General features: G+C 65.9%; 161 protein-coding genes, 3 tRNA genes, 1 rRNA gene, 1 pseudogene and 2 riboswitches (1 of these 168 only partly in view). Of the genes and pseudogenes, 43 read left to right on the top strand and 123 right to left on the bottom strand.

What is annotated here, in order from left to right:
- The 4 genes from G6R19_RS10650 to G6R19_RS10635 form a co-directional block, all read right to left on the bottom strand.
- Positions 1 to 319, bottom strand: a 16S ribosomal RNA gene (locus G6R19_RS10650); the annotation flags it as partial.
- Between the two features lie 511 nt (positions 320 to 830).
- Positions 831 to 2,144: a tyrosine--tRNA ligase gene (gene tyrS, locus G6R19_RS10645; protein WP_163164620.1), complete on the bottom strand. Its 1,314-nt coding sequence runs from the start codon at positions 2,142 to 2,144 to the stop codon at positions 831 to 833.
- 91 nt (positions 2,145 to 2,235) lie between these two features.
- Positions 2,236 to 4,464 (bottom strand): AAA family ATPase, encoded by a 2,229-nt coding sequence (locus G6R19_RS10640; RefSeq protein WP_163164618.1) that lies wholly within the window; start codon positions 4,462 to 4,464, stop codon positions 2,236 to 2,238.
- A 52-nt stretch (positions 4,465 to 4,516) separates the two neighbouring features.
- Positions 4,517 to 5,179, bottom strand: a complete 663-nt coding sequence (locus G6R19_RS10635; protein WP_163164616.1) for a DNA-3-methyladenine glycosylase — start codon at positions 5,177 to 5,179, stop codon at positions 4,517 to 4,519.
- Positions 5,180 to 5,293: 114 nt separating this feature from the next.
- Here G6R19_RS10635 and G6R19_RS10630 point away from each other — a divergent pair, with 114 nt between their 5' ends.
- Both G6R19_RS10630 and G6R19_RS10625 read left to right on the top strand, forming a co-directional pair.
- Entirely contained in the window at positions 5,294 to 6,841 is a 1,548-nt protein-coding gene (locus G6R19_RS10630; protein ID WP_163164614.1) for an AlkA N-terminal domain-containing protein, read from the top strand.
- On the top strand, positions 6,838 to 7,332 hold the full coding sequence (locus tag G6R19_RS10625; RefSeq protein ID WP_163164612.1) for a methylated-DNA--[protein]-cysteine S-methyltransferase: 495 nt from the start codon (positions 6,838 to 6,840) through the stop codon (positions 7,330 to 7,332). Before G6R19_RS10630 ends, G6R19_RS10625 begins: the two co-directional genes overlap by 4 nt.
- Positions 7,333 to 7,349: 17 nt before the next feature.
- Here the strand turns inward: G6R19_RS10625 and G6R19_RS10620 are convergent, their stop codons facing one another.
- From G6R19_RS10620 to argC, 10 genes are all read right to left on the bottom strand, one after another.
- Positions 7,350 to 8,117 carry a maleylpyruvate isomerase family mycothiol-dependent enzyme gene (locus G6R19_RS10620; RefSeq protein ID WP_163164610.1) on the bottom strand — a complete coding sequence of 256 codons (768 nt, stop codon included), beginning with the start codon at positions 8,115 to 8,117 and terminating at the stop codon, positions 7,350 to 7,352.
- 10 nt (positions 8,118 to 8,127) lie between these two features.
- Complete coding sequence (locus tag G6R19_RS10615; protein ID WP_163164608.1) at positions 8,128 to 8,664, bottom strand: pyridoxamine 5'-phosphate oxidase family protein; 537 nt, start codon at positions 8,662 to 8,664, stop codon at positions 8,128 to 8,130.
- Positions 8,665 to 8,805: 141 nt separating this feature from the next.
- The gene (argH, locus tag G6R19_RS10610; protein ID WP_163164606.1) at positions 8,806 to 10,245 is read right to left on the bottom strand and encodes an argininosuccinate lyase; all 1,440 of its coding nucleotides are present in this window, start codon (positions 10,243 to 10,245) and stop codon (positions 8,806 to 8,808) included.
- Between the two features lie 5 nt (positions 10,246 to 10,250).
- Positions 10,251 to 11,456 carry an argininosuccinate synthase gene (locus G6R19_RS10605; RefSeq protein ID WP_163164604.1) on the bottom strand — a complete coding sequence of 402 codons (1,206 nt, stop codon included), beginning with the start codon at positions 11,454 to 11,456 and terminating at the stop codon, positions 10,251 to 10,253.
- A gap of 45 nt (positions 11,457 to 11,501) precedes the next feature.
- Positions 11,502 to 12,032: an arginine repressor gene (locus tag G6R19_RS10600; protein ID WP_163164602.1), complete on the bottom strand. Its 531-nt coding sequence runs from the start codon at positions 12,030 to 12,032 to the stop codon at positions 11,502 to 11,504.
- A complete protein-coding gene (gene argF / locus G6R19_RS10595; RefSeq protein WP_163164600.1) occupies positions 12,032 to 13,066 on the bottom strand; it encodes an ornithine carbamoyltransferase in 1,035 nt (344 codons plus the stop codon). Before argF ends, G6R19_RS10600 begins: the two co-directional genes overlap by 1 nt.
- Positions 13,063 to 14,316 carry an acetylornithine transaminase gene (locus G6R19_RS10590; RefSeq protein ID WP_163164599.1) on the bottom strand — a complete coding sequence of 418 codons (1,254 nt, stop codon included), beginning with the start codon at positions 14,314 to 14,316 and terminating at the stop codon, positions 13,063 to 13,065. Before G6R19_RS10590 ends, argF begins: the two co-directional genes overlap by 4 nt.
- On the bottom strand, positions 14,313 to 15,275 hold the full coding sequence (gene argB / locus G6R19_RS10585; RefSeq protein ID WP_163164597.1) for an acetylglutamate kinase: 963 nt from the start codon (positions 15,273 to 15,275) through the stop codon (positions 14,313 to 14,315). The genes G6R19_RS10590 and argB overlap by 4 nt, the downstream gene beginning before the upstream one ends.
- Positions 15,276 to 15,319: 44 nt before the next feature.
- Complete coding sequence (argJ, locus tag G6R19_RS10580) at positions 15,320 to 16,486, bottom strand: bifunctional glutamate N-acetyltransferase/amino-acid acetyltransferase ArgJ (RefSeq protein ID WP_163164595.1); 1,167 nt, start codon at positions 16,484 to 16,486, stop codon at positions 15,320 to 15,322.
- A complete protein-coding gene (gene argC, locus G6R19_RS10575; RefSeq protein WP_163164593.1) occupies positions 16,483 to 17,514 on the bottom strand; it encodes an N-acetyl-gamma-glutamyl-phosphate reductase in 1,032 nt (343 codons plus the stop codon). Before argC ends, argJ begins: the two co-directional genes overlap by 4 nt.
- 168 nt (positions 17,515 to 17,682) lie before the next feature.
- On the opposite strand from argC, the gene G6R19_RS10570 reads away from it, so the two are divergent.
- The 3 genes from G6R19_RS10570 (at position 17,683) to G6R19_RS10560 (ending at position 24,151) form a co-directional block, all read left to right on the top strand.
- Entirely contained in the window at positions 17,683 to 18,648 is a 966-nt protein-coding gene (locus G6R19_RS10570) for a quinone oxidoreductase (RefSeq protein ID WP_163164591.1), read from the top strand.
- Positions 18,649 to 18,767: 119 nt separating this feature from the next.
- On the top strand, positions 18,768 to 22,724 hold the full coding sequence (locus tag G6R19_RS10565; protein ID WP_163164589.1) for a Pls/PosA family non-ribosomal peptide synthetase: 3,957 nt from the start codon (positions 18,768 to 18,770) through the stop codon (positions 22,722 to 22,724).
- A 71-nt stretch (positions 22,725 to 22,795) separates the two neighbouring features.
- Positions 22,796 to 24,151 carry a M1 family metallopeptidase gene (locus tag G6R19_RS10560; RefSeq protein WP_163164587.1) on the top strand — a complete coding sequence of 452 codons (1,356 nt, stop codon included), beginning with the start codon at positions 22,796 to 22,798 and terminating at the stop codon, positions 24,149 to 24,151.
- Positions 24,152 to 24,178: 27 nt separating this feature from the next.
- On the opposite strand, the gene G6R19_RS10555 is transcribed toward G6R19_RS10560, so the two are convergent.
- Genes G6R19_RS10555 through pheS form a run of 3 tightly spaced genes read right to left on the bottom strand, consistent with a single transcriptional unit; the run spans position 24,179 to position 28,475 of the window.
- A complete protein-coding gene (locus G6R19_RS10555; RefSeq protein ID WP_240341826.1) occupies positions 24,179 to 24,847 on the bottom strand; it encodes a 4'-phosphopantetheinyl transferase superfamily protein in 669 nt (222 codons plus the stop codon).
- Between the two features lie 20 nt (positions 24,848 to 24,867).
- Entirely contained in the window at positions 24,868 to 27,411 is a 2,544-nt protein-coding gene (gene pheT, locus G6R19_RS10550) for a phenylalanine--tRNA ligase subunit beta (RefSeq protein ID WP_163164585.1), read from the bottom strand.
- Positions 27,412 to 27,413: 2 nt separating this feature from the next.
- Complete coding sequence (gene pheS, locus G6R19_RS10545; protein WP_163164583.1) at positions 27,414 to 28,475, bottom strand: phenylalanine--tRNA ligase subunit alpha; 1,062 nt, start codon at positions 28,473 to 28,475, stop codon at positions 27,414 to 27,416.
- A 209-nt stretch (positions 28,476 to 28,684) separates the two neighbouring features.
- Here pheS and G6R19_RS10540 point away from each other — a divergent pair, with 209 nt between their 5' ends.
- From G6R19_RS10540 to G6R19_RS10530, 3 genes are all read left to right on the top strand, one after another.
- Positions 28,685 to 29,170, top strand: coding sequence for a hypothetical protein (locus G6R19_RS10540; RefSeq protein WP_205484363.1), 486 nt, complete (start codon positions 28,685 to 28,687; stop codon positions 29,168 to 29,170).
- A gap of 3 nt (positions 29,171 to 29,173) precedes the next feature.
- Positions 29,174 to 29,974 carry an SIMPL domain-containing protein gene (locus tag G6R19_RS10535; RefSeq protein WP_163164581.1) on the top strand — a complete coding sequence of 267 codons (801 nt, stop codon included), beginning with the start codon at positions 29,174 to 29,176 and terminating at the stop codon, positions 29,972 to 29,974.
- A 71-nt stretch (positions 29,975 to 30,045) separates the two neighbouring features.
- Positions 30,046 to 31,221 carry an Rv2578c family radical SAM protein gene (locus G6R19_RS10530; RefSeq protein ID WP_163164693.1) on the top strand — a complete coding sequence of 392 codons (1,176 nt, stop codon included), beginning with the start codon at positions 30,046 to 30,048 and terminating at the stop codon, positions 31,219 to 31,221.
- Here the strand turns inward: G6R19_RS10530 and G6R19_RS10525 are convergent.
- Entirely contained in the window at positions 31,218 to 31,667 is a 450-nt protein-coding gene (locus G6R19_RS10525) for a (deoxy)nucleoside triphosphate pyrophosphohydrolase (protein WP_163164579.1), read from the bottom strand. The genes G6R19_RS10530 and G6R19_RS10525 overlap by 4 nt on opposite strands.
- Positions 31,668 to 31,833: 166 nt before the next feature.
- Here G6R19_RS10525 and G6R19_RS10520 point away from each other — a divergent pair, with 166 nt between their 5' ends.
- Both G6R19_RS10520 and G6R19_RS10515 read left to right on the top strand, forming a co-directional pair.
- Complete coding sequence (locus G6R19_RS10520) at positions 31,834 to 33,042, top strand: MFS transporter (protein WP_163164577.1); 1,209 nt, start codon at positions 31,834 to 31,836, stop codon at positions 33,040 to 33,042.
- 119 nt (positions 33,043 to 33,161) lie between these two features.
- Complete coding sequence (locus tag G6R19_RS10515) at positions 33,162 to 33,437, top strand: GlsB/YeaQ/YmgE family stress response membrane protein (RefSeq protein WP_163164575.1); 276 nt, start codon at positions 33,162 to 33,164, stop codon at positions 33,435 to 33,437.
- A gap of 153 nt (positions 33,438 to 33,590) precedes the next feature.
- Here the strand turns inward: G6R19_RS10515 and G6R19_RS10510 are convergent, their stop codons facing one another.
- The 4 genes from G6R19_RS10510 to infC form a co-directional block, all read right to left on the bottom strand.
- On the bottom strand, positions 33,591 to 34,502 hold the full coding sequence (locus G6R19_RS10510) for an RNA methyltransferase (protein ID WP_163164573.1): 912 nt from the start codon (positions 34,500 to 34,502) through the stop codon (positions 33,591 to 33,593).
- 66 nt (positions 34,503 to 34,568) lie between these two features.
- Positions 34,569 to 34,961: a 50S ribosomal protein L20 gene (rplT, locus tag G6R19_RS10505; protein ID WP_163164571.1), complete on the bottom strand. Its 393-nt coding sequence runs from the start codon at positions 34,959 to 34,961 to the stop codon at positions 34,569 to 34,571.
- Positions 34,962 to 35,081: 120 nt separating this feature from the next.
- Positions 35,082 to 35,276 (bottom strand): 50S ribosomal protein L35, encoded by a 195-nt coding sequence (gene rpmI / locus G6R19_RS10500; protein WP_009358635.1) that lies wholly within the window; start codon positions 35,274 to 35,276, stop codon positions 35,082 to 35,084.
- A 116-nt stretch (positions 35,277 to 35,392) separates the two neighbouring features.
- Positions 35,393 to 36,448: a translation initiation factor IF-3 gene (gene infC / locus G6R19_RS20535; protein ID WP_275898062.1), complete on the bottom strand. Its 1,056-nt coding sequence runs from the start codon at positions 36,446 to 36,448 to the stop codon at positions 35,393 to 35,395.
- A 363-nt stretch (positions 36,449 to 36,811) separates the two neighbouring features.
- Here infC and G6R19_RS10490 point away from each other — a divergent pair, with 363 nt between their 5' ends.
- On the top strand, positions 36,812 to 37,198 hold the full coding sequence (locus G6R19_RS10490) for a DUF1844 domain-containing protein (RefSeq protein WP_163164569.1): 387 nt from the start codon (positions 36,812 to 36,814) through the stop codon (positions 37,196 to 37,198).
- 149 nt (positions 37,199 to 37,347) lie between these two features.
- Here G6R19_RS10490 and G6R19_RS10485 read toward each other — a convergent pair whose 3' ends face one another.
- The 8 genes from G6R19_RS10485 to G6R19_RS10450 all read right to left on the bottom strand — a co-directional run bounded on the left by G6R19_RS10485 (position 37,348) and on the right by G6R19_RS10450 (position 43,681).
- A complete protein-coding gene (locus G6R19_RS10485) occupies positions 37,348 to 38,646 on the bottom strand; it encodes an MFS transporter (RefSeq protein ID WP_163164567.1) in 1,299 nt (432 codons plus the stop codon).
- Positions 38,647 to 38,700: 54 nt separating this feature from the next.
- Positions 38,701 to 39,582: an SseB family protein gene (locus tag G6R19_RS10480; protein WP_163164565.1), complete on the bottom strand. Its 882-nt coding sequence runs from the start codon at positions 39,580 to 39,582 to the stop codon at positions 38,701 to 38,703.
- A gap of 29 nt (positions 39,583 to 39,611) precedes the next feature.
- Positions 39,612 to 40,358, bottom strand: a complete 747-nt coding sequence (gene priA, locus G6R19_RS10475; RefSeq protein ID WP_050055650.1) for a bifunctional 1-(5-phosphoribosyl)-5-((5-phosphoribosylamino)methylideneamino)imidazole-4-carboxamide isomerase/phosphoribosylanthranilate isomerase PriA — start codon at positions 40,356 to 40,358, stop codon at positions 39,612 to 39,614.
- 67 nt (positions 40,359 to 40,425) lie between these two features.
- Positions 40,426 to 40,575: a hypothetical protein gene (locus G6R19_RS10470; RefSeq protein ID WP_163164170.1), complete on the bottom strand. Its 150-nt coding sequence runs from the start codon at positions 40,573 to 40,575 to the stop codon at positions 40,426 to 40,428.
- A 9-nt stretch (positions 40,576 to 40,584) separates the two neighbouring features.
- Positions 40,585 to 41,352, bottom strand: a complete 768-nt coding sequence (gene hisH, locus G6R19_RS10465) for an imidazole glycerol phosphate synthase subunit HisH (RefSeq protein ID WP_163164563.1) — start codon at positions 41,350 to 41,352, stop codon at positions 40,585 to 40,587.
- The gene (gene hisB, locus G6R19_RS10460) at positions 41,349 to 41,975 is read right to left on the bottom strand and encodes an imidazoleglycerol-phosphate dehydratase HisB (protein ID WP_163164561.1); all 627 of its coding nucleotides are present in this window, start codon (positions 41,973 to 41,975) and stop codon (positions 41,349 to 41,351) included. The genes hisH and hisB overlap by 4 nt, the downstream gene beginning before the upstream one ends.
- Positions 41,976 to 42,035: 60 nt before the next feature.
- Positions 42,036 to 43,154, bottom strand: a complete 1,119-nt coding sequence (locus G6R19_RS10455) for a histidinol-phosphate transaminase (RefSeq protein WP_163164559.1) — start codon at positions 43,152 to 43,154, stop codon at positions 42,036 to 42,038.
- Positions 43,155 to 43,324: 170 nt separating this feature from the next.
- Positions 43,325 to 43,681: a LysM peptidoglycan-binding domain-containing protein gene (locus tag G6R19_RS10450; protein WP_163164689.1), complete on the bottom strand. Its 357-nt coding sequence runs from the start codon at positions 43,679 to 43,681 to the stop codon at positions 43,325 to 43,327.
- A 371-nt stretch (positions 43,682 to 44,052) separates the two neighbouring features.
- On the opposite strand from G6R19_RS10450, the gene lexA reads away from it, so the two are divergent.
- A complete protein-coding gene (lexA, locus tag G6R19_RS10445) occupies positions 44,053 to 44,787 on the top strand; it encodes a transcriptional repressor LexA (protein ID WP_163164557.1) in 735 nt (244 codons plus the stop codon).
- A 4-nt stretch (positions 44,788 to 44,791) separates the two neighbouring features.
- On the opposite strand, the gene G6R19_RS10440 is transcribed toward lexA, so the two are convergent.
- A complete protein-coding gene (locus G6R19_RS10440) occupies positions 44,792 to 46,849 on the bottom strand; it encodes an ATP-dependent DNA helicase (RefSeq protein ID WP_163164555.1) in 2,058 nt (685 codons plus the stop codon).
- A complete protein-coding gene (gene hflX, locus G6R19_RS10435) occupies positions 46,842 to 48,422 on the bottom strand; it encodes a GTPase HflX (protein ID WP_163164553.1) in 1,581 nt (526 codons plus the stop codon). Before hflX ends, G6R19_RS10440 begins: the two co-directional genes overlap by 8 nt.
- Positions 48,423 to 48,851: 429 nt before the next feature.
- Here hflX and G6R19_RS10430 point away from each other — a divergent pair, with 429 nt between their 5' ends.
- Positions 48,852 to 49,475, top strand: a complete 624-nt coding sequence (locus tag G6R19_RS10430) for a methyltransferase (RefSeq protein ID WP_163164551.1) — start codon at positions 48,852 to 48,854, stop codon at positions 49,473 to 49,475.
- Here G6R19_RS10430 and dapF read toward each other — a convergent pair.
- The 6 genes from dapF to G6R19_RS10400 form a co-directional block, all read right to left on the bottom strand.
- Positions 49,447 to 50,391, bottom strand: a complete 945-nt coding sequence (dapF, locus tag G6R19_RS10425) for a diaminopimelate epimerase (RefSeq protein WP_163164549.1) — start codon at positions 50,389 to 50,391, stop codon at positions 49,447 to 49,449. The two genes, G6R19_RS10430 and dapF, sit on opposite strands and share 29 nt — an antisense overlap.
- Positions 50,392 to 50,522: 131 nt before the next feature.
- Entirely contained in the window at positions 50,523 to 51,419 is an 897-nt protein-coding gene (gene miaA / locus G6R19_RS10420; RefSeq protein ID WP_163164547.1) for a tRNA (adenosine(37)-N6)-dimethylallyltransferase MiaA, read from the bottom strand.
- Between the two features lie 3 nt (positions 51,420 to 51,422).
- Positions 51,423 to 53,000 (bottom strand): tRNA (N6-isopentenyl adenosine(37)-C2)-methylthiotransferase MiaB, encoded by a 1,578-nt coding sequence (gene miaB, locus G6R19_RS10415; RefSeq protein WP_163164545.1) that lies wholly within the window; start codon positions 52,998 to 53,000, stop codon positions 51,423 to 51,425.
- A 3-nt stretch (positions 53,001 to 53,003) separates the two neighbouring features.
- Positions 53,004 to 53,492 (bottom strand): regulatory protein RecX, encoded by a 489-nt coding sequence (locus G6R19_RS10410; RefSeq protein WP_240341836.1) that lies wholly within the window; start codon positions 53,490 to 53,492, stop codon positions 53,004 to 53,006.
- 153 nt (positions 53,493 to 53,645) lie between these two features.
- A complete protein-coding gene (gene recA / locus G6R19_RS10405; protein WP_066274884.1) occupies positions 53,646 to 54,701 on the bottom strand; it encodes a recombinase RecA in 1,056 nt (351 codons plus the stop codon).
- Between the two features lie 190 nt (positions 54,702 to 54,891).
- On the bottom strand, positions 54,892 to 55,116 hold the full coding sequence (locus G6R19_RS10400) for a DUF3046 domain-containing protein (RefSeq protein WP_163164541.1): 225 nt from the start codon (positions 55,114 to 55,116) through the stop codon (positions 54,892 to 54,894).
- Positions 55,117 to 55,156: 40 nt separating this feature from the next.
- Here G6R19_RS10400 and G6R19_RS10395 point away from each other — a divergent pair, with 40 nt between their 5' ends.
- Positions 55,157 to 55,690, top strand: coding sequence for a MarR family transcriptional regulator (locus G6R19_RS10395; RefSeq protein ID WP_163164539.1), 534 nt, complete (start codon positions 55,157 to 55,159; stop codon positions 55,688 to 55,690).
- Positions 55,691 to 55,859: 169 nt separating this feature from the next.
- Here the strand turns inward: G6R19_RS10395 and G6R19_RS10390 are convergent, their stop codons facing one another.
- The 8 genes from G6R19_RS10390 to G6R19_RS10355 form a co-directional block, all read right to left on the bottom strand.
- Positions 55,860 to 56,312, bottom strand: coding sequence for a helix-turn-helix transcriptional regulator (locus tag G6R19_RS10390; RefSeq protein ID WP_163164537.1), 453 nt, complete (start codon positions 56,310 to 56,312; stop codon positions 55,860 to 55,862).
- A 150-nt stretch (positions 56,313 to 56,462) separates the two neighbouring features.
- Complete coding sequence (locus G6R19_RS10385) at positions 56,463 to 56,942, bottom strand: CinA family protein (RefSeq protein WP_163164534.1); 480 nt, start codon at positions 56,940 to 56,942, stop codon at positions 56,463 to 56,465.
- Entirely contained in the window at positions 56,939 to 57,580 is a 642-nt protein-coding gene (gene pgsA / locus G6R19_RS10380) for a CDP-diacylglycerol--glycerol-3-phosphate 3-phosphatidyltransferase (RefSeq protein ID WP_163164532.1), read from the bottom strand. Before pgsA ends, G6R19_RS10385 begins: the two co-directional genes overlap by 4 nt.
- A 23-nt stretch (positions 57,581 to 57,603) precedes the next feature.
- Entirely contained in the window at positions 57,604 to 60,510 is a 2,907-nt protein-coding gene (locus G6R19_RS10375) for a DNA translocase FtsK (protein WP_163164530.1), read from the bottom strand.
- 139 nt (positions 60,511 to 60,649) lie between these two features.
- Positions 60,650 to 62,341, bottom strand: a complete 1,692-nt coding sequence (locus G6R19_RS10370) for a ribonuclease J (protein WP_163164528.1) — start codon at positions 62,339 to 62,341, stop codon at positions 60,650 to 60,652.
- A gap of 41 nt (positions 62,342 to 62,382) precedes the next feature.
- Entirely contained in the window at positions 62,383 to 63,291 is a 909-nt protein-coding gene (gene dapA / locus G6R19_RS10365; protein WP_163164526.1) for a 4-hydroxy-tetrahydrodipicolinate synthase, read from the bottom strand.
- 58 nt (positions 63,292 to 63,349) lie between these two features.
- Positions 63,350 to 64,132, bottom strand: a complete 783-nt coding sequence (locus tag G6R19_RS10360; RefSeq protein WP_163164524.1) for a carbon-nitrogen hydrolase family protein — start codon at positions 64,130 to 64,132, stop codon at positions 63,350 to 63,352.
- Between the two features lie 34 nt (positions 64,133 to 64,166).
- On the bottom strand, positions 64,167 to 64,463 hold the full coding sequence (locus G6R19_RS10355; protein ID WP_163164687.1) for a hypothetical protein: 297 nt from the start codon (positions 64,461 to 64,463) through the stop codon (positions 64,167 to 64,169).
- 149 nt (positions 64,464 to 64,612) lie between these two features.
- Between G6R19_RS10355 and G6R19_RS10350 the strand changes: the two genes are divergently transcribed.
- Entirely contained in the window at positions 64,613 to 65,848 is a 1,236-nt protein-coding gene (locus G6R19_RS10350; protein ID WP_163164522.1) for a heparan-alpha-glucosaminide N-acetyltransferase domain-containing protein, read from the top strand.
- A gap of 126 nt (positions 65,849 to 65,974) precedes the next feature.
- On the opposite strand, the gene G6R19_RS10345 is transcribed toward G6R19_RS10350, so the two are convergent.
- The 7 genes from G6R19_RS10345 to G6R19_RS10315 form a co-directional block, all read right to left on the bottom strand.
- The gene (locus G6R19_RS10345; protein WP_163164520.1) at positions 65,975 to 66,454 is read right to left on the bottom strand and encodes a hypothetical protein; all 480 of its coding nucleotides are present in this window, start codon (positions 66,452 to 66,454) and stop codon (positions 65,975 to 65,977) included.
- Between the two features lie 2 nt (positions 66,455 to 66,456).
- Positions 66,457 to 67,227: a 4-hydroxy-tetrahydrodipicolinate reductase gene (dapB, locus tag G6R19_RS10340; protein WP_163164518.1), complete on the bottom strand. Its 771-nt coding sequence runs from the start codon at positions 67,225 to 67,227 to the stop codon at positions 66,457 to 66,459.
- 109 nt (positions 67,228 to 67,336) lie between these two features.
- Positions 67,337 to 67,813 (bottom strand): molybdenum cofactor biosynthesis protein MoaE, encoded by a 477-nt coding sequence (locus G6R19_RS10335; protein WP_163164516.1) that lies wholly within the window; start codon positions 67,811 to 67,813, stop codon positions 67,337 to 67,339.
- Entirely contained in the window at positions 67,803 to 68,333 is a 531-nt protein-coding gene (locus G6R19_RS10330; protein WP_163164514.1) for a MogA/MoaB family molybdenum cofactor biosynthesis protein, read from the bottom strand. The genes G6R19_RS10335 and G6R19_RS10330 overlap by 11 nt, the downstream gene beginning before the upstream one ends.
- Complete coding sequence (moaC, locus tag G6R19_RS10325) at positions 68,330 to 68,824, bottom strand: cyclic pyranopterin monophosphate synthase MoaC (protein ID WP_163164512.1); 495 nt, start codon at positions 68,822 to 68,824, stop codon at positions 68,330 to 68,332. Before moaC ends, G6R19_RS10330 begins: the two co-directional genes overlap by 4 nt.
- Positions 68,812 to 70,122: a gephyrin-like molybdotransferase Glp gene (gene glp, locus G6R19_RS10320; RefSeq protein WP_163164510.1), complete on the bottom strand. Its 1,311-nt coding sequence runs from the start codon at positions 70,120 to 70,122 to the stop codon at positions 68,812 to 68,814. The genes moaC and glp overlap by 13 nt, the downstream gene beginning before the upstream one ends.
- Positions 70,123 to 70,142: 20 nt before the next feature.
- Positions 70,143 to 71,624 carry a molybdopterin-dependent oxidoreductase gene (locus tag G6R19_RS10315; RefSeq protein WP_163164685.1) on the bottom strand — a complete coding sequence of 494 codons (1,482 nt, stop codon included), beginning with the start codon at positions 71,622 to 71,624 and terminating at the stop codon, positions 70,143 to 70,145.
- A gap of 275 nt (positions 71,625 to 71,899) precedes the next feature.
- On the opposite strand from G6R19_RS10315, the gene moaA reads away from it, so the two are divergent.
- From moaA to G6R19_RS10295, 3 genes are all read left to right on the top strand, one after another.
- Entirely contained in the window at positions 71,900 to 73,027 is a 1,128-nt protein-coding gene (moaA, locus tag G6R19_RS10310) for a GTP 3',8-cyclase MoaA (RefSeq protein WP_205484362.1), read from the top strand.
- A 5-nt stretch (positions 73,028 to 73,032) separates the two neighbouring features.
- Complete coding sequence (locus G6R19_RS10305) at positions 73,033 to 73,299, top strand: MoaD/ThiS family protein (protein ID WP_163164508.1); 267 nt, start codon at positions 73,033 to 73,035, stop codon at positions 73,297 to 73,299.
- Between the two features lie 450 nt (positions 73,300 to 73,749).
- Positions 73,750 to 75,498 carry a DUF222 domain-containing protein gene (locus G6R19_RS10295; protein WP_346010080.1) on the top strand — a complete coding sequence of 583 codons (1,749 nt, stop codon included), beginning with the start codon at positions 73,750 to 73,752 and terminating at the stop codon, positions 75,496 to 75,498.
- Positions 75,499 to 75,534: 36 nt separating this feature from the next.
- On the opposite strand, the gene G6R19_RS10290 is transcribed toward G6R19_RS10295, so the two are convergent.
- The 10 genes from G6R19_RS10290 to truB all read right to left on the bottom strand — a co-directional run bounded on the left by G6R19_RS10290 (position 75,535) and on the right by truB (position 85,576).
- Positions 75,535 to 76,041 (bottom strand): DUF1579 family protein, encoded by a 507-nt coding sequence (locus G6R19_RS10290; RefSeq protein ID WP_163164506.1) that lies wholly within the window; start codon positions 76,039 to 76,041, stop codon positions 75,535 to 75,537.
- 40 nt (positions 76,042 to 76,081) lie between these two features.
- Positions 76,082 to 77,425, bottom strand: coding sequence for a pitrilysin family protein (locus G6R19_RS10285; RefSeq protein WP_163164504.1), 1,344 nt, complete (start codon positions 77,423 to 77,425; stop codon positions 76,082 to 76,084).
- A gap of 115 nt (positions 77,426 to 77,540) precedes the next feature.
- The gene (locus G6R19_RS10280) at positions 77,541 to 79,802 is read right to left on the bottom strand and encodes a polyribonucleotide nucleotidyltransferase (RefSeq protein WP_163164679.1); all 2,262 of its coding nucleotides are present in this window, start codon (positions 79,800 to 79,802) and stop codon (positions 77,541 to 77,543) included.
- A 243-nt stretch (positions 79,803 to 80,045) separates the two neighbouring features.
- A complete protein-coding gene (gene rpsO / locus G6R19_RS10275; protein WP_163164502.1) occupies positions 80,046 to 80,315 on the bottom strand; it encodes a 30S ribosomal protein S15 in 270 nt (89 codons plus the stop codon).
- A 220-nt stretch (positions 80,316 to 80,535) separates the two neighbouring features.
- Positions 80,536 to 81,804, bottom strand: coding sequence for an aminotransferase class V-fold PLP-dependent enzyme (locus G6R19_RS10270; RefSeq protein ID WP_163164500.1), 1,269 nt, complete (start codon positions 81,802 to 81,804; stop codon positions 80,536 to 80,538).
- Positions 81,801 to 82,655 carry a tryptophan 2,3-dioxygenase gene (gene kynA / locus G6R19_RS10265; protein ID WP_163164498.1) on the bottom strand — a complete coding sequence of 285 codons (855 nt, stop codon included), beginning with the start codon at positions 82,653 to 82,655 and terminating at the stop codon, positions 81,801 to 81,803. The genes G6R19_RS10270 and kynA overlap by 4 nt, the downstream gene beginning before the upstream one ends.
- Before the next feature lie 25 nt (positions 82,656 to 82,680).
- Positions 82,681 to 83,664: a bifunctional riboflavin kinase/FAD synthetase gene (locus G6R19_RS10260; protein WP_163164496.1), complete on the bottom strand. Its 984-nt coding sequence runs from the start codon at positions 83,662 to 83,664 to the stop codon at positions 82,681 to 82,683.
- A 136-nt stretch (positions 83,665 to 83,800) separates the two neighbouring features.
- A complete protein-coding gene (locus G6R19_RS10255; RefSeq protein WP_163164494.1) occupies positions 83,801 to 84,265 on the bottom strand; it encodes a hypothetical protein in 465 nt (154 codons plus the stop codon).
- A 19-nt stretch (positions 84,266 to 84,284) separates the two neighbouring features.
- Positions 84,285 to 84,638: a hypothetical protein gene (locus G6R19_RS10250; protein ID WP_163164492.1), complete on the bottom strand. Its 354-nt coding sequence runs from the start codon at positions 84,636 to 84,638 to the stop codon at positions 84,285 to 84,287.
- Between the two features lie 2 nt (positions 84,639 to 84,640).
- Positions 84,641 to 85,576 carry a tRNA pseudouridine(55) synthase TruB gene (truB, locus tag G6R19_RS10245; protein WP_163164490.1) on the bottom strand — a complete coding sequence of 312 codons (936 nt, stop codon included), beginning with the start codon at positions 85,574 to 85,576 and terminating at the stop codon, positions 84,641 to 84,643.
- A gap of 103 nt (positions 85,577 to 85,679) precedes the next feature.
- Here truB and G6R19_RS10240 point away from each other — a divergent pair, with 103 nt between their 5' ends.
- Positions 85,680 to 86,834: a pyridoxal phosphate-dependent aminotransferase gene (locus G6R19_RS10240; RefSeq protein ID WP_205484360.1), complete on the top strand. Its 1,155-nt coding sequence runs from the start codon at positions 85,680 to 85,682 to the stop codon at positions 86,832 to 86,834.
- A 27-nt stretch (positions 86,835 to 86,861) separates the two neighbouring features.
- Here G6R19_RS10240 and trxA read toward each other — a convergent pair whose 3' ends face one another.
- Both trxA and G6R19_RS10230 read right to left on the bottom strand, forming a co-directional pair.
- On the bottom strand, positions 86,862 to 87,299 hold the full coding sequence (trxA, locus tag G6R19_RS10235; protein ID WP_163164486.1) for a thioredoxin: 438 nt from the start codon (positions 87,297 to 87,299) through the stop codon (positions 86,862 to 86,864).
- 2 nt (positions 87,300 to 87,301) lie between these two features.
- A complete protein-coding gene (locus G6R19_RS10230; RefSeq protein ID WP_163164484.1) occupies positions 87,302 to 87,790 on the bottom strand; it encodes a nucleoside deaminase in 489 nt (162 codons plus the stop codon).
- Positions 87,791 to 87,984: 194 nt separating this feature from the next.
- Here G6R19_RS10230 and G6R19_RS10225 point away from each other — a divergent pair, with 194 nt between their 5' ends.
- Positions 87,985 to 89,676, top strand: coding sequence for a S8 family serine peptidase (locus tag G6R19_RS10225; RefSeq protein ID WP_205484358.1), 1,692 nt, complete (start codon positions 87,985 to 87,987; stop codon positions 89,674 to 89,676).
- A gap of 160 nt (positions 89,677 to 89,836) precedes the next feature.
- Complete coding sequence (locus G6R19_RS10220) at positions 89,837 to 90,982, top strand: ScyD/ScyE family protein (RefSeq protein WP_163164480.1); 1,146 nt, start codon at positions 89,837 to 89,839, stop codon at positions 90,980 to 90,982.
- 76 nt (positions 90,983 to 91,058) lie between these two features.
- On the opposite strand, the gene rbfA is transcribed toward G6R19_RS10220, so the two are convergent.
- From rbfA to rimP, 5 genes are all read right to left on the bottom strand, one after another.
- Positions 91,059 to 91,568: a 30S ribosome-binding factor RbfA gene (gene rbfA / locus G6R19_RS10215; protein WP_163164478.1), complete on the bottom strand. Its 510-nt coding sequence runs from the start codon at positions 91,566 to 91,568 to the stop codon at positions 91,059 to 91,061.
- A gap of 239 nt (positions 91,569 to 91,807) precedes the next feature.
- Entirely contained in the window at positions 91,808 to 94,732 is a 2,925-nt protein-coding gene (gene infB / locus G6R19_RS10210; RefSeq protein WP_163164476.1) for a translation initiation factor IF-2, read from the bottom strand.
- A gap of 152 nt (positions 94,733 to 94,884) precedes the next feature.
- Positions 94,885 to 95,226: a YlxR family protein gene (locus G6R19_RS10205; protein WP_346010079.1), complete on the bottom strand. Its 342-nt coding sequence runs from the start codon at positions 95,224 to 95,226 to the stop codon at positions 94,885 to 94,887.
- Between the two features lie 205 nt (positions 95,227 to 95,431).
- Entirely contained in the window at positions 95,432 to 96,412 is a 981-nt protein-coding gene (nusA, locus tag G6R19_RS10200) for a transcription termination factor NusA (RefSeq protein ID WP_163164472.1), read from the bottom strand.
- Positions 96,412 to 97,020 carry a ribosome maturation factor RimP gene (rimP, locus tag G6R19_RS10195; protein WP_163164470.1) on the bottom strand — a complete coding sequence of 203 codons (609 nt, stop codon included), beginning with the start codon at positions 97,018 to 97,020 and terminating at the stop codon, positions 96,412 to 96,414. Before rimP ends, nusA begins: the two co-directional genes overlap by 1 nt.
- A 289-nt stretch (positions 97,021 to 97,309) precedes the next feature.
- On the opposite strand from rimP, the gene G6R19_RS10190 reads away from it, so the two are divergent.
- Entirely contained in the window at positions 97,310 to 98,257 is a 948-nt protein-coding gene (locus G6R19_RS10190; RefSeq protein ID WP_240341825.1) for a DUF4439 domain-containing protein, read from the top strand.
- Between the two features lie 214 nt (positions 98,258 to 98,471).
- Positions 98,472 to 99,515, top strand: coding sequence for an aminoglycoside phosphotransferase family protein (locus G6R19_RS10185; RefSeq protein WP_163164468.1), 1,044 nt, complete (start codon positions 98,472 to 98,474; stop codon positions 99,513 to 99,515).
- A gap of 40 nt (positions 99,516 to 99,555) precedes the next feature.
- Here G6R19_RS10185 and G6R19_RS10180 read toward each other — a convergent pair.
- From G6R19_RS10180 to G6R19_RS10130, 11 genes and pseudogenes are all read right to left on the bottom strand, one after another.
- A pseudogene (locus tag G6R19_RS10180) lies at positions 99,556 to 100,943 on the bottom strand (aminotransferase class V-fold PLP-dependent enzyme).
- A 44-nt stretch (positions 100,944 to 100,987) separates the two neighbouring features.
- Positions 100,988 to 101,791: a TSUP family transporter gene (locus tag G6R19_RS10175; protein ID WP_163164466.1), complete on the bottom strand. Its 804-nt coding sequence runs from the start codon at positions 101,789 to 101,791 to the stop codon at positions 100,988 to 100,990.
- 10 nt (positions 101,792 to 101,801) lie between these two features.
- The gene (locus G6R19_RS10170; protein ID WP_163164464.1) at positions 101,802 to 103,613 is read right to left on the bottom strand and encodes a proline--tRNA ligase; all 1,812 of its coding nucleotides are present in this window, start codon (positions 103,611 to 103,613) and stop codon (positions 101,802 to 101,804) included.
- Between the two features lie 294 nt (positions 103,614 to 103,907).
- Positions 103,908 to 104,798: a DUF4081 domain-containing GNAT family N-acetyltransferase gene (locus G6R19_RS10165; protein ID WP_163164675.1), complete on the bottom strand. Its 891-nt coding sequence runs from the start codon at positions 104,796 to 104,798 to the stop codon at positions 103,908 to 103,910.
- Positions 104,761 to 105,927: a flavodoxin-dependent (E)-4-hydroxy-3-methylbut-2-enyl-diphosphate synthase gene (gene ispG, locus G6R19_RS10160; RefSeq protein WP_163164462.1), complete on the bottom strand. Its 1,167-nt coding sequence runs from the start codon at positions 105,925 to 105,927 to the stop codon at positions 104,761 to 104,763. The genes G6R19_RS10165 and ispG overlap by 38 nt, the downstream gene beginning before the upstream one ends.
- Before the next feature lie 34 nt (positions 105,928 to 105,961).
- Positions 105,962 to 106,255, bottom strand: coding sequence for a YciI family protein (locus G6R19_RS10155; RefSeq protein WP_163164460.1), 294 nt, complete (start codon positions 106,253 to 106,255; stop codon positions 105,962 to 105,964).
- A 90-nt stretch (positions 106,256 to 106,345) separates the two neighbouring features.
- Positions 106,346 to 106,855: a hypothetical protein gene (locus G6R19_RS10150; RefSeq protein WP_163164458.1), complete on the bottom strand. Its 510-nt coding sequence runs from the start codon at positions 106,853 to 106,855 to the stop codon at positions 106,346 to 106,348.
- Positions 106,852 to 107,532: a MarR family transcriptional regulator gene (locus G6R19_RS10145; protein ID WP_163164456.1), complete on the bottom strand. Its 681-nt coding sequence runs from the start codon at positions 107,530 to 107,532 to the stop codon at positions 106,852 to 106,854. The genes G6R19_RS10150 and G6R19_RS10145 overlap by 4 nt, the downstream gene beginning before the upstream one ends.
- 167 nt (positions 107,533 to 107,699) lie before the next feature.
- A complete protein-coding gene (locus G6R19_RS10140) occupies positions 107,700 to 109,031 on the bottom strand; it encodes a site-2 protease family protein (protein WP_163164454.1) in 1,332 nt (443 codons plus the stop codon).
- An 18-nt stretch (positions 109,032 to 109,049) separates the two neighbouring features.
- Entirely contained in the window at positions 109,050 to 110,234 is a 1,185-nt protein-coding gene (dxr, locus tag G6R19_RS10135) for a 1-deoxy-D-xylulose-5-phosphate reductoisomerase (protein WP_163164452.1), read from the bottom strand.
- Positions 110,235 to 110,290: 56 nt separating this feature from the next.
- A complete protein-coding gene (locus G6R19_RS10130; RefSeq protein ID WP_163164450.1) occupies positions 110,291 to 111,034 on the bottom strand; it encodes a TSUP family transporter in 744 nt (247 codons plus the stop codon).
- A gap of 50 nt (positions 111,035 to 111,084) precedes the next feature.
- Here G6R19_RS10130 and G6R19_RS10125 point away from each other — a divergent pair, with 50 nt between their 5' ends.
- Complete coding sequence (locus G6R19_RS10125) at positions 111,085 to 112,554, top strand: lipase maturation factor family protein (protein ID WP_163164448.1); 1,470 nt, start codon at positions 111,085 to 111,087, stop codon at positions 112,552 to 112,554.
- Here G6R19_RS10125 and G6R19_RS10120 read toward each other — a convergent pair.
- The 7 genes from G6R19_RS10120 to G6R19_RS10090 are packed head-to-tail and all read right to left on the bottom strand — an operon-like array spanning position 112,551 to position 120,721.
- Positions 112,551 to 113,390: a CoA ester lyase gene (locus G6R19_RS10120; protein ID WP_163164446.1), complete on the bottom strand. Its 840-nt coding sequence runs from the start codon at positions 113,388 to 113,390 to the stop codon at positions 112,551 to 112,553. The two genes, G6R19_RS10125 and G6R19_RS10120, sit on opposite strands and share 4 nt — an antisense overlap.
- Positions 113,387 to 113,941 (bottom strand): MaoC family dehydratase, encoded by a 555-nt coding sequence (locus tag G6R19_RS10115; protein WP_163164444.1) that lies wholly within the window; start codon positions 113,939 to 113,941, stop codon positions 113,387 to 113,389. The genes G6R19_RS10120 and G6R19_RS10115 overlap by 4 nt, the downstream gene beginning before the upstream one ends.
- Positions 113,938 to 114,702: a CoA transferase subunit B gene (locus tag G6R19_RS10110; protein ID WP_163164442.1), complete on the bottom strand. Its 765-nt coding sequence runs from the start codon at positions 114,700 to 114,702 to the stop codon at positions 113,938 to 113,940. The genes G6R19_RS10115 and G6R19_RS10110 overlap by 4 nt, the downstream gene beginning before the upstream one ends.
- A gap of 2 nt (positions 114,703 to 114,704) precedes the next feature.
- Positions 114,705 to 115,511: a CoA transferase subunit A gene (locus G6R19_RS10105; RefSeq protein WP_163164440.1), complete on the bottom strand. Its 807-nt coding sequence runs from the start codon at positions 115,509 to 115,511 to the stop codon at positions 114,705 to 114,707.
- A gap of 35 nt (positions 115,512 to 115,546) precedes the next feature.
- Positions 115,547 to 116,710: an acyl-CoA dehydrogenase family protein gene (locus G6R19_RS10100; RefSeq protein WP_163164438.1), complete on the bottom strand. Its 1,164-nt coding sequence runs from the start codon at positions 116,708 to 116,710 to the stop codon at positions 115,547 to 115,549.
- Between the two features lie 2 nt (positions 116,711 to 116,712).
- A complete protein-coding gene (locus G6R19_RS10095) occupies positions 116,713 to 119,106 on the bottom strand; it encodes a biotin carboxylase N-terminal domain-containing protein (RefSeq protein ID WP_163164436.1) in 2,394 nt (797 codons plus the stop codon).
- Between the two features lie 7 nt (positions 119,107 to 119,113).
- Positions 119,114 to 120,721, bottom strand: a complete 1,608-nt coding sequence (locus G6R19_RS10090; protein WP_163164434.1) for a carboxyl transferase domain-containing protein — start codon at positions 120,719 to 120,721, stop codon at positions 119,114 to 119,116.
- Positions 120,722 to 120,863: 142 nt separating this feature from the next.
- Between G6R19_RS10090 and G6R19_RS10085 the strand changes: the two genes are divergently transcribed.
- A complete protein-coding gene (locus G6R19_RS10085) occupies positions 120,864 to 121,637 on the top strand; it encodes a TetR/AcrR family transcriptional regulator (protein ID WP_275898060.1) in 774 nt (257 codons plus the stop codon).
- 73 nt (positions 121,638 to 121,710) lie between these two features.
- Here G6R19_RS10085 and G6R19_RS10080 read toward each other — a convergent pair whose 3' ends face one another.
- From G6R19_RS10080 to pdhA, 3 genes are read right to left on the bottom strand one after another with little or no spacing between them, the layout of a single operon-like run.
- On the bottom strand, positions 121,711 to 123,180 hold the full coding sequence (locus tag G6R19_RS10080) for a dihydrolipoamide acetyltransferase family protein (RefSeq protein ID WP_240341824.1): 1,470 nt from the start codon (positions 123,178 to 123,180) through the stop codon (positions 121,711 to 121,713).
- Entirely contained in the window at positions 123,177 to 124,187 is a 1,011-nt protein-coding gene (locus tag G6R19_RS10075; RefSeq protein WP_163164432.1) for an alpha-ketoacid dehydrogenase subunit beta, read from the bottom strand. Before G6R19_RS10075 ends, G6R19_RS10080 begins: the two co-directional genes overlap by 4 nt.
- Positions 124,187 to 125,299, bottom strand: coding sequence for a pyruvate dehydrogenase (acetyl-transferring) E1 component subunit alpha (gene pdhA, locus G6R19_RS10070; RefSeq protein ID WP_240341833.1), 1,113 nt, complete (start codon positions 125,297 to 125,299; stop codon positions 124,187 to 124,189). The genes G6R19_RS10075 and pdhA overlap by 1 nt, the downstream gene beginning before the upstream one ends.
- A gap of 270 nt (positions 125,300 to 125,569) precedes the next feature.
- Between pdhA and G6R19_RS10065 the strand changes: the two genes are divergently transcribed.
- A complete protein-coding gene (locus tag G6R19_RS10065; protein ID WP_163164428.1) occupies positions 125,570 to 126,043 on the top strand; it encodes an Lrp/AsnC family transcriptional regulator in 474 nt (157 codons plus the stop codon).
- A 109-nt stretch (positions 126,044 to 126,152) separates the two neighbouring features.
- Positions 126,153 to 126,752, top strand: a complete 600-nt coding sequence (locus G6R19_RS10060) for a hypothetical protein (RefSeq protein ID WP_240341823.1) — start codon at positions 126,153 to 126,155, stop codon at positions 126,750 to 126,752.
- Between the two features lie 133 nt (positions 126,753 to 126,885).
- Here the strand turns inward: G6R19_RS10060 and G6R19_RS10055 are convergent, their stop codons facing one another.
- Both G6R19_RS10055 and G6R19_RS10050 read right to left on the bottom strand, forming a co-directional pair.
- Positions 126,886 to 128,502, bottom strand: coding sequence for a sodium/solute symporter (locus G6R19_RS10055; protein ID WP_163164426.1), 1,617 nt, complete (start codon positions 128,500 to 128,502; stop codon positions 126,886 to 126,888).
- Positions 128,499 to 128,879 (bottom strand): DUF485 domain-containing protein, encoded by a 381-nt coding sequence (locus G6R19_RS10050; RefSeq protein ID WP_163164424.1) that lies wholly within the window; start codon positions 128,877 to 128,879, stop codon positions 128,499 to 128,501. The genes G6R19_RS10055 and G6R19_RS10050 overlap by 4 nt, the downstream gene beginning before the upstream one ends.
- A 184-nt stretch (positions 128,880 to 129,063) precedes the next feature.
- On the opposite strand from G6R19_RS10050, the gene G6R19_RS10045 reads away from it, so the two are divergent.
- The 4 genes from G6R19_RS10045 (at position 129,064) to G6R19_RS10030 (ending at position 132,882) form a co-directional block, all read left to right on the top strand.
- Positions 129,064 to 130,272, top strand: coding sequence for a histidine kinase (locus tag G6R19_RS10045; RefSeq protein WP_163164422.1), 1,209 nt, complete (start codon positions 129,064 to 129,066; stop codon positions 130,270 to 130,272).
- Between the two features lie 72 nt (positions 130,273 to 130,344).
- Positions 130,345 to 131,061: a LytTR family DNA-binding domain-containing protein gene (locus G6R19_RS10040; protein WP_163164420.1), complete on the top strand. Its 717-nt coding sequence runs from the start codon at positions 130,345 to 130,347 to the stop codon at positions 131,059 to 131,061.
- Positions 131,058 to 131,408: a DUF485 domain-containing protein gene (locus G6R19_RS10035; protein WP_163164418.1), complete on the top strand. Its 351-nt coding sequence runs from the start codon at positions 131,058 to 131,060 to the stop codon at positions 131,406 to 131,408. Before G6R19_RS10040 ends, G6R19_RS10035 begins: the two co-directional genes overlap by 4 nt.
- A gap of 7 nt (positions 131,409 to 131,415) precedes the next feature.
- Positions 131,416 to 132,882, top strand: coding sequence for a cation acetate symporter (locus G6R19_RS10030; protein ID WP_163164416.1), 1,467 nt, complete (start codon positions 131,416 to 131,418; stop codon positions 132,880 to 132,882).
- Between the two features lie 46 nt (positions 132,883 to 132,928).
- Here G6R19_RS10030 and G6R19_RS10025 read toward each other — a convergent pair whose 3' ends face one another.
- From G6R19_RS10025 to rpsB, 6 genes are all read right to left on the bottom strand, one after another.
- Entirely contained in the window at positions 132,929 to 133,513 is a 585-nt protein-coding gene (locus tag G6R19_RS10025; RefSeq protein ID WP_163164414.1) for a DivIVA domain-containing protein, read from the bottom strand.
- Between the two features lie 77 nt (positions 133,514 to 133,590).
- Positions 133,591 to 134,514 (bottom strand): phosphatidate cytidylyltransferase, encoded by a 924-nt coding sequence (locus G6R19_RS10020; protein ID WP_163164412.1) that lies wholly within the window; start codon positions 134,512 to 134,514, stop codon positions 133,591 to 133,593.
- Positions 134,514 to 135,071 (bottom strand): ribosome recycling factor, encoded by a 558-nt coding sequence (frr, locus tag G6R19_RS10015; RefSeq protein WP_163164410.1) that lies wholly within the window; start codon positions 135,069 to 135,071, stop codon positions 134,514 to 134,516. Before frr ends, G6R19_RS10020 begins: the two co-directional genes overlap by 1 nt.
- Before the next feature lie 129 nt (positions 135,072 to 135,200).
- Entirely contained in the window at positions 135,201 to 135,938 is a 738-nt protein-coding gene (gene pyrH / locus G6R19_RS10010; RefSeq protein WP_163164408.1) for a UMP kinase, read from the bottom strand.
- A 118-nt stretch (positions 135,939 to 136,056) separates the two neighbouring features.
- Positions 136,057 to 136,893 carry a translation elongation factor Ts gene (gene tsf, locus G6R19_RS10005; RefSeq protein WP_163164406.1) on the bottom strand — a complete coding sequence of 279 codons (837 nt, stop codon included), beginning with the start codon at positions 136,891 to 136,893 and terminating at the stop codon, positions 136,057 to 136,059.
- 129 nt (positions 136,894 to 137,022) lie between these two features.
- Positions 137,023 to 137,898, bottom strand: coding sequence for a 30S ribosomal protein S2 (rpsB, locus tag G6R19_RS10000; RefSeq protein WP_163164404.1), 876 nt, complete (start codon positions 137,896 to 137,898; stop codon positions 137,023 to 137,025).
- A 433-nt stretch (positions 137,899 to 138,331) separates the two neighbouring features.
- On the opposite strand from rpsB, the gene G6R19_RS09995 reads away from it, so the two are divergent.
- On the top strand, positions 138,332 to 138,859 hold the full coding sequence (locus G6R19_RS09995; RefSeq protein WP_163164402.1) for a M23 family metallopeptidase: 528 nt from the start codon (positions 138,332 to 138,334) through the stop codon (positions 138,857 to 138,859).
- Positions 138,860 to 138,897: 38 nt separating this feature from the next.
- Here G6R19_RS09995 and G6R19_RS09990 read toward each other — a convergent pair whose 3' ends face one another.
- The 8 genes from G6R19_RS09990 to G6R19_RS09955 form a co-directional block, all read right to left on the bottom strand.
- Positions 138,898 to 140,088 carry an acyl-CoA dehydrogenase family protein gene (locus tag G6R19_RS09990; protein WP_163164400.1) on the bottom strand — a complete coding sequence of 397 codons (1,191 nt, stop codon included), beginning with the start codon at positions 140,086 to 140,088 and terminating at the stop codon, positions 138,898 to 138,900.
- Positions 140,089 to 140,309: 221 nt separating this feature from the next.
- Complete coding sequence (locus G6R19_RS09985) at positions 140,310 to 140,561, bottom strand: helix-turn-helix domain-containing protein (RefSeq protein ID WP_163164398.1); 252 nt, start codon at positions 140,559 to 140,561, stop codon at positions 140,310 to 140,312.
- Positions 140,562 to 140,596: 35 nt separating this feature from the next.
- On the bottom strand, positions 140,597 to 140,803 hold the full coding sequence (locus G6R19_RS09980; protein WP_163164397.1) for a hypothetical protein: 207 nt from the start codon (positions 140,801 to 140,803) through the stop codon (positions 140,597 to 140,599).
- Between the two features lie 182 nt (positions 140,804 to 140,985).
- A tRNA-Ile gene (locus G6R19_RS09975) sits at positions 140,986 to 141,059 on the bottom strand.
- A gap of 75 nt (positions 141,060 to 141,134) precedes the next feature.
- Positions 141,135 to 142,331: a glycosyltransferase gene (locus G6R19_RS09970; RefSeq protein WP_163164396.1), complete on the bottom strand. Its 1,197-nt coding sequence runs from the start codon at positions 142,329 to 142,331 to the stop codon at positions 141,135 to 141,137.
- 99 nt (positions 142,332 to 142,430) lie between these two features.
- Positions 142,431 to 143,339 (bottom strand): DMT family transporter, encoded by a 909-nt coding sequence (locus G6R19_RS09965; protein WP_163164395.1) that lies wholly within the window; start codon positions 143,337 to 143,339, stop codon positions 142,431 to 142,433.
- Positions 143,339 to 143,962, bottom strand: coding sequence for a CDP-alcohol phosphatidyltransferase family protein (locus G6R19_RS09960; RefSeq protein WP_163164394.1), 624 nt, complete (start codon positions 143,960 to 143,962; stop codon positions 143,339 to 143,341). The genes G6R19_RS09965 and G6R19_RS09960 overlap by 1 nt, the downstream gene beginning before the upstream one ends.
- A gap of 105 nt (positions 143,963 to 144,067) precedes the next feature.
- Positions 144,068 to 144,922 carry a phage holin family protein gene (locus G6R19_RS09955; protein WP_163164393.1) on the bottom strand — a complete coding sequence of 285 codons (855 nt, stop codon included), beginning with the start codon at positions 144,920 to 144,922 and terminating at the stop codon, positions 144,068 to 144,070.
- 179 nt (positions 144,923 to 145,101) lie between these two features.
- On the opposite strand from G6R19_RS09955, the gene G6R19_RS09950 reads away from it, so the two are divergent.
- From G6R19_RS09950 to G6R19_RS09940, 3 genes are all read left to right on the top strand, one after another.
- Complete coding sequence (locus tag G6R19_RS09950; protein ID WP_205484356.1) at positions 145,102 to 146,325, top strand: multidrug effflux MFS transporter; 1,224 nt, start codon at positions 145,102 to 145,104, stop codon at positions 146,323 to 146,325.
- A 21-nt stretch (positions 146,326 to 146,346) separates the two neighbouring features.
- Complete coding sequence (locus G6R19_RS09945) at positions 146,347 to 146,535, top strand: hypothetical protein (RefSeq protein WP_163164392.1); 189 nt, start codon at positions 146,347 to 146,349, stop codon at positions 146,533 to 146,535.
- Positions 146,536 to 146,635: 100 nt separating this feature from the next.
- Complete coding sequence (locus tag G6R19_RS09940) at positions 146,636 to 147,043, top strand: hypothetical protein (protein ID WP_163164391.1); 408 nt, start codon at positions 146,636 to 146,638, stop codon at positions 147,041 to 147,043.
- A gap of 49 nt (positions 147,044 to 147,092) precedes the next feature.
- Here the strand turns inward: G6R19_RS09940 and G6R19_RS09935 are convergent.
- The 6 genes from G6R19_RS09935 to G6R19_RS09910 all read right to left on the bottom strand — a co-directional run bounded on the left by G6R19_RS09935 (position 147,093) and on the right by G6R19_RS09910 (position 153,449).
- Positions 147,093 to 147,168 (bottom strand) — tRNA-Asn (locus G6R19_RS09935).
- Between the two features lie 124 nt (positions 147,169 to 147,292).
- Positions 147,293 to 147,365 (bottom strand) — tRNA-Asn (locus tag G6R19_RS09930).
- A 67-nt stretch (positions 147,366 to 147,432) separates the two neighbouring features.
- The gene (dnaG, locus tag G6R19_RS09925; protein ID WP_163164390.1) at positions 147,433 to 149,361 is read right to left on the bottom strand and encodes a DNA primase; all 1,929 of its coding nucleotides are present in this window, start codon (positions 149,359 to 149,361) and stop codon (positions 147,433 to 147,435) included.
- Between the two features lie 52 nt (positions 149,362 to 149,413).
- Complete coding sequence (locus G6R19_RS09920; protein WP_163164389.1) at positions 149,414 to 150,703, bottom strand: deoxyguanosinetriphosphate triphosphohydrolase; 1,290 nt, start codon at positions 150,701 to 150,703, stop codon at positions 149,414 to 149,416.
- Positions 150,696 to 151,874 carry a tRNA dihydrouridine synthase DusB gene (gene dusB / locus G6R19_RS09915; RefSeq protein ID WP_163164388.1) on the bottom strand — a complete coding sequence of 393 codons (1,179 nt, stop codon included), beginning with the start codon at positions 151,872 to 151,874 and terminating at the stop codon, positions 150,696 to 150,698. Before dusB ends, G6R19_RS09920 begins: the two co-directional genes overlap by 8 nt.
- A 108-nt stretch (positions 151,875 to 151,982) precedes the next feature.
- Positions 151,983 to 153,449, bottom strand: coding sequence for a YibE/F family protein (locus tag G6R19_RS09910; RefSeq protein WP_163164387.1), 1,467 nt, complete (start codon positions 153,447 to 153,449; stop codon positions 151,983 to 151,985).
- A gap of 111 nt (positions 153,450 to 153,560) precedes the next feature.
- Here G6R19_RS09910 and G6R19_RS09905 point away from each other — a divergent pair, with 111 nt between their 5' ends.
- Positions 153,561 to 154,349: an alpha/beta fold hydrolase gene (locus G6R19_RS09905; RefSeq protein WP_240341822.1), complete on the top strand. Its 789-nt coding sequence runs from the start codon at positions 153,561 to 153,563 to the stop codon at positions 154,347 to 154,349.
- Positions 154,346 to 155,146, top strand: a complete 801-nt coding sequence (locus tag G6R19_RS09900; RefSeq protein ID WP_163164386.1) for a DUF1295 domain-containing protein — start codon at positions 154,346 to 154,348, stop codon at positions 155,144 to 155,146. Before G6R19_RS09905 ends, G6R19_RS09900 begins: the two co-directional genes overlap by 4 nt.
- Positions 155,147 to 155,221: 75 nt before the next feature.
- Here G6R19_RS09900 and G6R19_RS09895 read toward each other — a convergent pair whose 3' ends face one another.
- From G6R19_RS09895 to G6R19_RS09885, 3 genes are all read right to left on the bottom strand, one after another.
- On the bottom strand, positions 155,222 to 156,256 hold the full coding sequence (locus G6R19_RS09895) for a GNAT family N-acetyltransferase (protein ID WP_163164385.1): 1,035 nt from the start codon (positions 156,254 to 156,256) through the stop codon (positions 155,222 to 155,224).
- 2 nt (positions 156,257 to 156,258) lie between these two features.
- Positions 156,259 to 157,644, bottom strand: coding sequence for a glycine--tRNA ligase (locus G6R19_RS09890; protein WP_163164384.1), 1,386 nt, complete (start codon positions 157,642 to 157,644; stop codon positions 156,259 to 156,261).
- A 145-nt stretch (positions 157,645 to 157,789) separates the two neighbouring features.
- Positions 157,790 to 158,779 carry a DMT family transporter gene (locus G6R19_RS09885; RefSeq protein ID WP_163164383.1) on the bottom strand — a complete coding sequence of 330 codons (990 nt, stop codon included), beginning with the start codon at positions 158,777 to 158,779 and terminating at the stop codon, positions 157,790 to 157,792.
- A gap of 32 nt (positions 158,780 to 158,811) precedes the next feature.
- Between G6R19_RS09885 and G6R19_RS09880 the strand changes: the two genes are divergently transcribed.
- Complete coding sequence (locus G6R19_RS09880; RefSeq protein WP_163164382.1) at positions 158,812 to 159,045, top strand: RNA-binding S4 domain-containing protein; 234 nt, start codon at positions 158,812 to 158,814, stop codon at positions 159,043 to 159,045.
- A 31-nt stretch (positions 159,046 to 159,076) separates the two neighbouring features.
- On the opposite strand, the gene G6R19_RS09875 is transcribed toward G6R19_RS09880, so the two are convergent.
- Positions 159,077 to 159,727, bottom strand: coding sequence for a phospholipase (locus G6R19_RS09875; RefSeq protein ID WP_163164381.1), 651 nt, complete (start codon positions 159,725 to 159,727; stop codon positions 159,077 to 159,079).
- Between the two features lie 77 nt (positions 159,728 to 159,804).
- On the opposite strand from G6R19_RS09875, the gene G6R19_RS09870 reads away from it, so the two are divergent.
- From G6R19_RS09870 to G6R19_RS09860, 3 genes are all read left to right on the top strand, one after another.
- On the top strand, positions 159,805 to 160,674 hold the full coding sequence (locus tag G6R19_RS09870) for an SGNH/GDSL hydrolase family protein (protein WP_163164380.1): 870 nt from the start codon (positions 159,805 to 159,807) through the stop codon (positions 160,672 to 160,674).
- Positions 160,675 to 160,746: 72 nt separating this feature from the next.
- Positions 160,747 to 161,928 carry a winged helix DNA-binding domain-containing protein gene (locus tag G6R19_RS09865; protein ID WP_346010078.1) on the top strand — a complete coding sequence of 394 codons (1,182 nt, stop codon included), beginning with the start codon at positions 160,747 to 160,749 and terminating at the stop codon, positions 161,926 to 161,928.
- Positions 161,929 to 161,941: 13 nt separating this feature from the next.
- Entirely contained in the window at positions 161,942 to 162,472 is a 531-nt protein-coding gene (locus G6R19_RS09860) for a hypothetical protein (protein ID WP_163164379.1), read from the top strand.
- A 20-nt stretch (positions 162,473 to 162,492) separates the two neighbouring features.
- Here the strand turns inward: G6R19_RS09860 and G6R19_RS09855 are convergent, their stop codons facing one another.
- Both G6R19_RS09855 and mmsB read right to left on the bottom strand, forming a co-directional pair.
- Positions 162,493 to 163,977 carry a CoA-acylating methylmalonate-semialdehyde dehydrogenase gene (locus G6R19_RS09855; RefSeq protein ID WP_163164378.1) on the bottom strand — a complete coding sequence of 495 codons (1,485 nt, stop codon included), beginning with the start codon at positions 163,975 to 163,977 and terminating at the stop codon, positions 162,493 to 162,495.
- A 13-nt stretch (positions 163,978 to 163,990) separates the two neighbouring features.
- Positions 163,991 to 164,893, bottom strand: a complete 903-nt coding sequence (gene mmsB, locus G6R19_RS09850; RefSeq protein WP_163164377.1) for a 3-hydroxyisobutyrate dehydrogenase — start codon at positions 164,891 to 164,893, stop codon at positions 163,991 to 163,993.
- Positions 164,894 to 165,032: 139 nt separating this feature from the next.
- On the opposite strand from mmsB, the gene G6R19_RS09845 reads away from it, so the two are divergent.
- Positions 165,033 to 165,932, top strand: coding sequence for a LysR family transcriptional regulator (locus tag G6R19_RS09845; protein WP_163164376.1), 900 nt, complete (start codon positions 165,033 to 165,035; stop codon positions 165,930 to 165,932).
- Between the two features lie 24 nt (positions 165,933 to 165,956).
- On the opposite strand, the gene G6R19_RS09840 is transcribed toward G6R19_RS09845, so the two are convergent.
- From G6R19_RS09840 to G6R19_RS09825, 4 genes are all read right to left on the bottom strand, one after another.
- Positions 165,957 to 167,075: a zinc-dependent alcohol dehydrogenase family protein gene (locus G6R19_RS09840; RefSeq protein WP_163164375.1), complete on the bottom strand. Its 1,119-nt coding sequence runs from the start codon at positions 167,073 to 167,075 to the stop codon at positions 165,957 to 165,959.
- A 103-nt stretch (positions 167,076 to 167,178) separates the two neighbouring features.
- The gene (locus G6R19_RS09835; protein WP_163164374.1) at positions 167,179 to 168,561 is read right to left on the bottom strand and encodes an MFS transporter; all 1,383 of its coding nucleotides are present in this window, start codon (positions 168,559 to 168,561) and stop codon (positions 167,179 to 167,181) included.
- A 182-nt stretch (positions 168,562 to 168,743) separates the two neighbouring features.
- Positions 168,744 to 169,859, bottom strand: coding sequence for a homoserine O-acetyltransferase (locus tag G6R19_RS09830; protein WP_163164373.1), 1,116 nt, complete (start codon positions 169,857 to 169,859; stop codon positions 168,744 to 168,746).
- A 12-nt stretch (positions 169,860 to 169,871) separates the two neighbouring features.
- Positions 169,872 to 169,987: riboswitch (SAM riboswitch) on the bottom strand.
- A gap of 94 nt (positions 169,988 to 170,081) precedes the next feature.
- Entirely contained in the window at positions 170,082 to 171,425 is a 1,344-nt protein-coding gene (locus G6R19_RS09825) for a bifunctional o-acetylhomoserine/o-acetylserine sulfhydrylase (protein ID WP_275898059.1), read from the bottom strand.
- A 25-nt stretch (positions 171,426 to 171,450) separates the two neighbouring features.
- A riboswitch (SAM riboswitch) is annotated at positions 171,451 to 171,566 on the bottom strand.
- Positions 171,567 to 171,816: 250 nt separating this feature from the next.
- Here G6R19_RS09825 and G6R19_RS09820 point away from each other — a divergent pair.
- Positions 171,817 to 172,592: the 5' end (the start) of a S8 family serine peptidase gene (locus G6R19_RS09820; protein ID WP_163164371.1), read on the top strand. 1,051 nt of this gene lie beyond the right edge of the window; 776 of the gene's 1,827 nt are visible here — the first part of the coding sequence; the start codon lies at positions 171,817 to 171,819; the stop codon falls past the right edge of the window.

Raw genomic sequence — 172,592 nt, 5'->3', positions numbered from 1 at the left:
GTCCCAGTGTGGCCGGTCACCCTCTCAGGCCGGCTACCCGTCGTCGCCTTGGTAAGCCATTACCTCACCAACAAGCTGATAGGCCGCGAGTCCATCCAAAACCACAAAAAGCTTTCCACCCCCCACCATGCGATGAGGAGTCATATCCGGTATTAGACCCAGTTTCCCAGGCTTATCCCAGAGTTAAGGGCAGGTTACTCACGTGTTACTCACCCGTTCGCCACTAATCCCCGGCGCAAGCACCGGATCATCGTTCGACTTGCATGTGTTAAGCACGCCGCCAGCGTTCATCCTGAGCCAGGATCAAACTCTCCGTTGAAGTAAAACAAAAACAGAAACCACCAGGAAACCACGGGAAAACGCGGCAACCAGACAGCAAAAATTTGAAACCAGCTGTAAAAACCAGACCACCCACAGGGGCGGGCAGCCCGGCAAATTCAACCAATTCATAAAACAAATCGGTATCAACAAACTTGGCACACTATTGAGTTCTCAAACAACAGACACATTCGAATATTCCCGAAACAATTCACTCAGTGAATTTCTATTTCGTATTTCTTCGCTGCGATGTTTCAATGCTATTTCATTCATTTTCACTTTGCAAATCCGGTTGTTTTCCCGGAATTCACTCGGTGGAATCAATCCGCCCATCATAAAGTGAAGCATTTCTTCAGGCCGGCGCTTTCGCACACAGTGAAGTTGCTTCACTTTTTGTTGGGGGTCGGTCGCTATTTTTCCGCTTCAGCGGCGGCGACTCAAATGACATTACACGCTCCCCCGCGGCCGTGCAAATCGGCTGCGGAAGAGCGTGCAAAGTGTCCCGCGATGGGCTAGGGAACCAGTACTTCCACCGTGGCGAGGTTCTTCTTTCCGCGGCGCAGGAGCAGGTACTGCCCGTGCAACAGCTCCGATTCCGGGATCACCGCTTCAGGATCGGATACCTTCTCGTTGTTAACGTATGCCCCGCCTTCGCCAACAGTGCGGCGGGCGGCGGATTTGCTTTCCGAAAGTCCGGAGGCAACCAACAGGTCAACAATTCCCATGGCATCCACCTGCACGGTGGCAGAAGGAAGTTCGGATGTGGCCGCTTGCAGCGTCGGCTTGTCCAGCGCCGCCAGGTCACCGTTGCCGAAGAGCGCAGCCGAAGCCGCGATGACCTTCTCGGTGGCCTCCACTCCATGGACAAGGGACGTCACTTCGAAGGCAAGCTTCCGCTGGCCCTCGCGGGCAAACGGGCGTTCGGCAACTGCCGTTGCGATCTCCTCAATTTCGGCCCGGCTAAGGAAGGTAAACACCTTCAACCGGTCCACCACATCGGCATCGGCTGTGTTGAGCCAGAACTGGTAGAAGGCGTACGGGCTGCACATGCCGGCGTCGAGCCAGATGGCGTTGCCCTCGCTCTTCCCGAACTTGGTCCCGTCCGAGTTGGTGATCAAGGGCGTACCCAGGGCGTGGACGCTCTTGCCCTCCACCTTGCGGATCAGTTCGGTCCCACTGGTGAGGTTGCCCCACTGGTCCGAACCGCCGGTCTGGAGCATGCAGCCGTAATCACGGCACAGCTGGAGGTAGTCCATGCCCTGCAGGATCTGGTAGCTGAACTCCGTGTAGCTGATGCCCTCGTCCGAGTTCAGCCGGGAAGCCACAGCGTCCTTGCGCAGCATGGTGCCAACACGGAAGTGCTTGCCCACCTCACGCAGGAAGTCGATGGCACTTAATGGTGCAGTCCAGTCAAGGTTGTTGACCATCTGCGCTGCATTGTCGCCCTCAAAGCTGAGGAACCGGCGGACCTGGGCCTGAAGGTATCCCACCCATTCCGCAACGGTGTCCTTGGTGTTCAAGGTGCGCTCGGCTGTGGGTCGGGGGTCACCGATCATGCCGGTGGAACCACCCACCAGTCCGAGGGGCTTGTGACCGGCAAGCTGCAGCCGCCGCATCACGAGCAGCTGGACCAGGTTGCCCAGGTGCAGGCTCGGCGCGGTGGGATCGAAGCCGCAATAGTACGTGACCGGCCCGCCGGCGAGGAGCTTTTCCAGCTCTGCTTCGTCCGTGGAGACGTGGACCAGTCCACGCCACTTCAGTTCCTGCCAGATATTGGCGAAAGTGGGGTCGTTCTGCTGCGATTCGAGGCTGTTGAGTTCTGACACGCCTTCTAAGTTAGCAGTATTACCCCGCACCGGCGCCGGGTGGACGGAACCGGCGCCGGCCCCTGAACGGGCCGGCACCAATCGAGGAAGCTCAGCGCTTGATGCCTGCCGGCACGGGATCCGAAGCAATGAGCCGCAGGCGCTGGGTGGCGCGCGTCATGGCAACGTACAGATCCCCCACCTTGCCGTGCTCATGGTTCAGCATGGTGGCGGGCTCCAGCACCACCACGCCGTCGAACTCCAGGCCCTTGGCCTCGCGCGGGCTGATGACCACGATGTCCTGCTCATAGCTGCCGGCACCGTTGCCAATGCGGCGGCCGTACTCGGCGCGCAGGGCGGCGGCAGCCTCCGGCAACAGGGGGCCATCCGCGATAACGGCCAGCAGGCCGCCGTCGAGCGCTTCCAACTCCTCCGGCAGAACTTCCACCAGGCGGCTGACCACCTGTCCCGGATCCACCTCGTCGATGACGGGCGACCAGCGCCCCTCCCGCACGGCCTTGGGTGCGGAGACTACGAGTCCGGCCGCGTTGGCCATCCGCACAGCCGCTTCTGCAATCTGTGACGGGGTGCGGTAGTTGACTGTCAACTCCTCCAGCTGCCAGCGGTCGCCGAACATCGGGGCAAGCGCGCCCTGCCATGAATTGGCACCCGCCACCGAGCTCGTCTGCGCGATGTCACCAACAATCGTGAAGGACTTCAGGGGGCAACGGCGGACCAGCAGGCGCCACTGCATGGGCGAGAGCTCCTGCGCCTCGTCCACCACAATGTGGCCAAAGGCCCAGGTGCGGTCGCTGGTGGCACGCTCGGCAGCGGTCAGCCGCGCTTCCTGTTCCTGGTTTTGCTCGGCCAGCTCCTCGGCGGACATCAGGGGATCCACGCCGGCAGCCTCCATGTTCACCAGGGTCTGCTTGGCGTTGGCAAGGTCGCGGGCCCTGTCGTGCTCCTGCTGCGCGAGGCCGCGCCCGGCTGCCGGGTCCAGCTCACCGAGCAGTTCGGCAGCTTCGTCCAGCAGGGGCACATCGGACTCGGTCCAGGGGGCGTCGGCGGGACGCTGCAGCAGTGCCCGCTCAGCCGCAGACAGGTGGGGGGTGCAGAATTCAAGCACCGCCGGCTTGCTGAACAGCTCCGAGATCAGCTTTTCGGGCGTCATGGGCATCCAGCAGAGGTTGAGGGCGATCCGCACATCACGGGCGGTGCGGACATCCTCGGCAAGGTAGGAGCGGTCAGCGTTGTTGCCGATGTTCCCGGCTTCCACCAGCTCGGTCATCTGTTCTGTGAGTTCGCGCAGCAGGATCTTGACGAATGTCACCCGGGCCTCGTTGTGCGGCTTGCCGGTGGAACGGGCACGCTCGCGGGCACGCCGGACTTGGCGCGGCGTCAGCACGAGCTTGCGGCCGTCCACTTCCAGGATCCGGTCTTCAGCGGGAATCCGTTGCCGGTTGGCCACGGCGTTGGCCACCACGGCAGCCATGTCCAGGCGGCCTTTGATGGCGGCAACGTCGGCGTCGGGTTCCGGCACGGCGTTGATGCCGGGCATCAGCCGGCCCACGCTGGCCATCACGACGCCGGTCTCCCCCAGGGAGGGCAGCACCCGTTCGATGTACTTCATAAAGGACGACGACGGGCCCACCAGCAGCACGCCCGCGGACTTGAGCCGGTCCCGGTGGGTGTAGAGCAGGTAGGCGGCCCGGTGCAGTGCCACGGCCGTCTTGCCGGTGCCGGGCCCGCCCTGCACCACCACGGCGCCCGAGATGGAGGACCGGATGATTCGGTCCTGTTCGGACTGGATGGTGCTGACGATGTCCGACATCCGGCCCGTGCGCCGGGAATTCAGCGCGGCCAGCAGGGCGCCCTCGCCCTGCAGCGATTCGTTGTCCGCCAGCATGTCCGCGTCCAGGACATCGTCCTCGATGGCCTTGACCTCCCGGCCCTGCAGGATCAGGTGGCGGCGGCGGCGGACGCCCTGCCGGTCGAAGGCCGTTGCCTGGTAGAAGTGCCCGGCTTCGGGCGCGCGCCAGTCAACCATCAGCCGCTGCAGGTCCTCAGTGGTGAGGCCGATGCGTCCGATGTACTGCGCTTCCCCGGAGTCAAGGTCCAGGCGGCCAAAGACCAGCCGGTCATCCACGGCATCCAGCTGAGCCAGGCGGTCCTCGTACAGAGCCGCGAAAGCGTCGCGCTCGGAAACGTTCTGCATGGTGCCCACAGCCCCTGCCCTGCGGACCTGCGCAAGCTGCTTGCGCTTTTCCTCGCGGAGCTCCTCCAGCCGGGCATACAGGCCGGCAACATAGTCCCGTTCGTGGGCCAAATCGGCGTCGAGCATTTAACGTTCCCCTATCGCAAAAGACAGACCGTCCATTCTACAACCATTTCCGTTAACGCTGGCGAAACGGTGCCGGCCTCGGCTTGGCCGCCTTGTACTTGGAGACAGTAGGGTCCCCGGTGATCCAGAAACGCCAGGCGTATTGCTCGGATCCGCCAACACCGGAAACCCCCACCCGCGGACCGGAACTGACCTCCGTAACCGGCCTATCGGGGAGCGACAGCGCAAAAGGGGGCGTCAAAGCGTCGCGGCCGCTGTACGCGGTTGTCAGGCCCAGGGCCTTGGCCAGCCGGGCCGGGCCGCTTGCCAAGTCGGCAGGATTTTTCGATGTGGGCCGGCGGTGCTGTGCGAGCTCCAGGCCCTCCACGATCTCCCCCGCACGCAGCAGCAAAGCGGAAGCCACACCGGCCGGGCCGCACACGATGTTCGTGCAGTGGTGCATCCCATAGGTGAAGTAAACGTACAGGTGCCCGGCGGGGCCGAACATCGGGGCGTTCCGTGGCGTGGGGCCGCGGTATGTGTGTGAGCCGGGATCGGGGTGCAGGGAATCCTCGGGCCCCAGGTAGGCCTCCACTTCGGTGAGCCTGACGGACACCCGTCCCTCCCTCGAATCATGGGTCAGGACAGCCCCCAGCAGCATCGGTGCCAGGGTGCGGGCATCGCCCGAGAGGAATTCCCGCAGCGGTTCCCGGGCCTGCGAGGGACTTCTGCTCATGGCCAGACTCTATCCAAAACCGGCAGCAATACCTGACGCAACGCCAAAAAGGCGCCCCACGGCCATGTCCGATTTCCGCTAGCCCGCCTCCTCCACTGCTGGCAGGATGGAGGAATGGACTTCTGGCAGCGCTACCGGGCAATAGACGCCCGGGACACCCGGTTCGACGGGCAGTTCTACACTGCCGTGCGGACCACCGGCATCTACTGCCGCCCGTCGTGCCCGGCCAGGACTCCCAAGGCTGCGAACGTCACCTTTTACGAGACCTCAGCAGCGGCCCACGACGCCGGCTACCGGGCCTGTAAACGCTGCCTGCCTGAGGCTGTGCCTGGAACGCCTGCCTGGAACGTGCGGCAAGACATCGCGGGGCGTGCTATGCGCCTGATCAATGACGGCGTGGTGAACCGGGACGGCGTTGATGGCCTGGCCGCCCGCCTTGGCTATTCCTCCCGACAGCTGAACAGGATCCTCAGCCAGGAACTGGGCGCCGGGCCCCTGTCGCTCGCCCGGGCCGGCCGCGCCCAGACGGCACGCACGCTGCTCGTATCCACTTCCATGAAGCTCGCTGACGTCGCCTTCGCGGCAGGCTTCAGCAGCGTCCGCCAGTTCAACGAGACCATGGTGGAGGTCTTCGACCTGACCCCCAGCGCGCTCCGCGCCGCCAGGCATCCGAAAGCCCCCGCCGGCTCTACCGCCCTCACCCTCAGCCTCCCCTACCGCGAGCCCTTCGACCCCGGCGTTTTCACTTTCCTGGCGGTCCGTGCCCTCCCGGGGATCGAGGCCGGAACCCCAACCTCGTACGCCCGCACGCTGCGGCTTCCCCAGGGCGACGCGCGCTTCAGGGTCGAGTACGACGCCGGCACCCCCGGACGGCCGCTGACCCTCACCATTGGTGCGGTGGACCTTCGGGACCTTCCGGCCCTGTTGAGCCGCGTCCGGCGGCTGTTCGATCTGGATGCGGATCCGGTGGCCATCGACGGCGCACTGGCGGAAGACCCCAGGCTGGCCGCTGCAGTGGCCGGCACTCCCGGCATCAGGATGCCCGGAGCGCTGGACCCGGCCGAAATGCTGATCAGGGCCATGGTCGGCCAGCAGATCACCGTGGCTGCCGCGCGGACCGCCCTGACCCAGCTTGCCGCCGTCGGAAGCTCAAGCCGAAGCCCGGGCGAGGGCCTGGACCGGATGTTTCCCACCCCCGCCGAAATCACCGCCGACGGCTGCGCACTTCTGCGGAGCCCCCGGAAACGCATTGAGGCCCTCCGCGCCGCAGCTTCCGCCCTGGCGGATGGCACCCTCGACTTTGGCTATGGCGACGACGTGGCAAGCTTAGGGGCGAAGCTGCTGCCCCTTGCCGGTGTGGGACCCTGGACGGTTGGCTACCTCGCTATGCGTGTCCTCGGTGCGCCGGACGTCTTCCTTGGCAATGACGCGGCCGTGCGGAACGGGATAAAAGCCTTGGACCAGCCTCAGGATTACCTCGGGGGTGGCTCCGGAGGGGCCGGGACTTCCAGCCCGGATTTCCGCGAAGTCAGCCCGTGGCGCTCCTACGCCACCATGCACCTGTGGCGTGCAGCAGCCCATTCCGCCGCCGGCGCGCGTCATGCCACAAGGACGGATGCTCCCACAGCGGGCAGCAGAACACCAGAGAAAGCGATCCGATGAAGGCCCAGTTGCTTCAGATGTCCACTCCGGACGGCCCGTTTACCATCCTTGCCCAGGACGGGGTGGTCCTCTCCAGCGGCTGGACCGAAAAGCCCGGCGACCTGACCGGGCAGATCCATCCGACCCTGCGGCCCGCCACCCTGGAACTGGTCAGCGACCTTGGGGAGATCTCCGCCGCCGTCGAAGCCTTTTACGCCGGGGATCCGGCACCGGCGATGCGGGTCCCCGTTCGGCAAATGTCCGGGCCGTTCCGGGTCCACGCCTGGGACGTGCTGCGCCTGGTCCGGCCGGGATCCCCCGTGACGTACACCGAGTACGCCGGGCTGGCCGGGAATCCCAAGGCTGCCAGGGCGGCTGCCAGCGCCTGCGCCTTCAATGCGGCAGCCCTGTTTGTTCCCTGCCACCGGGTCATCAGGACCGACGGTTCACTGGGCGGATTCCGCTGGGGACTGCCCATCAAGAAGAGCCTGCTGGCCCGCGAAGCCGCCTGATCCTGTTTGGGAGACGGTTAGTCCTGCTTCGGAGTTGGGGTTCCGGCAGGCCATGGCAGCAAGGCCGGCAGGTCCACGCCGTCGGCCGCCGCGGAAGCCCTCAGGCTGCCCAGCGTGGGTTCGCGCCCTGCCAGCCACGCCGCAATATCCGTGATCATCCCGCTGATCACGGTGGATCTGGTGCCGCTGCCGATGCTCACGGGCGGAAGGCCCAGTGGTTGTAGCACCAGTTTGTCGTCGGGCTGGACGCGGGCCGCGAGGAAGTCGAACAGGTGCTCGCAGAACTGCCGGCTCCAGGTTTCCGGTCCCCTGCCCGTGAGCAGGTCGGAGGTGTGGATGACGAGTTCGCGCCAGAGCGCCAGGCCGCCGTCCAGGACAACTCCCCCGCGGTAGGTGATGGGTGCGTACCAGCCCGTGCGGTGGGCGGACGAATCCTTGATGCCGGGCAGCGCATCAAAAGTTTTGATGGCCCGTTCGAGGGCCGCGGTCAGGTCCGCGAGGTGGGTGGCCGCATCGTGCCCGGCGGCCATGTCGATGGCCTTGTTCCGGCCGTCCATGCCGCCGTCGTACAGCTCAATGGTTTCGCCGCGCGCCGCGTACTCGAGCTGCCTGGCCATGGCGTTGGAGATGCCGGTCAGGTGGGCCAGCACGTGGCCCCGCGTCCAGCCGGGCAGGGCGGACGGAGCCTTCACGTCCTCGTCACTGAGCTTGGCGACATCGGAGGCAAGGTCTTCAGCGGCCTTGTGGAGCCCGGCGAGCAGGACTTCGGGTGCGGGAGCTGTCATGGCGCCCATCCTAGCGCCGGGTAAGGCCGTCAGGCCCGAGGCGGTGCCGAACGTGCTCGCCGTCGTTGCTGGCCTGCCAGAATTCATACTCGGCGGGCTGGACTGCGTAGAGCTGCCAGTTCGGGTTGCTGCTGCCGTCCGCCCGCGGCCGTTCCGCCCAATCCCGCGCCGATGCCTCGGCCGACAGTTCAACCACGGGTCCTGCAACCCTGACTTGCCGGCCCAGCGAGGGCCAGTAGAAGTTGAGGGCGGCGTGGGGGTTTGCGCTGAGCTCTTTTCCCTTGCGTGAGGTGCGGGACGTGGCAAAATGCCAGCCGTCGTCGTCGATGTTCTTCAGGATCAGCATCCTCGACGACGGCCGGCCGCTGCCGTCCACGGTGGCAAGGCTGCAGGCGTGTGGCTGGCGTTCCCCCGCGGCCAGGGCCTCGTCCAGCCACTGCCGGAAGAGTTCCCCGGGGTCTGCCGGGGCGCTGGCGGGGTCAAAACCGGGCAGGACGGCCGGGAAGTCGGGCAGCGCGCGGAGTTGCTTGCGGAACGAGTCACTCATGGCGCCATGGTAGCGGCCAGTCCTCGGCGCCAACACCCGACGCTCTCTCACTTAATGGGCATAAACCGGCAACGCTCTCTCACTTTCCCGAAGAAAGTGAGAGAGCGTTGGCCAGAAAGCCGCGTTAACTGAGAGAGCGTTTCAGGCTGCGTACTCCCGCACGCCTGCAAGCGCAGCTTCCAGCGCCACCAGCTGGCGTTCGACGGCGGCCGGGGCCGTACCACCCTGGGAGTTGCGGCTGTTGAGGGAGCCCTCCGTGGACAGGACCGTGCGCACCTCCGGCGTGAGGTGGCCGGAGATGGCTGCGTATTCCTCATCCGTCAGGTCCCACAGCTCTACGCCGCGGGATTCAGCCTGTTTGACGGCCGCACCGGAGAGTTCGTGCGCCTCGCGGAACGGAACGCCCTGCCGGACCAGCCATTCGGCAATGTCCGTGGCCAGCGCGAAGCCCTGCGGAGCCAGCGATTCCATCCGTTCAGTGTTGAACTTCAGGGTGGCGATCATGCCGGAGACGGCCGGAAGCAGCAGTTCCAGGGTGTCGGCGGCATCAAACACCGGTTCCTTGTCTTCCTGGAGGTCGCGGTTGTACGCCAGCGGCAGGCCCTTGAGCGTCGCCAGCAGCCCGGTCAGGTTGCCGATCAGGCGCCCTGCCTTGCCGCGGGCCAGTTCCGCCACGTCCGGGTTCTTCTTCTGCGGCATGATGGACGAACCGGTGGAGTAGGAATCGTGCAGCGTGATGAAGGAGAACTCCTTGGTGGCCCAGAGGATGACCTCCTCGGACACCCGCGAAAGGTCCACGCCGATCATCGAACACACCCAGGCGAACTCGGCGAAGACGTCGCGGGAAGCGGTGCCGTCGATCGAGTTGTGCGATGCGGAAAAGAACCCAAGATCGGCCGCCACTGCTTCCGGGTCCAGCCCGAGCGATGACCCCGCGAGGGCGCCGGACCCGTACGGGGAGACGCCGGCGCGCTTGTCCCAGTCCTGGAGCCGCTGCACGTCGCGCAGCAGCGCCCAGGCGTGGGCCAGGAGGTGGTGGCTGAGCAGCACGGGCTGGGCGTGCTGCAGGTGCGTCCGTCCCGGCATGGCCACGCCGTGGTGGGCCTTGGCCTGCTCCACGAGCGCATCCACGGTGTCCAGGACGCCGCGGGCGATGATCCGGGCGTGGTCGCGCAGGAACATCCGCCCCAGCGTGGCCACCTGGTCGTTGCGGGAACGGCCGGCGCGGAGCTTGCCGCCCAGCTGGGTTCCGGCACGCTCGATCAGGCCGCGCTCGAGTGAGCCGTGGACGTCCTCATCGGACTCAGCCGGCAGGTAGGCGCCGGAAGCAACGTCCTCGTCCAGCCGGGTGAGGGCTGAGAGCATGCCTTCCAGCTCGGCGTCGTCCAGCAGGCCGGCCTTGTGCAGAACACGCGCGTGCGCCATGGAACCGGCGATGTCATAGCGTGCGAGCCGCCAGTCGAAGTGCGTGGACTTGCTCAGCGCGGCCAGGGCATCGGCAGGGCCGCCGGCGAACCGGCCGCCCCACAGCGCGCCTGTGTTTGTAGCCTCAGCCTTTTGGGTTTCGACAGGGTCAGCCACAGGGGCTACTTTCCTGCGACGCGGATGTCGCGGCCGGAGGCAACCTTGGCGGACATGCCCCACAGCTCGATGAAGCCCTTGGCCATGGACTGGTCGAAGGTGTCGCCGGTGTCGTAGGTGGCGAGGTTGAAGTCGTAGAGCGACGTGTCGGAGCGGCGTCCGTTGACGATGGCCTGGCCGCCGTGCAGGGTCATGCGGATGTCGCCGGAGACGTACTTCTGGGTGTCCTCGATGAAGGCGTCCAGGGAGCGCTTCAGCGGGGAGAACCACTGGCCGTCGTAGACCAGCTCTGACCAGCGCTGGCCAACGGTGGCCTTGAAGCGGGCCTGCTCGCGCTCAACGGTGATGTCCTCCAGGTGCTTGTGGGCCGTGATCAGCGCCATGGCGCCCGGGGCTTCGTAGATTTCGCGGGACTTGATGCCCACGAGGCGGTCCTCGACGACGTCGATGCGGCCCACGCCCTGTGCACCGGCACGGCGGTTGAGTTCCTTGATGGCCTGCAGCGGGGTGACCTTCACGCCGTCAATCGCTACCGGCACGCCGGCCTCGAAGGAGATGGTGACCTCATCCGGTGCCGGCGGGAACTCCGGGGTGGCGGTGTAGTCGTAGATGTCCTTGGTGGGAGCGTTCCAGATGTCCTCGAGGTAGCCGGTCTCCACCGCACGGCCCCAGACGTTCTGGTCGATCGAGTACGGGTTCTTTTTGGTGGTCTCGATCGGCAGGCCCTTTTCCTCGGCGAAGGCGATGGCCTTGTCACGGGTAAGGGCGAGGTCGCGGACGGGGGCGATGCACTTCAGGTCCGGGCCGAGGGTCTGGATGCCCACTTCGAAGCGGACCTGGTCGTTGCCCTTGCCGGTGCAGCCGTGGGCAACGGTGGTGGCGCCGAATTCGCGGGCCGCCTTGACGAGGTGCTTGACGATGACGGGGCGGGAGATGGCGGAAACCAGCGGGTAGTGGCCCTGGTACAGGCCGTTGGCCTTCAGCGTGGGCATGCAGTACTCGTTGGCGAACTCGTCGGAGGCGTCGGCCACGTAGGCTTCGACGGCGCCGCAGCCCAGGGCACGCTGGCGGATGGTTTCCAGGGACTCGCCGCCCTGTCCGACGTCGACCGCCACGGCGATGACCTCGGCGCCGGTGGCTTCACCGATCCAGCCGATGGCTACTGAGGTGTCCAGGCCGCCGGAGTAGGCCAGCACGATGCGTTCAGTCACGGAGATGCTCCTTGTTTTTGGGGTTTGTAGATGTTGTCTTCAAGCTTATTGCCCGGCTTCTTCAGCCAGCTGCAGGAACCTGGCGGCGAGGTCCTGGCCGCCCTGCGGGTCGCGGGAGACGAGCAGCACGGTGTCGTCCCCGGCGATGGTCCCCAGGATGGACGGCATCACCGAGTGGTCGATCGCCAGCGCCAGGAAGTTGGCGGCGCCCGGCGGTGTGCGGAGCACGGCGATGTTGGCCGAGGCCTCTGCGGTGACCAGGAGTTCGCTGCAGAGCCGCGCCAGCCGGGCGTCCAGGATTTCCTGGCTCACCCCGCTCTTGGCCGCCCGCTCCCCGCCCTCGCCCGGGACGGCGTACACCAGCACGCCCTCCTTGCCGCGGACCCGGACCGCGCCGAGTTCAACGAGGTCCCGGGACAGCGTCGCCTGGGTGACCTGCACGCCGTCGTCCGCCAGCAGGGCCGCCAGCTCCGCCTGGGAACGCACGGACTCCCCCGTCAGGATGGCGGTGATCCGCGCCTGGCGGGCGGTTTTGGTGGCCGGGCTGGAGCCCGGCACCGACGGTTGGGCGGACACTAGAACGTGCTCTCCCCGGTGCCTTCAACGGGGGAAAGACCGTCGACGAATGCCAGGCCGGAGCGGTGCATCAGCCAGGCCATCAGGGCCTTCTGGGCGTGTAACCGGTTTTCGGCCTCGTCCCAGACGATGGACTGCGGCCCGTCGATGACGCCTGCGGAGATCTCGTAGCCGCGGTAGGCGGGCAGGCAGTGAAGCACGACGGCGTCTTCCGCAGCCTGTGCCATGGCTGCCTCGTCCACGGAGTACTCCCGGAACAACTGCAGCCGGGCTTCCTTTTCCGCTTCCTGGCCCATGGACACCCACGTGTCCGTAGCGACGACGTCGGCGCCCTTCAGGGCTGCCGCGGCGTCCGTGGTGACCAGCACCGAGCCGCCGGTCTCCGCGGCCCGCTCTTCGGCTTCGGCCACGATGTCTGCAGCCGGGAGGTAGCCCTCGGGGCCGGCAATGCGGACGTGCATACCTGCCGTCACGCCTGCCAACAGGTACGAATTGGCCATGTTGTTGGCGGCATCGCCCAGGTAGCTCATGGTGAGGCCCTTGAGGTCGCCCTTATGCTCCTTCACGGCCAGCAGGTCCGCGAGCAACTGGCACGGGTGGTAGTCGTCGCACAGCGCATTGATCACGGGGACGCTGGAGTTTTCGGCCATCTCCACCAGGCCGGCATGCGGCCCGGTCCGCCACACGATGGTGGACACCATCCGTTCCAGGACCTTGGCGGTGTCCTCCACGGACTCCTTGTGGCCGATCTGGGCTTCACCCGGGTTGATGATGAGGGCGTTGCCGCCCATGTCCGCGATGCCGGTGGCAAACGAGACCCGTGTCCGGGTGGACGTCTTGTCGAAAATCACGGCCACGGTCTTGCGGCTGTTGCCCTCTGCAGCGTAGGGCTGCACGCTGTAGGGCGCGGCCTTCATACGCGCGGCGAGCTCCAGGACCTCTGCCTGTTCGGCTGGGCTGAGGTCGGTGTCCTTGAGGAAGTGCCGGGTGGCGTTTTTCTCAGGGGCTGCGCTGGTGTGAACTGCAGAAGTCACTGGGCGTCCTTAGCTGTCTGGAGGATGGCCGGGAAGGCGGCCAGGAAAGAGTCCGCCTGGGCGATGGTGATGACCAGCGGCGGCGCCAGGCGGATGGTGCGGGGGCCGGGGCTGTTGACGATAAAGCCGGCGTCAAGGCCGGCCTGCACCACTGCCGGCGCAACGTCGGCGTCCAGGTCGAAACCGATCAGCAGTCCTTCGCCCCGGACCTCGGTGATGCCCGGGAGGGCGGCCAGTGAAGAGCGCAGGTGCTCCCCGACCTTTGCCACGTTGGCCAGGACCTCCTGGCTTTCGATCGCGTGCAGTGTGGCGAGGGCGGCCGCCGTCGCCACCGGGTTGCCGCCGAACGTGGTGCCGTGCTGGCCCGCAGCCAACAACGACGACGTTCCGGCACCGAAGGTGACCAGGGCACCAATGGGGAAACCGCCGCCCAGGCCCTTGGCGAGCGTGACCGCATCGGGCATGATTCCGGCGTCCTCGCTGGCCAGCCACTTGCCGGTGCGGCCGATCCCGGTCTGCACCTCGTCCAGGATCAGCAGGGCGCCCACCCGGGCGGTCAGCTCCCGCGCTGCCCGGAGATAGCCGGGGGGCAGGGGACGTACGCCCGCTTCCCCCTGGATCGGCTCCAGGAAAACTGCGGACACAGTTTCGTCAACAGCGTCCTTGAGCGCCTCGACGTCGCCGAACGGGATGTGCACCACACCGCCGGGCAGCGGCTCGAACGGCGCCCGGTAGGCTTCCTTGGCCGTCAGGGCCAGCGCGCCCATTGTGCGGCCGTGGAAGGCGCCTTCGAGGGCAATGATTTTGGTCCGTTTCGTCCCGCTGCCACCGGAATTGCGGCGGGCCAGCTTGAAGGCAGCCTCGTTGGCCTCGGTTCCGGAGTTGGTGAAGAAGACCTTGGAACCGGCGGGCGCACTGGTGAGCTCAAGGAGCTTTTCGGCCAGCGCAATCTGTGTGGGGCTGGTGAAGAAGTTGGAGACGTGGCCGAGGGTGGCCAGCTGGCTGGAGATGACCGACGTGACGAATGGGTTGGCATGGCCCAGCGCGTTGACGGCGATGCCGCCGAGCAGGTCCAGGTATTCCTTGCCGTCAGCGTCCCAGACCAGGCATCCGGCGCCGCGGACCAGGACGCGCTGCGGCGTGCCGAATACTCCCATGAGTGAGGTGGAGTAGCGGGCAAGCCACTCGGATCCGGCGTGGCCCTTGGTCTCCACCAGCTCCGTCACCGATGACTTCTCCATGGCATTCATCCGTTGATCTCCTCCTCGTCCGGGACGACCTGCGTGCCAATGCCCGCCGTCGTGAATGTTTCAAGAAGCATGGAATGTGGCAGGCGCCCGTCCACGATGTGCGCGCGTTCCACTCCCTCATCGATGGCCTTGAGGCAGGCGGCCATCTTGGGGATCATGCCCGATTCGAGCCTGGGCAGCATGTTCCGAAGCTCGGAGGCCGTGAGGGAGGAGATCAGCGAGGACTTGTCCGGCCAGTTGGCGTAGAGGCCTTCGACGTCGGTCAGGATCACCAGCTTGGAGGCGCCCAGTGCCGAGGCGACGGCCGCAGCCGCGGTGTCGGCGTTGACGTTCAGGACCTGGCCCGTGGGCTTGAAGCGTGCCGTGCCGGCCACGCCGTCTCCGCCGTCCACAATCTCGGGGGCAACCGTCGAGATCACGGGGATCCGGCCGGCCTCAAGGATGTCCACGATGCCGGCGGGGTCCACGCCCACCACTTCGCCAACCAGCCCGAGGTCAACTTCTTCGCCGTCAACCACAGTCCCGGTCCGGACGGCGCGCAGCAGGCCGCCGTCTTCGCCGGACATACCCACCGCGTAGGGGCCGTGGGAGTTGATCAAGCCCACCAGTTCGCGTCCCACCTGGCCGGTGAGGACCATGCGGACCACATCCATGGCTTCAGGGGTGGTGACGCGCAGGCCGCCCTTGAACTCGGACTCGATGCCCAGGCGACCCAGCATGGAGTTGATCTGGGGGCCGCCGCCGTGGACCACCACCGGGTGGATGCCCACGTGGTGGAGGAACACGATGTCCTCCGCAAAGGCGCGGCGGAGATCGTCGTTGACCATGGCGTTGCCGCCGTACTTGATCACCATGATGGTGCCGGCGAACCGCTGGATCCAGGGCAGGGCCTCAATCAGGGTTGCTGCCTTGTCCTGGGCGTCGGACATGCTGGTGGTTTCACGCGTCTGGGTGTTCATGCTGTCACTTTCCGCAACGGTTTTGGCCGGGGCCGCGGGGGCTCCTAGCTGGAGTACGCGCTGTTTTCGTGCACGTAGTCATGGGTGAGGTCGTTCGTCCAGATGGTGGCCTCGGCGTCGCCGGCCTGCAGGTCGATTTCCACCAGCACCTCACGCGGTTCCAGGTCCACCAGGCTGCGGTCGTCTCCGATGCTGCCGTTGCGGCAGATCTGGACTCCGTTGATGGCCACGTTCAACTGGTCCGGTTCGAACGCCGCGTCGGTAGTGCCGACGGCGGAAAGCACACGGCCCCAGTTGGGGTCCTTGCCGAAGATGGCGGCCTTAAACAGGTTGGACCGTGCCACCGAGCGGCTGACGGTTACGGCGTCAGCTTCGCTGGCGGCGTTGAAGGTGCGGATGGCGATGTCATGGCTGGCACCTTCGGCGTCCGCGATCAGCTTCCGGGCCAGTTCGGCGCACACCTGGGTGAGGCCGGCACCGAAGATTTCCGCGGACGGCACGGCACCGGAGGCGCCGGAGGCCAGCAGGACCACCGTGTCATTGGTGGACATGCAGCCGTCGGAGTCAGCCCGGTCAAAGGTGACGCGGGTGGAGTCGCGGAGGACGACGTCGAGCATTTCCGTTTCCACCGCGGCGTCCGTGGTGAGGACCACCAGCATGGTGGCGAGGCCAGGTGCCAGCATGCCGGCGCCCTTCGCGATGCCGCCGATGCTGAATTCCTGGCCGTCTGAATCGGTGCCGATAAACAGGGCGGCCTTGGGCACCGAATCGGTGGTCATGATGGCCGTGGCCGCGGCAGGTCCGCCATCGGTGCTGAGGGCTTTGGCGGCCGTCTCCACGCCGGGCAGGATCTTGTCCATGGGCAGCTGTTCGCCGATCAGGCCGGTGGAGCAGACAAAAACGTCGGTGGCCGAGATGCCGAGGACTTCCGCCACTTTTTCTGCCGTGCTGTGGGTGTTTTGGAAGCCGGTGGGGCCGGTGCAGGCGTTGGCCCCGCCGGAGTTGAGGACCACGGCATCCACCCTGCCGTCCGAAACCACCTGGCGGGACCAGTGGACGGGAGCAGCAGCCACGCGGTTGCTGGTGAACACGGCGGCGGCTGTTTTGGCGGGCCCGTCATTGACCACCAGGGCAAGGTCCGGGTTGCCGGAAGCCTTGAGCCCGGCGGTAACGCCGGCGGCCCGGAATCCACGGGGTGCGGTAATGGTCACGGGGCTACTCCCTGCAGGTCAAGGCCGGCCGTTTCAGCCAGGCCGAGTGCGACGTTCATGGACTGGACGGCGCCGCCGGCGGTCCCCTTGGTGAGGTTGTCGATGGCGCAGGTGACGATCACCCGGCCGGTGTGGGGGTCAAAGGCAAGCTGCATGGCGGCGTGGTTGGACCCCTGCACGGACTTGGTGGCGGGCCACTGCCCCTCCGGAAGGACGTGGACAAAGGGCTCGTCGTCGTAGGCGTCGGTCCAGGCCTGCCGCAGCTGTTCTGCAGTAACTCCGGCCGCCACCTTGGCGGTTGCCGTGGTGAGGATCCCGCGGCTCATCGGTGCAAGCGTAGGCGTAAAGGAAACGGTCACCTGCTCCCCTGCCGCATTGGACAGGCCCTGTTCGATCTCGGGGGTGTGCCGGTGCCCGCCGCCTACGCCGTAGGGGCTCATGGAGCCCATCACCTCGGCACCGATCAGGTTGACCTTCGCAGCCTTGCCCGCACCCGAGGTGCCGGAGGCGGAAACGATGACGACGTCGTCGGGCTGGAGGAGGTTTGCGGCGAACCCGGGCGCCAGGGCCAGCAGGGCCGACGTCGGGTAGCAGCCCGGCACGGCGATCCGGCTGGCTCCCTTGAGGGCTTCGCGCTGGCCGGGCAGTTCGGGCAGGCCGTAGGGCCAGGTGCCGGCATGCGACGAACCATAGAATTTTTCCCACGCCGCGGGGTCCTGCAGGCGGTGGTCGGCGCCGGCGTCGATCACCACTGTCCCTTCCGGAAGCTGGGCAGCGATGTCCGCGGAGGCGCCGTGGGGCAGCGCAAGGAAGACGACGTCGTGGCCGGAGAGGTTCTCCACGGTGGTGTCCTCAAGGATCCGGCTGGCAAATCCGTGCAGGTGGGGCTGCAGCTCGCCCAGGCGCGACCCCGCGTTGCTGTGCGCGGTGATCGCTCCGATGGTGACGTCCGGGTGGCCCGCGAGCAGGCGGAGCACCTCTCCGCCGGCGTACCCACTGGCGCCTGAGACTGCAACAGAAATAGTCATGGCCTCCACCCTACAGCAAACTTATTCACTATGTCCGATATTTATGCATACGGGTTTTTGGCGGCAGCGGGTGCGGGACACACTGCGGCGGAAGGACGCCCCCACTTCTTCCCTGAAGCCTAGGATGGGTGGACCGGGCAAGGAAACTCCGGCCCGCGGAAGGAATCCATGACGCACGCCATTGTCGCCGGGCAAGCCGGTGGTCCCGAAGTCCTCTCTTACGTACCGGTTGAGCGCCCCGTTCCCGGTCCCGGACAACTGCTGGTCCAGGTAGCGGCAGCGGGGGTCAACTTCATCGATACATACAAGCGCAGCGGCGTGTACAAGGTCCAGTATCCCTTCATTCMGGGATCTGAGGCTGCGGGTACGGTTGTGGGACTTGGCGAAGGGGTTACGGGGTTTGCCGAGGGAGACCGCATAGCCACCGCGGAGGGCCACGACTGCTACGCCGGCTATGCCCTCGTGGACGCGGATAAAGCGCTGCCCGTGCCGGAGGGACTTGACGATGCCACCGCAGCCGCCTTGCCGTTGCAGGGCCTGACGGCCCATTACCTGGTCAATTCCACCTTCAAGGTTCAAGCCGGCCATAACGTCCTGCTCCACGCCGGCGCAGGCGGGGTGGGCCTGCTGCTCATCCAGCTCCTCAAGGCCAAGGGAGCACAGGTCATCACCACCGTGTCCACCGACGAGAAGGAAGACCTGGCGCTCGGAGCCGGGGCGGACCACGTGCTGCGGTATAACGGCTTCGACGACGCCGTGCGGGACCTCACCGGCGGCAAGGGCGTTGACGTGGTTTATGACGGGGTGGGCAAGGACACGTTTGACGGTTCGCTTCGCGCCCTTCGCGTACGGGGCATGCTTGCCCTGTTCGGCGCAGCTTCCGGTCCCGTCCCGCCCGTGGATCCGCAGCGCCTGAATGCAGGGGGTTCATTGTTCCTGACCAGGCCCACCATGGCCCACTATTTGCAGGATGCCGCGGAACGGCGCTGGCGCTCGGACGAAATTTTCGCGGCGGCTGCCGACGGCAGCCTCAAAGTCCGGGTGGGTGGCCAGTACCCGCTGGCGGAGGCCGCCCAGGCGCACCGCGACCTCGAAGGGCGCCGCACCACCGGCAAGGTGGTGCTGATTCCGTAGGGTCATCCATGGTCGGCGGGGCACGTTTGCCAAATGCCTGTTGAACACCTTCCGAACAACCCGTGCACAGCAGGAAACGTAGACACTTTCTGTTCATCTTGTCCCGGCACACTGCACGGGTGACCGAGCAACACAGCAGCAGCCTTGCAACCGGCGGCGACCCCGGGCCTGAGCCCCGCTATCTGCCGCAACTGGCGGGGTCCGCAGCAGCTCCCCCGGCAAGGACTCTGGTTGACATCCTCCAGGACACGGCCGACCGGCACCCGGACGCGTCTGCCCTCGACGACGGCCGGGAGTCGCTGAGCTATGCCCAACTGATGGCGGCCGTCCGCTCTGCCGGCCGGGAGATGCACCTCGCCGGACTCGGCGCAGGCGACAGGATCGGCGTCAGGATCCCGTCGGGCACCAACGGGCTGTACATCTCCATCCTTGCCATCCTGCTCATTGGCGCCGCCTATGTCCCTGTGGACGCAGACGATCCCGAGGAACGCGCCAGGCTGGTTTTCGCCGAAGCCAAGATTGCCGCCGTCGTCACGGAAAGCGGGGTGGCACTCACCGGCAGCAGGCCCGTGCCCTTCCCCGCTGCCCGCACCGCGGACACCCACGACGACGCATGGGTGATCTTCACCTCCGGCTCAACCGGAACTCCGAAGGGAGTTGCCGTACGGCACCGTTCTGCGGCCGCCTTCGTGGACGCCGAAGCCCGAATCTTCCTCAGGGCGGACCCGATCGGAACGTCGGACCGGGTGCTGGCAGGGCTGTCCGTTGCCTTTGACGCCTCCTGTGAAGAGATGTGGCTGGCATGGCGGCACGGCGCCTGCCTGGTCCCCGCTCCGCGCGCCCTGGTCCGCACCGGCATGGACCTGGGCCCCTGGCTCATCAGCCACGGCATCACTGTTGTGTCCACGGTTCCCACCCTGGCTGCGCTCTGGCCCGCCGAAGCACTCGAAAACGTCCGCTTGCTGATTTTCGGCGGGGAAGCCTGTCCGCCGGAGCTTGCCGAGCGGCTGGCCGTTGACGGCCGGGAAGTGTGGAACACCTACGGCCCTACCGAGGCAACCGTCGTTGCCTGCGCTGCTCCCCTGGGCGGGGCCGGTCCTGTCCGGATCGGCCTGCCCCTGGACGGCTGGGATTTGGCCGTGGTGGACGCCGACGGAGTTCCCGTCCCCGAAGGAGCCGTTGGCGAACTCATCATCGGCGGCGTCGGGCTGGCCCGCTACCTGGACCCGGCCAAGGATGCCGAAAAGTATGCCCCGTTTCCGACTCTTGGCTGGGACCGCGCCTACCGCTCCGGCGACCTTGTCCGCTATGAAGCCGAAGGACTCGTGTTCATGGGCCGTGCCGATGAACAGGTCAAACTGGGCGGACGCCGCATCGAACTGGGCGAAGTGGATGCAGCGCTGCAGGCGCTGCCCGGCATCGCCGGCGCGGCGGCCGCTGTCCGGACGACGGCGGCCGGGAATCAGATCCTCGTCGGGTACCTTGCACCCGCCGGAGCTTCGGAGCCGGACCTGGCGGTTGCCCGCCAGCTCCTGGCTGCCAGCCTTCCCGCAGCCCTCGTTCCGCTGCTGACCGTCGTCGACTCCTTGCCCACCAAGACCAGCGGAAAGGTGGACCGGCACGCCTTGCCATGGCCGCTTGCCGGTTCGGGCGCCGATGACGCAGAACATGCCCCGCTGAACCTTCCCGACGACGCCCGGTGGATTGTTGAGCAATGGGGAGCCGTCCTCGGCGTCAAGGCAACCAGCCTCGACGCAGACTTTTTCGCCGCCGGCGGTGGATCCCTCGCGGCAGCCCAACTCGTTTCTGCCCTCAGGGTCCGCTACCCCACCATCACGGTGGCGGACATCTACGCTACGCCCCGCGTGGGTGCCCTAATCGACGTGGCACGCCAGTCGCTGCCCGAGGGGACACCAGCCGGTCCTGCCAAGGTCCGGAAGGTCCGGCCCACCGCCCGCAAGTCCCAGGTTTTCCAGACGCTGATGGGTGTGCCGCTGCATATTCTCGTTGGCATGCGGTGGCTGACGTACCTGATGGCCGGCAATAACCTGCTGGCCGGGCTGGCCGGTTTCACCGGCGCGGCAACGGTGTCCTGGTGGTGGGTAGGTGCGTCCTGGCTGGTGTTCGTCAGCCCGGCCGGACGCATGGGCCTGTCTGTGGCAGCCGCCCGGATCCTGCTGCGGAACGTTGAACCGGGAACCTACCCCAGATCCGGGAAAGTCCACCTGCGCTTGTGGCTGGCTGAGCAGATCCAGGACCTTGCGGGGGCGGTCAGCCTGGCCAGCGCACCCTGGGTGCCCCACTACGCACGGGCCCTCGGCGCGAAGATCGGAAGCAATGTGCACCTGCACTCGCTGCCGCCCGTGACCGGGCTTCTCTCGCTGGGCACCGGGGCCAATGTGGAACCCGAGGTGGACCTTTCGGGATGGTGGATCGACGGGGACAGCGTGCACATCGGAGCCATCCACATCGGCGCAGGCGCCACGGTGGGCGCCCGAAGCACCCTGATGCCCGGTGCCAGCGTTGGAGCCGGCGGGCAGGTGGAGCCCGGTTCAGCAGTCCTGGGCAAGGTCAAGGCCGGTCAGCTCGTAGCCGGTTCCCCCGCGAAACGCCGGGGCAAGGCAAAGCAGAACTGGCCGGAGCAGCCTGCCACCGGAGGGCTCCAGGCGAGGCTCTGGTTTACTGCCTTTGCCGCTGCCAGCACCCTGCTGGCCATGATCCCCTACCTGTCTGCTGCGGCTGCCTGCCTGGTGGTTTTCCTTTTTATCAGGGGCAACACTTCCCTGGCGGAAGCCTGGGTTCCCCTGCTGGCTTCCCTGCCCGTTGCCGCCCTGGCGTGGTTCGCAGCGAACCTGCTTCTGATCCTGGCAACCACCCGCCTGCTGGGATTGGGCTTGCGCGAAGGCTACTACCGTGTGCGGAGCCGGATCGGTTGGCAGGTCTGGGCTACGGAACGCGTCCTGGATCTGGCGCGGGAGCTGCTGTTTCCCATCTATGCCAGCCTCTTCACGCCTGTCTGGCTTCGTCTGCTGGGAGCAAAAATCGGGAAAAACGTCGAGGCTTCCACCGTGCTGCTGCTCCCAAAAATGACCACAGTGGGAGAGGGTGCCTTCCTCGCTGATGACACGATGGTGGCCTCCTATGAACTCGGTGGCGGCTGGCTGCGGATCGGGCCGGCCAAGATCGGCAAGCGGTCTTTCCTGGGCAACTCGGGAATGACCGGAGCAGGCCGCAATGTTCCCAAGAACTCGCTGGTGGCCGTACTCTCGGCCACGCCGTCGAAGGCCAAGTCCGGTACGTCCTGGCTGGGAAGTCCGCCCGTCCGGCTGCGCCGCACCGCCATCGCGTCGGACAACTCGCTCACTTACCAGCCGCCGCGCCGGCTGAAGATTGCCCGGGCGCTCTGGGAGGCCTGCCGGTTCGTCCCGGTGGTGCTGACGGTGGCACTGGCCGCCGGCGTGCTGCTGGCCTTCGATTGGCTGGCGTCCGGCTACGGGTATGCCGTGGCTGCCCTGCTGGGCGGTCTGGTGATGCTCCTGGCAGGAGCCGTGGCCGCCGGCAGCGCGGTCGCGGCAAAATGGCTCCTTATTGGCCGGATCAAGGCCGGCGAACACCCCCTGTGGAGTTCCTTCATCTGGCGCAACGAAGTGGTGGACACGTTTATCGAGATGGTCAGCGCGCCCTGGTTCGCCCGCGCGGCCACCGGCACCCCGGCCCTTGTCTGGTGGCTGCGTGCCCTTGGCGCCAGGATCGGTTCCGGGACCTGGTGCGAGAGTTACTGGCTGCCGGAGGCGGATCTCGTCTCCCTGGGCGCGAACTCCACGGTTAACCGGGGCTGTGTGGTGCAGACGCACCTGTTCCACGACCGCATCATGAGCATTGGCCCTGTTACGCTCGAAGACGGCGCAACGATGGGACCTCACGGTGTCATCCTGCCGCAGGCAAGGATCGGCCAAGGCGGAACAGTTGGCCCCGCGTCGCTGGTGATGCGCGGGGAAACAGTACCTGCCGGGACCTACTGGATGGGCAACCCCGTCAGCCCTTGGGCCGGGCCTGTCCTGCCGCGGGGGAAATGAAGCGCCTGGCAACACCCTGCAGCAACACCACCGCCGTCCACCAACAGCATGTAGTTGAGGCCCTCCCCGTCATGAGCTCGCCAGAATCAGTCCGCGGAAGCTCCACCCTGCCGGGACCCGCCCTGCTGTCCGACCCCTATGTGGCGCACCATGGCACTGACGCCTACAGCGTGTCGAGCTACGCACTGGAGCTGGACTACAGGCTGGCCAGTAACCGGCTGAACGGCAGGGCGCTGCTGCACGCGGTGGCCAACCGGGCCGCGTCCGCCGTTGTGCTTGACCTGGTGGGGCTTAGGGCAGTCAAAGTGCAGTTCAACGGCCGTCGGGTGCGCCGCTTTTCCCAGCGCGCCGAGCAACTGGTAGTGCACCTGGACACTGCCCTCGTTCCGGGCGAAAGCTTCACTGTGGAGGTCCGGTACGAGGGCAATCCTGCTCCCCGCCGCGGGCTGTGGGGCGAGGTGGGTTGGGAAGAACTGACCGACGGCGTCCTGGTGGCAGGGCAACCCGACGGCGCCCCTTCCTGGTTCCCTTGCAATGACCACCCCCGGGACAAGGCCAGCTACCGCATCTCGGTCACCACGGACGCAGGCTACCGGGCCGTCTGCAACGGGGTGCTGGTGGGTCATACGCACGGGTCCAGCAGGGAGACCTGGACCTACGCGCAGGAAGAGCCGATGGCGACGTATCTGGCGACGGTGCAGATCGGCAGGTACGACGTCCTGGTCCTTGACGACGGTTCTGCCGGCGGCGTGGGTCAGATCGCAGCCGTGCCCCCTGCCCTGGCCGACGCGGCTGCGGACGGGCTGAGCCGGCAGCGTGACATGATGGCGGCTTTCGTCCGGCGCTTCGGCCCGTACCCCTTTGCGGGCTACACCATAGTGGTGGCTGACGACGTCCTGGAGATCCCGCTGGAAGCCCAATCACTGTCCATCCTGGGGCGGAACCACCTCAGCCTCGACTGGGAATCCCAGCGCCTTATTGCCCATGAGCTGTCGCACCAGTGGTTCGGCAACTCGCTGACCCTGGCGGCGTGGCATGACATCTGGCTGCATGAGGGTTTCGCCTGCTATGCAGAGTGGATCTGGTCTGAGGAGGCCGGCGTTATGGGCGCCCACGAGCGGGCGGCGTCGGCCTGGCGGGGGTTGTCCGCTGGGGAACAGGACCTGCTGGTCGGAGATCCGGGACCGGCCCTGATGTTTGACGACCGCGTTTACAAACGCGGGGCGCTGGCACTGCACGCACTCCGCAGGCATTGCGGCGATCTGGCCTTCTTCACGCTGCTGCAGGAATGGACCAGGACCCACCGCCATGGATCGGTCTCAACGGCAGACTTCGTGCTGATGGCAAACCGTGTGGCGGGCGTCGACGCCGAAGCAGTGCTCCACCCCTGGCTCTTTGAACTGGCCCTTCCACCGCTGCCCGTCTAGCCGTACTGGTTGACCGGGCCGGCCCCGTCAACCGAGTGCCGCTGCAGCAACGAGCGACGCCGGCAGGCCGGTTGCGTTGGCCGGCAGGTCCTTCAGCTCCGGCTTGTCCAGTACCGCCACCTCCCGGGGATCCGTCCGGAGCCCCTCGCCGGTCATTTTGAGCCAGGCCTCTTTCCGGGTCCACAAGCGTGCGCGTTCACGGAACAGGGAGGGTCCCGCGAGCCCGGCAAGGGCCTGCTTTTCTTCGTCCGCCAGGGCGACGGCGTCAAAGCCGTCGAAAGCCAGGCGGGCAGGATCTTCGGCGTCGATCCCCAGCCGCTCCCCCGCCGCCGGTGACGTGAGGCCCGCCAGCAGGACCCACCCGCCGGCCCGGGCCATGCTCAGCAGCAGGGGAACAGGCTGACCATGATAGGTGAAGCCCGGTCGGCCGTGGGAGAGTGCGGGTCCGGCCCCGCAGCGCGGACAGGAGTACGCCGCAGTTAGCTTATGAGCGGGAACGTCAAGGATGTCGCCCGCAAAACGGCGCAAAGCCGCCCTGCCGGCCAGGAAGCGCGCGGCTGCCCCAGGTTCCATCGCGGCTGCCCGGAGCGATTCTGCCTGCCCCGGAACCAGCCCTCCAACGGGCCGCTGGTCCGCCTGCGGGCGGGAAATCCCTGCAGAGATATCCACCGCCCGCAGGACCAGCCTGGCATCCACCGGAGGTTGGTGCTGCGGGCTTAGCGCTGGACCGCGCCGAAGCGCTCGGCCGCCAGTGCCACAGCGCCTTCCCGTGCGGCTGATGCCTCGTCCGCCGTGAGGGTACGGTCATCTGCCCGGAACCGGAGTCCGAAGGCCAGGGACTTCTTGCCCTCTTCAATGCCCTTGCCGGCGTAGACGTCGAACAGCGCTACGTCCTCCAGCAGTTCACCGGCACCTTCGCGGAGTGCTGCCAGCACGTCGTCGGCCGGTACCTCGGCAGGGACCACCAGCGCCACATCCTGGGTGGCCACCGGGAACGTGGAGATGTGGCGCGCCACGATCACGTCCGGCGCGGCCTCAAACAACGCGTCCGCGTTGATCTCCAGGGCAACCGAGCGGGCCGGCATATCGGAAGCAGCGAGGAGTTTGGGGTGCAGCTCTCCCGCATAACCCACCACTTCCCCTGTCCGCAGGGACAGTTTCGCCGCGCGTCCGGGGTGGAATGCCTGGTGGCTGCCTTGGCTGACCACTACCTCCACGCCCAGGACGTCCCCGGCAAGGCGTGCGATGTCCAGGGCGTCTGCCCAGTCCCATACGCGGGGTGCATGGGCCGCCGCGGCAGGGGAATCGTGTCCCGTGAGGACCACGGCAAGGTGGAACGGCTGGGCGGGGACGCCGTCGTACAGCCGGTCCAGCACCTCATCGGCAGGCTTCACCCCGAGCGGCGGAATGGAGTCGGTACCCATCCCCTCGGCCGGCAGGAACACCAGGCCTGACTCGAAGAGTGCCAGGTCGCGGAAACCGCGCGAGTGGTTGCGCTTCGCCACCTCGATGAGTCCCGGCAGGATGGAGGTGCGCAGGAAGCCCTGCTCCTCGCTGATCGGGTTTGCCAGCTTGACGGCGCTCCGGGCAGCACCCTCTTCAGGCATACCGAAGGTGTCGTTGGCAGCCTTTGAGACGAACGGGTAGGACAGCACTTCGGTGAGGCCGGCATCCGCCAAAGCCTGGATCAGGCGGCGGCGCTGCTGCTGCACACGCGTGAGACCACGGCCCGGAGGGGCCACCGGCAGCGTGGCGGGGATCTGGTCGTAACCCACCAGGCGGGCGATCTCCTCGGAGAGGTCCTCCTTGGTTTCCAGGTCATGCCGCCAGCTCGGGGCAGTAACGCTCCAGCCGCCGTCGTTCTTCACCACGGCTGCGCCAAGGTCCTCAAGGGACGTAACGATCTGCTCTTCCGTGAAATCGATGCCGATCCGGGCGGCAGCAAAGGCTGCCGGAAGCTCAATCGTGACTGGGTCAGGGGCGGTCCCCACGTCGGTTCCGGCCTCGTCCGCCGTGCCGCCGGCCAGTTCCACCAGGAGGTCGACCACCCGCTGTGCGGCGATATCGGCGATGTGCCAGTCCACGCCGCGCTCGAAACGCTTGGAAGCCTCGGACGGCAGCTTGTGCCGGCGGCGGGAGCGGGCGATGGAAACTTCATCGAAGTGTGCGGCTTCAACGAGGATGTTCGACGTCGAATCGCCCACCTCGGTTGCCGCCCCGCCCATAACACCGGCGATGCCGATGGGACCGGAAGCGTCGGTGATCAGGAGGTCCTCGGCGTCGAGCGCGCGTTCCTTGTCATCCAGCGTGGTGATTTTCTCTCCAGCCAGGGCCCGGCGCACCACGATGTCACCGGACAGCTTGTCCAGGTCGTAGCAGTGCGTGGGCTGGCCCAGCTCGAACATGACGTAGTTGGAGATATCCACCGGCAGCGAGATGGAACGGACGCCGGCCAGCCGCAGACGGGAAACCATCCACGGCGGGGTGGGCCGGGTGGCATCCACGCCGCGGACGGTGCGGGCCACAAACCGGTCACAGCCGGGCTTGCCGTAAATGGGGGCGTCGTCGTTGATCTTGACGCCGTAGCCGCCCGAAAGCTCCGCCGGAGCGTTCACGCGGGACGCAGGATCGGTGAAGGAGGTACCCGTGGCGTGGGCGTACTCGCGGGCAACGCCACGGATGGAGAAGGCGTAGCCGCGGTCCGGGGTGACGTTGATTTCCGCGGCTTCATCGTAGAGGCCCAGGAGTTCCATGGCGTCGGTGCCGATTTCCGGATCCAGCCCAATGCGGGACAGCACCAGGATCCCGTCATGGTCCTCGCCGATGCCCAGTTCGCGGACAGAGGCGATCATGCCGGCGGAGAGGTGGCCGTAGGTCTTCCGGGCGGAGATGTGGAAGTTTCCGGGCAGCACTGCGCCCGGCAGCGTCACCACTACCTTGTCGCCTTCCACGAAGTTGTGGGCGCCGCAGATGATCCCCTGCACGCCGGAAGGATCAATGCCCTTGCCGGTGAGGGTCTGTTCCTGCCCCTCGGGGACAACACGGACCTGGCACCAGTTGATGGTCTTGCCGTTCGTCTGCGGCTCCTTGACCAGGCTCAGGACCTGGCCCACCACGATGGGACCCTGCAGGGTGTCCGTGGGACGGTGGACGTCCTCTTCTTCGAAACCGACCTTGACCAGCTCGGTCATTACCTCTTCGGCCGTAGCTCCGGCCGGTACCTCTGCGAATTCACGCAGCCAGGAAAGTGGGATACGCACTGTTAGATCTCCATCCCGAAGTGCTCGCTGAAACGTACATCGCCTTCGATCATGTCGCGCATGTCCCCCACCTCGTTGCGGAACATCAGGGTGCGTTCAATGCCCATGCCGAAGGCAAAACCTGAATAGACGTCCGGGTCGATGCCGGCGGCGCGGAGCACGTTTGGGTTGACCATGCCGCAGCCGCCCCACTCGATCCAGCGCGGGCCGCCCTTGGCGCCGGGGTGCCAGATGTCCAGCTCTGCGGACGGTTCAGTGAACGGGAAGTAGTTGGGGCGCAGCCGGATCTGGGCTTCATCGCCGAACATCTGCCGGGCGAAGTGCTCCAGGGTGCCGCGCAGGTCAGCCATGCTGAGCTTCCTGTCGATGGCCAGGCCCTCAAACTGGTGGAACACCGGAGTGTGCGTGGCGTCCAGCTCGTCGGTACGGAACACCTTGCCCGGGCACAGCACGTAGATGGGCAGCTCGCGTTCCAGCATGGAGCGGACCTGCACCGGGGAGGTGTGCGTGCGCATCAGGAGGTGGGCCTCGGGCGGCTCCACAAAGAAGGTGTCCTGCATCTCGCGGGCGGGGTGGTCCGGCTTGAAGTTCAGGGCGTCGAAGTTGAACCATTCCGATTCAACTTCCGGTCCCTCCGCAATTTCCCAGCCCATGCCCACGAAGATGTCCGCGACGCGGTCCTGGAGGGTGGAGAGGGGGTGGCGGGCGCCGGCACGACGACGGCGCGGAGCGGCGGTGACATCAACCGTCTCCTCGAGGAGGATGCGTGCGTCGTTTTCCGCTTCCAGCTCTGCCGTGCGGTCCGCGAGCGCTTTGTTGACGCGTCCGCGGGATGCGCCCATCAGCTTTCCGGCGACGGCCTTCTGGTCCTTGGGCAGCTTGCCGATTTCGCGGTTGGCGAGGCTGAGCGGTGATTTCTCACCGGTGTGCGCGAGCCTCACCGCCTTCAGCTCGTCAAGGGTGGCCGCGCCGGCGATGGCGGCGGTGGCCTGGTCTACAGCGGCAGTAATGGCGGCTTCATCCGTGGGGTTCGGGATGGCGGCGCCCGGCAAAGTTTCAGTCATCTACTGTTCTTAGCTACGAGTCGTGGCTGCCGGTGAACGGGCAGCCTGCACGGTTTCCCGGCGGCTCGTCCGTCACTGGCAGGTCATGGATGAATGCCCTTAATTCACGTGCAAATATCAGTTCATTCAATGACCAGGTCAGGGCATACCGGCAAAGCCGGCGGCCACTGCCCTCCAGTCTAATTGAACGGTCCGGCTACCATGTCCTCATGACACCACGGCAGCCTGCGGAGCTTCGGGCGCCCCTGACTGTGCCGCAGCGGCTGCGGCTGGCAGCCAATGTGATCAACGGCAGCACTGTCCTCGGACTCGCCGTGGCAACAGCGGCAAGGACGGAGCTCAGCAACGGCCCGCGGGGACTGATTATTGCCGCCGGATACCGGTGGCGGCTGCCGTTCGCCGGCGCGTTCACATTGGGGAACGTGGTCTTGTGCCGCTGCACGGCGGCTGACCTGTTGTCCCGGCCGGCGCTGTTGGGGCACGAGGAAAAGCACTGCTCCCAATACGCGTGGTGCCTGGGTGTCCCATTCCTCCCGTTGTACTTCCTCGCCGCCGGCTGGTCCCTGATCCGTACCGGGAATCCGGGCACGGGCAACATCTTCGAACGCCATGCCGGACTGCAGGCGGGCGGCTACCCTGCCCTCGGGACCCGGCGCCGGCCCTGGCGCCGCCATCCATCTGAAGTGGAGGCCTGACCCATGCAGACGGAACCGGACCGCGATTCAGCAAGTGACGACGTCGGGCCTGACAGGTACCAGCCCGGTGGCACGCAGCCCGGCGGCGCTCAGCCCGGCGGTTCTGGATCCGGGAGGGCTCAGTCCGGCGGCACTGGCTCCGGCGGCACTGGCTCGGGCGGCGGGCAGTCAGCGGGTACCGTGAGCGTCACCGGGACCGGCTCGGCGGAGGCTGCCCCTGACCTGATGGTGGTTTCCATTGGTGTGGAGTGCCGTGCCGACTCGGTGGAGGCCGCCTACTCCCGGGCCGGATCCAGTTCCGAAGCAGTCTCTTCCGCCTTCCGCCGGCACGGCGTTGAGGGGTCCGACATTCGCACCACTGGCCTAAACGTGCGTGCGGACCTCGCGTGGAAGGAAGGCGAAGGGCAGCGCGTCACGGGATACATTGCGGCCAACACCCTCACCGTAAGGCTGCGGGCACTCGATGCAGCCTCCGCCGCAATCTCAGACGCCGTAGGGGCGGGCGGCAACGAGGTCCGCCTGAACGGCCTTGAACTGGCCTTCAGCGACGATGCGGCGGTGCGGGCACGTGCGCGGGAGGCCGCGTGGCTGGATGCGTTGGGAACCGCCCGGCAGTATGCCCAACTCGCGTCCGCCCGGCTGGGACGGGTGGTTTCGGTAGCGGACAACACGCCGGTCCAGGGTCCGGTGCCGCTGGCGCGGATGCAGCGGGCTGCTGCTGTGGAAGCCCTCACCGTGGAGGCGGGTAGTTCCGAAGTGGCAGCGGCCATCACCGTGGTGTGGGAGCTCCAGACCGGCGCCTAGCCAGGCTTTGATTAGCCGCCGGCGCCGCGCGACGCTTGACTTAAGTTCGAACATACATTCGAATGGACCCTATGAGATGGGATGCCCAAGCACTGCTGCCGCCGCCGGCAGAAACTCTTGCCGCTGGCGCGCCAGCTGCGCTGCTTCCCCTCGCCGGCCTGGTCAGGTCTGTGACCACACCTGATTTCGCCGGCATCACGTTCCATGAGGTCACTGCCAAATCGGTGCTCAACAAAATTCCGGCCGGTTCACGGATGCCTTTTGAATGGACCATCAACCCCTACCGCGGCTGCAGCCACGCCTGCGTGTACTGCTTCGCCAGGAAGACCCACACCTACCTTGATTTCGACGCCGGGCTGGATTTTGACAGCCAGGTGGTGGTGAAAGTCAACGCGGCCGAGGTCCTGCGGAAAGAGCTGGCCAAACCTTCCTGGACCCGCCAGCAAGTGGCGCTGGGCACCAACACGGACCCGTACCAGCGCGCCGAGGGCCGCTATCAGCTGATGCCCGGGATCATCAGCGCCCTGGCCGACTCCGGCACTCCCCTGTCCATCCTCACAAAGGGAACACTGCTGGCCAGGGACATACCGCTGCTGAAGAGTGCGGCCACGCAAGTACCGGTGGGCGTCGGCATTTCGCTCGCCATGACCGACGAAGCGCTGTCGGAAGCCGTCGAGCCAGGCACGCCGGGACCACGGGCGCGGCTGAAGCTTGTATCCCGGCTTCGTGACGCCGGGCTGCCGTGCGGGGTTATGGCCATGCCCATCCTGCCGTGGCTCTCGGACAGTGATGAAGCCCTGGATTCACTCTTCGCCTCCCTCGCGTCCGCCGGAGCCACCGGCGTAACGGCCGGTGCGCTGTACCTGAAGCCGGGCACCAGGGAATGGTTCATGAAGTGGATCGCCGCGAACCATCCCGGGCTCGCCGGCCGCTACCGGCGCCTGTACGGAACTGGTTCCTACGCTTCAAAGGAATACCGCGCCTGGCTCGCCGGGAAAGTCCGCTACTTCAAGGCACGGCACGGCTTTTCCCATTCGTCCGGCTTCAGCCACCGGGACCTGGACGATCCCCGCGGCGAGGAAGCGGAGTACCCGGCAGGCATCATCCCGGCCATGGCGTCCGAGGGGGGTCCTGGAACAACACCGTCGGGAAAGCATGCTTCGCTGTCGCCAACCACATCGAAGGCAGCATTGCGTCCTGCGGCGCCCGGCACCTCAGGCCCGGCGGGACAGGAAACCCTCTTCTAGGAGCGCCCATTTCCCGCCGGCAGGGCCAGCTCCGCCAGCAAGGCACGCACGATGGGAAAGTCGGCAGGAATCCACGGCAGGCCAAGGACCTCGTCGTGGTTGTCCAGGGACACCCACCGAAGCTCATCGTGGTCTTCGAGGGGCTGCGGCACACCCTGAACGATTTCCGCGAACCAGACCCGCATACTGGCCCGTTCGTTCAGCGGCCAGCCGTGGCGGGCTTCGGCCTGAAGCTCCACGCCCAGACGCGCCCCGATACCAAGTTCCTCGGACAGCTCGCGGCAGAGCGCTGCCTCCGGCTCTTCGCCCGGTTCCACCTTGCCACCCGGGAACTCCCAGAGCCCGGCCAGCTTCTCCGGCGCACTGCGCCGCGCCACGAGCAGCCCGGAAGGCTCCCGGAGGCGGTCAACTACGGCTCCGCCCACCACCTGTATCAGTCCAGTCACCGCCCCATTCTATGGGGGACAATGGAAAGGCCCGGGGCACTCATTCCACGCCCGGGGAATACCTGTACGCCGCCGGAGGTTTTCCCGGGGGTCCAGGCCTCATCCCAGCCCCACTGCCGTGGCTGCAGCCCAACCTTGTATCTCCAGCACTTCGAAAAGCAGGCACATGAGCAGCGTCCTACAGTCGCCCACGGCAAAAAGCACCTCCTCCCCCAATATCGCCATGGCGATCCTCGCCCTGGCGATGGGAGGGGTGGGCATCGGCGTCACCGAGTTCACCATGATGGGCCTGCTCAAGGAGGTGGAACAGGGCCTGGGCATCAGCACGCCCGAAGCCGGGCATCTCATATCCGCCTACGCGCTGGGAGTGGTGGTCGGCGCACCGCTGCTTGCCGCCGTCGGTGCAAAACTTCCCCGCAAGAACCTGGCACTCGGACTCATGCTCTTCTTTACCGTCGCCAACCTCACGTCCTTCCTGGCCCCGGACTACGGAACCATGCTGGTGTCACGTTTCGCGGCCGGGCTGCCGCACGGCGCATTTTTTGGTGTTGCCGCCGTCATCGCCGCCTCGCTCGTGCCGCCCACCCGCCGCGGCTGGGCGATCTCCATGGTGATGGCGGGCCTGAGCATTTCCAACGTCATTGGGGTTCCGGCGGCAACCTGGGTGGGACAGACCTACGGCTGGCGGCTGCTGTTTATCCTGGTAGGCCTTCTCGGAGTTCTGACCGTGGTGCTGATCTGGCGGTTTGTTCCGTTCCATGAGGCCCATCCTGATGCCAGCATCCGGCGTGAACTGGGGGCTCTGAAGCGGCTCCAGGTGTGGCTTGCCATCATGATCGGCATCGTCGGCTTCGGCGGTTTTTTTGCCACGTACACGTACATCTCCCACACGATGACCCATGTGGCCGGACTCCCGTCGTCGCTGATTCCGCTGGTAGTGGCCCTTTACGGACTGGGCATGGTGGCCGGCAACGTCGTCGGCGGCAGGATCGCCGACAAATCCGTGATGGGCACGCTCTACAGCGTGCTGCCTGCCATCGCGGTGGCCCTGGTGGTGTACGCGATCGCTGCTCAGTGGCCCTGGTCGGCCCTGGTGATGGTCTTCGTGGTGGGCGCCGCCGGCTCCATGCTCGTACCGGCGCTGCAGACCCGACTGCTGGACGCCTCCCCGGACGCGCCGTCGCTGGCGTCGTCCCTGAACCACGCGGCCCTGAACGTTGCCAACGCCCTCGGCGCTTTCCTGGGCGGGCTGGTCATCGCCTGGGGATGGGGCTACGTTGCCCCCGCGCTGGTGGGCGCATGCCTGGCCGTCCTGGGCCTTGGCGTCGCCGTCGTAAGCGGCCTGCTGGAACGCAAAAGGCCGCTGACCGCCTGATTGCATGCACCAGCACCAAACCCCAGCACCAAACCCTAAGCATGCTGACATTGTGCAGGCCCCTATGTTAGCTTGATGCTCATCGGGAGGGTTTATCCCGGTCACTATAAGGAGGAGACATGGGTTTTCTTGCTTGGATTATTCTCGGCCTCATCGTTGGGGCCATTGTTAAAGCCGTGATGCCCGGCAGGGTAGGCGGCGGTTGGGTCACCAGCCTGGTTCTTGGCGTGGTAGGCGCAATTGTGGGCGGCTGGATCGGTAGCCTGCTCTTCAACAGGGGCGATCTCGCCTTCTTCGATCTCGGCACGTGGATTCTCGCCATCGTAGGCGGCCTGGTGGTCGCCGGCATCTACGGTGCCATCACCGGGCGCGGCAAAACCTCCCGCGCGCCCTGAGTTCCGGTACACCAAAATTTCACAGAAGCGAGGGCTCCGGAGCAACCGGGGCCCTCGCTGTGTGTCAGGGTCTGTGTGGCAGGGCCTGTGTGTCAGGGCCTGTGTGTCAGGGGCGGTGTGTCAGGGTCTATGTGGCAGGGTCTGTACGAAAAACTACGCCGTCAGGGCGGCCGGCAGGTGCTGCGAACGCGCACTGGCGTAGAGGCAGACGGTCGCTGCAGTGCCCAGGTTGAGGCTTTCTGCAGCACCGTAGACCGGGACCGCCACCCGGTGGTCCGCCAGGTCCAGCTCCTCCTGGGATAACCCCTGGGCCTCATTTCCGAACAGCCAGGCCGTGGGATTTTCCAGGTCGTACTCCGAGGGGGCTCCGTCCCCGGTCAGCCGGCGCCGGGCGTTCTCGTCCTGCAGCGCATCAAGGTTGAGGGAGCCGTAGCCGTCAGCAGCCAGGATACCGATCCCCCGCGCCCGGCACGCCGCTGCCAGTTCGTTGACGTCGGCTCCCAGCACCACCGGAAGGTGGAACAGGGATCCGGCCGTGGAGCGGACCGCCTTGGGGTTGTAGATGTCAACGCTGGAGCCGGTGAGAACCACCGCATCTGCTCCCGCCGAATCCGCCGCGCGGAGGACGGTTCCGGCATTACCCGGGTCGCGGACCTGGCACAGTACGGCAATCAGGCGCGGGCCGGCGTCGAGCACTTCTTCAAGCGCCACATCCAGGAAACGGCAGACGGCAATGATGCCCTGCGGGTTGACGGTGTCTGCCATGGCGGCCAGGACCTCGTCTGTGGCCAGCCGGGCGTTCGTGCCCTCAGAGAGTTCCTCGAACTCGGGAAACCGGTCCAGACAGGCTTCGCTGGCGAACACCTCGATGACCACCCCGGGGGCTCCCTCGGCGAGGCGCTGCTGGTGGAGCTTCAGCGCCTCGCGGACTGCCTGGGGGCCTTCAGCCAGGAACTGTCCACGCTTTAAACGCGCCGGGCGCCCGGCAAGTTTTGCCACATCCTTGACCCGATCTGCTCGGGGGTTGGAGAGTGGAAAATCCTGCGGGCGCCCGGTTTCGTTCATATAGGAAACTTTAGTGGCTAGGGCCACCAGTTCCTGAACTGCCCCTCGCGTGAGGGAAGGCAGGTGCTACTGTGCAGCGACAACCTTCTTGGCGGAGGTGTCGGCCGGCAGCGAGTCCTTGGCAACCTGGACCAGCGCAGCGAAGGCGTTGGCGTCCGAGACGGCCAGCTCGGCCAGCATACGGCGGTCAACCTCAACCTCAGCGGCCTTCAGGCCCTGGATGAGACGGTTGTAGGTGAGGCCATTGGCGCGGGAAGCAGCGTTGATGCGCTGGATCCACAGGCGGCGGAAGTCGCCCTTCTTCTTCTTGCGGTCGCCGTAGCTGTAGACAAATGAGTGCAGCAGCTGCTCTTTTGCCTTGCGGTACAGGCGCGAACGCTGTCCGCGGTAGCCCTTTGCGCGTTCAAGGATAACCCGGCGCTTCTTGTGGGCGTTGACCGCCCTCTTCACACGTGCCACGTGCGTACTCCTTCGAAAATTCTGCTCCCAAGCATCTACTGCCGGAGTTCCCCGGCGGCCTGAGAAGGCTTTTTGGTAGGTGACTTACACCAAGTGGTGGTCAGTCAAAAAACTTGGAAACTAGATGCCGAGCATCTTCCGGATGACCTTGGCGTCGCCCTTGAAGACGATCTTGTCGCCGGCGAGGCGGCGGGTCAGCCTGGAGGACTTGTGCTCGAGGTAGTGGCGGCGGTTGGCCTGCTGGCGGCGCAGCTTGCCGCTGCCGGTCAGCTTGAAGCGCTTCTTAGCACCACTGTGGGTCTTCATCTTCGGCATGGGAACCGATCTCCTTACATGTCCGCAGGCTGGGCCTGCAGTTCTATCGCGCAGCTGCCCCTGGGGGCGGCGTGCTGGTTGCTGACTGCCGGAGGGCGACCTCCGGCAGCTGTGGACTAAGTGGTCTTCTTGCCAGCCGGCTTCGGCACTGCCTTGGGGGCAGGGCGGGCAGCGGGCTTGGGTGCAGCGGGCCTGGCCACCGGCTTCGGCGGAGCAGGAACTGCTGCGGGCTTCGGCGCCGCGGCTGCCGGCTTGGCAGCTTCGGGCTTTTCAGCAACTGGCTTGGGGGCCGGTGCAGCAGCCTTCGGTGCGGGGGCAGCGGCCCTCGGTGCGGGAGCCTTGGGAGCTTCCTTCCGTGGAGTCTCCTGCTTCGGAGCTTCCTGCTTCGGAGCTTCCTTGACAGCCTCCTGCTTGGGAGCCTCCTGGACGGATTCCTTGGCAGGCGCGGGAGGCGCGGCAGGTTCGACGGCGGGAGCCGCCTCCTGCACGGGAGCTTCAGCTGCTGCTTCCGGTTCCGTCGACACCGTGAATCCCTCGGGAAGCAGGTCCGCGAGGGACTGCGTCAAGGGTGCCTGGTCGCTGCCGGAAACGTCGACCCGGCCAGTTGCCTTGGCTTCGTTCTGCGCTTTCGCTTCAGCCCGCTGCGTTGCGCGGCGTGCCTCAGCCTTGGCCTCAGCCTTGTTCTTCAACGGGCCAACCACCATGACCATGTTGCGGCCGTCGATCCGCGGGCTGGATTCAACCACGCCAACTTCAGCGACGTCGTCGGCAAAACGCTGCAAAAGCCGGATGCCCATTTCCGGACGCTGCTGTTCGCGGCCGCGGAACTGGATCATGGCCTTGACCTTGTCCCCGGCGCCGAGGAAGCGCAGTGCATGCCCGCGCTTGGTCTCGTAGTCGTGGGTGTCAATCTTCAGGCGGAAACGGATCTCCTTCAGAACGGTGTTCGTCTGGTTCTTCCGTGCTTCACGTGCCTTGACCGCGGCCTCGTACTTGTACTTGCCGAAGTCCATCAGCTTGCACACCGGAGGCTTAGCCTGAGGTGCAACTTCAACGAGATCAAGGTCGGACTCGGCGGCCAGACGCAGGGCATCCTCAATACGGACGATTCCTACCTGTTCACCTGCAGGGCCGACCAGCCGCACCTCGGGGACGCGGATACGCTCATTGATTCTTGGCTCGCTAATGTTAAAGCTCCTGTGTTGTTGTGGGATCCCGGCAAATAGAGAAGGCCCCCAATTGCCAGAGCAATCGAAGGCCTCGAGGATTGGCTGTGCGCGTCCCGCTTAAGGGGACTGCACGGATGGTTCCGGCCTGTGCCGGTTCCGCTGCCAACCAGTACCCGGCAACCTTGCGTTCCATGGATCCTGCGGAACTGCGGCTGACGCGGGTGGGAGAGAACTCCGCTTGCAAACTGCATGCCATCTTACAGAAAAAATTCCCGTCAACGCAGTGAAGCGCCGGTGGGAACCTTGATCGTTTGGAACAATCTCTGAAATAACGACATCCAGTCGGTCTGTGTCAAGCTTACCAGTATGAGCACCCCAGACAGTAATTCATACGTTTTCGAGCCTGCGGACGCCGGTACCGACGTCTCCCAGCAGATTCGCGACATTTCGGAAGTGCCGGCCATTGAGGTCATCACCACTGCAGCCGTTCACCTGATGAGTGCAGCTGCGGTCAAGCTTGGCCTTGCTGCCGAAGACAATGCCGAGGAGCTGAAGGACCTGGACGAGGCCCGGAAGCTGATCACGGCCCTGGCCGGTTTGGTTACCGCGGCCGCCCCGGAGATCGGTTCCCAGCACGCAGGCCCCTTGCGCGACGGCCTGCGTTCACTTCAGCTGGCCTTCCGCGAGGAGTCGCTGATCCCCGACGCTCCGGGCAAGGGCCCCGGCGAGAAGTACACCGGCGCGGTCAACTGACGCCGTAACGCACTACTGAGCAGTTCACGACGGCGGGCCTTCCCTCACCAGGGGAGGCCCGCCGTCGTGCGTTCCCCTTCGAGTTTTTGTCCAGCTATGCAGGCCTAGACGCATCTCAAGTCCGCATAGCTGGACAAAAACTCTGTGCCTTAGGCTGTGATTTTGCTTCTGCGGCGCCGCTGGAGCACCAGCCCGATGAGGCACAGCACCACGCCGGCCGCGCCCACCGAAACAAAACCCCCGGATGGCCCCACCTGGTCGATGAAGACGCCCGCCAGGGGTGCCCCGAGCGCAACTCCCGCGGTGAGGGCGGAGCCGTACCAGCCCATCGCCTCGCCGCGCCTCGCTTCGTCCACCAGGTCCGCCACCTTCTCGGAGGCTGACGAGAGTACCGGGGCGCACAGGAGCCCGGGAAGGATGGCAACCAGGGCCAGCGTCCAGGTGTCATGGGCGAATCCCATGGGGATGGTCAGGGCTGCCATGCCGAGGAGCAGGACAATGGGCGGGACGGGCCGGTGCATGGCACCGTAAATGAGCCCGCCCACGACCGAGGCTGCGCACCAGAACAGGAAAACAATGCCGATCTCGGCCTGATGGCCGCCGGTTTCCAGTGCTGCCACAATTCCCACATCCGTGCCGCTGAGGACCATTCCCGCGCCCGCGGCAACGGCGAAAAGGGCGGCCACGGTGGCGGTGAACCAGGTGAAGCTGCCCGCAACCTTCTCCTTCAGCCCGGTGCTGCGGCCATTGTGGGCCGCAGCCGGGGCCAGGTCGGCGGCGGCTTCCTGCAGGTGGGCCGGGGCTGTGGAGACCACGGCGGCCTCGGCCGCACGCTGCTGGTCCGCCTCGCAGCCGTCGCCGGAAGCAGCACTTCGTGTTGGCGGATTGAACCACATCAGGAACAGGCCGGCCAGCGACGTGCAGACGCCGACGATGGTCAGGCCCGCCACGCTGAAGCCGCTGGTGGCCACGATGGCGCCGGCGGCAGGACCGATCATAAAGACCACTTCGGTGGTGATCGCGTCCAGGGCGAAGGCGGTCCGGCGCTGTTCGCCTTCTGCCAGTACGCCGAGGGACTGGCGCACCACGCTGAAGATGGGCAGCGTGAGCAGCCCGCCCACAAACACGAGTGGAAGGAGCCACTGGTAGGAGACGTGCGGCACTATCGACCAGATGACCGTCTCGGACACCACTGAGGGAATCAGTGCCTTGCGCAGGCCTACGGTGTCCACCCGCCGCCCCCGCCAGGGAGCACCAAGGGCGATACCGATGGTCATCACGGCAGCGGCCGCACCCGCAGCCGCGTACCCTTCGCCCAGGGTGAGGACGATGTGCAAGGTCAGCAGCACTCCGGCCGCCGAGTGCGGGATACGGGCGATCATGCCGACCAGAAGCAGCCGCCTGATGGGCTGGACGGCCAGCAACTCCCGGTAGAGAGCGAAATTCACGAAAGAATCCTTCGGTCTGCCGCAGCCGGCCGGGGATCCCCCTCCTGGCAGCAGCTAGTGGACAGCGCGCCGCAGTTTGATTTCCATGGAGTCGACCCGCTCACCAAACAATACATTCCGGGACCACTCAGCCTGCAGTCCGGCAACCAGCTGCTGCACCCCGGCCGCGTCCAGGCCGTCTGCCAGGTACAGCACCACCTGCAGCTCGGGACCGGCGCCGCCGCCGGCAAGGACGGATCCGTCGGCGGTTTGGGCGGCCACTCCCCTGCCCGGGAGAAGTTCCAGGCCGCGCACCGCCGGGAAGCCCGCCGCGGCCCGGCGCATCTCGCCGGCCAGGACGTCATCGGTGTAGGACGGGATCCAGTCGTGCTGCTGGGCCAGGGCCCACATGGCCGGCCTCCGGACCACAAACGTTACTGCCGCGCCCGGATCCAGGACCAGCAATTCAGCGCCCTCGGACACCGCGGAAAGGGCAGCCCTGGCTGCGTAGACGGCGACGGGCCTGGCTTCCGGGTGCCAGGCTGCCAAAGCCTTCGCAGACGTGAAGGCGGGCATGGCGGTCCTGCCATCGGCGGCCTTGAGCGTGACCAGGGCCATGTTGGCCTGTTTGTCGGCCTGAAGGCCATCCTGGCCTTCGGCTTCTTCAGCGAGCTGGGCGACGATCGGAATAAAAACGCGGGCGGTGGCCAGTGAGGCGACCACAGCAGCCTCGTCCCCCCGCCCTGCCCGCAGGGCCGTGACGGCGGTGAGGTAGCCGGCGTCGGCCGTTCCGTCGTCGTCCTCGAAGTTATGGATCCTGGCATCGTCACCGGCGAGGCTGCGCCCTGCCCAGGGCTGCCCGGCAGAGTCGGCGGGGCCACCGGCCCCGGCCAATGCGGCGGCGATGTGGCCGGGAAGGTGGCGCTGCGGCGGGGTGCCGGATTCGTTGCTGGCCATGGCGTCTACTGGTGCTGCGTGCCGGCTGCCTAGCGGCGGCCGGCGACGTCCAAAGCCTCGGGCAGCGTGAAAGCCCCGGCGTACAGGGCCTTGCCCACGATGGCACCTTCGACACCCAGGGGCACCAGGGAACGCAGCACTTTGAGGTCATCCAGGCTCGAGATACCCCCGGACGCCACGACGGGCTTGCCGGTCTTTTCGACCATTTGGCGGAGCAGCTCCACGTTGGGCCCCTGCAGGGTACCGTCCTTGGTTACGTCAGTCACCACGTACCGCGAGCAACCTGCTTCTTCGAGCCGGCCAAGGACATCCCAGAGGTCCCCGCCTTCCTTGGTCCAGCCGCGGCCGGCCAGCGTGGTTCCGCGGACGTCGAGGCCGACGGCGATCTTGTCACCGAAGCGTTCGATGGCCCGGCGGGTCCATTCCGGGTTCTCCAGCGCTGCCGTACCGAGGTTCACGCGGGCAACGCCCAGGTCCAGTGCCGCCTCGAGCGTGGCGTCGTCCCGGAGGCCGCCGGAGAGTTCAACCTTGATGTCCAGCCGGCCAACAACCTCTCGGAGGAGCTCAGCGTTGGAGCCACGGCCAAAGGCCGCGTCCAGGTCCACCAGATGGACCCACTCCGCACCCTGCTGCTGCCAGTTCAGGGCCGCCTCCAGCGGGGTCCCATAGCTGGTTTCGCTGCCCGCCTCACCCTGGACCAGCCGGACGGCCTGGCCGTTGACGACGTCGACGGCGGGAAGCAGTTCAAGTACCGGCAGGTCGGTAGCGGAGTTCATCGTAATCCTCAGTGTTAGGGGGCAGGAGGTGTGGCGGACAGCTTGCCGGCCGTTGGTTGTTCAGCAGCTAGGTGGCGGGCAGCGTCAGCAGGTAAGCGGCCAGCAACGCCATGCCCGCCAGGACGTAGAACGAGACCTGCGTCCAGAGGGGCTTATGCTGCTGCCGGAAGGACAGGGCGCCGCCGATCAGCAGGCCGGCGAGGCCCATCAGGATCACGGACCACATTCAGGCGTCGCCGCTGGAAGACGTTTCAACGGTTTCACCCGGGTTGCCTGCCACAGAAGGTTTGCGGAGGGCTTCCACCCAGTTGCGCAGGAGCCGGGCGCCGGCGTCGCCGGACTTTTCCGGGTGGAACTGCGTGGCGCACAGCGGGCCGTTTTCGACTGCGGCGATAAAAGGGGCACCGTGCTCGGACCAGGTAACGAGGGGCGCGGCCATGCGCGGCTGGACAACGTCGAAGTTCCACTCCTGCACGCCGTAGGAGTGCACAAAGTAGAACCGCTCGCTTTCGACGCCGGCAAAGAGCTTTGACCCTTCGGGCACCTTCACTGTGTTCCAGCCCATGTGCGGAACGACTTCCGCCGGCAGGAGTTCCACCTTGCCGGGCCATTCACCAATGCCTTCAGCTTCCGTACCGTGTTCCACACCGGCCTCGAACAGCACCTGAAGGCCCACGCAAATACCCAGGACGGGGCGGCCGCCGGCGACACGCCGGCCGATGAGGCGGATGCCGTCCACGGCCTTGAGCTCGCGCATAACGGTTTCAAAGGCGCCTACGCCGGGAACCACCAGGCCGTCGGCGTTCAGGACGTCCTCTGGCTTGGAGCTGAGGATCACCTCCGCGCCGGCGCGTTCGAGGGCGCGGACTGCCGAGCGGACGTTGCCGGAGCCATAGTCCAGCACGGTTACCGTGGGTTTACCCTCGGGCGAAGGCAGCTTCTGCGCAGCTGAGGGATCGATGATGGCGCCGTCCCGCAGCACCTGGCCGCTCACAGGGCGCCCTTGGTGGAGGGGATGCCTTCAACGCGCGGATCGGGTTCAACAGCGGCGCGAAGGGCACGGGCGAAGGCTTTGAACTGGGCCTCAACGATGTGGTGCGGGTCGCGCCCGGCGATGACGTTCATGTGGAGGCAGATCCCTGCGTGGAGGGTGATGGCTTCAAAGACGTGGCGGGTGAGCGAGCCGGTGAAGTGTCCCCCGATCAGGTGGTATTCCTGGCCTGCGGGCTCACCCCCGTGGACGAGGTAGGGACGGCCGGACACGTCCACGACGGCGTGGGCCAGTGCCTCGTCCAGAGGAACGGTGGCCTCACCGAAGCGGCGGATCCCGGCCTTGTTTCCCAGGGCGGTGCGCAGCACCTCGCCGAAGGTGATGGCAACGTCTTCCACCGTGTGGTGGACATCGATGTGGATATCTCCGGTGGCCTTTACTGTCAGGTCGATCAGCGAGTGCTTGCAGAGCGCTGTCAGCATGTGGTCGTAAAAGGGCACCGAGGTGTCGATGTCCGAGATGCCGGTACCGTCAAGGTTGATCTCCACGAGCACGGAGGATTCACTCGTGGCACGCTCCATGCGCGCGGTCCGGGCCACGGCCGCATTGGATCCGGTGGAACTCATGGTCAAGTGTCCTTTGGGAAGAAGGAGTGGTTCAGGGCGTCCAGCGCCGGTACTTCAAGTCTAGGCCGGAAGCGTGCGCTGGCCGGCAAGGATGCTTTCCAGGGAGGTGAGGAACGCTGTGGTTTCCGTCTCAGTGCCTGCGGTCACCCGAAGATGGCCTGGAATCCCGACGTCGCGGATCAGGACACCGGCGTCGAGCAGCTCCTGCCATACCCCGTGGGGATTCTCCAGGCCGCCAAAGAATACAAAGTTGGAATCGGAAGCGGCGGGTTTGAGGCCCATGCGGATCAGTTCAGCCACGATCCGGTCGCGCTGCTTCTTGATGTCTTCAACATCGGCCAGCAGCGCCTCACGGTGCTGCAGTGCTGCGAGGGCAGTCGCCTGGGTGACGGCTGAGAGGTGGTACGGCAGGCGCACCAGGCGCAGTGCATCCGTGACCTCCGGGGCGGCCGCCATGTAACCGAGCCGCGCTCCGGCCAGCGCAAAGGCCTTGCTCATGGTCCGTGAGACGATCAGCCGCTCCCTTCCCGGCAGGAGGGTCAGGGCGCTGGGCGTTCCGTCGTGTGCGAACTCGTGGTACGCCTCATCAACGATGACGATTGTCTGGCTTGCTTCGCCGGCCTCATACACTGCCTCCACCACGTCGAGCCCCAGGCCGGTTCCGGTGGGGTTGTTCGGCGAGCAGAGGAACACAATGTTGGGCTGCAGCTCCTTCACTTGGAGCGCCGCGGACTCTGCGCTGAGGCCGTAGCCGGCAGCCCGTTCGCCCACGACGTATTCGGTGTCCGTGCCGCTGGCCAGCAGCGGGTACATGGAGTACGTGGGCGGGAAGCCCAGCGCGGTGCGGCCGGGGCCGCCGAATGCCTGGAGAATCTGCTGGAGGACTTCGTTGGAGCCGTTGGCCGCCCAGACATTGGACTCATCCAGCCCGTGGCCCAGGTATTCCGCCAGGGCCTTCCGCAGCTCACTGAACTCCCTGTCGGGGTAGCGGTTGAGTCCGGTGGCAGCCTCTGTCACTGCTGCGCTGATGGCGGCACGAACGTCCTGCGGCACACCGTGGGTGTTCTCGTTGACGTTGAGGAGGATGGGGACATCCAGCTGGGGCGCGCCGTAAGGGGTAAGCCCACGGAGGTTGCTGCGGAGGGGTAGCCGGTTGAGGCGCTCTAGCTGGTCATTCACCTGAACAGTTTAGTGCCAGCGCCGGGCACCGGAAAATGTGACGGGCTCCTGTTCGCGCTCAGCGTGCCGCTGCCGCGACGCCTGTGCAGAGCTTTCCCGCTGCCATTCCTGCCCGCCTTCCGGGCAACGGCTCCAGTCCCAGGGCCGCGTTTCCGGCGGGCTTCGTGCGGCTACCGGGTGGGGACGTAGAGCTGCTGGCCCGGGAGGACCGCGCCCGCAGTTAGATTGTTGAGCTGCACGATGTCCGCCACAACGTCCCGCGCGTCCCGCTCGGGTGCGACGCTTCCTGCAATGGCCCACAGGGACTCCCCCGGCTGCACAGTGACGGTGACGGTTGCTGTCACAGCCAGGTCCTCAGGTGAGTCCGATGCCTTGGCGGGCGAGTTGAAGAAGCCCGCCAGTGAGAGCAGCAAGGCGGCCAGCAGCACCAGGGGGATGCCGATCAGGACGATCTTTCCGCGCCGGGTCAGGCGCAGGGGCGGAGGCGGTGCAGGACAGGCAGCCTGTGCCTTGCCCCGCCCCGACATGAGGTGATGCACCGAGATTGAATCCTGTGAAGCAGATGTAGCTGACATGAATTAGCCCTCCTGGACCTTTACTGTGCTGCCCGATGTTCCGCTCCGGACCCGCGCTATCCGCGACCCGTTGGTCCGGGTCTTCGAATGGCTACGCTCGGAATAGAACACATATTCGAACTTTGCTTCTCCTGTTTTAGCACCTATCAACGAACAATGTCGAGACTCGCTAGAACAAATGTTTGAAAAAGCAATGTGGCTGGCCTAGCTTTGAAGACAGGAACTACCACCTCGACAGTTGATCAGCAGGGTCTGACAATGACGGCGTGAACTTCAGGTCCGGGCCAACGAGAGTCCGGGGCAACCGAAAGGCATTGGCGAATATGGCAGCAGCAGCCGCCGGGGGCAGGGCAACCTCCCAACCGAAGAAGACCGCCAAAGGCCTGACGCCGCGGCAGAAGAAAATCCTCGAGACCATCCAGCGCTCAGTGAATGACAACGGTTACCCACCGTCAATGCGCGAAATCGGGGACACGGTAGGCCTCGCGAGCCTCTCCAGCGTCACGCACCAGCTTTCCCAGCTGGAGAAGCTGGGCTACCTCCGGCGTGACCCAAAGCGGCCGCGCGCCATGGAGGTGCTGATGCCCCTCACCCTGGACGGTGGTTCGCCCAAGCAGGCAGCCGAGCCTGCTTCGCTCCTGCCTGCCGGCACCGGCAACGTCACCGCGCTTCCCACCGCCATGGACACTGCCATGGTTCCCCTCGTAGGCCGGATCGCTGCCGGTGGTCCGATCCTGGCTGACCAGGTGGTGGAGGACGTCCTGGCGCTCCCCCGCCAGCTTGTGGGCCAGGGGGAACTCTTTATGCTCAAGGTTGCCGGCGATTCCATGGTGGATGCTGCCATCTGCGACGGTGACTGGGTGGTAGTGCGCCGCCAGGCGGATGCCGCCAACGGAGACATCGTCGCGGCGCTGCTGGACGACGAAGCCACGGTGAAAACCTTCCGCCAGCGCGACGGCCACACCTGGTTGCTGCCGCAGAACACGCAGTACGAGCCCATCCTGGGCGACCATGCCACCATCATGGGCAAGGTCGTTTCGGTGCTGCGCTCGCTCTAGCCTTTCAGGCGTTCTCGCTGGCCAGCCGTTCCAGCGCCGCGATGGCTGTCTTCCTGTCCGTTGTGGGCCAGAAGGGCGGCAGGGCGCCCCGTAGGAATCCTGCGTACCGTTCGGTGGCCAGCCTGGAGTCCAGCACTGCCACCACGCCTTTGTCCCCCGTTGACCGGATGAGCCGTCCCGCGCCTTGAGCGAGCCGGATGGCTGCGTGGGTGGCCGAAACGGACATAAAGCCGTTGCCTCCGGCCTGCGCCACCGCCCGGGACCGCGCCGTCATCAGGGGATCGTCGGGCCGGGGAAAGGGAATCCGGTCGATGACCACGAGGCGGCATGACCCGCCGGGAACGTCCACGCCCTGCCACAAGGACATGGTGCCGAACAGGCAGGTATCGGGTTCGTCGGCAAACTGCTTCACCAGTGCCGTCATGGTGGAGTCGCCCTGGCACAGGATGGTCATGTCCAGCTTTGGCCGCAGCGCGTCGGCGGCTTCTTCTGCCGCGCGCCGCGACGAAAACAGGCAGAGCGCACCACCATTGGAAGCCCGGATCAGGGCCTCCAGTTCGGCCAGTGCTTCAGGAGACGCCCCCCGGCCGGGCTTGGGCAGGTGCCCGGCCACGTACAGGATCCCCTGTTTCGGGTAGTCAAAGGGTGAGCCAACGTCAACGCCGGTCCAGCTCGGCGCACCCTCGCCCACCAGCCCCAGGCCGCCTGCTGCGGGCTCGAAGGCGGATCCAATGGCCAGGGTGGCGGAGGTCAGGACAACTGTGTGGTCCGCGAACAATCCCTCCCGCAGCCGTCCGGCGACGGAAAGCGGGGCAATATTGATCAGCGCGGGTGCAGTCTCGTCCGGTTGGGAATATCCCTGCTGTGGGTCGAAGGAGCTGGCGCGGGAAAACCACACCACTTCCCGGTTCTCCCTGGCGGCAAGGAGCCGTTCGCAGAGTTCCAGGATGAGCATCAGCCGGGACCGCGCGAGCTGCCGCCCGCCGTCGGCCGTTGTGCTGCTGTCCCCCTTGGAATCGGACAGGGCAGCACGGCAGGCCTCGCGCAGCTGGTCCACGCAGTCCAGCTGCTCATCGTTCAGTCCGTTGGGGAGCAACCCGTTGGGAACTCCCGCCAGGGCAACCTCAAGGTTGGCGGCAGCGGCGTTGAGGGCATCCACCGTGATGGCGGTGTGCTTTCGGGCGCCGGCGGCAGCTGCGTGGACCATAGCCACGGACAGCTGCCCCGAGACCGCGCCCGTGACCCTGTCCTGGAGTTCGTGGGCCTCATCAACCACAACGACGTCGTATTCGGGCAGCACTGCGAGCCCTTCAAAAGCGCTGACGGCGAGCATGGCATGGTTGGTGACCACAACGTCGGCGTCGGCGGCGTCCTGCCGTGCGAGCTCACTGAAGCACTCCGCGGCCATGGGGCACTTCTGGGCCCCCAGGCATTCCATTGACGTGACGGAGACCTGCCGCCAAGCACGGTCGGTGACGCCGGGCAGGAGCTCGTCGCGGTCACCGGTGGTGGTTTTCTCCGCCCACTCCCGCAGGCGCACCACTTCCTTGCCCAGCTGTGAAGCAGGACCGCCCACAGCCGCAGCAAAGTGCGGGACGCTGGTGTCCTCCCCCAGGGAAAACAACTGGCCCTCCGCCGGCTCCTCGGAGGGAAACCCGCCTTCAAGCTTGTGCCGGCAGACGTAATTTGACCGGCCTTTGACCAGGGCCACCTTTACCGGCCGTGCCAGGGCCGGGGTGATGGTTTTCAGGAGCCGCGGAATGTCCCTGCCCACAATCTGTGTCTGCAGGGCAAGCGTTGCAGTGGACACCAGGGCAGGCTTGTCGCTCTCCAAGGCGTGGGCAATCAGCGGTATCAGGTACGCCAGCGACTTGCCCGTACCTGTTCCCGCCTGAACCAGCAGGTGGTCGCCGGTTTCAATCGCCCGGGCCACCTGCCGGGCCATTTCGTGTTGTCCACTGCGGCTCTGCCCGCCCATGCCGGCAACGGCGCGGTCGAGCAGCTCGATCACGAACTGCTCGCCGGCCGTGCCTGTGGCTTCGTCAGCCACCAGGTCAGTCATTGCTGACGAATGATTCCAGTTCAGCCGCGAGGCCTTCCCGGACTTTAACAACTGCCCGGGTACCGGTTTCATCGTGGTCAACGCTGATGATCTCGGCGTCGGACTCATGCAGCTTGCTGACCAGGTCCCCGCGGTCGTACGGAATGAGCAGGTCAAGCTTGACCGACGGCCGCGGAATGGCCTCGCTGATCGCTTTCAGCAGCTCGGGAATGCCCTCCCCCGTGCGGGCCGACACCACAACGTGGCGCGGTTCGCGCTGCTTCAGCCGTTCCACCACAAAGGGATCGGCGGCGTCGGCCTTGTTGAGGACAATAATCTCCGGAACCTTGCGGGCGTCCACCTCGCTGAAGACCTTTCGGACTGCAGCGATCTGGCCTTCCGGGTCCGGGTGCGATACGTCCACAACGTGAAGGATCAGGTCCGAGTCAGCAACCTCCTCGAGGGTGGAGCGGAAAGCCTCCACCAGCTGGGTGGGCAGCGAACGGACAAAACCGACAGTATCGGCCAGCGTGTAACCGAGGCCGTCAGCGGTTTCGGCCTTGCGGACCGTGGGGTCCAGGGTGGCGAACAGCGCGTTCTCCACGAGGACTCCGGCGTCGGTCAGGCGGTTCAACAGCGAGGACTTCCCGGCGTTGGTGTACCCCGCGATTGCAACGGAGGGCACCTCATTACGACGACGATTGGCGCGTTTCGTCTCCCGGGCAGGCTTCATCGCGGCGATCTCGCGCCGCAGCTTGGCCATGCGGGTACGGATCCTTCGGCGGTCCAGTTCGATCTTCGTCTCACCGGGACCACGCGAACCCATGCCGGCCGCTGCGCCACCCACCTGGCCACCGGCCTGGCGGGACATCGATTCGCCCCAGCCGCGGAGGCGCGGCAGGAGGTACTCGAGCTGGGCGAGCTCCACCTGGGCCTTGCCTTCCCGGCTCTTGGCATGCTGGGCGAAGATGTCCAGGATCAGGCCTGTCCGGTCAATGACCTTGACCTTGACGATGTCTTCAAGGCCACGGCGCTGGGACGGCGCCAGCTCGGCGTCGACCACGACGGTGTCGGCACCGGTGGACATCACGATGTCCTTCAGTTCCAGGGCCTTGCCTGAACCGAGGAAGGTGCCCGGATCCGGCTTGTCACGGCGCTGCACGAGTCCGTCCAGGACCTCCGAACCTGCTGTTTCAGCAAGGGCGGCAAGTTCACGCAGCGAGTTTTCCGCGTCTGCGAGGGTTCCCTCCGACCAGATGCCGGCGAGGACCACGCGTTCCAGGCGAAGCTGGCGGTACTCGACTTCGGTAACGTCTTCCAGTTCCGTGGAAAGGCCTGCCGTGCGGCGCAGGGCGCGGCGTTCCTCGAGGTCCTGCTGGTCGCCGTCGTACGTTGAATGTTCTTCATCCAACCGGGATATGGCCTGGGCCTTGCCCAGCACACCCTTCCCGTCGCCGCGGCTTGCATCGCCTGCCGTGCTGACGCTCTTGGCCGGTACGTCCTTGGAGAGAATCCGGTCGATCACGGCCTGGATTTCCTCAGGGCTCATGTCCTGGGCGGCTGGATCGGATCCGGTGTTGGGCTGGCTGGTCATGGTCTCCTTTGAAGATTCGGCAGTTCCAGAATAGTGCCGATTGCTGCTGGTTGGGGAAGTATTCGCGCTGGGCTGACGGCCTGCGGTCATGCAGTTCTCCTGTTTGGTTCGCCGGGCCGGGAAAGCGGCTGGCGGTGGCGGCCACATCGCGTGGAGGTGGCGGAAAGCGGGAAGGAGCCGGAGAATCGGCGAAAGAGACAGCGGGACGCTGACTTTCGAGTATTGTCCGGCGGCCGGAGGAAGCGCATCTGCGCGGGTCCGGTGCACTGAGCGGAAGGCATGGATACCTGCGTCGCTGTGGGACATGGCTACGGGACGGGCAGGGCCCGTGCCGGCTACTCGAAGATCAGGAACATGGCTTCAACATTAGCAGAGGGGCAAAGGGCGGGGTTTCACTTTACGCTGCAAGGGGAACTACTCTGGCGAGTTATGGAGTCCGCACACTATTTCAGCGCATCCCCCGCCGGCCCGTTCACGCGGAAGCCGCTCACGGTTGAACTCGCAGGTGAAACGCGCAGGCTGCAGACCTCCACGGGCATCTTCAGCCCTGACGGGATCGACAAGGGAACCGCCGTGCTCCTTGCCGAGGTGCCCGCGCCCTCGCCTACCGGAAACCTGCTGGACATCGGGTGCGGCTGGGGTCCGATTGCGCTCACCATGGCGCTGCGCGCCCCGCATTCAAAGGTTTATGCAGTAGACGTCAATGAACGGTGCATCACGCTCACCAACGAGAACGCCGCTGCGCTGGGGCTGTCCAACGTGGTGGCCAGCACGCCTGAGGCCGTGGATCCGGAGGTGCGCTTCGACACCATCTGGTCGAATCCACCCATCCGGATCGGCAAGGACGAACTGCATTCACTCCTGAGGCTGTGGCTGCCGCGCCTGGCCCCGGGCGGAACCGCCTGGCTGGTGGTGCAGAAGAACCTGGGTGCGGACTCGCTTCAGCGCTGGCTGTCGGCGGAACTGGATGAGTCCTTCAGCGTGAGCCGGGAATCAACCTCCAAGTCCTTCCGCATCCTGAAGGTCAGGAAAGCGTCCCTGTTGCCACAATAACGGCCGGGCCGCTGAGCTCCACGTGTTCGTGGCCGCCGGGGCCGGCGAAAAATTTCACTCCCACCACGCCTCCCGGGACATGCACCTGCCAGGTGTCCGGCGCTTCCGCTCCTGCCCAGTGCCTGATGGCGACGGCTGCGGCGCAGGCTCCCGTTCCGCAGGACTGGGTCTCCCCTACTCCGCGTTCGTGCACGCGCATGGTGACGGACCCGACACCGTCGTGCACCAGGGGTTCGGACGGAACCACGAACTCCACGTTGGTGCCGTTGGCCGGCACCGGGTCCACTACGGGTGCGGTGAAGAGGCGGGTCCCTGCAAGTTCGGAGAGCTCGGCGAGGGCAACCACAGTGTGGGGGTTGCCCATGCTGACGGATAACGCGGGACGGGGAACTTCCAGTCCGTCAGCTGTGACCAGTGAATCCATGGCCTTGGCGGTGGCCTCGCCGGGGAAAATGAACTCCCAGGGGCCCATGTCGACGGCGTAATCCTCACCGGTCCGGACGACGGTCTTGGCCCCGGCACGGGTGCCGATGGTGAGCGCACCGCCGTCGGGCAGGTGCACCAGGCCCTCGGTCCGGAGGAAATGGACGAAGACGCGGACGCCGTTGCCGCACATCTCGGACAGCGAGCCGTCGCCGTTGCGGTAATCCATGAACCATTCAGCGCCGGGGGTCGCGGCCAGCAGTTCGCGGCCCTCGGGCAGGAAGCGGGATGGGACCGCGCGGATGAGCCCGTCTCCGCCAATGCCGCGGTGGCGGTCACACAGGGCTGCCACCTGTTCTGCCCCTATGGTCTGCATCCCCTCCGGGTCGGCAACCAGGACAAAATCGTTACCGGTGCCGTGCCCCTTGGAGAAGCGGAGCCCGCCCAACGTGCGGAAGGCGTGCTCTGTTGTCTCGGCAAGGGTTGCGTTCATGGTGTCAAGGTTACCGGTCGGGTGGAGCGTGCCTGAAACCTGAAGTTTTTGTCCGGATACAGCGGCCTCCGGCCGCCGGAACACCCTCTGCTTGACCAAAAACTCCTGGGTCCGCTGTAGAGGTGTCCGCTTCAGCTGCAGAGGGCGGCCGCGTGGGCCACCAGCTGCGGATCCTGCCAGTCCAGCCACTGGATCCGGGGATCGGCACGGAACCACGTGAGCTGCCGACGGGCGAACTGCCGGGTTGCCACGATGGTCTCCTCGGCCGCCTCGGGAACTGTTGTTGCACCGTCGAGTACCCGCAGGAACTGCGCGTAGCCCAGGGCACGGGGGGCTGTTTTGCCCTGCCGCAGCCCCTGCGTTTCCAGCCGTTCCACCTCGGCGAGCAGGCCACCGTCCACCATCCGGTGCACCCTGCGGGCCAGGCGGTCGCGGAGCTCGTCCCGGTCAACGGTGAGGCCGATCTGTACTGCGGGCTGGTAATACTCGCGGTGCGGCATAAAGGAGCTGAACGGCCGTCCGGTGAGCTGATAGACCTCCAGTGCCCGGATGATCCGCCGATCGTCGGAGAGCCTGCCGGCCGATACCGGGTCAACGGCCTGGAGCCGGGCCAGCAGTGCACCAGTGCCGTGCGCCGCCAGCTCTTCCTCAAGCCGCCGGCGCAGCCGCGGGTCCGTCCCGGGGAATTCAAGGACGTCAAGGGCGGCCCGCACATACAGTCCTGAGCCGCCGGCGAGGATGGCCCGTTTCCCGCGTGCGTGGATGTCCGTGATGATGGCGCGCGCCTGCTGCTGGAACTGGGAAACGCTGGCTTCCTCAGTGACGTCCAGGATGTCCAAGAGGTGGTGCGGCACGCCCCTGCGTTCAGCCATCGTGATTTTTGCGGTACCGATGTCCATGCCCCGGTAGAACTGCATGGCGTCGGCGTTGATGACTTCGCCGTCCAGCTCAAGGGCGAGGCTTACGGCCAAGTCGGATTTGCCGGAACCGGTGGGACCGACGACGGCGATAACCGGCGGGGAGCCCACGCGTCAGCGGCTGCGGACAGGCAGGGCAGGCATCCCGAGGGAGACCCCGCTCCGGCCCTTGGCGACACCTGGCGCGGGTGCTCCGCAGGAATCTGCCTGGGACCTGTCCCAGGCGTCGCCGGCGCGGGACCTGCGCAGGCTGTAGTCCTCAAGGGTGGGGTCCGCCACGAGGTGGAAGGAGGCGGCCTCGGTGATGGTGACAGTGACAAGATCACCGGGGCGAGGCGCCGGTGCTCCCTCCGGTACGGAGAAATGCACCAGCCGCTGGTCCTGGGAGCGTCCGGACAGCCGGTGCGTCTCTTCGGCTTTGCGACCTGACTGCGCGGTCACCATGACCTCTACCCGGCGGCCCAGCTGTTTCCGGTTCTCCTCCGCGGCAATCCGGTCCTGCAGCGCGGTGAGGCGTTCGAAGCGCTCCTGTACTACGGCCTTCGGCAGCTGGTCCGGCAGGTCCGCTGCCGGCGTGCCGGGGCGCTTGGAGTACTGGAAGGTGAAGGCGGTGGCGAAGCGGGACTGTTCCACCACATCCAGGGTTGCCTGGAAGTCTTCTTCGGTTTCGCCGGGGAAGCCCACAATGATGTCAGTGGAGATGGCGGCGTGGGGAATCTTCTCCCGGACCTTTTCCAGGATGCCGAGGAACTTGGTGGACCGGTAGGACCGCCTCATGTCACGCAGGACCTTGTCCGACCCGGACTGCAGCGGCATGTGCAGCTGCGGCATCACGTTGGGCGTTTCGGCCATGGCATCGATGACATCGTCTGTGAAGGCGGCAGGGTGCGGGCTGGTGAACCGGACACGTTCCAGGCCCTCGATCTCCCCGCAGGCCCGCAGGAGTTTTGAAAAGGCCTGCCGGTCGCCGAATTCCACGCCGTAGGAATTGACGTTCTGGCCCAGGAGGGTCACTTCGATGGCGCCGTCGTCCACCAGGGCCTGGATCTCCGCGAGGATGTCCCCGGGCCGGCGGTCCTTCTCTTTGCCGCGCAGGGCGGGAACGATGCAGAAGGTGCAGGTGTTGTTGCAGCCGACCGAGATGGAGACCCAGCCCGAGTACACGGAGTCGCGCTTGGTGGGAAGCGTGGACGGAAAAACGTCCAGCGATTCCAGGATCTCCAGCTGCGCCTCGTCGTTGTGCCGGGCACGGTCCAGCAGCGCGGGCAAGGCGCCGACGTTGTGCGTGCCAAAAACGGCATCCACCCAGGGCGCCTTCTTCAGGATGGTTTCCCGGTCCTTCTGTGCGAGGCAGCCGCCGACGGCGATCTGCATGCCGGGGTTTGCCGCCTTCACCGGGGCAAGGATGCCGAGGTTGCCGTAGAGCTTGTTGTCAGCGTTTTCACGAACGGCGCAGGTGTTGAACACCACCACGTCCGCCTGGCCGCCGACTGCCGGCACGTAGCCAGCGTCCTCCAGCATGCCCGCCATGCGCTCTGAATCGTGCACGTTCATCTGGCAGCCAAAAGTGCGCACCTCATACGTGCGGGGCTTTCCCGTGCCCGGTTCGGGAGCGGGGGCAGCCGAGGCCGCAGCGCTGGACCCCGAAGACGGGTTGGTGCCGGAACGAGGGGAAGGAATGGTCAAACTCACCTGTTAAGGGTACCGGTTCGGTGGGTCGTCAGTGTCGGGAGCAGCGTGGGCATCAAGGACTTCGCAGACGATGCGGAAAGCCTGGGACGGCTGATAGCCCTTGCGTGCCAGCATGGACGCCAGCCGGCGCGTGGCTTTGTCGCGGTCCGCCCTGTCCCCAAGGTCAGTTCCGGGCCGCAGCTTCCGCTCCACCAGGCTACGTGCGGCGGCTTCCTCGTCAGCGTCGGAGAGCTGCTCAAGGGCTGCGGCGGCGGTTTCCTGGTCCACCCCTTTCTCGGCGAGCTCCCGCCGGAGTGCGCCCTTGGCCAGCTTCCGGGACTGTGACCGGCTCCGCACCCACATGTCCGCGAATTCGGCGTCATCGATGAGCCGCGCCTCCTGGAACTTGTCCAGTACCGCCTCTGCAACGTGCTCCGGGATGTTCCGTTCGGCGAGTTTGCGGGCAAGCTGAAGCCGGCTTTTCGCCGACGCTGCCAGCTGCCGGTACACGATGGCCTGGGCGACCGATACGGGATCCGGTTCGGCGTCACCGGCAACCGGCGAGTCGTGATCCGGACCGTCCTGGAAGTCAGCCGCATATGAAGCAGCGCGCCGCCCGCCGGTTCTGGCCCGGCGGGGACGCGCACTTTCAGCACTGGTCAACGGCTAGAACCCGTCAACGGCTTTCAGCTTCGGGGAGTCCTTGGACTCAGGCTCTGCCGGCTTCACGCCAACGCCGAGCTTTTCCTTGATCAGGCGCTCCAGCTCGGCCGCAAGCTCCGGGTTGTCCCGAAGGAACCGGCGGGAGTTTTCCATGCCCTGGCCCAGCTGGTCGCCGTCATAGGTGAACCAGGAGCCGGACTTCTTGATGATGCCGTGCTCCACGCCCATGTCAATGATGCCGCCCTCGCGGGAGATGCCCTGGCCGTAGATGATGTCGAACTCGGCGACCTTGAAGGGCGGGGCCATCTTGTTCTTGACGATCTTGGCCTTGGTCCGGTTGCCGACCGAATCCGCGCCCTCCTTGAGGGTCTGGATGCGTCGCACGTCGATGCGGATGGAGGCGTAGAACTTCAGCGCCTTGCCACCGGTGGTGGTTTCGGGGGAACCGAAGAAGACGCCGATCTTTTCACGCAGCTGGTTGATGAAGATCGCCGTGGTTTTGGTCTGGCTCAGGCGTCCGGTGATCTTACGCAGGGCCTGGCTCATGAGGCGTGCCTGGAGGCCCACGTGGCTGTCGCCCATGTCGCCTTCGATTTCAGCGCGCGGAACCAGGGCGGCGACAGAGTCGATAACGATGACGTCCAGCGAGCCTGAACCCACCAGCATGTCCATGATCTCCAGGGCCTGCTCGCCGGTGTCCGGCTGGGAGACCAGGAGGGCGTCCGTGTCCACGCCGAGCTTGGCGGCGTACTCCGGATCGAGGGCGTGCTCGGCGTCGATGAAGGCGGCAATGCCGCCCAGCCGCTGGGCGTTGGCCACAGCATGAAGGGCCACGGTGGTTTTACCGGAAGATTCCGGTCCGTAGATTTCCACGACGCGGCCACGGGGCAGGCCGCCAATTCCCAAAGCTACGTCCAACGCAATGGAACCGGTAGGGATGACTTCGATCGGGGCCCGGACTTCGTCCCCGAGGCGCATGACTGAGCCTTTACCGAACTGCTTGTCGATCTGGGCCAGCGCTGCTTCGAGCGCTTTTGCACGATCCGGGGCTGCCGCCATGGTTCACACCTCTAATGCTTTCTCGCTTTGGAGTGGCCTCAGCGGCCGTTTATTGGTCATCTCTGACGCTAATGGGACCCACTGACATTCCGGCCGGATGAGGGCGGCTATGTGGAAAACCCGCTAGGAAAAGCATAGCTTTACCCGAACAGGTATTCGAACAGCGGCGCGGCGTGTCAGGAGAAACTGCTCATTCCACGCGGGGTTTGATGTCCCTTCCCAGCCGCCGCTCAGGTGGGACGTCCTGGACATCACAGACTGCCAGCCACACTTTCCGCGGCTCCACACCGGCGGCCAAAGCCTGGTCGGCAGTGCGTCCACCCACCCCGGCAAGAACAAGGGTGCTGCTGAGGACCCGCGAGTACCCGGCGCCAAATTCGTCGTCCATGAGTCGCCAATAGTCGCTGATTCGCACCAGAAAAGTCTCTCACGATCCGCACCCTAGAATTGTTGCCATGAGCAACTCCCCCGCCATCCCGCCCGCGCACGGCCGCGAAGACGATGCCACCGTGGACGCCGCGCTGCAAAACGTGGAACACCAGATCAGCCTTTTCTGGCGGCGGGCCCGGGCCATTTCCAACCAACTCTCCCGGCAGGTTCACCCGGACATGGAACCTGCGGCCTATGGGCTGCTGACGGTCATCCGGCGCGAGGGCCCCATCCGGCTCACGGACCTGGCGATGAACATCGGTGTGGGCAAACCTTCCGTGAGCCGGCAGATTGCCTTCCTGGAAAGTATCGGCCTGGTATCCAAGGAGGCCGACCCGCTGGACGGGCGGGCCCAGGCCATCCGGCTGACCCCCAAAGGTGAAGAAAAAATGCACCAGGTCCAGGATGCCCGGCGGCAGGTCTTCCGGGAACGCCTGGGTGAATGGCCGGTGGAGGACCTGCAGGAGCTGGCCCGTTTTATGGCCAAGCTGAACTCCACCTATGAGCGCGACGGTTTCCCGCACGACGGTCCCCCGGCCCAGGCGGCCGGGGTCAAGTAGGCGCCAGGGAGAAGTAGGCGGAGGCAAGCAGGCGGGCCAAGTACGCGGAACAACCAGGGCAGGTCAGGCACGGACAGCAGGCACGAAAGTTGCCGGACACAACTGAAGCCCCCGGCACACCGCCGAAGGCTTCATTGTGTTGCAGGGCCACCGGGTGGTGGATCAGCCCTTACCGGGCGCCGGAGAACAGGCCTGTTGAAAGTTCGTCGTTGAGTTCAGTGTTAAGGTCGCGATCGAGATCACGCCCGTAACGCTGGGAGAATTCCTGGGGTACGGTGTCCGGAACGGCAACGCCTTCGGCAACTGCCACACGGTCACTGACCTCACGAAGCATGCTGGACAACGGGACGTCCAGGGCCGTGCAGATCGAGGAAAGCAACTCGGAAGATGCTTCCTTCTGGCCGCGCTCCACTTCACTCAGGTAGCCCAAGGAGACACGGGCGCTGTGCGAAACTTCACGGAGCGTGCGCCCCTGACGCTGGCGAACATCGCGCAGGACATCACCGATTTCGTGACGAAGTACAACCATCTTGCGCTCCTTCTGTTCGCTCTTAGCCTGATCGGCGAGGCCCACATCCTTCCAGCGGACAACGCCGTTTACGGATACGGGCTGCTTTACCATCTGTATCGCCTTGCTCCTCTTAGTCGGTTCGCCGTAGAGCGAACCATGGTGGTGGTTTTATCCTAGGCGCCCCCGCTCTCCGGAAGCGACACAATGTAATAACTAATCGGTACCGGCTTTTGTTCCCAACAACTTTACAGGCGGGTAACTTCAGGAAGCCAGTGCTTCCAGTAGCCTTTCCAGTGCAACGCCGCATGCCTGCCCACGGATTTCGGACCGGTTCCCGGAAAACACATACTCAAAGCCGGCGCTTCCCGCCGCCGTAGCAATGCCGATGTACACCGTTCCCACTGGCTTTCCATCATGGGCTTCCGGTCCGGCAACTCCGGTGGTAGAAATACCGATATCGGCGCCAAGGGCGGTCCGGGCGCCGGCGGCCATGGCGGCGGCAACAGCGCTGTCAACGGATCCGGCGTCGGCGAGCAATTCCGGGGAAACCCCCAGGACGTTCTCCTTAACCGAGTTCTGGTAAGCCACCACGCCGCCCTGCAGCATCCCGGAGGCGCCCGGGGTGTCAGCGAGGACAGCTGAGACCATGCCGGCCGTCAGCGACTCGGCCGTCGCCACGGTGCGTCCCAGTTCCAGTGCCTTCCTGACGGCCTGTTCCGACAAATGGTGAAGGTTTGTCACGCCGGCTCCTGCCCGTTGGCCGTTCCCTGCAGCTTTCCCCTGGACCGCAGGCGCAGCGCCTCGACGACGTACTCGACGCCGGTCCAGACGGTGATCAACACGGCCACCATCATCACGGCGAAAGCCGCCCATGACAGCCACGGCATAATGGCCGCCAGCGGCAGGAGGTACAGGAAGATGGCCGCCGTCTGGACGACCGTTTTGAGCTTGCCACCCCGCGACGCGGGGATGACACCGTAGCGGATCACGAAGAAACGCAGCGCTGTGATGCCCCACTCACGGACCAGGATCACCACCGTGACCCACCAGGGCAGTTCGCCAAGCACGGACAGCATGACCAGCGCGGACCCGATCAGCAGCTTGTCCGCAATCGGATCGGCAATCTTGCCGAAGTCGGTCACGAGGTTCCGGCTCCTGGCGATGTCGCCGTCGAGCTTGTCCGTATAAATTGCGACGGCGAACGCCGCCGCCGCTGCCCAGCGCCAGGGCCCGGCCTCGCTCTGCAGGCCCGGCGCGTCAGCGATCAGGAACCAGACGAAGAACGGCACCAGCGCGATGCGGAGCATGGTCAGGACATTGGGAAGGTTCCAGACCCCGGCACGGCCTGAGCCGGCGGCGGTTGCATCGGTGCTAGTCACCTTCCTAGGCTACATTCTTTGGGCTAGCGCCCGGTCAGCGACCAGGCGTCTTCCGAGCCGTCTTCGTCGTCATACCCGCCCGGAGCGGAGTCAGATCCGTCGTAATATTCGACGTTCTGCTTCCGCTGGTCCAGGTCCGCGGCTACCAGGTCCTCGGCATAGCCGCCCTGGGCGATATTGGCGTTGGCGTTGTCGCTGAGGGCTGCCGTCTGGGCGTCCGGTGCCTTCGGCGCCTCCTGGCCCTTCATGGCTGCGAGGACCGGCGCCAGGTCGTCCGGCTTCACCAGGACGTCGCGGGCTTTGGAACCCTCGGAGGGGCCCACTACTCCCCGCGATTCGAGCAGGTCCATCAGGCGGCCAGCCTTGGCGAAGCCGACCCGCAGCTTGCGCTGGAGCATGGATGTGGAGCCGAACTGCGTGGTAACCACCAGCTCGGTGGCCTGCAGCAACACCTCGAGGTCGTCCCCGATGTCGTCGTCGATCTGCTTCTTGGGCGCGTCGACGGCGACGTCGTCACGGTAGGCCGCCTGGAGCTGTCCCTTGACGTGCTCAACCACCTTGTGGATCTCGGACTCCGTGACCCAGGCACCCTGGACGCGCATGGCCTTTGAAGCACCCATGGGCAGGAAGAGGGCGTCACCCTGGCCAATGAGCTTCTCCGCGCCCGGCTGGTCAAGGACCACACGCGAGTCGGTGACGGACGAGGTGGCAAACGCCATTCTCGAAGGAACGTTGGCCTTGATGAGGCCGGTGACCACGTCCACGGACGGCCGCTGCGTGGCCAGGACGAGGTGGATGCCGGCGGCGCGGGCAAGCTGGGTAATGCGGACGATCGAGTCTTCCACGTCGCGTGGCGCCACCATCATGAGGTCGGCGAGCTCATCCACGATCACCAGCAGGTAGGGGTACGGGCGGATCACCCGCTTGGAATCGACCGGCGGCTGGACCTTGCCGGCACGGACCGCCTTGTTGAAGTCGTCAATATGCTTGAAGCCGTAATTCGCGAGGTCGTCATACCTGGCGTCCATCTCCCGGACCACCCATTGCAGGGCCTCCGCCGCCTTCTTGGGGTTGGTGATGATGGGTGTAATGAGGTGCGGGACGCCTTCGTAGGCCGTGAGTTCCACCCGTTTGGGGTCCACCATGACCATCCGGACTTCGTCCGGGGTGGCGCGCATCAGGATGGACGTGATCATGGAGTTCACGAAGGACGACTTACCGGCACCGGTGGCGCCGGCGACCAGCAGGTGGGGCATCTTGGCGAGGTTGGCCACCACGTAGCCGCCCTCAACGTCCTTGCCCACGCCCATCACCATCGGATGGTCGGTGCGGCGGGCGTTCTGGCTGCGCAGCACGTCGCCCAGCGAGACGGTCTCACGGTCCGTGTTGGGGATCTCGATGCCGATGGCGGACTTGCCCGGGATGGGGCTCAGGATCCGCACGTCGCTGGAGGCCACCGCGTACGAGATGTTCTTCGACAGGGCGGTAACCCGCTCCACCTTGGTTCCCGGGGCCAGCTCGATCTCGTACCGGGTGACGGTGGGACCGCGGCTGAAGCCTGTCACGGTGGCATCCACGTTGAACTGCTGAAGCGTGTCGGTGAGGGCAGCGACGACGGCGTCGTTGGCCTCCGTGCGCTCCTTCGGGATTGAGCCCGGGGTCAGGTAGTCCGAGGCAGGGAGGGTGTAGGTCACGTCACCGGCAAGCGACAACTGCTCGGTCCGCTGCGGGATGGGAACGGGCGGCGGTGCGGGAGCCACAGGGTTGGACGGCACGGTGGGCGCCGCGGAACCCGCCTGGCCACCGGAGGCGGACAGGCCCGGGGTGATCATGGGGATGGCTTCGGTGGCGTTCTCCCCCGGTTCAGCGGAAGCAGCAGCGCCGAGTCCCTGCGCCGCCTTGATCTTCTCGACGGCGATCTCGGCCTGGGTGGGGCGGCGGACCCCCGGGGCGGGGCGCGGCGGCTGCGGCTCGTCGTCGTCGATGACGGCGTGCTCGAACGCTTCGTCGCCCACATAGCCTTCCAGGCCGGCGTCGGCGTCCTCTTCCTTGCCGAACAGGCGGCGCTTCTTCTTTTTCGGTGCGGCGGGCGGGGTCCGCTCAAGGTAGCTGCGGTCGTGACGATCGCTGTCCTCCTGGTCCAGCAGGTCGATGCCCATCAGGTGCTCATAGGCACCGCGAAGCCGCCGGGGAATGGCACCGAACGGCGTAGCGGTGATGATGAGCAGGGATACGAAGGCGAGCAGCCCGTAGAGCACCAGCGGCACGGCCGGATGGATGGCCGCCAGCGGCGACGCGCCCAGGAATCCCAGCATGCCGCCGGCCTGCCGCAACCCGTCAAAACCCTGGGCGACGGTGGGCTGGCCGCCCAGGACGTGCGCAAGGCCGCACCCTGCGAAGGTCATGATCAGAAAGCCGATACCCACCCTGTTGTTGCCCCGGCCGTCGGAGGGCTGCCGGAACAGCCGGAAGGCGCACACAAAAAGCATCAGCGGGAGCAGCAGCGAGATCCAGCCGAACGTACCGTTCACGACGCTGTAGACGGCGTCCGGGAACCATCCGGTGAGCCCCCACCAGGCGAAGGTGGCGATGAAGACGCCCAGGGCCAGGTTGAAGAGGGCGGCACCGTCACGGCGCTCGTCCGCCGGAAGGTCGCTGACGTCATGGCCGATGCGCCGCACTCCCCCGCCCACGAGGTGGCCGATTCCCAGCCATGCTCCCCCCACTACCCGCAGCAGCCAGGGCTGGTGCTGTTCGACGGCGGGAAGCTGGCGGGTCCGCGCCGTGCCGGAGCTCCCGGCCCGCCCCGACTTGGACGCCGGGGATTTCGCTGCCGTGGAGCCGGAACCGCGGCCGCCGGAACCGCCGGATTTGCTGCCGGAGCTGGCCCTGTTTGAACCATTGGGCGCGGAAGTAGTACGAGTGGCCATAGTAGCCACGGTACCGGAACGGCCGTGGTTTTCCGGGGATTTGGGCGCCGGTGGATGCCGGTTCTGAGGGCTTAAACACGTCCGGCCCGCATTCCTGGACGGGACCAGGAGCACGGGCCGAAGCCGGCGGCGAGGAAGGCTACGCCTCCAGCACCACAGGAATGATCATGGGCTTGCGGCGGAGCTTGCGGTTGACCCACGTGCCCACCACGCGGCGGACCACCTGCTGGAGCTGGTGGCTGGTGTGGTCCGCATGGTTCAGGACGGCTTCCTCCAGCGCGGCGTTGATCTTGGGGATGATGTCGTCGAAGACGGAATCGTCCTCTGCCACGCCCCGGGCGTGGATCTCGGGTCCGGAGACCACCTTGCCGGTGGTCCGGTTGATGACCGTGATGATGGAGATGAACCCCTCGTCGCCGAGGATCCGGCGGTCCTTGAGGTCGGCGTCGGTGATTTCGCCCACGCTGGAGCCGTCCACATAGACAAAGCCCACTTCAACCTGGCCCACCACATCTGCGCGGTGGTCCTTGAGGTCGATTACGGTGCCGTTGTCCGCGAGGATCACGCTGGCTTCCGGCACGCCTGACTCAATGGCGATCTTGCCGTTGGCGATCAGGTGGCGGGTTTCACCGTGCACCGGCATCGCGTTGAGCGGCTCAAGGATGTTGTAGCAGTAGAGGAGTTCGCCGGCGGCGGCGTGCCCGGAGACGTGGACCTTGGCATTGCCCTTGTGGATAACGTCGGCACCGAGCTTGAGCAGACCGTTGATGATCCGGAAGACGGCGTTTTCGTTTCCGGGGATGAGGCTGGATGCGAGGATGACCGTGTCACCGTCGCCCACCACCACGCGGTGGTCGCCGTTTGCCATGCGGGACAGTGCGGCCATCGGTTCGCCCTGGGAACCGGTGGACATCAGCACCACGCGGTTGTCCGGCAGGTTATCGATGTTCTTGATGTCCACGATGAGCCCAGGCGGGACGTCCAGGTAGCCGAGCTTCTCCGCGATGGCCATGTTGCGGACCATCGAGCGGCCAACGAAGGCCACCTTGCGGTTGTGCTTTGCGGCTGCGTCCAGGACCTGCTGCACACGGTGCACGTGGGAAGAGAACGATGCCACGATGATCCGCTTCGTGGCCTGGCCGAAGAGGCGCTCCAGGGTGGGGCCGATTTCCTTTTCCGCGGTAGTAAAACCGGGGATGTCGGCATTGGTCGAGTCCGACATAAAGAGGTCAACGCCCTCTTCGCCGAGCTTGGCGAAGTGCCGCAGGTCGGTAATGCGGCCGTCAAGGGGAAGCTGGTCCATCTTGAAGTCGCCTGTGTGCAGGACCGTGCCGCCTGCAGTGCGGAGGAACACGGCCAAGGCGTCGGGGATGGAGTGGTTGACCGCTACGAACTCGCATTCGAAGGGGCCGAACTTCTCCACTTGGCCTTCCTCGACGGTGAGGGTGTAGGGCCGGATGCGGTGCTCCTGCAGCTTCGCCTCAATCAGGGCAAGGGTCAGTTGCGAACCGACCAGCGGGATGTCACCGCGGAGGCGCAGCAGGTACGGAACAGCGCCGATGTGGTCCTCGTGCCCGTGGGTGAGGACCACAGCCACGATGTCGTCCAGCCGGTTTTCGATGTAGGAGAAGTCAGGCAGGATCAGGTCGACGCCGGGCTGGGTTTCCTCCGGGAAGAGCACGCCGCAGTCCACGATCAGCAGTTTGCCGTCGATTTCGAACACGGCCATGTTCCGGCCGATCTCCCCCAGTCCGCCGAGCGGAACGATCCGCAGCGTGCCTTGCGGCAGGCGGGGAGGGGTGACAAGGCCGGTGAGGGCAGTTTGGGTCATATTGCACTACTTTCCAGGCGGAAGGGTGCTGGTCTTACTCCTCAGGAAAAGACCAGCCCCGCTTCCGCCAAATCCCCGCGGATGGTTTCGATCTCGGCTTCGTCCGGCTCCACGAGGGGCAAACGGACAATCGAGTTGGGCAGGACTCCCTGCCATTTAAGAATCTGTTTGGCCGCAACGGCCCCCTGGACCCGGGTCATGGTGGCGCGGACCACGGGCTGAAGCTCAAAGTTGATTTTCCGCGCGGTTTCGAGGTCGTTGGCGTTGACCGCATCGATGAGGTCGCGGAACTGGCGGGTGGCCACATGCGTGGTGACGCCGACGAGGCCCACGGCACCCAGCGCCATCCAGGGCAGGGTCAGTCCGTCGTCGCCGGAGTAGAAGAGCAGGTCCGTTTCGGCCATAACGCGGGTGGCCGCAACGAAATCGGCCTTGGCGTCCTTGACGGCCACAATATTGGGGTGCTGCGCCAGGCGGATCATGGTCTCGGGTTCGATGGCGATCGAGGACCGGCCGGGGATGTCGTACAGCATAACGGGCGCGTCCGCGGCGGAGGCGATGGTTTCGAAGTGTGCGCGCAGGCCGGACTGGCTGGGCTTGTTGTAGTAGGGGGTCACCAGCAGGATGCCGTCGACGCCGAGGGCCGCAGCCTGCTGGGAGAGGTGCACTGAGTGTGCGGTGTCGTTGGTGCCGGTGCCGGCAATGATTGCCGCCCGGCCTCCGACCGCTTCCTTGACGGCCCGGAACATGCCCAGGTTCTCTTCGTCGGTGAGGGTGGAAGTTTCGCCCGTGGTTCCGGTGACCACCAAGCCGTCGCAGCCGTCGTCCACCAGCTTGCTGGCCAGTTCCGCGGCCTGCTGGTAGTCCACTGTGCCGTCCTTCGTGAACGGCGTGACCATGGCGGTCAGGAGGGTGCCAAGGGCAGGGATGCGCGCGGAAGTGTCAGCCATGGAAAAAACGTTACCCTGTCCCCGGCCGGTTAGGACAATAGGGGCGGCGTGATGAACGTCAAACAGCCGCCCCGCCGGAGGGGCCGCCGCTGTGCTTGCGGTATTTTGCGAGGCGGCTTCGCTGCAGGATGCAGGGAACAACTTCGGTGCCGGTTCCCGCGGCTTGCTTCAGCGCAAAGCCGTCGGGACCCCACAAGCCGCTCAAGCCGCAGGAGTCACCCAGGGGACTCCTGCCGCCGAGGTTGGCGAGCAGCGTGAACATCCTGTTGTCCATGGCCCGGGCTCCGAGGTGGAGGGCCAGCCGGTGTTCCTCGTCCCTGGTATAGAGGGCGGACACGCAATAGACGTCAGCTCCGGCTGCAGCGGCGTCGGTTGCGTGGGCCGGTACGGAGGTGTCGAAGCAGAGAGCGAGTGCAATGGTCCACCCGTCCACCATGATCAGGGTGGTGCCCTCCCCCGGCATGAACAGCTCTTGCTCCTGGCCGTGGAGGTGAGTCTTGAACGCCGTTTCCGTGCTGCCGTCCGGATGAATGGCTACAGATGCCAACCGCGCCGCACCATCACTTTCGCGGAGGGCAGCGCCCACAACAGCCGTAATCCCGGTCCTGCGGCAGATCTCCCGGACATCGCCTAGGCGTTCGTCATCCGGCATCAGCCAGGAGTCGGAGTCCTTGAGGAGATCCAGCCGGTAGCCGGTGAGGGACAGTTCCGGGAAGACTACCAGGCGGGCGCCGTGGTCATCGGCATCCTCGATGAGGCGCACATGCTCGGCAGCGTTTGCGGTGATTCCTCCGTCCAGGGGCTGGTACTGGATGGCGGCGACGGGGAGGGTGTCGGTCACGCCTCCATCCTAGGCAGCTGCCCCGACGCCCACCTCAGCAGCGGTCCCTTTGAGCGCGTGGCGGTTCACCAGGACCAGGCTGGCAGTACCTGCCGACTGCCGACTGTCTCAGCCCTTCCGCCCACGCAGCCAGCCGCTGGGCTGCCCGGACGTAGTGGAACAGTTCTACCGGAGTCAGGGCGTCGATATCCGTCTCGCCGAGCCGGCGCGCGAGCTCCGCCCCCTCCGGCTGCGCCGACAGGCTAACGCCCTCCTGCTCCCACTGGATATCCTCGGAGGATTTTCCAGTCACCAGCTGGCGGAAGAGGTAGTCAACAACACCCGGGCTCATTGCCTTCAGTGGCCCGGCATGCTGTGACTCCGAAGCGGGGATTTCGGGTGATGGGGTTTGCATGCGGTCCATATTATTCGAACATATATTCGAACACAAGGAGTATTTGTTGACAGCTTCGGCACAGGCAGGTGTGAGACGATCTGGGCATGACCTCCCGTAACGCCGCCTCCTCTTCCAGGACGGCCGCCAGCCGGTCCGTGCCCGGCCGGCTGCATGGCATTGACGCGGCGCGCGGGCTGGCCCTGCTGGGGATGATGGCCACCCATCTGCTTCCCACGTTCGAGTCGAACGCCGACCTGACCCCCACCTGGATCGGCCTGACCTTTTCGGGCCGGGCAGCCGCACTGTTCGCAGTGCTGGCAGGCGTTGGCCTTGCCTTGTCCACGGGCAAGCACAAGCCGCTGGATGGCCCGGACCTGTCGGCAGCCCGGCGCGGCGTTGCCCTGCGCGCCCTGGTGATTGCCGCCGTCGGACTCAGCTTGGGCGGCCTTGAAGTGAACCTGGCCATCATCCTGGTCCACTACGCAGTGCTGTTCCTGTGCGTCCTGCCGTTCCTGGGCATGAAGCTGAAGCCGCTCGTCGGATGGGCAGCCGGTTGGATCCTTGCCTCACCGGTTTTGGCGTACCTGCTGCGCCCCTGGCTGCTGGCTGCGAACCCGCCGCTAAGGCTCGGCCACAACCCCTCCTGGGAGGATCTGTCCACCCCCACCCGGCTCCTGGCGGACCTCTTTTTCACCGGCTATTACCCCGTCTTCCAGTGGCTGTCCTACCTGCTGGTGGGGCTCGTCGTCGGCCGCCTGATGCTCAACAAGGCCCTCGTCCCGTGGGTGCTCCTGATCGGCGGCACCATCGTTGCCGTCCTGGCCAAATCCCTGGGAAACGCTGCGATGGAAAGCTGGGGCGGCCGGGCTGCCCTGGAAAAGTTGCTTGATTCCCCCGGCTATCCCTTGCACAGCGTGCTGCAGGTAAACCTGACGGGCATCCCGCAGGAAGGGTCCTGGTGGTGGCTGGCCTCGGCGGCGCCCCATTCGGCCACGCCGCTTGACCTGCTGCATACGTCCGCCGTGGCAGCGGCGGTAATCGGGGCCTTCCTCCTGCTGGGCAGGCTGGCCGAGTGGGTGGCCCTGGACCTGTTGCTGCCGCTTCGCGGTGCGGGCGCCATGACCCTGACCCTCTACTCCGTCCACGTGTGGGTGGTTTCGGGCTTCTACCTCAAGCCGCTCCCGGCCGGGTGGACTGAGGACGCGATGTACTTCGCCCACGCCGCCACAGCAGTGATTGTGGGCATAGTGTTCGTGCTGCTGAAGTGGCGCGGGCCCCTGGAATGGCTGGGGCATGCGGCAAACCAGGTGGGCCGAGGCAACGCCAAGGCCCTGCGCTGAGTGCACCGCCGTTGGATGCACCGCTGCAGCGAGCAGCAGGGCCGGCCCGGTGCCGGGGGCGGCTAGGCCGGAAGGCCGCCGGCTAGACCAGAAGGCTGCTGGCGGCCGGGCCGGTGGCGGGACCAGCTAGGCCGGAACCTGGCCGCGGAAGAGCTTGACGGCGTCACGCATGGAGGCGCGGGCGCGCTTGCGGTCGCCGGCAGCGTCGTAGGCGCAGCTCAGCCGGAACCAGGAACGCCAGTCCTCCGGTGCTGCTTCAGCCTCCGCCCGGTACTTCTCGAACTCCGCATCCGCTGCGGAACGGACAATCCGCCCCGCCGGGGTCCTGGGCAGCTCGTCCACGGGAAGGCCGCCCTCGGCCTCGAGGACCTTCGCCATCTGCTCGGTGCGGGCTCCGAACATGAGTTCCCGGACGAGCGCCCAGGCACCAATCACCGGCAGCACGAGGTAGGCGGCTCCGATGGCGACGGCGGCAGGGTTGCTGTCCGTCAGCAGCAGGACCGAGCGCTGGAAGGACACCACCAGGTAGAAGACCAGGAGGAGCGTGACTGCCCCCACCCAGATTTTGGTGCGGTTCTTCCGGAAGCCCGCAACCAACCCGCCCACGGCTACAGCCCCAGGTCCAGGTAGCCGTCAAGGCCCACCGTGAGCCCGGGATGTGCGGCGACGCCGCGCAGGCCAAGCAGTACGCCGGGCATAAAGGAGGCGCGGTCAAAGGAGTCATGGCGCAGGGTGAGCTGCTCGCCGGCGCTGCCGAGCAGGACTTCCTGGTGGGCGACGAGGCCGCGGAGCCGTACGCTGTGGACGCGAACGCCGTCCACCTCACAGCCGCGTGCGCCGGAAAGTTCGCTGGTGGTGGCATCGGGGCTGGGCGGCACCTTGGCGGCGCTGCGTTCGGCGGCGATGAGCTGGGCCGTCCGGACTGCCGTGCCCGACGGCGCGTCCACCTTGTCCGGGTGGTGCAGCTCAATGATTTCGACCGACTCGAAGTATTTGGATGCCTTCGCGGCGAAGGCGGAGGCCAGCACCGAGCCAAGGGCGAAATTGGGGGCGATCAGCACACCGGTCCCAGGCCGGCTTGCCAGCAGGTCCTTCAACCCGGCCAGTTTGCCGGCGTCCCAGCCGGTGGTGCCGACAACGGCGTGGATGCCATGTTCAACGGCGAAGCGCACGTTCGCTTCAGTGCTTTCCGGAACCGTCAGGTCCACCACGAAGCGTGCCCCCGCAATGGTGAGCTGGTCCAGCGAATCTCCCCGGCCCAGTGCGGCGACGAGCTTCATGTCAGGGGCGGCTTCAATGGCTTTTACGGCTTCGGCGCCCATGCGCCCATTCGCGCCCAGCACGGCAACGGGCATGGGAGCAGAGTGTTGTTCGGTCATGGCGTTAACCCTACCGGTGGGCCTGCGGCGCACGGGAACTGCGGAGTGTGCGTTACCTCGCAGGAACCTGCGGGAGGGAATGGTGAGGCAGGCAGCCTGAACAGCAGGATCAGCTGCCCGCGCCTACCCATTCCACGGTGCCGTCGGCGAAGAACTGTTCCTTCCAGATGGGCACCTGCTCCTTGATCCTGTCCACGAGCTCTGAGCACACGGCAAAGGCCTGGCCGCGGTGGGCTGCGGAGACGGCACACACAAGCGCGGGATCCCCGATGTCGAGCATGCCGATCCGGTGGGCTGCCCAGATCCGCACGGGCTGGGAGGCAGCACCACCGGCCCCTTGTGCCTCTGCAGTTTGTTCCGCTGCCAGGCGGGCAACGACGTCGGCCATCACCTGGTGGGCCGTGGGATGGGCGCTGTAGCTGAGGCGGTTGACCGCCTTGCCGCCGTCGTGATTGCGCACCACGCCGCTGAAGCTGACCACCGCCCCGGCGGTGTCACTTTCCACTGCCGCAATGGCCTGGTCAACGGAGATGGGCTCCGCGCTCAGGACCGCGCTGACCACCTCGAATGCTGTTTCAGTGCCCATGTCCGCCTTCCAACTGGTCGCAAAGGTGCCCGATCACCGGATCCAGGACGGTGAGTCCGTCCATCACCCCTTTAGGTGACCCGGGCAGGTTGATGATGAAGGTGCTTCCGGCCGCACCCGCGTAACCGCGGCTGAGTGCCGCGAGCGGCGTTTTCGCGACGCCGGCGCGTCGGATGGCTTCCATGATGCCGGGGATCTCGCGGTCCAGCAGCGGCAGCGTGACGTCCGGTGTCCGGTCGTCCGGGCTGAGGCCCGTGCCTCCGCTGGTAATGACGACGGCGGGGCGCTGGGTCAGCAGGGCGCGGATGGCTGCGCCCACGGGCTCGCCGTCGGGAACCACCATGGCAGGGAAGACGTCAAAGCCGTGTTCTGTCAGCCAGTCGGTGATCACGGGGCCGGTTTCGTCGTCATAGATTCCGGCGGCGGCCCGGGTGGAAGCGATGACGACGCCGGCCTTCCGGCCTTGGACGTCACCGTGGCGATGGGGTTCCGGGACATTCAGGATGCTGGGGCTGCTCACAGTGTCCAGTCCCCGCTCTTGCCGCCGCTCTTGGCAAGCACTTTGATGTCATTCAAAACGGCGTGTTTGTCCACGGCCTTGATCATGTCGTACACGCTCAGGGCCGCGACGGAGGCTGCCGTGAGGGCTTCCATTTCCACGCCGGTGACGCCGCGGGTCTTGACCGTTGCCAGGATGGCGACGGACTCCGTGCCAAGCTCAAAGTCCACGGTGACCTTGGACAACGGAAGCGGATGGCACAGCGGAATCAGTTCCGGGGTCTTCTTCGCGGCCATGATTCCGGCAACCCGTGCCACGGCCAGGGCGTCTCCCTTGGGCAGGCCGCCCGAGCCGAGCAGGGCCACGACCTCTGCCGTGGTGTGGACCGTGGCGGTGGCGGTGGCCTCGCGGGTGGTTTCGGCTTTGGCGGAGACGTCCACCATCTGGGCGCTGCCGTCCTGGCGCAGGTGCGTCAGTGAGGCCGGAAGTTGTTCTGCATTCACAGCATCCATACTTCCACCTCTGCCCCTGCCGCGAGCGCGGCCACTCCAACCGGGACATGAACCAGCACATTGGAACCGGCCAGCGCGTGCATCAGGTGCGAGCTTTCCCCGCCCTGCAGTTCCACCGTTCCGTCGGGCTGCAGGGTGCCACGGCGGACCTGGTGTTTGTGTTCGGGAGATGTGAGGGGCTGGCCGAGGCGGGCGCGGAGGGGCAGGCGCGGCGCTGGTGCGCCGAGCAGGCCGGCCAGGACCGGGCGGAGAAACACTTCAAAGGACACCAGGCAGCTGACCGGGTTTCCCGGGAAGCCCAGGAACGGGCGTCCCTCGAAGGTGCCGATCCCCTGCGGACCACCCGGCTGCATGGCCACATGCAGGAAGTCCACGGGCTGGTCCTGCATCGCCTGCCGGACCACCTCGTACGCGCCCTGGCTGACTCCGCCGGTGGTGACGATCAGGTCCACCGCGTCGCGCTCGGCACGCAGCAGCGTGCGAAGCCGGTCCGGGTTGTCGGTGACGATGCCTGTGCGGCGGACGTTCAGTCCCGCCTGCTTCATGGCTGCTTCAAGGAGGGTGGCGTTGGAGTCGTAGATCTTGCCGGCAGGCAGCTCCTGGCCGGGCTCCACCACTTCGTCGCCGGTAGTGACCAGCAGGACAGTTACTGCTTTGTAGACCGTAACCTCCGGAATCCCCAGCGCCGCGAGCAGCCCCAGCTGGGCCGGGCCCAGGAAGGTTCCGGCGGCCAGGGCCGTCCTGCCCGCCTCCACGTCGCTGCCTGCTGCCCGCACATAGGTGCCGCGGGCTGCCGGAGGCAGCCGCACCGTGTCCTGCCCGGTGTGCGGCAGGAAACGGTCCGGTATGGCCCTTTCAATGGGGACGACGGCGTCGGCCCCCTGCGGGAGCATCGCACCGGTCATGACCGGAACGGCCATGCCCGGGTGAAGTGGTGCAGGGCTTGCTCCGGCTGGAACGGGGGGCATAATGCGCAGCTCCGCGCCGCCGTCGGGCACGTCAACAGAACGGATGGCGTAGCCATCCATCTGCGAGTTGGCGAAGGGCGGCAGGCTGATGGGAGCGCGGACGGCGTTCACCAGGCCCCGGCCCAGCGCCTGCTGCAGGGGCACCAGTTGCGCCCGTTCCGGTGCCCGCAGATGCTGCAACAGTTCCGCGACCGCGGCGGCATGGTCAGCCACGGACCGTGCCTGGTGCCCGCCCCGATGCAACCGGTGTGGCCCCTGGTCGCCGGGCTGGTGTTCCGGCTGGGATGGGGCTTGCCCTACAGACGTTCCATGGTGTTGCGGGCTGGTCATGGTTCCGCCTTCGGTAGCCGTCAGGGTTTCACATCCACTCTAATCGTGTGGAAGCCGGTGGCTCCGTCCGGGGCGACAGGCCGGCTCTCCTCGTCCTGGGCCGTGCCGGCCAGGTCCGTGGCGCGGACCTGGAGTTCGTACTGGCCTTCCGGAAGTTCCAGGCCCAGTTTCCATTGGTACCAGGTGTCAAGGGAGATGCCTTCGGCCAGCTCCGCCTGCTGCCATGGGCCGCGGTTCACGCGGAGCTCAACCTTGTCGATCCCGGTGTGTTGGGCCCATGCGATGCCGCCGACCATCACCATTCCCGCCTTCACTGGCCGGCCATCCCGTGGCACATCGATCCTTGAGGACGTTTTGATCGGGCCCCGCTCCGACCAGCCCCGGGGAGTCCAGTAGGCGACGTCGTCCGCGAACCGGGTGACCTTGAGCCCGGTGACCCATTTGGTGGCCGACACGTACCCGTACAACCCTGGCACCACCAGCCGCACCGGAAATCCGTGCTCAAGGGGCAGCGGCTCGCCATTCATTCCGACGGCCAGCAGGGCGTCCCTGCCATCCCTGAGCACCTCAAGGGGCGTGCCTGCGGTCCAGCCGTCCACGCTTCGTGAGAGCACCATGTCTGCGCCCGCCGTCGGGCCTGCGAGGTTGAGCAGTTCGCGGACCGGCCAGCCCAGCCAACGGGCATTGCCAATAAGGTCTCCGCCCACATTGTTGGACACACAGGCGATGGTTATGTGGCGTTCCACCATGGGCTTGGCCAAGAGCTCGGCGAAGGTCAACTCCACCTCCTTGTCCACCATGCCCGTGACTTTCAGGACCCACGTGTCCGGGTCGACGGCGGGAACCGCCAGCGCGGTGTCGATGCGGTAGAAGTCGGCGTTGGGGGTGACCAGTGGTTGCATGCCGTCGACTTTCGCCTCCGCGGTTGGCGGTATGGGCGGCGCCAGTGATGCGGGGACGGGCAGCGTCACGCGGCTCCGGGCTTCACTGGCGACGGCGGCGGCACCACGCCATACGCCCGTCAGAGCTCCGCCGAGGACAGTGAACGCGCCTCCGCCTGCCACGGCCTGCAGGAAGCGACGGCGGGCCGGCGCTTCCTGGGACGCTGGTTCCGCTCCCGCGCTCCCCCACTCCTGCAGGCGGCGAATCAGGAACCTGAGCAGCACTCCGGCGGCGACTGCGGTGACTACTGGCAGCACCATCGCGTTAAGGGTGGCCTGGGCGCGGGTCAGGACGGCCACCAGGCCGACGAGCCCAAAGACGGCAACCACCAAGGCGCCCATAAAGCGGCGGCGATACTCCAACACCCCCGCCAGCGCGGCAAGGGCGGCCATGACCAAAGCCATTCCCGCCAGGAGAGCCACCTTGTCGGCAGTACCGAACAGCGCCACGGCCCAGTCCTTGACACCAGGAGGAACGGCATCGATGACCGCACCGCCAACAGCGGTCAGCGGCGACAACGACGGACTGAAAATACCCGCCAACAGCTCCCCCAGCACCACGGCGCTGCCCACCGCGACTGCCCCTGCGGCCGTTGCCCACCGCCCCTTCAGGCGTGGCACTGACTGGTGCGGCAGCGAAGGATGCGCGGGCCCACGCAGCCCGGCCCCGCCGTCGTGCGTTGCCTGCCTTGGCTGGGAGCTGTCCACACCTCCAGCATAGGTTCGCGGAGTACAGGTGGCGCCGGCCCTGCCGTGAATTCCGCCGGGTATTCTGCTGCCGCCCTTCGAGCTGTCACAGGTGTGATGCACAGCCCAACGTGGCGTAGCCTGAATTCATGAGCATCCAGCTAGGCATGCCCCAGCCGCGGGAGGAAGCAGCGTCCCTGCCGTCGGCTCCGGCTGCCCGCCCCGCTGATGCTCCGGCCGGACTGGCAGACCGCTATGGACGCCGTGCCACGGACATGAGGCTGTCCCTGACGGACAAATGCAACCTGCGCTGCACCTACTGCATGCCCGCAGAAGGCCTGGAGTGGCTGGCGAAGCAGGCGGTCATGTCGGCGGAGGAAATCGTCCGGATTGTCCGCATTGGCGTGGAGCAATTGGGAGTCCGGGAACTGCGGCTTACGGGCGGAGAACCCCTGGTGCGGCACGACCTGGTGGACATTATCGCCGCGCTGCGCAGCAACCACCCCGGCCTGCCCATCTCCATGACCACCAACGGCGTTGGCCTGGCGAAAAAGGCGGCGCCGCTGAAGGCGGCAGGGTTGACCCGCATCAACGTGTCACTTGATTCCCTCCATGAGGAAACCTTCACCCAACTGACGCGCAGGCCGTTCCTGAACCAGGTACTTGCCGGGGTGGACGCAGCTTGGGCAGCCGGCCTGGGCCCGGTCAAGCTCAACGCGGTACTGATGCGCGGCATCAACGACGCCGAGGCGCCATCGCTGCTCGCCTGGGCACTCGGACGCGGCTACGAACTGCGTTTCATTGAGCAGATGCCGCTGGACGCGGACCATGGCTGGACGCGCCGGAACATGATCACGGCTGCCGAAATCCGCGAGTTGCTCTCCACTGATTTTCTCCTCAGCGCTGATCCCCGCGCGCGTGACGGCGCACCGGCGGAGCGCTTTGAAGTACGACGCCGGGTGGCTGGCTCCGCTGATGACGCTGCCGGCCCTGTGCTGGGAACCGTGGGGATTATCGCCTCGGTCACCGAGCCGTTCTGCTCAGACTGTCGCAGGACGAGGATTACGGCAGAGGGCAAAATCATGAGCTGCCTGTTCTCGCGGGAAGAATTCGACCTGCTGGGCCTCCTGCGTTCCGGGGCCAGCGACGAGGCCCTTGCCCAGCGGTGGCAGGATGCGATGTGGATTAAACCTAAGGCTCACGGAATGGACCACGTGGGACTTGACGCTCCGGACTTCGTCCAGCCGGACCGCAGCATGAGCGCCATCGGGGGCTGAATCTTTTGAACGTACGATACTTCGCTGCCGCGCGCGCTGCGGCAGGGGTGGAGGAAGAGTGCTTCGACCTGGCGCCGGGTTCCACTGTTGCTGACCTGCTGGAGACCGTTCTGTCGGTGGAGCGCCCCGAGCCTCCTGCAGGCACTCCCCTGCTGCCCCGCATCCTGTCCCGAAGCAGCTTCCTGCTGAATGAAGTCGCCGTGCGTGACCATTCCGTTGTCCTGAACGCCGACGACGTGGTGGATGTGTTGCCTCCCTTCGCCGGGGGCTAGGAGCACCTTGGCTGCTGCCTGGTCGCCCGCCCGCGATCGGTTCGTCGGAGAGCATCGCCTCGGAATGTCAGTGCCCGCAACGCTTTTTCCGGCCCGCTGACCGCTCGGGTGCGCCCTTCAACCGCGTCCTCTCGGAATGTCAGTGCCTCCGTAGATCATGATCATATGGAGATGGATTCGACAGCCCAGGCGGATGGTGCGGCAACGCTGTTCCCTGCCGCACTGGCCGCTCGGGTCCGCACATCAACCGCATCCCCTCAGAGTGTCAGTGCCTCGCTGGATGATGTTCATATGGAGATTCACCCGACAACCCAGGCGGATGGTGCGGCAACGCTGTTCCCTGCCGCTTTGGCTGCTGGGGTCCGCTCTTCTACCGGACCCGGACCCGGACCCGGACCCGGACCCGGACCCGGACCCGGACCCGGACCCGGACCAATTGTCGGTGCCTCCATGGATGATGTTCATATGGGACACGGCGTCGGTGGGACAGCAGCAATGAAGGGCATTCATGCCTCCGTTGCTGCCCTTCAGGCGCTATTCGTCAAGGATGCATCGCTGGAGACTGCAGCGGCAGCCGCTGCCGGGGTTGATGTGCTGCAACGTAAATACGAACTCCGTTTGGACCGGTTGGCRGCCGTGGCGCTCCTGGAAGCACAGCTCGCTGCGCTCAAGGCCCGGGACGCAGCCGAGTGCGTCGACGTCCAACACGCGATGACCCCGCCCGAGGCGCCCGTGCACGAGCGGACCTATGCCGAGATGTCCGCGGTTGAGGAAATCGCCGCCGTCCTGACCATCAGCTCCGCGGCCGCCGGGGCGCTCGTCACCCAATCCCGTCAGCTCTGCTCCCCGCCGCTGGCACCGGCCCTCGACGCCCTCTCCGTCGGGACCATCTCCTGGCAGCACGCCAAAATCATCGCCGACGAAACCGACAGCCTGGGCCCCGCCGGCGCCGCCAACCTTGTCGCCCATTTCCTGGACCCGGACGCCCCCAACCCTGCCCGCGGAGCAGCCGCCGGTAAAYTSGTCCCCTCCCGGTTCCGGACCAAAGYCCGCAACTGGCGCGAACGCCACCACCCCGAATCCCTCGAAAAACGCCACACCAAAAGCGTCGCCGACCGGAGAGTAGAGCACAGCCCAGACCGCGACGGCATGACCTGGATCTCCGCCTGCCTCCCCGCCCACCAGGGCTTAGCCATCTGGAACAGGATCACCGCCCTCGCCCGCGGCGCCCAAAGACCGGACGAACCCCGCACCCTCACCCAACTCCGGGCCGACACCCTCGCCCACCTGCTCCTCAGCGCAGCACCAGCCCTCAACCCCGCCCCGGAAACCAGCGAACACACCAGCAAAGACAACTCCGCCGACGGTCCTCACGACGCAATCGGCCTGGCATCCCTGGCCGCAACAGACACCAAAACAACAAACACCAACACCAACACCAGCACCGCCACCGGCACCGGCACACACGATCCCGCGGACCCTGCCGACGACAAGGGGTACGCCGGTCACGGGCGGTACGCCGACACCGCCACAGTCCCGGTCCCGAACGCCCAGGTCCTGGTCACCGTCCCGGTGTTCGCACTGCTGGGCCTCACCGACGAACCCGCAATGCTGGACGGGTACGGCCCCATCCCCGCCTCGATGGCACGGCAACTCCTCGCCGACGGCGCCACCTCCTTCCACCGGGTSCTCGTGGATCCGAGGGACGGGGCACCACTGGAAATCGGACGGACCAGCTACCGGCTCACCAAAGCCATGCAGCAGGCACTACAGCTGCGGGACGGAAAATGCACCTTCCCCGGCTGCAACAACAACTCCCCAGACAACCACACCGACCACCTCCACGCCTGGCACCACGGCGGAACCACCGGAATCAACAACCTGGCCCAACTCTGCCCAAAACACCACCGCCTCAAACACCACGGCACCTGGACACCCACAACAGCAACCCAAAACGAACCACCCGGCTGGACCTCCCCCACCGGCCGGCACTACAAAAGCGAACACCCCGACTGGGAACCACCAGTATGGCCACCCGCGTTCGTACAGGCGGAACCTCCGCCTGAAGAGCCACCCAGTGAAAATCTTGTGGACCCGGCCGATCTGCCAGCTGACGACAGTTTGTGGGATGCCTTCTATGCCATGCCCCCTGTGCTGCCGGCCGACGCCTCAACGGCCAGGAGCCTGCTGCACTACTGAAACGGCGTGCCTCGGGCGGTTGAAGGGTTGCAGACGTCAGCTTCGCTGGAACGTTGAGGTCATGAACGGAACATAGGCCGAGCCATTCCCGTCTGCCCCGCCGCCGGATTCGTCCCCCGCGGGGGTGTTTCCACGGGTGCGAAGCTCTGTCACATGAGTGAGCACTCCCCCGTTGGCGCTCAGCGTATGACGGGTCCATCCGGCGCTGCCGCGGCGTTCCACCCTGAGGGCACCCTCGTGCCAGGTGCACCGCGCCGGTGCGTCGGGGATTGGGCTCACCTTGTCCACGTAGTACCAGAAAACGTTGTGGTGGTCCGTATCCAGCGTGAAAATTCCGTGGCCTTCGAAATGTGTCCCGTCCGGTTCCACGTGCCGATAGCTCTGCACCACCGCGAAGCCCCCGGCCACCGGCCTGTATGTCACTTCAGCGTCAACAGTGCGCTCCGGGCCCCACGGGCCGGCGGCGAACCGGGTACTCCCCCGCCAGTGGCCGAGGAAGTCCGCCAATGCGCCGGGGCCGCGGTTGGGTGGGGTTCGTTCCACAGTCCCCTCACCTCCCGCGGTAAGACCTGCCTTCGGCGGGTCAGAGTCCGAACGTTTCCGTTTCCTCAAAGGGCCCGACGACAGTGACCGTCCGGGGTGCCGCTGCCAGCTCCGCGGCAAGGTCCTGGACCTGTTCTGCCGTGACGGCCTTGATGAGCCTGAGCGTTTCATCAATGTCCTGGTATTCGCCGGAAACGAGTTCCGCCCGGCCCAGCCGCGACATTCGCGACCCTGTATCCTCCAGGGCCAGGACGATTCCGCCGCCCAGCTGGCCCACAGCCTTCCGAAGTTCGTCCTCGGTAATCCCGTGCTCTGCCAGTTTGTCCAGTTCCTCGCCGAGCAGGTCCAGGACCTGGCGCACCTTGGAAGGCGTGCATCCGGCGTACATGCCGAAGTACCCGGCGTCGGCGTAGGAGGAAGCGAAGGAGTACGTGGAGTAGACCAGGCCGCGCTTCTCGCGGATTTCCTGGAACAGGCGCGACGACATGCCTCCGCCAAGCACGGCGTTCAGGACGCTCATGACGTAGCGCCGTTCGTCGGTGGCAACGATCGTAGGGCAGCCCATGATGATGTTTGCCTGCTCCACCGCGCGCTTGACCACGTGGAGGCCTGCCGTCCCCGTGATCAGGGCCCGGTCGGTGGAGCGCCTCTCCACGGGAGCAGCGTCCGCCTTCAACGACCACCCTGCAGACTCAAGAGCGTCCACCACGAGGTTGCAGACGACGTCGTGCTCCAGGCCGCCCGCCGCAGTGATCACGAGCTCGTCCGGCCGGTAATACCGCTGGTAGTGCTCCCATACGGAGTCACGCGCAACAGCCTTGATGGCGTCCGGGGTGCCGCCGATGGGGCGGCCCAAGGGGTGGCTGCCCAAAACTGCTGACACAAAGTGTTCGTGGGCGACGTCGGTGGGGTCGTCGCTGTCCATGGCGATTTCCTCGAGGATGACGTCCCGTTCCTGCTCCATTTCTGCCGGATCCAGGACAGCGCCCGTGATCATGTCGGCGATCACGTCAATGGCCATGGGCAGATCGGAATCCAGGACCCGGGCGAAGTAGCACGTGCTTTCCTTGGCCGTGGCCGCGTTTGACTCGCCGCCTACCTCGTCAAAGGCCGAAGCGATCTCCAGTGCGGTACGGCGCTTGGTCCCCTTGAAGAGGAGATGCTCCAGGAAGTGTGTGGAACCATGCTGTCCCGGGGCCTCGTCCCGGGATCCGACGCCCACCCAGAAACCAATGGTGGCTGACCTCTGGCCGGGCATCGCCTCGGTCAGCACCCGCACTCCCCCGGGCAGCACCGAACGCCGGACTTCGGAGCCGCCGTCGGAACCGTGGACCAGGGTATCGCCGCGGTGGTTCTGCTCAAGCGGCAGGGGTACAACAGTCATTGAGGCCTTTCAAAGGGGCAGCCGGGATCTGGCTGCCATCGTAACAGCGGCGGGGCCGGTGGATCATCCACCGGCCCCGCCGATTCATGCTTTTGTGTGCCGGAAACCGGAACTGTTAGACGTCAGCGCCTTCAGCAGGCTCCGTGGTGTGGGCGCGCTCGGTCTCGACCTCGGCGCCTTCTTCCTCGGCAACGACCGGGGCGAGCGAGAGCTTTCCGCGGTCGTCGATCTTGGTGATTTCCACCTGGACCTTCTGGCCCACCGAGACAACGTCATCGACGTTGTCCACGCGCTTGCCGTTGGCCAGTTTGCGCAGCTCGGAGATGTGCAGGAGGCCGTCCTTGCCCGGGGTCAGCGATACGAAGGCACCGAAGGTGGTGGTCTTGACGACCGTACCCAGGTAACGTTCGCCGATTTCCGGGACCTGCGGGTTCGCGATGGCGTTGATGGCGGAGCGTGCTGCGTCTGCAGACGGGCCGTCAGTGGCGCCAATGTAGACCGTGCCGTCGTCCTCGATGGAGATGTCGGCGCCGGTGTCTTCCTGGATCTGGTTGATCATCTTGCCCTTGGGGCCAATGACCTCGCCGATCTTGTCCACGGGGATCTTCACGGCGATGACGCGCGGCGCGAACTCGGAGAGCTCGTCCGGGGTGTCGATGGCCGAGTCCATGACCTCGAGGATGTGCAGGCGTGCTTCGCGGGCCTGCTTCAGGGCTGCTGCCAGCACCGAGGCGGGGATACCGTCGAGCTTGGTGTCGAGCTGGATGGCCGTAACGAACTCCGAGGTACCGGCAACCTTGAAGTCCATGTCGCCGAAGGCATCTTCGGCGCCAAGGATGTCAGTCAGTGCCGCGTAGCGCGTCTGGCCGTCCACCTGGTCGGAGACCAGGCCCATGGCAATACCGGCGACGGCGGCCTTCAGGGGCACACCGGCGTTCAGCATAGACAGGGTGGAGGCGCAAACAGAACCCATCGACGTCGAACCGTTGGAGCTCAGCGCCTCGGATACCTGGCGGATGGCGTACGGGAACTCCTCACGGGACGGCAGGACCGGCACGAGGGCCCGCTCTGCCAGCGCACCGTGGCCGATTTCACGGCGCTTGGGCGAGCCCACGCGGCCGGTCTCACCGGTGGAGTACGGCGGGAAGTTGTAGTTGTGCATGTAGCGCTTGGTCTTGACGGGTGACAGCGAGTCGATCTGCTGTTCCATCTTCAGCATGTTCAGCGTGGTGACACCCATGATCTGGGTTTCGCCGCGCTCGAAGATGGCTGAACCGTGGACGCGGGGCAGGACCTCTACCTCGGCGGTGAGCTGGCGGATGTCCGTCAGGCCGCGGCCGTCGATGCGGACCTGGTCCTTGAGGATGCGCTGGCGCACGACGTGCTTGGTGACCGAGCGGAATGCTGCGGACACTTCCTTGTCGCGGCCTTCGAACTGCTCGGCCAGGGCGGCGGAAACTTCGTCCTTCAGGGCGTCCGAAGCGTCATTGCGCTCCTGCTTGTCCGCGATCTGGAAGACGGCAGCCAGCTTCTCAGCGGCAGCTGACTCAACAGCGGCGTACACGTCGTCCTCGTAGTCCAGGAAGACCGGGAACTCCACGGTCGGCTTTGCCGCGCGGGAGGCGAGGTCGGCCTGGGCTTCGCAAAGTGCCTTGATGAACGGTTTTGCCGCCTCGAGGCCCTCGGAGACAACCTCTTCGGTGGGGGCGGTGGCGCCCTGTTCCTTGATGAGGTTCCAGGAGTTGTCGGTGGCTTCTGCTTCGACCATCATGATGGCGACGTCGTCACCGGCGATACGGCCGGCTACCACCATGTTGAAGACTGAGTTCTCCAGCTGGGAGTGCTTGGGGAAAGCGACCCACTGTGATCCGTTTTCGTCGGCAACCAGGGCAACGCGGACGCCGCCGATGGGGCCGGAGAACGGCAGGCCGGAAAGCTGGGTGGACATGGAGGAGGCGTTGATAGCCACCACGTCGTACAGTTCGTCCGGGTTGATCGCCAGGACGGTGACCACGATCTGGACCTCGTTGCGCAGGCCCTTGATGAACGCGGGGCGCAGCGGGCGGTCCATCAGGCGGCAGGCCAGGATGGCTTCGGTGGACGGGCGTCCTTCACGGCGGAAGAACGAGCCCGGGATGCGGCCGGCAGCGTACATACGCTCTTCGACGTCGACCGTCAGCGGGAAGAAGTCAAAGCCTTCACGCGGGTGCTTGCCGGCGGTGGTGGCGGACAGCAGGGCGGTGTCTTCGTCGATGTACACCATCGCTGCGCCGGCTGCCTGCTTGGCAAGGCGGCCGGTTTCGAAGCGGATTACACGCTTGCCAAAACGGCCATTGTCAATGACTGCTTCTGAGAACTGGATTTCGGGACCCTCCAAGAGAGTCACCTCCGTTTCTGTTTTACGGAAGTCCAGCCGCATCAACCCAGCCCAGCATCTGTCTACTGGCCCTGCACCCGGTCATCGATCGAGACCCACGGGCCGGGGCTTCAATCAACGAAGCCGTTCCCGGGGATCACTACCGAGGACCGCGAATGCGTGATGCGGTTGATCCTCCTGTTTAGTTTTTCATTTGAAGGAGGCGGCCCGTTCCATGGTGGAAAGGGCCGCCCCTAAGTCCGACTAGCGGCGCAGGCCGAGACGCTCGATGAGCGAACGGTAGCGGGCGATGTCGGTCTTCTTGAGGTAGCTCAGCATGCGCTTGCGACGACCAACCATGGCCAGCAGACCGCGCTGGGTGTGGTAATCGTGCTTGTGCTCCTTCATGTGCTCAGTCAGATCCTTGATCCGCTGGGTCAGGACAGCAACCTGGACCTCCGGTGAACCGGTGTCGCCTTCTGCGGTTGCGTATTCCTTGATGATGGACTGCTTTACAGCGGCTTCAAGTGCCACAATAACTCCTAGGGATGTGCCGTGAGGGCCCAGGTCAGTAATTCACTGCCGGGTCTGCCGCCGCGGCTGGCCCGGGAAAACCGGACAGTGCCACACGCAACAGGAACCAGCCGCCACGGACTGCAGCCGGATCCATCCCCCAGTTTACCGGCCCCCGCCCAATCTTGTCGAAACAGGCAAGCCTTGGCAGAAGGTGCCTTAGCCAAAGCGGCCCCGCCCTCTACTGCGGCAGCTGCTCCCGGATCGCCGCCATCCCGTGCAGGACCTCAGCGAAGCTGGTGCTCAGCGGTGAAAGTCCCACCCGAATGCCGTGCGGGGCGCGGAAGTCAGGGATGACGTCCCCGTCCCACAGCGACGCCACGGTCCCTTTGGCGAAACCGGGGTGGTCCAGCGTGATGTGGCTGCCCCGGTCCCCCGGCTCCCGCGGCGAGGCGAGTTCCACGCCCAGGGGCGCCAGCCACGCTTCGAAGATCTCGACGGCGAAGGCCGTCAGCTTCATCGACTTCTCCCGGATGGCGGCCATCGACGCTTCCTCGATGAGGTCCAGCGTGCCCCGCATGGCCAGCATCCCGAAAATCGCCGGAGTGCCGCTGAGGAATCCGCGGATGCCGGCAGCCGGCTCATAGCCGGAGGCCATCTCAAAGGCATCCTTGCGGCCCATCCACCCCCAGATCGGCTGGTTGAGCGAGGCGAGGTGGCGGTGGTTGACGTAGGCGAAGGCGGGCGATCCCGGCCCGCCGTTGAGGTATTTGTAGGTGCAGCCTGCAGCGAAGTCCACGCCAGCACTGTCGAGCTCGATCTCCACCGACCCCGCCGAATGGCAAAGGTCCCACACCACAAGCGCCCCGGCGTCGTGCACTGCTGCCGTGATCCCCGGCAGGTCCGCCAGATGGCCGGAACGGTAGGCGATGTGGCTCAGGAGTACGACGGCGGTGCGCGGCCCCGCCGCTTCCCGCACCTGGTCAACGGTCACCCCGGCCGCGGGGTCCGTTTCGATCCAGCGGAGCGTCAGTCCTTCCTCAAGGGCGATGCCCTCAACCAGGTAGCGGTCCGTAGGGAAGTTCTCGGTGTCCAGAACGAGTTCGTTGCGCTCCGGGTCTGCCACGGCCGCCAGTGCCGCGCGGATCAGCTTGTACAGCACCACGGTGGTGGAGTCTGCGATGATCGTCTGGCCGGCGTCCGCACCCAGCACTGCCCGGCCCAACTGGTCGCCGATAGCCTGGGGCAGGTCCAGCCATTCCTCGTCCCAGCCGCGGATGAGGCGGCCGCCCCAGCCGTCCCGGATGAAAGTGCCGATATCCTCGGCCGTCCGTTTGAGCGGGCGGCCCAGGGAGTTGCCGTCCAGGTAGCACAACGACGTGTCGGTGCCGATGAACTGGCTGCGGTAACGGGCCAGCGGATCCTGCCGGTCCAGCTCTGCCGCGCGCTGCTGCAGTGCCGCTGTTGTGTGCTCTGGATTTCCCACCATGGGGTGCTGCTGGATGGTCATTGGCCGATCTCCGTCCTGACGGCGAATAGCTCCGGGAAAAAGGTCAGTTCGAGGGCCTTCTGCAGGAACGCGGCACCGCTGGAGCCGCCCGTCCCTGCTTTCATGCCGATGGTCCGCTGCACGGTGCGCAAATGCCGGAAGCGCCACAGCTGGAAGTTGTCCTCCAGGTCCACCAGTTCCTCGCAGGCCTCATAAGCGCCCCAGTTGTCCGCAGCGTTTTCATAAATGTGCTTGAAGAGCGGCACCAGTTCCGGCGTGAATTCGTGGGCCCGGGTGACGTCCCGTTCGAGCACCGCCGGGGGCACGTCGAACCCTTGGCGGGCGAGGTAGGCGAGGAATTCGTCGTAGATGCTGGGAGCGTTGAGCAGCTGCTCCAGCATGGCGTGGGCATCCGGGTCCGAGTCGAACACCGGAAGCATCTTGCGGTTCTTGTTGCCGAGAATAAACTCGACGGCGCGGTACTGGCTTGACTGGAAGCCGGAGGAATTCCCCAGGAAGCCGCGGAACTGCGAATACTCCGTGGGGGTGAGGGTGGCCAGCACGGACCACTGCTCGGTAAGGGTTTTCTGGATGTGCTTTACCCGGGCGATGCCCTTGAGCGCGGAGCCGAGGTCGTCAGCACGCAGCCAGCCGGCCGTGCTCCGCAGCTCATGAAGCACCAGCTTGAGCCACAGCTCAGTGGTCTGGTGCTGGATGATAAAGAGCATTTCATCGTGGTGCTCGGGCTGGCTGACGGGCTGCTGCGCGCTCAGCAGGGTAGGCAGCTGCAGGTAGGAGGCGTAGCTCATCCGCGAGCTGAAATCACGGACAATACCTTCGTCCAGTTTCCTGGTGTTCTTCTCAACGGACACGGTACTGCCTTTCCCTGCGGATGGTTCAGCGCCTGGCCAGGAGGTCGTGGGCCTGGACCACATCGAGCCGCATCTGGTCTACCAGCGCCTCAGGCCCACGGTATGCCACCATCCCCCTGAGCCGGGCCACAAATTCAACAACTACTGTCTGGCCATACAGATCGAAGTCCTCCACCGCTTCGTGGGGCCGGTCGATCACGTGGGCTTCGACCTGCCTGCTCACGCCGTCGAACGTTGGATTCGACCCCACCGAAATGGCCGCCGGCCAGCGCGTCCCGGCCTGGTCCACGAGCCAGCCGGCGTAAATGCCGTCAGCCGGGATGAGCCCGCTGGCCTTGCTGGCAAGGTTCGCTGTGGGAAATCCGAGGGCACGGCCGCGGGCGGCACCGTGGACAACCTCGCCGCGCATGCGGTGGGGCCGGCCCAGCACTGCCGCGGCAGTGGCCACGTCGCCTTCCTGCAGGGCTTCGCGCACCCAGGTGGAGGAGCAGCGGCGGTCCGTGCCGTCGTCGTCATGGAGGGGGTAGCCCTCTGAGCCGAACTCGCTGATTACCTGGACCTCGAACCCGAACTTCCCGCCGAGCGCCTTCATGCTGTCCAGGTCGCCGGAGTTGCCGCGGCCGAACCGGGCGTCGTGGCCGATCACAACATGGCTGGCGTGAAGGCAGTTGACCAGGAACTGCTCCACGAATTCTTCAGCGGTGAGGCTGGCGAGGTCCAGGGAGTACTTCATCACCAGGATGGCGTCCAGACCCAGCTCCCCCAGCGCCTCCAGCTTGTCATGAAGTCCCATGATGAGCTCTGGCGCAGACTCCGGGCGGTGGATCAGGGCCGGGTGAGGGTCGAAGGTGATTGCTACGGACCTGGACCGGTTGAGGCGGGCGGTGCGGATCAGCTGGGACAGCACCTGTTGGTGGCCGCGGTGAACTCCGTCGAAGTTCCCAAAGGTGACAACAGATGGGCCGAAGTCCGCCGGGACCTCGGACGGATCGTTCCAGATGTAGACCATCACCCTCGCCTTTTACTGCCTGCAAATATCAACGTTCCGGACCCTGCCGGCCGCGGAACTCTCTAAAGATTACCCGTATTCACCCGGGCACCTTTGCCAGGCTGCGCGGGGGTGGCCTGTCACGGCCGGGCGGACATCAGGCGTTGCGTACCGGCCGCCGCCGGTACAGCCACACGAGGCCCAGGATGGGCAGCAGCAAGGGGATGAACGCATAGCCGCGGCCAAAAAGTGACCAGACAGTTTCATGCGGGAACGCGACGGAATCGAAGACGCTCAGCGCACCCACAACGAGCACGCCCACCAGTTCAACCAGCACCGCTGCGACCGACACCTTGAACCAGGTGCTCCCTGCCTTGGCCAGGGACACTGTGGCCACCACGTACACCAGGGCGGCGAACGCGGACAGCAGGTATGCCAGCGGCGCCTCGGAAAACTTGGTGAGGATCTGGTAGCCGGCGCGGGCGGACGCGGAGATGGCGAAGACTGCATATACGGCGATCAGCAGGCGGCCGGGGCCAGTATTGCGGGTGTTCCGGGCACCGGTTCCGTTCGCGCTTGCGCCGGTGGTGGTGTTGGGGACGGCGGAGTGCTGGTCTTTCACGCGGCGTGCTTCTTCCATTTCAGTACCAGATTTGATTCATTCGGGCGGCCATCACCAGCGCAGTGACACCCACGGCGGCCAGGACAAAGTTGCTCCACCGCGTGCGTTCCAGGATGGACCAGTAGACGGCGGCGGGCGGCAGGAGCATGGCCGTGGCCAGGTAGCCCCAGAACTCCCAGGCTTCCCCCGCGATGGGCTCTCCTGCAATGACGCGCACGATGGATCCCACCAAGTAGACCAGCAGCGCAACCTCGACAGCGGCGACCGAAAGGATGGTGGCGTCATTCGGCGCTTTCTTCAGGATGCCGGCCAGCAGGCAGATCCCGCTGGACAGGAGCCCCACCACCAGGATGATGTAGAAATAGGCGTCCACCCTCAGCCCACCCCGGACGCGCCGGTACCCGGGCCGGTGCCAGGGGCGAATACCAGGACGGGTTTGGCGAAGCTGCCGGCATCGGCAAGCAGTGCCACCAGGCTTCCATCGGGGGCAAAGGCGGCTGCCGGATGTTCTGCTGTGGCCGCCGCGGGGCTACCGGGGGCAGCACCGGCAGCGATGCGCCGGCCAAAGGATATTTCCGTGGCCTCCTCGGGGCTGAGCTCGCGGTTGGGCATCAGGGCCCGGGCTGCCTCGGACATCTCGAGGACGTTGAGCTCTTCCGCGAGTTGTTCGAGGGTGCGCGCCTGCTCCAGGGAGTAGGGCCCTACATGGGTCCGCCGGAGGGCTGTGAGGTGCCCGCCAACACCGAGGGTGTTGCCGAGGTCCCGGGCCAGGGCACGGATATAGGTCCCGGAGGAGCACTCCACCGTGACATCCAGGTCCACGACGTCGGCCTCGGCGTCCCTGTTAATGCTGTGCACCTCAAACCGGTGGATGGTGACCGGGCGGGAGGCCAGTTTGACCTCTTCACCGGAACGCACCCGGGCGTAGGCCCGTTCCCCGTTGACTTTGATGGCGCTTACGCTGCTGGGAACCTGCTGGATCTGCCCGGTGAGGGCCGCAACGCCGTCGTGTATCGCCTGCTCGCCCACCGCGGAAGTGCCGGCTGTGGCAGTGACTTCACCTTCGGCGTCGTCCGTGACGGTCGACTGGCCAAGGCGGATGGTGGCCGTGTAGGTCTTGGACGTGCCCACGATGTACGTGAGCAGGCGCGTGGCTTTGTTGATGCCGACCACCAGGACACCGGTTGCCATCGGATCAAGGGTGCCTGCGTGCCCCACTTTCCGGGTACCGGCAAGGCGCCGCATCCGGCCAACCACATCATGGCTGGTCCATCCCTGCGGTTTGTCCACTATCACCAGTCCAGAAAGCACGCTTCCCAGTATATCGGCGCTGGTCGTGGCACCCGCCCACGCATCGCGCGGCCCGGGGAGCATCCGCAGCCGCCCCGGATCCGTGCCGGTTAGGATGGCAGGCATGCCTGAGCTTGCCGCCCACGTCCGCGACGTCCCCATCAACCAGATCCGGGAGATCACCGAGGCCGCATGGCGTACCCCCGGCGCCTTGGTCCTCAGTATCGGCGAGCCCGGGTTCCCGCTCCCCCGCCACGTCCTCGACGCCGGGATGGCATGCCTGGACCGGGACGAAACCAACTACACCCCCAACGCGGGTATCCCGGCACTTCGCGAAGCCTTCGCCGCCAGGTTCCGGGAGCAGCAGGGCTGTGAGGTGGGCGCCGACCGGGTGTATGTGGTGGACGGCGCCCAGCAGGGCCTGCATTTCGCCATGAGCCTGCTGCTCTCCCCCGGCGATGAGATCCTGATTCCCAACCCGGGCTACCCCACGTTCGCCATGACCAGCTGGCTCCTGAATGCCGTCCCCGTGGGTTATCCGCTCTACCCTGACCACGGCTTTCAGCCCAGGACCGGAGACATCGAGGCGCTCATCACGGACCGGACCCGGGTGCTGGTCCTGAACTCCCCCTCCAACCCGTTGGGCGCGGTCCTCAGCGAGGACCTGACCAAAGAACTCGTGGAGCTGGCCCGCCGGCACGACCTGTGGGTGATTTCGGACGAATGCTATGAAGCGTTCACGTACGACGTCCCGCATGTGAGCCCTGCAAGGTTCGACGGCGACGTGCCGGGCGAGGCGCGCGTCTTCACGTCGCTGACCCTGTCCAAGACGTATGGCCTCACCGGGCTACGGATCGGCGCGCTGGTGTGCCCGCCGGGCCTGGAGCAGAAGATGAACAACGTCATGGAGTCGATCGTCTCGTGCGTGGCGTCACCGTCGCAGTACGCCGCGCTCGCTGCCCTCACCGGGCCACAGGATTACGTCCGGCACGCCCACGAACACTATCGGACCAACCGGGACGCTGCATCAGCCGTGCTCGATTCCAAAGGAATTCCGTACTTGAAGGCTGACGGCGCGTTTTATCTTTGGGCAGACGTGTCCGACGCCAGCGGCGGCGACGTCCGCGGGTGGGTGCGGCGCTTCCTTGCGGAGTCAGGCGTTGCGCTGGCTCCCGGGACTGCCTTTGGTTCCATCGGTGAAGGCTGGGCGCGGATCGCGCTGTGCGGCAAGCGGCAGGAACTGCTGGACGGCCTGGCCCGGCTGCCGGAACGCGCCTAAGACGATGTGCCGGCAGCCGGTCCTTCGTTAGCTGCGGGTTCCGGACAGGGCGCCATCCAGCCAGGTGCGCAGGACGTCCGCCGGGGCAGCACCTGCCTGCCGTGCGGCCACCTTGCCATCCACGATGACCATCAGGGTGGGTATGGCCTGTACATCGAACCTTCGGGACAAGCCAGGCGATTTATCCACGTCCACCTTGACCAGTTTGACGCCGCCCGCACGTTCATGAGCCAGCTTGTCCAGGACGGGGCTGACCATGCGGCAGGGCCCGCACCAGGCAGCCCAGAAATCCACCAGCACCGGAACGGGCGACTGTTCGGCCACTGTGCCGAAGTCAGCGTCCCCTGCGTCCACGATCCAGGGCAGCCCGCCGCGGCAGCTGCCGCAGCGGGGCCGGCCGGCAACGGCGGCCGGGACGCGGTTGGTCTTTCCGCAATGCGGACATTTGACGAGGGTGGCTGCCATGCCTAGTAGTCCTTCCTGCTTTTATGGGCGCCCCAGGCCTGGAAAGGAGCGTCCGACGCCGGCACGTCGCCCCTGCTGACCGGCAACAGTTCAGGGCGCGTCCCCGAAAAGTAGTCGTAGAAGACGGCGTCATCAAAGCCTGCGGAGGCGGCACCGTACCGGTCCGCGGCGAAATAGACGCGGTCTATCCGTGCCCAAAGGGCAGAGGCGAGGCACAGCGGGCACGGTTCGCAACTGGTGTAGAGGACCGCGCCGCGCAGGTCGAAGCTGCGAATGGCGGCAGCCGCCGTACGGATGGCCACGACTTCGGCGTGGGCTGTGGGGTCGTTGTCGCGGGTGACGCGGTTGACGCCCTCGTGCACCTGCCCGTCCCTGGTCACGACCACCGCACCGAACGGTCCGCCCCCGTCCGCGACGTTGCGGGTGGCCAGCGCCACTGCCTGTTCGAGGTAGTGGGTGGCATCATCGTGGTCGTGGTCCGCCTGGTTCATAGCTTGATCCTAGCCAAGGGGCTGGCGTTAGGGGATGAATTAGGGGGCGCAATAGGGGGCCGGATAGGGGGCATTCCCGGCGACACCGTTGCTCCGCAGGCATAATCTGGCGCCGGGGTTGCCGAATTATATTGCCTCCCGCGAGGCTCCTTATCCGGCCCGTCAAGGGCGCCAAACCGGAGTATCCAATGAAAATGAACTTTCCAAAGCTCGCATTTCTCGCTGCTGCGGCATTAGTTATTCCTGCCTGGCCTGCAGCGGCGGTTTCCAGCGAGGACCCGCCCGGTGCGCTGGCCGGGGGTGAGTTCGTCGTCTCCTTCAGTGGCACTCCCGAAGCCGCCACCTCAGCCATCGCGGCCGCCGGCGGAACGGTGAAGGACGTCACCTCCCAGGTGGGCGTCGCCCTGGTCACTGCCCCTGACGGCGCATTTCTGGACAAGGTGCGGGCCGGAACCGGCATCCGCGGTGCCGCGCGCAACCACTCTGTCGGTCTGGGCCGGCAGGGGATGCCGCACCGCTACTCCGGGGAGCGGCTCGACGCAGCCGAGCGGGCGCAGGCGGGCGACGCCGGGAAGGCCGGGAGCTTGTCCACGAACGGGCCTGGGGCCGAGCCTCTGTCCGACCTCCAGTGGAATATGGACATGATCGATGCGACGCCCGACGGCGCCTGGGAGAAGGCGACCGGCAAGGGTGTCGACGTCGGCATCATGGACACGGGAATCGATGCCCGGCACCCCGACATCGCGCCCAACTTCGACGCAAAGCGGTCGCGCAACTTCACCACCGACATCCCGGACGTCGACGGGCCCTGTGAGTACAAGGACTGCAAGGACCCGGCGAACGTCGACGATGGGGGGCACGGTACGCACGTGGCCGGCATCGTGGCTGCGGCCGACAACGACTTTGGCATCGGCGGGGTGGCCCCAGACGCGACCTTGGTTAATGTGCGCGCAGGACAGGACTCCGGCTACTTCTTCCTGTACGAGACGGTCAAGGCGCTTGTGTACTCGGGGGACATCCACCTCGACGTCGTGAACATGAGCTTCTTCACCGACCCATGGCTCTACAACTGTACGTCCCGCGACGAGTACGTCAGTGGCACCGTGACGGACGCGCAACTGATCGAACAGCGGCTCGTCAGCGAACTGGTGCTGGGCGCGGTGACCTACGCCTCCGACCGCGGCGTGACCCTGATTGCGGCCGCCGGCAACGAGCACAGCGACCTGGCCGCACCCACCCGCAGTGACGAAATCAGCCCGGACTACCCGGCGGACGCCGCGCAGCCGAGGGTAGTGAAAAAAACCTGCCTCAACCTGCCCAGCGAGGCTCCACAGGTGATCAATGTGTCCGCGGTCGGTCCGTCGGGGACCAAGGCTGAGTACTCAAACTACGGGTTTGGTGACATCGAGATCGCCGCCCCCGGAGGCTGGTTCCGCGACTACGTTGGGACGCCGCAGTTCCAGAGCCCTGGGAACCTCATCCTCTCGTCCTATCCGCTCCAGGCAGCGATCGAGCAGGGCCTTGCCGACCCGAAGGGCAACCCGGTGGACGGGTTCTCGATCAAGTACTGCGACGACGGCAAGTGCGGCTTCTACACGTACTCGCACGGCACTTCGATGGCGTCACCACACGTCGTCGGCGTCGCGGCGCTGATCATCCAGGCGCGGGGCAAGTCCACCGGCCAAGGCGGACGTGCACTCGACCCGGCGACCGTGGCCCGGGTGCTGTTGCGGACGGCGGACGACCACGCTTGCCCGGCCGGCGGTGTGGAGGACTACACCGACGAGGGGTTGACGCCGGACTGGAACGCGACCTGCCAAGGGACCACCGGGAACAACGGCCTGTACGGCGAGGGCATCGTCGACGCGGAGGATGCCGTGGACTGACCGGTTCCGTGTTAGGGGAAGAATTAGGGGGCGGAATAGGGGGAAATCCCGGCGACATTCTTGTCCGGCAGGCATAATCTGGCGCCGGGGGGTTTCGGAATTTTTGCCTCCTGCGAGGCTCCTTATCCGGCCCGTCCAGGGCGCCAAAACGGAGTACCCAATGAAAATAAAGTTTCCAATGGTCGCATGCCTCGCTGCCGCGGCACTCGTTGTTCCTGCCGGGCCTGCCATGGCGGGTTCCGATGAGCACCCTCCGCGCACGTTGGCCGAGGGTTTGGCTGCACCTCTCAGCCTGGCCGTGGATGCGGAGGAATCCGTTCTCGTCACCCAGAACTTCGCAGGCCTCCTCAGCCGCGTCAACGACGACGGCACTACTACGACGCTCTATCAGGCCCAAGAGGGCTGGGACGTTGGCGGCGTGGAAGTCCGGCATGGAATCACCTACTTTTTTGAGAGCGTGGGCGCCGGCATGGGCGATCCTGAAGCTCTCCAAGGCCATTTGAAGTCCATTGACGAGGACGGAGACGTCCGGACCATCGCGGATCTGGCCCGCTACGAACGCAAGCACAACCCGGACGGTGATCAGCATTACGGCTTTGAACCTGACGTCTCGGACGAGTGCCTGGCGAACTGGCCTGAGTTTCCGCCTGCGCGCTACAAGGGCGGGGTGGACTCACATCCCTACGGCATGGCGGTGCGGAGCGGCAACGCGTATGTAGCCGACGCGGGCGCGAACGCCATCCTGGAAGTAGACCTCGAGAGCGGCCACATTTCCACTCTTGCAGTGCTGCCGCCGCGGCCCACCGTTATTCCGGAAAGCGCTACCCGTCCGGAGGAGGAGGGCGGCCTTGGCGTGCCAGCTTGCGTTGCCGGGAAGGAATACGCTTTTGAGTTTGTTCCCACGGACGTTGAGATTGGGCCGGATGGCTGGCTTTATGTAACTTCCCTGCCCGGCGGCCCGGAAAGCCCGGCGCTGGGTGAGCGCGGCGCGATATTCAAAGTCAACCGGTGGACCGGCGAGACAAAGCTCTGGGCCGAGGACATCCTTTCCCCCACCGGCCTTGCCATCGGGGACGACGGGGATGTCTATGTGGCTTCACTCTTCGGCGGCAATATCCTGAAGTTCAATGGCTCGAGGGACCACCCTTCCGAGTTCCTGGCGGTAAACCAGCCAGCCGCCGTCGAATTCCAGGACGGACACCTGTACGCAACAGTTGACGCGTTGTCCGGCGCCCCGGCCGGCCCGGGAGCGCCTCCTCCAGCAGAACCGTTCCTGGGCAAGGTGATCCGGGTTCATATCGACTAGTCAGCCAACATAGTTCTCCGGGAAGCAGAAGGCCCGCACCATATGGTGCGGGCCTCTTGCTGACCATTCTCGCTGGTTACTTCCTGCCGTCTTCGTCGAGTTCTTCGTCGTCATTGACGTCGAAGTCCTCTTCATCAAAATCGTCTTCGTCGATGTCCACATCAGCAGACGCATCGCTCCGGTAGGGATCAGCGTCCCCTGCATGCCGGGCCTGCGCCGCCAGGGCGGCCACTTCGGCGTCACGCTTCTTGGCTTCCCGGAGCAGGTCCTCAAGGTTGGACGCGATAACGGGAATCTCATCAGAGACGAATTCAAGGGTGGGAGTCAGCCGAATACTCAGGTTGCGCCCCACCTCCTGCCGAAGCACACCCTTGGCCTTCTCCAGGCCCTTGGCAGCATCAGCCTGAACAGCCTGGTCGCCAAGAACGGTGTAGTAGAGGGTGGCATGCTGCAGATCATTCGTCACCCGGGCATCGGTAACAGTGATGCCCTCCAGCCGAGGATCCTTAACCTTCCGGCCCAGGGCCTCAGCAACAACAACCTTAATCCGCTGCGCCAACTTGGCAGCACGTGCCGGATCAGCCATTTCCACTCCTAAAAAATTTGGGGGTACGACGACGTCGTGCAACAGACGTACCCAGTTTTGAACAGTTTGATGCCACGCGCCTCGTGGTGAGGCAGGGACGAAGCCGGAGAGTTTTGGGGGCGCCCGGGAGTGGCATCGGGCCTACCGGAGCTGGGCGGCAGAGGATCGCAAGATCCTTTGCCGCCCAGCGTAGGGGCGGGGCGCCCCCAAAACTCGGAGGCGCCCCAACAACAGACAGACTAGACGCGCGGCTTCTCACGCATCTCGAAGGTCTCGATGATGTCGCCTTCGGTGATGTCGTTGTACGAGCCAAGACCGATACCACACTCGAAGTCCGTGCGGACCTCGGTGGCGTCGTCCTTGAAGCGCTTGAGCGTCTCAACGGTGAGGTTGTCACCGATGATCTTGCCGTCGCGGCTGATGCGGGCCTTCGTGTTGCGTCGGATGATACCCGAGCGGACGATGGAGCCGGCGATGTTTCCGAACTTGGAGGAACGGAAGACTTCGCGGACCTCGGCGGTGCCCAGCTGGAATTCTTCGTATTCCGGCTTGAGCATGCCCTTGAGCGCCATCTCGATGTCATCAATTGCGGAGTAGATGACGGAGTAGAAGCGCATGTCCACGCCTTCGCGGTCTGCCAGTTCGGCAACCCGCTCGGCAGGCTTGACGTTGAAGCCAATGATGACGGCGCTGTCCACCGTCGCCAGGTTGACGTCGTTCTGCGTGATGGCACCAACACCGCGGTGGATGACGCGCAGCTGCACGCCTTCGCCGACGTCGATCTTGAGCAGGGCGTCCTCGAGGGCTTCCACGGCACCGGACACGTCACCCTTGAGGATGAGGTTGAGGGTGTCGATCTTGCCGTCGGCCACTGCCTGGTCGAAGTCTTCCAGGCTGATGCGCTTGCGGCGCTTGGCCAGGGCTGCGTTGCGGTCGGCTGCTTCACGCTTCTCGGCGATCTGGCGGGCGGTGCGCTCGTCAGCGGTCACGAAGAAGGTGTCGCCTGCACGCGGCACGTTGGACAGACCCAGCACCTGGACGGGGCGGGACGGGCCGGCCTCGGTCAGGGCGCTGCCGTCGTCGTCGAACATCGCACGGACACGGCCATGGGCCGTGCCTGCAACGATGGTGTCGCCGACGCGGAGCGAGCCGGACTGCACCAGGACGGTGGCCACGGAACCGCGGCCCTTGTCCAGGTTGGCTTCGATCGCGATACCGCGGGCGTCCTTGTTCGGGTTGGCGCGCATGTCCAGGGCAGCGTCTGCGGTGAGCAGGACTGCCTCGAGCAGCTCGTCGATGTTGAGGTTCTGGCGGGCAGAGACCTCCACGAACATGGTGTCGCCACCGTATTCTTCGGGAACGAGGCCGTACTCGGTCAGCTGGCCACGGACCTTGTCCGGGTTGGCGCCTTCCTTGTCGATCTTGTTCACGGCCACCACGATCGGCACGTTCGCTGCCTGTGCGTGGTTGAGGGCTTCAACGGTCTGGGGCATAACGCCGTCGTCCGCTGCGACCACCAGGATGGCGATGTCGGTCACCTTCGCACCACGGGCACGCATGGCGGTGAACGCCTCGTGGCCCGGGGTATCGATGAAGGTGATCTTCCGGTCGTTGCCTTCGTGGTTGTGCGTGACCTGGTAGGCACCGATGTGCTGCGTGATGCCACCGTGCTCGCCCGCCATAACGTCGGACTTGCGGATAGCGTCCAGCAGGCGGGTCTTACCGTGGTCCACGTGGCCCATAACGGTGACAACCGGAGGACGTGCCTCGAGGTCTTCGTCGCCTTCGGCTTCGAGCTCTGCTTCGAAGTCGATATCAAAGGTGGAGAGCAGCTCGCGCTCCTCGTCCTCCGGCGATACGACCTGGAGCTTGTAGCCAAGCTCTTCACCCAGCAGCGCAAAGGTTTCCTCGTCCAGCGACTGCGTGGCCGTTGCCATCTCACCGAGGTGGAACAGCACGGTTACCAGTGCGGCGGGGTTTGCCTCGATCTTGTCGGCGAAGTCCGTGATGGACGAGCCGCGGCGGAGCCGGATCACAGTGTTGCCGTCGCCGCGGGGTACGCTCACGCCACCCAGCGACGGGGCACTCATCTGCTCAAGTTCCTGGCGCTTTGCGCGCTTCGACTTGCGCTGCTTGCCACGTCCGGCGCCGCCCTTGCCGAAGGCACCCTGGGTGCCGCCGCGTCCGCGGCCGCCCTTGCCAAAGCCACCACCGGCGGGAGCACCGCCGCCACCACCGGGACCACCGGTACCGGGAGCGCCACCCGGGCGTCCGGGACCGCGGCCACCGGCACCGGGACGGCCTGCACCAGCGGGTGCGGGACGCTCGGTACGGTTGGGCATCATGCCCGGAGTAGGACGGTTTCCACCTGCACCTGCCGGACGCGGTGCGCCCGGACGGGGGCCACCGGCACCGGCTGCGGGGCGGGGTCCGCCTGCACCGGCCGCGGGACGCGGACCACCCGGACGGGGGCCACCGGCACCTGCTGCGGGACGCGGACCACCGGGACGGTCGCCGTCGGTACGGCTTCCACCCGGACGGGGCATGCCCTGGGAGGTGGCAAACGGGTTGTTGCCCGGGCGGGGAGCCCGGTCGCCGTCGCCGCCACGGCCCCGGGGCATGCCCTGGGAAGTAGCGAAGGGGTTGTTGCCCGGACGGGGACCGCCGGGACGGGGAGCGGAACCACCCTGTGATCCGCCGGAGCGGGTGGGCGGAGCCGGGGTTTCGGCCTTGGGGGCCGGGCGTGCACCGGGCTTTGCGCCGGTGGACGGAGCAGCGGGAGCAGCCGGAGCTGCTGGCGCGCTGGCTGCCGGTGCCGCAGGGGCGCTGGCTGCCGGTGCAGCAGGGGCGGGTGCCGGTGCAGCCGGGGCGGCGGGGGCAGGTGCCTGCGCCTTGGGGGCCGGAGCCTTGGGCGCTGCCGGACCGGGAGCGGGGGTTGAAGGACGCGCCTCTGCCGCCGGAGCGGTTGCCTTGGGCGCGGCGGCCGGTGCTGATGCCTTGGCAGCAGCATCGGGGAAGGCGTTGCGCAGTTTACGCACAACGGGGGCCTCAATGGTGGAAGAGGCGGAGCGAACGAATTCGCCCAGTTCCTGCAGTTTTGTCACTGCATCTTTGGAAGTAATACCGAGCTCTTTGGCGAGCTCATGTACGCGGACCTTGGCCACATTTCTCCTGTCTCGGTCCGCACCGAGCCAGGCACGAACCGTCTACTTCTTACTGCGGGCCCAAGCCGCGATTGCTGCAGAAGGGCCCATTGCAGAGCGCAACAAAGTTGTCATCGTTGCGCACTCATCGCTGGGAACTCATCGGGTTTCCATCAGATTTCTGACCCGCTTTCAGGTTGGACGGTTGGTGTTGCAGTTGCCGTGGCTGCAACTTTCGTGCCTGACCTAATCCAGTCTTCGACGGCGGCCGTTCCGGTTGCGCCCGCAAGGGCACGTCCGAAAGCCCGCCGTTTGATCGCCAGAGCCAGGCACGATTCGCTGGGGTGCAGCCATGCACCCCGGCCAGCCATCCGGCGTCGTTCATCCACCAGGACAGCGGTTGATCCGCTGCCGTCGGCGACGAGCCGGAGTAATTCATTCCGCTTGCCCTTTTTCCGACAGCCGATGCAGGTACGTTCCGGTTGATTCCCGGTGGAAAGCACTGCCACGGTCATCTTCCTGACGTTCATATCTGCTGGCCCCGGAATGCCTGACCTTTCGCTTGCTCAGCGAAAGGGGGCACGCGCAGGGCGCACGACTGCCGGCCGTTGGGCGCGGCCTTTTCTATTCTAGCCCCTCCGGGCCGTTCTGCCCGAAACCCCGCTGCGGTTCCGGCGTGGCAGCCCGTGGCGGGCAGCTGGTTTGCCCTTGCCCGGGCAGCTAGTTTTCCCGCGCGGTTGCGGCGTCGGAGACGATGTCGATCCGCCAGCCGGTGAGTTTGGCAGCCAGGCGGGCGTTCTGGCCCTCCTTGCCGATCGCCAGGGACAGCTGGTAGTCGGGAACCACCACACGGGCGGAGCGGGTGGCTTCGTCGGTGATGGTGACCGAATTCACCCGCGACGGGGACAGCGCACTGGCAATGAACGTGGCAGGGTTCTCGCTGAAATCGACTATGTCGATCTTTTCGTCGTTGAGCTCCGTCATCACTGCCCGGACGCGCGACCCCATTTCACCGATGCACGCACCCTTGGCGTTGATGCCCGGGGTGTTGGCCTTGACGGCAATCTTGGTGCGGTGGCCTGCTTCCCGGGCCAGTGCCACGATCTCGACGGAGCGGTCGGCGATTTCCGGTACTTCCAGTTCGAAGAGTTTCCGGACCAGTCCCGGGTGGGACCGGGAAAGCGTCACGGACGGTCCCTTGTTGCCGCGGTGGACATCGATGACCAGGGCACGCAGGCGGTTGCCGTGGATGTACTTTTCCCCTGGAACCTGTTCGGGCGGGGGCAGGAGCGCTTCAACGGTGCCGAGGTTGACCTGGACCATGTGCGGGTTGTGGCCCTGCTGGATGGTTCCGGACACCAGTTCGCCTTCGCGGCCCTTGAACTCGCCCAGGACGTTGTCGTCCTCGACGTCGCGCAGCCGCTGCAGGATGATCTGGCGGGCGGTGCTCGCGGCGATGCGGCCGAACCCCTCCGGGGTGTGCTCGAACTCGCCGATGGGGGCGCCGTCGTCGTCAATCTCCACGGCCCAGATCGTCACGTGGCCGCTCTTGCGGTCCAGCTCCGCGCGGGCCTTTTCGAAGGCGCCGGGCGACTTGTGGTAAGCCACCAGGAGCGCCTGCTCAATGGTGGGAATCAGGAGGTCCAGCGGAATTTCACGCTCACGCTCCAGAAGTCTCAGTGCGCTCATGTCAATATCCATCAGGCCTCCTCAGAAGGTCCATTGTGTTCAGGTTCCAGACCGTCCTCGTTGAGGTGGCTGAATTCGATCTCGACTTTTCCGTTGCGGATCCTGTCGAAAGGAAGCTTGATGGGATCGCCTTGCTTGGGCTTCATTCCCTTTTTGACCGCGATCTCGGGCACGAGCGTCACGCCGGCGTCGTCCACTGACTTGATGCGGCCCATGATGTTGTCGCCCTGGACAACGTTGACCTTGACCATCCTGCCCTTGGCGCGGTGCCAGTGGCGGGGTTCTGTCAGTGGCCGGCCCACTCCGGGCGACGAGACTTCGAGGTCGTAGGGACGGCCGTCGTCGGCGGGATCGTTGTCCAGCACGTCGGACAGGACCTTGGAGATGTCGGCGATGACGTCCAGGCTCACTCCGCCGGTTTCCTCCTGGGGAAGGTCCACCACTACGTGGACCACCCGGTGCGAACCGGGGATGATTGCCACGTCCTCAAGGTACAGGCGGTTGGCCTGGACCGAGGGTTCAAGGAGGGCCCTGAGCCGTGCAGCTTCCGGATTGTGTGCGGCGTCAGCCTTACCCGTTCCGGTATGGTCTGATGAAGCCGTGGCTTCTGCATTGCTCACGATGCCGGCCGCCTCCCGTTAGATGATGTTGTGTGTACTAGCGTAGCTATTTTACCGGTTCATTGGTGCACAGAGTTTCCCTCCCGGCGTGACACCATGGTCTGTTGTGAAAGACGACAGCCAGGAAAACCCGCCGCGAATGCGCTATTTCCGGTACGCCGTTTTGTCGCTCACAGCCCTCCTTGTCCTGAGCCTGGGTTTCGTGTTGATCCCGGCTGAACCGCCTGCACCCGCGGAACCACCCTTCTCTGAACAGGCGCGCACAGCTGCGTTGGAACAGACTTTGAGTTTGCGTTCCACCGGGATGGCGCTTGCCGCTCCCGGAGGGAATGCGGCCGCCGGTGGAACCCCGGCAGGCCCGCTGGACCGTGTTGTGACCTTGCTGACCATTCAGGCCAGGGCGCTGCTGCTTCCTGCCGCGGCTTCGGCTGAGACTGCCGCGCCGGCCGCTGCGACGGCGTCGCTTCCCGCCGGCGCAGCCGCGCCCCCCGCTACTCCCCCGCCGTCGAATCCTCCTGCCCAGGCGACCCTGGCTGAGTTTGCGGCCTCCCTCGCCGCCAGCGGGCAGCAACGGCTCAAGGACGCGGAAACGGCCGACGGCGGCATGGCACGCCTGCTGGCGGCAAGCGGCACCGCGCAGCTTCTGGCAGCCGAACAGCTTGGGGCGCCGGCCGCACCGGCCCCGGAAGGCCAGTCACCGGACGCGAAGCCGTCCCCCACTGGGAAAGTAACGGCAGCCGGCCCGGGTTCTACTGAACCAGCAGGAGCGTCAGCCTGCCCTGCGACGCCGGCGGACGGGAGCATCAGCGTGGGGGCCGCACTGGCCGCCGCGGCTGAAGCCGAACTGGAGGCAGTGTATGGCTACCAGGCCGCCCTCACCCGTCTTTCCCCGGAAGGAGCGCGGCCGGCGTCGGACTTCCTGGCGCAGCACCAGGACCTGGCGGACCAGGCCGCAGCCTACAGCCTCATGCACTGCGGGGAACCGTCCCCGCAACCGCCCGGGTACGTCCTGGACCCGGGATTCCTCGACGCTCCGGCCGCCGGGCTCGCCCGACTGGAGGCAGCCGCCTTGCCGGCCTACGGAGACATCGTGGCCATCACCGGCTCAACCACCCGGGCCTGGGCCCTGTCGGCACTCCAGGGAGCAGCCCGCCGCGCCCAGCACTGGGGCGCCGATGCAAACCCTCTGCCGGGCCTCGCCCTGGACGAAGCGCAGCTTCCGCAACTGCCGGTGTAGGAAGAACGCACGGCGCCCTGGCCGCGCACCTGTCCGGGTGGCGGCAGGCGGAGCCCTCGGCGCTCGTCGCCACGTTCAGCGTTGGCGACCTGCTCGGTGCCACAGGCGTGGTGTAAGGAAGCACCTGCCACACCGGCCGCTGCTCGGTGCCACAGGCGTGGTGTAAGGAAGCACCTGCCACACCGGCCGCTCCCCTGCGCCTAGGCTGGGACTGATGAGCGAGCCAGTTGCAGTACCAATCCCACCTGACCTCACTGCGCGGTACACCCGCAGCAGCGCAGGGCGGGCGTGGCTCGCGTCGCTGCCGGACCTCATCCAGGGCCGGCTGGAGGACTGGCAGCTGACGCCGGACCTGCCTTCCGGCGCCCTGCCCTGGAACGGCCACGGCGGCGTGGTCATCCCCGTGCGGCAGCCGGACGGCACCCAGGCAGTCCTCAAAGTCGCCTTCCCGCACGACGAAGCCCGGGGGGAGCGGCACGCCCTGGACCTCTGGCACGGACGGGGAGCGGTGGCACTGCTGGCGTCCGATGCAGGAACGTGTGCCATGCTCCTGGAAAGGCTCGACGGCGAACGCTCCCTCAGCGCTGTCCCAATAGACGACGCCGTGGTGGTGTGGGCGGGCTTGGTGCGGAAACTGAGCCTCAGGCCCGATGACCGGCCGCAGTGGCAGGAGTTCGAACACATCGCCGCCCGTGCTGAGCAATGGAGTGACGACCTGCCGGCTGACTGGGAACAGCTGGGACGCCCGTTCCCCCGCTGGCTGCTGGAGGCCGCCCTTGAGGTGTGCCAGACCCGCGGGGCAGTGGGACGGCGTTCGGCACGGGACGCCCTGGTCCACACGGACCTGCACTTCCTCAACGTCCTTGCCCGCCCGGCTGCGTCCGCCCCGGCAGGACCTCCGGCGCCGGCCGGTTACGCCGCCATCGACCCCCAGCCGATGATCGGCGAGCCGGAGTTTGCGGTGGCCCCGTTGTTGTGGAACCGCCTGTCCGACTTGCCCGTGAACGGGGCAGAAGCCGGCCTGCGCCGGCGCTGCACGGACTTCAGCTCCGCCGCGGGCCTGGACCCTGACGTCGCCCGGCAATGGGCCATTGCTCGGGAAGTGGCAAACGCCCTGGCGTATGCGGGCGAGCCCGACCATCGGGGCGACCTGGCCAGGTCCCTTTGGGTGGCCAGCACGCTGGCCGGCAAAACCCTCGACGGACTGCCCTCGGCGCACCGCCTGCCCGATCCGGGCGAAGCGGCCGGCGCACGCTGACCGCGAGTGGTACCGCGGCAACCAATGTGGCCGTGGCGGATCAGCTGCCGCGCACGGCGGCGAGGGCGGAGGCTACGGCTGCGACAGCGGTGTCCACCTCTTCCCCTGCTGTCTGCCAGTTGCTGACGGAAACCCGCAAAACGTCCCGGTCCCGCCAGCGGGAGCCTGACATCCACACTTTGCCGTCCGCGATGATGCGCGCCGTCACTGCACGGGTGGTGTCATCGTCGCCGAACGCCACGCAGACCTGGGTGTAGCCGACGTCGTTCAGTACCTCCGCGCCGTCGAGCCCTGCCAGCCCTGCGGCGATGTTCGAAGCCGCGGCCGCCAGTCCCCGCACTTGGCCTGCCACGCCCTCCCGGCCCAAACTCTTGAGGGCCGCCCACACCGGCACACCCCGGGCCCGGCGGGAGAGCTCAGGCACTTTTTCGAACGGGTCTCCCGGCCCCTCGGGGTCCTGGATGAGGTAACTGGTGTGCAGGCCCATGGCGGATCGAAGGGCCAATGCGTCGCGCACGATAGCAACGCCGCAGTCGTACGGCACGTTCAGGGTTTTGTGCGCATCAGTCCCCCACGAGTCAGCTCCCTCGTAGCCGCGCGTCAGGCTTCTAAGTTCCGGCACTGCCGCCGCCCAGAGACCGAACGCGCCATCGATGTGGACCCAGGCGCCGTGCTTCCGGGCGATGCTGATGGTTTCAGGGAAAGGGTCAAAAGCTCCGGAATGAAGGTTCCCTGCCTGCAGGCATACCAGGGCAGGACCGGAACCTTCAGCAAGAGCCGCCTCCAGGGCCGCCGGAATCATCCGCCCCTGATCGTCCGCGTCAACCACTGTGGGACGGCCCAGGCCGAGGTACCGGAGCGCAAGGTCCACGGTCTCATGCCGTTCCCGGCCCACGAAGCATCTGATGCGGGGTGCGCCGGCCAGTCCGTCGCCGTCGAGGTCCCAGCCGGCGTCGGCGAGGAGCCGCCAGCGCCCGGCGGCCAGGCCGGTGAAGTTGGCCATGGTGGCCCCGGTGACGAAGCCGACGTCGCACGCGGCAGGAAGGCCCAGCAGATCCAGGAGCCATGCGCCGGCGCTTTCCTCGATGGCTGCCATGGCGGGAGTGGCGTAGCGGAGGCCCGCGTTCTGGTCCCAGGCGCTGACCAGCCAGTCGGAGGCCAGGGCCGCGGGCAGCGTTCCCCCGATGACCCAGCCGAAGAAGCGGCCGGAGGGCATGGCCATAAGTCCGGGCTCGGCCGTTCGTGCCAGGAGGTCAACGACGTCCTCCGCGGCCATGCCGTTCGGGGGCAGCGGGCCGCCGAAGGCGTCGGTAAGGTCGTGGGCAGGCGGGGCCCAACCGGCCGGTCAGGAAGGCTACCGAGCCAGTCCCTCGCGTGGCCTGCCGCTGCGGACAAAGCCCGGGCGTACTCGCCTTCACCATGTGGCATATCTGCATGCTACGCCCCGCGTTTAGTGCCCACGAGGCCCTTTCCTACCCCTGTTGGGTGAAGTTCTCCTGCCAGACGTCGTACCCGAGCTTCAGGATCAGGGCGGCCACCACCACGAGGAAGACGACGCGGACGAAACGGCTCCCCTGCGCTACGGCCGTCCTTGCCCCAAGGTACCCGCCGGCCATATTGGCGACACCCAGCAGCAAGCCCAGGCCCCACAGGATGGAGCCGTGCGGCAGGAAGAACATCAGGGCACCTGCATTGGTTGCCATGTTCACGATCTTGGCTTTGGCACTGGCCTCGAGGAACGCGTACCCCATCGCCGAAACCAGGGCGATCACCAGGAAGGAACCGGTCCCCGGGCCAATCAGGCCGTCGTAAAAGCCGATGACGGCGCCGATCAGGCAGGCCACCACATAGTGCTTGTGGCCGTTGTGGCGCAGCGCGGTGATGTGCCCGGCATCCGGTTTCAGGGCAGTAAAGAGCGCCACGGCCACCAGCGCGGCGACGATGATGGGTTTGAACACGCTGGACGGCAGCGTGGCGGCCAGTATGGCGCCGCCAAAGCTGCCGGCCAGGGCGATCACGGCCATCGGCAGTGCCGTCCGCAGGTCCGGTCCCACCCGCCGGTAGTAGGTGACGGCGCTGGTTGCGGTTCCGAAGATGGATCCCAACTTGTTGGTAGCCAGCGCCTGCACCGGCGTGATGCCCGGGACCAGCAACAGGGTAGGGAGCTGGATCAGCCCGCCCCCGCCCACCACGGCGTCCACCCAGCCCGCGGCAAAACCAGCCAGCACGATCAAAACCAGCGTTGTGAGCTGGATGGACTCAAGCCCTAAGAGCACCTCGGCGCGGTCAGCTGGCGCGGACGGCGTTGACTACGTAGTCAACTGCCTTGTCTACCGCAACGTTCTCAGCCTCGCCGCTGCGGCGGTCCTTGATCTCCACCACGCCGTCCACCAGGCCTCGGCCCACGGCCAGGATGGTGGGTACGCCCAGCAGTTCAGCATCGCCGAACTTGACCCCCGGCGAAACCTTGGGCCGGTCATCGAGCAGGACCTCAAGGCCCGCAGCTGCCAGGTCCGCTGCAAGCCGCTCAGCGGTGGCGAAAATGTCTTCACCCTTGCCGACAGCCACCACATGGACGTCCGCCGGCGCAACCGCACGCGGCCACACCAGGCCCTTGGCGTCATTGTTGGATTCGGCCAGCGCTGCCACGGCCCGGGTGACACCCACGCCGTAGGAACCCATGGTCACCGTGACCTGCTTGCCGTTCTGGTCCAGGACCTTCAGCTCCAGGGCTTCGGCGTACTTCCGGCCGAGCTGGAAGATGTGGCCCATCTCGATTCCGCGGGCAGTTTCCAGCGGGCCGGAGCCGTCCGGGGCGGGATCGCCTTCGCGGACCTCCGTGCACTCGATGACACCGTCCCACGCGAAGTCCCTGCCTGCCACCAGCCCGAAGACGTGCTTGCCGGCTTCATTGGCACCGGTGACCCACGTGGTGCCGTTGACGATGCGCGGATCCACCAGGTAAAGGAGCTTCGATGCGCTTTCGCTGCCCAGCAGCGGTTCGTCCAGCGTCAGGCCGGGTCCGAGGTACCCCTTGACGATCAGCGGGTGCTTTTTGAGGTCATCGTCGTTGGCTGCTTCGAGGCCGATCTCCCCTGCGATCGGCAGGAAGGATCCAATGTTGGCTTCTACGCGCTTCAGGTCCACGCCGCGGTCGCCGGGAACGCCGATGACCACAAGCTGGCGGTCCCCGGTGGGCAGGGTAACGGCGAGGACTACGTTCTTGAGCGTATCCGCGGCAGTCCAGGCGCCGCCGTCGGCCTCGGAGCGGGGGGCGAGCTGGTTGGCAGCTGCCACCAGCGTTTCGATGGTGGGGGTGTCCGGCGTATCGAGGACCTCGGCCGCGGGAGCAGCGGAGAAGTCGATCTCTGCCGGCGCCACCGTGGTGACGGCCTCGACGTTGGCGGCGTAGCCGCCGGCTGAGCGGACGAAGGTGTCCTCACCGATGTCCGTGGGGTGCAGGAATTCTTCGCTCTTGGAGCCGCCCATGGCACCGGCGGTGGCGGTCACGGGAATGACTTCCAGGCCGAGGCGCTCGAAGATGCGCAGGTAGGCGCCGCGGTGGGCCGCGTAGCTGGCGTCCAGGCCGGCGTCGTCAACGTCGAATGAGTAGGAGTCCTTCATGATGAACTCACGTCCGCGCAGGAGGCCGGCGCGGGGGCGGGCTTCATCGCGGTACTTGTTCTGGATCTGGTAAAGGCTGAGCGGCAGGTCCTTATAGGAGGAGTAGAGGTCCTTGACCAGCAGCGTGAACATTTCCTCGTGGGTGGGAGCCAGCAGGTAATCGGCGCCCTTGCGGTCCTGGAGGCGGAACAGGCCTTCACCGTATTCGGTCCAGCGGTTGGTGGCCTCGTAGGGCTCACGGGGCAGGAGTGCCGGGAAGTGGACTTCCTGCGCCCCGATGTTCGCCATTTCCTCCCGGATGATGGCTTCAACCTTGCGAAGGACGCTCAGCCCCAGCGGCAGCCAGGTGTAAATACCAGGGGCGGCGCGGCGGATGTAGCCGGCGCGGACCAGCAGGCGGTGGCTCGCCACCTCGGCGTCGACGGGATCTTCACGCAGGGTGCGCAGGAATAGCTGGGACAGTCTTGTAACCACGGGGGTATCCGTTTCTGGGGAAGTGCTGGAGCAACAGCAGGCCGGGCATTTCGTCTGGGTACTAATCTACCGGCAAGCGCAGTAGAGCCACGCCCGGGAATACAAAGCCCCTGGCCCCCCAGAGGGCTGGTCATCGCATCCGGGCGTGGCTCAACGCCGTTATCGCCTAAGTACTGGTGAGGACTGGTGAGACCGCCCACGCCACTCCAGCGCAGCTAGATCGAACCTAAGTGATGACAGCCACAATTGACAAGTAATTTCAGAGAGAGGTCCCAATTACGGACATCTTGCGCCCTAGAACAGCACCGTAGCGAACGTTCCCACCTGCCGGAAACCGACCCGCTCGTACGTTGCCCGCGCCCGCAGATTAAAGCCGTTGACGTAGAGGCTCGTGATGGGTGCGATCTTTCTCGCCTGCTCCACTACTGAGGCCATGTATCCGGAACTGAGGCCCTGCCCGCGATAGAGCGGGTTCATCCAGACGCCCTGGACCTGGGTGACCTCGGACGTGACGGCGCCCAGTTCTGCCTTGAACACAACGTCGCCGGTTTTGTTGACGTGCGCCAGGGAATGGCCTTGGCGGATCAGTCCTTCCACGCGCCGGCTGTAGAACTCCCGGCCACCCAGGAAGGGGGAATACCCCACTTCCTCTTCGAACATGGCGGCGCAAGCTGGAAGGATGCGGTCAAAATCGGCGAGGTTTCCCGGTGCCAGATCCGGGTTGGACGCGACCAGCGGCGGGCCCTCGATGGTCATGAGTGGTTGCTCGTCCCGTACTTCGTGCGCCCGGTGGCCCAGCTCCACCAACTCCGCGTGAAGTGCCAACACCGCCGGGGCCGGTCCGAACGCCGAGGCATAGCGCCGTCCGGAGGCGTTGGCCGCTTCCGCAACTGCACCGGCAAACGCAGGATCCAGCTGGACCGGAACCAGGTTGGCTCCCGCCCAGCACGCACCCACCAGGATGCCGTCGTCGAACACTCCGATGACGCCGGCCCCGCCGCTGGTAGGCGCGGCGGTACCGACAGCGCGCAGATGAGCGAGGATGAAGACGTTTGTTACCGGATCACGCTGGGCCAGCAGCCTCAGCGCGGCCGTATCCGTCCCGTCCAGGGTGCGGACGAAAATCCCCGGCGGGTCGGGGACGTCCTTACGAGACGCTAACCACGGGGCTACCCTTGACAGCATCTTCGCCATCGGTCTCCCCCATCTCTTCCGCGATACGCATGGCCTCTTCGATCAGTGTCTCAACAATTTGACTCTCAGGGACAGTCTTGATGACTTCACCCTTCACAAAGATCTGGCCCTTGCCATTGCCGGAGGCAACACCAAGATCAGCCTCGCGGGCCTCGCCCGGGCCGTTCACCACGCAGCCCATGACTGCCACGCGCAGCGGAATCTCCATTCCTTCCAGGCCTGCGGTCACCTGCTCGGCGAGGGTGTAAACGTCCACCTGGGCACGGCCGCAGGACGGGCAGGAGACAATTTCAAGCTTGCGGGGTCGCAGGTTCAGGGACTGGAGAATCTGGTTGCCCACCTTGATCTCCTCTACCGGCGGGGCCGAGAGGGAAACGCGTATGGTATCTCCGATACCCCGGGACAGAAGGGCACCGAAGGCGGTGGCGGACTTGATGGTTCCCTGGAAGGCCGGGCCGGCCTCGGTCACGCCGAGGTGCAGCGGCCAGTCGCCTTTTTCTGCCAGCATCTCGTATGCGGCCACCATGATCACGGGGTCGTTGTGCTTGACGGAAATCTTGAAGTCGTGGAAGCCGTGCTCCTCAAACAGGGAAGCCTCCCAGACGGCGGACTCCACCAGCGCTTCCGGCGTTGCCTTGCCGTACTTCTTCAGGATCCCGGGTTCCAGCGAGCCTGCGTTCACGCCGATGCGGATGGAGGTGCCGTGGTCCCGGGCGGCAGCCGCGATTTCCTTGACCTGGTCGTCGAACTTCCGGATATTTCCCGGGTTCACGCGCACTGCGGCGCAGCCGGCTTCGATGGCCGCAAAGACGTATTTGGGCTGGAAGTGGATGTCCGCGATGACCGGAATCTGCGACTTCTTGGCAATGATCGGCAACGCTTCGGCGTCATCCGCCGAGGGGCAGGCGACGCGCACAATATCGCAGCCGGAGGCCGTGAGTTCAGCGATCTGCTGCAGGGTGGCGTTGATGTCCGTGGTGGGCGTGGTGGTCATGGACTGCACGCTGATGGGGAAGTCTGAGCCTACCCCTACGGAACCAACCTTGATCTGGCGGGTCTTGCGGCGGGGGGCGAGGACGGGCGGCGGTGCTGACGGCATTCCCAGGCTGACCGAGGTCACGTGGACTCCTAGAGTTGAAAGGGTATTGAAGAGGCTACGCGGTGAGGCCGGCGAGCACGCCGATGATGGGTGACCACTCCGTGATGCGGGTCCCGGCGATGACTCCGGCGGCGGCAAAGGGATCCTGCTTGAGGATCGAGTTGAGGGCGGCCTCGTCTGCTGTCTTGAAGATCAGGAGCGCTCCGGCACCGTCACCGTATGGACCGCTGGCCAGGACGGCACCGTCCTGCGCAAGGCCCGAGAGCCATTCGCGGTGCGCTGGCCGGGCCTCGTTGCGGGCTTCGGTGGAATCGGCGGCGTAAACGTACTCAACGGCAAAAACAGTCATACCGCTACCCTATCGCCCTGCCTGCCCTTGCACCCATCCGGGCAGGCCTGGCAGGAGTTTTGGCCGGGCGGCAGGGCCCGGCCCTTGTTCCTACGACAGGAACAGTACTTTGACCACCGCTGCCGTTCCGGCCGCCCACAGCATGGAGGTCAAGGTTCCGATGATGAAGCGTTCGGCCGCCACCGGCGTTTCCTTCAGCTCTGCGAACCTGCCCAGGCCCTTGATGGCAACGATGTAGGCGATGGCCACCGGCTGGCCGGTGAGGATCGCCAGGCACACGCCGAGCCGTTCCAGGACGCCAATGATGGCCCCGCCACGCAGGATGCGCTGGGTGGGAGCCGGGAGTGAAGGGGAATCAGCCGACGACGGCGCGTCCGCCGCCGCGGTCAGCTCACCGTCCACGTTCTGGCTTTCGACGTGTGGCCCGTCAACAGTGACGTCAGCGGAAGGGTCCTCGGCTGCTCTCCTGGCTTCTTCCGCAGCCTTGGCAGCATCTGCTTTGTCGTCGATGGTCCGGGCGAGACGGAACACGAGGGCGGTCACCGGCCAACCGGCGAAGCCCGCCACGAGCAGGGCGGCAGCGATCCAAAGCGCGGTCACCGGGCTCCTTCATTTTCGGAATGGACAATCTGGGAATGGGCGTAGTCCAGGAGCATTGCTGCTGCCGGCCTGGCTGCCCATTCTTCCTGCCAGCCGGACCGCAGGACGGCCCGGCTCACCGACTGCTCCGTAATTCCCAGCTCGTGGGCAACGAGCTTCTGGCTGCCATGCCTGCCCTCGCCGCCCTGGGATGCACGCAACCGGTCCACCACCCGCCACTGCGCCTGGGTGCGTTGTTGTACCAACCTCCCGATGAGGCGGAGCACTGCCTGGGCATTTGCACTGGATACGGCACCTTCCCTTGCTTGGGGCGGGACTTCCCTGCCACGGCCCATGGTGCCGGACACCACCGACAGCGGAACCTGGCCGGCCGCGCTCTTGGCGAGTTCCACGGCTTTGCGCGCGGCTACAAAGCCGCTTCCGGACCCTTCCCTGGGGCTGCCTCCCGGAGCCAGCTGCACGGTACCGATGCCAATCCCTACGTACCAATTCCCGCTCCGAAGCGCATGCAGGGCGATGTCCACCACCTCCGCGGCATGCTCCACTACGCCCTGGAGCTCGTCGCCGACGGAGCGTTCAAACGGCGCCGGGGTGAGTCCCCGCAACGCGGAGATCAGCTCGGGAACCCGGTCCACGTCGGCGGAGCTGCCCCGCTGGTCGATGGTCAGAACGTACATGGAACAACCCTAGACAGCTGATCGGAAATCATCAACCATAAACAGCTGATTACCAAACATCAGCCATAAATGGCTAAGAGGATGCAATCCCTCGTCCAGCTTCCTGCGCCGTTGCGCGGGGAGGGCGTGGTCTGCTCCACGTGGGTCGCCCCGGCAAGCCCGGAAGGTCAGCCGAAGAGATTCACCGGCTTCACGATATCCGCGTAGATGAGGAGCGCGCTCATGCCCATCAGCAGGGCTGCCACCACGTAGGTCACCGGGAGCAGCTTGGCGATGTCGAAGGCTCCCGGGTCCGGCTTGCCGAACAGTTTGGCCAGCTGGCGCCGGGCGCCTTCATAGAGGGCGCCCGCAACATGACCGCCGTCCAGCGGCAACAGCGGGATCAGGTTGAAGACCGCCAGTGCGAAGTTCAGCCCGGCGAGGAGCCCAAACAGCGTGGCTACGCGCGATTGGACCGGAATTTCCTCCATCGCGGCCACTTCTCCGGCCACCCTGCCCACACCCACCACGCTGATGGGGCCATTGGGATCGCGTGGCTCTTCACTGAAGGCGGCCTTCGCCACGCCCACCACGCGCGCCGGCAGGTTGAACACCACTCCTGCCACCTGCCGGATGTTCTCCCCGGCCATGGGCAGGACGGACGACGCCGGCTGGGCCACCAGTTCCGTCTGCGCACCAATGCCAAGGAAGCCGACGTCCTGGTACAGGAGGGTGCCGGCGTCGTCTGTTGCCTGCCGCCCGTCCGCCCCGATGATGGGGCGGGCCGACAGCACGGGAGTCACCGTGGTGGATACCGGGGCGCCGTCCCGCTCCACGGTGATGGCGACCTCGCGGCCGGCAGAAGTCCGGATCCACTCCGTGAGCTGGTCCCAGCTGGTCACGGTTTTCCCGTCGAAGGAGGTGACGGTGTCGTTGGGTTTGAGGCCGGCCGCCGCGGCGGGCGTGAGCTGGCAGTCGGCTGAATCCGGATCCACGGTTTCGCCTGCCGCGACCTGGCACTTGGAGACGTCGGAGATGGTGGTGGTGGCCGTGGCCATGCCAAAGCCCATCAGCAGGACAGCCGTCAGCACGACGCCCAGGAACATGTTCATGGCGGGCCCGCCCAGCATAACGATGATCTTTTTCCACACCGGAAGCCGGTAGAACACGCGGTTCTCATCGCCTGGGCCCACCTCTTCGTGGGCCATGGACCGCGCTTCGGTGGCCAGGGTCTGGAACATTCCGGTGCTGGAGGGCCGGACCGATCCGTCCTCCTTGTTCGGCGGGTACATCCCGATCATGGATACGTAGCCGCCCAGCGGGATGGCTTTCACGCCGTACTCGGTCTCGCCTTTCCGCCGTGACCAGAGCGTGGGGCCGAAGCCGATCATGTACTTGGTGACGCGGACCTTGAAGAGCTTGGCGGGCAGGAGGTGGCCCACTTCGTGGAGCGCTATGGAGGCAGCGATGCCGATTGCCACAAAGACGACACCGAGGACAAAGAGGAGAACGGGGGTCATGGGGGTGCTTGCTGCTTCCTAGAGACTGCTGACTGCTAAACGTTCATTGGCGCGCGCGCGTGCCCAGCTTTCAGCATCCAGTACGGTTTCCACTGTCAGCCCGGAGGAGCCTGGGTGTTCGCTGAGAACTGCGGCGACCGTGTCCACGATGTCGGTGAACCTGATCCGGCCGGCATGGAAGGCCGTCACGGCTTCCTCGTTGGCGGCGTTGAACACGGCGGGGAACGTACTGCCTTGTTTGGCGGCATCCTTGGCAAGATCAACGGCCGGGAAGGACGTTACATCCAACGGCTCAAAAGTCCAGGTGGCCGCCTGGGTCCAATCGCAGGCAGCGGCGGCCTTGGGCACCCTGTCTGGCCAGCCCAGTCCCAGTGCGATGGGGAGGCGCATGTCCGGCGGGGATGCCTGCGCAATGATGGACCCGTCGATGAACTGGACCATGGAGTGCACCACGGACTGGGGGTGGACCACGACGTCGATCCGGTCCAGCGGCACGTCGAACAGCAGGTGCGCCTCGATGACTTCCAGTCCCTTGTTCACAAGGGTGGCGGAGTTGGTGGTCACCATGACGCCCATGTCCCAGGTGGGGTGGGCCAATGCCTCCTGCGGAGTAACGTCGTGGAGTTCCTCGCGGGTCCTGCCGCGGAAAGGCCCGCCCGAGGCGGTGAGGATGAGTTTTTCCACCTCGGCCGCTGAGCCCGAGCGCAGGCACTGAGCGATGGCCGAGTGTTCAGAATCCACCGGGACGATCTGGCCTTCCCGCGCTGCCGCCTTCACCAGGGAACCGCCCACAATAAGGGATTCCTTGTTGGCCAGGGCCAGCGTGGCGCCTGACGTGAGGGCAGCCAGCGTGGGTGCAAGGCCGATTGAACCTGTGATTCCGTTGAGCACCACATCAGCTTCGACCCCGGCTATGCGGGTAGACGCGTCCGGTCCGGCAATGATCTCCGGCCGGTAGCCCTGCTTGCCGGCTGCGGCGGCAACATCATTGATCAACGCTGCCAGGCGGCCCGGGTCGCCGGCGGCAATACCAACAACCGCTGCCCCGGTGTGCACAGCCTGGCGGGCGAGGAGCTCCGGGTTGCCTCCCCCGGCGCTGAGCGCCACCACCTCGAAAAGGTGCGGGGCGCCGTCGACGACGTCAATTGCCTGGGTGCCGATGGAGCCGGTGGAACCGAGGAGGGCAATCTTGCGTGGCTGCATGGCTTAAGTATCGCGCACCCAACTGCCGCAGGCATGCGGCCGGAGGCTGCGGTCGCTCAGGCAGCTGCCAGTTCCATCAGGCCCTTGGCCAGGGTTGCGACCGCTCCAAGGTAGGCGATGGCGGTTACGATGCGCCGGGCCGAAGCCGGATGCACCCGGCCGGACAACAGGTCGCCGGCCACGATTCCACTGATCATGGCCCCAAGAATGGCCAGCCACTGCCAGCCCTCCAGGCCGGGCACATGCCCGCCGGACAGTACGTATTTACTGATGAGGGAGGTAAACCCAGTGGTGATGAAGTACGGCTGAAGAGTGGCGCTGAAGCTTTTCTGCTCCCACCGGGTGGCGATGGCATAGGCCGTGATGGCTGGACCGCCAACTCCAGCGGCAGCGTTCATCAGGCCGCTGGAAAATCCCAGGGACACCATCGGAACCGGACCGCTGGCGCGCCACGAACTCCTGGTCAGCCGCTGGGACGCAAGGAGGGCGATGATGAGCAGGACGCCGATGCAGATCTCCAGCGGAGCTTCCGGCACGTTGCTCGCCAGCCAGGCGCCGGGCAGCACTCCGGCCAGCGCCGCGAGCGCCAGCCCGAAGTACTTCCGCCAGGCCACATGCCTCCAGACCCTGGAGAGGATCATGAGGGACGAGGTGGCACCGCAGAGGTTGATAATCATCACGCCGTCGAAAGGGCCCAGCAGCACCACCAGCACAGGGGAAACCAGAAGGCCGAAGCCGAGGCCTGCGATCCGCTGGGCCAATGCGCCTGCCACAACGGCGATCAGCACCAGCACAAACATCCCTCGATCCTAGTGGCAGCCGCGCCAACGGCGGGCGTAAATTGGACTGCGTGGACTGGCTCTCCTGGTTTGACGCGCCGGACTACGAGTTCGCCCGGCAGGTGCTGCAGCGAGGCGTGGCAGCACTGTATTTCGTTGCGTTCCTGTCCTCACTGAACCAGTTCCCCGCGTTGCTGGGCGAGCGCGGCCTCCTGCCGGTGCCGGAGTATCTTTCCGGCTTCAGCCGCCTGCGCCGGCCCACCCTCTTCCGGTGGCGGTATTCGGACCGGTTGCTGCGCTGGGTCTGCGCGGCAGGACTGCTGGTCTCGGTGCTGCTTGTGGCCGGCATCCCCCAGCAGGGGCCGCCGTGGGTTCCGCTGATTGCCTTCCTGAGCCTGTGGCTGCTGTACATGTCCATCGTGAACGTCGGCCAGACGTTCTACGGCTTCGGCTGGGAGATGCTGCTCCTTGAGGCAGGGTTCACGGTTGCCTTCCTGGGTTCGGACCAGACAGACCCGCCGCGCACCATCCTGATCCTGATCGTGTGGCTGGTGTTCCGGCTGGAATTCGGCGCCGGAATGATCAAGATCCGCGGCGGCCGGGATTGGCGCGACCTGACCGCCCTCTACTACCACCACGAGACCCAGCCCATGCCGGGACCCCTGAGCCGGCAGGCGCATCTGCTGCCCAAGCCCCTCCATAAGGTGGAAGTGCTCGGCAACCATTTCGCCCAGCTGGTGGTGCCCTTCTTCCTGTTCGCCCCCCAGCCCGTTGCAAGCGTGGCAGCGGCGATCGTCATCCTGACGCAGTTGTGGCTTGTGGCCAGCGGCAACTTCGCCTGGCTGAACTGGATTGCCATTGTGCTGGCGTTCGCAGCAGTCAGCGATCCCGTGGCACACGCCGTCCTGCCGGCGATCCCGCTGGACTGGCACGGCGGGCCCGGTGTGGAACGGGAGACTCCCCTGTGGTGGCTGGTCATTACCCTGGCAGTCACCCTGCTGCTGGTGGTCCTCAGTTACTGGCCATTACGCAACCTGTTCTCCCGCCGGCAGCTGATGAACGCCAGCTTCAACCGCTGGCAGCTGGTCAACACTTATGGGGCGTTCGGATCAGTGACCAAGAAGCGCATCGAAATTGTGGTGGAAGGGACACTCGACGACGATCCGGACGACTCCTCCGAGTGGCGGGAGTACGGCTTCAAGGGCAAGCCCGGCGACCTCCGCCGGGTTCCGCGCCAGTGGGCGCCCTATCATCTCCGGCTGGACTGGCTGATGTGGTTCCTGCCGCTGCGGACCGTCCACGAGGAGTGGTTTTACGCCTTCCTCGGCAAACTGCTGGAGGCGGACCGCCAGATTTTGCGGCTCCTCCGGCATGACCCGTTCGACGGCGCGCCGCCGCATTGGGTGCGGGTGCGCAGCTACCTCTACCGGTTTGCGACGCGTCAGGAGTTCCGGGACACCGGGGACCGCTGGGTGCGGACGCTGCTCCACGAACCGATTCCACCTGTCTCGCTGCGCCGGTCCAGCGGGCGGAAAGGCTAGACGTGGTCCCCTGCGCGCCGGATGACGGCTTCGGCGTGCTTGAGGATGGGACCGTCAATCATCTGCCCCTTGTGCTGGAAGACGCCCTGCCCCGCAGCCGCGGCGGCCTGCAGCAGTTCTGCTGCCGCCGAGACTTCCGCTTCCGACGGCGCATAGGCACCCCGCACTACTGCTGCCTGGCTGGGATGGATGCAGGCCTTGGAGCCGAAGCCTGACGCGACGGCGTCCGCCGCTTCCGCTGCCAGGCCTGTCAGGTCAGGAATGTTGGTATAGACGGCATCCACGGCTTCCTTGCTGAAGGCGCGCGCGGCCAGGAGGACGGAGGAACGGGCATGGAGCGCCACGGCCCGGTAGGCGCCGTCATCCTTCCTGCTGGAGGTCCCGCCCAGTGAAGCCAGCAGGTCCTCGGCGCCCCACATCAGGGCCACAACATTGGGGGCGGCGGCGATTGAGGGGGCGTTGAGGACGCCCATTGCCGTTTCACACAGTGCAATCACCTGGTAGCCGGACAGGGCCTCCAGCTGCGCCGCACTCTCGGCTTTCGCGAGCATCACCGTCTTGTACGGGGTGTGGGCAAGGCAGTGGAGGTCCTTTTCGAATTCGTCGGTCCCGGCGGGGTTGACCCGAACGATGGTCCGGCTCGGATCCAGCTCGGGCGCATCGCCGGCGGCGCCCAGCTGCGCGAGAATGGCACCGCGGGCCCGCTGCTTGTCGGCAGGCGCCACGGCGTCCTCAAGGTCCAGGATGACGGCGTCGGCGCGGGTGGCTGCCTTCTCGTACCGCTCCGGCCGGTCCGCAGGGCAAAAAAGCAGGGCAGGGCCCATCACAAAGGTCATACCGGTATTGTCCCCTCTCCCGCGCCCGGCTGCAGGGTGTGCGCCTCCCGCGTCCACATCAGGCAGCTGCGCTTCGCAACTGCCACTACCGTGCCGTCCTGGTTACGGCCCGTGTGCTCCATGGTCACGATTCCCTGGCCAGGCCGGGAGCTTGAAAGCCGCTTCCCGCTGATGACCGTTTCCGTGTAGAGGGTGTCGCCGTGGTACAGGGGGTGCGGAAAGGAGACGTCGGTCAGGCCCAGTTGGGCGATGATGGTGCCCTGGGTGAGCTGGGAAACGGATTGGCCCACCATGGTGGCCAACGTGAACATGGAGTTCACCAGCCGCTGGCCAAAGGGCTGCCCGGCGCTCCAGGCAGCGTCGAGGTGCAGGGCCTGGGTGTTCATGGTGAGGGTGGTAAACAGGACGTTGTCCGCTTCCGTGACGGTGCGGCCGGGACGGTGGGCATACAGCACACCCTCCTCCAGCTCGTCGAAGTACAGTCCGCGCTGCTCGACGACGCGCTGGTTACTGGTTGTTGAGCCTGCTGAAACCCCCTGGTTCCCGGTCATACAGTCAGTTCCCGGTCTTCCTCGAAAAGCTCCGCGCCGGTGGCGGCTGCCACATCCTCGACAGAAACGTTCGGCGCCAGCTCCCGCAGCACCAGCCGTGACCCGGAATTATCGGCTACGACGTCTATGACGGCCAGGTCCGTGATGATGCGGTCCACGCAGCCCTTGCCGGTCAGCGGCAGGGAGCACTGCTGGACGATCTTCGGGTTGCCGTTGCGGTCCACGTGCTCCATCATCACGATGACCTTCTTGGCACCGAACACCAGGTCCATGGCACCGCCCATGCCCTTGACCATCTTGCCCGGGATCATCCAGTTGGCGAGGTCACCGTTGGCTGCCACTTCCATGGCACCCAGGACGGCGACGTCCACATGGCCGCCCCGGATCATCCCGAAGGACGAAGCAGAGTCGAAGAACGCGGCGCCCTTGTTGACCGTGACAGTTTCCTTGCCCGCGTTGATCAGGTCAGGATCAACAGCATCCTCCGCCGGATAGGGGCCGACGCCGAGGATCCCGTTTTCCGAATGGAGCACCACTTCGACGCCCTCGGGGATGTAGTTGGGAATGAGGGTTGGCATGCCGATTCCAAGGTTGACGTACTGGCCATTGCTGAGCTCCTGCGCCACCCGGGCGGCGAGCTCATTCCGAGTCCAGCCCTTGGCGCCGGCGCCGTCCGCGGATTCCTCGTGCTGCTGGGGTGCGCGGCGGTACTCGGGCCGGACGCCTTCCGGGCGGGGAGCGTAGGGGCTGTTGGGATCCATGGCTATGCTCCTGCCTGCTGGTTGCCGGGAAGATGCCCGGGCGGTTCCTGTCCGGAGCGGACCAGCGCGACCGTCCGCTTCTCAATACGTTTCTCCCCGTTGGGGGCCAGTACCACCCGCTGGACGAAGATTCCAGGGGTATGGATGTGTTCCGGGTCCAGCTCGCCCGGCTCCACGAGTTCCTCCACTTCGGCGATGGTGATCCGTCCGGCCATGGCGCACAGCGGGTTGAAGTTCATCGCGGTGGCATGGAAGACGAGGTTTCCGTGGCGGTCGCCCTTCCACGCGTGGACCAGCCCGAAGTCCGGGGTCAACGCCTCCTCAAGCACGTAGTCAGCCCCGGCAAAGGAGCGCACCTCCTTCGGGGCTGATGCGACGGCGATGCCGCCCTCGGCGTCGTACTTCTGGGGCAGGCCGCCCTCGGACACCTGGGTGCCGACGCCGGCTTTGGTATAGAAGGCCGGGATGCCGGCGCCCCCTGCCCGGAGTTTCTCGGCCAGGGTTCCCTGCGGCGTGAGGACCACCTCGAGCTCGCCGGCCAGGTACTGGCGGGCGAACTCCTTGTTTTCGCCGACGTAGGAGCTGATGGTGCGCCGGATCCGCCCATCGCGGAGCAGGATGCCCAGGCCCCAGTCGTCCACGCCGCAGTTGTTGCTCACAGTTTCCAGGTCCGAGGTGCCGGCCCGGTGCAGGGCGTCAATGAGCGAGACCGGGATGCCGCAAAGACCGAAACCGCCCACGGCGAGGGAGGCGCCGTCCGGGATGTCCGCTACTGCTTCCTCGGCGGTGGCAACAACCTTGTCAATCATCGGTGATCCTTTCAGGCCGGCTACTGTCCCAGATACTACAGACCCAGTTCGCGGGCGATCAGCATCAGCTGGACCTCCGTGGTGCCCTCCCCCACTTCAAGGATCTTGGAGTCGCGGTAGTGGCGTGCCACGGTGAACTCGTTGATGAAGCCATAGCCGCCGAATACCTGGGTGGCATCCCGCGCATTGTCCATGGCCGCCTCGCCTGCGACCATCTTAGCGATGGCCGCCTGGGTCTTGAACGGCTTTCCGGCGAGCATCCGGGAGGCTGCATCGTAGTATGCGAGGCGGGCAGTATGGGCCCGGGCTTCCATGCGCGCGATCTTGAAGGAGATCGCCTGGTACTTGCCGATCTGGTTTCCAAAGGCGCTGCGTTCCTTGGCGTATTTGACCGACAGGTCCACGCAACCCTGGGCCGCACCGGTGGCCAGCGCTGCGATGGCGATGCGGCCCTCGTCCAGGATGGACAGGAAATTGGCGTAGCCACGGCCCTCCGCTCCCAGCAGGTTTGCTTCCGGGACGCGCACGTCCTTCAGCGTCAACGGGTGGGTATCCGACGCGTTCCAGCCCACCTTGTTGTAGGGCTTTTCCGCCTTGAAGCCCGGAGTGTCCGTGGGCACCAGGATGGTGGAGATGTCCTTCTGAATGCTGCCGTCCGCGCGTTCCTTCTGGCCGGTGACGGCGGTGACGGTGACCAGCCGGGTGATGTCCGTACCGGAGTTGGTGATGAACTCCTTGTTGCCGTTGATCACCCAATTCCCGCCCTCACGCCGGGCGTGGGTCTTGGTGCCGCCCGCGTCCGATCCTGCCTCCGGTTCCGTCAGGCCGAAGCCGGCAAGCGCCTCGCCGGTTGCCAGCATGGGCAACCACTCCTGCTTCTGCTCCTCGGTGCCGAAGCGGTAGACCGGCATGGCACCCAGGGAGACACCCGCCTCCAGGGTGATCGCAACGGACTGGTCCACCCTGCCCAGCTGCTCCAGTGCGAGGGCAAGGGCGAAGTAGTCGCCGCCCATTCCGCCGAACTCCTCGGGGAAGGGCAGGCCGAACAGCCCCATCTCCGCCATCTGCTTCACTACCTCGTACGGGAAGCTGTGCTCCTCGTCGTGCTTGGCCGAGACCGGGGCGACGACGTTGTCCGCGAAGTCCCGGACGGTGTCGCTGAGGTCCTGGTATTCCTCGCTGAGTTCAAAACCTGCCATGTCTAGGCTCCTTTGCCGTGGGGTGAATCGATGCCTGCAGTGTTGGCGCCGCCGTCGGGACCACCGCCACTGTGGGCGGCACTTCGGGGCGGACTGTCGCTGGAAACGCCGGTGGGATGCGGATGAATGGTGGCCAAGACCTGGCCGACCTTCACCAGGTCTCCCGGCCGGGCGTTGAGGTGGACCGTCCCGTCCAGGGGCGCCGGCAGCTGGTGCTCCATTTTCATTGCCTCCACCGAAACCAACACCTGCCCGGCCGTGACAGTGTCGCCGTCGCTGACCGGAACGGATACCACCGTTCCCGGCATCGGCGAGCGCACGGCCGGATCCGCGGCGCCCTCCTCCCGGTGGATGGCTGCAAGTACCCGCTCAAGCCGCGCCTCCCGGGTCAATACCTCCAGCCGGCAGGACCAGCCCTCATTGCCCAGGAACAGTTCGGCAGGTACCCGAACCACCGGGCTATCACGCGTCGGGGCCACCGGGCCGCGGAAGACCGGTGCGATGGCGTACGTCGTGGCCCGGCCATCGAGGGTCAGCACAGCCTGCCGGCGGGACAGGAAGTCGAGCCGCGCCGGACGCGAGGGCCCCTTGTCTACGGCTACCAGGAACATTCCGTCGGAGGCAGTGCCGCCAGGGACAGCTTCCCGAGCGCCAGTACCGTCACCTGCCATTCCGTCACCGGCCGTTCCGGCACCTGCCTTCCCGCCAACTGCCGAGCCGCTGATGCGCACTGATGCCACCCCGCCGTCGGGAGTCCCCACACTGATCCGGCGGGGTGCCGCTGCTCCCAGCCGCCAGCCATTGCGCGCGTGCCAGGGTCCGGGCGGCAGGGGTGTGTTGTTCTGTTCCTCGGCGGAGAGAGTGAAGAGTGCTGCCGCCACCAGTTCGGCCTCGGCCACCTGGCGGAACGCAAGATCCGGAAGAGTGCGTTCGATCAGGCCGGTATCGAGCCGGCCTGCGCGGACGTCGGGATCGTTGATCAGCAGCCGCAGATACTCCACGTTGGTGTCCAGTCCCAGCGCCGTATATCCGGCGAGCGCGCCGTCGAGGGTAGCCAGGGCGGCCGCGCGGTCCTCTCCCCAGGCGATGACCTTGGACATCATGGGGTCGTAGCTGGACGAGAGCTGCAGCCCTTCCACCAGGGACGAGTCCACCCGCACTGTCCCGTGGGCGGTGGATGCCAGCTGCCGTGCCGGCGCGCCCGGCATGGCGGGCCGGCCGGGCAGTTCGTCCAGCAGGAGCACTGTCCCCGTGGACGGCAGGAAGTTCTTTTCGGGCACCTCGGCATAGACCCGCGCCTCCACGGCATGGCCTGTAAGTTCGACGTCGGCCTGCCGGACGGTGAGTTCCTCGCCGGCGGCGATCCGCACCTGCCATTCGACGAGGTCGATGCCGGTGACCATTTCGGTAACGGGGTGCTCCACCTGCAGCCTGGTGTTCATCTCCATGAAGTAGAACTCTTCCGGCGAGTCATCGGAGACGAGGAACTCCACTGTTCCGGCGCCGCTGTAATTCACGCTGCGGGCGGCATTGCAGGCCGCCTCGCCGATGCGGGCGCGGATCACACCACCCTCCGCGAGTGATTCGAGCAGCGGCGATGGTGCCTCTTCGATGACCTTTTGGTGCCGCCGCTGCAGCGAGCATTCACGCTCGCCGAGGTGGATGACGTTGCCGTGGTTGTCCGCGAGCACCTGCACCTCGATGTGCCGGGGGGTGGACACCAGGCGTTCCAGGAACAAGGTGTCGTCGCCGAAGGCGCTCGCCGCCACCCGCCGGGCCGTGGCCAGCGTGGCCTCGAGGTCCGCCGGCCTTTCCACCACATGCATGCCCTTGCCGCCGCCACCGGCGGAAGGTTTGATCAGGAGCGGAAAACCTACGGCGGCGGCGGCCTGTACCAGCTGCGCGTCAGTCATTCCCGGCTGCGCTACCCCGGGCACCACGGGGACGCCGTAACCGGCCACGTGGTTCTTGGACCGGATCTTGTCCCCCATCATGTCCAGGGCCTCCACACCTGGTCCGATGAAGGTGATGCCCGCCTGGTCCAGGGCACGGGCGAAGTCCACATTTTCGCTCAGGAAGCCGTAGCCCGGGTGCACGGCTTCGGCTCCGGTCGTGCGGCACGCTTCAAGGATGGCCTCAATCTTGAGGTAGCTCTCCGTAGCAGCGGCCGGGCCGATGCGCACTGCTGTGTCTGCTTCGCGCACGTGCCGGGCGCCGGCGTCGGCATCGCTGTAAACGGCGACGGACCGGATGCCCAGGGCGCGGAGGGTGCGGATGACGCGGCAGGCGATCTCGCCGCGGTTGGCCACCAGGACTGTGCTGAACAGGGGCTGGTGCCCTGAGGCTGCGGCTGCAGCGGTTTCCTGCCGGGTGGCGGGCGAGAGGGGAAGGGTCATTGCGGGCTCACATCCTGAAGAGGCCGAAGGAGGTTTCCGGCAGCGGCGTGCGGGACACCACGTCCAGCGCGAGGCCAAGGACGGTGCGGGTGTCGGCGGGATCGATCACGCCGTCGTCCCACAGCCGGGCCGTGGAGTAGTACGGGCTGCCCTGGTCCTCGTACTGCCGCCGGATGGGCGCCTTGAAGGCTTCCTCGTCCTCGGCTGACCATTCCTGCCCGGCCGCCTCGTACTGGTCACGCTTCACCGTGGCCAGGACGCTGGAGGCCTGGTTGCCGCCCATCACCGAAATCCGGGCGGCCGGCCACATCCACAGGAACCGCGGCGAATAGGCGCGGCCGCACATGGAATAGTTACCGGCGCCGAAGGAGCCGCCAATCACCACTGTCAGCTTTGGTACCCGCGCCGTGGCCACGGCGGTGACCATCTTGGCGCCGTTCTTGGCGATGCCGCCCTGCTCCGAGTCCCTGCCCACCATGAACCCGGAGATGTTCTGAAGGAATATCAGCGGGACGCCGCGCTGGTCGCAGAGCTCAATGAAGTGGGCCCCTTTGAGGGAAGACTCGCTGAACAACACCCCGTTGTTTGCCACGATGCCTACCGGGTGCCCGTGCAGCCTGGCGAAGCCCGTCACCAGGGTGGTGCCGTACTCCTTCTTGAATTCGTGGAACCGGCTGCCGTCCACCAGCCTGGCGATCACCTCGTGGACGTCGTAGGGAGCATTGACATCAGTGGGTACCGCCCCGTAAATCTCCGCCGGGTCCGCGGCCGGTTCGATGGCGGGTTCCACCTCCCATGCCGGCGGCGCCGGGGGCGGCAGCGTAGCCACGATGTCCCGGATGATCTGCAGGGCATGCTCGTCATTTTCGGCAAGGTGGTCCGTCACGCCGGAGATCCTTGAGTGCACTTCCCCGCCGCCGAGCTCTTCCGGGCTGACGATCTCTCCGATCGCGGCTTTCACAAGCGGCGGCCCGCCCAGGAAGATCGTGCCCTGGTTCCGGACGATAACGGTTTCATCGCTCATGGCAGGAACATAGGCGCCACCCGCGGTACAGGACCCCATCACCGAGGCGATCTGGGGGATCTTGGCGGCTGAGAGCCTTGCCTGGTTATAGAAGATTCGGCCGAAGTGGTCCCTGTCCGGAAAGACCTCATCCTGCTTGGGCAGGAACGCTCCACCGGAGTCCACCAGGTAGATGCAGGGCAGCCGGTTCTCAAGGGCAATCTCCTGGGCCCGCAAGTGCTTCTTCACCGTCATCGGATAGTACGTTCCGCCCTTGACCGTGGCATCGTTGGAAATCACCAGCACGTGCCGGTCATGAACCAGCCCGATGCCGGCAATGACGCCGGCGCCAGGTGCTTCGTCGTTGTACAGGCCGTTGGCGGCCAGCGGCGCAATTTCAAGGAACGGGCTGCCGTCATCCAGCAGTTGGTCGATCCGCTCGCGGGGCAGGAGTTTGCCCCTGGCCACATGGCGTTCCCTTGATTTCTCCGGCCCGCCCAGCGCGGCGTCGGCCAGCTTTTTCTGCAGCTCGTCGGCGAGCGACAGCTGGGCGGCACGGTTCGAAGCAAAAGCCTCGGCAGTAGCGTCAAGCCGGGTGGCAAGGGTCTCCATTGACGGTCCGTTCCTGTTCCGATCCGAGCCGCCACAAGCCAACTCGGTTAGCGCCCAATAACTGAAATTCAGGTTAGTCTGTATTAACTGTGAAGTCCAACACATACTGCCCTGGCTAGGTCTGCGGGTCTGAGGAGGAATTGTGGCCAGCACTGACGCCACCCGGACCGGCGGGCGCAGCTTCCCGCTGGAGCGCGCCACCGCGGCGGAACCCGCTCCCCCTGCGCCCCGGGTCCCGGCCTCCCAGCGCGGATCTTCAGGCCAGCGCAGCTCATCAAGCCAACGAGGCTCATCAACCCAGCACGGCTCGTCAACCCAGCGCGGCCAGGCGAAGGAGAACCGGCGGCAGGCCCTGCTGTCTGCCGCGGCTTCCCTGTTCGCCGTCAACGGGTTCAACCGCGTGTCCCTTGAGGACCTCGGAGCGGCGGCAGGGGTAAGCGGTCCGGCTGTCTATCGTCATTTTCCCGGGAAGCAGGCGGTCCTCGCCGACCTGCTGGTGACCGTCAGCCAGGAACTCCTCGACGGCGGCCGCAAGGTGGTGGCCCGCAATCCCGATCCGGCATCCGCACTGCGTTGCCTGGTGGAGTTCCAGGTGGACTTCGCCCTGGGCAAGCCTGACGTTATCCGGGTACAGGACCGGGATTTCAGCAACTTGTCCGAAGAGGACCAGGCGACTGTGCGGACCCTCCAGCTGAGTTATGTCGAGGCCTGGGTCGATGTCCTCGCAAAGCTGCATCCGGACACAGAGATCACCGAGCTCCGGATGCGCGCCCATGCGACGTTCGGGCTCATCAACTCAACACCGCACTCAGTGCGCAGCCACGGCCGGAAGATGGCCACACAATCGGCCCGTCCCCTGCTCGAGAGCATGGCCATGGCCGCGCTGCTGGTGGACACCCCGCCGTCCTCCCCCTGATGCTCGAGTTTTTGTCCAGATATGCAGGGATAAACCGTTCAGAACCCTGCATATCTGGACAAAACTCCTTGGGTTAGACCATGGTGAGGACCATTCCGGGTTCCGCGAGGATGGCGCCCACGTCCGCAAGGAAGCGTGACCCCTGTTCCCCGTCCACCAGGCGGTGGTCAAAGGACAGGCTCAGCGTGAGCACCTGGCGCAGGGCCACCTCGCCCTTGTACTCCCACGGCATGTTCCGCACCGCCCCCAGCGCAAGGATCGCGGCTTCCCCCGGGTTGAGGATGGGGGTGCCGGCATCGATCCCGAAGACGCCGATGTTGGTGATCGAGATGGTTCCACCGGTCAGGTCGGCCGGCGTGGTCTTGCCGGAGCGGGCTGTCTCGGTGAGTTCGGTCAGCGCCTCGGCCAGCTGCAGCAGGGACAGCGAGTCTGCGTCCTTGATGTTGGGAACGGTCAGTCCCCGTGGTGTTGCAGCGGCGATGCCCAGGTTCACGTAGTTGAACGTCACGATCTCCTGGTTCACCTCGTCCCAGCGCGCGTTGAGGGCCGGGTTCCGCCGCAGTGCGATGAACACAGCTTTTGCCGCCAAGGTGAGCGGGGTCAGCTTGTGCCCGCTGAATTCGCGGTTGCCCTTCAGCTTGGCCAGCAGCTCCATGGCAGGAGTGACATCCACGGTGAGGAACTCGGTGACGTGCGGTGCGGTGAAGGCGCTCGCCACCATGGCGGCCGCCGTGAACTTCCGCACGCCCTTGATGGGCGTGCGGGTTTCCCGCTCCCCCTGGCGGGCCTGAACCCTGGCCGGCGCTGCTTCAGGTGCTGCCCCGCCGCCATGACCATCGAGAAAGTGCTGGACGTCCTCACGGGTGATCAGGCCCTGCGGCCCGGTCCCTGCCACCAGGGTCAGGTCCACACCCAGGTCCTTGGCGAGTTTCCGCACGGGCGGAGTGGACCGCGGGCGGGTTTCGGCAGGCTCCATCCCCGGGGTCCGGTCCTCGACCGGCTTGGCTGCGGCAGGCTTCGTGTCGACAGGCTTCGTTTCGACGGGCTTCGTTTCGACGGGCCTCGTGTCAACAGGCCCAGCCACCGGAAAACGGGGTGAATCGGAGTCAAGCATCGGGCTGAGGTTGCGGAGGCGGCGTGCCGGCCGGGCGGAACTTTCGACGACGGCGCCGTACCCCACCAGATTAGGTTGCCGCTTGGCCTCCTGCGCCGCCTGCACCGCAGGTCCCGACGCCGGCGAGGCCGGGGACGAAGCAGGGGTGCCGTGTGCTGGCGAGGGGGTTGCGGCGTCGTCCGATACTTCGAACGAAACGATGGGCTTGCCCACCTCCACGATGGTGCCGGGCTGTTCGTGGAGTTCCCGGATGACCCCTGCGAAAGGGGACGGGAGCTCCACCACGGCCTTGGCGGTTTCGACCTCGGCGATCACCTGGTTGAGGCTGACGGTATCCCCCACCCCAACCTTCCAGCTGAGGATTTCCGATTCAGTAAGTCCTTCGCCCAGGTCCGGGAGCCGGAATTCCTTGATCATGGTGGCGCTCATCCTTCCAGCCCGCTGAGGGAGTTCGGCCGGCCCAGGGCACGGTCCACGCCGTCAAGGATGCGGTCCAGGCCCGGCAGGTGGTGCATTTCAAGCTTGGAGTATGGATACGGGATGTCGAAGCCGGTCACCCGGACAGGCGCCGCCTCAAGGTAGTAGAAGCACCGCTCGGTGATGCTGGCCGCCACTTCCGCGCCGATCCCTCCAGACTGGCCGGCCTCGTGCGTCACCACCAGGCGCCCGGTCTTGCGGACCGAGGCCACGACGGTGTCGTAGTCCACTGGGGCCAGCGAGCGCAGGTCGATGACCTCGATCGAAATCCCTTCGTCTTCGGCTGCCAGGGCGGCGTCCCGGGCGGTCTTCACCAGGGGGCCGTAGGCCACCAAAGTGACGTCGGTACCTTCGGCCAGAACCCTCGCCTGATCCATGGGCATTGCGGAGAGCGGATCAAGGGACTCGTCCACCTCGCCCTTGTCGTGATAGCGGCGCTTAGGCTCGAAGTACAGGACAGGATCGTCGCAGGAAATGGCCTGCTGGATAACGGTATGGGCGTCCTGCGGGTTCGAAACTGTCACCACGCGCAGGCCGGAGGTGTGGGTGAAGTAGGCTTCCGGGGATTCCGAATGGTGCTCCGGTGAACCGATGCCGCCGCCGAACGGGACCCGGATGGTGATGGGCATCTTCACCGCGCCGCGTGTCCGGTAGTGGAGCTTGGCCACCTGGCTGACGATCTGGTCGAACGCCGGGTAGATAAAACCGTCGAACTGGATCTCCACAACGGGCCGGTAGCCGCGGTAGGCCAGTCCCACCGCTGTCCCCACGATCGCTGACTCAGCCAGGGGTGTATCCACCACCCGGTGCTTGCCGAAGTCCTTTTGGAGGCCGTCCGTAATCCTGAAGACGCCGCCCAGGGCACCGATGTCCTCGCCCAGGAGGACTACCTTGGGATCGTTCTCCAGGGATTTGCGAAGGCCGGCGTTGATGGCGCGGGCAAAGGTCATCTGGGTCATCAGCGTGCACCTTCTTCTGATACGGCTTCTGCGGGATCACCGAAGGAGGCCAGGTAACGGGCGTAATGGTCCTGCTGCCGGTCCAGCCAGGAGTTGGGGGTGCTGTAGACGTGTTTGAAGACGTCCATCGGCTGCGGCTCCGGCATGGTGGTGCAGCCCGTGCGCATGTCCCGGGCTACGGCGTCGGCCTTGACCTTGACCTGTTGTTTCAACGCTTCCGTCAGCAGCCCCTTGCGGTCCAGGAGTGCCTCCACCCGGCTGATCGGGTCCTTCGCTGCCCAGTCCTCCAGTTCATTGGCGTCCCGGTAGCGGGTGGGGTCATCGGCCGTGGTGTGCGGACCCATCCGGTAGCTGACGGCCTCGATAAACGTGGGGCCGCCGCCGCGCCGGGCCCGGTCCAGGGCCACCCTCGTTGCGGCCATCACGGCCAGGACGTCGTTGCCGTCCACCCGGAGGCTCGGGATGCCGAACCCGGCCGCCCTGTCGGCCAGCTGGATGTGCGACTGAAGCCGCACCGGTTCGGAGATGGCCCAATGGTTGTTGGTGCAGAAGAACACCACCGGCACCTGGAAGCTCGCGGCAAAAACCATTGCCTCGTTGACATCGCCCTCGCTGGTGGCTCCGTCGCCGAAGTACGTCACCGCCACGGAATCGGCACCGTCATTTTGGATGCCCATGGCATAGCCGGTGGCGTGCAGGGTCTGTGCTCCGATAATGATCTGTGGCGTGGCCATATTGATGGAGTAAGGGTCCCAGCCGGAGGAGGCGTTCCCGCGCCACACCCGGACGATGTCCGTCAGGTCTACTCCCCTGCAGTACGCAACACCATTCTCGCGGTAGCTGGAGAACACAAAGTCGTCCGTACGGAGGGACCGGCCGGATCCCACCTGGGCTGCTTCCTGCCCCAGCAGGGGCGGCCACAATGCGAGCTCACCCTGCCTCTGCAGGGCCGTGGCTTCGACGTCAATGCGCCGGATGACGGTCATGTCCTCCAACAGCGCGCACAGCTGCTCGTCCGTGATGTCCTGTACCCAGGGGTCGAATTCGGGGTGGCTCACCCGCTCCCCGGACGGAGTAATCAGCTGGACGAGGCCTTTGCCCTGTCCGTGGATGTCCGCCTTGGCAGCAGCACTCTTGGCACCTGTATTCGGGGCACCTGTGCCGTCCTGGCCCGTTTCGTCTGTAGACACGATAGCCGCACCTTCTCACGTCGTTGACCAGCGGTTCCGGGACTTGTGATCCCGCTGGCCGCCGGCCTCCCGGGCGCCGTTGCTCCGGATACTGTGACCCTACTCACAATGCTCATTGGGTACAACCACCACGTCAATCACTGAGCACAATGCTCTGTCGGGCGGCTCATGACGGTGCTACCGTTGCGCATTATGCAAGCTTTGGATGGCACTGACACCCGCCTTCTGTCCGCCTTGGCGCAGGACCCCCGGCGAACGGTCGTGGCGCTGGCCCAGAAGCTTGGCCTCTCCAGGAATACAGTGCAGGCGCGGATGGCCCAGCTGGAGAAAAAGCACGTCTTTCTTTCCTTCGAACGCAGGATCAATCCGGTTGCGCTCGGGTATCCGTTGATGGCATTCATTTCCGTCCATGTCCAGCAGCAAAAGCTTTCCCAGCTGGCGGCGGACCTGGCGGACGTCCCGGAAATCCTCGAAGGCTACGGGCTCACAGGCTCCGCCGACCTGCTGCTCAGGGTGGTGGCCCTGGATGCCGAAGACCTCTTCCGCATAAACGGGAAAATCCTCGCCTGCGACGGCGTGGACCGGACCGACACCGCCCTGGCGATGGGTGAACTCATCCCCTTCCGGGTGCAGCCCCTGCTGGACCGGGGCCCGCAGGGCACCTGAGCGGTACGACGGGGGCGGTGCGGGCTATAGGCTGTTGCAAGTTATTCACGGGGTTCGGAGGGCCCCGCAACCAGGCGGCGTCCAGCACGACGCCGGAAAGGCTCCATTTTTGAGCAATCCCCAGGAACCGTACCAGCAGGGGCAGCGCCTGGATGCGCCGCAGCAGCCACCCCTACCCCCGCAGCAGCTGCCCGGCCAGAGCGGGCCGGCTTACCAGGCTCCTGCCGGCACCTACCCGGAACCGGGCCCATTCGGGCTGCCCGGCCAGCAGCCGCCAGTGAAAAGCCGGCGGAAACTCTGGATCATCCTGGCGGGCGTCGGCGGCGTCCTGCTCCTGGTGGTGCTGGGCATCATCATCCTGGTCACCGTGGTGGGCAGCGCCACCAACCAGGCCAAGGGCCTTGCTGACAGTTTTACCAAGCTGGTCATCAGCGGCCAGAGCTCGCAGGCCTACGATGAGTACCTCGACCCCGCCCTGAAGGAACAGCTGTCCAAGGAAGCGTTTATTACTGGAGTGGGAACCCTCGAGATGAACGACCAGTGCAAGCCTTCCTACAACGACCTCCAGGTGAGCACAGAAAACGGAGTCAAGACCGCGGACGTGGCGGGCGTTATCACCTGCGAAGGCAAGGAAGTGGATCTGGCGTACCGCTTTGAAGGCACTGACGACCTCAAGATGACCAACATCAAGCTGCGGCCCAAGGCCTAGCTTCCTCGGCCCGGTTCTGCACGGCGGTTCCGCACGGCCGTTCCATAAGACCAGCCACGCAGACACAGAAGAGCCCCGGCGCCGCAACGCCGGGGCTCTTTTGTGTGGTGGCAGGTGACTGGTCCGCGGGGGTCTAGTGGTTCACTGCCTTCTCTGCCCCGACTCCCGTGAGGGACCGGACTTCCATTTCGGCCTGTTTGGCGGTGTCTTCGCGCTTCTTGTCCGTGACGGTTCCCAGCCAGCCCAGGAAGAACGCCAGCGGGATGGACACGATGCCGGGGTTGCTCAGCGGGAACAGCGCGAAGTTGGCGTCCTTGATCATCGAGGTTGCGCCGCCGGAGACAACCGGCGAGAAGATGATCAGGACAATCGCGGCGCCGAGCCCGCCGTACATGCTCCAGACCGCACCCTGGGTGGTGAACTTCCGCCAGAACAGGGAGTAGACGATGGTGGGCAGGTTTGCAGAGGCGGCGACGGCGAATGCGAGCGCCACGAGGAACGCCACGTTCTGCCCGTTGGCGAGGATGCCGCCCAGGATGGCCAGGATGCCAATGACCACCACGGTGCGCCGGGCCACCTTGACTTCAGTGTCGGCGTCGGCCTTGCCCTTGGAGATGACGCTTGCGTAGATGTCGTGGGCGAAGGATGCGGCGGCGGTGATGGTCAAACCCGCCACGACGGCGAGGATCGTGGCGAAGGCCACGGCCGAGATGAAGCCCAGCAGCAGCGGTCCGCCCAGGTAGAAGGCCAGCAGCGGGGCTGCGGCATTCACGCCGCCGGGTGCCGTCCGGATGGTTTCGGAGCCGACGAGTGCGGCTGCACCGTAGCCGAGCACCAGCGTGAAGAGGTAGAAGAGCCCGATCAGCCAGATCGCCCACACCACGGACTTGCGGGCTTCCTTGGCCGTGGGCACGGTGTAGAAGCGCATCAGGACGTGCGGCAGGGCGGCGGTGCCCAGGACCAGCGCGAGGCCCAGGGACATAAAGTCCAGCTTGGAGGTTTCCGTCTTGCCGTACTGCAGGCCCGGGTTGAGGACGGCCGGGTTGTTGGCAGTTTCCACTGCTGCGCCGAGCAGGCTGGAGAGGTTGAAGCCGTAGATCGCCAGGACCCAGAGAGTCATGACGGCCGCTCCGGCAATGAGCAGGACTGCCTTGATGATCTGCACCCAGGTGGTGCCCTTCATGCCGCCGATCAGGACGTACATAATCATCAGGCCGCCGACAACGATGATCACCAACGCCTGGCCGCCCCAGTCGCTGATGCCCAGCAGCAGCGAGACCAGGCTTCCGGCGCCGGCCATCTGCGCCAGGAGGTAGAAGAAGCAGACGGCGAGGGTGGAGATGGCGGCCGCGATGCGGACGGGCCGCTGCTGGAGGCGGAAGGACAGTACATCCGCCATGGTGAACTTGCCCGTATTACGGAGAAGTTCGGCGACGAGCAGCAGCGCGACAAGCCAGGCCACCAGGAAGCCGATCGAGTACATAAAACCGTCGTAGCCGTTAACGGCGATGGCGCCGGTGATACCCAGGAAGGAGGCTGCCGAGAGGTAGTCCCCCGCGATCGCGGTTCCGTTCTGCGAGCCGGTGAAGGAGCGGCCGGCCGCGTAGTAGTCGGCTGCCGTTTTGTTGTTCCGGCTGGCGCGGAAAACAATCACCATGGTCACGGCAACGAACAGGCCGAAAATGCCCATGTTCAGCAGGGTGCTGTCCTTGAGGGCGGCGACGTCCACCGCTGTGGCGATCCCGATCATTTGTTTACCCCGCCCACTCGGTTGCCGTCCTTATCAAATTCGTGCCCTTCGATCTCGTCGCGGATCTCAGCGGCGATGGGATCCAGCCGCCGGTTGGAGTAGCTGACATACCAGCTGGTGATCGCAAACGTCGAGACGAACTGGAGCAGGCCCAGGATCAGGCCAACGTTGATGTTGCCCCAGACCTTGGTGGACATAAAGCCCACGGCGTAGTCCGCCAGCAGGACGTAGGCGAAGTACCACAGCAGGAATGCGACTGCCATGGGGAAGACAAAGCTGCGGTGACGCTTGCGCAGTTCCTGGAACTGCTGGGTCGACTGGACCTGTTCAAAGTCCACGGACGCCGCTGCGTCCGGAGTATGGGCATCGTTACCCATCGTTCCTCCTCGTTGAGACTTGCCTGAACACACCCAACGGCGTGCCCGGTAAAAAGGGGTACCGCAAATGTGACTGCAATCACTCTGCTTTCTGCCGGGCACCAGATTCCAGACCCTACGGGCGGGCGGTCGCTCAACGGTCGGGATGCTGCGACAAACGGCACCCGCAGCTACGCTGGGCACCATGCCGGACTCCCCCCTCCTGACCGCCGCGGCTGTTGCCCTGATCGCCATGGCTGTCGCCGTCGTCGTCGGCCTGGGGCTCAAGGTGCTGCGGTCCTTCAGGGACCTCGGCACGGACGCCGAACGCGCCACGTACCACACCCTGCACGCCGCGTCCCAGGCCGGGCAGCATCTCCGGCGCGGCCTCAATCCCGCAGGTGCGGCGAAGGCCAGCCGCCAGCTCCGCACGCTGTTGGCCTGCGAGGCCTTCGCCATCACCGACACGACCGGGGTGCTCGCATGGGATGGCGCGGCAGAGGAGCTGAAGCCCGAGTTAATGCGCCTGGCGGAAGGGGTGCTGGCTGGCGGGCGGACAGCGGTGCTTCCGGCAGGGCGCCCCACAGGGCCAGGCGGCGCTCCACGGGACGGTACCGGCGGCCCTCTGGCCGCGGTGATCGCCCCGGTACGGGCCGGCACGCGCGTCGTGGGCGCCGTCGCTGCCTTCGCGCCGTCGGCAGGTGCTGGACTGGTCCGGGCCACCGGCGAGGTGGCCGACTGGGTGGCCGTGCAGGTGGAGCTCGCGGAGCTGGACGCGTCCCGGACGCTGCTGATGGAGGCGGAGGTACGGGCCCTGCGCGCCCAGATCAGCCCGCACTTCATCTACAACTCGCTCAACGCGATTGCGTCCTTCATCAACACCGACCCCGCCCGCGCCCGGGAACTGGTGGTGGAGTTCGCCGATTTCACCCGCTACTCCTTCCGCCGACACGGCGACTTCACCACGCTCGCCGAGGAGCTTCGCTGCATAGACCGCTACCTCCTCCTGGAGCGCGCCCGGTTCGGCGAGCGCGTCCAGGTCAGCCTGCGGGTGGCGCCGGAGGTGCTCAGCACCGTCATCCCCTTCCTCAGCCTGCAGCCGCTGGTGGAAAATGCCGTCCGGCACGGGCTGGAAGCCAAGGAAGGGCCGGGGCACATCAGCATCAGCGCGAATGACGCCGGCGCGTTCGCCGAAGTGACCATCGAAGACGACGGCGTGGGCATGGACCCGGCCCAGCTGCAGTCCGTACTGGCCGGCCACACCGACGGCGAGCATGTGGGCCTGCGGAACGTGGACGCCCGCCTCCGCCAGGTCTACGGCAATGACCACGGCCTGGTCATCGACACCGCCCCCGGGGAGGGAACGCTGATCACCATGCGCGTCCCCAAGTCGCAGCCGGGAAACGATGCCTGATGTGCGGAACTGATATGGCGCCCTGGAGCTCCCGCTGATCCGGCTGCGGGCGGCGGAAGCTAACCTAGGAACATGATTAACGTCCTCGTCGTTGATGATGAGCTGCCCGCCGTTGAGGAACTGGCTTTCCTCTTGGGGCGGGACGACCGCATCGGCACCGTCCTCCGCGCCACCTCGGGCAGCGAGGCCCTCCGGGCTTTGGCAGCCGGTCCGGTCGACGCCGTATTCCTGGACATCCATATGCCGGCGGTGTCCGGGCTGGATATCGCGCGCGCCATTTCCGCCAGCAGGAATCCCCCTGCAGTGGTCTTTGTGACCGCGGACGAGGACCACGCGCTGAAGGCCTTCGAACTCGCCGCCGTGGACTACCTGCTCAAGCCGGTCCGGGCCGAACGGCTTGCACGCTCGGTAGGACGGATCAGCGAACTGCGCGACGGCGGCACGGCGCCTGAGATGATCACCGTCGACCAGGGCGGTACCACCAGGATGATCAGGCGTGACGACGTCACCTACGTACAGGCCCAGGGCGACTACGCAAGGCTGCACACCGCCGATGCCAGCTACCTGATCAGGGTGCCCCTGGCCGACCTCGAGCAGCAGTGGGCGGACGCCGGGTTCATCCGGACGCACCGCTCCTACCTCGTTGCCCTGAAGCACGTGACGTCCATGAAGCTGGCTGCGGACGGGCCCAGTGTCACCGTTGCAGGTGCCGGCCTTCCCATCAGCCGGCGCCACCTGCCAACGGTGCGGGAGAAGCTGGGCGCCACCCGAATCAGGCCGCACGCATGACGAGGGTTCGCGTCACGGCACCGCGCTCCGCGGCGCTTCCTCCCAGGGACAGCCGCGAAGCGGCGCAGGACTCCGAGGTGGGGCAGGTCTTCGTCCGGTCCCTGATCCGTTCCCAGCTGCGGCTGGCCCTGGTAGTCGCTGGCGGTTTCCTGCTGATCCTTGGCGCATTTCCGCTGCTGCTGGCCGTCGTTCCCGGCCTGACGGAGACGCGTATAGCCGGTATCCCCTTCGACTGGATTCTCCTGGGGGCAGGCATCTACCCGCTGATCGGGCTGAGTGCCTGGCTGTACGTCCGGACTGCCACCCGCAATGAGGCGCGCTACCGGGACCTGGCCAAGGACCAGTGACGGAACCATGAATCCAGGCGTGGCCATAGCCGCGCTCGCAGTGGTGTCCGTGGCCACTGCGGTCATCGGCTTCTACGGCCTGCGGATCTCGCGCACCACGGGCGATTTTTATGTCGCTTCCCGGACTGTCCGGCCCTGGTGGAATGCCTCGGCCATTGGCGGTGAGTACCTCTCGGCCGCAAGCTTCCTCGGGGTTGCCGGCCTGATCCTGCTGTCCGGGACGGACGCCCTGTGGTTTCCGGTGGGCTACACCGCCGGCTACCTGATGCTGTTGCTCTTTGTTGCAGCCCCGCTGCGGCGCTCAGGCGCGTACACAATCCCCGACTTTACTGAGGCCAGGCTCGATTCCCGGGCTGTCCGTAAGGTCACCAGCCTGGTGGTGGTGCTGGTGGGCTGGCTGTACATTGTGCCGCAGCTCCACGGCGCCGCTTTGACCATCCGGATCACCACCGGGTTGCCGTCCTGGGTGGGATCGGTGGCTGTGGTGATTGTTGTGTGCCTGACGGTGGTTGCCGGCGGCATGCGTTCCATCACTTTCGTCCAGGCTTTCCAGTACTGGCTCAAGCTCACGGCCCTGGCGGTTCCTATCCTCTTCATCATCTTTATGCTCGCTGGAAACGGGACGCCGGCCCTGTCTCCGCCTGCCGTGAACCCCACGAATCTTGCCCCCGCCGGGCTGTACCAGAACGTGTCGCTGCTGGTCGCCCTGCTCTTCGGCACCCTCGGGCTGCCCCACGTGCTGGTCCGCTTCTACACCAACCCGGACGGGCAGTCTGCCCGGCGGACCACGCTGATTGTCCTGGGCCTGCTGTCGGTGTTCTACCTATTTCCCACCGCGTACGGACTGGTGGGCAGGATGTTTGCGCCGGGCCTCGCCCGCGCCAACCAGGCCGATGCCATGGTGCTGCTGCTCCCCGGCGAACTGGTGGGCGGTGCCGCCGGCGATCTGCTGTCAGCCTGTGTGGTGGCGGGCGCCTTTGCCGCCTTCCTCTCCACCACGTCCGGCTTGGTGGTCTCGCTTGCAGGCGTCATCAGCCAGGACGTCCTGGGCGCCGGGGTGGGGGGCTTCCGGCTGGCGGCGGTGATCTCCATCGTGGTGCCCCTGGGGTTCGCCCTCATGACGGATTCGCTGGCCCTCGCCGGAAGTGTGGGTTTGGTGTTCGCGTTCACCGCGTCCACTGTCTGCCCGGTGCTGCTGCTTGGCATCTGGTGGCGGGGACTGACAGACGCCGGCGCCATCGCCGGGATGGTGACGGGCGGCGTTCTCTGCGGTGGAGCGATGATTGCGGGCTCCGTAGGGGGCGCGAACAACCTCGCTCCCTGGCTGGCCCAGCCTGCGGCATGGACAGTGCCGGCGGCCTTCGCAGTGATGGTCATGGTTTCCCGCGCCACCGTTCAGCGGGTCCCGAAGACCATGCCCCGGGTGATGACCCGCCTCCACACTCCGGAACGGCCACTAGCCACCGAAAGGTGACCCCAAAGATCGTTCTCCCCCAGCCCTGCGGGAGCCTGGAACCAGGTCAGTCGATGGCCGCCATCAGTTCAACCACACGGTCCAGGAAGGCGTCCACCTGGGTTTCCTCGTACCCGTCCCGGCCAACGGCGGGGCGGAAAACTGCGCGGCGGACGTTGTCGACGCTGAGCGGTTTGTCCTGTTCGAGGTAGGCGATGAGTTCGTGGCACAGCCGGTCGACGTCGGCCGTGTTGTAGCTACGGGCCTTCTTCTTCGCCGGCCGGCGGAAGCGGTCGCCGTCGGGTCGGTGCAGCCGGCCGCGGAGGATGCCGGACAGGCTTCCAATCTCCCGCAGCCAGGCTTCCTCGCCACGGGCAGCGATCAGCTCGTCCCGCTCGCGGCGGGCGAAGGCGTCTTCGAGGCGGTCCAGTGCTGCGTCCACGACGGCGGCGGAGTAACCGCCCTTGACGGGGTCGAAGGAAACTGCCCTGACAACGGCACTGGTGACAGGTTGGGCCGCAGCCTCCGGGGCTTCAAGTGACACCCGCGCACGCTGCAGGAACTGATCCACCTGCTTGGCGTTATAGCCGTAATCGCTGCGCTGCACGCGCTCAAAGGACGCAGGGATCTGCCGATGAATGTCCAATGCCACTTTTGATTCCTTCGATGCTCGTCAAGCCGTTACTCTGCACCAGTCTATTGGCGCCCGGGCCCGGCGGGGGTTGTGTGTCAGGCCCCGGAAACGAGCCCGTACAAGACAAAGGCCGCCGGGGCTGCAAAAACGATGGAGTCCAGCCGGTCCATCACGCCGCCATGTCCCGGCAGGATGCTGCTCATGTCCTTGACGCCGAGTTCGCGTTTCACCATCGACTCGGCCAGGTCACCTGCCGTGGAAGCCGCCACCAGTCCCACCGCCAGGACCACGCCCACCCACCAGGGCTTGTCCAGCACAAAGAGACTGGCAAGGATGCCGATCAGTATCGCGCCGCCGATGGAACCGGCAAATCCTTCCCAGGATTTCTTGGGGCTGATCTTGGGCGCCATCGGATGCTTGCCCAGGGAGGCGCCCACCAGGTAACCGAAGGTGTCATTGGACACCACCAGCAGCAGCATCACCGCCACCTGCCATGCTCCGTCCGGAATTGTTCCTCCCGGCCAGAGGCCCAGCGGAGTAGCGACGCCCGAAGCGTGCAGCGGGAGCGCGGCGAAGCTGATGAAGAACGGCACCCAGCCCAAGGTGAAGACGCCTGCGAAGATGCTGTTGGCCGAGCCCGCAGCGCTTTCGATGGACCGCCACAACAGCACTGCCACCGAACTGAGGAGCATGGCAAAGAGCAGGCTTTCGATCCCGCCGAGGTAGGCGGCAAAAGGCATGGCCACTGTTCCGGTCATGACCGGCACAATGGGCATCCTGGTGCCGTTCGCCTCCAGGGCGCGGTAGATTTCCCACACCCCAAAAACAGCGAACGATGTGGTGACCGCAACAAATCCGAGCGGGAGGAACAGCAGTCCGCCGAGCACTGCGAAGAGCATGGCCAGGCCCACCACCACCGCGGCCGGAAGGTTCCTCCCGGCCTTCGGCGTGGGGTTGGTCCTGGGCTGCTTCCCCCGTGTGCGCGCCCGTTGTGCCGGGGCCTGCTCTGCCTGGCCCATCAGACTTCGAGCAGCTCTGCTTCCTTGCGCTTGAGCAGCTCGTCGATGCCGTCCACGTGCGCCTTGGTGAGGCCGTCCAGTTCCTTTTCGGCGCGGGTGCCCTCATCCTCGCCGGCCTCGCCGTCCTTGACCAGCTTGTCGAGGGTTTCCTTGGCCTTGCGGCGGATGTTGCGGATGGAGACCTTGGCGTCCTCGCCCTTGGTCTTGACGATCTTGACGTATTCCTTGCGGCGTTCCTTGGTCAGTTCCGGAATGGTGATTCGGATGACATTGCCGTCGTTGGACGGGTTGGCGCCGACTTCGGAGTCGCTGAGCGCCCGTTCAATGTCGCGCAGGGCGGTCTTGTCGAACGGGGTGATGAGGATGGTCCGGGCGTCCGGGATGGCGAAAGAGGCGAGCTGCTGCAGCGGGGTGGGGGAACCGTAGTATTCCACCAGGACCTTGTTGTAGAGTCCGGGGTTTGCGCGGCCGGTACGGACGGCAGCGAAGTCTTCCTTGGCTACCTCAACGGCCTTGTCCATCTTTTCTTCGGCTTCGAGCAAGGTTTCTTCGATCACGGTCTCTCCTGACGATTCTGGTGCAGTCCGGGACGCCGGGGCCATGCACACACGTGGTTCTCTGTTGCTGCTTCCGCTCCTGGTCCCGAAGGCAGGGGCGGAACTGTCCTGAAAACATCCTAGCCGTAGCTAGGCGGTAACCAGGGTGCCCAGCTTTTCGCCCAGGATGGCCCGGGTAACGTTGCCTTCACCCTCCATGCCAAAGACCACCATCGAGAGATTGTTGTCCTTGCACATGGTCATCGCCGTCTGGTCCATCACGCGGATGTCGCGGCGGAGGGCATCGTCGTAGCTGAGGGTTTCGAGCCGCTCGGCGGAGGGGTCCTTCTTCGGATCTGCCGTGTAGACGGCGTCCACACCGCTCTTGGCCATCAGGACGACGTCGGCGTGGACTTCGAGTGCACGCTGGGCGGCCACGGTGTCGGTGGAGAAGTACGGCAGGCCGGCCCCGGCGCCGAAGATGACCACGCGGCCCTTTTCCATGTGCCGGATGGCGCGGCGGGGAATGTAGGCTTCGGCTACCTGTCCCATGGTGATGGCGCTCTGGACGCGGGTTTCGACGCCGGCCTGCTCCAGGAAGTCCTGCAGGGCCAGGCAGTTCATCACCGTTCCGAGCATGCCCATGTAGTCGGCCCTTGAGCGGTCCATGCCGCTCTGGGAAAGTTCTGCGCCGCGGAAGAAGTTGCCGCCGCCAACCACGATCGCCACTTCCACCTGGGGGACGGCTGCCGCGATCTGCTTGGCGACATCGCGGACAGTTTCCGGGTCAACGCCAAGCTTTCCGCCGCCGAAGACCTCGCCGGAAAGCTTCAGGAGGACCCGGCGTCGACTTTTCTCTGGCTGGATTACAGTGTTGACGGCTTCCATGATGCCTTCCCGTTGGTGAGTCTGAAAAAAGGTTATCCTGCTGGGGCCAGTGCTCGGAACCGGCCCCGTGCATGCAAAAGGGGCGGCCACCGAAGTGGCCACCCCCTTGCAGTTTCGACTAGGAGCCGACGCGGAAACGCGTGAACGCGGTTCCCTTGACACCGGCCTCTTCGAGGACCTGTGCAACGGACTTCTTGGCGTCCTTCGCGAATGCCTGGTCAACCAGGACCTCACCCTTGTAGAAGCCCGTAACGCGGCCTTCGACGATCTTGGTGAGTGCGGCTTCGGGCTTGCCCTCAGCCTTGGCGGTCTCTTCGGCGATGCGGCGCTCGGACTCAACCAGCTCGGACGGAACGTCGTCGCGGGTCAGGTAGTTCGGTGCCATGGCAGCAATGTGGACTGCAACATCGTGGGCGGCAGTGGCAGCGGTTTCGCCTTCACCGTCAACAGCGAACAGCACGCCAACCTGGGCCGGGAGGTCCTTGGAGGTCTTGTGCAGGTAAGCGTCAACCGTTGCGCCCTCGACTCGGGAGATGCGGCGGACAACAACCTTCTCGCCCAGGACAGCGCCTTCTTCGACGACGACCTCGGAGAGCGGCTTGCCGTCAACTTCGGTGGCGAGCAGGGTCTCGAGGTCGGCTGCGCCGGACTCAACGGCAACGGCCAGAACCTTGTCAGCCAGCTGAATGAACTTGTCAGCCTTGGCCACGAAGTCGGTCTCGCAGTTGACCTCGATCATAACGCCGACGCCGTTGCTGACCTTTGCGGCCACCAGGCCTTCAGCGGTGGAGCGGCCCTCGCGCTTGGTAGCACCCTTGAGGCCCTTGATGCGGATGATTTCGATGGCCTTCTCGGCGTCACCGTTGGCTTCGTCAAGAGCCTTCTTGACATCCATCATGCCGGCGCCGGTGCGCTCGCGCAGGGCCTTGATGTCCGCGGCAGTGTAGTTCGCCATGTGAACCCCTCTGTCTAGAAATTTGTTGTGGTGTACGGACCGACAGGACAGCAGCCCACCTGGTGGGCCGCCATCCTGTCAGCAGCTCCGGCACCGCAGGCGGCGCCGGAGAATCCGGATTTACTTGTGTTACTTGGCGTCTTCAGCCGGAGCAGCAGCGTCTTCTGCGGGAGCCTCGGCAGCGGCCGGTGCTTCAGCTTCCTCGGCAGGAGCAGCAGGAGCAGCAGCTTCTTCAGCCTTGCTGCCTTCGAGGAGCTCGCGCTCCCACTCGGCCAGCGGCTCTTCCGGAGCTTCGGTGGTGCCGGTAGCGCGGTTGTTGCGGGCGATGAGGCCCTCGGCAACGGCGTCGGCAACAACGCGGGTCAGGAGGTTCACGGAGCGGATGGCGTCGTCGTTGCCCGGGATCGGGAAGTCGACCTCATCCGGATCGCAGTTGGTGTCCAGGATGGCCACAACCGGGATGTTCAGCTTCTTGGCCTCGTCAACGGCGAGGTGCTCCTTCTTGGTGTCCACGATCCAGAGCACGGAGGGTGCCTTGGTGAGGTTGCGGATACCGCCGAGGTTGGACTCGAGCTTAGTGAGTTCACGCTTGAGGAGCAGGAGCTCCTTCTTGGTGTACGCGGAGCCGGCGACGTCGTCGAAGTCGATCTCTTCGAGTTCCTTCATGCGCTGGATGCGCTTGGCGACCGTCTGGAAGTTGGTCAGCATACCGCCGAGCCAACGCTGGTTCACGTAGGGCTGGCCAACGCGGGTTGCCTGCTCGGCAATCGCTTCCTGGGCCTGCTTCTTGGTGCCGACGAAGAGGACGGTGCCGCCGTGTGCAACGGTGGCCTTCACGAACTCGTAGGCGCGGTCGATGTAGGACAGCGACTGCTGAAGGTCGATGATGTAGATGCCGTTGCGCTCCGTGAAGATGAAGCGCTTCATCTTCGGGTTCCAACGGCGGGTCTGGTGTCCAAAGTGGACGCCGCTGTCAAGCAGCTGGCGCATAGTTACGACGGGCATGCCGACGCTCCTTCCGGCAGGTCATTCATGAGAAAGCCCCTAGGCTTCTTACCCTGCCAATAGTTGACGGTTTATTAGCGTGGCCCGGGCGGGCCGTGCTCCTGGCATCCATCGCGCTTCTCATCAGCACCGGGGGCGCTGACCGCAAGAAGCATGATCCTCCACTGGAGGGCTGGATGCGCGTAGTCAGCTGCCGCTCCCCCACACTCCTGAATGAGACGTGCCGACGCAAACCCGGACAGGGGCGTATACCGTTGGAAAAACCGTTGGGATAGCCGCCGGACGGAAAGCGTTGAGGGCGCAGCAAACTGCTCCATCAAGTGTACTACAGGCGCCCGCACCCGGAGGACAGCAACGGCGCCGGCCGCCAGCCTTATCCACATAGGCCAACCGGCCCCTCCCGGCCCTTCTCGAACCGGCGCAGGCTGGGCATATGACACCACCGGCACTGCTTGCAGCCCTGCTCCTGCTGCCCGCTTCACTTGCCCCCACCGGGGAGACGCTGGCCTTCGCTCCGGCACCCACGCGGACTGAGGCGGCGCCCTCCTGGCAGTGGCCGCTCTCCCCCCGCCCGCCCGTTGTGCGGGGCTTCGACCCGCCGCCCAAGCCATGGCTCAGCGGCCACCGCGGCGTGGACCTGGGAACAGCGTCCGACGGCGTCCAGGTCACCTCGCCCGCGGCGGGCACCGTGAGCTTCGCGGGAGTTGTGGTGGACCGGCCGGTCATCACCATCGACCATGGCAACGGCCTTCGCAGCAGCTTCGAACCGGTAGAGAGCAGCCTTCCCGCCGGCAGCGCGGTGGGCGCGGGCCAGACCATCGGCACGGTCCTCCCCGGCCATTGCCCTGCCGCTTCGTGCGTGCACTGGGGCGTCCGGCGCGGCGACGACTACGTGAATCCGCTGCAGTTTGTGATGGACCTCCGGCCATCCATCCTGCTGCCGCTCGTAGCGCCGCCATAGAGGCCGGACCCGCAGGGCGGGATCCGTCTGGGAGCGCGTCAGATGATGGCGGAGATACCGGTAATGGCCCGCCCGGTCACCAGGGTGTTGATTTCGTGCGTCCCCTCATAGGAATAGATGGCTTCGGCGTCGGCGAAGATCTTGGCCATTTCAAAATCGGTAACGATGCCGTTGCCGCCCAGGAGGTTCCGGCCGATGGCCACGCTTTCACGCATCCTTGCAGTGGTGAAGGCCTTCGCCAGGGCGGACTGCTCGTCCTTGGCCGTGCCCGCGTCCTCCAGCTGGGACAACCTCACCATCATGCCCATGGAACTGACGGCGTTGCCCAGGATCTGCACCAGCTGGCTTTGGACGAGCTGGAAGGAGGCCAGCGGCCGGCCGAACTGGTGCCGCTCCACGGCATAACGCCGGGCTACGTCGAACGCGGCCAGCTGCTGCCCCACGGCCTGCCAGGCGACGCCGAGGCGCGTGACTTTCAGGACCTTGTTGACGTCCCGGAAACTGTTGGCGTGGGCGAGCTTGCAGAAGTCCGGTACCACCACGTTGTCCAGCGTGATATCGGCGTTCTGGACGGTGCGCAGTGCGATTTTGTTCTCGATCTTCTCCGCACTGAAACCCGCCAGCGCGGTGTCTACGAGGAAGCCCTTGACCTTGTTGTCGTCAAGGTCCCGCGCATAGATGACCACCCAGTCCGAGAAGGTGGCGTTCCCAATCCAGCGTTTGGCGCCGTTCAGGATCCACGAACCACCTTCGCGGCGCGCCGTAGTCCTTGTTCCGCCGGCCACGTCGGAGCCTCCGAGGGGCTCGGTCAGGCCAAACGCGCCGATCTTCTTGAGCGCGTAGATGTCAGGCAGCCACGCGTCCTTTTGCTCCTGGGAAGCCAGCGCTTCGATGGAACCGGTGAAAAGCCCGTCGTGGACGCCCATAAAGGTGGAGATGGATGCATCAGCGCGCGTCACCTCGGCGTGCATCAGGCCCGCAAACAGGTTGGAGTGGCCCTGCCTGCGCACCGGACTGACCAGGTCAATGTCCGCCAGCTTCGGAATCAGGTCCATGGGGAATTCGCCGCGGTTCCAGAAGTCAACAGCGATGGGACGGACCTCGCGGGCCAGGAAATCCCTGACCTCTGCCAGCCGGTCCTGCTCCTTTCCGCTCAGCAACTGTTCGAAGGCATAGAAGTCGCCATCGGCGTAAGGAAGGTTGTTGAGGTCGGCGGCAGAAGTGGACATGGTTACCTCACAGGTGATCAGCGGTGACCGGGGCTCTCCGGGAAGGAGCACCGTATGTTACTGCTCAGTAACATACCGCAGATTGGAGGCTCAGGAAACAGGAACCTGCCCGCGCACAAAAACCTCAAGCAGAAACAAGCCGATGTCCTTCTCGGCGTCGCTGGGGAGTTGCTTGCAATGGCAATGGCGCATGCCAACGTTCACGACCGACCAACGTCGGGCTAAGACGCATCATCAGCTGCTTCGCCGGACGCTATCCGCTCAGCAGTCACCCGGTAGGCCTGCTCGATGTAGTCATCCAGATCCCTGGCAGCTACCCGCCAGGTACGGTGGACGCCGATCTGCAACCCCCGCAGCTCGCCCGCCGTCAACAGTTGGCGGACAGTCGGCTCACGGATAGCCAACTCCTCGGCTACCTGCTCAACCGTCAGGAACCTGGAGCGCTTCGGCGCAGCTTCATTAGTTACAGTCATCTGGCCACCATAACCAAGGTCAGGGTGCCTTGGAACTACTCGGCACCATCACCGGTCCGGGCGTCCGGCGACAGAGGTAGTTCCATGAACTCATACAACTCCCGCCATGCGTTATCCAGGCGCATCTCAGCCAGGACGGCCTCCTCCTTGCCTGCAGCCGTACCGCGCTGCCGCAACTCTTGGAGCTCGTTGTACAACGCCTCAACCTGGTCCAAACGCTTCTTAAACTCCATGTCCGCCATCGCAAAAGACTAACCGACCGGCCGCGAGAGTGGGCCGTCGTGCCGGTGCCGTCTTATACAGGCAGACTCATGAAGCGCGAGGCAGTATTCCTGTGGAAGCGCCGTTGCCGTTCCCAGCGTCAAAGGGCAAGAAGAGCCCCGCTTCCCCTTGTTCACAAGGGGAAGCCGGGCTCTCTCTGAGGTAGGGCTACTCGGACTTGAACCGAGGACCTTAGGATTATGAGTCCCGCGCTCTAACCAGCTGAGCTATAGCCCCCTATGCCCTGGCTGGTCTCCGCGGAAGGGGATGTGCCTGCAGGGCAAAATTACTCTAGCAAATCCCGGAAAGCGTTCAGACCACTTTGTCCTCGAAGCTCGCGCCCCGGTACAGGTCCTCGAAGGTCTGCAGGGTCCCTTCGATGCTGTGGGGTTCCACCATCTGCCGGCTGACCTGGCCCATGGCGGCGCGCTGGTCGGCGGGCAGCTCAAGAACCATGGTGATCTTCTTGGCGAGGTCATCACTGTCGTTCGGGGTGAACAGGTACCCGTTCTCACCGTCGCGCACCAGGTGCGGCAATGCCATGGCGTCCGCCAGCACAACCGGCGTCGAGGCAGACATCGCCTCCAGGGTTACCAGCGACTGCAGCTCTGCAGTCCCGGGCATGCAGAAGAGGTCGGCCCTGATATACGTCTTCCGCAGGTCCTCGTCGGTGACCAGGCCCAGGAACTTCACCCTGTCCCCCAGCCCGAGGCGCTGGACGAGGTTTTCGAGTGAGGAACGGACCTCGCCGCCGCCCACGATTTCAAGGTGCACGTTCAGCTCGGGAGGTGTTTTGCTGATGGCCTGGATCAGCACATCCACATGTTTTTCCTCGGCGAGGCGGCCGGCAAACACCACCGTGGGGTGCGGGTGCGGTTCGATGTGCTCGCCCGGCTGAAGTTCGTAGGCCGCCGAATCGATGCCGTTGGAGAGCGGAAGGACCTTGCGGAGGAAGGCGTGCTGGTGCATAGCTTTGGCCGCCAGCGGGGTGGGCGTGGTGACCACGTCAGCCCGCCCCATGACCTTGCCCATGTCCTTCCAGGAGATCCGTCCAATGATGTTCTTGAACCACTGCGGGAACGGCAGGAACGGATTGAGGTTCTCCGGCATGAAGTGGTTCGTGGCAACGATACGGATGCCCCGCTTGTCAGCCTCGTACAGGACATGCTCGCCGATCATGTAGTGGCTTTGGATGTGGACGACGTCGGGCTTGACCCGGTCAAAAAGGAGGCTGATCTCCTTCTTGATTTCCCACGGGAAACACAGGCGGAAGTACTCATGGGTGGGGGCGGCGTGCGAGCGGAGGCGGTGCACCGTGGCTTCTGACCGGAACTCGGTGAAGCTCTTCCCGTTGTCCGCACGGCAGGCCAGCACGTGCACGTTGTGGCCCCGGCCCGTCATTCCTTTGGCCAGGCGGTAGCCGAACTGCGCGGCCCCGTTGATGTGGGGCGGGTAGGTGTCCGCGGCGATCAGGACGGTCAGGGGTTGCTGGTCTGCGGGCGTGGTCACGTGGAGAACTCCTGATGGTCACGGTGCGGACAGTGGCACTGACAGCACGGTTGGCCGGTGGCATGGCGCCGGGGCCTCGTGTAGTTGCTGGCTAAGGGACTAGTGGGACGGCCTGCCCGCGGCCTTCCGAGCGTCTTTTTTGCGCTTCGTGACCTCGGGGTGGTGCCGGGACAGGGCTATAACTCCCACGATAGCAAGGGATGCCGCCGTTCCCATCGCAATGGCCATGACGGCGTGGACATCCGGGCGGAGTTCACCGAGGATGACGATGCCGATGGCTATCCCCACAAGGGGATCGATCACCGTGAGTCCTGCAATCACCAGGTCCGGCGGGCCTGAGGAGTAGGCGTTTTGGACAAACCATGAGCCCAGACCTCCCGCAGCAAGAAGGGCCACCACGGAGTACCACTGCACGTTCAGCAGGAACAGCCCGTTGGGATCGAGCAGGTGCTTGCCGATGATCCGGGTGAGGACGGCCACGAATCCGAAGAGGACGCCGGCGCCCAGGATGTAGACGAAAGCGTTGATCCGGTGCTTGAACATGACGGCCAGCGTGCCGAAGAGTCCGACGGCGAGGGCCAGCAGCAGCACAATGGTGAGTTCGGCGTCGAGGCTCACATGGTGGTTTTCCTGGGTGACGTTGACGGCCAGGAGGACAAAGAGCGCAGAGCCCGTCACACAGGCGGCGATGGCCACCACGGTTGCCCGGTTGATGGTGAGGTCCTGGTCTTTGGCGTTGATGACGGTTGTGATGACGAGCGCGATGGCGCCGATTGGCTGGACGACGGTGAGCGGGGCGGACACGAGGGCCACGGCGTTCATGGCCATGCCAGCACACAGCAGCAGGAGGCCGAAGACCCAGCGCGGGTTCCGAAGGAGGCGGAGGAAACCGTTCGAGCTAAGTGCCAGGCCGCCGGTGTCGGCTTTGACGGCGCTTCCCTGGCGCTGGGCTCCAAGGGCAAGGCAGAAGGCTCCAAGCAGCGCAAGCACAACGGCCACCCACACCATCAGGCGGTCCCGCCGTCGTGATGCTGCTGCATCCTGCCTTTGCGCAGGATGGCCCAGAAGTAGTTGTAGGCGGCGATCCAGTGACCGATCAGGCCAAGTCCCAGCACTATCCACGCGGCGACGAACAACTCATCCGAGAATAGGGTGTCCAGCCGGGACAGGACCAGCATCGGCGTGCCCAGGAGCAACAGCCCGGTGCGCACCTTGCCCACGACGCTGACGGGAAGGTCCGGATGGCCGCCGAAGAAGGACAGGGTGAGGACCAGCAGCACGGCGTCCGGGATCACCAGCGCGGCCAGGTACAACCAATGCACGACGCCGGCAATCACCAAAGTGACGGCGACGGCAATCAGCGCCAGCCGGTCGGCAATGGGATCGAGGACCCTGCCGAGCTTGGAAGCCTGGTCGAAGCGCCGCGCGACGTAGCCGTCAATCCAGTCGGTGCTTGCCATCACGGCGAGGACCACCACGCCGGCGCCGTATTCCTTTTGGGCCAGGACCAGCCAGACAAACAGCGGCACCCCCATGAACCGCACGACAGTCAACAGGTTGGGGATGGTGAATACGCGGTCGTGATCCACCTGCGGGCGTCCGGGACGGGAGCCGGCACCGATGAACTTCACGCCGTCCCCCTTTCCTTCCTGCTGCCCTCCGGGCGCGGACTTATGATTTCTGCCTGCGCCCCTGCCACGCGCTGCCCGCCGCCAAGGCCGTCGAAAAGGCGGCTGCTAGTAGGTCCGGAGGAGCTTGCGGACCAGGACCACGAACACGGTACCGGCAGCCGCGAGGGCAGCCAGTGGTTTCCAGCGGCTTCCGAGGCCGCCTTCGGACTCCGACAGAGCTGCCAGCCGGTGCCCGGCAAGATCCTTGCCCCGGCCCGCGAGAACCTGGCCCTGCCGGAGTTTGCCCTGGGCGGCAGCCAGCAGGAACTGCGCCTGGGTTTTGACGTCGAGCTCTTCGCCGAGGTCGTCGCGGACCTCGGTGAGGTGGTGGCGGCGCTGGTTCAGGCGGCGGGCGAGTTCCGGCTCTGATGCCTGCGGGAATTCCTGGTTGTGCTCCGCCGCCTTGGCTTCCTTTTCCGCCTTGGCTTTCGCAGCGGCCTCCGCCTTGGCCGCCTTGGCAGCTTTGGCTTCGGGACTCTGCGGATCGAGGATCGCAGGGTTGAAGGCCGAACCCTCCTTCGCGATGCCGATGTCGTGCTTGATGCCTCGGATGGTTTCCTCGGGCAGCAGGGGCATGGCCTTCTTGAACTTACGCATGCCGATGAGGCCGCCGATGAGTGCTATCAGCAGGAATGCTGCGGAGACCAGGAGGGCGGCCAGCCACGCGGGCATGATGGTGGCCAGGCCCATGATTGCGGCAACAATCAGTCCAACCACAAGGAAGAGGAGGAAGACGAGGGCCACGGCGAGGAAAGCTGCGGCAACCCCGACCTGGATGCCCTTGCGCTTGAGCTCTATTTTCGCGAAAGCGACTTCGTCATTCAGCTGGCGGGGCGCCAACCGGAAAAGGAGTTTAAGCGTCCTGGGCAGCGCAGCGATACGCAATCCCTGGCTGGTCCGCCCGCTGTGACGTCCGCTCATCGGTTCCGCCTTACTGTTTCATGGTCGATTCGGCTTCCATGTGCTGCGGGAAAGTGCAGCTGCACAGTCCCCGGCACCAAAACTATCATTCAGGTTAAGGGCGAACCTCCGGGCTTGCCGGACGGCGCGGCCTACAACGCTGCAGAATTCCTGCCTGCCCCGGCCTAGGATTGATTTCCGTGACCATCCCCAGCAATCCGGGCGATCTGTTGAGCCGCCGCCGGAAACTTCTGTACATCCTCCTTCTCGGCGCCCTGACGGCCTTGGGTCCGTTCACGATCGACCTCTACCTTCCTGCCTTTCCCGCGCTGGAAGCAAGCCTGGGCGTAACCGAGGCCCAGGTCCAGCTGACCTTGGCCGGGACCACCGTAGGCTTTGCCCTTGGCCAGTTGGTGGTGGGCCCGTTCAGCGACAGGTTCGGCCGCAGGACTCCCCTGATCCTGGCCACCGCCCTGCACATTGCAGCGTCGCTCGGCGCCGCCCTGTCCACGGACATCACCACCCTGGGCATTTTCCGCGTCCTGATGGGCGTGGGTGCCGCCGGCGGCGGCGTTGTGGCCATGGCCATGGTGCGGGACCTGTTTTCCGGCTATGCCTTGGTCAAGATGTTTTCCCGCATGTCCCTGGTCAGCGGACTGGCACCGATCCTGGCCCCCGTCATCGGCTCACAGCTGCTGCTGGTGATGCCGTGGCCGGGAATCTTTGTGTTCCTCGCCGCGTACGGCACGCTGGTCATCGTGGCCGCCCTGTTCCTGGTGCGCGAGACGCTGCCGCCGGAGAAGCGCCAGCAGAGCGGGCTGACTGCCCGCCAGCGCTACCGGATCCTCTTCACGGACAGGGTCTTTGTTGGCCTGCTGATGGTGGCCGGCCTGAACTTCGGCGGGCTGTTCACGTACCTTTCGGCCTCACCCTTCCTGTTCCAGGACGTTTTCGGTTTTTCCGCCCAGGAATACGGCCTGCTGTTTGGCATCAATTCCCTGGGCATCGTGGCCGGCATCCAGACGAGTTCGCGCCTCATCAGGCGGGTACCGCCACAGTGGATCCTTGCTGGCGCCACGGCCTGGATGTTCGTTATGGCCATGCTGATCGTGGTGTTCGACCAGCTGGGATTCGGGCTCTGGGGCGTGTTGGTGCCGCTGTGGTTCTACATCATGGGCACGGGCTTTATGTTCCCCTGCGTTCAGGTGCTCGCCCTGGCAAGCCATGCCGCCCAGGCCGGCACCGCGGCCTCCCTGCTCGGTTTCGCGACCTTCATGATGGCCGGGCTCATCTCCCCTGTCGTTGGCTGGCTGGGCATCACCAGCGCCGCTCCCATGGGCGCCGTCCAGGGAGCCTGCATCCTGCTCGCCATCGCGGCCCTCTGGCTTGTGGTCCGGCCGCGCACCGTGCCGTCGATCCACTGAGCGGTCCGCCCCGTGAAAAGCATGAAACGAAAGCCGCACCGGAACGGACGGGGACTTTTCCTCGGCGCGGTGCTGGGCGCCGTCGCCGGCTACTTCGCGGGGCGGCCCCTGGGCAACCCGGCCATGGGGATCGCCCTGGGAGTGGTGGCCGGCGCGGCCCTGCTGTACCGGGTCAACCCCGGGCCGTGGAACCGGCGTGACGAGTCCTAGACGGTAGCCGCCGCGCGTTCCGCATCGGACCGGCGTACCTGCCCTCCGCATCTGCGCGGGCATCTGCCTGTGCCGCCACTCCCGGGATAAAATGGTGTCCGTGCCCAGCTGGCAGGATCATCCGCCACTTCCGGCCACGTGGCAACGGTGCGATACCGGGATACTGCCACTGTGGTGGGACCGGTTGTGTGCCCAGAGCGGCGAGCAGTCGGCAGCCCTCTACGCGGCTGGACTCTTCACTGAGGACCGCCGCCGGCCCATCGCCCAGTGGCACAACCCCGCCTACGCAGCGGCCCTGCTGGTGGCTCCTGAAACCTCTCCGGAGTGGCCTGTGCAGCGCTTCGGCATCTTCTACGCGCCGCCGGACTCGGGCTTTGTCCGCGTCCATTCCGCGCCCCATGAGTGGAACCCGCGCCAGCCGCGGAAGTCGCCCACGGAACACGAGGCGTTTCTCGCCGCGATCGCCGAGGCGGAGCGGTTCCTCCAAGTGGAAATGGACTTCGTCTAGGAAAGAAAAAATCCCCGTCCCTCCGGTGGAGGAACGGGGATTTTTCTGTTGGCTCCTCCTGCTGGACTTGAACCAGCAACCCTTCGATTAACAGTCGAATGCTCTGCCAATTGAGCTAAGGAGGAATGAAGCAGGTATGACATTAGCAAAGGATTCCGGGCTAGGGAAATCGGCGCTTTTGCCGGCCATTTTATGGTTCGCGACCATAAAAAAATCCCCGTTCCGGAGGCCCGGAACGGGGATTGTGCGCTCCTCCTGCTGGACTTGAACCAGCAACCCTTCGATTAACAGTCGAATGCTCTGCCAATTGAGCTAAGGAGGAATGAAGCGGGTATTAGCCTAGCAAACACCCTGGCTGGAAGCGAAATCGGGAACAACAGGGGCCAGTCCTAGGCATCAGAGCGCAGGGCACGGCGTTCCATTTCCAGCATCATGAGCTCCCGGTTGAGCCGCTGGTACGTTTCCGGATCCGCGGCGGGGTCCAGCCGTTGGAGCTGGCCCATCTTCTCGGCCTTGACCCGGGTGATCTGGAGCTCGAAAAGCCGCGACAGGATGTCCCGGCAGTATTTCTGCACTGCTTCCTCCGTACTGGCAGGCAACGGCACCACGGCCAGTTCAGATACCAGCGGCCGCAGCGGCTCGGGGACCTCGTGCATCACGTGCTCCACCCAGCGCACGGGGTCAGCGGTGAGGGACGGGTCCGTGGCCCGCATGGCGTCATGGACCGCCTGGAAGGCCGGGGTGGCGAAACGGGCCGCGGAGAAGCGTTCCCAGATTCCGCCGGCAAGCAGAGCCGGCTCCTGCAGCGCAACCTCCAGCGCCTGCCGCTCCATGGAAGCCACCGGATCGCGAGGGTCCGGGCGGTGGAAGGACGGGACAGCGCCCGACGGCGGCCCGGCAGCTACCCCGGGTCCGCCCGGTTGGGCGGCGCCTGAGGGAGTCCGGGGACCGGGGGCAGGAGGCCCGCCTTGGTCGCCACGCTTCGCGGCGTTCTTGACTTCTGCCGTAACCAGGCGCAGCACCTCGTTCGGGTCCGGCATTCCCAGCCAGCCCGTGAGCGCCTGGCAGTAGCCCGTGCGGGTGGAAGCGTCCCGGATGGCGGCAACCACCGGAACCGAGGCCTTCAGTCCCTGCACGCGGCCTTCCACGGTGTCCAGGTTGAACTGCTTCAGCGTGGTGCGGATGGCAAATTCAAACAGCGGACGCCGGGACTGCACCAGCGCGTGTACTGCCTCGTCGCCTTTGCTTTGGCGCAGGTCGCATGGATCGGCCCCCGAGGGCTCCACGGCCACAAATGTCTGCGCCGTGAAGCGCTGGTCCTCTTCAAAGGCGCGCAGGGCTGCCTTCTGGCCGGCGGCGTCGCCGTCGAAGGTGAAGATCACTTCTCCCCCGGTGCCGTCATCCGAAAGCAGCCTGCGGGCAATCTTGATGTGCTCGGTGCCGAACGCGGTGCCGCAGGTGGCCACCGCCGTCGGAATCCCCGCCAGGTGGCAGGCCATAACGTCCGTATAGCCCTCCACCACCACCAGCTGCCGGTCCTTGGCGATGTTGCGCTTCGCGAGGTCAATCCCGTACAACACCTGGGATTTCTTGTACAGGGTGGTCTCGGGGGTGTTCAGGTACTTGGGGCCCTGGTCGTCCTCGTAAAGCTTGCGGGCACCGAAGCCGATGGTGTCCCCCGCGATGTCCCGGATGGGCCAGATAAGGCGGCCACGGAACCGGTCGTAGATGCCCCGGTTCCCTTCGGAGAACATGCCGGTGAGTTTCAGCTCGGCGTCCGTAAAGCCCCGGCCGCGGAGGTGCTTCAGCAGCGCATCCCAGCCTTGCGGGGCGTACCCCACGCCAAACTGTTCTGCGGCGGCACGGTCGAACCCGCGGCCGTGCAGGAAGGTCCGCGCCTCCGCGGCGCCGGGTGTCAGCAGCTGCGCCTGGAAAAATTCGTCGGCGATTTTGTGGGCATCCAGCAGCCGCTGCCGCCGCCCCACTTCCTCGCGGCTGGGACCGGTCCCGCCGTCCTCGTACCGCAGCTCATAACCAATCCGGGAAGCCAGTTTTTCCACGGCCTCCTGGAAGGAGCTGTGGTCCTGCTTCTGGACGAAGGCAATGACGTCGCCGTCCTCGCCGCAGCCGAAGCAGTGGTAGCGGCCCACCTGGGGCCGGACAGTGAAGGACGGCGACCGTTCGTCATGGAACGGGCACAAACCCTTAAAGGTGCCCAGGCCGGCGCCCTTGAGCGTGACGTAGCCGTCAACCACTTCCTTGATATCCGTGCGCTGGCGTACTTCGTCGATATCTTCACGTTTGATCAGCCCAGGCACAGAGCCATCCTAGCCCCGGGATACGACGGCGACGGGCGCCCTATGGCATACCTCACCACAGCGACGGAAGGCTCCCCACCAGCCGTTCGTACATGGCCAGCGCCGAGCCGTCAGTGAGTGACGCCACCTGGTCGATCACTACGCGAAGGCGTGCGCCGTCGTCGGGCGCGTCCCGCCAGTCAGCCGCGAACATCGGCTCAAGGTGCCGGTCGCCGGTGGCGCTCAGCGCCGTGACCAGGGCGTGCAGTACTTCGCGCTGGCGTTCGTAGATGGGCTGGCGGTGCTCGGTGGTCATCACAAAGGTGGTGGCCAGGCCCTTCATGACGGCGATCTCCATAACGGTCTCATCCGGCACCATGAGCTGGGCGTTGTACCGGGTGAGGTTCTCCGGACCGTAAACGGCACGGGTGGTTTCCAGGGCGCTCTGGCAGAACCGGCCGATCAACTGGCTGGTCATGTTCTTCAGGGCCGCCATGGACTTGCGGCTGCCGTCCGCTTCACGCACCCACACGTCCGTGGCCTCCAGCCGCGCCAGGGCGGCATCGATGGCGGCGGGATCATTGTGCGGGAGGTACCACTGCTTGGCGTACCCCACTACCCGGGCACGGTGGTCCGGGTTGTCCATCCAACGGAGCTGGAAGTGTCCGGCAACGATCGCGTCCTCGACGTCGTGCACCGAATAGGAGATGTCATCGGCCAGGTCCATCACCTGGGCCTCCAGGCAGGACCGGCGTTCGGGGGCACCTTCGCGGATCCAGTTGAAGATGGGCAGGTCGTCCTCATAGGCACCGAACTTGCTGGTGCGCTGCCCGTGGATCACCGGGGCTTCCAGCGCGGACCAGGGGTACTTGGCTGCGGCGTCAAGGCTGGCCCTGGTGAGGTTGAGCCCGGCCGGCTGGTTGTCCGCCGTCAGCACCTTGGGTTCCAGGCGCGTCAGCAGCCGGAGGGTCTGGGCGTTGCCTTCGAAGCCGCCGATGGCGTGTGCAACCTCGTTCAAGGCCGATTCCCCGTTGTGGCCAAACGGCGGGTGGCCCAGGTCGTGGCTCAGGCAGGCGGTGTCCACCACGTCCGGGTCGCACCCGAGGGCGCGGCCCAGCTCGCGGCCTACTTGGGCCACCTCGAGGCTGTGGGTGAGGCGCGTCCGAACGAAGTCGTCGGTGTCCGGCGCCACCACCTGGGTCTTGGCGCCCAGCCTGCGGAGCGCGGAAGAATGCAGCACCCGCGCGCGGTCACGCTCAAAGTCGGAACGGTAAACGCTTTTGGGCGGTTCCTCCACCCAGCGGGCCGAATCATGGCTGTCGTAGCCCGGCAGCACCGGTGCGCTGGTCCTGGTCTCAGCCACCGGAGACGTCCAGTTCCGCAGCGGAGATGTCCCGCGACTGGTCCGCGTTCAGCGCCCGGGATTCCAGCCAGTCCTTGGGCAGGGCGGGCTTCTTTGGCGAGCCTGCGCGGCCGCGGGGACCCTCGGCGTCGCCTCCCGGGTATGGCGAGTCCAGGTCCAGTTCGGCCAAGGTGTCCCGCAGCACCTGGAGGCTGGTCACCAGCGCCAGCCGGGTGCGCAGTTCGCCGCCCACCACGTAGCCCTTGAAGTACCAGGCGATGTGTTTGCGGATCTCGCGCAGAGCCTTGCCTTCGTCACCGAAGGTTTCCACCATAAGTTCGGCGTGGCGGTACACCCCCTCGGCCACTTGGCGCAGGTTCGGCCGGAAGCGGGTGTCGCTGCCTTCGAACGCGGCCTGCAGGTCGCCGAACAGCCACGGCCGGCCCTGGCAGCCGCGGCCCACCACCACGCCGTCCACACCTGTTTCGCGAACCATCCGCACCGCGTCTTCCGCGGACCAGATGTCGCCGTTGCCGAGCACCGGAATGTCCGGCAGCGCCTCGCGGAGGCGCGCGATCGCGGACCAGTCGGCCTGTCCCGAATAGAACTGGGCTGCCGTCCGGCCATGGAGGGCGACGGCGGCGACGCCGGAGTCGCGTGCGATCCGGCCGGCGTCGAGGTAGGTGAGGTGGTCGTCGTCGATGCCCTTGCGCATTTTGATGGTCAGCGGGATGTTGCCCTTGGAGGCTTCTTTGACGGCCGTCTGCACGATCGAGGTGAAGAGGTCAATCTTCCACGGCAGGGCCGAGCCGCCGCCGCGCCGGGTCACCTTGGGAACGGGGCAGCCGAAGTTCAGGTCGATGTGGTCCGCCCGGTCTTCCTCCACCAGCATCCGCACGGCCTGGCCCACGGTCACCGGGTCCACGCCGTACAGCTGGACGGAACGCACTTTCTCGTCGTCGTCGTGCGAGATAATCCGGAGGGATTCCGGCGTCCGCTCCACCAATGCGCGGGAGGTGACCATCTCCGCCACATACATGCCGCCGCCGTATTCGCGGCAGAGCCTGCGAAAAGCCGAGTTGGTAATGCCGGCCATGGGCGCCAGGATCACCGGGGTGTCCACGGTGATGGGGCCCAGCTTCAGGGGCGGGAGTTCCAGCCTGGGTGCGGGAGTAGTTGCTGCAACAGTCACCTATCCATTGTTGCAAAGCCGGGCAAATCGGGAGTGCCGGCACTTCCGCTCCGTCCCCAAGGCAACCGGCGCCGACAGTTCCGGCCCGTTTCCAGGCCACCGCTGCCGTCAGTCGCGCTCTGCCGCCCTGCGGCCCCGCCTTGTCTGCAGGGCCGCCGCGGCGAGGGTCCCCGTATCGTTGACGTCGTCCGGGTTAACGGCCGCGTGTGTGGCCGCACGGGCCGAACGTACAGCGCCGCCCGAACGTGCAGCGCCGGCTGCACTGTCGCCGTCGTCCGTTCCTGCCGTGCCTGTTCCTGCCGTGCCTGTTCCTGCTGTGTCCGTTCCGCCGGCACCGGACCCCGGAAGCTCCGCTCCCCGTAAACTGGTCGCCTTGACCACCAGCACCGCAATCAGGGTGGTGACCGGGATCGCCAGGACCAGGCCGATGGAACCGACCAGGGTCCTGATGACCTCTTCCGACAGTTCCGCGCTGGTGAGCGTGTCGGCGAGCGGGCGGTCGTAGAGCATCACGATGATAAGGATCGGCAGGGCCGCGCCGGCGTAGGCGAAGGCGATGGTGTAGACGGTGGAGGCGATGTGGTCGCGCCCGATGCGCATCGCTGAGGTGAACAGCTTCCGGGCGCTGCTTCCGGGGGCCAGCTCGTACAGCTCCCACACGGCGGAGGACTGCGTGATGGTCACATCGTTGAGGACACCGAGCCCGGAGATGATGAGCCCGCACAGGATCACGCCCGAGATGGAGATGTTGGCTGAGGTGTTCACCAGGGTGGTCGCTTCATGGTTGCCCACGCCGGCGAGGTTCGCGGCGCCGGTGGCCCAGGCAGCCAGGAGCGCCGTGATCCCCAGCCCGAACATGGTGCCCAGGAGGGCGGTGGAGGTCCGGGCCGAGAAGCCGTGGGCGAAGTAGAGGACCCCAATCATAATCACGGTGGATCCCACCAGGGCCAGCAGCAGCGGTGGCTTCCCTTCCACCAGGCCGGGAAGCATAAAGCTGGCCAGCACGAAGTAGGCGCCCACGAGTCCGATCAGTGCCCGCAGGCCCCGCCAGCGGGCCACCGCGATGACCACCACGGCATAGACCAGTGCGAGCAGGACTATGGGCAGGGTTCGGACGAAGTCAACAAAAATAAAGGCCGGCGAACCTTGGGAGCCTGAGGCGCCCTGGGCGTTGGACAGGTTCAGGTAGCGGATCTGGTCACCGGGTTTGACCCCGTGCGACTTCGCGACGTCCGGGTTGATGACCACCTTGACCGGGCTTCCGCCCTGATCCGGTTCCGTGAAGGCAAACGTGCACTCGGATCCCTGCTGGGTTTGGCCCTGCTGGCTTTGGCTTTGTTCGCCCGAAGGCTGCTGGCCTTGCTGGGCCACACCCTGCATGCAGTTTTCGGCGACCACACTTTGGATGGTGCCGGTGTCGAACGTGACACCGGGCGCGGCGGAGTACGGGTTGGCCAGGGAGACTCCCTCCTTGCTCCCGGAGGGCCACAGCATTGCCATGCCGGCCAGGGTCAGGAGGGTCAAGGGAATCAGCACCGCCGCGAGGATGCGGTTTGCCTTCCGGCGCGCGGCCATCGCCTGGGGCGTCGGCTCCGAATGACCTGTAGAAGCGTGGGAGTGACCGGACCCCATCAGCAGTAGAACCTCATACGTTGAACTCTACGTCCGGCACCATAGGGTTGATAAATGGATCGCCAGAACTGGAAGGAACAGGGCATGGCCAACGGCAGTACTGAGGAAAGTGGGAGTTCCGGGGCCGCAGGAAGGGGCCCCGAAAGGGCCCATCAGGCCGTCCTCAGCGTGCTTCCATCGTCCGGGCCTACCTTGGGCGTTGCGCTGGTGCTGCACGGCGGAAAGTCGCACAGCCGCGAGCCGGTGGAGGCGCGCCACCTGAGCCCTGCGAGGATGGTCCCCTTCGCAAGGCACCTGCACCGGGCCGGCAGAAAGCATGGCCTTGCGGTCTGGTCCCTTCGCAACAGCGTGCGCGGCTGGAACGGGGCTGACATGACGCCGCTGCAGGACGCGCGCTGGGCCCTGGAGCAGATCAGCAGCCAGCATCCCGGCGTTCCCGTGTTCCTGGTGGGGCATTCGATGGGCGGCCTGACCGCTGTCTGCGCTGCCGATCACCCGCAGGTGGAAGCAGTTGTGGCACTGGCGCCGTGGCTCAGCCCCGGGACTCCGGTCTCGGCAGTGGCTGGGCGGAAGGTGCTGATCGTCCACGGCACCATCGACAGGTGGACCAGCCCGTCGGCGTCGCTCGCTTTTGCCCGGCATGCCGCCGCAGATGCTGAATCCATGCAGTACGTAGCCCTGAAAGGCGCAGGGCATTTTATGTTCCGCAAAGTCCGGCTGTGGCACACGCTCTCCACCGGGTTTGTCCTGAAGGCCTTCGGCGAATCAACCGGGGCTGACGTCGAATTGCCACGGGGGTTTGAGCAACTGCTGCCGGCGTCATCACTTCAGGTGACCCTGTGACTCCCTTCCCCTGGGCGGACTTTGCAGCCGGCCTGCCCTGGACGGCGCTGACCGCCGTCGCCGTCCTCGCGGTGACCTACGCCGTGGCCGTCCGGCAGGGACGCCACTCGGTGATGGACGTGGCATGGGGACCCGGGTTCGTGGCGGTTGCCGCGGTGTCCTGGTTCCTCTCCGCCGGGGAAGGCGATGACGCCAGGCGGCTGCTGCTCCTGCTCCTGACCGCGGTGTGGGGCCTGCGCCTGGGCACCCATATCGGCTGGCGCGCCCGCGACGGCCACGAGGACCCGCGGTACGTTGCTTTGCTTGGCACTGCCCCCGGCAACAGGGATATTTATGCGCTGCGGCGGGTCTATCTGCCCCAGGGGTTGGTGATGTTCTTCGTTTCCCTGTCCGTCCAGGTTGGAATGTTCGCCACTGGCGGGCTGGGCTGGCTTGCCGTCCTGGGCGTCCTGCTCTGGCTCACCGGGTTCTTCTTCGAGAGCGTGGGCGACTGGCAGCTGCAGCAGTTCAAGCGGGACCCGCGCCGGCGTGGAACTGTCTTGGACACCGGCTTGTGGCGCCTGACCCGGCACCCCAACTACTTTGGCGACGCCGCCGTATGGACAGGGTTGTTCCTGATCGCCGCCGACTCATGGCCGGGAATCCTGACCGTCCTCTCGCCTGCATTAATGGTGTGGACCCTGGCGGCGAAGACGGGCAAGCCGCTGGCGGAGCAGGCGATGTCCGGACGGCCTGGTTACCGCGAGTACGTTGAAGCGACCAGCAGCTTCATGCCATGGCCACCCAAACGAAGCTGACGCAGTAAGTGACTCGCAGCTAACGTCCCGATATCGCCTGATGGGAGCGTCAACTGCGAGTCACCTGGATGCTGCCTAGTCCGAGACCACCAGGGTTTCCGGCCCGGCGAGGCGTGCCTTGCCGCTTTCCAGCAGCGGCTCGACGGCGGCGCGCAAGGCCGTCATCGAATCGTCCAGTTCCAGCATGACCGGGTGCTGGTAGGCAATCAGGGCGAGCATGTCCCGGACCGCCTCGGCAGCATCATCGGCGTCCAGCGCTGGCTCGTGGCCGACGAAGACGTCCGTTGGCGTTTCCGGCCCGGTGTCCTCCTGGTTTGGTGCCGCGTCAGGGTCTGCCGGCGCCGCATAACTGACGGCAAAGGCACGGATCCGCCCCTTCTTGCTTGGGGCCACACCGGCACCAAAAGCGGATTCCGGCCGGGCGCGCAGCACGATGGCGCCATGGGCACCGGTGAGGTCGTCCAGGAACAGCCGCTGCACCTGGCCCACGGACAGCACGCCCGGGGAATCCCAACCGTGGATCGCGGTGTAGTAGCGGCCCACAACGTCGGTCAGTTCCACTGAGCCGGTGGCCAGGTCCATCACGACGTCGGAGCCGGCGTTTTCGTCGTTGGCCGGCCTGCCGCCGTCGTCATCCGCTGGGAACACCGGAAGCCGGAGGGCGCCCGGTTCAACTACCACCAGCCGGGAGCGCTGGATGGGCGAAAGGCCGAAGTGCTCAGCGAAGGCGGCACCCGGGGTGCCCGGCTCCACCTTGGCGCGGAGTTTTGACACGCCCGACGGCGACTGCTCCGCTTCCCGGCGCAGCATGGTCAGGAGCGTCGCGCCGATGCCTGAGCGCCGATGGTCCCGCGCCACCTCGATGTAGGTCCAGAGCCGTTCCGGGTGCAGGGACGCCTCGTAGACGACGCCCGCCGCCACCGGGATTCCGACGCCGTCCACTACATCCTCGGCGACGATGCAGCGGCGCCAGGGCGTGCCGCTGCCCCCGGCCGATGAGACCGTCAGCGCCCCGCGGAACTGCCGGGCCTGGTACGTTTCGGGGCCACCCCAGATCTCCAGGAGGGCCAGATCGTCGCCCTCGCGCCATGCGCGGTATTCGATGGCCATTGCTAGGCGCCGATCAGGCGTGCGGCCAGGTAGCCCTCCACCTTGTCCAGGGAAACGCGTTCCTGGCTCATGGTGTCCCGCTCGCGGATGGTCACGGCCTGGTCCTCAAGGGTGTCGAAGTCCACCGTGATGCAGAACGGGGTACCGATTTCGTCCTGCCGGCGGTAGCGGCGGCCGATGGCGCCGGCATCGTCGAAGTCGATGTTCCAGTTCTTTCGCAGCTGCGCGCCAAGGTCCTTGGCCTTCGGTGACAGGTCCTCGTTGCGGCTCAGGGGCAGCACGGCGGCCTTGACCGGGGCCAGGCGCGGATCCAGCTTCAGGACGGTGCGGACGTCCACGCCGCCCTTGGCGTTGGGCGCCTCGTCCTCGGTGTAGGCGTCCACCAGGAACGCCATGAAGGAGCGGGTGAGGCCTGCCGCCGGTTCGATGACGTAGGGGGTGTACCGCTCGTTGGTGGCCTGGTTGAAGTAGCTCAGGTCCTGGCCGGAGGCCTTGGCGTGGGTGGAGAGGTCAAAGTCGGTGCGGTTGGCGATGCCTTCCAGCTCGCCCCATTCCGAGCCCTGGAAGCCAAAGCGGTACTCGATGTCCGTGGTGCCCTTCGAGTAGTGGCTCAGCTTTTCCTGCGGGTGCTCGAAGAACCGCAGGTTTTCCTCGCGGATGCCCAGGCCGGTGTACCAGGACATGCGCTCCTTCATCCAGTACTGGTGCCATTCCTCATCGGTGCCGGGCTCGACGAAGAACTCCATTTCCATCTGCTCGAACTCGCGGGTGCGGAAAATGAAGTTGCCGGGCGTGATCTCGTTGCGGAAGGACTTGCCGATCTGGCCGATGCCGAACGGCGGCTTCTTGCGCGAGGTGGTGAGGACGTTGTTGAAGTTCACGAAGATGCCCTGGGCCGTTTCCGGGCGCAGGTAGTGCATGCCTTCCTCATTGGCCACCGGGCCAAGGAAGGTCTTGAGCAGGCCGCTGAATTCCTGCGGTTCGGTCCACTCACCGCGGGTTCCGCAGTTGGCGCAGGCAATGTCCTTCAAGCCGTTCTCGGCGGGGCGGCCCTTCTTCTCCTCGTATTCCTCCTCGAGGTGGTCCGCGCGGTAGCGCTTGTGGCAGGAAAGGCACTCCACCAGCGGGTCGGAGAAGACCTCAACGTGGCCGGAGGCTTCCCACACCTGGCGGGGCAGGATAACGGAGGAGTCCAGGCCCACCACGTCCTCGCGGCCGCGGACCATTGACTGCCACCACTGGCGCTTGATGTTTTCCTTCAGCTCGGCGCCGAGGGGCCCGTAGTCCCAGGCAGAGCGCGAACCTCCGTAGATCTCACCGGCCTGGAACACAAAGCCCCTCCGCTTGGAGAGGGAAATGACCTGGTCGAGAACGGATTTTGCTGCCATGGGGTAACTCCAATTTCTACAGGGCCGCTGGGTGCGGTCCGCGGTTTTCAGGCCCCGGGCAAGCCGGAGGCGCATGACCGCTGGCTGCCGCGGGGGCGGATGAAGGAAAGATGCGAAAAAGCTGCGTGTCCTAGCCTACCGGTGCCTACCTGCGGAGCGCGCCCCGCGGCCAGGGCAGGGTTGCCAGGATGATGGCGGCCAGCGTCAGGACCGTGCCGAGCACTGTGGCCGGGGCAACCACGGTCCCCGGCGCCGGCAGGATCACGTCAAGGGCAAGCGAGCCGAGCAGCTGCCCGGCGATCATGCCCAGGCCCGTGACCAGGACGCCCAGGCTGCGGACCAGCAGTGCGCCCAGGCCGATGAACACGCATCCCATCGGGCCGCCGACGTAGTACCACCACTCCCCCGGCAGCGGGTTGCCCGCGCCAACCACGGCCAGCTTGATGGCGTATGCCGTCCAGAGAACCACCGAACCGGCCACGAAATTGACCAGGGTGGCGGCGATCGGTGTGCCGTAGTGAACGGTGGCTGTTCCGTTCATGGCCTGCTGGAAGCTCATCAGGAACCCGGCGGCGACGGGGAGCAGGAGCGGAAGCAGCAAGTCCGCCGGCCCGCCGTCGGACCCTGTTCCGGGCCCGGCGCCCGCGGCGAACCGCGGGGACACAGCCCAGGCGACGGCGGCAATGGTCAAGAGGCAGCCGACAATCCGGATCCCGGTGACCGGCTTCCGGCCCGCCGGCCCAATCCCCAGCCGGTCCACCAGCAGCCCGCTGACGGTCTGCCCGGTGACGGTGGCAACCGTGAAGAGGGCAACGCCCAGGATGCCCACCGTAAAGGACTGCGCAAAGACGAACAGCGCCCCAATGCCGCCGGCAAGGACGTAGACCCGGGGAAACGCCCGGGTGCGGACAGCCGGCAGGATGCTGGCCAGACCGGCCCGGCCGCGCGGCAGGAGCAGCGAGATCAGGATCATCACCACGAGCCCTGTGCTGAAGCTCACCACGGAAGCGGCGATGCCGTCGTTCAACCGGGCACCCAGCGCACCGTTAATCCGGCCCTGCAGGGGAATGGCAAGGCCTGCGCCCACCGCTAAGGGAAGGCCTGCAAGCAACGGCAGGCGATGGGTGGAGGTCACTGAATCCACCTTACGTCAGGCATTATTGCTTCATGAGCAACCGTGTTGAAGACATCCCCATCCGCGACAGCATGATCCGCCTTGGCCAGCTGCTCAAGCTCGCCAACCTGGTGGAAGACGGCGTTGAGGCGGCGGACCTCATCAAGAACGGGCTCGTCAAGGTCAACGGGGAGATCGACGACCGCCGCGGCCGCCAGCTGCACAATGGCGATACCGTCACGGTCAACGGGCAAACGGTCCGGGTGGTGGCACCCGAGGCAGGTTAACCTGCCCGGGCCCGCACCCGTCGTCGTCCGCCTACTTCTTGAGGACTTCGTGAGTGAGGAATTCACCCACGTGGCCGATCTCCTGCTGGTTGATTCCGTGCCACATGCCTGTGTACAGGACCTTGGTGAGTTTGACGTGCTTGCGGACCCAGCCCATGGTGTAGTCGATCTTGTCCGGGGTAATCACGGGGTCCTGCTGGTCCCGGCCCCAGAACAGGGGAACGGTGCCATCCAGTTCGTCGTCCCTAAAGCTGGGGTCGTCGCCTGCGTCCACCACAAAGCCTGAGAGCCCAACGACGGCCGCGAAATCGGTGGGCCGCTGCCGCAGGAGCGTGGTGGCCATGGCCATTCCCATCGAGAAGCCGAGCAGGGAAACCGAGGGGTGCCCCACCTTGATGGTGTCGATCCAGTCCAGCACAAAGGACGACGCCGCCTTGACCCGCTCCAGGGAGTAGTCAATGGACGCCGTCAGCGGGAACCAGGTGAACCCCGGGCCCATGGCGATGGGAGCCCGGATGGAAGCGACGGCGAAGTCCCCGGGCAGCAGGTCAGCCAGACTGAGCAGGTCCTGTTCGTTGGCGCCGTAGCCGTGCAGCAGTACCAGCAGCGGCCTGCCGTCGCGCTGGTCCTCCTCATGGGACCACAGGACAACAGGGGCAGGAAATACTTCGGCTTCAGTCATGGTTTCCATTGTTACAGCTACCGAAAGGTAACAACCTACGTTCGCGTAGCCAGTGAAGCGGAAGGCAGGATAGGACCGTGACTGACACAAGTGCCATTCAATCCCCCACTGCCCGCGCCGGATCCCACCCCTGGACCCGCTACGTGGCAATGGGCGATTCCTTCACGGAGGGCATCGGCGACCCCGAGCCCTCACGCCCCGGCGGCTACCGCGGCTGGGCGGACAGGGTGGCGGAGGAACTGGGCCGTACGCAGCCCGACTTCGCCTACGCGAACCTGGCAGTGCGCGGCAGGTTGCTGCAGCAGATCGTGGACCAGCAGCTTGCCCCGTGCCTGGCGCTCAAGCCGGACCTCGTCACCCTTTCGGCCGGCGGCAACGACCTGCTGCGCCCGGGCGGCGACCCTGATGCCCTGGCTGAGAAGCTCGACTCGGTGGTGCAGATCCTGGCAATGGGCGGTGCAACGGTGGTCCTCTTCAACGGACCGGACACCGGCTCCTCGGTGCTGGGCAGGATCCGCAGCAAGGTGGCCATCTACAACGAAAACCTGCGTACCGTGGCTGCCCGGCATGATGCCGTTATCGCCGACATGTGGTCGCTGCGGCAACTCAGCGACCCGCAGATGTGGGACCGGGACCGGCTGCACTTCTCCCCTCTTGGCCACCATACGATCGCGGCCATGGTGCTGGACTCGCTGAACGTGGAGCACACGCTGGAGCCGCTGCAGCCCAAACCACTGCCGCCCCGCACCTGGCGCGAGGCGCGCTCCGGAGACCTTGTGTGGGCCCGCGAGTACTTTGTTCCGTGGGTACTGCGCAGGCTGCGCCACCAGTCCTCCGGGGACGGGATCACCGCAAAGCGTCCGACGCCGGGCCCCATCTTTGGTCCGGGCGTTCCGCTGGGATCCGGCGAGGGTCCGCTGGGGACTGCTGAGCCTGCCCGGCGCTAGCGCCGGGGCGATGCATCCGGACAGGCGGCGGGCAGCCGCGTCACGAAGCTCTCTTAATACAGCTAGGTGGCGATGGATATGGAACCGGATGCGGTAGTACGGCAGCGGCTTTCCTCCCAGCTGCTCCGCGAACCAGGCGCTCCCTCGCCGGAGGCCGCCCTGCGCAACCTGCTGGCCGTGCAGGCACAGGAATTTCCCTACGCCAGATGGAGCCTCGCCCAGCGGGTATCAGGCAGTGTTGATCCGCCGGTGACGGCAGCGGACATCGAGGGCGCAGTGGCCGATGGCCGGATCCTGCGCACTCATATCCTTCGCCCCACCTGGCATTTCGTCCACCGGGACGACCTCCGCTGGCTGTCAGCCCTCTCGGCCCCACGGCTCCACCAGGCCAACGCGGCGACGTACCGTCTCACCGGAATCGATGCCGCAACTGCCACCCGGGCCGGGGAGGTGTTGGCCGGGGCTGTGGCGGGTGGTAACCACCTCACCCGCGAGCAACTCGCCGGAAAGCTGCAGGCCGCCGGCATCGGGGCCAGTGGACTGCGCCTTGCGTACATCATCATGCACGCCGAGGTCAGTGGTGTCCTTGTCAGCGGCACGCCTGTCCGCAGCCGCGGCGGGGCGCTAAAACAGACTTATGCCCTCTTTGACGAGCGGGTTCCGGCCGGCAGGCAACCGACGCCGGACCGCGAGGAAGTGCTGGCTGAACTGGCCTTCCGCTATTTCTCCAGCCGCGGGCCCGCCACGGCCAAGGACTGCGCCGGCTGGTCGGGTCTAACTGTGACGGACGTCCGGAAGGGGCTACAGGCGGCCTGGGAGGCACGGCCCAATGCGCTGGCCGCCACCGTGATTGACGGCGTCGAGCATCACTTCGCGGCCGACCAGCCCGGTCCGGGGACGCAAGCCGGCCGGACTACGGTCCAGGGTCCCCGGGTGGACCTGGTCCAGTGCTACGACGAATACATCATGGGCTATTCGGCCACCCGGCATTACATGGGCGGCGGAGCTCCCGCATTCCCTTTCGAAGGCCAGCCGATGCACGTGGTGCTGCTGGACGGGCGGATGGCCGGTTCCTGGCGGCATACGCTGCTTCCCGGACGGTGTGAGCTGGATATCCGGCTCACCAGTGCCGACGACCGGCCGGGTTCCCCGCTGGCAGCCGCAATTCAGGAAGCAGTTGAGCGGTACGGCGCCTTCACCGGACTCCCGGCCGTCCGAGTGCACCACGGGGCTAAGCTGGAAGGACACACATGAGAGGCACGGCACCGTGAGCAACTTGTTTTTCTGGATCATCATTTTGTCATTCCTGATCCCGATGGCCATGCGGATGTACCGGAAGTCTGTCGCCCGCAGGAACCACGAGCAAAGCTTTTCCGGGCGCTACCCCGAGCAGTTCCCCGGCGGAGGGCAGTTCCCGGGCGGTGGCCAGTTCCCGGGCGGCCAGTTCCCCGGTTCGGCCGGCCCGCAGAGCAAACAGCCCCGGGACGGCTACACCCAGCAGGACTATTTCAGCGGCGGATTCCGTGAACTTGACCGGCCCCATCCACTGCCGCCCATCCAGCCGGTTCCACCCATGGACCAGCAGTTTCCGCCGTACGGGCAGCCCCAGCCGGAACAACCCCGGCAGGGGCAACCCCAAGCCCCGCAGCAGCCCGCGGCACCTGCCACTCCCCCGCCGCCGTCGGCCCCGCAGGGCTACCGCGCACGCAAGCTCGCCGAACTGGATGAGAAGTACAGCAACGGGGAACTTTCCGTGGAGGAGTACATGACCCGCCGCGGCGAGATCATGAACGGCTGACCTGCGTCAGTCCTCCTGCGTCAGTCCACCTGCGGAAAGCCCAGGTCGATGACGGAGGTCGAGGGGTCCGGCCACCGTGTGGTGACCACTTTGCCCCTGGTGTAGAACCGGATGCTGTCCGGCCCGTACATGTGCGTGTCGCCAAACAGGGAGTTCTTCCAGCCGCCGAAGGAGAACGTGCCAACCGGCACCGGGATGGGCACGTTGACGCCCACCATGCCCGCCTCGACGTCGAACTCGAATTGGCGGGCCGCGCCGCCGTCGCGGGTGAAGATGGCAACCCCGTTGCCGAACTCGTTGTCGTTGACCAGGCGGACCGCATCGCTGTAGGTATCCACCCGGACCACGGACAGGACGGGGCCGAAGATTTCGTCGTCGTACACCTTCATGCCCGGCTTGACGTGGTCCACCAGGCTGACTCCGATGAAGAACCCGTTCGAATCGAACTGCTGCGAACGGCCGTCGACAACCACCGTGGCACCCTCGTTTTCGGCACCAGCCACATAGGAGGCCACCCTCTCCCGGTGTTCGGCAGTGATCAGCGGCCCCATCTGCGATGCCGGATCGGTGCCTGGACCGATCGTCAGGGTAGCCATCCGGCTCTGGATGGCCGCCACAAGGTCGTCTGCGATGGCGCCGACGGCGACGAGAACGCTGACCGCCATGCAGCGCTCGCCTGCCGAGCCGTAGGCAGCCGAGATTGCGGCGTCTGCCGCCATGTCCAGGTCAGCGTCCGGCAGGACCACCATGTGGTTCTTGGCCCCGCCCAGGGCCTGGACCCGCTTGCCGTGGTCCGCGGCACGCTTGTAAATCGACTGCGCAATGGGCGTTGAGCCCACGAAGCTGACAGCTTTGACGTCCGGGTGTTCGAGCAGGACGTCCACCGCCTCTTTGTCGCCCTGCACCACGTTCAGCACACCGGCCGGCAGGCCCGCTTCGGCGAAAACTTCCGCGATGAACACGGCCGAGGACGGATCCTTTTCGCTGGGCTTCAGGAGCACGGTGTTCCCGCACGCCAGGGCGCTGCCGATCATCCAGAGCGGCACCATGGCCGGGAAGTTGAACGGGGTGATGCAGGCCACGACGCCCACGGGCTGCCGGACGGAGTGGACGTCCACGCCGCTGGAGACCTGCTCGGAGCGTTCCCCCTTGAGCATGTGGGACAGCCCGGTGGCGAACTCGATGTTCTCGAGTCCGCGGGAGATTTCCCCTTCGGCGTCGGAGAGTACTTTGCCGTGCTCACTGGTCAGGATGGCGGCCAGCTCGGACTTGCGCTGGGTCAGGATTTCGCGGACGCGGAAGAAGATGTTGGTCCGTTTGGCCAGGCTCGTGGCCCGCCAGGCCGGCAGCGCTGCCGAGGCGGCGGCAATGGCTTCTTCTACCCGGGCAGCGGAGGCCAGTGCCACCTGCTTTTCCTGCTCTCCGGTAGCAGGGTTGTAGACAAGGCCGAAGCGTTCGGCGTCGGCAACGCGGCCGCCGTTGATGTAATGCGGAATGGTGTGCATGGAGGTCTCTCTTCTACTTTGCTGAATCCAGGGAACCGTCGGCGAGCTTGATGATCATGGAGCAGTCCTTGCCGGACTGGCCCGCATCAATGAGGCGCTGGTACAGCTGCTGAACGTGCTTGCCGATTTCAAGCGGCGTTCCGGTGTCCTCGGCAGCACTGATGGCCAGGCCGATGTCCTTGTTCGCCAGCTCGGCGGTAAACGTTGGTGCGAAGTCATTGTTGGATGCAGCGCTGGGGACCACGCCGGGAACGGGGTACCAGGTGCGCAGGGCCCAGCTGTCCCCGGAGGAAACGGATGCGATGTCCCAGAACACCTTCTTGTCCAGGCCCAGCCGGTCCGCCAGCACGGCACCCTCGGCAGTGGAGGCCAGGTTGATCAGGAGCATCAGGTTGTTGCAAATTTTCGCCGCCTGGCCGGTGGTGGCTCCGCCGGTTGGGATGATGTTGGCTGCCATCGGCTCGATGTAGCGCGTGGCGTCGGCCACGGCATCCGCTTCACCACCCACCATAAACGTGAGCGTTCCCGCCTTGGCCCCGCTCATTCCGCCCGAGACAGGGGCATCAACGAAGCGGAAGCCGGCGGCAGCGGCGGCGTCGTGCAATTCCCCGGCGGCGGCGATATCGATCGTGGAGGAATCGACCAGGAGTGTGCGCGCATCAGCATGCGCCAGCACCCCGTCCCCGCCCAGGTAGACAGCCTTGGCATGCTCGCCCTTGGGAAGCATGGTGAAGACGACGTCGGCGCCCGCCACTGCCTCGGCGATGCTCCCGACCGGCTTCACCCCGCCCGCCTCCGCAGCGGCGAGAGCGGCCGGGTTGAGGTCGAATCCCCGAACGTCGTGACCGGCCTTGGCGAGGTTTCCCGACATGGAACCGCCCATGTTTCCCAAACCGATCCAACCGACTACTGCCATGGCATAAGCTCCTTCGCTGTGCCTCCGGCCGAGGGCAGCCGGAAGGTCTGTGTCCACCATCACACCCTGCTAGAGTGCAATCAAGGGGAAAAATCACAGATGGCATGTGCACTGATGCACAAGAAGGAAAGGGCACCGGGTGGCGCGGCTTCCGAGTCCGGACGACTTACTGATTTTGCTCACGGTGGCTCGGCTTGGACGCTTCAATGCCGTCGCGGAAACGATGGGCACCACCCACACCACCATCTCCCGCCGGATCCTCGCCCTCGACAAGCAACTCGGCGGCCGCACCCTGGAGCGCAGCCCGCACGGCTGGGAACTGACGGAGCTGGGGGCTTCGGCCGTGGCCGCGGCGGAAACGATTGAAGAAACGCTGGGGTCGTTGGCGGCCGTTACGGGCCAGGACCGGGATGCCCTGTCCGGCATGGTGCGCCTGAGCACCTCCGACGGTTTCGGCGCCGAATTCGTGACCCCTGCGCTGGTCCGTCTTCAGCAGCGGCATCCCCTGCTGAATGTGGAGATGCTCAGTGCCACGCGCAAAGTCAGCCAGAACCGCTCCGGCGTGGACCTGGAAGTGGTGGTTGGCCGCACGGACGTGAGCAACGCGCAGGCCATCTTCCTGACCAACTACTTCCTTCGGCTCTACGCCAGCCCGGCCTACGCCGCCGAGCGGGGCCTGCCGGACACGCCCGACGGCGTGGGGCAGCACGGCTTCGTCTCTTACGTTGAGTCGGCTCTCCAGGTTGCCGAACTGGGCCACCGGTCCTCGCAGCTGCCCGTGCCGAAGTCCAGCTTCCAGGCGACGAGCATCTTTGCCCAGGTGGAGGCCGTGCGCCGCGGCGCCGGCATCGGTTTGCTTCCAAACTTCATGGTGGCGCGGAATCCGGAGTTCGTTCCGGTGCTCCCCGACGCCTTCCAGCGCCAGGTGCCCATCTGGGCCGTGGCACGGCCGGAATCGTTGCGGTCCGCCCGGGTGCAGGCCGTGATCGCTGCGCTGAAGGAAGAAGTTACCAAACGCCAGGACTTGCTGGCTGCCTAGGTCTCGGTCCTCGGGAGCCGTTTTTCAGGCTTGGAAGAGCCGCCTCACAACTTGCCCCGCGGCCAGCGCATCGAGGCCTTCGTTGATCTCTTCAAGCGGCCGGGTGTCGGTGTGCAGCAGCTCAACAGGAAGCCTGCCCTCCCGCCAGTATCCAAGGTACAGGGGGATGTCCCGGCCCGGAACGGCGTCGCCCATATACGAGCCCAGCAGCCGCTTGCCCGCCCCCGCGAACTGGAGCGCGGGCACAGTGAGTTCCGCCGTTGGGTGCGGCAGCCCCACCGAGACCACGGCGCCGCCACGCGTTACCTGCTCGAGGCAGGATGCAATGACCCGGGCTGATCCTACAGCTTCGATGGCGGTGTCCACGCCGTCGCCGGCGGCCTCCTGGATCAGGCGGGGAGCCTCGTCCGGGGTCCCCACGGCGGTTGCCCCGCACTCCAGGGCGAGGCCGTGCTTGCCGGTATTCGGATCGATGGCGATCACGGAGGAGGCACCGGCCAGGGTAGCGGCCATGACGGCCGAAAGCCCCACAGCGCCGAGGCCGAAGACCGCGACGGACTGGCCTTGCTGGACGGCCGCGGTGTTGAGGACAGCTCCCATCCCGGTGAGGACGGCGCAACCGAACATTGCCGCGACTGTGTCGGGGACGTCGTCGTCGATGACCACCACCGATTCGCGGGCCACCACGGCGTAATCGGCGAAGGCCGAAACCCCCAGGTGGTGGTTGATCCGCTTCCCCGCGGGCGTCCGCAGCAGCGCCTCACCGTGCAGCAGGTCCCCCGACCCGTTGACTTCCGCCGCACGGTGGCAGAGTGCCGGGCGGCCCGCCCGGCATGCACGGCAGTCGCCACAGCTGGGGACGAAGACCAGGACCACGTGGTCCCCGGGGGAAACATCCGTGACACCTTCACCCACCGCGGCAACCCGCCCAACAGCCTCGTGTCCCAGTGCCATGGGAAGGGGCCTGACGCGGGAGCCGTCAACCACTGACAGGTCCGAGTGGCACAGGCTCGAGTAGGTGATGGTGATGCCCAGCTCGCCTGCGCGGGGTTCCGGCCGGTCAAGCTCCTCGACCCGAAGGGGATGCGCTTCGGTGTAGCTGGTGCCGGACGGGACGGTGGAGTAGAGGACGGCTGCTTTCATGGGAGATCCTGACTTCGTCGAAGGTGCTGACGCCCAACTGCCCGGGCCTGCGGGGTCGCGGGTCCGGGCAGTTGGTGCTGTGTGGCTCTGGTGGTGCCGGTGACTATTTCTTGCCGGCCGCGAGCAGGTCGGCGGTGCCCTTGGCGTCGGCTGCGTCCACGTCGTGGAGCGAGATGCCGCGGGTCTCCTTGAGGAAGAACACGGCGATGGCGGTCACGATGCAGGCTCCCAGCAGGTAGAGCGCCACCGGAGTGGAGGACTTGAAGCTATTCAGCAGCGAGGTGGCGATGATCGGTGCCAGCGATCCGGCGACGATGGAGGTCACCTGGTAGCCCAGGGAAACGCCGGAGTACCGCATCCGGGTGGGGAACATCTCTGCCATGATGGACGGCTGGCCAGCGTACATCAGCGCGTGGAACAGCAGGCCGATGGTGATGGCGGCCAGGATGACGATGTCGTTGCCGGTGTCCATCATGGGGAAGGCGAAGAAGCCCCAGGTGCCGCCGAGGATGGCGCCTGCCATGTAGACCGGGCGCCGGCCGAACGCGTCCGACATTTTGCCGACGAGCGGGACGGCGCAGAAGTGGATGAAGTGCGCCACGAGCAGGAGCAGGAGGATGCGGGAGGTGTCAGTCTGGACGATGATCTTCAGGTAGGTGATGGAGAACGTGACCACAAGGTAGTACAGGATGTTCTCGGCAAAACGCAGGCCCATGGCGGTAAAGACGCCGCGCGGGTAGCGGCGGAAGACTTCGGCCACACCGTAGCCCTTCTTCTCCACCGTGACTTCCTTGCGGGCTTCAATGAAGATCGGCGCATCCTGGACCTTGGTGCGGATGTAGTAGCCGACGATCACGATCACGGCGGAGAGCCAGAAGGCGACGCGCCAGCCCCAGCCAAGGAATGCTTCCTGGGACAGCGTGGCCGAAAGGGTGAACAGCACGCCGGTGGCCAGGAGGTTGCCCATCGGCACGGCGGACTGTGGCCAGCTGGACCAGAACCCGCGGGACTTGTTGGGGCTGTGCTCGGCAACCAGCAGCACGGCGCCGCCCCATTCACCGCCGACGGCGAAGCCCTGCACGAAGCGCAGGAACACCAGGAGGGCCGGAGCCCAGTAGCCGATCTGGGCGAAGGTGGGCAGGCATCCCATCAGGAACGTGGCAACGCCCACCAGGATGATGCTTAGCTGCAGCAGCTGCTTGCGGCCGAACTTGTCTCCGAAGTGGCCAAAGACGATGCCGCCGATGGGGCGGGCCACGAAGCCCACGGCATAGGTGACGAAGGCGGCGATGATGCCATCAAGTTCGGTCCCTGAATTGGGGAAGAACATCTTGCCGAACACCAGGGTGGCGGCGGAGGCATAGAGGAAAAACTCGTACCACTCAACAACAGTGCCGGCCATGGAGGCCGTAACCACTTTCTTCAGGCCGGAGGCCTTGACGTCGGTTTCCTCGGGCCGCCGTGCGGCGGAGCTTTCCGTACTCATTTAGTGAACTCCTTCGGCGTCGTCTTCGACACCACTGGGACAGGCTGTGGCGGATACGCGTGATTTTGGCCACGAACCGCCGGGTCCCATTGAGTATGGTCTGCCTCTCCGCCCAGCTCAACGGCGAATCATGCAGAGCCCATCTGCATTAATGCACATATTCGGGCTTTTGGGAGGTGGCGCTATGCCAAAAGGTGCTCGCGGAGCTGCGATCCCAGCTGGCCGATCTCGGTGAGAAACCCGTCGTGCCCAATGGGCGCCTCGATGAGGTGGACGTCAACCTCTCCGGGAAGGGCCCGCGCCAGCTCCCGTGACTGGGACGGGAAGTAGAGCCGGTCGGAGTCCACAGCGGCGACAAAAAAGCGCGCATTGACACTGGACAGGGCCTGGGCGAGCGGCCCCCGTCCCCGGCAGATGTCGTGGCTCATCAGGGCCTCGGTGATGGCGATGTAGCTGTTGGCGTCGAAGCGCTGGACCAGTTTGGTGCCCTGATGATCCAGGTAGCTCTCCACCTGGTACCGCCCGCGGGCTGCCAGCTGCTCGCCCTGAAGCGGCGATTCGGGCGACTGCGGCGCGCGTCCGAACCGTCCGTCCAGCTCCACCGGGGAGCGGTATGTAATGTGGGCGATGCGGCGGGCCAGGGCCAGGCCCTCCTCGGGGGCGGGTCCGTTGTAGTAGTCACCGCCGTTGAAATTGGCGTCCTGCCGGATGGCGAGGGTCTGTGCCTGCGCAAAGGCGATCTGCTCGGCGGTACTCGCGGCGCCCACGGCAATCACAGCACAACGCCGCACCCGCTCCGGGTACATAACAGCCCATTCCAGCGCCCGCGCCCCGCCCATCGATCCGCCCAGCACGGCAAACCAGCTCTCGATCCCCAACTGGTCGGCCAGGCGGGCCTCCGCCACAGTGCTGTCCCGCAGGGTCACCAGCGGAAAACGCGAGCCCCAGGGCGCTCCGTCCGGAGCAAGCGACGACGGGCCCGTGGACCCATAGCAGCCGCCCACGATGTTGATGGACACTACGAAGAAACGGTTGGTATCCACCGGCGCACCCGGCCCGGCGAGTTGTTCCCACCAGCCGGGTTCGTCGGTATCGCCCCGGGTTACGTGGGTGCTGCCGGTCAGGGCGTGTTCGATGAGGACGGCGTTGCTGCCGTCCTCGTTCAGAGTGCCCCAGGTTTCGTAGGCCAGGGTGACGTCCGGCAGGTATCCGCCGGCTTCCAGCTTCAGTCCCCCGATGGAGGCATAGCGGACAATCCCGTGTTCGGGGACGGTGGTACGGGTGACGGTAACCGTCATGGCAAGACCTCTTCTACGCGCTTGCCCGCCGTCGAATGACCGGCAGGCCAGGTCTTCACCCGGGGCACCCCACCGCGGAAGGAGGGTTGCCGGCCAGCAAGCCGGGGCTGTCACTGGCACTCATGACCTGGTTCGAGTGTACGAAACAGGCCCTGCCTGCCGCCAAGAGTGTGACTGGTTGTGACTTCCCCGGCCCGCGCCGCGCTGGTGCCTTGGGTACGGTTAGGCGCTGGTGGCCTCCTTGGCCGCCCGGAAGCCGGCCTCGAGGTCAGCCAGGATGTCATCGATATGCTCGATCCCCACCGACAGCCGCACCAGGCCGGGGTTCACGCCGGCAACCACCTGCTGCTCCGGTGAGAGCTGGCTGTGGGTGGTCGACGCCGGATGGATCACCAGGGAGCGGACGTCACCGATGTTTGCCACGTGGGAGTGCAGCTCCAGCGCGTCCACAAAGCGCTTGCCCGCCTCCGCGCCGCCGGCGAGGTTGAACGACACAATCGCGCCGGTGCCCTTGGGACCGTACTTGCGTCCGCGCTCGTACCAGGGGCTGGACGGCAGCCCGGCGTAGGCGACGGATTCGACGTCGTCACGCGCTTCCAGCCATCGGGCAACTTCCAAGGCATTGCCGACGTGACGTTCCACCCTCAGGCTCAGGGTCTCCAGTCCCTGGGCGATAAGGAAGGCGTTGAAGGGCGACACTGCCGAGCCAAGGTCGCGCAGCAGCTGCACCCGGGCCTTCAGAATGTAGGACAGGTTGGCACCCAGGGCACCGTCGGCGCCGAGGTCGCGGGCATATACCAGCCCGTTGTAGGTGGGGTCCGGGGTGTTGAAGCCGGGGAATTTCGCAGGGTCCTTGCCGAAGTCGAACTTGCCGGAGTCCACGATGACGCCGGCGATCGCGGAACCATGGCCGCCCAGGTATTTGGTGGCCGAGTGCACCACGACGTCCGCGCCCCATTCCAGCGGGCGGATCAGGTACGGGGTGGACAGGGTGTTGTCCACGATCAGGGGCACGCCGGCCTCGTGCGCAACCTGGGAAACGCCTTCGATGTCCAGGACGTCCTGCCGCGGGTTGGAGACCACCTCACCAAAGAACAGCTTGGTGTTGTGCTGCACGGCGGCGCGCCACTGGTCCAGGTTGTCCGGGTCCGCCACAAACGTGACACTGATGCCGAACTTCTTCAGGGTGTGGGCGAAGAGGTTGTAGGTGCCGCCGTACAGGCTGGGGCTGGCCACAATGTGGTCCCCCGACTCGGCAATATTCAGGACCGCAAAGGTTTCAGCGGCCTGGCCCGAGCTGAGCAGCAGGGCTCCCAGGCCGCCTTCGAGGCTTGCGATCCGCTGTTCCACGGCTTCCTGCGTGGGGTTGCCGATCCTGGTGTAGATGGGCGCCAGCTCGGCAAGGGCAAAGCGGTTCGCTGCGCTCTCGGCGCTGGGGAACACAAAGGACGTGGTTTGGTAAATCGGAAGTGCACGGGCACCCGTGGCAGCGTCCGGCTCCTGCCCTGCGTGGATCTGGCGGGTTTCGAAAGACCATCCGTTGGACAATTGAGGCTCCTTTGACATGGGCCCGGCATGCTCGAAGCACCGCGGGCCGCGCTTGCCATCCGGCCATTGCCGGACAACCAGGTCCTCACCCGGGGCACCCCACCGCGGATGGAGGGTTGCCGGCCAGCGAGCCGGGGCTTGGCGCTGGCGCTCATGACCTGAGCTCAGTGTAGGAACTCCACGTGCCCGTCGCCACGAGTGTGACCGGTTGTGACTTCCCGCCCCTGTTGGACGACACTTCCAGACGAGGGTGGAGCACAGGAGGCGCCACATGTTGATTTCCCAAGGTTCCGCAGAAGACGCGCAGGATTGAGCGAAGGTTGACCGTTTGCCGCCCGTCCCCCGTTAGATTTGAGCCGGGAACACGTCACCGCCCCTTTTCTCTTCCACACAAAAGGACCACATTCAGTTGCCCCAATTCCTTCGCCTGGCACGTCGCACCGTGCTGCTCTCCGCCGTCGTCCTCTGCTCAGGCGCGGTGGCAGCCGGCCCCTGGGTGGCTTCCGCAGCGCACGCCGCTCCTTCCGCTGGCGGGGGTGACAGCGGCCGCTACCTTGTCCAGTTCGCTCCGGGCAAGGACGTCGCCGTCGAGGTGACGGCCCTCCGCGCCCAGGGAATCGGCGTCAACAAAACTTTTACCAAGGCAGTGAAGGGCGCTGCCATCGAAGCCAGCCCGGCGCAGGCTGCCGCCCTGCTCCGCTCGGGCCGGGCCGCAGCGGTGGAACCGGACCACGCTGCCACAGTATCCGAGGTGCAGCGCAACGCCCCGTGGGGCCTCGACCGGATCGATCAACAGGCACTGCCGCTGTCCGGTTCCTACACACCTGCCGCCTCCGGCCAGGGCGTCAGCGTATACGTTGTGGACACCGGGATCCTCGCATCTCATGCCGATTTCGGCGGCCGGGTCAGCGCTGGATGGACAGCAAAGGCTGACGGCCTGGGATCAAGCGACTGCAACGGCCACGGCACGCACGTGGCAGGAGTCATCGGCGGCGCCGTCCACGGTGTGGCCAAATCCGCCACCCTTATTCCGGTACGGGCACTCGCATGTGATGGCTCCGGCCTCTATTCGGACATCATCGCAGGGCTCGATTGGGTTGCCGGTCACCACCGCCCTGGCACTCCGGCCGTAGTCAACCTGAGTATCGGCGGACCCACCAGCAGCGTGCTCGATGCAGCAGTCCA

It is taken from the genome of Arthrobacter sp. Alg241-R88 (assembly GCF_900537115.1).
In the GTDB taxonomy this organism is placed as follows: Bacteria; Actinomycetota; Actinomycetes; order Actinomycetales; family Micrococcaceae; genus Arthrobacter.
This window is presented reverse-complemented; position numbering and strand designations above follow the sequence as displayed.

Coding starts and splice junctions, on each gene's coding strand:
- G6R19_RS10045 (WP_163164422.1), top strand. CDS start 129,064: ATGCCGGACTCCCCCCTCCTGACCGCCGCGGCTGTTGCCCTGATCGCC.
- G6R19_RS10440 (WP_163164555.1), bottom strand. CDS start 46,849: ATGACTGACCTGGTGGCTGACGAAGCCACAGGCACGGCCGGCGAGCAG.
- G6R19_RS10065 (WP_163164428.1), top strand. CDS start 125,570: ATGCAAGCTTTGGATGGCACTGACACCCGCCTTCTGTCCGCCTTGGCG.
- G6R19_RS09995 (WP_163164402.1), top strand. CDS start 138,332: ATGACACCACCGGCACTGCTTGCAGCCCTGCTCCTGCTGCCCGCTTCA.
- trxA (WP_163164486.1), bottom strand. CDS start 87,299: ATGGCAGCCACCCTCGTCAAATGTCCGCATTGCGGAAAGACCAACCGC.
- rpsB (WP_163164404.1), bottom strand. CDS start 137,898: ATGCCCGTCGTAACTATGCGCCAGCTGCTTGACAGCGGCGTCCACTTT.
- G6R19_RS10075 (WP_163164432.1), bottom strand. CDS start 124,187: ATGACCCAGATGACCTTTGCCCGCGCCATCAACGCCGGCCTTCGCAAA.
- G6R19_RS10225 (WP_205484358.1), top strand. CDS start 87,985: ATGAACTTTCCAAAGCTCGCATTTCTCGCTGCTGCGGCATTAGTTATT.
- G6R19_RS09980 (WP_163164397.1), bottom strand. CDS start 140,803: ATGGCGGACATGGAGTTTAAGAAGCGTTTGGACCAGGTTGAGGCGTTG.
- G6R19_RS10285 (WP_163164504.1), bottom strand. CDS start 77,425: ATGACTGTTGTACCCCTGCCGCTTGAGCAGAACCACCGCGGCGATACC.
- recA (WP_066274884.1), bottom strand. CDS start 54,701: ATGGCGGCAGCCCCGGATCGTGCAAAAGCGCTCGAAGCAGCGCTGGCC.
- mmsB (WP_163164377.1), bottom strand. CDS start 164,893: ATGGCAGTAGTCGGTTGGATCGGTTTGGGAAACATGGGCGGTTCCATG.
- G6R19_RS10590 (WP_163164599.1), bottom strand. CDS start 14,316: ATGAATGCCATGGAGAAGTCATCGGTGACGGAGCTGGTGGAGACCAAG.
- G6R19_RS10640 (WP_163164618.1), bottom strand. CDS start 4,464: ATGCTCGACGCCGATTTGGCCCACGAACGGGACTATGTTGCCGGCCTG.
- tsf (WP_163164406.1), bottom strand. CDS start 136,893: ATGGCGAACTACACTGCCGCGGACATCAAGGCCCTGCGCGAGCGCACC.
- rbfA (WP_163164478.1), bottom strand. CDS start 91,568: ATGGCTGATCCGGCACGTGCTGCCAAGTTGGCGCAGCGGATTAAGGTT.
- G6R19_RS10165 (WP_163164675.1), bottom strand. CDS start 104,798: ATGCTGTCAAGGGTAGCCCCGTGGTTAGCGTCTCGTAAGGACGTCCCC.
- G6R19_RS10490 (WP_163164569.1), top strand. CDS start 36,812: ATGAGCACCCCAGACAGTAATTCATACGTTTTCGAGCCTGCGGACGCC.
- G6R19_RS10115 (WP_163164444.1), bottom strand. CDS start 113,941: ATGACCGGGAACCAGGGGGTTTCAGCAGGCTCAACAACCAGTAACCAG.
- hisB (WP_163164561.1), bottom strand. CDS start 41,975: ATGAGTTCCACCGGATCCAATGCGGCCGTGGCCCGGACCGCGCGCATG.
- G6R19_RS10515 (WP_163164575.1), top strand. CDS start 33,162: ATGGGTTTTCTTGCTTGGATTATTCTCGGCCTCATCGTTGGGGCCATT.
- nusA (WP_163164472.1), bottom strand. CDS start 96,412: ATGGATATTGACATGAGCGCACTGAGACTTCTGGAGCGTGAGCGTGAA.
- G6R19_RS10140 (WP_163164454.1), bottom strand. CDS start 109,031: ATGACCCCCGTTCTCCTCTTTGTCCTCGGTGTCGTCTTTGTGGCAATC.
- G6R19_RS10510 (WP_163164573.1), bottom strand. CDS start 34,502: ATGAACGAAACCGGGCGCCCGCAGGATTTTCCACTCTCCAACCCCCGA.
- G6R19_RS10120 (WP_163164446.1), bottom strand. CDS start 113,390: ATGACCTTTGTGATGGGCCCTGCCCTGCTTTTTTGCCCTGCGGACCGG.
- G6R19_RS09830 (WP_163164373.1), bottom strand. CDS start 169,859: ATGACGGTTACCGTCACCCGTACCACCGTCCCCGAACACGGGATTGTC.
- G6R19_RS09840 (WP_163164375.1), bottom strand. CDS start 167,075: ATGAAAGCAGCCGTCCTCTACTCCACCGTCCCGTCCGGCACCAGCTAC.
- G6R19_RS10395 (WP_163164539.1), top strand. CDS start 55,157: ATGAGCAACTCCCCCGCCATCCCGCCCGCGCACGGCCGCGAAGACGAT.
- G6R19_RS09835 (WP_163164374.1), bottom strand. CDS start 168,561: ATGAGTACGGAAAGCTCCGCCGCACGGCGGCCCGAGGAAACCGACGTC.
- G6R19_RS10635 (WP_163164616.1), bottom strand. CDS start 5,179: ATGAGCAGAAGTCCCTCGCAGGCCCGGGAACCGCTGCGGGAATTCCTC.
- G6R19_RS10560 (WP_163164587.1), top strand. CDS start 22,796: ATGAGCTCGCCAGAATCAGTCCGCGGAAGCTCCACCCTGCCGGGACCC.
- G6R19_RS09945 (WP_163164392.1), top strand. CDS start 146,347: ATGAAACGAAAGCCGCACCGGAACGGACGGGGACTTTTCCTCGGCGCG.
- G6R19_RS10335 (WP_163164516.1), bottom strand. CDS start 67,813: ATGGGCACTGAAACAGCATTCGAGGTGGTCAGCGCGGTCCTGAGCGCG.
- G6R19_RS10390 (WP_163164537.1), bottom strand. CDS start 56,312: ATGGTAAAGCAGCCCGTATCCGTAAACGGCGTTGTCCGCTGGAAGGAT.
- G6R19_RS10350 (WP_163164522.1), top strand. CDS start 64,613: ATGACCTCCCGTAACGCCGCCTCCTCTTCCAGGACGGCCGCCAGCCGG.
- G6R19_RS10050 (WP_163164424.1), bottom strand. CDS start 128,879: ATGGGTAACGATGCCCATACTCCGGACGCAGCGGCGTCCGTGGACTTT.
- moaA (WP_205484362.1), top strand. CDS start 71,900: ATGAGCATCCAGCTAGGCATGCCCCAGCCGCGGGAGGAAGCAGCGTCC.
- G6R19_RS10625 (WP_163164612.1), top strand. CDS start 6,838: ATGAAGGCCCAGTTGCTTCAGATGTCCACTCCGGACGGCCCGTTTACC.
- G6R19_RS09910 (WP_163164387.1), bottom strand. CDS start 153,449: ATGGCCGCGCGCCGGAAGGCAAACCGCATCCTCGCGGCGGTGCTGATT.
- pyrH (WP_163164408.1), bottom strand. CDS start 135,938: ATGGAAGCCGTCAACACTGTAATCCAGCCAGAGAAAAGTCGACGCCGG.
- dapA (WP_163164526.1), bottom strand. CDS start 63,291: ATGGCTGACACTTCCGCGCGCATCCCTGCCCTTGGCACCCTCCTGACC.
- G6R19_RS09890 (WP_163164384.1), bottom strand. CDS start 157,644: ATGGCAGCAAAATCCGTTCTCGACCAGGTCATTTCCCTCTCCAAGCGG.
- G6R19_RS10110 (WP_163164442.1), bottom strand. CDS start 114,702: ATGGATCCCAACAGCCCCTACGCTCCCCGCCCGGAAGGCGTCCGGCCC.
- G6R19_RS09895 (WP_163164385.1), bottom strand. CDS start 156,256: ATGGCCATCGAATACCGCGCATGGCGCGAGGGCGACGATCTGGCCCTC.
- G6R19_RS09985 (WP_163164398.1), bottom strand. CDS start 140,561: ATGACTGTAACTAATGAAGCTGCGCCGAAGCGCTCCAGGTTCCTGACG.
- glp (WP_163164510.1), bottom strand. CDS start 70,122: ATGACCAGCCCGCAACACCATGGAACGTCTGTAGGGCAAGCCCCATCC.
- G6R19_RS09955 (WP_163164393.1), bottom strand. CDS start 144,922: ATGAGCGGACGTCACAGCGGGCGGACCAGCCAGGGATTGCGTATCGCT.
- G6R19_RS10530 (WP_163164693.1), top strand. CDS start 30,046: ATGAGATGGGATGCCCAAGCACTGCTGCCGCCGCCGGCAGAAACTCTT.
- dxr (WP_163164452.1), bottom strand. CDS start 110,234: ATGCAGCCACGCAAGATTGCCCTCCTCGGTTCCACCGGCTCCATCGGC.
- G6R19_RS09965 (WP_163164395.1), bottom strand. CDS start 143,339: ATGGTGTGGGTGGCCGTTGTGCTTGCGCTGCTTGGAGCCTTCTGCCTT.
- G6R19_RS10055 (WP_163164426.1), bottom strand. CDS start 128,502: ATGATCGGGATCGCCACAGCGGTGGACGTCGCCGCCCTCAAGGACAGC.
- lexA (WP_163164557.1), top strand. CDS start 44,053: ATGGCAGCAGCAGCCGCCGGGGGCAGGGCAACCTCCCAACCGAAGAAG.
- G6R19_RS10260 (WP_163164496.1), bottom strand. CDS start 83,664: ATGGTCTACATCTGGAACGATCCGTCCGAGGTCCCGGCGGACTTCGGC.
- G6R19_RS09825 (WP_275898059.1), bottom strand. CDS start 171,425: ATGTCAAAGGAGCCTCAATTGTCCAACGGATGGTCTTTCGAAACCCGC.
- G6R19_RS10630 (WP_163164614.1), top strand. CDS start 5,294: ATGGACTTCTGGCAGCGCTACCGGGCAATAGACGCCCGGGACACCCGG.
- G6R19_RS10155 (WP_163164460.1), bottom strand. CDS start 106,255: ATGACTGTTTTTGCCGTTGAGTACGTTTACGCCGCCGATTCCACCGAA.
- G6R19_RS10185 (WP_163164468.1), top strand. CDS start 98,472: ATGAGCGAGCCAGTTGCAGTACCAATCCCACCTGACCTCACTGCGCGG.
- G6R19_RS10105 (WP_163164440.1), bottom strand. CDS start 115,511: ATGATTGACAAGGTTGTTGCCACCGCCGAGGAAGCAGTAGCGGACATC.
- G6R19_RS10540 (WP_205484363.1), top strand. CDS start 28,685: ATGACACCACGGCAGCCTGCGGAGCTTCGGGCGCCCCTGACTGTGCCG.
- priA (WP_050055650.1), bottom strand. CDS start 40,358: ATGAACTCCGCTACCGACCTGCCGGTACTTGAACTGCTTCCCGCCGTC.
- G6R19_RS10520 (WP_163164577.1), top strand. CDS start 31,834: ATGAGCAGCGTCCTACAGTCGCCCACGGCAAAAAGCACCTCCTCCCCC.
- G6R19_RS10100 (WP_163164438.1), bottom strand. CDS start 116,710: ATGGCAGGTTTTGAACTCAGCGAGGAATACCAGGACCTCAGCGACACC.
- G6R19_RS10355 (WP_163164687.1), bottom strand. CDS start 64,463: ATGAGCCCGGGTGTTGTTGACTACCTCTTCCGCCAGCTGGTGACTGGA.
- hflX (WP_163164553.1), bottom strand. CDS start 48,422: ATGACCAGCCAGCCCAACACCGGATCCGATCCAGCCGCCCAGGACATG.
- G6R19_RS10145 (WP_163164456.1), bottom strand. CDS start 107,532: ATGTACGTTCTGACCATCGACCAGCGGGGCAGCTCCGCCGACGTGGAC.
- G6R19_RS10270 (WP_163164500.1), bottom strand. CDS start 81,804: ATGACCATCCAGCAGCACCCCATGGTGGGAAATCCAGAGCACACAACA.
- rpmI (WP_009358635.1), bottom strand. CDS start 35,276: ATGCCGAAGATGAAGACCCACAGTGGTGCTAAGAAGCGCTTCAAGCTG.
- G6R19_RS10205 (WP_346010079.1), bottom strand. CDS start 95,226: ATGACCGTGGCAGTGCTTTCCACCGGGAATCAACCGGAACGTACCTGC.
- G6R19_RS10535 (WP_163164581.1), top strand. CDS start 29,174: ATGCAGACGGAACCGGACCGCGATTCAGCAAGTGACGACGTCGGGCCT.
- G6R19_RS10035 (WP_163164418.1), top strand. CDS start 131,058: ATGACGAGGGTTCGCGTCACGGCACCGCGCTCCGCGGCGCTTCCTCCC.
- G6R19_RS10230 (WP_163164484.1), bottom strand. CDS start 87,790: ATGAACCAGGCGGACCACGACCACGATGATGCCACCCACTACCTCGAA.
- G6R19_RS09880 (WP_163164382.1), top strand. CDS start 158,812: ATGAGCAACCGTGTTGAAGACATCCCCATCCGCGACAGCATGATCCGC.
- G6R19_RS10040 (WP_163164420.1), top strand. CDS start 130,345: ATGATTAACGTCCTCGTCGTTGATGATGAGCTGCCCGCCGTTGAGGAA.
- pheS (WP_163164583.1), bottom strand. CDS start 28,475: ATGACTGAAACTTTGCCGGGCGCCGCCATCCCGAACCCCACGGATGAA.
- dapF (WP_163164549.1), bottom strand. CDS start 50,391: ATGAACGCAACCCTTGCCGAGACAACAGAGCACGCCTTCCGCACGTTG.
- G6R19_RS10080 (WP_240341824.1), bottom strand. CDS start 123,180: ATGAGCGCCACCATGATCAAGGAATTCCGGCTCCCGGACCTGGGCGAA.
- G6R19_RS09875 (WP_163164381.1), bottom strand. CDS start 159,727: ATGACTGAAGCCGAAGTATTTCCTGCCCCTGTTGTCCTGTGGTCCCAT.
- G6R19_RS10240 (WP_205484360.1), top strand. CDS start 85,680: ATGCCTGAGCTTGCCGCCCACGTCCGCGACGTCCCCATCAACCAGATC.
- G6R19_RS09905 (WP_240341822.1), top strand. CDS start 153,561: ATGGATCGCCAGAACTGGAAGGAACAGGGCATGGCCAACGGCAGTACT.
- moaC (WP_163164512.1), bottom strand. CDS start 68,824: ATGGATGCTGTGAATGCAGAACAACTTCCGGCCTCACTGACGCACCTG.
- argB (WP_163164597.1), bottom strand. CDS start 15,275: ATGAACACCCAGACGCGTGAAACCACCAGCATGTCCGACGCCCAGGAC.
- G6R19_RS10615 (WP_163164608.1), bottom strand. CDS start 8,664: ATGAGTGACTCGTTCCGCAAGCAACTCCGCGCGCTGCCCGACTTCCCG.
- G6R19_RS10370 (WP_163164528.1), bottom strand. CDS start 62,341: ATGACCCAAACTGCCCTCACCGGCCTTGTCACCCCTCCCCGCCTGCCG.
- G6R19_RS10020 (WP_163164412.1), bottom strand. CDS start 134,514: ATGGGCCAGGCAGAGCAGGCCCCGGCACAACGGGCGCGCACACGGGGG.
- G6R19_RS10620 (WP_163164610.1), bottom strand. CDS start 8,117: ATGACAGCTCCCGCACCCGAAGTCCTGCTCGCCGGGCTCCACAAGGCC.
- G6R19_RS10090 (WP_163164434.1), bottom strand. CDS start 120,721: ATGGAGACCCTTGCCACCCGGCTTGACGCTACTGCCGAGGCTTTTGCT.
- G6R19_RS09990 (WP_163164400.1), bottom strand. CDS start 140,088: ATGTCCACTTCTGCCGCCGACCTCAACAACCTTCCTTACGCCGATGGC.
- argC (WP_163164593.1), bottom strand. CDS start 17,514: ATGACTATTTCTGTTGCAGTCTCAGGCGCCAGTGGGTACGCCGGCGGA.
- G6R19_RS10480 (WP_163164565.1), bottom strand. CDS start 39,582: ATGGCCAGCAACGAATCCGGCACCCCGCCGCAGCGCCACCTTCCCGGC.
- dapB (WP_163164518.1), bottom strand. CDS start 67,227: ATGACCGAACAACACTCTGCTCCCATGCCCGTTGCCGTGCTGGGCGCG.
- G6R19_RS10095 (WP_163164436.1), bottom strand. CDS start 119,106: ATGACCCTTCCCCTCTCGCCCGCCACCCGGCAGGAAACCGCTGCAGCC.
- G6R19_RS09865 (WP_346010078.1), top strand. CDS start 160,747: ATGGATATGGAACCGGATGCGGTAGTACGGCAGCGGCTTTCCTCCCAG.
- G6R19_RS10220 (WP_163164480.1), top strand. CDS start 89,837: ATGAAAATAAAGTTTCCAATGGTCGCATGCCTCGCTGCCGCGGCACTC.
- G6R19_RS09855 (WP_163164378.1), bottom strand. CDS start 163,977: ATGCACACCATTCCGCATTACATCAACGGCGGCCGCGTTGCCGACGCC.
- G6R19_RS10130 (WP_163164450.1), bottom strand. CDS start 111,034: ATGTTTGTGCTGGTGCTGATCGCCGTTGTGGCAGGCGCATTGGCCCAG.
- G6R19_RS10450 (WP_163164689.1), bottom strand. CDS start 43,681: ATGTCGGGGCGGGGCAAGGCACAGGCTGCCTGTCCTGCACCGCCTCCG.
- G6R19_RS10430 (WP_163164551.1), top strand. CDS start 48,852: ATGGAGTCCGCACACTATTTCAGCGCATCCCCCGCCGGCCCGTTCACG.
- G6R19_RS10030 (WP_163164416.1), top strand. CDS start 131,416: ATGAATCCAGGCGTGGCCATAGCCGCGCTCGCAGTGGTGTCCGTGGCC.
- G6R19_RS10375 (WP_163164530.1), bottom strand. CDS start 60,510: ATGGCCACTCGTACTACTTCCGCGCCCAATGGTTCAAACAGGGCCAGC.